At 59.4% G+C, this 229,003-nt stretch carries 220 protein-coding genes, 4 tRNA genes, 1 pseudogene and 1 riboswitch (1 of these 226 cut by a window edge); of the genes and pseudogenes, 94 read left to right on the top strand and 131 right to left on the bottom strand.

Translation table 11 applies throughout. The features are described 5' to 3' along the window. The first annotated feature begins 148 nt into the window (after positions 1–148). Positions 149–568: an organic hydroperoxide resistance protein gene (locus tag LOY69_RS20990; RefSeq protein WP_265073553.1), complete on the top strand. Its 420-nt coding sequence runs from the start codon at positions 149–151 to the stop codon at positions 566–568. Positions 569–639: 71 nt separating this feature from the next. Here the strand turns inward: LOY69_RS20990 and LOY69_RS20995 are convergent, their stop codons facing one another. Together LOY69_RS20995 and earP are read right to left on the bottom strand one after the other, a co-directional pair. After that, on the bottom strand, positions 640–1,212 hold the full coding sequence (locus LOY69_RS20995; RefSeq protein WP_007931398.1) for an elongation factor P: 573 nt from the start codon (positions 1,210–1,212) through the stop codon (positions 640–642). Positions 1,213–1,260: 48 nt separating this feature from the next. Next, positions 1,261–2,394 (bottom strand): elongation factor P maturation arginine rhamnosyltransferase EarP, encoded by a 1,134-nt coding sequence (gene earP / locus LOY69_RS21000; protein WP_265073554.1) that lies wholly within the window; start codon positions 2,392–2,394, stop codon positions 1,261–1,263. Between the two features lie 124 nt (positions 2,395–2,518). Here earP and LOY69_RS21005 point away from each other — a divergent pair, with 124 nt between their 5' ends. After that, positions 2,519–2,914 carry a hypothetical protein gene (locus tag LOY69_RS21005; RefSeq protein ID WP_265073555.1) on the top strand — a complete coding sequence of 132 codons (396 nt, stop codon included), beginning with the start codon at positions 2,519–2,521 and terminating at the stop codon, positions 2,912–2,914. 2 nt (positions 2,915–2,916) lie between these two features. Then, on the top strand, positions 2,917–3,399 hold the full coding sequence (locus LOY69_RS21010; protein ID WP_265073556.1) for a GreA/GreB family elongation factor: 483 nt from the start codon (positions 2,917–2,919) through the stop codon (positions 3,397–3,399). 6 nt (positions 3,400–3,405) lie between these two features. Here LOY69_RS21010 and cysB read toward each other — a convergent pair whose 3' ends face one another. The 5 genes from cysB to LOY69_RS21035 all read right to left on the bottom strand — a co-directional run bounded on the left by cysB (position 3,406) and on the right by LOY69_RS21035 (position 7,361). Continuing rightward, on the bottom strand, positions 3,406–4,380 hold the full coding sequence (gene cysB / locus LOY69_RS21015; RefSeq protein ID WP_102860894.1) for an HTH-type transcriptional regulator CysB: 975 nt from the start codon (positions 4,378–4,380) through the stop codon (positions 3,406–3,408). A 111-nt stretch (positions 4,381–4,491) separates the two neighbouring features. Further along, positions 4,492–4,992 carry a universal stress protein gene (locus LOY69_RS21020; protein WP_102860893.1) on the bottom strand — a complete coding sequence of 167 codons (501 nt, stop codon included), beginning with the start codon at positions 4,990–4,992 and terminating at the stop codon, positions 4,492–4,494. Positions 4,993–5,087: 95 nt separating this feature from the next. Continuing rightward, positions 5,088–5,993, bottom strand: coding sequence for a 5'-nucleotidase (locus LOY69_RS21025; protein WP_102860892.1), 906 nt, complete (start codon positions 5,991–5,993; stop codon positions 5,088–5,090). Between the two features lie 25 nt (positions 5,994–6,018). Beyond that, positions 6,019–6,975, bottom strand: coding sequence for a putative 2-dehydropantoate 2-reductase (locus LOY69_RS21030; RefSeq protein ID WP_102880445.1), 957 nt, complete (start codon positions 6,973–6,975; stop codon positions 6,019–6,021). Then, entirely contained in the window at positions 6,975–7,361 is a 387-nt protein-coding gene (locus LOY69_RS21035; protein ID WP_102880446.1) for a thioredoxin, read from the bottom strand. The genes LOY69_RS21030 and LOY69_RS21035 overlap by 1 nt, the downstream gene beginning before the upstream one ends. Between LOY69_RS21035 and LOY69_RS21040 the strand changes: the two genes are divergently transcribed. Next, complete coding sequence (locus tag LOY69_RS21040; protein ID WP_102860889.1) at positions 7,360–7,794, top strand: PilZ domain-containing protein; 435 nt, start codon at positions 7,360–7,362, stop codon at positions 7,792–7,794. The genes LOY69_RS21035 and LOY69_RS21040 overlap by 2 nt on opposite strands. A gap of 140 nt (positions 7,795–7,934) precedes the next feature. Next, positions 7,935–9,011 (top strand): 3-deoxy-7-phosphoheptulonate synthase, encoded by a 1,077-nt coding sequence (locus LOY69_RS21045; RefSeq protein WP_016967428.1) that lies wholly within the window; start codon positions 7,935–7,937, stop codon positions 9,009–9,011. 60 nt (positions 9,012–9,071) lie between these two features. On the opposite strand, the gene LOY69_RS21050 is transcribed toward LOY69_RS21045, so the two are convergent. After that, the gene (locus LOY69_RS21050) at positions 9,072–9,353 is read right to left on the bottom strand and encodes a GNAT family N-acetyltransferase (protein ID WP_011062548.1); all 282 of its coding nucleotides are present in this window, start codon (positions 9,351–9,353) and stop codon (positions 9,072–9,074) included. Positions 9,354–9,987: 634 nt separating this feature from the next. On the opposite strand from LOY69_RS21050, the gene oprI reads away from it, so the two are divergent. Continuing rightward, entirely contained in the window at positions 9,988–10,239 is a 252-nt protein-coding gene (gene oprI, locus LOY69_RS21055) for an outer membrane lipoprotei OprI (protein WP_003448337.1), read from the top strand. Positions 10,240–10,366: 127 nt separating this feature from the next. Here the strand turns inward: oprI and LOY69_RS21060 are convergent, their stop codons facing one another. The 3 genes from LOY69_RS21060 to LOY69_RS21070 all read right to left on the bottom strand — a co-directional run bounded on the left by LOY69_RS21060 (position 10,367) and on the right by LOY69_RS21070 (position 12,431). Continuing rightward, entirely contained in the window at positions 10,367–11,341 is a 975-nt protein-coding gene (locus LOY69_RS21060; protein WP_110594578.1) for a L,D-transpeptidase family protein, read from the bottom strand. Positions 11,342–11,475: 134 nt separating this feature from the next. After that, on the bottom strand, positions 11,476–11,769 hold the full coding sequence (locus LOY69_RS21065; RefSeq protein WP_007931378.1) for a hypothetical protein: 294 nt from the start codon (positions 11,767–11,769) through the stop codon (positions 11,476–11,478). Positions 11,770–11,825: 56 nt separating this feature from the next. Continuing rightward, a complete protein-coding gene (locus LOY69_RS21070) occupies positions 11,826–12,431 on the bottom strand; it encodes an arylesterase (protein ID WP_102860887.1) in 606 nt (201 codons plus the stop codon). A gap of 10 nt (positions 12,432–12,441) precedes the next feature. Between LOY69_RS21070 and LOY69_RS21075 the strand changes: the two genes are divergently transcribed. Both LOY69_RS21075 and LOY69_RS21080 read left to right on the top strand, forming a co-directional pair. Beyond that, positions 12,442–13,125 (top strand): ABC transporter ATP-binding protein, encoded by a 684-nt coding sequence (locus LOY69_RS21075; protein WP_102860886.1) that lies wholly within the window; start codon positions 12,442–12,444, stop codon positions 13,123–13,125. Next, positions 13,125–15,629 (top strand): ABC transporter permease, encoded by a 2,505-nt coding sequence (locus LOY69_RS21080; protein WP_265073557.1) that lies wholly within the window; start codon positions 13,125–13,127, stop codon positions 15,627–15,629. The genes LOY69_RS21075 and LOY69_RS21080 overlap by 1 nt, the downstream gene beginning before the upstream one ends. A 33-nt stretch (positions 15,630–15,662) precedes the next feature. On the opposite strand, the gene greB is transcribed toward LOY69_RS21080, so the two are convergent. After that, on the bottom strand, positions 15,663–16,136 hold the full coding sequence (greB, locus tag LOY69_RS21085) for a transcription elongation factor GreB (protein WP_102860884.1): 474 nt from the start codon (positions 16,134–16,136) through the stop codon (positions 15,663–15,665). A gap of 301 nt (positions 16,137–16,437) precedes the next feature. On the opposite strand from greB, the gene LOY69_RS21090 reads away from it, so the two are divergent. Continuing rightward, positions 16,438–17,067, top strand: coding sequence for a response regulator transcription factor (locus LOY69_RS21090; RefSeq protein WP_102860883.1), 630 nt, complete (start codon positions 16,438–16,440; stop codon positions 17,065–17,067). Positions 17,068–17,211: 144 nt separating this feature from the next. Here the strand turns inward: LOY69_RS21090 and LOY69_RS21095 are convergent, their stop codons facing one another. From LOY69_RS21095 to LOY69_RS21105, 3 genes are all read right to left on the bottom strand, one after another. Next, positions 17,212–17,520: a hypothetical protein gene (locus LOY69_RS21095; protein WP_102860882.1), complete on the bottom strand. Its 309-nt coding sequence runs from the start codon at positions 17,518–17,520 to the stop codon at positions 17,212–17,214. 298 nt (positions 17,521–17,818) lie between these two features. After that, positions 17,819–18,253, bottom strand: coding sequence for a DoxX family protein (locus LOY69_RS21100; protein WP_102860881.1), 435 nt, complete (start codon positions 18,251–18,253; stop codon positions 17,819–17,821). Positions 18,254–18,355: 102 nt separating this feature from the next. Next, on the bottom strand, positions 18,356–19,777 hold the full coding sequence (locus LOY69_RS21105) for a transglycosylase SLT domain-containing protein (protein WP_265073558.1): 1,422 nt from the start codon (positions 19,775–19,777) through the stop codon (positions 18,356–18,358). 235 nt (positions 19,778–20,012) lie between these two features. On the opposite strand from LOY69_RS21105, the gene LOY69_RS21110 reads away from it, so the two are divergent. The 3 genes from LOY69_RS21110 to LOY69_RS21120 all read left to right on the top strand — a co-directional run bounded on the left by LOY69_RS21110 (position 20,013) and on the right by LOY69_RS21120 (position 22,893). Beyond that, complete coding sequence (locus tag LOY69_RS21110; RefSeq protein WP_110653123.1) at positions 20,013–20,819, top strand: TatD family hydrolase; 807 nt, start codon at positions 20,013–20,015, stop codon at positions 20,817–20,819. A gap of 85 nt (positions 20,820–20,904) precedes the next feature. After that, entirely contained in the window at positions 20,905–22,386 is a 1,482-nt protein-coding gene (locus LOY69_RS21115; protein ID WP_102880451.1) for a methyl-accepting chemotaxis protein, read from the top strand. Between the two features lie 144 nt (positions 22,387–22,530). Further along, positions 22,531–22,893: a terminase gene (locus LOY69_RS21120; RefSeq protein WP_102880986.1), complete on the top strand. Its 363-nt coding sequence runs from the start codon at positions 22,531–22,533 to the stop codon at positions 22,891–22,893. Positions 22,894–22,897: 4 nt separating this feature from the next. Here the strand turns inward: LOY69_RS21120 and LOY69_RS21125 are convergent, their stop codons facing one another. The 3 genes from LOY69_RS21125 to LOY69_RS21135 all read right to left on the bottom strand — a co-directional run bounded on the left by LOY69_RS21125 (position 22,898) and on the right by LOY69_RS21135 (position 24,994). Continuing rightward, positions 22,898–23,695 carry an acyl-CoA thioesterase gene (locus LOY69_RS21125; RefSeq protein WP_110653122.1) on the bottom strand — a complete coding sequence of 266 codons (798 nt, stop codon included), beginning with the start codon at positions 23,693–23,695 and terminating at the stop codon, positions 22,898–22,900. Positions 23,696–23,804: 109 nt separating this feature from the next. Beyond that, a complete protein-coding gene (locus LOY69_RS21130; RefSeq protein WP_110653170.1) occupies positions 23,805–24,572 on the bottom strand; it encodes a CHAD domain-containing protein in 768 nt (255 codons plus the stop codon). Positions 24,573–24,715: 143 nt separating this feature from the next. Beyond that, on the bottom strand, positions 24,716–24,994 hold the full coding sequence (locus LOY69_RS21135; RefSeq protein ID WP_110653121.1) for a hypothetical protein: 279 nt from the start codon (positions 24,992–24,994) through the stop codon (positions 24,716–24,718). 221 nt (positions 24,995–25,215) lie between these two features. Between LOY69_RS21135 and LOY69_RS21140 the strand changes: the two genes are divergently transcribed. Next, entirely contained in the window at positions 25,216–26,250 is a 1,035-nt protein-coding gene (locus LOY69_RS21140; protein ID WP_102880454.1) for a patatin-like phospholipase family protein, read from the top strand. Positions 26,251–26,279: 29 nt separating this feature from the next. Here LOY69_RS21140 and LOY69_RS21145 read toward each other — a convergent pair whose 3' ends face one another. From LOY69_RS21145 to kdpF, 6 genes are all read right to left on the bottom strand, one after another. Further along, complete coding sequence (locus tag LOY69_RS21145) at positions 26,280–26,975, bottom strand: response regulator (RefSeq protein WP_102860873.1); 696 nt, start codon at positions 26,973–26,975, stop codon at positions 26,280–26,282. Positions 26,976–27,078: 103 nt separating this feature from the next. Then, on the bottom strand, positions 27,079–29,730 hold the full coding sequence (locus LOY69_RS21150; protein ID WP_102880455.1) for a sensor histidine kinase: 2,652 nt from the start codon (positions 29,728–29,730) through the stop codon (positions 27,079–27,081). A gap of 74 nt (positions 29,731–29,804) precedes the next feature. After that, positions 29,805–30,350: a potassium-transporting ATPase subunit KdpC gene (gene kdpC / locus LOY69_RS21155; protein ID WP_265073559.1), complete on the bottom strand. Its 546-nt coding sequence runs from the start codon at positions 30,348–30,350 to the stop codon at positions 29,805–29,807. Between the two features lie 36 nt (positions 30,351–30,386). After that, entirely contained in the window at positions 30,387–32,471 is a 2,085-nt protein-coding gene (gene kdpB / locus LOY69_RS21160; RefSeq protein ID WP_102880457.1) for a potassium-transporting ATPase subunit KdpB, read from the bottom strand. 10 nt (positions 32,472–32,481) lie between these two features. Continuing rightward, positions 32,482–34,176 carry a potassium-transporting ATPase subunit KdpA gene (gene kdpA / locus LOY69_RS21165; RefSeq protein ID WP_102880458.1) on the bottom strand — a complete coding sequence of 565 codons (1,695 nt, stop codon included), beginning with the start codon at positions 34,174–34,176 and terminating at the stop codon, positions 32,482–32,484. A gap of 11 nt (positions 34,177–34,187) precedes the next feature. Beyond that, the gene (gene kdpF, locus LOY69_RS21170) at positions 34,188–34,277 is read right to left on the bottom strand and encodes a K(+)-transporting ATPase subunit F (RefSeq protein ID WP_016964080.1); all 90 of its coding nucleotides are present in this window, start codon (positions 34,275–34,277) and stop codon (positions 34,188–34,190) included. A 343-nt stretch (positions 34,278–34,620) separates the two neighbouring features. Here kdpF and eat point away from each other — a divergent pair, with 343 nt between their 5' ends. Then, complete coding sequence (eat, locus tag LOY69_RS21175; protein ID WP_102880459.1) at positions 34,621–35,985, top strand: ethanolamine permease; 1,365 nt, start codon at positions 34,621–34,623, stop codon at positions 35,983–35,985. Between the two features lie 132 nt (positions 35,986–36,117). Beyond that, positions 36,118–36,285 carry a DUF2897 family protein gene (locus tag LOY69_RS21180; RefSeq protein WP_110594593.1) on the top strand — a complete coding sequence of 56 codons (168 nt, stop codon included), beginning with the start codon at positions 36,118–36,120 and terminating at the stop codon, positions 36,283–36,285. Between the two features lie 45 nt (positions 36,286–36,330). Here LOY69_RS21180 and LOY69_RS21185 read toward each other — a convergent pair whose 3' ends face one another. Together LOY69_RS21185 and LOY69_RS21190 are read right to left on the bottom strand one after the other, a co-directional pair. Beyond that, the gene (locus tag LOY69_RS21185; RefSeq protein ID WP_253085224.1) at positions 36,331–37,182 is read right to left on the bottom strand and encodes an urea carboxylase-associated family protein; all 852 of its coding nucleotides are present in this window, start codon (positions 37,180–37,182) and stop codon (positions 36,331–36,333) included. Between the two features lie 15 nt (positions 37,183–37,197). Further along, entirely contained in the window at positions 37,198–37,851 is a 654-nt protein-coding gene (locus tag LOY69_RS21190; RefSeq protein ID WP_265073560.1) for a GntR family transcriptional regulator, read from the bottom strand. A gap of 192 nt (positions 37,852–38,043) precedes the next feature. Between LOY69_RS21190 and LOY69_RS21195 the strand changes: the two genes are divergently transcribed. After that, positions 38,044–38,604, top strand: coding sequence for a TetR/AcrR family transcriptional regulator (locus LOY69_RS21195; RefSeq protein ID WP_110594596.1), 561 nt, complete (start codon positions 38,044–38,046; stop codon positions 38,602–38,604). A 23-nt stretch (positions 38,605–38,627) separates the two neighbouring features. On the opposite strand, the pseudogene LOY69_RS21200 reads toward LOY69_RS21195, so the two are convergent. From LOY69_RS21200 to mtnA, 23 genes and pseudogenes are all read right to left on the bottom strand, one after another. After that, positions 38,628–39,068, bottom strand: a pseudogene (locus LOY69_RS21200) (SDR family NAD(P)-dependent oxidoreductase); the annotation flags it as partial. Positions 39,069–39,240: 172 nt separating this feature from the next. Then, complete coding sequence (locus LOY69_RS21205; RefSeq protein ID WP_110653117.1) at positions 39,241–39,570, bottom strand: ComEA family DNA-binding protein; 330 nt, start codon at positions 39,568–39,570, stop codon at positions 39,241–39,243. A gap of 111 nt (positions 39,571–39,681) precedes the next feature. After that, positions 39,682–41,676 carry a polysaccharide biosynthesis protein gene (locus tag LOY69_RS21210; RefSeq protein WP_265073561.1) on the bottom strand — a complete coding sequence of 665 codons (1,995 nt, stop codon included), beginning with the start codon at positions 41,674–41,676 and terminating at the stop codon, positions 39,682–39,684. A gap of 84 nt (positions 41,677–41,760) precedes the next feature. Continuing rightward, on the bottom strand, positions 41,761–42,777 hold the full coding sequence (locus LOY69_RS21215) for an MraY family glycosyltransferase (RefSeq protein ID WP_102880465.1): 1,017 nt from the start codon (positions 42,775–42,777) through the stop codon (positions 41,761–41,763). A 415-nt stretch (positions 42,778–43,192) separates the two neighbouring features. After that, complete coding sequence (locus LOY69_RS21220) at positions 43,193–44,137, bottom strand: UDP-glucose 4-epimerase family protein (RefSeq protein ID WP_102880466.1); 945 nt, start codon at positions 44,135–44,137, stop codon at positions 43,193–43,195. Then, complete coding sequence (locus tag LOY69_RS21225) at positions 44,137–44,904, bottom strand: glycosyltransferase family 2 protein (protein ID WP_102880467.1); 768 nt, start codon at positions 44,902–44,904, stop codon at positions 44,137–44,139. Before LOY69_RS21225 ends, LOY69_RS21220 begins: the two co-directional genes overlap by 1 nt. Before the next feature lie 9 nt (positions 44,905–44,913). Then, positions 44,914–46,323 (bottom strand): mannose-1-phosphate guanylyltransferase/mannose-6-phosphate isomerase, encoded by a 1,410-nt coding sequence (locus tag LOY69_RS21230; RefSeq protein ID WP_102880468.1) that lies wholly within the window; start codon positions 46,321–46,323, stop codon positions 44,914–44,916. A 39-nt stretch (positions 46,324–46,362) separates the two neighbouring features. Continuing rightward, entirely contained in the window at positions 46,363–47,448 is a 1,086-nt protein-coding gene (locus tag LOY69_RS21235; protein WP_265073562.1) for a glycosyltransferase, read from the bottom strand. A 6-nt stretch (positions 47,449–47,454) separates the two neighbouring features. Continuing rightward, entirely contained in the window at positions 47,455–48,609 is a 1,155-nt protein-coding gene (locus LOY69_RS21240; RefSeq protein WP_102880470.1) for a glycosyltransferase family 4 protein, read from the bottom strand. After that, positions 48,606–49,796: a glycosyltransferase gene (locus LOY69_RS21245; RefSeq protein WP_265073563.1), complete on the bottom strand. Its 1,191-nt coding sequence runs from the start codon at positions 49,794–49,796 to the stop codon at positions 48,606–48,608. The genes LOY69_RS21240 and LOY69_RS21245 overlap by 4 nt, the downstream gene beginning before the upstream one ends. After that, positions 49,793–50,284 carry a DapH/DapD/GlmU-related protein gene (locus tag LOY69_RS21250; protein WP_265073564.1) on the bottom strand — a complete coding sequence of 164 codons (492 nt, stop codon included), beginning with the start codon at positions 50,282–50,284 and terminating at the stop codon, positions 49,793–49,795. The genes LOY69_RS21245 and LOY69_RS21250 overlap by 4 nt, the downstream gene beginning before the upstream one ends. Before the next feature lie 130 nt (positions 50,285–50,414). Continuing rightward, on the bottom strand, positions 50,415–51,392 hold the full coding sequence (gene fcl / locus LOY69_RS21255) for a GDP-L-fucose synthase (RefSeq protein WP_102880473.1): 978 nt from the start codon (positions 51,390–51,392) through the stop codon (positions 50,415–50,417). A 1-nt stretch (position 51,393) separates the two neighbouring features. Next, positions 51,394–52,518: a GDP-mannose 4,6-dehydratase gene (gene gmd / locus LOY69_RS21260; protein ID WP_102860854.1), complete on the bottom strand. Its 1,125-nt coding sequence runs from the start codon at positions 52,516–52,518 to the stop codon at positions 51,394–51,396. A 599-nt stretch (positions 52,519–53,117) separates the two neighbouring features. Then, positions 53,118–53,408 carry an integration host factor subunit beta gene (gene ihfB, locus LOY69_RS21265; protein WP_102860853.1) on the bottom strand — a complete coding sequence of 97 codons (291 nt, stop codon included), beginning with the start codon at positions 53,406–53,408 and terminating at the stop codon, positions 53,118–53,120. Positions 53,409–53,554: 146 nt separating this feature from the next. Beyond that, positions 53,555–53,836 carry a hypothetical protein gene (locus LOY69_RS21270; RefSeq protein ID WP_102880474.1) on the bottom strand — a complete coding sequence of 94 codons (282 nt, stop codon included), beginning with the start codon at positions 53,834–53,836 and terminating at the stop codon, positions 53,555–53,557. Positions 53,837–54,034: 198 nt separating this feature from the next. Next, positions 54,035–55,729: a 30S ribosomal protein S1 gene (rpsA, locus tag LOY69_RS21275; RefSeq protein WP_007931318.1), complete on the bottom strand. Its 1,695-nt coding sequence runs from the start codon at positions 55,727–55,729 to the stop codon at positions 54,035–54,037. Between the two features lie 121 nt (positions 55,730–55,850). Next, positions 55,851–56,540, bottom strand: a complete 690-nt coding sequence (gene cmk / locus LOY69_RS21280; RefSeq protein WP_011062580.1) for a (d)CMP kinase — start codon at positions 56,538–56,540, stop codon at positions 55,851–55,853. Continuing rightward, entirely contained in the window at positions 56,537–58,744 is a 2,208-nt protein-coding gene (locus tag LOY69_RS21285) for a bifunctional prephenate dehydrogenase/3-phosphoshikimate 1-carboxyvinyltransferase (protein ID WP_110594606.1), read from the bottom strand. Before LOY69_RS21285 ends, cmk begins: the two co-directional genes overlap by 4 nt. A 28-nt stretch (positions 58,745–58,772) precedes the next feature. Beyond that, the gene (gene hisC / locus LOY69_RS21290) at positions 58,773–59,885 is read right to left on the bottom strand and encodes a histidinol-phosphate transaminase (protein ID WP_110653110.1); all 1,113 of its coding nucleotides are present in this window, start codon (positions 59,883–59,885) and stop codon (positions 58,773–58,775) included. 10 nt (positions 59,886–59,895) lie between these two features. Next, positions 59,896–60,990 carry a prephenate dehydratase gene (pheA, locus tag LOY69_RS21295; RefSeq protein ID WP_016964092.1) on the bottom strand — a complete coding sequence of 365 codons (1,095 nt, stop codon included), beginning with the start codon at positions 60,988–60,990 and terminating at the stop codon, positions 59,896–59,898. Continuing rightward, positions 60,990–62,075 carry a 3-phosphoserine/phosphohydroxythreonine transaminase gene (gene serC, locus LOY69_RS21300; RefSeq protein ID WP_102880987.1) on the bottom strand — a complete coding sequence of 362 codons (1,086 nt, stop codon included), beginning with the start codon at positions 62,073–62,075 and terminating at the stop codon, positions 60,990–60,992. The genes pheA and serC overlap by 1 nt, the downstream gene beginning before the upstream one ends. Before the next feature lie 64 nt (positions 62,076–62,139). After that, on the bottom strand, positions 62,140–64,809 hold the full coding sequence (gene gyrA / locus LOY69_RS21305) for a DNA gyrase subunit A (RefSeq protein ID WP_102860848.1): 2,670 nt from the start codon (positions 64,807–64,809) through the stop codon (positions 62,140–62,142). 353 nt (positions 64,810–65,162) lie between these two features. Next, complete coding sequence (gene mtnA / locus LOY69_RS21310) at positions 65,163–66,239, bottom strand: S-methyl-5-thioribose-1-phosphate isomerase (protein ID WP_265073565.1); 1,077 nt, start codon at positions 66,237–66,239, stop codon at positions 65,163–65,165. A gap of 108 nt (positions 66,240–66,347) precedes the next feature. Here mtnA and LOY69_RS21315 point away from each other — a divergent pair, with 108 nt between their 5' ends. The 5 genes from LOY69_RS21315 (at position 66,348) to LOY69_RS21335 (ending at position 71,208) form a co-directional block, all read left to right on the top strand. Beyond that, positions 66,348–67,679 (top strand): TRZ/ATZ family hydrolase, encoded by a 1,332-nt coding sequence (locus tag LOY69_RS21315; RefSeq protein ID WP_110594609.1) that lies wholly within the window; start codon positions 66,348–66,350, stop codon positions 67,677–67,679. 62 nt (positions 67,680–67,741) lie between these two features. Beyond that, entirely contained in the window at positions 67,742–68,440 is a 699-nt protein-coding gene (ubiG, locus tag LOY69_RS21320) for a bifunctional 2-polyprenyl-6-hydroxyphenol methylase/3-demethylubiquinol 3-O-methyltransferase UbiG (protein WP_016964097.1), read from the top strand. Positions 68,441–68,443: 3 nt separating this feature from the next. Beyond that, on the top strand, positions 68,444–69,115 hold the full coding sequence (mupP, locus tag LOY69_RS21325) for an N-acetylmuramic acid 6-phosphate phosphatase MupP (protein WP_102880479.1): 672 nt from the start codon (positions 68,444–68,446) through the stop codon (positions 69,113–69,115). 57 nt (positions 69,116–69,172) lie between these two features. After that, a complete protein-coding gene (locus LOY69_RS21330; protein WP_102880480.1) occupies positions 69,173–69,913 on the top strand; it encodes a YciK family oxidoreductase in 741 nt (246 codons plus the stop codon). A gap of 368 nt (positions 69,914–70,281) precedes the next feature. Further along, on the top strand, positions 70,282–71,208 hold the full coding sequence (locus LOY69_RS21335) for a GGDEF domain-containing protein (RefSeq protein ID WP_265073566.1): 927 nt from the start codon (positions 70,282–70,284) through the stop codon (positions 71,206–71,208). Between the two features lie 100 nt (positions 71,209–71,308). On the opposite strand, the gene LOY69_RS21340 is transcribed toward LOY69_RS21335, so the two are convergent. From LOY69_RS21340 to LOY69_RS21370, 7 genes are all read right to left on the bottom strand, one after another. Beyond that, positions 71,309–72,061, bottom strand: coding sequence for a TenA family transcriptional regulator (locus LOY69_RS21340; RefSeq protein ID WP_222933806.1), 753 nt, complete (start codon positions 72,059–72,061; stop codon positions 71,309–71,311). A 77-nt stretch (positions 72,062–72,138) separates the two neighbouring features. Beyond that, complete coding sequence (locus LOY69_RS21345) at positions 72,139–74,598, bottom strand: EAL domain-containing protein (protein ID WP_102860841.1); 2,460 nt, start codon at positions 74,596–74,598, stop codon at positions 72,139–72,141. A 207-nt stretch (positions 74,599–74,805) separates the two neighbouring features. Beyond that, complete coding sequence (locus LOY69_RS21350; RefSeq protein WP_110594611.1) at positions 74,806–76,626, bottom strand: ABC transporter ATP-binding protein; 1,821 nt, start codon at positions 76,624–76,626, stop codon at positions 74,806–74,808. Further along, positions 76,619–77,221, bottom strand: a complete 603-nt coding sequence (locus tag LOY69_RS21355; protein ID WP_265074917.1) for a DsbA family protein — start codon at positions 77,219–77,221, stop codon at positions 76,619–76,621. The genes LOY69_RS21350 and LOY69_RS21355 overlap by 8 nt, the downstream gene beginning before the upstream one ends. A 36-nt stretch (positions 77,222–77,257) precedes the next feature. Then, complete coding sequence (locus LOY69_RS21360) at positions 77,258–78,199, bottom strand: rhodanese-related sulfurtransferase (protein WP_102880484.1); 942 nt, start codon at positions 78,197–78,199, stop codon at positions 77,258–77,260. A 104-nt stretch (positions 78,200–78,303) separates the two neighbouring features. Then, entirely contained in the window at positions 78,304–78,603 is a 300-nt protein-coding gene (locus LOY69_RS21365) for a BolA family protein (RefSeq protein WP_102860837.1), read from the bottom strand. 12 nt (positions 78,604–78,615) lie between these two features. After that, positions 78,616–79,131 carry a DUF2059 domain-containing protein gene (locus tag LOY69_RS21370; protein ID WP_102860836.1) on the bottom strand — a complete coding sequence of 172 codons (516 nt, stop codon included), beginning with the start codon at positions 79,129–79,131 and terminating at the stop codon, positions 78,616–78,618. A gap of 193 nt (positions 79,132–79,324) precedes the next feature. Here LOY69_RS21370 and LOY69_RS21375 point away from each other — a divergent pair, with 193 nt between their 5' ends. Beyond that, on the top strand, positions 79,325–80,719 hold the full coding sequence (locus LOY69_RS21375; RefSeq protein ID WP_265073567.1) for a class II fumarate hydratase: 1,395 nt from the start codon (positions 79,325–79,327) through the stop codon (positions 80,717–80,719). Between the two features lie 72 nt (positions 80,720–80,791). Here the strand turns inward: LOY69_RS21375 and LOY69_RS21380 are convergent, their stop codons facing one another. From LOY69_RS21380 to pap, 3 genes are all read right to left on the bottom strand, one after another. After that, positions 80,792–81,751 (bottom strand): DMT family transporter, encoded by a 960-nt coding sequence (locus LOY69_RS21380; protein WP_102860834.1) that lies wholly within the window; start codon positions 81,749–81,751, stop codon positions 80,792–80,794. 162 nt (positions 81,752–81,913) lie between these two features. Further along, positions 81,914–83,098: a thiolase family protein gene (locus LOY69_RS21385; RefSeq protein WP_102880485.1), complete on the bottom strand. Its 1,185-nt coding sequence runs from the start codon at positions 83,096–83,098 to the stop codon at positions 81,914–81,916. 103 nt (positions 83,099–83,201) lie between these two features. Next, positions 83,202–84,725: a polyphosphate:AMP phosphotransferase gene (gene pap, locus LOY69_RS21390; protein ID WP_102880486.1), complete on the bottom strand. Its 1,524-nt coding sequence runs from the start codon at positions 84,723–84,725 to the stop codon at positions 83,202–83,204. 148 nt (positions 84,726–84,873) lie between these two features. Here pap and mnmC point away from each other — a divergent pair, with 148 nt between their 5' ends. From mnmC to LOY69_RS21415, 5 genes are all read left to right on the top strand, one after another. Beyond that, positions 84,874–86,850, top strand: coding sequence for a bifunctional tRNA (5-methylaminomethyl-2-thiouridine)(34)-methyltransferase MnmD/FAD-dependent 5-carboxymethylaminomethyl-2-thiouridine(34) oxidoreductase MnmC (gene mnmC / locus LOY69_RS21395; protein ID WP_265073568.1), 1,977 nt, complete (start codon positions 84,874–84,876; stop codon positions 86,848–86,850). A gap of 203 nt (positions 86,851–87,053) precedes the next feature. Next, positions 87,054–88,826, top strand: coding sequence for an N-acetylglutaminylglutamine amidotransferase (locus tag LOY69_RS21400; RefSeq protein ID WP_265073569.1), 1,773 nt, complete (start codon positions 87,054–87,056; stop codon positions 88,824–88,826). 3 nt (positions 88,827–88,829) lie between these two features. Continuing rightward, on the top strand, positions 88,830–90,575 hold the full coding sequence (ngg, locus tag LOY69_RS21405; protein WP_265073570.1) for an N-acetylglutaminylglutamine synthetase: 1,746 nt from the start codon (positions 88,830–88,832) through the stop codon (positions 90,573–90,575). Between the two features lie 126 nt (positions 90,576–90,701). Further along, positions 90,702–91,886, top strand: coding sequence for an osmoprotectant NAGGN system M42 family peptidase (locus tag LOY69_RS21410; RefSeq protein WP_102880490.1), 1,185 nt, complete (start codon positions 90,702–90,704; stop codon positions 91,884–91,886). A gap of 85 nt (positions 91,887–91,971) precedes the next feature. Continuing rightward, on the top strand, positions 91,972–92,199 hold the full coding sequence (locus LOY69_RS21415) for a YheU family protein (RefSeq protein ID WP_025127101.1): 228 nt from the start codon (positions 91,972–91,974) through the stop codon (positions 92,197–92,199). A gap of 35 nt (positions 92,200–92,234) precedes the next feature. On the opposite strand, the gene LOY69_RS21420 is transcribed toward LOY69_RS21415, so the two are convergent. Together LOY69_RS21420 and LOY69_RS21425 are read right to left on the bottom strand one after the other, a co-directional pair. Continuing rightward, a complete protein-coding gene (locus LOY69_RS21420; protein WP_016964115.1) occupies positions 92,235–92,567 on the bottom strand; it encodes a YnfA family protein in 333 nt (110 codons plus the stop codon). Positions 92,568–92,631: 64 nt separating this feature from the next. Then, positions 92,632–93,447, bottom strand: a complete 816-nt coding sequence (locus LOY69_RS21425; protein WP_016964116.1) for an SDR family oxidoreductase — start codon at positions 93,445–93,447, stop codon at positions 92,632–92,634. Positions 93,448–93,754: 307 nt separating this feature from the next. Between LOY69_RS21425 and LOY69_RS21430 the strand changes: the two genes are divergently transcribed. Continuing rightward, positions 93,755–93,907 carry a DUF3309 family protein gene (locus LOY69_RS21430; RefSeq protein WP_007945780.1) on the top strand — a complete coding sequence of 51 codons (153 nt, stop codon included), beginning with the start codon at positions 93,755–93,757 and terminating at the stop codon, positions 93,905–93,907. Between the two features lie 86 nt (positions 93,908–93,993). Here the strand turns inward: LOY69_RS21430 and LOY69_RS21435 are convergent, their stop codons facing one another. The 9 genes from LOY69_RS21435 to LOY69_RS21475 form a co-directional block, all read right to left on the bottom strand. After that, positions 93,994–94,953, bottom strand: coding sequence for a fimbrial protein (locus LOY69_RS21435; RefSeq protein WP_170001871.1), 960 nt, complete (start codon positions 94,951–94,953; stop codon positions 93,994–93,996). Between the two features lie 7 nt (positions 94,954–94,960). After that, the gene (locus LOY69_RS21440) at positions 94,961–97,453 is read right to left on the bottom strand and encodes a fimbria/pilus outer membrane usher protein (RefSeq protein WP_262379375.1); all 2,493 of its coding nucleotides are present in this window, start codon (positions 97,451–97,453) and stop codon (positions 94,961–94,963) included. A 233-nt stretch (positions 97,454–97,686) separates the two neighbouring features. Continuing rightward, on the bottom strand, positions 97,687–98,424 hold the full coding sequence (locus tag LOY69_RS21445) for a fimbria/pilus periplasmic chaperone (protein ID WP_170001875.1): 738 nt from the start codon (positions 98,422–98,424) through the stop codon (positions 97,687–97,689). Positions 98,425–98,479: 55 nt separating this feature from the next. Continuing rightward, complete coding sequence (locus LOY69_RS21450; RefSeq protein WP_170001877.1) at positions 98,480–99,004, bottom strand: fimbrial protein; 525 nt, start codon at positions 99,002–99,004, stop codon at positions 98,480–98,482. 355 nt (positions 99,005–99,359) lie between these two features. Further along, complete coding sequence (locus LOY69_RS21455) at positions 99,360–101,447, bottom strand: LTA synthase family protein (RefSeq protein WP_102880495.1); 2,088 nt, start codon at positions 101,445–101,447, stop codon at positions 99,360–99,362. Between the two features lie 339 nt (positions 101,448–101,786). Then, entirely contained in the window at positions 101,787–101,978 is a 192-nt protein-coding gene (locus LOY69_RS21460) for a PLDc N-terminal domain-containing protein (protein WP_102860821.1), read from the bottom strand. 84 nt (positions 101,979–102,062) lie between these two features. Next, entirely contained in the window at positions 102,063–102,593 is a 531-nt protein-coding gene (locus tag LOY69_RS21465) for a hypothetical protein (RefSeq protein ID WP_102860820.1), read from the bottom strand. A 115-nt stretch (positions 102,594–102,708) separates the two neighbouring features. Next, positions 102,709–103,227: an ankyrin repeat domain-containing protein gene (locus LOY69_RS21470; protein WP_102880496.1), complete on the bottom strand. Its 519-nt coding sequence runs from the start codon at positions 103,225–103,227 to the stop codon at positions 102,709–102,711. A 97-nt stretch (positions 103,228–103,324) separates the two neighbouring features. Beyond that, positions 103,325–105,163 (bottom strand): long-chain-acyl-CoA synthetase, encoded by a 1,839-nt coding sequence (locus LOY69_RS21475; protein WP_170001879.1) that lies wholly within the window; start codon positions 105,161–105,163, stop codon positions 103,325–103,327. Between the two features lie 678 nt (positions 105,164–105,841). Between LOY69_RS21475 and LOY69_RS30395 the strand changes: the two genes are divergently transcribed. Continuing rightward, positions 105,842–106,120, top strand: a complete 279-nt coding sequence (locus LOY69_RS30395; RefSeq protein ID WP_019093389.1) for a DUF3509 domain-containing protein — start codon at positions 105,842–105,844, stop codon at positions 106,118–106,120. Positions 106,121–106,191: 71 nt separating this feature from the next. On the opposite strand, the gene LOY69_RS21485 is transcribed toward LOY69_RS30395, so the two are convergent. The 3 genes from LOY69_RS21485 to aroC are packed head-to-tail and all read right to left on the bottom strand — an operon-like array spanning position 106,192 to position 109,011. Continuing rightward, positions 106,192–106,737, bottom strand: a complete 546-nt coding sequence (locus tag LOY69_RS21485; RefSeq protein WP_170001881.1) for a 1,2-dihydroxy-3-keto-5-methylthiopentene dioxygenase — start codon at positions 106,735–106,737, stop codon at positions 106,192–106,194. After that, on the bottom strand, positions 106,734–107,891 hold the full coding sequence (locus tag LOY69_RS21490) for an MFS transporter (protein WP_162884078.1): 1,158 nt from the start codon (positions 107,889–107,891) through the stop codon (positions 106,734–106,736). The genes LOY69_RS21485 and LOY69_RS21490 overlap by 4 nt, the downstream gene beginning before the upstream one ends. Before the next feature lie 28 nt (positions 107,892–107,919). Continuing rightward, positions 107,920–109,011: a chorismate synthase gene (aroC, locus tag LOY69_RS21495; protein ID WP_102880499.1), complete on the bottom strand. Its 1,092-nt coding sequence runs from the start codon at positions 109,009–109,011 to the stop codon at positions 107,920–107,922. Positions 109,012–109,153: 142 nt separating this feature from the next. On the opposite strand from aroC, the gene LOY69_RS21500 reads away from it, so the two are divergent. Beyond that, positions 109,154–110,107, top strand: a complete 954-nt coding sequence (locus LOY69_RS21500) for an alpha/beta hydrolase (protein WP_110594638.1) — start codon at positions 109,154–109,156, stop codon at positions 110,105–110,107. Between the two features lie 98 nt (positions 110,108–110,205). After that, a complete protein-coding gene (locus tag LOY69_RS21505) occupies positions 110,206–110,997 on the top strand; it encodes a hypothetical protein (protein ID WP_110594640.1) in 792 nt (263 codons plus the stop codon). Positions 110,998–111,049: 52 nt separating this feature from the next. On the opposite strand, the gene prmB is transcribed toward LOY69_RS21505, so the two are convergent. Then, positions 111,050–111,958: a 50S ribosomal protein L3 N(5)-glutamine methyltransferase gene (gene prmB / locus LOY69_RS21510; protein WP_265073571.1), complete on the bottom strand. Its 909-nt coding sequence runs from the start codon at positions 111,956–111,958 to the stop codon at positions 111,050–111,052. A gap of 240 nt (positions 111,959–112,198) precedes the next feature. On the opposite strand from prmB, the gene LOY69_RS21515 reads away from it, so the two are divergent. The 5 genes from LOY69_RS21515 to LOY69_RS21535 all read left to right on the top strand — a co-directional run bounded on the left by LOY69_RS21515 (position 112,199) and on the right by LOY69_RS21535 (position 114,967). Continuing rightward, positions 112,199–112,789: a cysteine hydrolase family protein gene (locus tag LOY69_RS21515; protein ID WP_265073572.1), complete on the top strand. Its 591-nt coding sequence runs from the start codon at positions 112,199–112,201 to the stop codon at positions 112,787–112,789. 129 nt (positions 112,790–112,918) lie between these two features. Beyond that, entirely contained in the window at positions 112,919–113,239 is a 321-nt protein-coding gene (locus LOY69_RS21520) for a hypothetical protein (protein ID WP_102880502.1), read from the top strand. Positions 113,240–113,313: 74 nt separating this feature from the next. Next, positions 113,314–113,871, top strand: coding sequence for a Smr/MutS family protein (locus LOY69_RS21525; protein ID WP_060840489.1), 558 nt, complete (start codon positions 113,314–113,316; stop codon positions 113,869–113,871). A 77-nt stretch (positions 113,872–113,948) separates the two neighbouring features. Continuing rightward, the gene (gene folE / locus LOY69_RS21530) at positions 113,949–114,494 is read left to right on the top strand and encodes a GTP cyclohydrolase I FolE (RefSeq protein WP_011062625.1); all 546 of its coding nucleotides are present in this window, start codon (positions 113,949–113,951) and stop codon (positions 114,492–114,494) included. A gap of 101 nt (positions 114,495–114,595) precedes the next feature. Further along, positions 114,596–114,967 carry a glutathione S-transferase N-terminal domain-containing protein gene (locus LOY69_RS21535; RefSeq protein WP_102860811.1) on the top strand — a complete coding sequence of 124 codons (372 nt, stop codon included), beginning with the start codon at positions 114,596–114,598 and terminating at the stop codon, positions 114,965–114,967. Between the two features lie 55 nt (positions 114,968–115,022). Here the strand turns inward: LOY69_RS21535 and LOY69_RS21540 are convergent, their stop codons facing one another. After that, a complete protein-coding gene (locus tag LOY69_RS21540) occupies positions 115,023–115,625 on the bottom strand; it encodes a glutathione S-transferase family protein (protein ID WP_102860810.1) in 603 nt (200 codons plus the stop codon). A 10-nt stretch (positions 115,626–115,635) separates the two neighbouring features. Next, complete coding sequence (locus tag LOY69_RS21545; RefSeq protein ID WP_253084726.1) at positions 115,636–116,802, bottom strand: PLP-dependent aminotransferase family protein; 1,167 nt, start codon at positions 116,800–116,802, stop codon at positions 115,636–115,638. Positions 116,803–116,884: 82 nt separating this feature from the next. Here LOY69_RS21545 and LOY69_RS21550 point away from each other — a divergent pair, with 82 nt between their 5' ends. From LOY69_RS21550 to LOY69_RS21560, 3 genes are all read left to right on the top strand, one after another. Next, positions 116,885–117,328: a MarR family transcriptional regulator gene (locus tag LOY69_RS21550; protein WP_102880505.1), complete on the top strand. Its 444-nt coding sequence runs from the start codon at positions 116,885–116,887 to the stop codon at positions 117,326–117,328. Between the two features lie 292 nt (positions 117,329–117,620). Further along, complete coding sequence (locus tag LOY69_RS21555) at positions 117,621–118,970, top strand: NCS2 family permease (RefSeq protein ID WP_102880506.1); 1,350 nt, start codon at positions 117,621–117,623, stop codon at positions 118,968–118,970. Positions 118,971–119,033: 63 nt separating this feature from the next. Further along, the gene (locus LOY69_RS21560; protein WP_265073573.1) at positions 119,034–119,660 is read left to right on the top strand and encodes a LysE family translocator; all 627 of its coding nucleotides are present in this window, start codon (positions 119,034–119,036) and stop codon (positions 119,658–119,660) included. 146 nt (positions 119,661–119,806) lie between these two features. Here LOY69_RS21560 and uraH read toward each other — a convergent pair whose 3' ends face one another. Next, positions 119,807–120,160, bottom strand: a complete 354-nt coding sequence (gene uraH, locus LOY69_RS21565) for a hydroxyisourate hydrolase (RefSeq protein ID WP_110594648.1) — start codon at positions 120,158–120,160, stop codon at positions 119,807–119,809. 425 nt (positions 120,161–120,585) lie between these two features. Between uraH and puuE the strand changes: the two genes are divergently transcribed. From puuE to LOY69_RS21600, 7 genes are all read left to right on the top strand, one after another. Continuing rightward, entirely contained in the window at positions 120,586–121,512 is a 927-nt protein-coding gene (puuE, locus tag LOY69_RS21570) for an allantoinase PuuE (RefSeq protein ID WP_110594650.1), read from the top strand. Continuing rightward, entirely contained in the window at positions 121,509–122,024 is a 516-nt protein-coding gene (uraD, locus tag LOY69_RS21575; protein WP_110651498.1) for a 2-oxo-4-hydroxy-4-carboxy-5-ureidoimidazoline decarboxylase, read from the top strand. Before puuE ends, uraD begins: the two co-directional genes overlap by 4 nt. Positions 122,025–122,124: 100 nt before the next feature. Next, positions 122,125–123,120, top strand: coding sequence for an allantoicase (gene alc / locus LOY69_RS21580; RefSeq protein WP_102880510.1), 996 nt, complete (start codon positions 122,125–122,127; stop codon positions 123,118–123,120). 97 nt (positions 123,121–123,217) lie between these two features. Beyond that, on the top strand, positions 123,218–123,721 hold the full coding sequence (locus tag LOY69_RS21585; RefSeq protein WP_102880511.1) for an ureidoglycolate lyase: 504 nt from the start codon (positions 123,218–123,220) through the stop codon (positions 123,719–123,721). A 51-nt stretch (positions 123,722–123,772) separates the two neighbouring features. Continuing rightward, entirely contained in the window at positions 123,773–125,086 is a 1,314-nt protein-coding gene (locus tag LOY69_RS21590) for a urate hydroxylase PuuD (protein WP_170001889.1), read from the top strand. Positions 125,087–125,258: 172 nt separating this feature from the next. After that, positions 125,259–126,617 (top strand): nucleobase:cation symporter-2 family protein, encoded by a 1,359-nt coding sequence (locus LOY69_RS21595; RefSeq protein WP_102860799.1) that lies wholly within the window; start codon positions 125,259–125,261, stop codon positions 126,615–126,617. A 635-nt stretch (positions 126,618–127,252) separates the two neighbouring features. Continuing rightward, complete coding sequence (locus tag LOY69_RS21600) at positions 127,253–128,038, top strand: outer membrane protein OmpK (protein ID WP_102880513.1); 786 nt, start codon at positions 127,253–127,255, stop codon at positions 128,036–128,038. Positions 128,039–128,116: 78 nt separating this feature from the next. Here LOY69_RS21600 and LOY69_RS21605 read toward each other — a convergent pair whose 3' ends face one another. Then, complete coding sequence (locus tag LOY69_RS21605) at positions 128,117–128,896, bottom strand: FadR/GntR family transcriptional regulator (protein ID WP_253084724.1); 780 nt, start codon at positions 128,894–128,896, stop codon at positions 128,117–128,119. Positions 128,897–129,063: 167 nt separating this feature from the next. Between LOY69_RS21605 and LOY69_RS21610 the strand changes: the two genes are divergently transcribed. Both LOY69_RS21610 and denD read left to right on the top strand, forming a co-directional pair. Further along, positions 129,064–130,374 (top strand): MFS transporter, encoded by a 1,311-nt coding sequence (locus LOY69_RS21610; RefSeq protein WP_102860797.1) that lies wholly within the window; start codon positions 129,064–129,066, stop codon positions 130,372–130,374. 16 nt (positions 130,375–130,390) lie between these two features. After that, the gene (gene denD, locus LOY69_RS21615) at positions 130,391–131,365 is read left to right on the top strand and encodes a D-erythronate dehydrogenase (RefSeq protein ID WP_265073574.1); all 975 of its coding nucleotides are present in this window, start codon (positions 130,391–130,393) and stop codon (positions 131,363–131,365) included. Between the two features lie 44 nt (positions 131,366–131,409). Here denD and LOY69_RS21620 read toward each other — a convergent pair whose 3' ends face one another. Then, a complete protein-coding gene (locus LOY69_RS21620; protein ID WP_102880515.1) occupies positions 131,410–132,567 on the bottom strand; it encodes a patatin-like phospholipase family protein in 1,158 nt (385 codons plus the stop codon). A 50-nt stretch (positions 132,568–132,617) separates the two neighbouring features. Continuing rightward, positions 132,618–133,550 carry a lipid A biosynthesis lauroyl acyltransferase gene (locus LOY69_RS21625; RefSeq protein WP_102880516.1) on the bottom strand — a complete coding sequence of 311 codons (933 nt, stop codon included), beginning with the start codon at positions 133,548–133,550 and terminating at the stop codon, positions 132,618–132,620. 122 nt (positions 133,551–133,672) lie between these two features. On the opposite strand from LOY69_RS21625, the gene minC reads away from it, so the two are divergent. The 7 genes from minC to LOY69_RS21660 all read left to right on the top strand — a co-directional run bounded on the left by minC (position 133,673) and on the right by LOY69_RS21660 (position 140,361). Then, positions 133,673–134,410, top strand: a complete 738-nt coding sequence (minC, locus tag LOY69_RS21630) for a septum site-determining protein MinC (protein WP_102860793.1) — start codon at positions 133,673–133,675, stop codon at positions 134,408–134,410. A 200-nt stretch (positions 134,411–134,610) separates the two neighbouring features. Next, positions 134,611–135,423, top strand: coding sequence for a septum site-determining protein MinD (minD, locus tag LOY69_RS21635; RefSeq protein WP_011062650.1), 813 nt, complete (start codon positions 134,611–134,613; stop codon positions 135,421–135,423). Further along, on the top strand, positions 135,423–135,677 hold the full coding sequence (minE, locus tag LOY69_RS21640; RefSeq protein WP_007898843.1) for a cell division topological specificity factor MinE: 255 nt from the start codon (positions 135,423–135,425) through the stop codon (positions 135,675–135,677). Before minD ends, minE begins: the two co-directional genes overlap by 1 nt. A gap of 92 nt (positions 135,678–135,769) precedes the next feature. Continuing rightward, entirely contained in the window at positions 135,770–136,405 is a 636-nt protein-coding gene (locus LOY69_RS21645) for an RluA family pseudouridine synthase (RefSeq protein ID WP_102860792.1), read from the top strand. Positions 136,406–136,545: 140 nt separating this feature from the next. Then, complete coding sequence (locus tag LOY69_RS21650; RefSeq protein WP_077934615.1) at positions 136,546–137,835, top strand: M18 family aminopeptidase; 1,290 nt, start codon at positions 136,546–136,548, stop codon at positions 137,833–137,835. 83 nt (positions 137,836–137,918) lie between these two features. Beyond that, on the top strand, positions 137,919–138,125 hold the full coding sequence (locus tag LOY69_RS21655; RefSeq protein ID WP_102860790.1) for a hypothetical protein: 207 nt from the start codon (positions 137,919–137,921) through the stop codon (positions 138,123–138,125). Positions 138,126–138,204: 79 nt separating this feature from the next. Then, positions 138,205–140,361, top strand: a complete 2,157-nt coding sequence (locus LOY69_RS21660) for a mechanosensitive ion channel family protein (RefSeq protein ID WP_110594660.1) — start codon at positions 138,205–138,207, stop codon at positions 140,359–140,361. Positions 140,362–140,400: 39 nt separating this feature from the next. Here LOY69_RS21660 and LOY69_RS21665 read toward each other — a convergent pair whose 3' ends face one another. Beyond that, the gene (locus LOY69_RS21665) at positions 140,401–141,114 is read right to left on the bottom strand and encodes a UTRA domain-containing protein (RefSeq protein WP_102860788.1); all 714 of its coding nucleotides are present in this window, start codon (positions 141,112–141,114) and stop codon (positions 140,401–140,403) included. A 363-nt stretch (positions 141,115–141,477) separates the two neighbouring features. Between LOY69_RS21665 and LOY69_RS21670 the strand changes: the two genes are divergently transcribed. The 6 genes from LOY69_RS21670 (at position 141,478) to LOY69_RS21695 (ending at position 146,797) form a co-directional block, all read left to right on the top strand. Next, positions 141,478–142,545 carry an ABC transporter substrate-binding protein gene (locus LOY69_RS21670; RefSeq protein WP_265073575.1) on the top strand — a complete coding sequence of 356 codons (1,068 nt, stop codon included), beginning with the start codon at positions 141,478–141,480 and terminating at the stop codon, positions 142,543–142,545. A 136-nt stretch (positions 142,546–142,681) separates the two neighbouring features. Further along, the gene (locus LOY69_RS21675; protein WP_213665800.1) at positions 142,682–143,488 is read left to right on the top strand and encodes an alkaline phosphatase family protein; all 807 of its coding nucleotides are present in this window, start codon (positions 142,682–142,684) and stop codon (positions 143,486–143,488) included. Then, positions 143,485–144,330, top strand: coding sequence for an ABC transporter permease (locus tag LOY69_RS21680; RefSeq protein ID WP_102880521.1), 846 nt, complete (start codon positions 143,485–143,487; stop codon positions 144,328–144,330). The genes LOY69_RS21675 and LOY69_RS21680 overlap by 4 nt, the downstream gene beginning before the upstream one ends. Next, on the top strand, positions 144,317–145,117 hold the full coding sequence (locus LOY69_RS21685) for an ABC transporter permease (protein ID WP_102860784.1): 801 nt from the start codon (positions 144,317–144,319) through the stop codon (positions 145,115–145,117). The genes LOY69_RS21680 and LOY69_RS21685 overlap by 14 nt, the downstream gene beginning before the upstream one ends. Further along, on the top strand, positions 145,114–146,103 hold the full coding sequence (locus LOY69_RS21690; RefSeq protein ID WP_170001895.1) for an ABC transporter ATP-binding protein: 990 nt from the start codon (positions 145,114–145,116) through the stop codon (positions 146,101–146,103). The genes LOY69_RS21685 and LOY69_RS21690 overlap by 4 nt, the downstream gene beginning before the upstream one ends. A gap of 40 nt (positions 146,104–146,143) precedes the next feature. Further along, the gene (locus tag LOY69_RS21695) at positions 146,144–146,797 is read left to right on the top strand and encodes an HAD family hydrolase (protein ID WP_102880523.1); all 654 of its coding nucleotides are present in this window, start codon (positions 146,144–146,146) and stop codon (positions 146,795–146,797) included. Positions 146,798–146,919: 122 nt separating this feature from the next. Here LOY69_RS21695 and LOY69_RS21700 read toward each other — a convergent pair whose 3' ends face one another. Further along, the gene (locus tag LOY69_RS21700) at positions 146,920–147,882 is read right to left on the bottom strand and encodes a zinc-binding dehydrogenase (RefSeq protein ID WP_102880524.1); all 963 of its coding nucleotides are present in this window, start codon (positions 147,880–147,882) and stop codon (positions 146,920–146,922) included. A gap of 138 nt (positions 147,883–148,020) precedes the next feature. Between LOY69_RS21700 and LOY69_RS21705 the strand changes: the two genes are divergently transcribed. Both LOY69_RS21705 and LOY69_RS21710 read left to right on the top strand, forming a co-directional pair. Beyond that, positions 148,021–150,105, top strand: coding sequence for a carboxy terminal-processing peptidase (locus LOY69_RS21705; protein WP_265073576.1), 2,085 nt, complete (start codon positions 148,021–148,023; stop codon positions 150,103–150,105). Positions 150,106–150,240: 135 nt separating this feature from the next. Then, positions 150,241–152,073 (top strand): bifunctional diguanylate cyclase/phosphodiesterase, encoded by a 1,833-nt coding sequence (locus LOY69_RS21710; protein WP_265073577.1) that lies wholly within the window; start codon positions 150,241–150,243, stop codon positions 152,071–152,073. Here LOY69_RS21710 and LOY69_RS21715 read toward each other — a convergent pair. The 5 genes from LOY69_RS21715 to LOY69_RS21735 form a co-directional block, all read right to left on the bottom strand. After that, the gene (locus tag LOY69_RS21715; protein WP_213665803.1) at positions 152,018–152,440 is read right to left on the bottom strand and encodes a sel1 repeat family protein; all 423 of its coding nucleotides are present in this window, start codon (positions 152,438–152,440) and stop codon (positions 152,018–152,020) included. The two genes, LOY69_RS21710 and LOY69_RS21715, sit on opposite strands and share 56 nt — an antisense overlap. Further along, the gene (locus LOY69_RS21720) at positions 152,441–152,812 is read right to left on the bottom strand and encodes a hypothetical protein (RefSeq protein ID WP_003179080.1); all 372 of its coding nucleotides are present in this window, start codon (positions 152,810–152,812) and stop codon (positions 152,441–152,443) included. After that, positions 152,809–153,150: a helix-turn-helix domain-containing protein gene (locus LOY69_RS21725; RefSeq protein WP_265073578.1), complete on the bottom strand. Its 342-nt coding sequence runs from the start codon at positions 153,148–153,150 to the stop codon at positions 152,809–152,811. Before LOY69_RS21725 ends, LOY69_RS21720 begins: the two co-directional genes overlap by 4 nt. A gap of 114 nt (positions 153,151–153,264) precedes the next feature. Further along, positions 153,265–153,720, bottom strand: coding sequence for a YkvA family protein (locus LOY69_RS21730; RefSeq protein ID WP_102880528.1), 456 nt, complete (start codon positions 153,718–153,720; stop codon positions 153,265–153,267). A gap of 291 nt (positions 153,721–154,011) precedes the next feature. Next, complete coding sequence (locus LOY69_RS21735; protein ID WP_102860775.1) at positions 154,012–154,725, bottom strand: FKBP-type peptidyl-prolyl cis-trans isomerase; 714 nt, start codon at positions 154,723–154,725, stop codon at positions 154,012–154,014. A gap of 267 nt (positions 154,726–154,992) precedes the next feature. Here LOY69_RS21735 and LOY69_RS21740 point away from each other — a divergent pair, with 267 nt between their 5' ends. Beyond that, entirely contained in the window at positions 154,993–156,801 is a 1,809-nt protein-coding gene (locus LOY69_RS21740; RefSeq protein ID WP_265073579.1) for a di-heme-cytochrome C peroxidase, read from the top strand. Next, positions 156,798–157,967 carry a catalase family protein gene (locus LOY69_RS21745; protein ID WP_265073580.1) on the top strand — a complete coding sequence of 390 codons (1,170 nt, stop codon included), beginning with the start codon at positions 156,798–156,800 and terminating at the stop codon, positions 157,965–157,967. The genes LOY69_RS21740 and LOY69_RS21745 overlap by 4 nt, the downstream gene beginning before the upstream one ends. 140 nt (positions 157,968–158,107) lie before the next feature. Here LOY69_RS21745 and LOY69_RS21750 read toward each other — a convergent pair. The 4 genes from LOY69_RS21750 to LOY69_RS21765 form a co-directional block, all read right to left on the bottom strand. Continuing rightward, positions 158,108–158,184, bottom strand: a tRNA-Asp gene (locus LOY69_RS21750). A 19-nt stretch (positions 158,185–158,203) separates the two neighbouring features. Next, positions 158,204–158,279: transfer RNA gene (locus LOY69_RS21755), tRNA-Val, on the bottom strand. Positions 158,280–158,466: 187 nt separating this feature from the next. Continuing rightward, a tRNA-Asp gene (locus LOY69_RS21760) sits at positions 158,467–158,543 on the bottom strand. A 19-nt stretch (positions 158,544–158,562) separates the two neighbouring features. Continuing rightward, positions 158,563–158,638 (bottom strand) — tRNA-Val (locus LOY69_RS21765). Positions 158,639–158,798: 160 nt separating this feature from the next. On the opposite strand from LOY69_RS21765, the gene rdgC reads away from it, so the two are divergent. The 3 genes from rdgC to sugE all read left to right on the top strand — a co-directional run bounded on the left by rdgC (position 158,799) and on the right by sugE (position 161,196). Next, positions 158,799–159,719: a recombination-associated protein RdgC gene (rdgC, locus tag LOY69_RS21770; RefSeq protein ID WP_016967448.1), complete on the top strand. Its 921-nt coding sequence runs from the start codon at positions 158,799–158,801 to the stop codon at positions 159,717–159,719. A gap of 75 nt (positions 159,720–159,794) precedes the next feature. Further along, on the top strand, positions 159,795–160,772 hold the full coding sequence (locus tag LOY69_RS21775) for a bile acid:sodium symporter family protein (RefSeq protein WP_265073581.1): 978 nt from the start codon (positions 159,795–159,797) through the stop codon (positions 160,770–160,772). A gap of 106 nt (positions 160,773–160,878) precedes the next feature. Then, positions 160,879–161,196, top strand: coding sequence for a quaternary ammonium compound efflux SMR transporter SugE (sugE, locus tag LOY69_RS21780; RefSeq protein ID WP_016967450.1), 318 nt, complete (start codon positions 160,879–160,881; stop codon positions 161,194–161,196). 63 nt (positions 161,197–161,259) lie between these two features. Here the strand turns inward: sugE and LOY69_RS21785 are convergent, their stop codons facing one another. The 3 genes from LOY69_RS21785 to LOY69_RS21795 form a co-directional block, all read right to left on the bottom strand. Beyond that, a complete protein-coding gene (locus LOY69_RS21785) occupies positions 161,260–163,134 on the bottom strand; it encodes an MFS transporter (RefSeq protein WP_110594679.1) in 1,875 nt (624 codons plus the stop codon). Positions 163,135–163,217: 83 nt separating this feature from the next. Then, on the bottom strand, positions 163,218–164,369 hold the full coding sequence (locus LOY69_RS21790; RefSeq protein ID WP_265073582.1) for a TDT family transporter: 1,152 nt from the start codon (positions 164,367–164,369) through the stop codon (positions 163,218–163,220). Between the two features lie 174 nt (positions 164,370–164,543). After that, positions 164,544–165,749, bottom strand: a complete 1,206-nt coding sequence (locus LOY69_RS21795; RefSeq protein ID WP_265073583.1) for an MFS transporter — start codon at positions 165,747–165,749, stop codon at positions 164,544–164,546. 91 nt (positions 165,750–165,840) lie between these two features. Here LOY69_RS21795 and LOY69_RS21800 point away from each other — a divergent pair, with 91 nt between their 5' ends. Further along, positions 165,841–166,386, top strand: coding sequence for a TetR/AcrR family transcriptional regulator (locus tag LOY69_RS21800; RefSeq protein ID WP_102880535.1), 546 nt, complete (start codon positions 165,841–165,843; stop codon positions 166,384–166,386). Positions 166,387–166,519: 133 nt separating this feature from the next. Beyond that, a complete protein-coding gene (locus tag LOY69_RS21805; RefSeq protein WP_102860768.1) occupies positions 166,520–169,993 on the top strand; it encodes a PAS domain-containing hybrid sensor histidine kinase/response regulator in 3,474 nt (1,157 codons plus the stop codon). A gap of 12 nt (positions 169,994–170,005) precedes the next feature. On the opposite strand, the gene rmuC is transcribed toward LOY69_RS21805, so the two are convergent. Together rmuC and LOY69_RS21815 are read right to left on the bottom strand one after the other, a co-directional pair. Next, positions 170,006–171,373 (bottom strand): DNA recombination protein RmuC, encoded by a 1,368-nt coding sequence (gene rmuC, locus LOY69_RS21810; protein WP_170001972.1) that lies wholly within the window; start codon positions 171,371–171,373, stop codon positions 170,006–170,008. A 176-nt stretch (positions 171,374–171,549) separates the two neighbouring features. After that, positions 171,550–171,873, bottom strand: a complete 324-nt coding sequence (locus LOY69_RS21815; protein ID WP_102880537.1) for a sel1 repeat family protein — start codon at positions 171,871–171,873, stop codon at positions 171,550–171,552. Positions 171,874–172,753: 880 nt separating this feature from the next. Between LOY69_RS21815 and LOY69_RS21820 the strand changes: the two genes are divergently transcribed. The 3 genes from LOY69_RS21820 (at position 172,754) to LOY69_RS21830 (ending at position 175,164) form a co-directional block, all read left to right on the top strand. Then, on the top strand, positions 172,754–172,978 hold the full coding sequence (locus LOY69_RS21820; RefSeq protein ID WP_025127035.1) for a hypothetical protein: 225 nt from the start codon (positions 172,754–172,756) through the stop codon (positions 172,976–172,978). A 272-nt stretch (positions 172,979–173,250) separates the two neighbouring features. Beyond that, positions 173,251–173,733, top strand: coding sequence for a hypothetical protein (locus LOY69_RS21825; protein ID WP_102860764.1), 483 nt, complete (start codon positions 173,251–173,253; stop codon positions 173,731–173,733). A gap of 144 nt (positions 173,734–173,877) precedes the next feature. After that, a complete protein-coding gene (locus tag LOY69_RS21830) occupies positions 173,878–175,164 on the top strand; it encodes an OmpP1/FadL family transporter (protein WP_265073584.1) in 1,287 nt (428 codons plus the stop codon). 88 nt (positions 175,165–175,252) lie between these two features. On the opposite strand, the gene LOY69_RS21835 is transcribed toward LOY69_RS21830, so the two are convergent. From LOY69_RS21835 to cobO, 14 genes are all read right to left on the bottom strand, one after another. Then, positions 175,253–175,804 (bottom strand): glutathione peroxidase, encoded by a 552-nt coding sequence (locus LOY69_RS21835; RefSeq protein ID WP_102860762.1) that lies wholly within the window; start codon positions 175,802–175,804, stop codon positions 175,253–175,255. 55 nt (positions 175,805–175,859) lie between these two features. Continuing rightward, positions 175,860–175,982: a hypothetical protein gene (locus LOY69_RS21840; RefSeq protein WP_262925023.1), complete on the bottom strand. Its 123-nt coding sequence runs from the start codon at positions 175,980–175,982 to the stop codon at positions 175,860–175,862. Then, entirely contained in the window at positions 175,979–177,181 is a 1,203-nt protein-coding gene (locus LOY69_RS21845) for an MFS transporter (RefSeq protein ID WP_123394150.1), read from the bottom strand. The genes LOY69_RS21840 and LOY69_RS21845 overlap by 4 nt, the downstream gene beginning before the upstream one ends. 52 nt (positions 177,182–177,233) lie before the next feature. Beyond that, a complete protein-coding gene (locus LOY69_RS21850) occupies positions 177,234–177,638 on the bottom strand; it encodes a MarR family winged helix-turn-helix transcriptional regulator (RefSeq protein ID WP_102880542.1) in 405 nt (134 codons plus the stop codon). Between the two features lie 70 nt (positions 177,639–177,708). Continuing rightward, complete coding sequence (locus LOY69_RS21855; RefSeq protein ID WP_265073585.1) at positions 177,709–178,440, bottom strand: adenosylcobinamide-GDP ribazoletransferase; 732 nt, start codon at positions 178,438–178,440, stop codon at positions 177,709–177,711. Position 178,441: 1 nt separating this feature from the next. Then, on the bottom strand, positions 178,442–179,017 hold the full coding sequence (locus LOY69_RS21860; RefSeq protein ID WP_102880544.1) for a histidine phosphatase family protein: 576 nt from the start codon (positions 179,015–179,017) through the stop codon (positions 178,442–178,444). Then, on the bottom strand, positions 179,014–180,069 hold the full coding sequence (cobT, locus tag LOY69_RS21865) for a nicotinate-nucleotide--dimethylbenzimidazole phosphoribosyltransferase (RefSeq protein ID WP_110594688.1): 1,056 nt from the start codon (positions 180,067–180,069) through the stop codon (positions 179,014–179,016). Before cobT ends, LOY69_RS21860 begins: the two co-directional genes overlap by 4 nt. Then, positions 180,066–180,587 carry a bifunctional adenosylcobinamide kinase/adenosylcobinamide-phosphate guanylyltransferase gene (cobU, locus tag LOY69_RS21870; protein ID WP_102880546.1) on the bottom strand — a complete coding sequence of 174 codons (522 nt, stop codon included), beginning with the start codon at positions 180,585–180,587 and terminating at the stop codon, positions 180,066–180,068. Before cobU ends, cobT begins: the two co-directional genes overlap by 4 nt. A 35-nt stretch (positions 180,588–180,622) precedes the next feature. Next, positions 180,623–182,074 (bottom strand): cobyric acid synthase, encoded by a 1,452-nt coding sequence (locus LOY69_RS21875; protein WP_265073586.1) that lies wholly within the window; start codon positions 182,072–182,074, stop codon positions 180,623–180,625. After that, positions 182,071–183,063 (bottom strand): threonine-phosphate decarboxylase CobD, encoded by a 993-nt coding sequence (gene cobD, locus LOY69_RS21880; RefSeq protein WP_265073587.1) that lies wholly within the window; start codon positions 183,061–183,063, stop codon positions 182,071–182,073. Before cobD ends, LOY69_RS21875 begins: the two co-directional genes overlap by 4 nt. After that, positions 183,056–183,964: an adenosylcobinamide-phosphate synthase CbiB gene (gene cbiB, locus LOY69_RS21885; RefSeq protein WP_123394146.1), complete on the bottom strand. Its 909-nt coding sequence runs from the start codon at positions 183,962–183,964 to the stop codon at positions 183,056–183,058. The genes cobD and cbiB overlap by 8 nt, the downstream gene beginning before the upstream one ends. Beyond that, positions 183,961–184,611, bottom strand: coding sequence for a 5,6-dimethylbenzimidazole synthase (gene bluB / locus LOY69_RS21890; protein WP_265073588.1), 651 nt, complete (start codon positions 184,609–184,611; stop codon positions 183,961–183,963). The genes cbiB and bluB overlap by 4 nt, the downstream gene beginning before the upstream one ends. Then, positions 184,604–185,944, bottom strand: a complete 1,341-nt coding sequence (locus tag LOY69_RS21895) for a cobyrinate a,c-diamide synthase (protein WP_102880551.1) — start codon at positions 185,942–185,944, stop codon at positions 184,604–184,606. Before LOY69_RS21895 ends, bluB begins: the two co-directional genes overlap by 8 nt. A 10-nt stretch (positions 185,945–185,954) precedes the next feature. Next, positions 185,955–186,566 (bottom strand): cob(I)yrinic acid a,c-diamide adenosyltransferase, encoded by a 612-nt coding sequence (gene cobO / locus LOY69_RS21900; protein WP_102860750.1) that lies wholly within the window; start codon positions 186,564–186,566, stop codon positions 185,955–185,957. A gap of 79 nt (positions 186,567–186,645) precedes the next feature. Then, positions 186,646–186,879, bottom strand: a riboswitch (cobalamin riboswitch). A 170-nt stretch (positions 186,880–187,049) separates the two neighbouring features. On the opposite strand from cobO, the gene LOY69_RS21905 reads away from it, so the two are divergent. Beyond that, on the top strand, positions 187,050–187,631 hold the full coding sequence (locus LOY69_RS21905) for a hypothetical protein (RefSeq protein WP_102880553.1): 582 nt from the start codon (positions 187,050–187,052) through the stop codon (positions 187,629–187,631). Between the two features lie 70 nt (positions 187,632–187,701). Further along, positions 187,702–189,021 (top strand): PQQ-dependent sugar dehydrogenase, encoded by a 1,320-nt coding sequence (locus LOY69_RS21910; protein ID WP_265073589.1) that lies wholly within the window; start codon positions 187,702–187,704, stop codon positions 189,019–189,021. Positions 189,022–189,023: 2 nt separating this feature from the next. Here the strand turns inward: LOY69_RS21910 and LOY69_RS21915 are convergent, their stop codons facing one another. The 6 genes from LOY69_RS21915 to LOY69_RS21940 form a co-directional block, all read right to left on the bottom strand. Continuing rightward, a complete protein-coding gene (locus LOY69_RS21915) occupies positions 189,024–189,686 on the bottom strand; it encodes a class I SAM-dependent methyltransferase (RefSeq protein ID WP_265073590.1) in 663 nt (220 codons plus the stop codon). Between the two features lie 22 nt (positions 189,687–189,708). Further along, positions 189,709–190,242 (bottom strand): C40 family peptidase, encoded by a 534-nt coding sequence (locus tag LOY69_RS21920; protein ID WP_092311761.1) that lies wholly within the window; start codon positions 190,240–190,242, stop codon positions 189,709–189,711. A gap of 164 nt (positions 190,243–190,406) precedes the next feature. Then, positions 190,407–191,027: a C40 family peptidase gene (locus LOY69_RS21925; protein WP_102860746.1), complete on the bottom strand. Its 621-nt coding sequence runs from the start codon at positions 191,025–191,027 to the stop codon at positions 190,407–190,409. Between the two features lie 223 nt (positions 191,028–191,250). After that, the gene (hda, locus tag LOY69_RS21930; protein WP_007898944.1) at positions 191,251–191,955 is read right to left on the bottom strand and encodes a DnaA regulatory inactivator Hda; all 705 of its coding nucleotides are present in this window, start codon (positions 191,953–191,955) and stop codon (positions 191,251–191,253) included. A gap of 228 nt (positions 191,956–192,183) precedes the next feature. Further along, on the bottom strand, positions 192,184–193,257 hold the full coding sequence (locus LOY69_RS21935) for an AI-2E family transporter (protein ID WP_102860745.1): 1,074 nt from the start codon (positions 193,255–193,257) through the stop codon (positions 192,184–192,186). Positions 193,258–193,295: 38 nt separating this feature from the next. Further along, complete coding sequence (locus LOY69_RS21940; RefSeq protein WP_110594703.1) at positions 193,296–194,345, bottom strand: DUF2066 domain-containing protein; 1,050 nt, start codon at positions 194,343–194,345, stop codon at positions 193,296–193,298. Between the two features lie 369 nt (positions 194,346–194,714). Between LOY69_RS21940 and purM the strand changes: the two genes are divergently transcribed. The 4 genes from purM (at position 194,715) to LOY69_RS21960 (ending at position 197,630) form a co-directional block, all read left to right on the top strand. Then, complete coding sequence (purM, locus tag LOY69_RS21945; protein WP_102860743.1) at positions 194,715–195,773, top strand: phosphoribosylformylglycinamidine cyclo-ligase; 1,059 nt, start codon at positions 194,715–194,717, stop codon at positions 195,771–195,773. An 11-nt stretch (positions 195,774–195,784) separates the two neighbouring features. After that, positions 195,785–196,435: a phosphoribosylglycinamide formyltransferase gene (gene purN, locus LOY69_RS21950; protein ID WP_102861000.1), complete on the top strand. Its 651-nt coding sequence runs from the start codon at positions 195,785–195,787 to the stop codon at positions 196,433–196,435. An 8-nt stretch (positions 196,436–196,443) separates the two neighbouring features. After that, positions 196,444–197,157: a DUF3108 domain-containing protein gene (locus LOY69_RS21955; RefSeq protein WP_102860742.1), complete on the top strand. Its 714-nt coding sequence runs from the start codon at positions 196,444–196,446 to the stop codon at positions 197,155–197,157. Between the two features lie 284 nt (positions 197,158–197,441). Then, positions 197,442–197,630 (top strand): hypothetical protein, encoded by a 189-nt coding sequence (locus LOY69_RS21960; RefSeq protein WP_025805664.1) that lies wholly within the window; start codon positions 197,442–197,444, stop codon positions 197,628–197,630. A gap of 102 nt (positions 197,631–197,732) precedes the next feature. On the opposite strand, the gene LOY69_RS21965 is transcribed toward LOY69_RS21960, so the two are convergent. From LOY69_RS21965 to LOY69_RS21995, 7 genes are all read right to left on the bottom strand, one after another. Further along, complete coding sequence (locus LOY69_RS21965) at positions 197,733–198,272, bottom strand: DUF2058 domain-containing protein (protein WP_060840548.1); 540 nt, start codon at positions 198,270–198,272, stop codon at positions 197,733–197,735. A gap of 26 nt (positions 198,273–198,298) precedes the next feature. Further along, positions 198,299–199,132: a nucleoside triphosphate pyrophosphohydrolase gene (gene mazG, locus LOY69_RS21970; RefSeq protein WP_102880990.1), complete on the bottom strand. Its 834-nt coding sequence runs from the start codon at positions 199,130–199,132 to the stop codon at positions 198,299–198,301. 24 nt (positions 199,133–199,156) lie between these two features. Further along, a complete protein-coding gene (gene relA, locus LOY69_RS21975) occupies positions 199,157–201,400 on the bottom strand; it encodes a GTP diphosphokinase (RefSeq protein ID WP_102880557.1) in 2,244 nt (747 codons plus the stop codon). 122 nt (positions 201,401–201,522) lie between these two features. Then, positions 201,523–202,875, bottom strand: a complete 1,353-nt coding sequence (gene rlmD / locus LOY69_RS21980; protein ID WP_265073591.1) for a 23S rRNA (uracil(1939)-C(5))-methyltransferase RlmD — start codon at positions 202,873–202,875, stop codon at positions 201,523–201,525. Next, positions 202,875–203,777 (bottom strand): cysteine synthase CysM, encoded by a 903-nt coding sequence (gene cysM, locus LOY69_RS21985; protein WP_102880559.1) that lies wholly within the window; start codon positions 203,775–203,777, stop codon positions 202,875–202,877. Before cysM ends, rlmD begins: the two co-directional genes overlap by 1 nt. 116 nt (positions 203,778–203,893) lie before the next feature. Further along, the gene (locus LOY69_RS21990; protein ID WP_110651472.1) at positions 203,894–205,249 is read right to left on the bottom strand and encodes a sensor histidine kinase; all 1,356 of its coding nucleotides are present in this window, start codon (positions 205,247–205,249) and stop codon (positions 203,894–203,896) included. Beyond that, a complete protein-coding gene (locus tag LOY69_RS21995) occupies positions 205,236–205,958 on the bottom strand; it encodes a response regulator transcription factor (RefSeq protein WP_110594711.1) in 723 nt (240 codons plus the stop codon). Before LOY69_RS21995 ends, LOY69_RS21990 begins: the two co-directional genes overlap by 14 nt. Before the next feature lie 218 nt (positions 205,959–206,176). Between LOY69_RS21995 and LOY69_RS22000 the strand changes: the two genes are divergently transcribed. The 4 genes from LOY69_RS22000 to LOY69_RS22015 all read left to right on the top strand — a co-directional run bounded on the left by LOY69_RS22000 (position 206,177) and on the right by LOY69_RS22015 (position 210,912). Further along, positions 206,177–208,930, top strand: coding sequence for a response regulator (locus LOY69_RS22000; RefSeq protein ID WP_110594713.1), 2,754 nt, complete (start codon positions 206,177–206,179; stop codon positions 208,928–208,930). A 63-nt stretch (positions 208,931–208,993) separates the two neighbouring features. Then, complete coding sequence (locus LOY69_RS22005) at positions 208,994–209,983, top strand: 2-hydroxyacid dehydrogenase (protein ID WP_102880563.1); 990 nt, start codon at positions 208,994–208,996, stop codon at positions 209,981–209,983. A gap of 90 nt (positions 209,984–210,073) precedes the next feature. Further along, a complete protein-coding gene (locus tag LOY69_RS22010) occupies positions 210,074–210,511 on the top strand; it encodes a hypothetical protein (protein WP_102860734.1) in 438 nt (145 codons plus the stop codon). Beyond that, the gene (locus LOY69_RS22015) at positions 210,508–210,912 is read left to right on the top strand and encodes an META domain-containing protein (protein WP_102860733.1); all 405 of its coding nucleotides are present in this window, start codon (positions 210,508–210,510) and stop codon (positions 210,910–210,912) included. Before LOY69_RS22010 ends, LOY69_RS22015 begins: the two co-directional genes overlap by 4 nt. A 71-nt stretch (positions 210,913–210,983) precedes the next feature. Here LOY69_RS22015 and LOY69_RS22020 read toward each other — a convergent pair whose 3' ends face one another. Further along, the gene (locus LOY69_RS22020; protein WP_102880564.1) at positions 210,984–211,448 is read right to left on the bottom strand and encodes a TlpA disulfide reductase family protein; all 465 of its coding nucleotides are present in this window, start codon (positions 211,446–211,448) and stop codon (positions 210,984–210,986) included. 139 nt (positions 211,449–211,587) lie between these two features. On the opposite strand from LOY69_RS22020, the gene arsC reads away from it, so the two are divergent. The 7 genes from arsC (at position 211,588) to LOY69_RS22055 (ending at position 218,487) form a co-directional block, all read left to right on the top strand. Continuing rightward, positions 211,588–211,941 (top strand): arsenate reductase (glutaredoxin), encoded by a 354-nt coding sequence (gene arsC, locus LOY69_RS22025; protein ID WP_265073592.1) that lies wholly within the window; start codon positions 211,588–211,590, stop codon positions 211,939–211,941. Continuing rightward, complete coding sequence (gene wrbA / locus LOY69_RS22030; protein WP_265073593.1) at positions 211,938–212,543, top strand: NAD(P)H:quinone oxidoreductase; 606 nt, start codon at positions 211,938–211,940, stop codon at positions 212,541–212,543. The genes arsC and wrbA overlap by 4 nt, the downstream gene beginning before the upstream one ends. Next, positions 212,536–212,958 carry a DUF2069 domain-containing protein gene (locus tag LOY69_RS22035; protein WP_110594719.1) on the top strand — a complete coding sequence of 141 codons (423 nt, stop codon included), beginning with the start codon at positions 212,536–212,538 and terminating at the stop codon, positions 212,956–212,958. The genes wrbA and LOY69_RS22035 overlap by 8 nt, the downstream gene beginning before the upstream one ends. Before the next feature lie 125 nt (positions 212,959–213,083). Continuing rightward, the gene (locus LOY69_RS22040; protein WP_102880567.1) at positions 213,084–213,755 is read left to right on the top strand and encodes a DNA-3-methyladenine glycosylase I; all 672 of its coding nucleotides are present in this window, start codon (positions 213,084–213,086) and stop codon (positions 213,753–213,755) included. A 433-nt stretch (positions 213,756–214,188) separates the two neighbouring features. Continuing rightward, positions 214,189–214,854: a histidine phosphatase family protein gene (locus LOY69_RS22045; RefSeq protein WP_265073594.1), complete on the top strand. Its 666-nt coding sequence runs from the start codon at positions 214,189–214,191 to the stop codon at positions 214,852–214,854. A 242-nt stretch (positions 214,855–215,096) separates the two neighbouring features. Then, positions 215,097–216,848: a lipid IV(A) 4-amino-4-deoxy-L-arabinosyltransferase gene (arnT, locus tag LOY69_RS22050; RefSeq protein WP_265073595.1), complete on the top strand. Its 1,752-nt coding sequence runs from the start codon at positions 215,097–215,099 to the stop codon at positions 216,846–216,848. Positions 216,849–216,951: 103 nt separating this feature from the next. Further along, the gene (locus LOY69_RS22055) at positions 216,952–218,487 is read left to right on the top strand and encodes an ArnT family glycosyltransferase (RefSeq protein WP_265073596.1); all 1,536 of its coding nucleotides are present in this window, start codon (positions 216,952–216,954) and stop codon (positions 218,485–218,487) included. A 59-nt stretch (positions 218,488–218,546) separates the two neighbouring features. On the opposite strand, the gene ttcA is transcribed toward LOY69_RS22055, so the two are convergent. Further along, a complete protein-coding gene (gene ttcA, locus LOY69_RS22060; protein ID WP_102880571.1) occupies positions 218,547–219,371 on the bottom strand; it encodes a tRNA 2-thiocytidine(32) synthetase TtcA in 825 nt (274 codons plus the stop codon). Positions 219,372–219,664: 293 nt separating this feature from the next. Between ttcA and LOY69_RS22065 the strand changes: the two genes are divergently transcribed. Further along, positions 219,665–220,267 (top strand): Yip1 family protein, encoded by a 603-nt coding sequence (locus tag LOY69_RS22065; protein WP_102860723.1) that lies wholly within the window; start codon positions 219,665–219,667, stop codon positions 220,265–220,267. A gap of 149 nt (positions 220,268–220,416) precedes the next feature. Beyond that, a complete protein-coding gene (locus LOY69_RS22070; protein ID WP_102880572.1) occupies positions 220,417–220,911 on the top strand; it encodes a SprT family zinc-dependent metalloprotease in 495 nt (164 codons plus the stop codon). Between the two features lie 33 nt (positions 220,912–220,944). Here LOY69_RS22070 and LOY69_RS22075 read toward each other — a convergent pair whose 3' ends face one another. Next, on the bottom strand, positions 220,945–222,126 hold the full coding sequence (locus LOY69_RS22075; RefSeq protein WP_265073597.1) for a CaiB/BaiF CoA transferase family protein: 1,182 nt from the start codon (positions 222,124–222,126) through the stop codon (positions 220,945–220,947). Positions 222,127–222,273: 147 nt separating this feature from the next. Continuing rightward, on the bottom strand, positions 222,274–223,605 hold the full coding sequence (locus tag LOY69_RS22080; RefSeq protein WP_102880574.1) for a dicarboxylate/amino acid:cation symporter: 1,332 nt from the start codon (positions 223,603–223,605) through the stop codon (positions 222,274–222,276). A 333-nt stretch (positions 223,606–223,938) separates the two neighbouring features. On the opposite strand from LOY69_RS22080, the gene LOY69_RS22085 reads away from it, so the two are divergent. Continuing rightward, a complete protein-coding gene (locus LOY69_RS22085) occupies positions 223,939–224,937 on the top strand; it encodes an AraC family transcriptional regulator (RefSeq protein ID WP_110651464.1) in 999 nt (332 codons plus the stop codon). Positions 224,938–224,949: 12 nt separating this feature from the next. Here LOY69_RS22085 and LOY69_RS22090 read toward each other — a convergent pair whose 3' ends face one another. The 3 genes from LOY69_RS22090 to LOY69_RS22100 all read right to left on the bottom strand — a co-directional run bounded on the left by LOY69_RS22090 (position 224,950) and on the right by LOY69_RS22100 (position 227,692). Next, positions 224,950–226,296: an ATP-binding protein gene (locus LOY69_RS22090; protein WP_102880576.1), complete on the bottom strand. Its 1,347-nt coding sequence runs from the start codon at positions 226,294–226,296 to the stop codon at positions 224,950–224,952. Further along, positions 226,293–226,970 carry a response regulator gene (locus tag LOY69_RS22095; RefSeq protein WP_102880577.1) on the bottom strand — a complete coding sequence of 226 codons (678 nt, stop codon included), beginning with the start codon at positions 226,968–226,970 and terminating at the stop codon, positions 226,293–226,295. The genes LOY69_RS22090 and LOY69_RS22095 overlap by 4 nt, the downstream gene beginning before the upstream one ends. A 119-nt stretch (positions 226,971–227,089) precedes the next feature. Further along, complete coding sequence (locus tag LOY69_RS22100) at positions 227,090–227,692, bottom strand: hypothetical protein (RefSeq protein WP_102860716.1); 603 nt, start codon at positions 227,690–227,692, stop codon at positions 227,090–227,092. 221 nt (positions 227,693–227,913) lie between these two features. On the opposite strand from LOY69_RS22100, the gene LOY69_RS22105 reads away from it, so the two are divergent. Continuing rightward, a complete protein-coding gene (locus LOY69_RS22105; protein WP_265073598.1) occupies positions 227,914–228,684 on the top strand; it encodes a 4'-phosphopantetheinyl transferase family protein in 771 nt (256 codons plus the stop codon). On the opposite strand, the gene LOY69_RS22110 is transcribed toward LOY69_RS22105, so the two are convergent. Continuing rightward, positions 228,653–229,003, bottom strand: partial view of an ATP-binding protein gene (locus LOY69_RS22110; protein ID WP_110594736.1) — the final stretch only. 1,260 nt of this gene lie beyond the right edge of the window; the window shows 351 of its 1,611 coding nt (coding positions 1,261–1,611); the start codon falls outside the window, past its right edge; the stop codon is at positions 228,653–228,655. The two genes, LOY69_RS22105 and LOY69_RS22110, sit on opposite strands and share 32 nt — an antisense overlap.

A 229,003-nucleotide genomic window follows, 5' to 3' on the forward strand; every position in this document is an offset into this window, starting at 1 on the left:
ACAATGAGTTGAGCCAGAAACAGGGCTTCGGGCAATAGTTTGCATAAAATTTATCTTGCGCACTAAATATTTGAGCGATACATTTATTTCGCACTTACTTAGCGCGCAAATAATTAGCGCAAAAACAACCCAGCACGAGGCTTTCACCATGCAAACTCTCTACACCGCAGTTGCAACCGCCACCGGTGGCCGTGATGGCCGCGCTGTTTCCAGTGACAACATCCTCGACATCAAACTGGCCACCCCCAAGGAACTCGGCGGGGCCGGTGGGCAGGCGACCAACCCGGAACAGCTGTTCGCCGCCGGCTATTCGGCCTGCTTTATCGGTGCCCTGAAGTTCGTTGCCAGCCAGAGCAAGCGCAAGATCCCGGACAACGCCTCGATCACCGCCCATGTCGGTATCGGTCAGATCCCTGGCGGCTTTGGCTTGGATATCGATCTGCATGTGAGCCTGCCCGGCCTGGCTCAGGAAGAGGCGCAAAGCCTGGTGGATGCCGCACATCAGGTCTGCCCCTACTCCAACGCCACCCGTGGCAATGTTGATGTACGCCTGCACGTGAACGTCTGAAACAGTAAACGCCAGGCATAAAAAAGCCCGACTCAAGGTCGGGCTTTTTCATCGACAAGATCGAACCAGGATTAAACCTTGGCGCGGCCCTTGTAGGAACCGCCTTCGCGGGTATCGATCTCGATCATGTCGCCGATTTCGATGAAGTCCGCAACGCTCAGCTCGGTACCGTTTTTCAGTTTGGCAGGCTTCATCACCTTGCCCGAAGTGTCGCCGCGAGCGGAACCTTCGGTGTAGTCAACCTGACGCACGATGGTGGTCGGCAGGTCAACGGAAACCAGACGGTCTTCGAAGAACACGGCTTCGCAAACGTCGGTCATGCCTTCTTCGATGAACGGCAGAACGGCCTCGATGTCTTCGGCGTTCAGCTCGTACATGGTGTAGTCAGTGGTGTCCATGAAGGTGTAGGTGTCACCGCTGATGAACGACAGAGTCGCTTCTTTGCGATCCAGGATCACGTCGTCCAGTTTGTCGTCCGCACCGTAAACGGTTTCGGTCTTGTAACCGGTCAGCAGGTTCTTCAGCTTGGTCTTCATGATCGCGCTGTTACGACCGGACTTGGTGAATTCAGCTTTCTGAACCAGCCAAGGATCGTTGTCGATACGGATCACGGTACCGGGTTTGAGTTCTTTACCAGTTTTCATTGCGAATATCCGAATTTGGATGGGATTTACAAAAATCTAGGCCGCGTATCATATCCAATTTAGGTAAAACTGCACCAGCGCCGCAGCAAGATCGGCTTGCAAGCCTTGTTCCAGACACCATTGTTCGGCGTGCGCGGCGACTTCGGGCCAGTGTTGCAGCAGGTTTTTCCAGGCGTCGGTCATCGCCGCCTCGGTATTCCAGGCCTGCCACAGGGCCCGCACCGCCGCTTGGGCGTCAGGTGAAAGAGTCCGGGTGTACAAGGCGAGAAAGGCCTCGAGCTTGTCCAGGTGAATGTCTTCGTCCTGACGGTAGATATGCCAGAGCATCGGCCGCCCGGCCCATTGTGCCCGAACAAAGGAGTCCTCTCCCCGCACCGCGTTGAAATCGCAGCACCACAACAGACGGTCGTAATCTTCCTGGCGAACAAAAGGCAGGACCTGGACCGTGAGGGACTGCCGGATCTGCAGGCTGCCCACACTCAACGACGCGTCTCCCAGCCAGCGCTGCACATCTCCCAGGATGCGCCCTTCGGGCACCAGCAAATGGGTCTGTTGCGTATCGAGGGCCAAGGCATCCAGCCAACCACCAAGACTGGCGTTCTCATAGGCAAACAGTGACATCAAGCGGCTACCGGCGGCGGGAGTGACTCCCAGGCCCTGAAGAAACTCCAGCTGGACCTGGCGATCGGCCTGAAATTGCCGGCGGCGCTCGAGCAATCCGGCTTCGCGCAGCAAGCCGCCCGTGCCAGCCTGGAATCCGGGGAAGAAAAAGTACTTCTGTACGCCGCGAAACTTCACTGATGGCAGGCCGTGGCAGCCACTGACCCAGTCCTCGGCGCTCAGGTAATCCAGATTCAGCCACAAGGGTGCACGCTGGCGCTCGGCCATGGCCTCCATATAGGCATGGGGCAATTGACAGGCAAACGCAGCGATCACCACATCGGCCGCAGCTTCAGGTTGCCACTGGGCCGGCCAGTGGTGCACCTCGACCCCATCCTGATACTGGCTGAGTCGCTGGAAGTCGATCTCTGGACAGATCTTCTCAAAGGCCCGCAGATCATCGACCCACAAACGCACCGTGCATTGATGCTCGCCCACCAACTGTCGGGCCAGGCGCCAGGTCACGCCGATGTCGCCGTAGTTGTCGACCACGCTGCAAAAAATATCCCAGGAGGCTTTCATTCCAGTCCCCGATTGGCAAAGGCGCCGATTGTCCGCATAAATGCTCCTGCGCAGAAGAGCCAACCTCGATTAATCTTCATGCGACAATCAGCCCTCGCCCACTATCGCCCGCCAGGAGGCAACCATGTCTTATCGCCCGCCCGCTCGTCGCTCCTTGCGCATCAGCTTCAATGCCCTGGCGCTCAGCGGCAGCATTGCCCTGGGCCTGTGGCTGGGTTTTCTGGCGATTGCCCTGACCTGCTGGCTAGCCTCGCACTTTCTCTTCAGCCAGCAACTGGCTCCTGTAGCGCAAGCCGTGCAGCAATTGGCGAAGCCGCCGGTGGTTGCGCCTGAGCCGCCCAATCGGCTGTTCGAGCAGTATCAGGAAAACCTGCGCAAGAACGAAGAGTTGCAATCCCTGGATAACGCTCGCAGCGACTCGCGCAACCTGTCCAATCCCAAATGCCAGTTCTGGTTGCAACAGGACCAGACAGCGCCCAGCGAAAAGAGTCGCGCCAACGTCCTGCAGTTCTGTAATTGATCATGAATAAACAGTCTGTCTGCCAACTGATTCTGCAACAGCTCCAAGAGGATCTGGAGATCGCGGTGCGCGCAGCGCAAACCGCCTACGAAACCGCCACTCACGAAGAGAATATCGCCGAGAACAAGTACGACACCCTGGGGCTGGAAGCCTCCTACCTGGCGGCCGGCCAGGCTCGGCGGGTCGAGGAAATCCGTCAGGCATTGAGTCTCTGGCAGAACCTGAGTTTGCGATCCTACGACCCACAGGCCGGAATCCAGGTCGGTGCGTTGCTGGGGCTGGAGGATGAAAACGGCCACGAACAATGGCTGTTTCTTGGCCCAGACGGGGCAGGCTTGAAGGTTTATGTGGTGGGACAACTGGTGACCGTCATCACCCCGCGGTCACCGCTGGGCAAGAGCCTGATGGGCAAGTTCGAGGACGACGAGGTGGAGATCGTGGTGGCGGGGACCCGGCAACAGTTCACTGTCACCGAGGTCCGCTAGCTGAAATCAGTGAACCGGCAGTTCGACGCCGTCGAACAGTTCTTCCAGTTCCTGCTTGTTATGGCATTGAATCGCCTTGGCCATGACTTCGCGCGTCAGGTGCGGGGCGAACTTCTCGATGAAGTCGCACATGAAGCCGCGCAGGAATGTACCGCGACGGAAACCGATCTTGGTGATGCTCGACTCGAACAGCTCGCTGGCGTCCAGTACCACCAGGTCATTGTCGAGCTTGGTGTCGACCGCCATCTTGGCGACGATACCCACTCCCAACCCCAGGCGCACATAGGTCTTGATCACGTCGGCGTCAGCCGCAGTGAACACCACCTTTGGCGTCAGGCCACGATGGCTGAAGGCTTCATCAAGCTTGGAACGGCCAGTGAAACCAAACACGTAGGTAACGATGGGGTATTCGGCCAAGGTTTCCAGGGTCAGCTTCGGCAGCTTGGTCAGCGGGTGGCCCTGAGGCACAACCACGCAACGGTTCCAGCGATAGCACGGCATCATCACCAGATCACCGAACAGCTCCAGCGCCTCGGTGGCGATGGCGAAATCCACAGTGCCGTCAGCGGCCATCTCAGCGATCTGCATCGGCGAGCCCTGGTGCATGTGCAGGGCCACATCGGGGTACTGCTTGATGAAGCTACTGATCACCGGTGGCAGGGCGTAGCGTGCCTGGGTATGGGTGGTGGCGATGGACAGGGTGCCCTTCTTCTCGTTGGAGAACTCCTGGGCGATCTGCTTGATGCTTTCGACCTTGCGCAGGATCTCGCCGGCGGTGGTGATGATCCGCTCACCGGCCGGGGTCACACGGGTCAGATGCTTGCCGCTGCGAGCGAAGACCTCGACCCCAAGCTCGTCTTCGAGCAGACGGATCTGCTTGCTGATACCCGGTTGTGAGGTGTAAAGGCTTTGGGCGGTAGCGGAGACGTTGAGGTCGTGGTGCGCCACTTCCCAGATGTAGCGCAATTGTTGAAGCTTCATATCAATCCCTCAAAGCAGGTAGACGCCACGGGTATCAGCGACGGTATATAACTATATTAATGGTCAGGAGAATAAATCTAGAACTTTTATTCAGAATTTTCCATTCCGCCCTCAGACATCCCCCTGACGCCGACGCTGCACCAGAGGCACCAGATAAACCGGCACTTTGGCCAGCTGTAAAACCCGTGCGGCCGTACGCCCCAAAGGGGTTTGCGCACCGCCCCCGTGGCTGTGACTTCCTACGATCAGCAAATCCACCGAGAGTTTCGCCGCCTGATCCAGAATCACCTGGGATGGGTCCCCTTGAAGCACCCGCACCGACTGGATCAAGGTCAGGTCCTGCATGCCCTCCCCCAACTCCTCGCGAAAACTGTCCAGCACCCGCTGCTCGATATTGGCCATTACCGTGCTCAAGCCCTGGCGGTGAAACTCGTTCAAGGATTGCTCATCCAGATAACTCTGCAATACCGATTCGGCAAATAGCCCCATGGGTTCCACTGCGTGCACTACATGTAAGTCGGCATTGAACGTTCGAGCCAGCTCCAAGGCATGCTGCATGACAAAGGGCGCATACAGACCGAGGTCGGTGGCATACAGCATCGAACGAATCATATGACCTCCTCAACTGCCAAGATGGCGGAGATTGATTCAGCTTAGCAGTGCCTGGAACTGTGGGAGGTTCGACGCCAAGCCAGGGATTTTAGGGCTCAATCCCTGGCTTCGTTGCTGATGCCGTGGGGCACGTGGCCGGTGGCGACCACCTCGCGGGCCAACTCGCAGTGACCGGCCTGATCATCAAAAAAAACATCGGCGGCGAAGGCTTCAAGAAAGGCGGCTTTCTCCAGGCCGCCCAGAAACAAGGACTCGTCCAGACGAATGTCCCACTCGCGCAAGGTGCGTATCACCCGTTCATGGGCCGGCGCCGAACGGGCCGTGACCAAGGCCGTGCGAATCGGGCAGGCATCGTTGGGAAACTCGCCCTGAAGCAGATTGAGTGCCGCCAGAAAGCCCTTGAACGGTCCGCCCGGCAATGGCTCCCGGGCCGACTGCTGCTCACTGGCCTGAAAGGCCTCCAGGCCACCGGTTTGATAGACCCGTTCCGAGTCATCGGAAAACAGCACGGCGTCCCCGTCGAAGGCGATGCGCAACTCGCCATTGGCGGCGCGCCGGGCGCCGCCGGAAAGGATGGTCGCGGCGGCAAACCCGGCCTCCAGAGCACTGCGCACATCGTCGGCATGGGTAGAGAGAAACAGATCGCTGCCAAAGGCCGCCAAATAGGGATAGGGACTGCGACCGCCGACGAAGGCCGCACGGGAAATACCCAGGCCGTAATGCTGAATCGAGTTGAACACCCGTAGGCCGGTGTCGGCACTGTTGCGTGAAACCAGCACCACCTCGACCCGCGCACGTCCCAGGCTGGCATTGAGACTGAGCAGTTTCTTCACCAATGGGAAGGCATCGCCCGGTTCGAGGATCTCCTCTTCGTGTTCGATCTGATACTGCCTATAAGCCTCGACACCCTGGGCCAGATAGACCTTATGGCTGTCGCTCAGATCGAACAAAGCCCGCGACGAAATCGCCACCACCAGCTTGCCATCCAGGCCATTTGCCATATTCCGTCCCCTTCAGGTAATCAGCTCAAGCGTGATGCCGGTCGATGAAACTCAAGGCTTGGTAAAGCGCCTGGATTTTCGGCAGCTCACAGCCAGCGGCCCTGGCTGCCGCCAAAGGTGCGGCATAGATGGCTGCCAACTCCAGAGGACGCTGATGCAGGAAATCATGGTACATGCTCGGCCAATAGTCGGGCATGTGCTCGGTGGACTTGAACAGTTGCTGTGCGTAGGCATCTGGAATGACATGACCACAAGCCGCAGCCCCCAGAAGCACCTCCTGCATGAGGTTCTGAATCAACTCGCGGCTGTCCGGATCGGCCATCAACGGCGTGGTGCTGGCCTTGAGCAGCACCGACAGACCGTTGTAAGGCACATTCCACACCAGCTTCTGCCAACGCGCCTGCTGCAGGTTGCCCATGACCTTGGAATCAAGCCCGGCCTCACGAAACAACGCCGCCCCTTCTTCGACAATAGCCTGGCTCAACACCGGATCAGCGCTTGCCGGACCGCTGTGGTAACCCAGATTGACTGCACCAAGAGCCTGGTGCTCGATCTGGCCGGGACCCGCACGATGGACACAGATAAAGCACAAGCCACCCAATAGGTGCAGCGACTCAGGAAGCACGGCGCGCAGGCCATCTTCAACGTCCAGGCCGTTCTGCAGCAACAGAACCTTGGCATCAGGCGCCGCCGCCTGAATGATCGCCGGCGCCAACTGGAGGTTGCTGGTGGTCTTGGCTCCCACCAGCAGCCAGTCACAAAGCGGCATCTCCTCAGCGCTGGCGTATGCCTGCACCGGTTTCAGGCTCAACGCCCCGTACTGAGCGCTGTTGACCTGCAGCCCCTGCTCCACCACCGTCGAGAACTCGCTACGCAATAGAAAGTGCACGTCGAAACCGGCGCGCGCCAGCATCACCCCGTAAAAACCTCCGATCGCTCCGGTCCCGATAATGCCCACACGCGGTTTACGACCTGCATCCATCAAGGCAACTCCTCTGGAATTCGATTGAGCGCCTGACGCAAGCCCTCAGTGAGCTCCTTGTACGTCAGCCGCGACTGCAACGCCCCATAAAACTCACCGTCGCTCACCACAAACAGGGCCGGCAGGTGAAACACCTGATAGCGCTCCACGGCGCCTCCGTTGTCAGCGGCATCGACCCAGCACAACCGCTCGACCGGCAAGCCCAGCCCCGGCAGTTGCGCCCGCGCCCAACGGCAACTGGAACAGCCAACGCTGGTGAAAACCACCAGGGAAACACCATCCAGGCCCAGCAATTGCTGGTCGATATCGAAGTCTGTCAGTTCCAATTCGACCACTATACTGGGGGAAACAATGTCAAATGGACGACACTCGGAGTCTGCGGTCATGGGACGTTTTTTGCCTCATCCTGATGATGTTCCGGTTGAACTGACCCTGCGTAAATACGCCTGCATTTCGCGTCAGCGGTTGCACACTATCAGCCTCGGTGGCATGGCGTGCAATTACCACCGCGCCTGGCGCCACGGCACCGCACTAGAGGTGTATATGCCGACGCTGGGGGAAAATGCGCGCTACAACGGCTATGTCGCCTGGTGCCTGAAGCGCAAGCGCGGCTACCTGGTGGGGATCGCTTTCGTCGATGAGCAAACGCTGTTCGGCGCCCGCATGGGCGAACAGGTGTGCCAGATCGCCCGATACTGCCGCCTGCATGAACCTCAGAGCGAACAACAATGCATCGAGGCCCTGGCCCTGAATTGGGTCGAGCAGCACGCAGAGGACTATTCCGAGGACCGCGTACACCAGGCTTTTGTGCAGCCTTAGCCCAATAAAACCGCCGCCTGCCCATTGTAGAGTCACCGGGTAACGCGCTAAGGTTCCGCTCCCCGACGCGCTCAAATCCGCTGTGCTCCGCCGCGCGGGGATCGCTGGCGGCCGGCACCCGTGACCTGACGAGTAACACGATGGCTGATTTACCGATCAACGACCTTAACGTCGCCTCCAACGAGACCCTGATCACCCCTGATCAACTCAAGCGAGACATCCCCCTTAGCGACACCGCCTTGCGCACCGTGACCAAGGGTCGCGAAGTGATCCGCAACATCCTCGACGGCACTGATCACCGTCTGTTTATCGTCATTGGGCCCTGCTCGATCCACGACATCAAGGCAGCGCACGAGTACGCTGAACGTCTCAAGGCACTGGCGGCGGAAGTCTCTGACACTCTCTATCTGGTAATGCGGGTGTACTTCGAGAAACCCCGTACTACCGTTGGCTGGAAAGGCCTGATCAACGACCCTTACCTGGATGACTCGTTCAAGATTCAGGACGGTTTGCATATCGGGCGGCAGTTGTTGCTGGACCTGGCTGAAATGGGCCTGCCTACCGCCACTGAAGCCCTTGACCCGATCTCCCCGCAATATCTGCAGGACCTGATCAGTTGGTCGGCCATCGGTGCACGCACCACTGAATCCCAGACCCATCGGGAAATGGCTTCCGGCCTGTCGTCGGCCGTGGGCTTCAAGAATGGCACCGACGGTGGCCTCACCGTGGCGATCAATGCGCTGCAATCGGTATCCAGCCCGCATCGCTTCCTGGGGATCAACCCACAAGGTGGCGTATCGATCGTAACCACCAAAGGCAACGCCTACGGCCACGTGGTGCTGCGTGGCGGCAACGGTAAGCCGAACTACGACTCGGTGAGCGTCGCTGTCTGCGAACAAGCCCTGAGCAAGGCCAAGATCAAGCCGAACATCATGATCGACTGCAGCCATGCCAACTCCAACAAGGATCCGGCGCTGCAACCTCTAGTCATGGAAAACGTTGCCAACCAAATCCTGGAAGGCAACCAGTCGATCATCGGTCTGATGGTGGAAAGTCACCTGAACTGGGGTTGCCAGGCGATTCCGAAGGACCTGTCAGACCTGCAGTACGGCGTATCGATTACCGACGCCTGCATCGACTGGGAAAGCACCGAGAAAACCCTGCGCAGCATGCACGCCAAGCTCAAGGACGTATTGCCGAAACGTGATCGCAGCTGATCCTTTTCGCCAGACACAAAAACGCCGGGCCAAGCCCGGCGTTTTTTATGGTCGCCCCGATCAGAGCTTTGCTGCGTGACGCTGATGGCGTTCCATATAGCGTTCTACATAAGAACAGGATGGAATCACTGTGTAACCCATACGCTCGGCGTACTCCAGCGCCTGCTCGGTCAACGCCGCGGCAATGCCGCGCCCACGTAATGCGTTGGGCACGAAGGTGCGGTAGATATCCAGAGTCTGCTTACCCAGGTCCATATAGGTCAGGTAGGCACGATGACCGTCCACATTGGTCTCGAACTGATGACCAGCCTGGTCATGGTGGATGGACAACGCCTCGCTCATCACTACTCCTTGCGGGTCTGGAATGCTGACCCATACCTTACCGATGTTTTTCCGGCGAAGGAACAACTTACGCCACCTCGTGCCTGTCGGACACCACCGTAGAAGGCATCCCCCTTACATCGCGAGCACGTTACAAAATAGTAGGCGCCCTGGGCATAAATGCTCAAGCCACACTCGTCACAGATCAACGTAAAACGCCCTCAGCAAGCCTTGCAGAAAGCACCGTCAGGCCCAGTGTAAAAATGCGTTGAGGCTATACATCGCCGGATGCTGAAACTTAAGACGAGCACCGTTTCTTAAAGTCACCGGCAAGATGGATAAAGATAGGCCAAGGCTGGGCAGATTCTGAAGAAAAGTGCCATCGACAGAATATAGGCCCACTTTAGCCTAGACTCTGAAACAGCGCCTGGAGAATGCTGGCAAACAACCAGCACCCTCTGACAGAGCCTTGCCGCTGAATGTTTTTTATACAATCGCTTAAAAAGTTGCTCGAAAAAGAATCACCGCCTAGAATTTTTTTTGCTTCTTGCGCTACGTCAGTTTACTTACTACAAGTAATGGGTAGTATGTACGCCGGCTATTTCCTCACTCTGAGGTGATAGCTACTAATAGAAAGTCCTTGAAGGGGAACACGATGAACAACGTTCTGAAATTCTCTGCTCTGGCTCTGGCCGCAGTTCTGGCTACCGGTTGCAGCAGCGTATCCAAAGAAACCGAAGCTCGTCTGACTGCTACTGAAGATGCAGCAGCTCGTGCTCAGGCTCGTGCAGACGAAGCCTATCGTAAAGCTGATGAAGCTCTGGCTGCTGCTCAAAAAGCACAACAGACTGCTGACGAAGCTAACGAGCGCGCTCTGCGTATGCTGGAAAAAGCTAGCCGCAAGTAATAGTCCCTCGGGATTGTTATCAAGCCGATCCATTTTTTGGATCGGCTTTTTTATTGCCTGGGATTTTCCACTGACAATAAAAAACCCGTCGACACCGGCAGGTCTCGACGGGTTGTTGTTCTAACCCTTACTGCTGCAGATCGAACGGAGCACTGGACAACGATGTTGCAGGCGCCGTGGTCGGTATTGCGATCTCCACTGGCAAGCCATCTTCGGCCGCCACTACATCCCTGACCACATCCCAGTTCATGCGCAGGTTGTTGGCCAGATCTTCGCGCTTGAGCAAAGCATTGATCACCGCAGTGTGCTTGTCGACCACTGAAGGATTACCCTTGTCATCCAAAGGTGTATGCGCCTCCAGATAGACTTTGCCACCGCTGATACCGAACTTGTACGGCTCGTTGATGATACGCACGGAAGTTCCTACCGGAACCATCCCGGCCATTTCCAGCACGTTGTTGTTGAGCATACGGAAACAGCCATGACTGGTACGCATGCCGATGCCGAACTTTTTGTTCGAACCGTGGATCAGGTAACCAGGCGTGCCCAAGGTGAACTTGAACGGCCCCAGCGGGTTATTCGGTCCTGCCGGCACCACGCTCGGCAGCGGATCACCATCGGCAGCATGTTCGGCCCGGATCGACGCCGGTGGAGTCCAGGTTGGATTCGGGGTTTTCGCAGTAATGCTGGTATGAGCGATCGGCGACCCCCACCCCTCGCGTCCAATGCCCAACGGGAAGGTGTAAACCACATTCCGCCCCTTGGGGAAGTAGTAAAGACGATACTCCGCCAGGTTAATCACGATGCCCTCACGGGGCCCGGGAGGCAGGATGAAACGGGTGGGCAAGATGACCTCGGTCCCCGCCCCCGGCAACCAGGGGTCGATTCCCGGATTGGCCGCCACCATCTCCAGGTACCCCAGGTCATGAGCAGTGCCCAGGTCGGCGAAGGTGTCTTCGTACTTGGCCTTGATCACCTGCACCTGACCGACAATATCTTCACCGGGCGGCGGCAGAGGCAATTCCAATGCTGCAACGGGACCGGCCACACACAATGCGGCAAGTGTCAGGCAGCGGGTGACGACGGGGAGACGCGGCAACATCCGGATAATCCTTCGCATGAAAAACGAGTGATAGAAACGCGATTGTACACCCCGCCCCTTGGCTGCGGGAGCCAAGCGGGAGACACAAGCGCAGGCACATGAAATCCCTGTCGAAACGGTCCGCTATCGACCGCCTACAGCTCGAAGCGCAACTCCGGCCAGATCGGCGGAGTGCCGCGCTTTTGCGACTCCAGGATTGCCCGGCACAAGGGGCAGAGTCGTTGATCCTGGAAAATCGTCCGATCCACACTCGACCAGCGCGGCTGCGCGGGCAACAAAGTGCCACACAAGGTCCGATCGGCAGAACCACCCAACTCCAGCTGACGCGTCACCAGATGCACTCGAACTTCCTGGCAGGCGAACAGGTCAAGCTGTTCATCAGGCTCGATCAGTTGATAGGCAAACAGGGACCAGGCGGGACGCGGCATCGGGGGCTCCAAATCGGGGGCGCCACATTAGCCGAAACACTGCCACTAGAAAAGCGTCAAAGCAGCGGTTTTAGCGTCGGCCAGACATTTTCCAGCAACTTGTCCTGAGCCGCGGCTGCAGGGTGCAGACCGTCTGCCTGCATCAGTTCGGGATGACCACCGACCCCATCAAGAAAAAACGGTACCAGCGCCACCTTTTTGTCACTGGCCAACTGGCCATAAACCTGAGCGAACGCCTGGGTGTAGCGCACACCATAGTTGGGCGGCAATTGCATGCCCAACAGCAGCACCTTGGCACCACTGGCCTGGGCACTGTCGATCATCGACGCAAGATTTTGTTGCAATTGCTGAGGCGGCTGGCCGCGCAGGCCATCGTTGCCGCCCAACTCGAGGATCACCACCTCAGGCTTATGCTCTGCAAGCAGCGGCGGCAGCCGCGCCAGGCCACCGGCACTGGTGTCGCCACTGACCGAGGCGTTGATCACTTTGTCGGTGAAACCCTGGTCCTTGAGCCGCTTCTCCAACAGAGCCACCCACCCCTCGCGGGTATCCAGGCCGAAAGCCGCACTGATACTATCGCCCACGATCAGGACCGTACCCGCCGCTGCGTTCTGGGCCATGCACATCAAGGCCAGGCCGGCACTCAAAAACCATACACGCATCGGATTCTCCATGGGCGCAAGCATTCTCACTGCGCGGAACCTTAGCAAAGTGGTTCCCAGCGCGGAAGGTGAACTGACCATCCTTCATGAACTCAGCCTGGAGCTGAACCAGGGCGACAGTCTGGCCATAGTCGGCGCCTCGGGTTCCGGAAAATCCACACTGCTCGGTTTGCTGGCAGGACTCGACCTGCCCAGCAGTGGTGAGGTCACCCTCGCCGGCCAGGCCTTGAGTCGCCTGGATGAAGATCAGCGAGCACGGGTCAGGGCCGAGCACGTTGGGTTCGTGTTTCAATCCTTCCAATTGCTCGACAGCCTCAACGCCCTGGAAAACGTCATGCTGCCCCTGGAACTGGATGGCCGCCGCGACGCCCGTGAGCGCGCCACCGAGCTGCTGCGACGGGTCGGCCTCGGCCAGCGCCTGAGCCACTCGCCTCGCCAGCTTTCCGGCGGTGAGCAACAACGAGTCGCCATCGCCCGGGCCTTTGCCGCCGAACCCGACGTGCTGTTTGCCGATGAACCTACCGGCAACCTCGACAGCCACACCGGTGAACGCATCAGCGACCTGCTGTTCGAACTCAACAAGGAGAGCGGCACGACTCTGGTGCTGGTGACCCATGATGAACGCCTGGCCCATCGTTGCCGGCGCCTGATCCGTCTTGAAGCGGGCTTGCTGGTCGCCCCTCTGGAGCCTTGATGGCACGTCTGCCGCTGTTGCGTCTGTTCAGCCTCGCCCTGCGCCAGCTGTTGCGCGATGCCCGCGCCGGGGAGTTACGGGTGCTGTTCTTTGCCTTGCTGGTGGCTGTGGCGGCGAGCACCGCCATTGGTTATTTCGGCGCCCGACTCAACGGAGCCATGCTGCTGCGGGCCACCGAGTTTCTCGGGGCTGATCTGCTTCTGGAGGGCAGCTCACCGGCACGCTCGGAACAGATCGACAGCGGGCAGGCATTGGGACTCGATCATGCGCGCATAGTCGAGTTCTCCAGTGTTATCGCCACCGACACTGGCATCCAGCTGTCGAGTATCAAGGCAGTGGACAATGCCTACCCACTACGCGGCCAACTCAAGAGCGCGGCAGCGCCCTACGGCGTTGAAGAGCCCGGTGGAGGTCCAAAGGCCGGTGAAGCCTGGGTCGAATCACGCCTGCTGACCGCGCTGAATCTGAAGATCGGCGACAGCATCGATGTCGGCACGCAACCCCTGCGGCTGGCTCGGGTCCTGACCTATGAGCCCGACCGAGCCGGCAACTTCTATAGCCTGACGCCTCGAGTGCTGATCAGCCTGGACGATCTGCAAGCCACCGGCGTCGTCCAGCCGGGCAGCCGGGTCAGCTACAAGGAGCTCTGGCGCGGCCCGGCACCGGCCCTAGAGAGCTATCGCCAACTGATCAAGCCGGGCCTGGCGCCCAACCAGCGACTGCAGGATGCCCGCGATGGCAACCAGCAGATTGGCGGCGCCCTGGGCAAGGCCGAGCGTTACCTGAACATGGCCAGTCTGGTAGCCGTGTTGCTATCCGGGGTCGCCGTCGCCTTATCGGCCAATCGCTTCGCAACCCGGCGCTTCGATGCCAGCGCCTTGCTACGCTGCCTCGGTCTGTCGCGACGGGAAACCATGTTGCTGTTCAGCGTGCAATTGGGACTTCTGGGGCTCCTGGCCAGCGTCAGCGGCGCACTGCTGGGGTGGTTGGCCCAACTTGGCCTGTTCTATCTGCTGCATGACCTGCTGCCCAGCGATGTGCCTCCAGGTGGCCTGCTCCCGGCCATTGCCGGTATTGGCACCGGGTTGGTGGCCCTGGCAGGGTTTGCCCTACCGCCCCTGGCTGCCTTGGGGCGGGTCCCGCCACTTCGCGTGTTACGTCGTGACCTGCTGCCAATTCCTTCCAGTACCTGGATGATCTACGGCGCTGCCCTGTTTGCCCTGGGCCTGATCATGTGGCGCCTGAGTCTGGATCTGATCCTGACCTTTGCATTGCTCGGCGGTGGGCTGATAGCGGCACTGGTACTGGGTGGGTTACTGCTTCTGGTGCTGCAAAGCCTGCGTCGTCTGCTGGCCCGCTCCTCCCTGCCCTGGCGCCTGGGACTGGGCCAGTTGCTGCGGCATCCCCTGGCGGCAGCCGGACAGTCCCTGGCCTTTGGTCTGATTCTGCTGTCCATGGCACTGATCGCCCTGCTGCGGGGCGAACTGCTCGATACCTGGCAGAACCAGTTGCCGAAAAATGCCCCCAATTACTTTGCACTGAATATCCTACCCGCCGAAAAACAGGCTTTTAGCGAACGCCTGGTACAACTTTCGGCCCCTTCGGCGCCGCTATATCCGGTGGTTCCCGGACGCCTGGTGAGCATCAACGGCGAGCCTGTAAGGGAGATAGTCAGCAAGGACTCCAGTGGCGACCGCGCGGTACAGCGCGACCTGAGCCTGACCTGGGCCGCCGACCTGCCGGCCGGCAACCGCATCACCGAAGGCAACTGGTGGTCAGCGCAGCCCACCGACGCTGTGCCCGGCGTATCGGTGGAGGCCAAGGTTGCACAAAGCTTGAAACTGAAACTGGGCGACCAACTGACCTTCACGGTCGCGGGCGTTAATCGGGAAGCCCGGGTTACCAGCCTGCGCAGCATCAACTGGGACAACTTCCAACCGAACTTCTTCATGATCTTCCAGCCAGGCACCCTGAAAGATCTGCCTGCCACCTACCTGACCAGCTTTTATCTGAGCCCGGGACACGACCAGCAGGTCATCGAGCTATCCAGGGCCTTTCCAGCGGTGACTATTCTTCAAGTGGAGGCCTTGCTGGAGCAACTGCGCAGCATCCTGGCCCAGGTCACTCTGGCAGTGGAGTATGTATTGCTGTTTGTCCTGGCGGCCGGAATGGCAGTGCTGTTTTCCGGCCTGCAGGCCACGTTGGACGAGCGCATTCGCCAAGGCGCTCTATTACGCGCGCTCGGTGCCGAGAGGCGGTTGCTGGTCAAGGCTCGGCGGATCGAGTTCGGTCTTCTCGGCGCCGTCAGCGGCCTGCTGGCGGCCCTGGGTAGCGAACTGGTCAGCCTGGTGCTTTACCGGTTCGCCTTCGACCTGCCCTGGCACCCACATCCCTGGCTGTTGCTGCTGCCGCTGATAGGCGCGCTGTTGGTGGGTGGGGCCGGGGTTTTCGGCACCCGCCGGGCATTGAACGCCAGCCCGTTGAGCGTCCTGCGCGAAGGGTGAAGAGCAACAGCTCGCCAGCACAGGCTGGCGAGCCTACTTCTCATAGTCGATCTGATTGATCCACCAGCAGGTTTCGCCAGCCGGCGTATGAACAATGGCCTCGTCGCCCACTTCCTTCTTCAGCAGCGCCCTGGCCATGGGCGAGTCGATGGAAATGTAGTCCTTGCGCAGATAGATCTCGTCGTATCCAACGATACGAAAGCGCTTGATCTCGGCAGCCTCGTTTTCCACTTCTACCCAGGCGCCAAAGAACACTCGCCCTTCCTGCTCTGGTGCGTAGGAAACCACCTTCATGTCTTCCAGACGCTTGCGTATGTAACGCACCCGGCGATCAATTTCCCGCAAGAGTTTTTTGTTGTACTGATAGTCCGCGTTCTCACTGCGGTCACCCAATGACGCGGCCCAAGTGACCTTCTGGGTAATATCCGGGCGCTTCTCCCGCCACAGATAATCCAACTCCTGCTTCAGAGCGTCGTAACCATCCTGTGTGATGAGCTTAGTACTCAATTGGCTTGTCACCTTCCAGCCTTGTACATGCTGTTCTGTTGTTTGAATGAGCTGATGCACTCGGCCCGTCATGGGAAGGTTGTTGCCCCCCCTCACCCAGCCAGGCAGCACTATCAGATTTGTCCGATTTAGATTTCAGAGAGGTCAGCCAATCATAGAGCCAAACAGCTGAGGCTTACGGCACAAGACACACCTTAAGTAACAGTGTTTGCACCCAGCCTGAGGCACAACTTGAAACCTACTTATCCAAAGCACCCGCCAATACTGACCAACACCTCTAAAAACAAAGGGAACGCACTAAATGGGCAACATCATTATCGTCGATGACCATCCTCTGATTCGACTGGCCATCAGGTCGGTGCTGGAACCCCACCATCACACCATCGTTGCCGAAGCCGACAACGGTGCGGACGCGGTGCAACTGGTGCGAAAGCACATGCCGGACCTGTTGATCCTCGACCTGGGTATTCCCAACCTGGACGGTTTTTCGGTCATCGCCCATATCAAGTCTGCGGACCTGCTTGTAAAAACCCTAGTCCTGACTTCCAGTGACTCGAAGAACTTCGCTCTACGATGCCTGCAAGCGGGAGCCGCGGGATTTCTGTGCAAGACTGAAAACCTTCACGAACTGGCCAATGCGGTTAAAGCCATTCTGTCCGGGTACAGCTACTTCCCGGAAGACACCATCAATATCCTGCAGCAAAACACCAATGCCGCCAGTCAGGAGAGCGTGTTGATCTCGCGCCTGACTGATCGCGAGATCACGGTGCTGAAGCTCCTGGCAAGCGGCCTCAACAACCAGCAGATTGCCGACGCTCTGTTGATCAGCCACAAGACCGTCAGTACCTACAAGGTTCGCTTACTCAAGCGCTTCAACATTTCCAACCTCGTGGCGCTGGCCGATCTGGCAAAACGTAACGCCGTAGTTTGAACATTAACCCGTTGTCGCTTGACTCATGACCAGCAGTAACTGCAACCGGGACTATCCCAATCAGTGCTTGTTAGGTGGGGTCACAATCTGAATACGGCGCAGTTCAGCAACAAACTGTACAGCGCCGCCGAAACCTCTATGCAACTAGCGGCGAATGATCAGGCCTTGGCGAGCGACGCGGGTCAGTTGCTTGATGACTTCAGCAGCATCCGCTGCACTGGGGGCTGGAATGACCGCCAGATCAAAGCTATCGCTGGCAAAACGTGCCAGAGACTCGCCCTCTTCAACAAACTGAATCAAAAAGGCCGCCGGGCCTGGGGAACGCCGTGGCCAGCCGTCGAGGTAACGCAACAAGGTGGGTTGATGTTTGCCGCCAAGAAGGATTTTCGGGTTGCGCTGGGAAAGACTCGCCGTGATCGGCGCAAGACGTACAAGGGGGCGTGGTGCATTCATCGTATTGTGTCTCTGCCTCAAGTTTCTGCCGGGCAGGTGAGAGGCAACACCGAACCAGCGCTTTAGCGGTATTTCGAAGCCAGAATATAGCTTCTAACAGTGATCTTTCGACTCACTTGGCGCCCCGCAAGTAGCTGTTTAAATCGGCGCATGAGCAGCATCCTAGAGAAGCCAGCAGGTCAGTGTCAAGATTTCCCAACAACGAAAAAGGCCTGCATTGGCAGGCCTTGGAAATTTTCCTGGCAGTTGATCCAGAGCCGCCGAAGACCAACTTGACGGATGAATCGAGCTCGTCAAATCACTTGGTTATTGCTGCATCCACAGACAACTTGCCAGCACCTTCGAACAGGACCGCGACAGTACCGCCCAGCAGAGCCAGGGCGAACTCATAGCCGTTATTGGCCATGAACAAACCATTGCCGATATGCACCGAGAAGATCGCCACCAACAAGGTAAAGGACAAGCCCAGAGCTGCCGGACGCGCCAGCAAGCCAATGACCAGCGCCAAACCAGCGAAGAACTCGGTACCACCTGCCAACAACGCCATCAGATACCCAGGAGCCAGACCAATGCTCTCCATCCACTGAGCCGTTCCCGCCAGACCGCCTCCCCCGAACCAGCCGAAGAGTTTCTGCGAACCGTGGGCCGCAAAGATGATGCCGACGAAGATCCGCAAAACGCTCAAGCCGTAACCGGCGCGAGTACTCAGTAGGTTTTTGATCAATGTGCTCATGCTCTGTAGTCCTGTGTATGGTGGGGAAGTTGGTCGCCATATTAATCAATTTTTATCATGCTAAAAGCGCAAAAAACCCAAGATAAAAATCAGTTTTTTCGATTATTTGCGAGACACAACTTTTCGCTCCTGAGGCTCAAGAGAGCCTCGCTCGCGGTCAAAGGCCAGATAGTATTTATTGACGCTATTAACATAGCTGACCGCGCCCATGCCCACCTGCTCCATGGCAATACGCTCAACCTGGAAAAACCATTGATTGGGATTCAGTCCACGGCGCCGGGCCTCGCTGCGCATTCCTTGTACCCGTTCCGGGCCCATGTTGTAGGCCGCCAGGACGAACGCCATGCGCTCGCGTTCGTTAAGCTTGGGGCTGGAGAAGAACTTGCGGCGGATCATCGCCAGGTACTTGGCACCGGCCTGAACATTGCTGTCCAGAGACTGGATATTGTTGACCCCGACCCTTTGCGCCGCCGAAGGCGTGATCTGCATCAGCCCGGTTGGACCGCTGCCGCTCCTGGCGCTGGGCTGCAAGGCCGACTCCTTGAAAGCCAGGGCCGCCAGATTCAGCCAGTCCATACCCTGCTCCCCCGCATGCTTCTGCAACACCGGCCGCAGTTTTTCCAGGCGCTGACGATCGGCCCTAGCCAGGGGGTAATGCACCTGGTACTGGCGACGATAGATGCGCAAGAAGGCTACATCCTGGTCCGCCGGAGTCTTATAGGTCTTGAGGAAACGATCGATACTTGCCCGCAACATCGAGGCATCGCGCCGGACAAACCAGTGCTCCTCTCCCGGCTCACTGATCTTCAATTGCCTGTCAAAACGCAACTTGGGCAGGATCTTGCTCCAACGCTCGGCAATCGGCTGCTCGACAATGGTCAGGTGGAAGATCCCGCCCTGGACCATTTCCAGCACATCTTCCACCGCCAGACTGGGGTCCACCCACTCGACCTTGATCGGCGCCAGCTTGTGCAACGCAAGTTTCTGATTGATCTGACTCACCGCATCCCCTGCGGCGCTACCGGTGGTCAGGGTCAGGGTCTTGCCGGACAGCTGTTCGATACGCGTATAACGACGCTCGCCCTTGATCCCCACCAGCAGTAAGGGAACATTGCTGACGATCGGATCGCTGGAGCTGACCGCATGCCCTGGCTGAGCCTCCAACAACTCACCGGGAGCCACCAGATCCCCTTCTCCTCGCTGCAAGGCGCCAAGCAGTTGATCCTTGGCTTTGGGAATGATCTTGAGGCTGATTTCCTGACCGTCACGGGCATGGCCGTTGAGATACTGCTCGAACGAGCGCAAACGATGGTACTCGACGCCAATGGCCTGGCCCTGGACTTCACCGGAACTATTGCGGCTCTGGTTGACCAGTACCCGCAGAACCCGACTGCTGCGGATCTCCGCCAGGTCGCGGACCTTTCCCGCAGCCTGGGTTTCCGACGGCCCCGCCAAGCGCGCCATGGCCGGCAATGGCAGTAGCAACATCAGGCACAGCGCGAGCAATATCGAGGGTCGGGTCATCCGTTCTCCGCAAAGAATACTGTTCAACCCTTCGTCGTTTTTTGAAGAATTGATCGACAGAAACAGAGCGCCATGAGCACTGGCAAGGTGCGAAAGACAAGCGCAATGACAGTAACAAGCCTGAGCACTACGTTCTTCCGGCAACAAAAGACAGCGTTAACTCGTTGTAGTTCTTGGTTTTTCTTATAAATCTACAGCTCTGATATGCTTTCCGGCCGCAGGCGGAGATAGCACCATGCAACTCATCGATATCGGCGTCAACCTGACCAATCCCTGTTTTGCCGAAAAACACCAAGCCGTTCTCGATCGTGCTTATGACGCTGGGATCTGCCAATTGGTCCTGACCGGAACCAGCGTCGAAGGTAGCGAACAGGCCCTGGAACTGTGCCAGCAACTGGACAGCAACGGGCAGCGACTGTTCGCCACCGCGGGCCTGCACCCTCACGCTGCCAGCGACTGGAATGCCGACAGCTCGCGGCGTTTGCGCGCATTGCTCAGCGAACCACGGGTACGTGCAGTGGGCGAATGCGGACTGGACTTCAATCGCGACTTCTCCCCCCGCCCACAACAGGAAAAAGTCCTGGAAGAACACTTGGCGCTGGCGGTCGAGCTGCAACTGCCGGTGTTCCTCCACGAGCGCGACGCCAATCAGCGTCTGCTGGATATCCTGCGGGACTTTCGTGACCGTTTGCCAGCAGCCGTGGTGCATTGCTTCACCGGTGAACAACGGGCGCTGTTCAGTTACCTTGATCTTGACCTGCACATCGGCATTACCGGCTGGATCTGCGACGAACGCCGGGGCACCCACCTGCACCCACTGGTACGCAACATTCCCCGCGGGCGTCTGATGCTGGAAAGCGATGCCCCCTATCTGCTGCCGCGCAGTCTGCGACCAAAACCGAAGAACGGCCGTAACGAACCGGCCTATCTGACCGAGGTCTTGAGGGAAGTGGCACTGCACCGGGAAGAGACCCCGAAAGACCTGGCCAACCACAGCACCGCCTGCTCCAGAGCTTTCTTCCGCTTGCCAGAGATTGCTTGACTCATATCAAGATTTTTCCGAGATCATGACGGCACAATAATGGCACCTTGCCAATACTGTTCCGCTCAATCAGAGAAAACCTTCTATGGGTGCCTGGCTTAGCAATATCTCGTTGAAATACAAATTCTGGGCGGTCAATGCGGTCGCCTTTGTCACCACCTTGCTATTGGTGCTGTACGCCGTGCAACTGGAGCAGCAGGCACGTAGCCAGACCGCCCAGGCCGCCGCCCATAGCCAGGCCCTGCTGCTCAATGCCTGGCCTGCAGGACAGCCCCTGCCCACCGATGAACACCTACTGACTTTCTCCCAGGGACAGACGCCCAGTTTCAACGACCAGGCGTTGCCCGAGCTGAACGGCGCCAACGGCTGGATCGAGATCAACCACATGCCGCTGTTCGGTACCAACCCGTTGCTGGGCGCCGAAGTCGTCCATCGCGCCGACGGCCAGCAGGTCGCAGTCCTGGCCCACGCTCCAAGCCTGGCCCAAGTCTTCAGTGACCGCTTCACCAACTATGCGGCGGCCGTATTCATCCTGATGTTCGCCATGCTCTGCGCCTCGCAGTTGCTGATTCGCTTTCTCCTCAGCCAACTCAATACCCTCAAGGACGTCATGCTGCATGTTGAGAAGACCGGCGATCTGTCTGCCCGCGTACCGCTCTCCTGTAAGGACGAGGTGGGCCAGATGGCCAGCGCGTTCAACGCCATGCAGGCCGGCTACCAACGGGTGGTGAATACCGTGGCCAATACCGCTCGCCAATTGGATCAGGGCGCCGCGCGCCTAGCTTCAAGCATGAATGATGTACGCCACGGCATGCTCGGCCAGCAGAGCGAAACCGATCAGGCCGCCACCGCCATCAACGAAATGTCCGCCACCGTCTACCACATTGCCCAGCATGCAGGTGCCACTCGTGACCTGTCGCAAACTGCCGACACCCTGGCCGGCACTGGCCATGAAGTGGTCGGCCGAGTGCAGAAATCCATCGCTGGGCTGTCCAGTGGCGTGCAACAAACTGCCGAGATGATTCAGAAACTCGCCGAGGACAGCCAGAAAATCAACGGCGTGGTCAACGTCATCCACAGCATCGCCGAGCAAACCAATCTGCTGGCGCTCAACGCCGCCATTGAGGCCGCACGGGCCGGCGAAATGGGTCGCGGCTTTGCCGTGGTGGCAGATGAAGTACGCAACCTGGCCAAACGCGTACAGGCCTCGACCGACGAAATCACCGGCATGGTGTCCGCCCTGCAAGCCGGTACCCGCGATGCGGTGGACTTCATGCAGGAAAGCTCGTTCAAAGCCGACGACTGCGTGCAGCAGGCACAGGAAGCCGGGGCGGCACTGGCGGAAATCACCGGCGCAGTGGCACAGATGCGCGAAAGCAACACTCAGATCGCCGTCGCCGCGGAACAGCAGAGCCAGGTGGCCGAAGAAATGAATAGAGCGGTGGTCAGCATTCGCGATGTTACCGAAAACACCGTGCAGCAGACCGTTGCTTCCGCCACGACCAGCAGTGAACTGGCGACCCTGGCCGGCGAATTGAGCAAGGCCATCGGCCAGTTGAAGCTCTGATCCGCCAGCATGAGCCGCTACCCAGTAGCAGCCAACTGCCCTCACCCCACTGGCTATCGAACCGATAGCCAGCCTTGATTCGCCACCAAACCGACTGCGCCCTATTCTTGGTCCATGAGTTTTCAAGTACTAAGGATGATCATCATGGGCAAACGTCACCCCAACCTCCCCGCCTGGCAATGGCGCGTCTACCCGCACAGCCACCAGCATCCGACCAACCTGGTTTTGCACCTGATCGCAGTCCCGCTGTTCATTGTCGGTTTTCTGCTGATTGCTTCGGGAGTGTTCTCCCTGAGTTTCCTGAACCTGGCCATTGGCGTGCTCGGAGTGCTGGCTGCCCTAGGTTTGCAGCGTCACGGCCACAGCCTGGAGGCACAAGCCGGCGAACCATTCAGCGATCGCAAAGATGCAGTGCAACGCCTGCTAATGGAGCAGTTCGTGACCTTTCCACGCTTTGTCCTCAGCGGTGCCTGGTGGCGTGCCTGGCGGCAACGCCACCGTCACTGATGGATCAGGCGAAGATGGTTACCGTCTGCCGACTCAGGGCAATCAGTTGCCCCTCAGGACTCCACAACGCGGCGGCAGCGTGCCCGTAGCCATCGCGGGCATGCTCGATTTCCACCCGGTACTTGCACCAGTCCAGGGTGCTGATTGACAACAACGGCTGGACGAATTCGATGGTCCAGGTCAGGGTGCTGCCCGCCGCAGGCTTGTTCAAATGCGGCAACAGGGCCGGCGGCCAGGCATCCACCAGCGCCAGGATATGCGCCTCGGTCACAGGCTCCTCTTTGACATCCCCGCGCAGGCGCACCCAGCCCCCCATGTCCCGGGAACGGTTGCCAGTGAAGGGCATGCCGCCGATGCTCCAACGCATTGCCAAATGACGCATGAATTCCGGAGTCACGCCCTTGATGTAGGGCAGTTCCTGGCACTCCTCCCAATGCTTCATCTCAGGGGCCGGAAGGGCGCCGACACTGACCACAGACTCGCGGGAAGCGCCAAAGCTGCCCTGCACCAGGGTCACCACTTGGCCGTCCTGCATGACGCGTCCCAGCACCTGGCTGACAGCCTTGCCTTCGCGCAGCACATCCACTTCAAAGCTGACCGGCACATCCGGTGACACTGGGCCGACAAAGGTGACCGCCAAGGAACGTACCGGTCGGTCCAGCGGGACCTTGGCCCGCATCGCTTCGTACTGCAAGGCAACCACCAGGCCACCAAAACTGGCACGCCCCTGAGCCCACTCGGCCGGAATGGTCAACGCCTGGGGCTGGCCGCGTACGGCCTCAAGCAAATCGTAAAAACGCATGAAAACCTCAAGGGGCAAAAAATAGACTCAAGGATCTTAACCAGCGTCGCAGAGCCGCACAGCCACTATTCCGGCCAAAGCAGCGGACAGATAAGCCGCACAACGGTAGTCAGTTCCTGAAGCAATCGCCATGAAGCTTGTCCAGTACCTGGTCGGCGCGGGCCTGGGACTTGTGCATGGTTTTACGCCAGGTGGCGACACAGGGCAGCAAGTCCATCTGCTGTTCGGCCTGGGCCAGCCATTGCCAGCAATCATGCCAATCCCCCAATGCCCCTTGGGCTGCCTTGAGGCGTTTCATGGCTTGGGGTGGCAAACGATCCAGTTCGGGGTATGCATCGGCGGCGTAGCGCACACGCTTGATCAACAGTCGCAGGCGATGCCGGTCGTGGGCGGGATCACGCAACGCCTCACCCAGGGCTTTCCACTGCTTGGACAAGCGTTTTTCAATCTTTCCTCGTAAACCACGCAGCAGCCCCTGACGCTCGGAGGCCCGGAGAAACCGCGGAAACGCATCCAGTACCAGAAACAACTGCGCCAACGGCGGCCCGGCGGCGATCGCCGAATACTCCCCTTGCAACTGAGCGGTACGACGCTCGGCGGCAGCATGCAGGCCATGCTGATACAGATAAGCGGCCAACACTTCGCGGTCACGAATCGGCGTCGTCAGTTGTCCAACCTCACTGGCTGCAGCCTCCAACTGCTCGACACCAGGCAAACCGCGCAATGGACGCAACAAGCTGCGCAAGCGGCGCACAGTGATACGCAAATCATGCAGTGCCTCGGCATCAGTGGCGGCAGCCAGTCGCGCCTGACAAGCCAGCAAGCTCACTTCCAGGCTCAGGATCTGAACCACCAATCGATCAACCAAGGCAGACATCAGGCTTTCCCCAATACGGCTCACAAGCCCTACATGGGCTTATCCGACTCAAGAATGACACCCCAGGCCCAAGAACGGCGTTGCGCCATATCATTGGGGTCCAGGGTGGAGATTCACCGCTTCAGCGTAGCGGCTGGCGCGGCTCAGCGCCCGGCGCGGGACTCACGAATATAGAAGCGCGCCTTCTCGGCTTTCTTGGTGCACCCTTCAAAGGCCTCGAATTGCTGCTGAGTCTTGGCCCCGGTCAGCAACGACAAGGCCTTGGAATAACTCACAGTGCCGGCGAAACCTTCAGCCTTGGCCAGGTCCAGCTCGCGCCAGGCGGCGTCCAGCTGAGTGCCACAGCTGTCGCGGTAGGCGGTCTTGCCTGCGCAACCGGTCAGTACCAATGCCATCAGGGGCACGCAGATCCAGGCTTTCATCAATGACACCTCAAGAAAAGAAAACAGTCGTACAGGTTAAGACGATGGCAGCGTAAAAAAGTGCCTGACGCAACCCTTGGAAAATATAGCCGCAGGAGCATAGCCGCGCGGCCCGAGCACCCCAAGGAAAAAACACCGGACAGGTCCGGCCTTACATCAGCAATTGAACCCCAGGCCGCTATGGGTGCATTGTTGCAACCTGTTTGGCGAAGGGACGAATCATGAACAAACGTGTCGCATTGGTACTCGGCTCGGGAGGCGCTCGCGGGTACGCCCATATCGGGGTCATCGAGGAGATCGAAAGACGCGGGTATGACATCGCCTGCATCGCCGGTTGCTCCATGGGCGCCGTGGTGGGCGGCATCTATGCCGCAGGCAAGCTCGCCGAGTATCGGGAGTGGATCGAAAGCCTGGATTACCTTGATGTACTGCGCCTGGTGGACGTGAGTTTCCGCCTGGGGGCGATTCGCGGCGAGAAAGTCTTCGGCCAGATCCGCAAGATCGTCGGTGAAGTGAATATCGAAGAGCTGCGCATTCCCTACACCGCGGTAGCCACTGACCTGACCAATCAACAGGAAATCTGGTTCCAGGAAGGCTGCCTGCATCAAGCCATGCGCGCGTCCGCAGCCATCCCCAGCCTGTTCACCCCGGTGATGCAGGGTAACCGCATGCTGGTGGACGGCGGTCTGCTCAACCCACTGCCGATCGTGCCAGTAGTCTCCAGCCATTGCGACCTGATCATCGCGGTCAACCTCAACTCCACCAACCAGCGCCATTATCAGTTACCGGTGATCCAGCGCCCCCCGGCGTTCAAAAGCCGCTTTGACAGCCTGATCAACTCCCTGGGCTCGCACCTGCCGTTCCGGCGTAAACAGGCCGAACAACTATTGCTGCTGGAACAGGAGGCCTTCAAGAGCCAAGCCGCCGAGATCAATCCCTGGGTCGAAGGTGCCGAACCGGAATCCCAGCAACCGGCTGCTGCGCCAGAAACCGACGGCGCGCCCAAGTCCGCCAGCGGTTCGTTCATCATCGACAACGTCGGTCCGGCCTCGCTACTGGACCTGGTGAACCAGAGCTTCGAGGTCATGCAGACGTCCCTGGCCCAATACAAGATCGCCGGCTATCCACCGGACATATTGATCAACGTGCCCAAGCGCGTGTGCCGGTTCTTCGAGTTCTACAAGGCCCCGGAACTGATCGCCCTGGGTCGTGAGATCGCCAGCGATACCCTGGACCGCTACGAACAGGAACAATAGCAAGCCCCGACATTCCAGCCCTCTAAGGCTCAGGGCTCGCTCCCCAAGAGACGGTAGCCAACCCCCGCCTCGGTGACGATGAACCGTGGTTGGGTCGGATCATCCGCCAGTTTCTGGCGTAAATGCCCGACCACGATCCGCAGGTAATGACTGTCCTCGGTGTGGGTCGGCCCCCAGATGTCCTTGAGCAGCTGCTGCTGGGTGATCACCCGACCGGGGTGTCGTGCCAGTTGCGCCAGCACAGCGTACTCCTTGCGCGTCAGGGCCACTTCCTGGCCATCGAGCAGCACCCGACGGTAGGCCAGGTCCACCGTCAGCGGCCCAACTTGCAACGCCGCTTCCTGCACCTCCCCCACTGGCGCCTGGCGCAACAGGGCGCGGATGCGTGCCAGGAACTCCTGGATGCCGAAAGGCTTGGTCACGTAATCGTTGGCGCCACCGTCCAGGGCTTCGACCTTCTGCACCTCGCTGGCACGCACCGAAAGCACCAGCACGGGCACCGTCGACCACTCGCGAAACTCGCGCAGTACCTGCTGGCCATCCATGTCCGGCAGCCCCAGGTCGAGCACCAGCAGATCCGGCTTGTTCAGTGCCGCCTGGGCCAGGCCCTCGGTACCGGTACCGGCTTCAATCACTTTGTATCCTTGGGACGCCAAGCTGATGCGCAGGAACTTGCGGATCTGCGGCTCGTCGTCGATGACCAGGATGGTCGCGGTCTGGCTCATGGGTTCAATTCAAGACAAATAAGAGGCAAAAGAGTAGCGCAAGGCTGCTCCGGTAATCCCGGTAGCGCTTGCGTTGCGAGGTATGAGTGCGTTCTACAGGTATTCACAGATCCTGCTCAAGCTCCGGCTGGGTTTGCAATGGCAAGTGCAAGGTGATGCAGGTGCCATGGCCGTCAATGCCATCGGCGACACTGATATGCCCGCCGTGGGCACCAACCATGCCCTGGCAAATCGCCAGGCCCAGCCCCGTTCCCTGCCCTCCCCGATCGCCACGGGCAGCGGTATAGAACATGTCGAAGATCTTCGCCCGCTCCTCTTCGGGAATCCCCGGGCCCTCATCGCTGACGGCAAAGCTCAATTCATGCTCATCGGCACTGACCTTGAGTTGCAGGCGACCCTGGTTTGGCGAAAAGCGTGCGGCGTTCTCCAGGACATTGACCAGTGCCTGCTCGATCAGGGCGGCATGCACATGGAGCAACGGCAGGTCCGCTGGCAATTCGGTGCTCACCTGCAGCGGCGCCAGCACCGCACGCAGGCGGTTCAGGGCGCTGCCGACTATGTCCCCCGGCGCGACCCAGTCGCGAGCCAGTTTCAACGCACCATGGCCGAGCCGGGTCATGTCCAAGAGGTTCTGGATGTAGCGATCCAGGCGCTCGGCCTCATCCCGCGTGCCTTCCAGGAGTTCACGCCGGTCTTCCAGGGGAATCGCCTCCCCCAGCGCCAACAGACTGTCGATGCTGCCGCGCATCGAAGTCAGCGGTGTGCGCAGATCGTGGGACACCGAGGCCAGCAAAGCACTGCGTAACTGTTCGGTTTCACCGCGCAGTCGCGCCGCCTCCAAATCCTCCGCCAAACGCGCCCGAGCCAGCGCCTGGGCCAGGGGCTGGCTGAGGGCGGTGAGCAGGCGGCGACGCTGGCCACTGAACTCTTCGCCTTCCCTGGGACAGACACCCAACAAACCCAAGGGGCCGTCATCCACCGACAATGGCCACCACCACCAGCGCCCGAAGGGCAAGGTCCCGGTCCCCAGCCCCGCAGGCTGATCGTGCTGCCAGGCCCAATCGGCCGCCGCACGCTCAGCCTCGGAGAACTGCGGCGAGCCACCGGTTTCGACTTTCCAGCCCCCCTGCCCGTCGCGATTGAGCAGGCAGATACGCAACTCATCACGCCCATGCAGGTGCTGGGCTGCAGCACTGATCACCGCTTGCCGGTCAGTGGCAGCGGTGAGCTTGCGCGACAGGTCCAACAGTTCACCGGTTTCCTCCTGGGTCTCGCGCAGGGCCTGCAACTGCCGCCGCTGGCGCGCCGCCAGGTTGCCGGTGAGCGCAGCCATGAGCAGGAAAAACAGCAGAGTCAGCACATCCTCTTCACGCTGGATGGCAAAAGAGAAACTCGGCGGGATAAACAGAAAGTCATAGCTCAAGAACGACAGTGCCGCGCAGGCCAGGGCCGGCCCCAGGCTGCTGCGCACGGCTACCAGCAACACTGCAGCTAGAAACACCAGGGAAATGTTCGGCAACGGCAGCACACTGGCCACCCCCCAGGCCAGGGCACTGGCCAACACGGTCGCCAACAGCGCCAGGGCATAGTCGAACCACAACAGCGAATGCTTGGCTCGCAAACCCGGCTGATGGGGTTGTGGCTCGCTGTCCAGGACGTTGATTTCCAGGCCGTCGGCATTACGCAAGAGGCGCGCCGCCAGGCCACCACCAAACCAGCGCCGACGCCAGCGGCGGCTGGATTGCCCCACCAGCAACAGACTGGCGCGGCGCTCGCTGGCGTGCTGGATCAGGGTCTTGGCCACCTCGCCAGCCCGCAGCAGGACCACCTCCCCGCCCAGGCGCTCAGCCAATTGCTGCGCCGCCTGCAAGCGCAGGCGCGACTGCTCGTCCCGCAGCCGGCCGTTGTCCACATGCACCAGGCTCCAGGGCAAATGCCGACGCTGGGCCACACGACTGGCATGGCGTACCAGGCGCTCGGCCTGGGCATCGCCATCAATGCCCACCAGCAAACGCCCACGCACCGCCGGAGCCGCCTGCCCCAACTGGCGATAGCCCAGGGCCAGGTCGTTATCCACCTGGGCCGCAGCAGTCTGCATCGCCAACTCCCGCAGCGCGGTGAGGTTGGTCTGGGTGAAAAAGGCATCAATGGCCGCCCGCGCCTGCTCCGGTACATAGACCTTGCCGTCCCGCAGTCGCTCCAGGAGCTCCCGCGGCGGCAGGTCGACCAGCAGCAATTCATAGGCCTCCTGCAGTACCCAGTCGGGCAGCGTCTCGCGGACCTGGACCCCAGTGATGCCGCGCACCTGATCGTTGAGGCTCTCCAGGTGCTGGACGTTAACCGTGGTGAACACGTCGATACCCGCCGCCAGCAGCTCCTGAATATCCTGCCAACGCTTGGCATGCCGGCTGCCCGGCGCATTGCTGTGGGCCAGTTCGTCCACCAGCACCAGCTTGGGCCGGGCCTTCAACAGGCCATCCAGGTCCATCTCTTCGAGCACCACCCCACGGTATTCCGAGCGCACCAGGGGCTGCTGCGGCAAGCCGCTCAGCAGCGCTTCGGTCTCGGCACGACCGTGGGTTTCCACTACCCCGGCGAGCACCTTGACCCCTTGGCGCATTTGCGTGTGGGCGGCCTGAAGCATGGCGTAGGTCTTGCCGACGCCGGGAGCGGCGCCAAGAAAGACCTTGAGCCGGCCGCGGCCATCCCGGGGCAGATCAGCAAGCAGCGCGTCGGCGCGGCCGGAATCACTCATGGGTTATCTCTCTGCAACAAAACAATCGGTTCAATCCGCACTCTAGACGCTGTCACCCGCACGAACGGCAGCGGTTACAGATTCTCCAGGGCCTGGTTCAGGGCCAGTACATTGACCACCGGCGGCCCCACCAGCGGCCGCTCGATATGTGCCTGCACCAGCGCCTGTAGCTTAGCCGCCGGCATATTGCGCGCCGCCGCGACCCGCGCTAGTTGATAGTCAATCGCCTCGGGTGGCAAGTGCGGATCAAGGCCGCTGCCGGAGGTGGTGAGCAAGGCCAGCGGCACCGGCCCTTGACCTGGCACCTGGAGCTTTTGGGCATCGTCGATCACCCGCGTGGCCAGGGCCGGGTTGCTCGGCGCCAAGTTGCTGGCACCACTGGACACCGTGGCAAAGGCTCCTGCCGATGGGCGTGTATGAAACCAGGCATCACCGACAAAATCCTGGGCAATCAGGGCCGAACCACGCACCTTGCCCTGGGCATCACGCACCAGGCTGCCATTGGCCTGATCCGGGAACGCCACCTGAGCCACACCGGTCACCACCAATGGATAGGCCACGCCAGTAATCAGACTCATCAACACAATCAGGCTCAAGGCCGGACGCAATACGCTAGTCATTTCTCAATCCTCGATTCATTCAATGCCGCAGGCGAGTTACACCAGGTGCAAGGCGGTCAGCAGCATGTCGATCAGCTTGATCCCGACAAAGGGCACCACGATCCCACCCACACCGTAGATCAGCAGGTTGCGCCGCAGCAGGTGGGCGGCACTGGCGGCCTGGACCCTGACCCCGCGCAACGCCAGAGGGATCAGCACCACGATGATCAGGGCGTTGAATACGATCGCCGAGAGAATCGCGCTCTGCGGGCTGGTCAGGTGCATGATGTTGAGCACGCCCAGCTGTGGATAAATCGCTGCGAACAGCGCCGGCAGAATGGCGAAGTACTTGGCGACATCGTTGGCGATGGAAAAGGTGGTCAGGGCGCCCCGGGTCACCAGCAGCTCCTTGCCGATCTGCACCACGTCCAGCAGCTTGGTCGGATCGCTGTCCAGGTCGACCATGTTGGCCGCCTCGCGGGCCGCCTGAGTGCCGTCGTTCATCGCCATGCCGACATCGGCTTGGGCCAGTGCCGGGGCGTCGTTGGCACCGTCGCCGCACATCGCCACCAGGCGTCCGTCGTTCTGCTCGTGACGGATGCGCGCCAGTTTCTTCTCCGGCGTGGCTTCGGCCAGTACGTCGTCGACCCCGGCTTCAGCGGCGATGGCGGCAGCGGTCAGCGGGTTGTCGCCGGTCACCATGACAGTGCGAATCCCCAGCTTGCGCAACTCGGCGAAACGCTCGCGGATACCCGGCTTGACCACATCCTTGAGGTGAATGGCCCCAAGCATCCGGCCTTCGCCGCACACCAGCAGTGGAGTACCACCGCTCTGGGCGATCTTGTCGATTTCCCGGGACAGAGCCGGCGCCAGGTCGCTGCGCTTGAGGCCGACAAAGTTCAGCACCGAATCCACCGCCCCCTTGCGATAGATCCGGCCCTGGTAATCGACGCCGGACAGGCGGGTTTCCGCACTGAATGGCACGGCGGTCAAGACTTCAGGAGCCGGTTCAGGTTGTGGATAAAGCTCCCGCAAGTACTCGACGATGGATTTGCCTTCGGCGGTGTCATCCGCCAGTGAAGCCAGCAATGCTGCTTCGGCCAGCTCACGAGCGTTCACGCCGGGAGCCGGATGAATGGCGCTGCAACGACGGTTACCGAAGGTGATGGTGCCGGTCTTGTCCAGCAACAACACATGCACATCCCCCGCGGCCTCCACCGCACGCCCGGATTTGGCGATCACATTGAGGCGTACCAGACGATCCATCCCGGCAATGCCGATGGCCGACAGCAGGCCACCGATGGTGGTGGGAATCAGGGTCACCAATAACGCCACCAGGAACACCAGCGGCAGGCTGCCATTGGCAAAGTGGGCGAAGGGCTGCAGGGTCACCACCACCAGCAGGAAGATCAGGGTCAGGCCGATCAGCAGGATATCCAGGGCCACTTCGTTGGGCGTCTTCTGCCGCTTGGCACCTTCCACCAGGGCGATCATGCGATCCAGGGTCGACTCGCCGGGATTGCTGGTGATGCGCACCAGCAGCCAGTCGGAAACCAGCCGGGTGTTGCCGGTCACCGCTGAGCGATCGCCACCGGACTCGCGGATCACTGGCGCCGACTCACCGGTAATCGCCGCCTCGTTGACCGCGGCAATGCCCTCGATCACCTCGCCGTCCCCCGGGATCATTTCCCCGGCTTCAACCCGCACCACATCGCCTTTGCGCAGGTTGATCGCCGGCACCACCTGATAGGTGCCCTCGCTGGTGCGACGGCGAGCACTCAAGCCTTCGCTGCCGGCCTTGAGGCTGTCGGCCCGGGCCTTGCCACGGCCCTCTGCCAGGGCTTCGGCAAAGTTGGCGAAAAGCACGGTGAACCACAGCCAGAGGGCTATCTGTGCCGCGACGAACGTCGATACCGAGGTATCCGGCACGAAACACAGCACAGTGGTCAGGATTGCCGTCAACTCCACCACCAACATCACCGGCGAACGTTGCAACTGGCGAGGGTCGAGCTTGACGAAGGCCTGAATCAGCGCCGGGCGCCACAGAGCAGAGATCGCGGTACTCGAAGATTCGGCCTGGGTACGCTTGGCCTTGGCGGCCGAGTCAACAGCCTTGTTCGAGGCAGGAACATGCATATTCATCATCAGGTCCTCAGAAGCCCATGCTCAAGTGTTCAGCGATTGGGCCCAAAGCCAGGGTCGGCAGGAAGGTCAGGCCGCCCACCAGCAAAATGGTCACGGTCAACAAGGCCACGAACAACGGGCCGTGAGTGGGAAAGCTGTTCTGGCCGATGGGGGCGGGCTTCTTCAGCCCCAGGCTGCCAGCCAGGGCCAGCACCGGCAGGATGTAGCCGAAACGTCCAATCAGCATGCCCAGGCCCAGCATCAGGTTATGGAAGGGGGTGTTGGCACTGAAGCCACCAAAGGCCGAGCCGTTGTTGGCGCTGGCTGAGGTGTAGGCATACAGCAACTGGCTGAAACCGTGAGGCCCTGGATTGCTGATGGCTCCGGCCGGGCCTGGCAGGCTGGCGGCCAGGGCACCGAGGACGAGGACGCCAATGGGCATGACCATCAGGGTCACTACCAGCAATTGCACTTCCTTGGCCTGAAGCTTCTTGCCCAGGTATTCCGGGGTGCGACCGATCATCAACCCGGCGAGAAATACCGCGATCAGTACGTTCAACAGCATGCCGTAGAGACCCGCGCCGACACCGCCGAAGATCACTTCCCCCACCATCATGTTGATCAGCGCCACCATGCCGCTCAGAGGATTCAGGCTGTCATGCATGCCGTTCACCGAGCCATTGGACGCAGCCGTGGTGGTCACCGACCAGAGTACCGTGGCAGTGGTGCCGAAGCGCGCTTCCTTGCCTTCCAGAGGTGCCGCCTGCTCCACCGCAGCATTTTGCAACGCCGGATTGGGCTGGTACTCCGCCCACAACGAGGTGGCGCCGCCAATCAGGAACAGGGCAAACATGCAGGCAATGATCGCGCGGCTCTGGCGCAGATCCTTGACGTAGTGGCCGAAAGTGAACACCAGGGCCACGGGAATCAGGATGATCGACACCAGCTCGAACAGGTTGCTCCAGGCACTGGGGTTCTCGAACGGGTGAGCCGAGTTGACACCGAAGAAGCCACCACCATTGGTGCCCAACTGTTTGATGGCGATCTGGCTCGCCGCCGGGCCCAGGGGAATCACCTGATCGTTACCCTGCAGGGTCAGGGCATCCACGTAGTGGGCAAAGGTCTGGGGCACGCCCTGCCAGACCAGGAACAACGCCAGCAACAGACTCAGCGGCAGCAAGCCATAGAGAGTCGCGCGGGTCATGTCGACCCAGAAGTTGCCCAGGGTGCGCACCGAACGCCGGCCAATGCCGCGGCACAAGGCAACCAACACCGTCAGCCCGGTAGCAGCGCTGACAAAGTTCTGCACGGTCAGGCCGACCATCTGGCTGAGGTAGCTCAGGGAGGCCTCACCACTGTAGGACTGCCAGTTGGTATTGGTCATGAAACTGACGGCAGTGTTGAACGCCTGGGTCCATTCCTGTCCCGGAAGATTCTGCGGGTTGAGTGGCAGATACCCCTGAAACAGCAGGATGGCAAACAGCAGGACAAAACCCGCCAGGTTGAAGGCCAGCAAGGCCAGGGTGTATTTCTGCCAACTCTGCTCGTCTTGTGGATCGACCCCGGAAATCCGGTAGCACGCACGCTCCACCGGCCCCAGCACCGGGGTCAGCCAGGTGCGCTGGCCTTCCATGACCTTGTAGTAGAAACGTCCCAGCCAGGGCGCGGGCAACAGCACCAGGGCAAAGAAGGCGAGGAGCAGCCAATAGTCATAACTGTGCATAGCCGCAGCTCCTAGTTCCGATCCGCGCGCAGCAGCGCAACCAGTAGATAAACGAACAGGCCCACTGCCAGTAGCAGTGACACCGCGTCCAGAATGTTCATGGAATGTCTCCGAGGTACGGCGATTGCCGCGAATGCAGCCATTGTCCGCAGGGTGCCTGTAAAGGAACGAGATCGACGGGGTGGGAGGCCCATAAAGAAAGCGTAAAGACTGGCTTTATGCGGCGTTTACCTGGGCAGTTGGAAGACGACAGCGGCTGCCCCCATGCTCCCCTGCCCCAATCGAAGGCACCGGGATGCACCAGACTGATATCGATCGACGATAAAAACCTGGAAAACATCCTCGATACGACCGCTTTCCTGGCTTTACGACGGTCGCCACGAGACTGGCATGGGCGCTGCACAGGCCAGTCCCGAGCACTTCCAACCGTTCAGGGAGCAACCGATGAACACACAACTCAAGCCCACTCTGGGCACGCTGCATTTATGGGGTATCGCGGTCGGTCTGGTGATTTCCGGGGAATACTTCGGCTGGAGCTATGGCTGGGGCGTGGCCGGAACCCTTGGTTTCCTCGTGACCTCTTTACTGGTCGCCACCATGTATACCTGCTTTATATTCAGTTTCACCGAGCTGACCACGGCCATTCCTCATGCAGGAGGCCCCTTTGCCTACAGCCGGCGCGCCTTTGGTGAGAAAGGCGGCTTGATTGCCGGGTTGGCCACTTTGATCGAATTCGTCTTTGCACCACCGGCGATTGCCCTGGCCATTGGCGCCTACCTGAATGTGCAGTTTCCGGCGCTGGACCCCAAGCATGCCGCCGTGGGGGCCTACCTCGTCTTCATGGGCCTGAACATCCTCGGGGTAAAACTGGCGGCTACCTTCGAACTGGTGGTGTGCGTACTGGCGGTGGCAGAGCTACTGGTATTCATGGGCGTGGTAGCACCGGCCTTCAGCTTCAGCAATTTCGCCCTCAATGGCTGGGCCGGAGCCGACACCTTCGGTGCCCCGGCAATTGCCGGAATGTTCGCCGCCATCCCCTTCGCCATCTGGTTCTTCCTAGCCATCGAGGGTGCGGCCATGGCCGCCGAAGAAGCCAAGGACCCCAAACGCACCATTCCCAAGGCCTACATCAGCGGCATTCTGACCCTGGTACTGCTGGCCATGGGGGTGATGTTCTTCGCTGGCGGAGTGGGTGACTGGCGCACCCTGGCCAATATCAACGACCCGTTGCCCCAGGCGATGAAAGCCGTGGTGGGCGACAGTTCCGGCTGGCTGCACATGCTGGTGTGGATCGGCCTGTTTGGCCTCGTGGCCAGCTTCCACGGGATCATCCTCGGCTATTCGCGGCAGTTCTTTGCCCTCGCCCGTGCCGGCTATCTGCCAGCATCCCTGGCCAGGCTGTCACGTTTCCAGACGCCACACCGGGCGATCATCGCCGGCGGCCTGATCGGTATCGCCGCGATCTACAGCGATGGCCTGATCAACCTGGGCGGCATGACCCTGACCGCCGCAATGATCACCATGGCGGTATTCGGCGCCATCGTGATGTACATCATGAGCATGCTCAGCCTGTTCAAACTGCGCCGGACCGAACCGGACCTGCCACGCAGCTTCCGCGCCCCGGGCTACCCGCTGGTACCCGCCATCGCACTGGTACTGGCGCTGGTGTGCCTGGTGGCCATGGCCTGGTTCAACGCGCTGATTGGCCTGATCTTCCTCGGCTTCATGGTGCTGGGTTTCATTTACTTTCAGCTCACCGCACAACTGCGGGCCGATGCCCCGGCGGATGCCATGCTCACCGGTTTGTAAGCATCGGGCACTACTGGCCAGAACAATCAGGCATACAATGGAACCAGTGCGAAACGCTTTAACTCAAAGCATTACAGGCAGTCCAGAGGGCGAACCTTCGTCCTCGGGAAACTGCCGTTCAAGGAGAGCCCTATGCCCTGGTATGCCTGGTTGATTCTGGTGGTTGCTATCGGTTCGATCGTCGGCGGCTTAATGATGCTGCGCGACACCGCCCACAAGGTGGAACTGACTGATGAGCAACGTAAACGCATAGCCGAACGCAACGCGGAAATGGATGCCAAAGAAGCGCAGGATCGTTAATCCCGTCAGCCCCTTCGTCATGCATTGAAGGGACTGCCCAAGGCCCTACTTTTCCCATTCGGCCTTGGCGATGTGCAAACCGTGCAGACCTTTGTAGGCCGCCCGCTCCGGCTGGCTCCAGCCTTCAAGCAGTGACTCTTCGAGACGATAGATCTCCACTCCCAGTGGCCGGCAAACACTCAAGGGGTCCTGAGCCTCGGGGCCCCACATCGGCAAGGACAGATCGCCCCCCGGGCAGGTCGACAGTGCACACAGCAGGTCGATTTCGGCAAAAAACTCCAGATAGTCGCCCTTTCGCGCCGGACAGGCCTTCATGAAATACATGTCGTCATGATTAAGGCCGGTGCACTGAAAGATATTCAATACGTCATGCACGTCGAATTCGGTGAGGCCATGGGGCAGAACCGCCCGTGTCAGATTGGAGTGACAGTGATGATGAAAATCCTCGCCTGTGAGCATTCGGTTCACATAGGGATCGCAACGGGTACCCAATAAATCGTGCAGGCGCCCGCCATGCTCGTCGATACCATAATTCGCCAGGCTGTCATCGGTGATCGTGACCAGCGGCCGCAAGAAAGGCAGGTTCGACCAGAGCCGGTCATGGGTGCTGACATGGGCTCCCTGCAACTGCCGGGTACGTGCGGCCCATAGGCGTTCTCGCGGGTCATTGGCATTCCAGACGTTGAAGTCCCCCACTTGCGGGCCTACCGGCGTGGTCACTCGAAACACATGACCGGCGGGCACCTTCCAGGCCCGGCCCGTACGAATCGGCACCTCGAACTGCTCGATCAGCGTACGTTGTGCCCGGTTATCACGGATACGTTCATAAAAGGTTGTATCCACCTGCAGCGCCGAGCCTTTGCTGACCTGATAAGCCGCTGGATAGTCTTTGTACATGGGTATCGCCCTCACTCAGTGACGCAAGGATTGGCTGAACATGTTCAGCAGCAGGCGCTCGGAGTCGTCCAGGTATGCCTCCATTGCCTCGCCGGCGCGGGCTTTGTCACCCTCCACCAGCCATTGGTGAATCTGCCGGTCACGAACCAGCCAGGGCGCCTGGAACAACGCTTCATCCGGCGCGGCGCAAAACACCAGACGCAATTGCGCCACTACATTGGTGAAAAATTCATCGAACAAGGGGGAATCCAGTAGCCTTACCACCTGCTGATGAAAGCGCAAACCATGGGTCCCGACAGCACGCCAGTCCTCGCGATCTCGGGCCAATTGGGCCGCCTCGATGGCGTCGAGCATACGATCAGCCTGGCACTCGCTCAGCGGCCTTGCACTGGCGATCGCCTGCAACTCCAGAGTCCGACGTACTCGGAACAGATCCTTTACCTCATCGCTGCTCAGGCGTCTGACCACCACGCCTTTATAACGGACATAGTGGGTCAACCCCTCCTGGCCCAAGCCGTGCAACGCTTCACGTATGGTGTTGCGCGAAGCGTTGTAGGTGTTGACCAGATCGCTCTCTACCAACGGCATGCCAGGCAAAAGGCGACCACCGATAATGTCGGCACGCAGTTCCACCCTAATCTGGTCCGCAAGGGATAAACCGTTGCTCATGGCAACACCTCGAGATTGTTCAACAATTCATGATCAAACTTTAATCACTTATCGTGCCAATTCCTGAGCGCCCAGCAAACACTCGCCCTACCTGTCGGAACGCTGTAAATACGCAAAACACCCACTGATAAGTAGGGGCGTGATCTGATGATCCTTGGTTAAAATAACGCTCTAGTTGTGGAGGTTTCTCAAATGCGTTACTCAGCAGACCATAAAGCCCAGACACATCAACGCATTATCAAAGAAGCTTCGGAACGTTTTCGTCGTGATGGAATAGGGGGAACGGGATTACAACCACTGATGAAGGCACTGGGCCTGACCCATGGCGGTTTCTACTCCCACTTCAAGTCCAAGGATGAGCTGGTAGAAGAAGCCCTTTGCGCAGCTGCGCAAGACCTGGATGCCCACTGCGCAACCCTGTTCACACAAGAACAGCCCTTGCAGGCATTTATCGACAACTACCTTTCCGAGTGGCATCGCAGCTCACCCCATCAAGGTTGCCCACTACCAACAATGAGTTCGGAACTCGGCCAGCGCGGCCAACCCAGCCCCACCACCGATGCAGTGCTCAATGCCAGACTTGCCCAAGTGGAAGCGACTCTGGAAGGTGAAAATAAGGCGCAACGCAGCCTGATGATCATGTCGACCCTGGTGGGAGCGTTGATGCTCTCGCGCAGCGTGGAAAGTCCTGAACTGGCGGTACAGATACTGGAAGTCGTCAGTGAGGCCCTGAAGAAACAGGAGCAGGAATAATACAACCCGCTCCATGGGCCGCCTTACTTGGAACGCGCGGCGGCACTGTTCCTGGAAAGATTGGCCCCCAAGGCCAGGCGTGCGGCGACCAGTGCCTGCAAGTCCGCCGGAGCGGGAAACGAAGGCAGCGTGATCAACTCTCTCTGGTCGAAACCACTCAATGCCGCGTCCACCATCTCAGTCGCCTCCATCACCATCTCTAGGGGGATGGCCTTAGCCTCCAAGCCTGAACGCCCCCAGATCTCGGTACAAGTAACGTCAGGCAAGCTCCCCTGAGCCTGAACGTCATTGCCTTTCAACTCAGCCTGCAGTGACTGAGTCAGGCTTAGCACGTAAGCCTTGGCGGCACTGTAAGTCGCATTGAAACGCTCCGGGATTAACGCAACCACCGAGACAATATTGATGATCGCCCTGCGCCCGGCCGCGAAAAAACTCGTCGCGGCTGCTCCTGACAATCTTGAAAGTAATGGACGCCTCCGATTGGAACATCCGGAGAGCGAAAAATATTACATACACAATACTCTTGCAGCACCATGAAAAAATTGCCCGTTGATAGAGATTCATGGCTAGGCACCAAATCCGCCCGAAATACAGAAGGCCGGTCACTGACCGACCTTCGATTGCTACTTGATCAAATCAGTTGACGACGAGCTTGTCTCGATTGCGCTCCAGGATAGTCTTGCCGATACCCTTGACCTCAAGCAGTTCATCCACCGAAGCAAAGGGACCATTCTCTTCACGATAAGCGACAATCGCCTTGGCCTTGGCCTCGCCAATTCCAAATAGCTCGCGCTGCAGGACAGCCATATCGGCGGTATTGAGGTTGATTTTGCTGACTTGAGGCATTGCCTGCTCCACTGCCTCAGGAGCAACAGTCTGCGCCTTGACAGCAGGCGCTGCTTGAGCTGCAAGCGAAAGGCTGGCTAGAACGGCAAAGATCAGCGAGGAGAGATAAGAGTTACGCATAGTGACGCTCCATGACATCGAGTAAGGAAAGCAGCTTTTCCGAAGCTGCCTTCCAAACCTAGGTGATGCCGCAGGCAAGTCAAAAGCAGGAGGGTTACCGGTTGTGTAGATTCAAGGTTTGAGACGCCGCTGTTGATAAACCCAGTCGACGATTTCACCGTCCGGGGTATAACCACTCACCGTCTCACGAAGCAGTTGTCGAACTCTTGCATAATCATCTGACTCAAGGGCTGCAAGGAGTTCGCTGAGTTTGACCTTGAGCACATCCCAAGACAGATGATCCTCATTGGCGCTCATGATCATTGGGTGTTGAGTCGCCACCACGTTGTCGCCAATCAGCAACTCTTCGTAAAGCTTTTCACCAGGACGAAGGCCGGTAAACTCGATAGCGATATCACCATGAGGATTTTTTTCCGAGCGGATGCTCAGCCCGGAGAGATGAATCATCTTTTCCGCCAACTCGACGATTTTCACCGGCTCACCCATATCCAGCACAAAAACATCACCGCCCTGCCCCATCGATCCAGCCTGGATAACCAGCTGAGCAGCTTCCGGAATAGTCATGAAATAGCGCGTAATCTTCGGATGAGTGACCGTCAGCGGACCACCTGATTTGATCTGTTTGCGAAACAGTGGAATGACTGAGCCTGAAGAGCCCAATACATTACCGAAACGCACCATGGTGAAACGGGTTTTATTTACCCTTGAAATATTTGAAGAGTCATTGAATAACACTGGCGCGACTTCTTTGCTCAACGCCTGCAGAGTAAGTTCCGCTAAACGCTTGGTACTGCCCATTACGTTAGTTGGGCGAACAGCCTTATCAGTAGAAATCAGTACAAAATTAGCCACACCGGATTGCAAAGCGGCCTGCGCCGTGTTGAGCGTACCCATCACATTATTAAGTACACCTTCAGCAATATTATGCTCTACCATCGGTACATGCTTATAAGCAGCAGCATGATAAACCGTCTCGACACTCCAGGTTTTCATGACAGACAACAGCTTTTCGTAATTACGCACGGAGCCTAGAATAGGGAGCAATTTTACAATACGAGCCTCCCGCGACACACGCTGTTCAAGTTCAGACAAAATACTGTAGAGATTGAACTCGCTATGATCGAGCAGAATCAGAGCGGTGGGGCCCAAGGACAAAATCTGTCGACAAAGCTCAGATCCAATAGATCCGCCGGCACCTGTCACCAGAATAGTTTTCCCTTTTATACAGTGCGCCAATAAATCGCCTTGAGCAGGTACAGAGTCACGCCCAAGCAAGTCCGCAATGTCTACTTCTTGAATATCATCAACCTTCACTCGCCCACTGGCCAAATCCATAAAGCCAGGAACACTCCGAACATGAAGGGGAAAGTCCTCAAGAAAACCAAGAATCTCTCTACGACGACTACGAGTAGATGAGGGAATCGCTAGAAGTATTTCTTCTGCTCCCGTTTCGTCTATCATCTGTTGCAAGTGCTTGGGCTTGTATACCTGCAAACCAGCAATCATCCGATCAGCAATACTGTCGTCATCATCGATAAATGCAACTGGACGCATGAAACGTCCCAATCGTAGCGCTGCAACTAGCTGATTACCTGCCGAACCAGCGCCATAGATAGCTACCTTGGGTAAACCATCATCCCGGTTGGTGAATGGTACGTGCTGTGCGGTCGTGAACCAATCACCGAGAAAATATTGGCGCATAGCCAATCTTAAACCACCAATCATCACTAGACTCAACCACCAGTAGTTGAACACGATTGAACGTGGAACCACGACCTGGTGATTGCTATAAAGATAAACAACCAATGAAAGAATCAAAGCAGATAAAGTTACCGCCTTTACAATCGTAATAAGAGCATCATTACCAAAGTAACGCATTACGGCCCGATACATTCCAAACCGAACAAATAGAGGAATAGCAATTATCGGTGCACTTACGAATAGCCAAAGATGAAGAAAAAAAAGGTTATCTAACTCTTCAAACCCCAGCCTAACAACGAAAGCCATCCACAACGCAGCCCACACCAGAAAAACGTCAACAACCACCTGGAGCACACGTTTTTTTCTACGAGAACGACTCAATAAAAATGACCGTATCTTTTCCATATCTTAACTTCACCTCACTCCCTCAAAAACCAGCCCAAGAATAATGCACAACAAAAATCAACCATCTAGAAGGCACACATCAAGTCAACTGGATTTCTCTGTAGCTCCCGCATTAAATTTTACGGCAAGAAAAACCAAAGGAAAATAAGCAATCACAAGACCCAATATTCCATCCAGCCCGAATACACCTACGCATATGGCAATAGGTAGTAACCAAAGAGTATTTATAGTAGCAATAGCAAGAGTAACGGGTAAATGACCTTTAAAATGACGAGATGCATATTGATAAGCGTGACTACGGTGCGCTTCGTAGATCTTATCTCCACGAATAAAACGGCGGAGCAGCGTGAACGTCGCATCTACAATAAAAACGCCGAGCAGAATTAGCCAAACCCATATTAGATGAGGGGATACCAATGCTGCCTGAAGAGACAGAATCCCAAGAATCAATCCCAAGAAACCACTGCCTGCATCCCCCATGAAAATACGTGCAGGAGGGAAGTTCCAGTACAGAAACCCTGATACAGCAGCAATTAACAATAAAGGAGTCGAAACGAGCTCGTTTTCTCCACTCAACCAATAAACCAAGCAAGCGCCAATACAAACACTCACTGCCTCAACACTGGCAATCCCGTCAATTCCGTCCATGAAGTTATAGAGATTAAGCAACCAGACAAGATAGACGGCAGCCAATAAATATCCTACCCACCCCAGATCAAGAACAACGCCAAATACATCAACGGAGGGGACCACCTGCAGCCAACACAAGGCCCAACCCGCCCCAGAAAAATGGGCAAGTAATCTCCATCTGGCAGCGATATGCCCATGATCATCAAGGAATCCAACCATGGCAATCAGCGTTCCGGCGCCTACCAAACTTATAACGCTAGGCCAAGCCGCAAAGCCTTCCAAAGCTAGTAGAGGCAGAGCTGCCAGATAACTCACGACAATAGCCACCCCACCACCGCGAGGTGTTGGCAACAAATGAGAACTTCGCTCATTAGGTATGTCGATCAAACTGCGAGCAATAGCATATCTACGTAGAGATCCGGTCAAAAGCAGCGAACAGACGAGAACCGCCACAAAAAAAACAACAATCATGAGTTTCCCCGAAACATTACCAATACCTGATAAAGCTACATCGATGGCCAGGAGTGGTCTTTGATTTTACACGACTAGACAAAAATGGCGAAACCTATACCAGCGACCAATGAGCTAAAAAACGTTTTGAGCACTATAGCCTCAAAAAACAACTCACAAAAAATCGATATTCAGCGACTAATACTCCTAAGACAGCCAACTTCAAGATCAAGTAAACCGTCTGTAACGCGTTATCTTACTCGCATAAAACCAAAAAAAGCAGATATTGACTATCTTCAACCATCCTCAAAAAAAAACAAAAATATGACTAAAAAATAAAAAAACAAACCCCACCATTAAAACTCATAAATCCATTAGTAGCGATAGAAGCAACTCCACGTAAAAGCACTTAATTCAAGTTCTACGACTGATTTAATTATTTTCTACGCTTGAACCCATCAACCGTTTTTCTCAATGCCTCGTCAACCCCAATCACCGGTTGCCATCCAAGAACCTTCCTAGTTTTTTCGACATCAACTTGCAAAGAACCAAGAAGACGCTGAGCCTGAGACTTTTTACCAAGAACCTGAAAAATCGCACGTAGTAAAAACGTAGGAACTGGCAGCAACCAAGTATTACGCCCCAAAGCCCTTCCAACACGTTGAAAAAGCTGAGTCGCAGTTAAATCTTCATCATCACTGACAAGAAATACTTGATTAGATGCATCAGGGTGATTCATACAAGTAAAAATCAAATCAACCAAATTATCCAATGCAACAAAACTACGTTTATTCACCAGCCTGCCAAAAGGTAATGGAACTCCGCGATCTAACCAGGAGATCATATTATAAAAGTTAGCTTTTACTCCATCACCATAAACTAAAACAGGCCTGATAATCACAACATCCATTTCTGAATCAGCGGCTATCTCCAGTAAACCCTGTTCCGCCTCAAGCTTCGAGATTCCATAATAATCAGAAGGCGCAGGCTCGTCATCGGCACGAAATGGTCGATCGGAGCTTGTAACTTCACCATTGACCTTGATTGAACTTAAAAAAATAAATCTTTTAACTCCACTCGCCAATGCCTCCCGCGCCAAATTTAATGTCCACTCGGTATTCACCTTACGGTATTCGGACAAAGCATTGGGCGAATACTCATCAATTACATGAACCCTTGCAGCAGCATGGATGACAACGTCAACACCAAGCAGCGAGACGTTTTCAGTTTCTAAATTAACGACATCATGTACAGCACATTGCAAAGGAGAACTAGATTTACGAACAGCGGCGGTAACTTTAATATCATTAAGTGAAACTAAGCGCTGTAAAACTGCCCCTCCGACAAAACCACTTGCCCCAGTTAGAAACACATGCATCATTACTTCATACTCCTAGGCTTACGGAACAACTCATAAAGTTTGAAGGGGAGCTTTAAAAGCACCATAAATATATTCGTATACAAACCATTATTCCTACAAGCAGTCACTATCTCTAAATTAAGCCTCAAACTACTCTTAAACCCAGAAGTACTAACACCGCCCGAGCGCATACGCACAAGGACTTTATTAATATATAAATACTTCAACCCATGTACATAAAGCTGACGAACGAACATTTCGTAGTCAGCAGCAATTTTGTATTTAAGCGAATAAGCACCAACCTTTTCATATGCAGACTTACGAATAAAAGTAGCAGGATGAGGAGGCATCCAGCCAAAACGCAGTCGCCATACAGAAAATCTATTAGCACGATAAAACCGCGTAACTTTCTTTAGATCGGACGGTTCAACAAAAACAACATCGCCAAAAACAATATCAACTTCTGGTTTTTTATCAAATGCACCAACCACATAAGACAATATGCTTTCACTTTCGTAAAAATCGTCTGAATTCAATATCCCTACGATATCGCCAGTAGCTAAAGCAACACCTTTGTTCATCGCATCGTAGATCCCGTTATCTTTTTCTGTTACAAAAGTACTTATTTTATCTCCGTAAGATTTGACTATATCGATAGTTCCATCATTAGAACCACCATCCACAACTATATATTCAACATCGACATAATCTTGAGACAAAACCGACTCAATAGTATCCTTAATAGTAGAAGAACTATTATAACAAACGGTAACAATAGAGACTTTCAAGCACACCTCTTAGACACGGCCATACAAATCTTCAAACCTTACAATATCATCCTCCCCAAGATAGGAACCAGACTGTACCTCAATCAGCTCTAATGGAATTACACCTGGATTTTCAAGAGTATGCATTTGCCCTATAGGGATATAAGTAGATTGATTTTCTGCAACTAGATAAACTTTATCACCATTAGTAACTTTTGCTGTACCACTAACAACAACCCAATGCTCCGCTCGATGATGATGCATTTGCAATGACAATTTAGCACCGGGATTAACCGTAATACGCTTGACCTGATAGCGAGCACCATTGTCTATAGAATCATAGACACCCCAAGGTCGATATACTTCCCGATGATTCTTATATTCGGAACGACCAGAGGACTTTAGTTTTTCAACAATTTTCTTTACTTCTTGAACATGCTCTTTATGAGCAATCAGAACCGCGTCCTTGGTCTCTACAACGATTAGATTATCGACTCCAACAGTACTAACCAAACGACTTCCAGAATAGATATAGTTATTAGTAGAGCCTTCTACTATTACATCACCACGGCAAATATTTCCCTGAGAATCCTTATCTCCTACATCCCATAATGCGGCCCAAGAACCAATATCACTCCAGCCAGCATCCATTGGCACAACGACTGCATCTTTCGTTTTTTCCATCACCGCATAGTCAATCGACTCATCTGGACATTTTTCAAACTCCTCACGTCCCACCCGAGTGAAATTCATGTCCTGCTCCCCCTTGCACAAAGCTTCACGACAAGCGCTCAGGATGTCAGGGCGGAAATGCTCTAGCTCACACAAATAACGGCTGGCACGAAACATGAACATGCCGCTATTCCAGAGATAACAGCCACTCTCCAAATACGAGTTAGCCAATTCCTGAGGTGGTTTCTCGACAAATCGGGCCACTTCAAAACCACCACTTTCTAAGCCTGCACCCTTCTGGATGTAACCATAGCCTGTTTCAGGATGAGTAGGGTTAATGCCAAAGGTAACCAACTTTCCATCAATAGCTAATGGCAGTGCTTTATGAATACAGGATTGAAAGGCTACAACATCATTAATTAAATGATCAGCCGCCAAAACAAGCAATATAGGATCTTGACCATTCAAACATTCTTGAATTGCAACTAACGCAACTGCAGGTGCGGTATTTCGACCAGCGGGTTCCAATAGAATATTAAACTTTTCTAGACCTTGTTGCCTTAACTGTTCGGCTGCTAGAAAACGGTGATCTTCATTACAAATCACGCGTGGCGAAGCCGTTTCCAAACCGCTCAAGCGAGCGATAGTCGCTTGCAACATGGACATTTCAGCATCTGCCAAACACAGGAACTGCTTAGGATTTAGCTGGCGGGAGAGCGGCCATAGACGAGAGCCCGAACCACCTGCCATAATTATCGGAACTAACATAGATTTTCTCTTCAACTAAATTAAAATCATAGCAGTGATTTATTTTTCAACAGCAATTTCTAGAATTCTTCGCCCAACAGACTCCCAATCTTTTGGAATCATCTTCAATTGCTCGCTCCAATCGGGCCAATACCCAGTAGATAGCTTTCTATGTAACTCATCAACTGCACATCTCAAAGACTCGACATCATCAACCACAAAATATATAGCCTGATCTCCACACAGGGCTCTGGCGTATTCAAGATCGGGACAAACTATAGGAATGCCAATAAACATCGCTTCAACAAGCGGAAAACCATAGCTTTCATCTTTAGACAAAAACAAAAGAGCATCAGCAAGATTATAAGAGTCTAACATTCTCTGCGACGATAGCCGCCCACAGCAATGAATCCAGGAAATATCCTTAGCAGGGTGAGCCTCTTGCTCAATGGTTAACTCAAGGCTCTCGACTGGCCACTGTGATGCACTATTAGCTTGTATACTATCCAGTAGTTTATGATTTTTATGTGGATAGTCGGCAGCTGGATAAAACAAACGTAACGGAGCATCAGTTGCCACGACTCGTCCCCCACGCACTATTCCTGCGTTAAGAAGCCAGTTAGGTACAGGTTGAGATACAACATGTACTCGTGCTCGTAACGAAGGATAAGATTTAATAAGAGCATCACGCATTTGCGCTGTCTGGACTATAAATGCTTGTGCATATCTTGTGTTAAGAGAAAATATCCACCGAAAAACCAAAAACTTTAGACTTGATTTATTCCAACTAATCTTATCAGGAACTAACAAGTGCGAATTTTGCACAAAAACTGTTTGTTTTGCACTACAACGAATAGGCAGATCCCCCATAACCAAAAGAGGAGTGTCTCCACCAAAGCGTCTACCGAAGAATACACATTCCAAAAAACGAGAAATCGAATTCGGGAGATACCTTCTATAGTAGAATTTATTTATTGAGTTATCATCGACCACATACTCAGAAAGCTCTCCAACACTTGGAAGATAGAGTTCCTTAAGTCTGATACTCTCACATTGCTCAAGTGCTGGTAGCAACGACTTGAGCAATTGCACTGCCCCCAATCCCGCAATATTTGTTAGATGTAAACGAACGCTCTTTACGCTCATAAAAAACTACTCCAAATACCAGGGCGAAGAAACTTCTTTTCGCTTTAAACCCTTTACCTGCATTATAGACAGCATGTAACCTGCAGCAACATCAGGTTGAATTGCGATAGCCGCGACATTTGTAGCAGAGGTTAGCTCTTGAGAGAGCTGTGAGTCCTGTAAAAAAACCTCAAGCGTTTTTTTTAATGAATGAGGTTCTTGAATATTAAAAATCATACCAGCAGTAAAACGCTCTAAAATAACACTTGCTCCAACCTGATCACTACAAATTACAGGAACGCCAGCGCATATAGCCTCATTCACGACAACTCCCCAGCCATCGTGCCTACTCGGCAGTACCAAAACATCATATCGTGCAATCACTTCTTGAGCGGAGCCAAAAGGAATTACTCCACAGTACCTAACCGTCACACCATCAATATTGTAAAGTCGTGGCTCCCCTGAACCATAGACATCAAGCACAACACGATCACCTAAGCTGCTAACAGCATCTATTAGCAAGTCCAACCCTTTCCTTGCAATCAAGGCTCCCACAAAAACAATTCGAAGTTTTTCATTCTTTGAATATACCCCTGACGGCCCTGGAGAATCAGACTTCAATGAAGGTATAAAATAGCCAAATGGAAATACTTTATCACTAGAGATACCGGCTTTAGTGTATTGAATAATTGCTTTTTTTGATATTGCAAACACCCCTGAAACCCAACGATTAAGCACTAAAGCATAAAGCCTGTAGATATAAGGTCGTGCTCTAGCTTTAATATTTGCAATAGCAAACTTATCTTCAGAAAAATAGCCAAGAGAAATAGGTGAGTATGGTTCGGACACGAGATAAAATTCGACCTTGAACCAAATTGCCAGTAACAAACAGTAAATCATCTTAATACTTTGGAAGGCACTTCCAAATATATGAACATCCCTTTGATGCTCACGCATATGCCTGTAACAATATTGCATCCATTTTTTTTGTGGGATTAATCTTCTATCTATAGACCCGACTTGAGTATCAAGCCAACCTTGAGAACGACGAGTACTATCCTCAAGTGTCAAGACATAAGCTAACAAAGGAGACTTTGCTTGTTGGGAAAGCTCCTCATAAGTATAAGCCTGATGATCAGTCAAAACTGGTTGCCAAGTGATGAAAGAACGGGGTTGAGTCATGATATCTCCCCAGTAATGAAATCAAGGACCGCCTGACCAGCCGACAAAGGTGAACAACGCTCAAGGACAATCAAGCTACCTTTCTCAGCACAACTTCGGCCTAAATCCGTGTCATCGACAACCAGCTTCAATATATCTGCTAGCTCTTTCGGATCATTTGATCCTAAGTATAAGGCACCCTCCCCCAAAACTTTACGGACATCACTGATATCCGTACTAATCACCAATAGCCCAGCTTCCGCAAACTCAATGACCTTTGATGGAAAAGTTGTGTCGGCCATCTCGCCGCCGATAGGTTTCAATGCCAGACCAGCACAGCATCGCTCAAGGATTTCTATATATTCAAGATTAGTTGTACGGCCATGAACCGTAACTTTAGGAAAACCGTCTTCTAACGCTAGCTGCTTAAGAGCATCTAACCCTTCACCTTTACCGGTAACTTGAAAGGACAGCTTTTTAACCCAGAGCTCCTCACTTCTACGAAGCATACGAACAGTATCAATTAGTAAATTTACGCCCGTATCCGCGCTAAGAGTTCCCCCCATCAAAATATGACGTTCAGGCTCCAACCATGAATTATAATACTTAACTTTAGGAGTTGAGACAGAACCATAGTAGCAATGAATAGGTCGAATAGCCGTTCTACTGGCCAAAGCGCTACAAGCAAGAAGAGCCCCATTCGAACAGTACCGATCATAAACCCACACCAAGAAGCGATTCCATCGAACTTTTATTACAGCTTGCTTTGCATTGAAATTTTCACCATCTTCTAAGTCCAAGAAACGTCTATAACCCGTAAAAACAGAAGTAAAAAGAAGAGGCAGATAGGCACTCATCCTATTATAAAAAACAATTGACCTTGAGGGGCTTTTTGAAAGACGAAACAACATTCCAATCAATGAGAATAGAGAAAGCACTTGAGAAAAAAAACGGACATGAGAGAAAGAAGAATAAATAACGGATATACCATTAACTCTCTTAGCCTTACGGCCGTAATATTTAAGTGTCCCATTAGTACTACCTCGACCCAAGCTCAAAACATAGGGCCTCGCTCCGGCGGTACGCAGTGCCTGACACAGCATAAATACTTTACGAGATGCTGCAGGACTGTCGCTACCAATGCCCCTTTCGGTACGAGTTGCATCATCCAATGCATTACAAACTATGAGCACAACTGGTTTTTTCACTGCAATTGCCTCTTTACAATGGAGGGGACACCCGCAACTAATGTATTTTTAGGAACATCGCGAACCACAACTGAACCAGCAGCGATAATGGCCCCATCGCCAATTGTCACACCACCAAGAATCAAACTTTTTGCCCCAATCCAACAACCATTGCCTACTAATATTGGACGAGCAACACCCTGACCAGCTCGTCGAGCTTCACCACCAATGGAATGGCTTCCTAAAACAAACTCTACGCCTGGCCCAATATCACAATCAGAACCTAATCTTATTTCAGCTTCTATGTTAGTATGAAAAACAACACCTGGACTCAACCAGGTTCTCTCTGCAATACTTAAAGAACCTCGACCATATATCCAGCCGCGGCCACAAAATTTCACTCCTCTCGCAAGATTCACACCGGCAATACGCCACAGTAAGTATCGTAGGCCAAAAAAACGAGAAGGAGGTAATATAGAAAGAACTAAATTTATTAAATGCCTCAGCATAATACTCAACTCATCTAAAATGAGCACCTTGGATAATAATACAAAGAAACAAAAAACTGACCACCCCTACTCTCGCTCTGCAAGAATATGCGGTGGTCGAATTACACATAACTAACAGACTGATTGTTAATCAGCTTGAGCGAGCTTTAAGCCCATTTTCTGAAAACCATTCATACGCTTCACGCAACCCTGATCTCAAGTTGATACTTGACTTCCAGCCTAAAAGTTCAATACGTGAAACATCCATTAGCTTTCGAGGAGCCCCATCAGGTTTAGTGGCATCAAATATCACCCTACCTTTAAATCCAGTAACCTGAGAAATTGTCTCTGCCAACTCTCGAATAGTACAGTCTTCGCCAGTTCCAACATTAATGTGTGAGAGCATGGGCTGAGTGTGCCGCTCATAAACATCTCGCGACAGCTCCATAACATAGACTGACGCGCTGGCCATATCGTCGACATGTAGAAATTCACGCTTCGGCGAGCCACTCCCCCAAATAACCACTTCATCCTTATTATACAAAACAGCCTCGTGAAAGCGACGAAGTAACGCAGGTATCACATGAGAATTATCTGGATGATAATTATCATTAGGACCATACAAATTAGTCGGCATTACACTTCTATAGTCTCGACCATATTGACGGTTATAACTTTCACACAACTTGATTCCAGCAATCTTCGCAATCGCATAGGGCTCATTTGTTGGCTCCAACTTCCCCTGCAACAAATCACTTTCAGCCATTGGCTGAGGAGCTGCTACAGGATAAATGCAAGAGGACCCCAAAAAGAGCAATTTCTGCACACCATTCATATGCGCAGAGTTAATCACATTAGTCTGCATTACCAAGTTTTCATAAATGAATTCTGCGGGATAGGTATTATTCGCATGAATACCCCCTACTTTCGCCGCAGCCATGTAAACTTGTTTAATTTTATTTTTAGAAAAAAAAGCTTCAACAGCCCGCTGATCAAGAAGATTTAATTCGTTTCTATCTCGAGTGATTAGATTTTTATAACCCAGACTTTGCAACCGGCGCATTATGGCGGAGCCAACCATCCCATTATGACCAGCAATAAATATGCCGTCTTCCTGATAATTAGTCATATCAGTTCTCCAAAGAAACAGGCAGATCGTAACCATGTTTCTTCAGCAGCGCATGTCGTTTGGCTACCTTAAGATCTTCACAGATCATCTCAGCACACATTTCTTGAGCTGTAATTTCTGGAGTCCAGCCTAACTTCACTTTAGCTTTAGTAGGATCACCTAACAATGTTTCCACTTCGGCAGGACGGAAGTAGCGCGGATCGATACGCACAATCACGTCGCCCGGCTTCAACGACGGAGCGCTATCCCCCACGATAGACTCAATGAAGCCTTTTTCTTCTAGGCCACTTCCCTCAAAACGAATTTTTATTCCTAGCTCGGCGGCAGACCATAAAATAAAATCACGAACAGAATATTGCACACCAGTAGCTATTACAAAATCTTCAGGCTTATCTTGCTGAAGCATCATCCATTGCATGCGTACGTAATCTTTGGCATGCCCCCAGTCACGAAGTGCATCCATATTCCCCATATACAAACACTGCTCGAGACCTTGAGCAATATTGGCTAATCCCCGAGTAATTTTTCGAGTAACAAAGGTTTCACCGCGACGTGGCGATTCATGATTAAAAAGAATTCCGTTACAGGCATACATTCCATATGCCTCTCTGTAGTTTACAACAATCCAGTAAGCATATAGTTTTGCAACAGCATATGGGGACCGTGGATAAAATGGAGTTGTTTCACGCTGCGGAACCTCCTGAACTAGCCCATAAAGCTCCGAGGTTGAAGCTTGATAAAAACGGGTTTTTTTCTCCAGCCCCAATAAACGGATTGCCTCTAAGATACGCAGCGTCCCCATTGCATCAACATCCGCAGTATATTCAGGAGACTCAAAACTTACAGCAACATGGGACTGAGCCCCTAAGTTGTAGACCTCATCAGGTTTAACTTCTTGAATGATCCGGGTCAGATTTGAAGAATCAGTTAAATCACCATAATGCAAAATAAAACGCTGATCATCAACATGTGGATCTTGATAAATATGATCTACTCTTTGGGTATTAAAGGAAGAAGCACGACGCTTGATACCGTGGACCTCATAACCCTTTTCCAGCAGAAACTCTGCCAGGTATGATCCGTCCTGCCCCGTAATACCAGTAATCAATGCTTTTTTAGCTGTCATTTCCACTTCCTAAATCTATAGTTCTGATATTGCAAAAAAAATCACAAACAAAAAAAAATGTCAACAGAAGATAATTATCCGAAAAAACAAAGAAAGGCATAATGGCGCAACTGAAAGCCCTTGACAGATACGAAGATGAGCCTGCACATTTTCATCACCAACAGAATCTCTTCGACTAACAATGCTTGGGTATATACCATGTAACATCATTGTATTTTGATGCCAGTTTTACACTCTTGCAATATCGAAACGTCTAAGAGCGCATACTCATCTAAAAAACAAGCAGAACCCTAGCAATAGGAGCCGTACAATTCCAGCGTTATTTTGCACCTAGGATAGGCAACCTTCATACAAGGATGCTATTAGAGGCTACTGCTGACCAAATCAACTAGCGATGATCTGAAAACTCAAAATATAAAGCATGTGGGTGGGCAATCTAGCAAAAACCACTGAATACTTCGGCAAAAAAATTACCCCCCCCCCCCCAAAAAAAATAAAATTTCTCACGAAGAAGAAATTCACTCTGGCATACTTATCTACTCCAATTTCAAATCAGCACCATCATGCATTTACGGCACCCGAATAAAAAATGAAGACCATTAGATAATATCATCCTCATTGACTCTATCCCTTAATTCCTTACCCGGCTTAAAGTGAGGCACAAACTTCCCATCCAAACTAACAGATTGACCTGTTTTAGGATTACGCCCAACACGCGGAGCACGGTAATGAAGGGAAAAACTACCAAACCCTCGAATCTCTATTCGATCCCCAGTAGCCAGACACTGAGACATTTGCTCAAGCATAGTCTTGATAGCCAACTCGACATCCTTGGATGACAGCAGCCCTTGATGGGTGACAATTCGTTCGATCAACTCCGACTTCGTCATATTTTTCCCTTCTTTTTCAAGCAGCTAGGTCAGTGCTCAAAAGGTTTTAGCATGCTCTGAAGGTTTTGAACAGCCCAAGAACTGCGTAGATAACACAAACTCCTTTTGCCAGCGATAGAGACGCAGAGATGTAAACTCAGGCCTTTCTATCGACACATCACGAGCATCGTACGCGTGAGGTACCCCGCCGGGTTCCAGCCGAAGGGATAATCCCCCTCCTCGTCCTTGGCGTCGCTCGACTTAGTGATGATTTTGTAACCACCAGCCTTACATTCGCTCGCAGCACGCCTGTAGCACTGCCCCCAATCCGCTCCCAAACCTGAACAATCGATCTCAATACCACTGACCCCACGAACAGCATGAGTCTTTACATTGGTCGTACAACCAACCAACAAAAGAACCAAAACAATCATAACCAGCCTGCTCATGCTCTTCCTTATAGCAGCCCCTGCTGCTCGAATGATGCGCATCCAAGGCAAAGCCTAGCTCCGAATATGCAGCCGACCACCTAAGAAAGAGACAGCTCACGGTACGTGTTGGTTTCCCTTGCGGAGAACTCTCAAACTAACGATTTTGGAGCAAAAAAAAGAGCGACCGAAGTCGCCCTTTTTATGGTCTGACAGAACTTAGTTCTGCTTTTCCATCTGTGCACGCAGCAAGTCACCCAGAGTGGTAGGACCAGCAGCGATATCCGAAGCAGCTGGCTTGTCGCGCAGGCTCTGGATAGCTTCTTTCTCGTCTTCAACGTCTTTCGACTTGATCGAGAGCTGGATTACACGGCTCTTACGGTCAACACTGATGATCTTGGCTTCAACTTCTTCGCCTTCTTTCAGAACGTTACGCGCATCTTCGATGCGGTCGCGGCTGATTTCGGAGGCTTTCAGAGTAGCTTCGATATCATTAGCCAGGGTGATGATGGCGCCTTTGGCGTCAACTTCTTTTACAACACCCTTAACGATTGCGCCTTTGTCGTTCTCTTGAACGTACTCGGAGAACGGATCGCTTTCCAGTTGCTTAATACCCAGGGAGATACGCTCGCGCTCTGGGTCAACCGACAGGATAACGGTGTCCAGCTCGTCGCCCTTCTTGAAGCGACGTACGGCTTCTTCGCCCACTTCGTTCCAGGAGATGTCGGACAGGTGAACCAGACCGTCGATGCCGCCGTCCAGACCAATGAAGATACCGAAATCGGTGATCGACTTGATGGTGCCGGAGATCTTATCGCCCTTGTTGAACTGGCCAGAGAAGTCTTCCCATGGGTTGGACTTGCACTGCTTGATGCCGAGGGAGATACGACGACGCTCTTCGTCGATGTCCAGAACCATAACTTCCACTTCGTCGCCGACTTGTACGACTTTCGAAGGATGGATGTTCTTGTTGGTCCAGTCCATTTCCGAAACGTGCACCAGGCCTTCCACGCCTTCTTCCAGCTCAGCGAAGCAGCCGTAGTCGGTCAGGTTGGTTACACGAGCGGTAACGCGGGTGCTTTCTGGGTAACGAGCCTTGATAGCAACCCATGGATCTTCGCCCAGTTGCTTCAGGCCCAGGGAAACACGATTGCGTTCGCGATCGTACTTCAGAACCTTGACATCGATCTCGTCGCCAACGTTGACGATTTCGGAAGGATGCTTGATACGCTTCCAAGCCATGTCAGTGATGTGCAGCAGGCCATCGACGCCGCCCAGATCAACGAATGCGCCGTAGTCAGTGAGGTTCTTGACGATACCTTTGACTTGCTGACCTTCCTGCAGGGATTCCAACAGAGCTTCACGCTCAGCGGAGTTCTCGGCTTCGAGGACGCTACGACGGGAAACGACAACGTTGTTGCGTTTCTGGTCGAGTTTGATGACTTTAAACTCGAGCTCTTTGCCTTCCAGGTGCGTGGTGTCGCGCACTGGACGGACGTCAACCAGAGAACCTGGCAGGAACGCACGGATGCCGTTAACGTCGACTGTGAAGCCGCCTTTAACCTTACCGTTGATAACGCCCTTGACCACTTCTTCGGCTGCGAAGGCTGCTTCCAGAACGATCCAGCATTCAGCGCGCTTGGCTTTTTCACGGGAGAGCTTGGTTTCACCGAAACCGTCTTCAACCGAATCCAGAGCAACGTGAACTTCATCACCAACATTGATGGACAGTTCGCCAGCATCGTTGTAGAACTGCTCAAGCGGGATCAGTGCCTCAGACTTCAGACCAGCGTGAACGGTTACCCAACGCGCTTGGTAGTCGATGTCGACGATAACACCGGTGATGATGGAGCCTGCCTGAAGGTTCAGGGTTTTTAGGCTTTCTTCAAAGAGTTCCGCAAAGCTTTCGCTCATTTTAATTCCTGTTGATAAGGGCGAAGAATACGCCCATCTGCCACATCCCAGACAATGTGGGTTACGTTCATATAAAAGAAAGATCGCAGGACTATGACTGGTCCCCCGCGACCCTCCTTGTTCACCCGGCGATATCGCGGATGGCGATCTCACTCAAGATGCGTTGCAACACCTGATCGATGGACAACTCCGTGGAATCCAGCTGTATGGCGTCGGCCGCCGGCTTGAGCGGGGCTACCGCTCGCTGGGTGTCGCGCTCGTCGCGCGCACGTATCTCATCTAGCAGACTCGACAGACTAACACCATCGACTTTTCCCTTCAACTGCAAGTAGCGCCGACGGGCACGCTCCTCGGCACTGGCAGTCAGGAAAATCTTCAATGGCGCATCAGGAAACACCACAGTGCCCATGTCGCGACCATCCGCAACCAGGCCCGGCGGCTCTTGGAATGCACGCTGACGCTGTAACAAGGCATCACGCACAGCCGGCAGCGCTGCCACTTGAGACGCCCAGGCTCCAACCTGCTCATTGCGCAGGTCGTCGGTCACATCATCGCCCTCGAGGATGATCCGCTGTGGATGATTTTCAGTGGCACCGAGAAACTGCACATCCAGATGAGCCGCCAACAACTTCAGCGACTCTTCGTTAGTCAGGTCAACGCCATGATTGCGTGCGGCGAAAGCCAGCAGCCGGTAAAGAGCCCCGGAGTCCAGCAGGCACCAACCCAGATGCTTGGCCAGCTTGCCAGCAATGGTGCCTTTACCTGAACCACTTGGCCCATCAATGGTGATCACGGGCGCCTTGATATTCACGACTGAGCCTCTTGCGCGACACGAATCCCCACCTGCGCGCACAACGCAAGAAAGTTCGGGAACGAGGTAGCAACGTTCGCACAGTCGTGGATACGAATCGGCGCATTGGCACGCAACGAAGCAACGCTGAATGCCATGGCGATACGGTGATCACCATGACCATGCACTTCACCGCCCCCAATCTGGCCACCCTCAATAATGATGCCGTCAGGAGTCGGCTCACACTTGACTCCCAAGGTCAGCAAGCCATCAGCCATTACCTGGATACGATCGGACTCCTTGACCCGCAGCTCTTCCGCGCCACGCAGCACAGTACGCCCTTCGGCGCAGGCGGCAGCCACGAATAGCACAGGGAATTCGTCGATCGCCAATGGCACCAACTCTTCAGGAATCTCGATCCCCTTGAGCTTGGCAGCACGCACATGCAAATCGGCAACCGGCTCACCGCCGACTTCGCGCTGGTTTTCCAGACGAATATCAGCGCCCATGAGGCGCAGGATATCTATCACGCCAGTACGGGTCGGGTTGATTCCCACATGCTCCAGCACCAACTCAGAGCCTTCGGCGATGGAAGCAGCTACCAGAAAGAACGCCGCAGAAGAAATGTCTGCAGGGACTTCGATATGAGTTGCCTTGAGCTTACCGCCCGACTCAACCGATGCAGTTGCACCGTCAACACTCACCGGGTAGCCAAAACCACGCAGCATACGTTCAGTATGGTCGCGGGTCGGTGCTGGCTCTGTGACTGTGGTCTTCCCCTCAGCATACAAGCCAGCCAACAGCAGACAGGACTTAACCTGGGCACTGGCCATTGGCAAGGTGTAGGTCAGCCCTTTGAGCTTGTGACCACCACGAATCACCATTGGCGGGCGACCTTCGGCCGCTGTCTCGATCACCGCACCCATTTCCCGCAGCGGGTTGGCCACGCGATTCATCGGACGCTTGGACAGCGAGGGGTCCCCCGTGAGGGTGCTGTCGAAGCTCTGCGCAGCCAGCAGACCGGAGAGCAGGCGCATCGAAGTGCCGGAGTTACCCAGATAGATCGGGCCCGGCGCTGGCTTCAAGCCATGCAGACCAACACCATGAATAGTCACACGCCCATGGTGCGGACCTTCGATGACCACCCCCATATCGCGGAAGGCCTGCAGCGTCGCCAGAGCATCCTCACCCTCGAGAAACCCCTCGACTTCGGTGGTGCCCTCAGCCAGGGAGCCAAGCATGATCGAACGGTGGGAAATCGATTTGTCGCCCGGTACACGAATCCGCCCAGACAGGCGGCCACCAGGATTTGCCAGGAAAATCAGATCGTTGGAGTTCATAGCGTCCACATAGGCCCGGCGGGCCAGGATTTTACCGAAATGCTCGCGGGCAACCCGGGCGCGAGTGAATACGCCCAACAACTGATGCCCGTCCCCTGCATTGACCGCGTCGCGCAAGGCGTCGAGATCGTTGCGAAATGTATCGAGTGTGCGCAGAACTGCTTCGCGGTTGGCGAGGAAGATGTCGTGCCACATGACCGGGTCGCTGCCGGCGATTCTCGTGAAATCGCGGAACCCGCCCGCAGCGTAACGGAAGATGTCGAGATTTTCACTGCGCTTGGCCAGGGAGTCGACCAGACCAAATGCCAGTAAGTGCGGCAGGTGACTGGTCGCTGCCAGAACTTCGTCGTGGCGCTCGACCTGCATGTGCTCGACATCAGCCCCCAACTCACGCCAAAGCTTGTCGACCAGATCCAGCGCGGCAGGATCGGTTTGCTCCAGAGGCGTCAGGATCACTTTGTGACGACGAAACAACTGCGCATTGGAGGCTTCGACGCCACTCTGCTCGGAGCCAGCAATAGGATGCCCCGGGACGAACCGAGCTGGCATACCCGCAAAGGCCGCCTGCGCCGCACGCACCACATTACCCTTGGCACTGCCAACATCGGTCAGCACCGCCGACCCCAAATCCATGCGGGCCAACAGTGCGAGCAGTTTTTCCATGGCCAGGATCGGTACCGCGAGTTGAATCACATCGGCCCCCTGGCAAGCCAGAGCCAAGTCCTCCTCACAGCGATCCACCACCCCCAGCTCAACCGCCAACTGACGGGACTGCGGGTCCAGATCGACACCGACCACTTCGCGACATACACCACTTTCGCGCAACCCCTTGGCAAAGGAGCCACCAATCAACCCCAGGCCGATCACCACCAGGCGACCGATCATAGGCACAGCAGATTGCATTGGAATGACATCAACCACGGGCCAGAACCTTGGCCAAAGCCTCAAGGAAGCGAGTGTTTTCCGCAGGCAAGCCAATGGTGACGCGCAAATGGTTCGGCATGCCGTAGTTAGCCACCGGACGCACAATCACACCTTCACGCAACAACCCCTGGAACACTGGCGCAGCTTCACGCCCCAGATCCACGGCGATGAAATTGCCCTTGGAAGGGATCCAGCTCAACCCCAGATCGCGGAAACCCGCCTCCAGCTGCTGCATGCCCGACTCATTCAATCGACGGCTCTCAGCCAGGTAATCCTCGTCCTGCAAGGCGGCACAGGACGCCGCCAAAGCCAGGCTGTTGACATTGAATGGCTGACGCACCCGATTCAGCACATCCGCCACCACCGGGGTCGAGAGACCATAACCAACCCGCAAGGCCGCCAGACCATAGGCCTTGGAAAAGGTCCGTGACACCAGCAGGTTCGGGTAAGCCGCCAGAAAGTCCAGACCGTCCGGCAGGTCGCTGCCTTCGGCGTACTCGATATAGGCCTCATCCAGCACTACCAGCACATGGGCAGGCACGTCCTGAAGAAACTCATCCAGCGCCTCGGCACTGAACCAGGTCCCTGTCGGGTTGTTCGGATTAGCGATGAACACCACACGGGTCTGCTCATCGATCGCCTGGAGCATGGCCGGCAAATCGTGCCCCCAGTTGTTGGCGGGAATTACTTTTGCCTGGGCACCGACCGCCTGGGTCACGATGGGGTAGACGGCAAACGCGTGTTCACTGAACACGGCATTCAGGCCTGGCGCCAGATAGGCGCGAGCCACCAACTCCAGAATGTCGTTGGAGCCGTTACCCAGGGTTACCTGCTGGATCTCCACACCACAGCGCTCGGCCAACAGGGACTTGAGAGCAAAGCCGTTGCCATCAGGGTAACGGGTCAGCTCCGCCAGCTCGTCGCGAATAGCTGCCAGCGCCTTGGGGCTGGCGCCCAACGGATTTTCATTGCTTGCCAGCTTGACGATAGTGGCCGGATCGATGTCCAGCTCACGAGCCAATTCGTCCACGGGCTTGCCCGGAACGTAAGGCGAAAGTTGTTGCACGCCTGGTTGTGCCAGTGCGAGGAAGTCGCCACTCATTGTTAAAGCCTCAGAGAACCGCTTTCGGGTAGGAACCCAGCACCTTGAGTGCCACTGCTTCCTGACTGATCTTCTCCAGCACATCCTTGATCAACGGATCACGGTGGTGGCCAACGAAGTCGATGAAGAACACATAGGTCCATTTGCCGCTGCGCGAGGGTCGGGTCTCGATGCGCGTCAGGTCGATGCCGTTGTCGTGGAACGGCACCAGCAGCTCGTGCAACGCACCGGGCTTGTTGCTCATGGAGACAATGATCGAGGTCTTGTCGTCGCCAGTCGGCGGCACTTCCTGATTACCGATCATCAAGAAGCGCGTGGAGTTGTCCGGACGATCCTCGATTTTCTCTGCCAGTCGCGTCAGGCCATACAGACCCGCTGCCATATCCCCAGCGATGGCCGCCGAATTCCATTCACCCTTGACCCGTTTGGCCGCCTCAGCGTTGCTGGACACCGCCACGCGCTCGACATTCGGATAATGGGCGTCCAGCCACTTGCGGCACTGGGCCAGGGACTGGGCATGGGAATAGATACGGCTGATGCTGTCGGTCTTGGTGTTCTCGCCCACCAGCAGATGGTGGTGGATACGCAGCTCGACTTCGCCGCAGATAACCATATCGTGTTCGAGGAAGCTGTCGAGGGTATGGTTGACCGCGCCCTCGGTGGAGTTTTCCACCGGCACCACGCCGAAATTAACCGCACCGGCCGCTACTTCGCGGAACACTTCGTCGATCGCCGCCATCGGCTTGCTGATCACCGCATGACCGAAATGCTTCATGGCCGCAGCCTGGGTGAAAGTGCCTTCGGGACCGAGATAAGCCACCTTCAGCGGCTGCTCCAGCGCCAGGCACGAAGACATGATTTCGCGGAACAAACGCGCCATCTCTTCATTGCCCAGCGGCCCCTGATTGCGCTCCATCACCCGCTTGAGCACCTGAGCCTCGCGCTCGGGACGATAGAACACCGGCACTTCGCCTTCTGCCAGGGAAGCCATCTTGACCCGGGCAACTTCCTGAGCACAGCGCGCACGCTCACTGATCAACTCCAGGACCTTCTCGTCCAGAGCATCAATGCGCAGGCGCAGGGCCTTGAGTTCTTGCTCAGACATCAGCCGTGTTCCTTCTCGAACTCTGCCATGTAAGCCACCAGCGCATTGACGGCGTTGATGTCCACGGCGTTATAGATGGAGGCGCGCATGCCGCCCACCGAGCGGTGTCCCTTGAGGTTGAGCAGGCCACGAGCCTCGGCGCCAGCCAGGAACGGCTTGTCCAGGCGATCGTCGGCCAGACGGAACGGCACGTTCATCCAAGAGCGGTCGGACTTGTTGATCGGGTTGCTATACAGGCCGCTGGCATCGATGAAGCCATACAGGGTGCGCTGCTTGACTTCGTTGAGCTTGGCGATGGCTTCCACCCCGCCCTGTTCCTTGAGCCATTCGAACACCAAGCCGGACAGGTACCAGGCCAGGGTCGGCGGGGTGTTGTACATCGAGCCGTTATCCGCCGCGACCTTGTAGTCGAGCATGGTCGGGCACAGGGAACGGGCACGACCCAGCAGATCCTCGCGAATGATGTTCACCAGGATGCCGCTGGGGCCAATGTTCTTCTGCGCACCGGCGTAGATCATGCCGAAACGGGAAATATCCACGGGGCGCGAGAGGATGTCGGAAGACATGTCGGCCACCAGGGGAACGTCGCCGGTTTCTGGAATCCAGCTGAACTCCAGGCCACCAATGGTTTCGTTCGGCGCGTAATGTACGTAGGCCGCGTCCTTCGACAGCTGCCATTCGTTCTGGCCGGGAATTGCAAAGTAGTCATAAGGCTTGGCAGTGGCCGCGACATTGACCTGACCATAACGAGAGGCCTCTTCAATGGCTTTCTGCGACCAGATACCAGTGTCGATATAGTCGGCCTTACCGCCTTCAGGCAGCAGATTCAGTGGAATCTGGGCAAATTGCTGGCTGGCGCCGCCTTGCAGGAACAGCACTTTATAGTTCGAGGGGATATTCAGCAGATCACGCAGATCCTGCTCGGCCTTGGTGGCGATGGAGACGAACTCATCGCTGCGATGACTCATCTCCATGACCGACAGGCCCTTGCCATGCCAATCCAACAATTCGGCCTGGGCACGCAACAGGACAGCTTCAGGTAGCGCAGCGGGACCTGCGCAGAAGTTATAGGCTCGTTTGCTCACATCCACTCTCGCTATGCATTCACGGTAGCGGACAGAGCAAACACTCTGCCCTGCTACGATTTATTTAGTCTTTCGACTCTTCTTCGCCTGCGGCGTCTGCCTGTTGGCCATCGGTTGCATCATCCGGCTCGGCTACCGTATCCAGCACGGTACCCTCGAATTCAGCGCCCTCTTCACCTTCGTACTCTTCGCCTTCGATCTCCGATGGCTCCTGCACCCGCTCCAGGCCTACCAGGGTTTCATCGCTGGCCAGCTTGATCAGGGTCACGCCCTGAGTGTTACGGCCCAGGCTCGACACTTCGTCGACACGGGTACGAACCAGGGTGCCCTGATCGGAAATCAGCATGATCTCCTCTCCGTCCAGCACCTGGACCGCGCCTACCAGGCGACCGTTACGCTCGTTGCTGACCATGGCGATAACGCCCTGACCGCCACGCTTGTACTCTGGGAACTCGCTGATGGCCGTGCGCTTGCCGAAACCACGCTCGGAGGCGGTGAGAATCTGGCTGCCCTCTTCCGGAATCAGCATGGAGATCAGCTTCTGGCCTTCGGCCAGACGCATACCGCGTACACCACGGGCGGTACGGCCCATGGCACGCACGTCGGACTCCTTGAAGCGAGTCACTTTGCCACCATCGGAGAACAGCATGACTTCACGCTCGCCATCGGTAATCGCAGCGCTGATCAGCACATCGCCTTCGTCCAGCTCCAGGGCGATCAAACCGACGCTACGCTGACGACTGAAGGATTCCAGCGGGGTCTTCTTCACGGTGCCGTTGGCGGTGGCCATGAAGATGTAGTGACCTTCGGTGTATTCCTCTACCGGCAGCATGGTGGTGATGTACTCGCCATCGTCCAGCGGCAGCAGGTTCACCAGCGGACGGCCACGAGCAGCGCGGGATGCTTCAGGAATTTCGTAAGTCTTGAGCCAGTACACCTTGCCCTTGCTGGAGAACAGCAGCAGCGTGGTGTGACTGTTGGCTACCAGCAGGTGAGCAATGTAGTCCTCATCCTTGACGCCAGTAGCGGATTTACCTTTACCGCCACGACGCTGAGCCTGGTACGCAGCCAGTGGCTGGGTCTTGGCATAGCCGCCGTGGGAAATGGTCACCACGCGCTCTTCTTCCGGAATCATGTCGCCCAGGGTCAGATCGAGACGTGCATCGAGGATCTCGGTGCGACGCACATCGCCGTATTCGGCACGGATCACTTCCAGCTCTTCGCGGATCACTTCCATCAGGCGCGTGGCGCTGTTGAGGATGCGGATCAGCTCGCCGATCTGGTTGAGGATCTCCTGGTACTCGGCCAGCAGTTTTTCGTGCTCAAGACCGGTCAGGCGGTGCAGACGCAGCTCCAGAATGGCTTGCGCCTGCTCCGGGGACAGGAAGTACTTGCCATCGCGCAGACCGTATTGCGGATCGAGGTTTTCCGGACGGCAGGAGTCCGCGCCGGCACGCTCGACCATGGTCATCACCGCGCTGGATTCCCATGGAGTGCTGATCAGCGCTTCCTTGGCTTCCGACGGTGTTGGCGAGGCCTTGATCAGGGCAATGACCGGGTCGATGTTGGACAGGGCAACAGCCTGGCCCTCAAGGATGTGGCCACGCTCACGCGCCTTGCGCAGTTCGAACACCGTACGACGGGTCACCACTTCGCGACGGTGACGAACGAAGGCTTCCAGCAGATCCTTGAGGTTGAGGATCCGCGGACGGCCGTCGATCAGCGCCACGATGTTGATGCCGAACACGGCTTGCAACTGGGTCTGGGCGTAGAGGTTGTTGAGGATCACCTCGGGCACTTCGCCGCGACGCAGCTCGATGACCACGCGCATACCGTCCTTGTCGGACTCATCGCGCAGTTCGGTGATGCCTTCGAGTTTCTTCTCTTTCACCAGCTCGGCGATCTTCTCGATCAGGCGGGCCTTGTTCAGCTGGTAAGGCAGCTCGGTGATGACGATCTGCTGGCGGCCACCCACCTTGTCGATGTCTTCGATGATCGAGCGGGCACGCATGTAGATGCGGCCACGGCCGGTGCGATAGGCCTCGATGATGCCTTCGCGACCGTTGATGATCGCTGCGGTCGGAAAATCCGGGCCGGGGATGTACTGCATCAGCTCGTCGACAGTCAGCTCGGGATTGTCGATCAGCGCCAGGCAACCGTCGATGACTTCACCGAGGTTGTGCGGCGGAATGTTGGTCGCCATGCCCACGGCAATACCGCTGGAACCGTTGACCAGCAGGTTGGGGATCTTGGTCGGCATGACCGCCGGGATCATCTCGGTGCCGTCGTAGTTCGGCACCCAGTCCACGGTTTCCTTGTGCAGGTCGGCCAGCAGCTCGTGCGCCAGCTTGGTCATGCGCACTTCGGTGTATCGCATGGCCGCCGCGTTGTCGCCGTCGACCGAACCGAAGTTACCCTGGCCGTCTACCAGCAGGTAGCGCAGGGAGAATGGCTGGGCCATACGAACGATGGTGTCGTACACCGCGGTATCACCGTGCGGGTGATACTTACCGATCACGTCACCGACAACACGGGCAGATTTCTTGTACGGCTTGTTCCAGTCGTTACCGAGCTCGCTCATCGCGTACAGCACACGCCGGTGCACGGGCTTCAAGCCATCGCGCGCATCAGGCAGTGCCCGCCCGACGATTACGCTCATCGCGTAGTCGAGGTAGGACTGTTTCAGCTCGTCTTCGATATTGACCGGGAGGATTTCTTTGGCCAGTTCGCCCATGAGAAGCCTGATTCCTTTTTCTGGTGAAACTTCGTCACATCCATATGGGACGAACGAAGCTCGCCGCTGCAGGCCTAGTGCCATGCACCGACTTACGACAAATCAACAAGTTATGCCATGGATTTGCGCAGTGAAGGCAGTCGCATCGGACCGCCTTGGAAACCGCCGGATGTTATCACAATCGCCGCCACGCACCTATCCCCCTGACGCGCATGGAGCATAGTTAGTTGACCGGTGACAGCCTGATAAGAGACGAGAGAGGCTCAGAGGCCAAATTCGCACACATTTATGTGCTTTTTCCGACTCGGCGGCCCACCTCGGAAGTCATAGACAGCAGCCTTCGAGGCCGAACATCAATGCAAGCGCTTACGGCACATCAATTGCGCCATCTTTGCTGCATCCGGACGTTCGACGACACCCTTTTCGGTGACGATGGCATCGATCAGGTCCGCGGGCGTCACATCGAACACCGGATTGAAGACCTCCACATCCGCCCCCACACGCTTGCCAGCGAGCTCCAGCAACTCTGCGGCGTCGCGCTCCTCGATGGGAATGTCGTCCCCACTGGCCAGATTCATGTCGATGGTCGAACTGGAGGCCACCACCATGAAGCGCACTCCGTGATGCATGGCATTGACCGCCAGCTGATAGGTGCCGATCTTGTTCGCCACATCGCCATTGGCGGCGATTCGGTCAGCACCGACAACGACCCAGGTCACACCTTTGGTCTTCATGATGTGGGCAGCGGCAGCGTCGGCGTTCAAGGTCACAGGAATGCCATCACTGGCCAACTCCCAGGCTGTCAGGCGCGACCCTTGGAGCCAGGGCCGGGTTTCATCGACATGAACTCGCTCCACCATGCCTTCCAGCCAAGCCGCACGAATCACCCCCAGAGCCGTGCCGAAGCCGCCGGTCGCAAGAGCGCCTGTATTGCAATGAGTCAACAGGGCCTGGGGATTGCCTTGGTGCCGACGAATCAAATCCACGCCCAACTGAGCCATGGTCAGGTTGGCCTCACGATCACTCTCATGGATCGACATGGCTTCGGCTTCCAGTGCCGCCAACGGCTCAGCCAGGTCCTTGACCCGATCCAGGCGCTCGCGCATGCGATTCAAGGCCCAGAACAGATTGCCACCGGTCGGGCGGGACTCCGCCAGCAGGGCAAAATCCGCCTCCAGAGCGGCCAACCAATCGCCGCCTGCGGCAAAGCGCGCACGAGCCGCCAGGACCAGACCATAAGCTGCGCTGATGCCAATGGCTGGAGCGCCGCGCACCACCACTGAACGAATCGCTTCGGCGACCCTGGCCGCGCTGTCGCAGGCAATCCAGGTCTCCTCGAAGGGCAGGTTCCGCTGATCGAGCAGGTACAGAGTGTTATCCCGCCAATCAATGGCCTTGACCTTCTCCGCAGCCAACAGACGATCGCGCATCCCTCACCCCGTACTCATGAACAAAAGCCGCGGATTATAGCGATCCCCCCGCCAAGACGCTCGGGTATACTTCGCCATCCTTTATATGAAGCCCTGGACCGATATTCGATGCCGAACCGTGAGACTGCGCTCGACCTGCTGCTGTTACCGACCTGGTTGGTGCCAGTGGAGCCAGCCGGCGTCGTCCTCAAGGAACACGGCCTGGGCATCCGCGACGGACGCATTCTGTTCATCGGCCCGCGAGCCGAGGCGTTGAAGTTTCGCGCCACCGAAGTTCGCGAACTGCCCGGGATGCTGCTCAGCCCGGGACTGGTCAATGCCCACGGGCACGCAGCCATGACGCTGTTTCGCGGCCTGGCCGACGACTTGCCACTGATGACCTGGCTGGAAAAGCATATCTGGCCCGCCGAAGCCAAGTGGGTGGATGAAGCCTTCGTCCGTGACGGTACCGACCTGGCCATCGCCGAGCAGATCAAAGGCGGTATCACCTGTTTCTCTGACATGTACTTCTTTCCGAAGGTTGCCAGCGAGCGCGTTCACAACAGCGGCATACGCGCCCAACTCGCCATACCGATCCTCGACTTCCCCATTCCTGGAGCCCACGACGCCGACGAAGCCATTCGTCAGGGCGTCGAACTGTTTGGTGATCTCAAGCACCACCCAAGGATCAAGATCACCTTCGGCCCCCATGCGCCCTACACCGTAGGCGATGAGAATCTGGAAAAGATCCGGGTGATCGCCGAAGAACTCGACGCCTCGATCCACATGCATGTGCATGAAACCGCGTTCGAAGTGCAGCAGTCCCTGGAGCAGCGTGGCGAGCGCCCACTGGCGCGCCTGGCTCGCCTGGGCCTCCTGGGGCCGCGCTTCCAGGCGGTTCATATGACCCAAATCAGCGATGACGACCTGGCTTTACTGGTAGAAACCAACACCAGTGTCATTCATTGCCCGGAATCCAACTTGAAACTGGCCAGCGGCTTCTGCCCGGTAGAGCGCCTGTGGCAGGCCGGGGTCAACGTCGCGGTAGGCACCGACGGTGCGGCCAGCAACAACGATCTGGACCTGCTGGGGGAAACTCGTACCGCCGCACTACTGGCCAAGGCCGTGGCTGGTTCGGCAACCGCCCTGGATGCCCATCGCGCCCTGCGCATGGCCACCCTTAATGGCGCCAGAGCCATGGGACTGGAAAGCGAAGTGGGCTCTCTGGAAATCGGCAAGGCCGCAGACATGGTGGCCTTCGACCTGTCCGGCCTGGCCCAGCAACCGATTTACGACCCTGTGTCGCAACTGATCTACGCCACTGGCCGGGACTGCGTGAAACACCTGTGGGTCGCCGGCAAGCAACTGCTGGATGACCGGCGCCTGACTCGCCAGGACGAACAACAGCTGAGCGCCACCGCCCGCAGTTGGGGCCAGCGCATCAGCGGCCACGCCCAATAACCCGGACCTTGAGCGGACGCTCGAGGCCCAACAGAGAATTTCTTAGCTTTGGAGTATCACCCATGAGCAACGTCGACCACGCTGAAATCGCCAAATTCGAAGCCCTGGCCCATCGCTGGTGGGACCGCGAAAGCGAATTCAAGCCCCTGCACGACATCAACCCGCTTCGGGTCAACTGGATCGACGAACGGGTCGGACTGGCCGGCAAGAAGGTACTCGACGTCGGCTGTGGCGGCGGCATCCTCAGCGAGGCCATGGCTCAGCGCGGCGCCACCGTAACCGGGATCGACATGGGTGAGGCACCTCTGGCGGTCGCCCAGTTGCACCAGCTGGAATCCGGCGTAAATGTCGAATACCGGCAGATCACCGCTGAAGCCCTGGCCGAGGAGATGCCTGAGCAGTTCGACGTGGTTACCTGCCTGGAAATGCTTGAGCACGTCCCTGACCCTTCATCGGTGATTCGCGCCTGCTTCCGCATGGTCAAGCCCGGCGGCCAAGTGTTCTTCTCCACCATCAACCGCAACCCCAAGGCTTATCTGTTCGCCATCATCGGTGCGGAATACATCATGAAACTGCTGCCTCGCGGCACCCACGATTTCAAGAAGTTCATCCGTCCTTCGGAACTCGGCGCCTGGAGCCGCTCTGCCGGCCTGACCGTCAAGGACATCATTGGCCTGACCTACAACCCCCTGACCAAGCACTACAAACTGGCAGCGGACGTTGACGTCAACTACATGATCCAGACCCTGCGAGAGGAGTGAGACATGGCCATCAGAGCCGTTCTATTCGATATGGATGGCACCTTGCTCGACACCGCGCCCGACTTCATCGCAGTCTGCCAGGGCATGCGCCGTGATCGCGGCCTGCCGCCGATTGCCGACCAACATATCCGCGACGAAGTTTCGGGCGGCGCCAAGGCCATGGTAGCCGTGACCTTTTCCATGGACCCGGAATCCCCGGGATTCGAGGCGTTACGCCTGGAATTCCTCGAGCGCTACCTCAAGCATTGCGCCGTGCACAGCAAGCTCTTCGACGGCATGGCGGAGCTACTGGCCGATATCGAAAAAGCCAATCTGATCTGGGGGGTGGTAACCAACAAGCCACTGCGCTTCGCCGAGCCGATCATGCAGCAACTGGGGCTGGCCGAACGCTCGGCACTGCTGATCTGTCCCGACCATGTGAAGAACAGCAAGCCCGACCCCGAGCCGCTGATTCTGGCATGCAAGATGCTCGAGCTGGACCCGTCCACCGTGCTGTTCGTCGGCGACGATCTGCGGGATATCGAATCCGGCCGCGACGCCGGCACCAAGACCGCCGCCGTGACCTATGGCTACATCCATCCGGACGATAATCCCCGGCACTGGGGCGCCGACGTGGTGGTCAACCATCCGCTGGAGCTGCGCCAGGTTCTGGATAACGCATTGTGCAGCTGCTAAGCGGCAGCAATTCCCGGCTAAGCGCCGGAGACGATCGAATTTCTGTTGAGGCCTTTTATGTTTGATTATTCCGCTCGCCCTGAACTGCTCAAGGACCGGGTCATTCTGGTCACCGGCGCCGGGCGTGGCATCGGCGCCGCCGCCGCCAAGACCTTTGCCGCCCACGGCGCCACTGTACTCTTGCTGGGCAAGACCGAAGCCAACCTGACCGAGGTCTACGACGCCATCGAAGCGGCTGGCCATCCCCAGCCAGTAGTGATTCCGTTCAACCTGGAAACCGCCCTGCCGCACCAGTACGACGAACTGGCAGCGATGATCGAGACCGAGTTCGGCCACCTCGACGGCCTGCTGCACAATGCCTCGATCATTGGCCCTCGCACGCCGCTGGAGCAGCTGTCGGGGGAAAACTTCATGCGAGTGATGCAAGTCAACGTCAACGCCATGTTCATGCTGACCAGCACCCTGCTGCCCCTGCTCAAACTGTCCCAGGATGCTTCGGTGGTATTCACCTCCAGCAGCGTCGGCCGCAAGGGTCGGGCCTATTGGGGCGCCTACGGCGTGTCCAAGTTCGCCACTGAGGGTCTGATGCAAACCCTGGCCGATGAGCTGGACACTGTGGCGCCGGTCCGTGCCAACAGCATCAACCCGGGCGCCACCCGTACCAGCATGCGTGCCCAGGCTTATCCGGGCGAGAACCCCAGCAACAACCCGACACCGGAAGAGATCATGCCGGTCTACCTGTATCTGATGGGCCCGGACAGCACCGGAATCAACGGCCAGGCTTTCAACGCACAGTAACCCTCTCCGTTCGTCGCGACAGAATACTGTCGCGACGCCTTGGCAAGCCCAATCCCCCACGGGTTTCAAGCCAAACAAATGTCGGCCAAGGTAAGTCGTGCTCCCGCACACTCACCAACCATTTGAATTCAAACAAGTTTTATTCGTATGAACCGAATGGCACGAGTTTCGCTCTAACAACACTCAACCCACGGTGCATTGACGCTGCGGGAAACGGCTTGTGCCGAGGGCTTTATAGCCAAAGGCGAAGCGGCCTAAAATATGCGCGATTGTCCTACGGGACTGAAGGAACAGTATGACGCGCAGCTCAGAGCCGCTCTCACCTAGGCAGAAACACCGTAAATAGTGCTCAGGGGGCTCAAGCTCAAATGAAAACACCGACCCAGACCAACGCAATTGACTTCGATAGCGCCAAATTGCAACGCCTGGGCTTTGGCCAACAGACACCGCTGATCAAACAGCCCGTCAGCCTCGGACAATTGCGCCAACAACTGGGACTGCAACTGCAAACCAGCCTTGAGCCGCAACGCATCCTCGGCCTGTTCTTTCGCGAAGTGCAACGCCTGGTCCCCCTCGACGCCCTCCATTACCAGCACCCCCTCAGCGATCTGCGCCTGGAGTTCGGCCAGCGCGGTCACCACTCCATCAGCTACAACCTGAGCCACGAAGGCGAGTCCATGGGCGAGCTGGTGTTCCGCCGCAGCCAACGCTTCAGCGAGACCGAACAGGGTCACCTGGAGTCGTTGCTCTCAACCCTGCTGTACCCGATGCGCAATGCTTTGCTGTATCGCGCCGCAACCCGCAGCGCCCTGCGCGATCCGTTGACCGATACCGGCAACCGGATTGCCATGGACCAAACCCTGCAACGGGAAATCGAGATGGCTCGCCGCCACTCACTCCCACTGTCACTGCTAATGCTGGACATCGACCACTTCAAGCGCATCAACGACAGCTACGGCCACAGCACTGGCGACGAAGTGCTCAAGGCCGTTGCCGCCTCGATCAAGGGGCAACTGCGCAATGTGGACATGGTCTTTCGCTTTGGCGGGGAAGAATTCCTGATCCTGCTCTCCAACACCGGGCGCGACGCAGCGGCGATGGTGGGCGAACGGCTGAGAAATGCCGCCCAAGCCCAGGAATACCAGGCTGACGGCAAACTGATCGAACTCACCGTCAGCCTGGGCTGTTCGACCCTGTTGCCGGGTGAGTCCGCAGAGAGCCTGTTGCGCCGCGCCGATAGCGCGCTGTACGTGGCCAAGCGGGAAGGACGCAATCGGCTGGCAATGGCGGGCTAGGTAGCAGGCCTCGCACTTGTATATCAATCACGGGCAACTCCACTGCCTCAGGCAACCCTTGCCCATGACAATCGACCTGCCCGTAAAGCCCCCGCCCGACTTACCCTTCAGCCAGCGCTAGGCGCTCGCGAGTCACTGTGGTTTTTTCCTGCTGCATGCAGCGCTCCAGGAACAGGTACATATAGTCATAGCTCTTGCAGATGGCCTGGCGCAGCTCAACTTGCAGGGCCTTGCTCGGATTCAAACCCGCCAGCGTGACGATAATTTCCAGGGCTTCCCAGGGATGAGCATCATCGTACTGGGCATGCATCTTCAGCCACTTCATGGCGCGCTTGCGGTCTTCTTCCGGGAACGCAGCGGCATAGACGCCGCTGGAACAGACCAGGGCCGACCATTCGCCCGTCGCCCCTTCAATGGCGTAATTGGTTGCAGCGATCGCCACGATCAGCGAATCCGCCGAACTGGTGTGCCAGCACCAGTGACTCAAGGCATGCAGCTCCGGTGGCACTTGCTGGGCTTGCAAATCCTCCAGGGTCACACCATGGGCCCGACTCCAATGCACCCAGTAATCGGCATGATTGAGTTCGACCCGAATGTTGCGCATCAGCCAGCGACGCGCCATGTCTTCGCCAGGGTGACGGGCAAAACGGGTCTTGGTCAGGTTCTGCGCCATATACAGGGCGAACTGTTCAACCACAGGCCAGCCGCCGATCAGGTACTGACGCATGACTTTGGCACTGAGTTTGTTGTCACGCATGCGCTGATACAGCTCATGCTCCACCACACGGCGCTTGCTCTCGCTGCAGTCCCGGATCAATTGCTGAGTCCAGGCGGGGTAGCTGGCAGCTTCCATGAGCGGGCCGGTTCGGTTGAATGTGTCGATCACTGTCGGGCTCCTTTTGATTGTGATATGCGGATCCAAAAGAGGTTTCAACGGAACGTGCCGGGCGCCTTGAACAACAGCGGCTGTGGCCGCACGGGTCGACACTGCAAGCTGTCACAGGTGAACAATTGCGGACGTTCAACAATGTAGCCTTGAGCATAATCCACGCCGATCTCAAGCAGGGCCTGCTCGATCTGCGGTGTTTCAACAAACTCGGCAATCGTGCGCTTACCCATGACATGCCCGATGTGGTTGATCACCTCGACCATGGCGCGGTTAATCGGGTCGTCCAGCATATCCTTTACGAAACTTCCATCGATCTTGAGGAAGTCTACAGGCAAATGTTTGAGATAAGCGAACGACGACATTCCCGCACAAAAGTCATCCAGGGAAAAATGGCAGCCCAAACCCTTGAGTTCATTTATAAAACGGATCGCACTGCCCAAATTGGCAATTGCACTGGTTTCAGTAATTTCAAAACAGATCATCTTCGGCGGTACGCCATAGACAACGAACTGCTCTCGCAGGAAGTCGAGAAACTCGTCGTCGCCAATGGTGGTACCCGACAGATTGATCGCACACATCGCCATTGGCCCTTCCCGGCCCTCGGCAATGCACTGGGCGATGATCTTGAATACGTTCTGTACCACCCAGCGGTCCAGGGAGGTCATCAGGCCGTAACGCTCCGCCGCCGGAATGAAGCTGTCCGGCAGGATCATCCGGCCAGCCTCGTCGTGCAGGCGCAGAAGAATCTCGATGTGCCCACCATCATGCTCGGTACGACCTAGGGCGGTGATTTCCTGGGAATAGAGGCAGAAGCGGTTTTCCTCGAGGGCCATGTGCAGCCGCTGAACCCAGGCCATCTCGCCAAATCGCAGGGACAGTTCTGAATCGTCGGCATGATAGACCTGCACCCGATTGCGACCTTTCTCCTTTGCCATGTAACAGGCCATATCCGCTGCCCGCAACGACGCCTCAAGCGTGGTGGGAGTCTGGGCGATATGCACCAGCCCAATGCTCACGGTGGTCACGAATGGCCGGCCCTTCCAGACAAAATGCAAGTTCTGCACAGTCTGACGCAGCCCTTCGGCAATCTTCTCCGCCGCCTCCGGCGAGCAGTTCTCCAGAAGAATCCCGAACTCGTCCCCGCCCAATCGCGCCAGGGTGTCACCTTCGCGCAGCCCCGACTGCAGCAACGCGCAGATGTGCCGCAGCAACTCATCCCCAGCCGCATGGCCACAGGTGTCGTTGACCAGCTTGAACTGGTCCAGGTCCAGAAACATCAGCGCATGCCTGGCGGGCTGGCGGATCAAGCCGTGCAACGCCTGCTCCAGGCGGAATTCGAACTCCCGGCGATTGGCCAGGCCGGTCAAGGCATCGTGGGTCGCCTGCCAGGACAGATTGGCGATGTACTGCCGCTCCTGGGTCATATCGTGCAACACCAGTACCGTGCCACTGACCTTCCCGGCATTGCGGATCGGCGCGCCCACCAGGGTCACCGACACCGTACTGCCATCCAGGCGCTGGATCAGCTTGGAATGCTCGCTGCCGCCACTGAGCTGGCCACTGAGGATGTGTTCGATCAGAGTGAAGCCGTCGGCCTGGGCGTTTTCGTCCAAGAGATTGAACAAGGCCGCCAGGGGCAACCCCACCGCTTGCTCGGCCTTCCAGCGAGTCAGTTCTTCCGCCGCCGGGTTCATATAGGCAATAGCGCCCTCGACATCCGTGGTGATCACCCCGTCACCAATGGACTGCAAGGTGATCTGCGCACGCTCCTTCTCCAGTTGCAACGCGTCGGCAAAGGCATGCCGCTGGGCCAGCAGCTTGTGGGTACGCAGCAAGGCCAGGGCAATCAGGATCAGCGCTGTGGCCAGGTTGGTCACCAGCAAGAGGCGCAGGATCACCCGCGAGCCTTCCCCCAAGGCATCGCTGAAGGCCTTGGCCGCCGGCGTGACTCCATCGTTGATGGCAAAGATCTGACTCTTCCAACGTTGCACGTCGGCTTCGCTGGCACTGTTGCTGCCGATCCCCTTGTGCATCTCTCGGGCTACCGTATCGAGCTGCAGCAGGTAGCCGTCGCCCACGGTCCACAAATCGATGGCCTTTTCCAGATAGCTGAAATGGCGGAAGTTGAGGTACAGCCAGATCAGGCTAGGAACGTCATCCGGGTGATTGCCGCCCTTGAGAATCCCCAGGCGCGCCGCCTCAAGATCCGGCGGCTGGCTATCCAGGGCCACCCGCAGCTCATGCCCGCCCTGGGGTACGGCTATGGCGTTCTGGTACTTGAGGAAAGTGCCTTCGTCGCGGCTGTCGGCGTACAGATTGAGGTAGTAGATGGCGTCTTTCTGGCCTTTGGACCACAAGCTCTCACCGGCAACATAGCCACGCACTGCCGACAGGACATACAGGCTGAGGCCGCCCAACAGCGCTTGAAATAACACCACGGCGATAAAGGGCCAGACGATGCCCAACAACCGCGGCGTTGCGAAAGTCCGCTTTTGCTTCATGAGGGTCCTTGCTTGCGCACTGCCAAATGAACACCCAGTAGTCCCGACTCAGCCAGCACAGATTAGGCGAATTTCCATAGCTCCGACGCAGGCTGGGCAGCGTCCGGGGCGAACCTTCACGGGGAAACGGCCGCTCTCTCAAGCCGAAGCGGTTATTCCACCAGGAAATTCAAGCACTAAACACAGAAACCCGGACAAAACTCAAGACTATCGAACCTGCTGCAAATGCCCGTATAGCTTGGCATAAAGGCCGCCATCAGCAATCAGCTGCTGATGGTCGCCATCTTCGGCGATCTGCCCGCCATCGAACACCAAAACCCGGTCAGCCTGTTTAACCGCCGACAGGCGATGAGCAATGATCAGCGTAGTCCGCCCACGCAGAAAACGCGTCAAGGCTTGATGCAGGTTGTACTCGGTGGCTGCGTCCAGAGCGGACGTGGCTTCATCAAGAATCACCACCTTGGGTTCGGCCAGTACCATCCGCGCAATAGCCAGGCGCTGGCGTTGCCCACCGGAAAGACGCACACCTGAGCGCCCGACCACACTGTCCAGGCCCTGGGGCAGCGCCCTGACGGTGGGTTCGAGCTGTGCAATTTCCAGGGCCTGCCAGCAAGCGCTATCACTGCGCTCACGGCCCATGGTCAGGTTGGCGCGAATCGTATCGTTGAACAAGGCAGGATGCTGCAGCACCACGGCGACGTGATCCCGTACCGTTTCCAGGCCGATTTCCTGCTGAGTGGCACCGCCAAAGCGGATCACCCCGGTCTGCGGCGTATACAGCCCCAGCAACAGCTGCACCAGGGTGCTCTTGCCCCCACCACTGGCACCGACAATGGCCACCTTCTCACCAGGCGCGATCGACAGATTCATGTTGTCCAGCACCCGCTCATCGCCGTAGCCGAAGCTCAGGCCGCGGACCTCGATACCGACGGTTTCGCGCCCCTGGAACGGATCCACGCCACCGCTGTACTGCGGCTCATCGGCCCGCGCCAGCAACTCGTTGATCCGGGTCAGGGCCCCGCCGGCGGCGTAATAGGCGTATTGCAGGTTCAGCAACTGCTCCACCGGGCCGATCATGAACCACAGGTAGCTGAACACCGCCAGCATCTGGCCGATGGACAGGTCGGAGAACAGCACTGTGAGCATCGCCGCCGCACGAAAAATGTCGATACCGAACTGGAACAGCAAACCACTGGCCCGGCCCGAGGCGTCGCTTTTCCACTGCGAGGCCACGGCGTAGTCCCGAACCTCCTCGGCACGCTGGCCCAAGCGTCCAAGAAAGTAGCCCTGGCGGTTGCTGGCGCGGATCTCCTGGATCGCCTCCAGGGTCTCGGTCAGGGCCTGGGTGAAACGCGAAGTGCTGTCATTTTCCAGCTTCTTCAGGTGCTTGACCCGCTTGCCCAGTTGCACCGTGGCAAAAATCACCAACGGGTTGAACAGCAGAATCAGCAGCGCCAGCTTCCAGTGCATCCACATCAGAATGCCGGCCGTGCCCACCAGGGTCAGCATGGCCACCAGGAATCGGCTCAGGGTTTCACCGACAAACTTGTCCACCGTGTCCAGGTCGGTGACCAGATGCGTAGTGACCGTGCCTCCCCCCAGGCTTTCGTACTCCCCCAGGGAAATGCGCTTGAGCCGTTCGATCAGGCGCACACGGATCCGATAGACGATGTCCTTGGCCAAACCAGCAAACAGCCGCGCCTGGACCACGTTGAACACCAGGGCGGAGCAACGCAGGATCAGGGTGATCAACAGCATCAACCCGATATAGCCCGCCGCAGTTTGCCAGCCATCGGGCAATAGGCGGTTCATCACTTGCAATGCGCCATCGCCATGGCCCAGCAGCACCTCGTCCACCAGCAACGGCAGCAACAGCGGAATCGGCACACTGCACAGGGTCGCCAGCACGGCCACCCCATTGGCGATCCACAGCGACTTTCTATGTTGCAGGGCCAGGCGACGGATTTCCCCCCAGCTCAAACGATCTACGGTTTTACCGGTGGTGCTTGAATCGACTGAATCAGGCACAGGCGGCGCGCTCCAACCAGCGTCCCAGCAACGGCGACAACTCGCTCAGCGGCTGATAGCCGTTGGTCAGCAAGGCCAACTGGCCGTTGCGTTCCGCCAGCAAGGTGGGAAATCCGGCGATCCCCAGGTCCTGGACCCAAGTGAAATCCGCCGCCGTGGCGGCATGCTGCTCGGCGCGATCGAAGGCTTCGGCGAACTCGATCCGCGGAACCCCGGCCTGTTCCGCCAACTCCACCAGCACACTGGCCAGGGTGACATCGCGGCCTTCGACATAGAACGCCCGCTGGATCAACCCCAACAGATTCCAGGCACAGTCCGGAGCCAGGCTGCGAGCAGTGACGATGGCGCGGCAAGCCGGCTCGGTGTCATAGACAAAGCCATCGGGCAAGGCACCCTCGAAGGTGAACGGTTGGCCGGTGGCCTGATGCACCGCCTGCCAGTGTTCAAGGATGTAGCGCCGGGTATTGGGCTCCAGTGCCGCCCCGCTGCCGGTGCGCAAGCCGCCCACCACCAGATGCAACTCGACTCCGGCGGCCTGGGCCTGCTCCGCCAGGGCCTGGGCCACGGGCGCAAAGCCCCAGCACCATGAACACATCGGGTCCATCACATAGAGCAGGCGGGCAGACATGGCTCAAGCCTCGGAAGGTGATTGCTTGTAGTTGTAACCAATCGGGTGCGGCAGGTTGCGGGCCTTGGCCAACTCAATCTGTTTCTGCCGATCGATGGCGCTGCGGCGAGTCTTCTCGCTCAGCTTGTCCCAGCAATGAGGGCAACTGATGCCCGGCACATAGTGCTCGGAAGCCCGATCCTCGACGCTCACCGGAGTACGGCAGGCATGACATTGATCGTAGTCGCCTTCGCTCAGGTCGTGGCGCACAGTGACCCGGTTATCGAATACAAAACAGTCGCCCTGCCATTTGCTCTCTTGCTGCGGTACCTCTTCGAGGTACTTGAGGATCCCGCCCTTGAGGTGGAACACCTCGTCGAAGCCTTCACTGAGCATGTAGCTCGACGCCTTCTCGCAACGGATGCCACCGGTGCAGAACATCGCCACTTTCTTGTGCTTGCTCGGGTCGAAGTGGGCTTTGATGTAGTCCGGAAACTCGCGGAAGCTGGTGGTCTTGGGGTCGATGGCGCCTTCGAAGGTGCCGATGGACACTTCGTAGTCGTTACGGGTGTCGATCAGCAGCACTTCGGGATCGCTGATCAGGGCGTTCCAGTCCTGAGGCTCGACGTAAGTCCCGACCTTCTTGTTGGGGTCCACGCCGGGCACACCCAGGGTGACGATCTCTTTCTTGAGCTTGACCTTGGTGCGATAGAACGGCTGCTCGTCGCAATACGACTCTTTGTGATCGATATCCACCATGCGTGGATCGTTCTTCAGCCAGGCCAGCAGCCCGTCGATGCCTTCACGACTGCCAGATACCGTGCCATTGATGCCTTCTTCGGCGATCAGCAGGGTGCCCTTGATGCCGTTGTCGAGCATGGCCTGCAGCAGGGGCTCGCGCAGGCTGACGTAATCTTCGAGGGTGACGAACTTGTACAGTGCCGCCACGACAATGGGTTGTGTCATGGGAAATCTCTCCAGGTGGCTACCCTCGTAAAGGGTGAACCGGATGCAAAAAAAAACGCGCCGGCATAAGCGGCGCGTTGCGGATTCTATCAAAAAAACCGCGATTAATGCTTACTGCCTCCGGCGCAGGTCGGCGAAGCCGGAGCCACACCGATCTTCGACCATTCCTCGGGTGTGTAAGTGTGCAGCGCCAACGCATGGAACTGGCCCATCAGCTCACCCAGGGTGGCGTAGACCTTCTGATGACGCTTGACGCTGTTGAGGCCGGCGAACTGCTCGCTGACCAGTACCGCCTTGAAGTGAGTTTCCAGGCCACGGCTGTGCATGTGGCTTTCATCCAGCACTTGCAGGTGCTCGGGCTGCAAGGCCCCGAGCGCCGTTTCGATACGTTGTTGCATGGTCATTGCAGGCTCCGCTTACTTCTTCTTCGCCGGAGCAGCCTTAGGCTCGAGCTCGGCGGTCATGTCGGCCAGCAGCTTGTTCACCACCGGTACCGCGCTTTCCAGCTTGGCCTGGGTCATCTGCGCCGATTGCTGAGTCAGCTGAGGCATTTTTTCCAGGACTTTCTTGCCCAGTGGCGACCGGTAGAACGCTACCAGCTCCTTGAGCTCGGACTCGCTGAAATTGCTGGTGTAGAGCTTGACCATGTCCGGCTTCAGCTTGTTCCAGCCAATGGCCTGGTCCAGGGCCGCGTTGGCCTTGGCCTGGTAGGTTTCCAGCAGGGCGCGTTTGGATTCCGGGGCTTTGGTCTGCTCAAAACGCTGGGCAAACATTTGCTGGACTTGCATGTACACCGGCGTACCGAGCTTGTCCGCATGGGCCAGGGTCAGGAAGGCCTCGGCACTGGCGTTGTGGCTGGCGGTATCGGCAAGAACCTGGCCGCTGGCACACACCAGAACAACCGCGGTACAGATGGCACGAAAACGGGTCATCGAGTTTCCTTTATCTAGCAAGCGAGGTAGAACCCCAAGGGCGCCCATTCTGCGCCTATTAATCCGCGTCCCTCAACCCCACCCCCTGGCGCCCCCTGGTTTTGCCCGGGCGGCGGACGGAAAACCCCTTCCACGGAACCCGAGCCGCAGATCAGGGCCTAAACTGGCCAGTCAGACTTGGAGGAATGCCACGATGAATCGAATCGAAACCGACAGCCTGGGCCAGGTTGAAGTCCCGGAACAAGCCTATTGGGGCGCACAGACCCAACGTTCGCTGGTCAATTTCGCCATCGGCAACGAGCGCATGCCTCTATCCGTGCTGCATGCCCTGGCCCTGATCAAGAAAGCCGCCGCCCGAGTCAACAATCGCAATGGCGACCTGCCCGCCGACATTGCCCGACTGATCGAACAGGCCGCCGACGAAGTACTGGCCGGCGAGCATGACGACCAGTTTCCCCTGGTGGTGTGGCAGACCGGCAGCGGCACCCAGAGCAACATGAACGTCAATGAGGTGCTGGCCGGCCGGGCCAACGAACTGGCGGGCAACCCACGCGGCGGCAAGTCCCCGGTACACCCCAACGATCACGTCAACCGCTCGCAAAGCTCCAACGACTGCTTCCCGACCGCCATGCACATCGCAGCAGCCCAGGCCGTGCAGTTCCAGTTGCTGCCAGCGATCAGCGAACTGTCCGGTGGCCTGGCCGAGCTGTCGGCCCGGCACATGAAGCTGGTGAAAACCGGCCGCACCCACATGATGGATGCCACCCCGATCACCTTTGGCCAGGAAATCTCTGCCTTTATCGCCCAACTCGGATACGCCGAACGAGCCATCCGCAGCGCCTTGCCTGCGGTGTGCGAGCTGGCCCAGGGCGGTACTGCCGTGGGCACCGGACTGAACTCGCCCCACGGTTTTGGTGAAGCCATCGCCGCCGAACTGGCCGCCCTTTCCGGCCTGCCCTTCGTCACCGCCCCCAACAAATTCGCCGCCCTGGCCGGCCACGAGCCGCTGACCACGCTGTCCGGCGCGCTGAAAACCCTCGCCGTGTGCCTGATGAAAATCGCCAACGACCTGCGCCTGCTGGGCTCTGGCCCGCGGGCGGGACTGGCGGAGGTCAAGCTGCCGGCCAACGAACCGGGCAGCTCGATCATGCCCGGCAAGGTCAACCCAACCCAATGCGAAGCCCTATCGATGCTGGCTTGCCAGGTGATGGGCAACGACGTGGCAATCGGCTTTGCCGCCAGCCAGGGCCATCTGCAACTGAACGTATTCAAGCCGGTGATCATTCACAACCTGCTGCAATCGATCCGCCTGCTGGCCGATGGCTGCAGCAACTTCCAGCAGCACTGCATCGCCGGTCTGGAGCCCGATCCCCAGCAGATGGCCGCACACCTGGAACGAGGCCTGATGCTGGTGACCGCGCTCAATACCCACATCGGCTACGACAAATCCGCCGAGATCGCCAAGAAGGCCTATGCCGAGAACCTGACCCTCAGGGAAGCGGCGTTGGCCTTGGGGTACCTGACGGATGAGCAGTTCGATGCCTGGGTGCGACCGGAAAACATGCTGGAGGCTGGTAAACAGGGTTAGCGCAGCGTCTTTTTCGCTGGCAAGCCAGCTCCTACCGCCACACTTCTGTAGGAGCTGGCTTGCCAGCGAAACTCACCCCGCAGCGATCCGCTGCCGTCGGGCGCGCAACCCCGCCATCAGCGACGGCCCCAACGCCGTCAAGGCCGACCCCAGTACCACCAGCAGCGCCCCGCCATAACCCAGGCCATTGATCTGTTCGGCGTGTACATACTCTGGCCAGAGCCAGGCCGCCCAGGCCACCGCGGCAAAGGTCACCAAGGGCGTGATCGCCAAGGTCGCACTGACCCGCGACGCCTCCCAATGGGCCAGGGCTTCGGCAAAGGCGCCATAGGCGATCAGGGTATTCAGGCAACAGGCCAACAACAGCCAGCCCTGCAACGGGCTCAGTTCCAAGGCTTCGAGCGGATGCGCCCAAGGCGTCAGAAGCAAGGCACAGAACAGGTAGATCACCATCATCACCTGCAAGGAATTCCACACGCTCAACAATTGCTTCTGGCCCAGGGCATAAAAAGTCCAGACCGCCGAAGCCGCGAGAATGGTCAGAACTCCGGCGGTGTAGTCACTCAGGGAGGTCAGCAGTTCGGTCAGGCGCTGATTGAAGAACAGCCCGAAACCGAGCAACAGCACCAGCAGTCCCAGGCCCTGCCCCAGACTGAAGCGCTCCTTGAACACAAAGACACTGGCGATCAGCAACAGGATCGGGCCCATCTGCACCACCAGTTGCGCCGTGCCCGGGCTCAGCAGGTTCAGGCCCATCAGGTACAACACATAGTTGCCCACCAGCCCCAAGACCGAAATCGGCACCAGCCACACACCCTTGGGACCGAGCGCGCGCCAGCGCGGCAAACGCCCCACCGCCGCCAGATAGAAAAACAGACAGCCGCCGGACACCAGCAGGCGAAACCAGGTCACGGTCACCGGGTCCATCACCAGCAGCACTTGCTTGAGCTTGATGGGCAGGATGCCCCACAACAACGCGGTCAATAAGGCGAGGAACAAGCCATAAACCCAACGACCGGACGAGACATGCATGCGAACCCCACAAAGCCTGACGAGCAAGGTCCACATTCTAGGCCCGGGCCAGGGGCCGACACAGAGACAGTTGGCAGCAAAGCGCAAACACGATTGTGCCGGTCGTAAACAGCACAAGCCGTCCCCCATAGGGGCCGGCTTGGTCGGTGATGCACTACAAAGCTAACGGACTGCCTCAAACAACCCGGTGGCGCCCATGCCGCCCCCCACGCACATGGTGACGATGCCATACCGCAGCTTGCGCCGCTGCAACTCACGCACCAGATGCCCCACCTGACGGGAACCGGTCATGCCAAACGGATGGCCAATGGCAATCGAGCCACCATTGACGTTGTACTTGGCGTTATCGATCTCCAGCCGGTCGCGGGCATACAGGCACTGGGACGCAAAGGCCTCATTGAGTTCCCACAGGTCGATGTCATCCACCCTCAGGCCCTTGGCCTTGAGCAGCTTGGGCACCGAGAACACCGGGCCGATACCCATTTCATCAGGCTCGCAGCCGGCCACGGTAAAGCCGCGGAAGAACGCCTTGGGCTTGAGTCCCAGGGCCAGGGCCCGCTCCAGGCTCATCACCAGGGTCATCGAGGCACCATCGGACAGCTGCGAAGAGTTGCCCGCGGTGACCGAACCATCCTCGGCAAACACCGGCTTGAGCGCCGCGAGATTCTCCAGAGTGGTGTCGGGGCGGTTGCAGTCGTCACGATCCACCACGCCGTCAACCATCTGCACCTGTCCGGTGTTCTTGTCCTCGACCTTGTACTTGACCGTCATCGGCACGATCTCGTCGCTGAACAGGCCATCAGCCTGGGCCTGGGCGGTACGTTGCTGGCTTTGCAGGGAGTAGAGGTCCTGGGCCTCGCGGCTGACGTTGTAGCGCCGGGCGACCACTTCGGCGGTCTGGCCCATGGGGAAGTAGATGCCCGGCACCTGCTCCTTGAGCAGCGGGTTGATCAGGTTGTCGGTATTGACGCTCTTCATGGTCAGGCTGATGGACTCGACGCCACCGGCAACGATGATGTCGCTGCAGCCGGAGGCGATCTGGTTGGCGGCGATGGCGATCGCCTGTAGGCCTGAAGAGCAGAACCGGTTGAGGGTCATGCCCGCGGTGCCAGTGCCCAGCGCCGAGAGCACGGCAACGTTGCGACCGATATTGAAACCCTGGGCGCCTTCATTGGAGCCGGCGCCGACGATGCAGTCCTCGACACTGGCCGGGTCGATGCCGTTGCGAGCGAGCAGCGCATTGACGCAGTGAGCGGCCATGTCATCCGGACGGGTCTGGTTGAACTTGCCGCGAAAGGACTTGGCCAGGCCAGTCCGTACGCTGTCGACGATCACCACTTCACGCATGACGCACCTCACTGTTGTTGGCGGCAGGAAAGAGCATCGAGCATAGATCCCCCTCCTCGCCCACCGCGACAATCATTCACTGGGCGTATGCGCGACCATCGGTCTACTTCTTGTCCTTCTTCTGTTTCTTGTCGTGCTTGTCGGAACGCTCGAACGCGGTCTCCAGGGCCCGGTTGATGGTGCGCAGGACCTTGACCCGTGCCCAGCGCTTGTCGTTGGCCTCCACCAGCGTCCAGGGCGCCACTTCGGTGCTGGTCCGGTCCACCATGTCGCCGACAGCGGCGCGATAGTCACCCCACTTGTCGCGGTTGCGCCAATCGTCCTCGGTGATCTTGAAGCGCTTGAAGGGAATCGCCTCCCGTGCCTGGAAGCGCTCCAGTTGGGTGTCCTTGTCGATGGCCAGCCAGAACTTCACCACGATCACCCGGGCATCGGCCAACTGCTCTTCGAAGTCGTTGATCTCGCTGTAGGCCCGCAGCCAGTCAGTGGGCTGACAGAAGCCCTCGACCCGCTCCACCAGCACCCGGCCGTACCAGGAACGGTCGAAGATGGTGAACTTGCCGCGCGCCGGAATATGCCGCCAGAAACGCCAGAGGTAAGGCTGCGCCCGCTCATCTTCAGTGGGCGCGGCAATCGGCACGATGCTGTACTGGCGCGGGTCGAGCGCCGCCGCGACGCGGCGAATGGCGCCGCCCTTGCCGGCCGCGTCGTTGCCTTCGAACACTGCCACCAGGGCATGCTTGCGCATGCGCTTGTCCCGCAGCAAACCGGCCAGACGCGCCTGCTCGGTAATCAACTGTTCCTCGTAGTCGTCCTTGTCCAGGTGCTGGGTCATGTCCAGGCTGTCCAGCAGACTCAGTTGATCCACCGCTGTCGGCAACGGCGCGGCATTGACCTGGGTCGACTTCAATGGCTGACGGCTCAAGGCATTCTGCAATCCTTCCAACAGAATCCGGCCCACAGTGAGGCTGCGGTAATGCGGATCGACGCCCTCGATCACATGCCAGGGCGCGTAGTCACGACTGGTGCGGCGCAACACCCGCTCGCCGTACTTGACGAACTTGTCGTAGGTTTGCGACTGCTGCCAGTCCAGCGGGCTGATGCGCCAGCTGTGCAACGGGTCATCCTGCAAGGACTTGAGGCGGTCCTTCATCTGTTTCTTGGACAGGTGAAACCAGAACTTGAAGATCAGCGCGCCTTCATCGCAGAGCATCTTTTCCAGGCGTTCGGCGCCATTGATTGCCTGGTCCAGGCGCGGGTCCTTGATCTCGCCATGCACCCGGCCCTGGAGCATCTGGCTGTACCAGTTGCCGAAAAACACCCCCATGCGCCCCTTGGCCGGAAGCATCCGCCAGTAACGCCAGGCCGGTGGCCGGGACAGTTCCTCGTCGGTCTGCTGGTCGAAGGTGCGCACCTCGATCAGCCGCGGGTCCATCCATTCGTTGAGCAGCTTGACCGTCTCGCCCTTGCCCGCGCCCTCGACACCATTGATCAGCACTATCACTGGAAACTTGGCCTTCTGGCGTAGCTCGAACTGGGCTTCGAGCAAGGCCTCGCGCAGGGCCGGCACCTCGGCATCGTAGGTTTCTTTGTCGATGGCGTGACCGATTTCAGCGGATTCGAACATGGGTGGCTCCCTTCCAAGAATTGTCCAAGACTAGCGGATGGACCTCGGCCAAGGAAAACAAATCCCTGAACCCGCCGCGGCTTGCCGTGGATCAGGCACAGGGTCGGTGATCGGCTAGAATGGCCGCCTTGCGCCAAACGAGCCGAACATGACACCTGAACTGCCCCACGCCCAGCTCGACTGGGACGACCAAGGACGCCCGCGCTCGCGGGTCTTCGATGATGTGTACTTCTCCAGCGACTCGGGCCTGGATGAAACCCGCCATGTGTTCATCGAACAGAATCGCCTGCGGGAGCGCTTCGCCGCGCTCGAGGCAGGCGAACAATTTGTCATCGGTGAAACCGGCTTCGGCACCGGGCTGAATTTTCTCTGCGCCTGGCAGTTGTTCCAGGAGCAGGCGCCGGCCACTGCCCGGCTGCATTTCGTCAGCGTGGAAAAGTACCCCCTGAGTCCGGCCGACCTGCAACGGGCCCTGGCCCTGTGGCCGGAACTGGCGGACCTGAGCCAGCAGCTGCTCAAGCACTACGTCGCCGTGCACGCTGGCTTCCAGCGCATCGTGCTGGACGATGGCCGGGTCACCCTGACCCTGCTAATCGGCGACGCCCTGGAGCAGTTGCCGCAACTGGACGCGCAGATCGACGCCTGGTTTCTCGACGGCTTCGCCCCGGCAAAGAACCCCGACATGTGGACCCCGGAACTGTTCGCCGAACTGGCGCGCCTGGCGGCGCCGGGCTCCACCCTCAGCACCTTCACCAGCACCGGCTGGGTACGTCGCCTATTGAGCGCGGCGGGCTTCAAGATGAAGCGCACTCCGGGCATCGGTCGCAAATGGGAAGTGCTGCGCGGCGACTTCCTCGGCTGGCCGGAAGACACGCCGCCGCCAGCCCGAGCCAAGCCTTGGTTCGCCCGCCCGCCGGTCCAGGCCAAAACCGCGCTGGTGATCGGCGGCGGGCTGGCCGGTTGCGCCAGCGCCGCCAGCCTCGCTGCCCGCGGCTGGCAGGTGCAATTACTGGAACGCCATGAACAGCTGGCCCAGGAAGCCTCGGGCAATCCGCAAGGGGTGCTTTACCTCAAGCTTTCAGCCCACGGCACGGCACTGTCGCAGATGATCCTCAGTGGCTTCGGCTACACCCGACGCCAACTGGAACACCTGCAACGCGGCCAGGACTGGGACGCGTGCGGGGTGCTGCAACTGGCGTTCAATCCCAAGGAGGCCGAACGCCAGGCGCAGTTGGCCGCGGCCTTCCCCACCGACCTGCTGCGGCTGCTGGATCAGCCAGAGGCCCAGGCCCTGGCCGGCATCGGCCTGGACCACGGCGGCCTGTTCTATCCCGAAGGTGGCTGGGTGCACCCGCCGGCCCTGTGCCAGTGGCAGGCCAAGCATCCGCAGATCCGGGTCCTGACTCATCAGGACGTGCTGGAGTTACGCCGGGTCGACCAGCAATGGCAAGCCTGGGACGGCGAACGGATGCTGGCCAGTGCGGCGGTGGTGATCCTTGCCGGTGCCGCCGAAATCAAACGCTTCCCGGCCAGCGCCGAATTGCCCCTCAAACGTATTCGCGGGCAGATCACCCGCCTGCCACAGACCGCGCACAGCCAGAGCCTGGCCACCGTGGTCTGCGCCGAGGGTTACGTCGCTCCGCCGCGACTGGGCGAGCACACCCTGGGCGCCAGCTTCGACTTCAAGAGCCAGGACCTGACGCCGACCACTGCCGAACATGCCGGTAACCTTGCGATGCTGCGGGAAATTTCCAGCGACCTGCTGCAACGCCTGAACGCCGAACAGTTGCCCCTGGACCGCCTGCAAGGCCGCGCAGCCTTCCGCTGTACCAGCCCGGACTACCTGCCCATCGTCGGTCCTCTGGCGGACCCGGAAGCGTTCGCCGACACCTACGCCGCCCTGGGCAAGGATGCGCGCCAGGTGCCGGACCTGCCCTGCCCCTGGCTCGACGGCCTGTACATCAACAGCGGTCATGGTTCTCGCGGGCTGATCACCGCGCCGCTGTCCGGCGAACTGCTGGCCGCCTGGCTGGAAAACGAGCCGCTGCCACTGCCCAGGAGCGTGGCCGAGGCCTGCCATCCCAATCGCTTCGCCCTGCGTCGCCTGATTCGCGGCCAGGCCTGAAGCAGAGCGGCGGCGCTGATTTTTCAGCGCCGCCCATGACCGCTAGCCAGCACGACCGACTCCATCCAACAGCCCGCCCCCGCTCAACTGCTTATAACCGATCGATCTAAAACTCCCGAGTTATGCACAGGTCAGTTTCCAGGTAGCCGCCCTTTTGGCGACTGCGGATTGACTCTCCCCAACGGAAAAACCGGTAAGGACTTATGTGCGGATTAGCTGGCGAATTACGCTTTGATCATCAACCTGCCGACCTGGCAGCGGTTGAACGAATCACTCACCACCTGGCCCCCCGTGGCCCCGACGCCTGGGGCTTTTACAGCCAGGGCCCGATCGCCCTCGGCCATCGGCGGCTGAAAATCATGGACCTGTCGGACGGCTCGGCGCAGCCCATGATCGACAACCAGCTGGGGCTGTCCCTGGCCTTCAACGGCGCGATCTACAACTTCCCCGAATTGCGCGCCGAACTGGAAGCCCAGGGCTACGCCTTCCATTCCGGCGGTGACACCGAAGTGCTGCTCAAGGGCTACCACGCCTGGGGCGCCGACCTGCTGCCCAAGCTCAACGGCATGTTCGCCTTCGCTATCTGGGAGCGTGATGCCCAGCGCCTGTTCATCGCCCGCGACCGCCTCGGGGTCAAGCCTTTGTACCTGTCGCGCAGCGGCCAGCGGCTGCGCTTCGCCTCGGCCCTGCCGGCCTTGCTCAAGGGCGGCGATATCAAGCCGATCCTCGACCCGGTGGCGCTCAACCACTACCTGAACTTCCACGCTGTGGTCCCGGCGCCGCGCACCTTGCTGGCGGGCATCGAAAAACTGCCACCGGCCACCTGGATGCGCATCGAGGCCGACGGCCGCAGCGAACAGCAGACCTGGTGGTCCCTGCCCTACGGCCCCCGTGCCGACGAGTGCAACCTGACCCTGGAAGACTGGCGCGACCGGGTACTGGACAGCACCCGTGATGCCGTGGCCATTCGGCAACGGGCGGCGGTGGACGTCGGTGTGCTGCTCTCTGGCGGTGTCGATTCCAGCCTGCTGGTAGGCCTGCTGCGGGAGGTAGGGGTGGACGATCTCTCGACCTTCTCCATCGGTTTCCAGGATGCCGGCGGCGAACGGGGCGACGAGTTCCAGTACTCGGACCTGATTGCCAAACACTACGGCACCCGACATCACCAATTGCGCATCGACGAGCACGAAATCATCGAGCAACTGCCCGCGGCTTTCCGTGCCATGAGCGAGCCGATGGTCAGCCACGATTGCATCGCCTTCTATTTGTTGTCCCGAGAAGTGGCCAAGCACTGCAAGGTGGTGCAAAGCGGCCAAGGCGCCGACGAACTGTTCGCCGGCTACCACTGGTACCCACAAGTGGACGGCGCCAGCGACCCGTATGCCGCCTACCGCGCGGCCTTCTTCGACCGCAGCTACGACGACTACGCGGCCACCGTGCAGCCGCAATGGCTGACCGCACACGACGCCGCCGGTGAATTCGTCCGCGAGCATTTCGCCCAGCCTGGCGCCGATGCGCCTGTGGATAAGGCCCTGCGCCTGGACAGCACAGTGATGCTGGTGGATGACCCGGTAAAACGGGTGGACAACATGACCATGGCCTGGGGCCTGGAGGCACGGACGCCGTTCCTCGACTACCGCCTGGTGGAGCTGTCGGCCCGGGTGCCGGCGCGTTTCAAGCTGCCGGACGGCGGCAAGCAGGTGCTCAAGGAAGCGGCGCGGCGGGTGATCCCCAGCGAGGTGATCGACCGCAAGAAAGGCTACTTCCCGGTGCCGGGCCTCAAGCACCTGCAGGGCGACACCCTGAACTGGGTGCGTGAACTGCTGCTGGACCCGAGCCAGGATCGCGGCCTGTTCAACCCGGCCATGCTTGATCGCCTGCTGACCGATCCCCAGGGCCAACTGACGCCCCTGCGCGGCTCCAAGCTGTGGCAACTGGCGGCCTTGAACCTGTGGCTCAGCGAACAAGGAATCTGATCGATGAAAGCTCACGCCACGGCATACAGCCAACGCCTGCTGCGCGGCCAGGCGCCGTCCTATGAACGTCTGCAAGCGCGCTTTGCCGAAGACGGCAGCGAACCCGGCAATGAACCCATCGCCGTGCATTGCGGCTGGGGCCGACTGCTGATCGGCCATACCTTTCCCAACCCCACCCGCCTCGCCGAGGAGTTGCTCAACGAGCGTCCCGGCGAGCGCGACATCGCTCTGTATGTGGCGGCGCCGCAACAGGTGCTCGGGCTGGAACCGGCGCAACTGTTCCTTGACCCTTCCGACACCCTGCGTCTGTGGTTCAGCGACTATCGCCAGGCCACCCGGGTGTTTCGCGGCTTCCGTATCCGTCGGGCCCAGAGCGAATCGGACTGGCAGGCCATCAATCAGTTGTATCAGGCCCGGGCGATGCTGCCCATTGATCCGAAGCTGCTGACTCCGCGCCATCAGGGCGGTCCGGTGTACTGGCTGGCCGAGGACGAAGACAGCGGCGCGGTGATCGGTAGCGTCATGGGCCTGAACCACCACAAGGCCTACCAGGACCCGGAACACGGCAGCAGCCTCTGGTGCCTGGCGGTGGACCCCGATTGCAGCCGTCCGGGTGTGGGCGAAGTGCTGGTGCGGCACCTGATCGAACACTTCATGAGCCGCGGCCTGAGCTACCTCGACCTGTCGGTGCTGCACGACAACCGCCAGGCCAAGAACCTCTACGCCAAGCTGGGCTTTCGCACCCTGTCGACCTTCGCCATCAAGCGCAAGAACGGCATCAACCAGCCGCTGTTCCTCGGCCCCGGCCCCCAGGCGGACTTCAATCCTTATGCGCGGATCATCGTCGAGGAGGCCCATCGCCGCGGCATCGATGTGCAAGTGGACGACGCCGACGCCGGGCTGTTCACCCTCAGCCACGGCGGCCGCCGGGTACGTTGCCGGGAATCCCTGAGCGACCTGACCAGCGCCATCAGCATGAGCCTGTGCCAGGACAAGAGCCTGACCCACAAGGTGCTCAAGGGTGCCGGTCTGAACCTGCCCGCTCAGCAATTGGCGGGCAACGCCGACGACAACCTGGAGTTTCTCGACGAGCACCAGCGGGTGGTGGTCAAGCCGTTGGACGGAGAACAGGGCCAAGGCGTAGCCGTGGACCTGAGCACGATTGAAGAGGTGCAGTGCGCCATCGACCAGGCCCGCCGCTTTGACAGCCGAGTGTTGCTGGAAAGCTTCCACGAAGGGCTGGACCTGCGCATCCTGGTGATCGGCTTTGAAGTGGTGGCCGCAGCCATCCGCCGTCCCGCCGAGATCATCGGCGACGGTCGGCATTCCATTGGCGCCTTGATCGAGGCCCGCAGCCGCCGACGCCAGGCGGCCACCGGCGGCGAAAGCAAGATCCCCCTGGACGCGGAAACCCAACGCACCCTGCATGCCGCCGGTTACGACTACAACAGCGTGCTGCCGGCCGGCGAGCGGCTGTTCGTCCGGCGTACCGCCAACCTGCACACCGGCGGCACCCTGGAAGACGTCACCGGCCTTCTCCATCCGACCCTGGCCGACGCCGCCATCCGCGCGGCCCGGGCCCTGGACATTCCGGTGGTCGGCCTTGACCTGATCGTGCCGGCAGCAGACCAGCCGGACTACGTGTTCATCGAAGCCAACGAGCGCGCCGGGTTGGCCAACCACGAACCGCAGCCCACCGCCGAGCGTTTTATCGATCTGCTGTTTCCCCACAGCCAACCGGCGCTTTGATTCTTCGCCGGCCAGCCGGCTCCTGCCCTCATTCGTAGGAGCTGGCTCGCCAGCGAAGGCGCCACCAGGCTCTCCATCCATGCCCTCATCGAAACCATCGATGGCCTTTTTTCATCAGGAGTTTCCATGACCCGCCCGATTCCCCAACCGGACCTCGCCTACCTGCAGAAAGTCCTCCTGGAAATGCTCGCCATTCCCAGCCCCACCGGCTTTACCGACACCATCGTGCGCTACGTCGCTGAACGCCTGGAAGAACTGGGCATCCCCTTCGAGCTGACCCGACGCGGCACCATCCGCGCCACCCTCAAGGGCCAGAAGAACAGCCCTGACCGGGCCGTCTCGGCGCACCTGGACACCATCGGCGCCAGCGTCCGTGCAGTGAAGGACAACGGCCGCCTGACCCTGGCCCCGGTGGGCTGCTGGTCCAGCCGCTTTGCCGAGGGCAGCCGGGTCAGCCTGTTCACCGACAACGGCGTACTGCGCGGCAGCGTGCTGCCGCTGATGGCCTCCGGCCACGCCTTTAACACCGCGGTGGACGAGTTGCCCATCAGTTGGGACCACATCGAACTGCGCCTGGACGCCTACTGCACCACCCGCGCCGACTGCGAATCCTTAGGCATAGGCGTGGGCGACTTTGTCGCCTTCGACCCGTTGCCGGAGTTCACCGAAAGCGGCCACATCAGCGCCCGGCACCTGGATGACAAGGCCGGCGTCGCCGCCTTGCTGGCGGCGCTCAAGGCCATTGTCGACAGCGGTGAAAGCTTGATGATCGACTGCCACCCGCTGTTCACCATCACCGAGGAAACCGGCAGCGGTGCGGCGGCGGCCCTGCCCTGGGATGTCAGTGAATTCGTCGGCATCGACATTGCTCCGGTCGCACCGGGCCAGCACTCCAGCGAGCATGCGGTGAGCGTGGCCATGCAGGACTCCGGCGGCCCTTACGACTATCACCTGTCCCGGCACCTACTGCGTCTGGCCGCCGAGCACGAACTGCCGGTGCGCCGCGACCTGTTCCGCTACTACTTCAGCGACGCCCACTCGGCAGTCACCGCCGGCCATGACATCCGCACCGCCTTGCTGGCCTTTGGTTGCGACGCCACCCACGGCTACGAGCGCACCCATATCGACAGTCTGGCGGCACTCAGCCGCTTGCTCAGCGCCTATATCCTCAGCCCGCCGGTGTTCGCCAGCGATGCACAGCCGGCCCAGGGCTCCCTGGACCGCTTCAGTCATCAGCTGGAACACGACACACAGATGGAGAGCGACACTCGGGTGCCCTCGGTGGACAGCTTGGTGGGCAACAAGTCCTGAACCGCGACCCGGGGTTTGTGCGCGCTACAACTGGCGGCACGCCCCCGGGCGCAGTAGCATCCGGGATTGTTTTTCGGAGGCCCCCATGCTGATTCCCCACGACCAACTTGAAGTCGACACCCTGACCCGTCTGATCGAAGACTTCGTCACCCGCGAGGGCACCGACAACGGCGATGAGACGCCTCTGGAAACCCGCGTGCTGCGGGTTCGTCAGGCCCTGAGCAAGGGCCAGGCGGTGATCGTTTTCGATCCGGACAGCGAACAGTGCCAGTTGATGCTCAAGCACGACGTGCCCAAAGAGCTGTTCGACTGATGCCTGGACCGGCCCAAACCTTTGGGCCGGGATGCTCAACCGTTGGAAAAGCGCGGGCCGAACAGAATCACACTGGCCCCGATCACACACAGTGCCAGCCCCAGCCAGTCCGAGCCCAGGGGCCGCACCCGCTCCACCACCGCCAGCCAGCCAATGGACGCAACAATATAGATGCCACCGTAGGCGGCGTAGGCGCGCCCGGCATAAGTGGCTTCGACTTTGGTCAGCAACAGGGCGAACAGGGTCAGGCTGATCAGGGCGGGAATCACCCACAAGGCGCTCTTGCCCTGGCGCAGCCACATCCAGAAGGCATAGCAGCCGGCGATTTCAAACAGCGCGGCGAGGAAGAACCACAGGTAATTGAGCATGCAAGGTCTCGTCAGGATTGCCAGGTGCCGGCAACCCTAACGAGGCCATGGCGGTGGAGCAAGCTCAGTGGGCCCCTTGTTTGGCCTTGGCGCGCATCTTGTCCGCCATCAGGGTCATTTCGTCGTACAGCGCCTGAGGGTTTTTCTGCTTCAGGGCCCAGGCCATGCGCCCCTGCTCGTGGGGCAGGATCATGAACTGGCCGGCGTTGACCTGGGTGTGGATGTAATCAGCAATCTGGGCGGCGGTAATCGGCGAGCTTTCCAGCAATTTGCCCACCTGGGCCTTCATCGCCGGGGTCGGACCACGGAAGGAGTCCAGCAGGTTGGTCTGAAAGAATGACGGGCAGACCACGTGCACGCCGATTTCCTGCTGCGCCAGCTCGACCAGCAGGCTCTCGGACAGCGCCACCACTCCGGCCTTGGCCACGTTGTAGTTGCTCATGGCCGGGCCCTGCATCAAGGCGGCCATGGAGGCGATGTTGATGATCTTGCCCTTGCTCTGTTCCAGCAGCGGCAGAAAGGCCTTGCAGCCCTTGACCACGCCCATCAGGTTGATCGCGATCTGCCAGTCCCAATCCTCCAGGGACAGCTCGCTGAAGAACCCGCCGGACGCCACGCCAGCGTTGTTGACGATGATGTCGATGCCGCCGAACTTCACTTCGCAAGCCTGGGCGAAGGCGGTCAACTGGCTGTAATCACGCACATCGCAACGCTGCACGAAACCGTCGCCACCGGCGGCGCGTACCAGCTTCAGGGTTTCCTGCAGGCCCGCCTCGCTGACATCGGACAAGGCCAGCCGCCAGCCATCGCGGGCCCAGCGCAAAGCGATTTCGCGACCCAGGCCGGAGCCGGCGCCAGTGATCATCATGCGATTTTGCATAAGAGTTGCCTTGTTGTTCCGGGGAAGATGGGCCGCAGTGTAGCGAAGGCCCCTGCGCCACCCACGCACCATCAGGGTGCTGAATGCCCCGGGCAAACCGCTGGCCGGGTGAACGCTGGCGCGCCAGCGCAGCGCAACCCGTGACAGACGTAAAGGAAATAACCCAAGTAGCGCATTGCATTAAAAAGTTTGGAATTTTCTCGATAGGCGCAGAGTCGGATTTATTAAGCGCCTGGCTTTATTCATGAAGCCAAGTTGTCTTTGAACAACCGCGTTGTTCAACACTCTTCAATTTAAGGAAACCACCATGGGCACCATTCTGATCGTTATTCTGATTTTGCTGCTGATTGGCGGCCTGCCGGTATTCCCCCACTCCAGAAGTTGGGGTTATGGCCCTTCGGGAATCATCGGTGTCGTGCTGGTGGTGCTCTTGGTGTTACTGCTGCTGGGCAGGATTTGAATCAGCCAAGAGTTAAATCGTGTGCCAAACAGCGCCCTGCCTGAGAGGGCGCTTGCACAGTTCACATGCAAATAGAAAGCGCCTATCTATTCATACATGAAGGTGACCGTGGCGTTGATTGCTACATAACCAGCAGTCGGCGTAACGTAATTTACATAAAAGGCGGTGAACGGGATGCTCAGGGCTTCATCATCAACACTGGTTGGCGTGGTCTTGAACTCTGTCCGGGTCGCGAGCTTTTGTATGAGCTTGCTGCTCGCATCGCCTTGGGCAAGGACCACCCCCACGCCCCTGGCCATGCCTGGCCCCTCGCTATTCCTCAGAATGCTCCCGATGCTGATGGCGTCCATGCGATAGGCCACCTTCACGCCTTTGTCACACTTGAGATCGATCGAGAACGTCGTCTGGCCTACCGGGCCTTGAATGGACAAGAGTTTACTCAGCGGGACGGTAGGCAAAGTGACCGTTTGCACCGGGCGGGCGACCGCACAGCCACTGCGTTGAGCGTTGTACGTCACGCCATTGAATAAAATCTCATTGCTCAATTGGTTGTGGTAATAATTCCTGATCTTGTGATCGAGGAACTTCCCCGAGCTGATGGGGCCAGTCTTTACCAGTTCCAACTTGAACTTGTGCGGTGGTGAATAGGTACCGGGGTTTAGTCGACGCTCAAACCTGGGCCACTCCATGTACACATCACCCTCGTGGTACCAGAGAATCCGCATGCCAATACCCGGTACTCCGGTCTCATAGACATGCTCGTAGGCGGTCTTGGTCGCCCCCCCGACAAAGCCATAGTCAAACCAAAGCCCATTGCCACTACAGGTCATGGTTGTTATGCCCTGGTTTATTTCCTTCACCAGAATAGTGCTGCCCACCGGAATGTCACGAGGAGGCTTGAGCATGGCGAAGTCGGCACTGGTGAAGTGTGTCGACAGTGGATTTCCGGTGCATGTGTTGGCCCACACCTGATTGCCGTGCAGAGCCGTCAACAGAAACCACGCGACCAAGGACCATCGGTTGTTTAGCAGGACGTTGATGTTCATCCATTACCTACCTGTTTGAGATTCGGCTGCCCGTATGGCAGGGCAACTCCAATTGCTGGTAGTACTCGTCGTTCTGGGAGGGATCGCTGGGCATGCGATACGACGCGAGGCAGCTCTGCCCTGCTCCCCACTGAATCAACAACTGGCCCTGACCTTCCAGCCCGCGGACAAAGGCTCGGCCGCCCTGCCCGACCTGAGTCAACACTTCACCCGCAGGCCCCAGGACTTGCGCCCCCAGGGGGATCATCTCGCCATCGTCGCGCACCAGTTTGAGCAGCATCGCCCGCCCCACCACGGTCGGATAACGCAACATGACCACAGCGCCCGCGCGCGGAGCGACCTGCTGCGAGGTCATCTCCAGCTCGACATCCCGGGACGTGCCTTTGGGGTCCAGGGCCATGTCGTTGCGTCGATAAGGCGTCAACCCCGTCACCACCGCATAGCCGTTATCAGCGATTCGAGTAGTCGCGTTACTGAGCACCTGAGCCCCCTTGGCCCCGGCGGCTTCGAGCACGGCCATGGTTTCGCCCTGACCCGAAGTTGCGTTAATACCTCCCGGGTGCGCGACCAGAGTGCCTTGCATGGCAAAGTTGGCTTGCTGATAGTTCTCTCCGCGGCTGGCGCCCAGGCTGTAATTGGCATGGGCCGCGTCATAACGCAGGTTTGCGCCATAGTTGCTGGTGCCCTGCCCCTCATAACGGTCACGTGAACCGTAGAGGCTGTAACCGACCTGGCCGCTGTCGCCGAGATTGCCACTCAAGGAGGTATTGACGCCGTGGTTGCCCCTGCCGTCGTAACTGATGGACGAGTTCAGATAGGGTGAATACCGGCTGCGCCCCAGGGGCAAGCTGATACTCAGCAGATACTGATTGTCCATGTTGCCGCCACCGCTGCGGGTGCGACTGGCGCTGAAACTGAAGCTCCCCCAGTTGAAGCTGTTGGAGTAACCCACCTGATAGCTCAGATCCCGTCCCTGATCGCGATTCCAGTAGTTTTGCGCCAAACCGGAAAAGTTCAGTTGCCCCAGGCGTTCGCCTATCGGCTGGCTCAGGCTCAACTGCAGCCGACTGCGTTGCTTGAACGACAGGTTTTGCGACGGGCTGTCCTGCAAGCGAGCGTAATCGTCGAAGTTCAGATAGCCCTCACTGGAAAAACGGTAGGCCGCCACGCTGAAGTTAGTGGAGGTGGTTTCAATCAATTTGTTGTAGGACAAGCGCAGGCTGCGGCCGCTCAGTTGCGCGCGGCCACCTGCAGGCGCATCGCTCAAGCCTGAAGCCTGGGAATGGGTCAGGTCCATCGCCACCGCTCCCAAAGCAGTGCTCAAGGCCGCCCCTCCCTGCCAGGCTTGATAGTCCTGAGCCAGGAGACTGCCGCCATAAGCGGTCCACAGGTTGGACAAGCCGTGCTGATAGGTTCCCTGGACAAAACCGGGCAGCCTATCAAGGCTGTCATCGCGGTAGCGTCCGGCGCTCAAGCTGAAGCGCGAGCTGCCGGGACGCAGCAGCTGGGCCATCGAGGCATAAGGCACCACAAAACTTCTGGTCCGCCCATCTGCCTCGGTGATGGTGACATTGAGGTCACCGGCGTAACCGGCGCTGTTCAGATCGTCAATGGCAAATGGCCCGGGAGACACCGTGGTTTCATACAACAGATTCTGCCCCTGGCGCACGCTGACCTTGGCGGTGGTATCGGCGACGCCACGCACCACAGGCGCAAACCCGCGCATCGAATCAGGCAACATGCGCTCATCGCTGCTCAGTTGTATGCCGGTAAAGGAAAAACTGTCGAACAGATTGCCGGGGGTATAGAACTCCCCCAGGGTCAACTGGGCCTGGGCCGCAGTGATATCGCGCTGCACATAGCTACTCAAGGCGTTGTACTGACTGCTCCGACCGGAACTTGCCTGGCCATCGTAGCGATAGGAGCCATTGTGTCGCAGGCGCCACTGGCCGAGGTTCAGCCCCGTGTTCAGGCCGCTATAGAACTGACGACTGCGTTGTCCGTTGCTACGGTTCTCGGACAGGTTGTTGCTATAGCCGAGAAAGCCTGCATTGACCCCCGCATCCCACTCTTTGGGAGACACATAACCGCGCTTGGTCCGGCTCAGGTACAGCTGAGGAATGGAAAGATCGGCACGCAAGTCGGCCATGTCCACTTCCAGACGCCCCTGAGGCACGATTTCATCGGGCCCCAGGCACTCGGCCGCCCGAGCCAGGGCGGCCTGATCCTCGGGCAGTCGGGTGAAATCAACGCCAAGCTGCTCCAGCAAAGCCGGTGGCAGACAAGGCTCGACCTTAGAGCCATCGGCCGAGGTCCTGAGGAGGATTTCTTCAGTCCCAACGCGGTTCTGGTTGAGATACAGGTCAAGGCGATAGGTACCAGGCGTCAGCGGATTGCCTTGTTCATAGATGGACAGGTCAAGCGTTTCTCCACGGCTGTTGCCAAAAAATGCCGGATTGAAACGAATAGGCTCGTCAGCCGCGCTGATGTCAATGACCATCCATGATCCGATCAGCATCATGCTTCCCAGAATAAAACCATCACGCACAACCAAACACTTTCTAGAGCAAGCAAGTACGCAAATCACAACTAACAAAAAAACTTTTGACAAAGCACTCATCTAACCTGCCCGAACAGCCAGTACGATAGGTCAATGACGAAAATACCGAGGCAAATGCCTCAGCACGAAAATTAAGCAAGGGATAAAACCAAGAACTTTTCTGGAGTACTTTATTATTGCAGCTTGGCCTCAACGCGCATATTTGCTCCAAAATCGTTGATCCATTCGTACATCACACCCACGTCGAAATCCGAGGTGTTTGGTGATTGTTCAAAAACAAAATCAGCAGAAGATTTTGGCGCAACCATATGACTTTTCACTGTTAGAACACGACCATTTTTAAGCTTTAACTCAACCGAGTTAAAAGACACATGAAAGGCTCCATCATTGTGCACCTGCAAGACAGTGTTCTTACCAGATCTGGATAAATTCCAGCGCAGTTTCTCCGCGCTTTCAGTGGCGCTTCCCGGAAGATTCGCAGGACGGAAAAACAGCTTCAGACGCGTACGAAACGCCAGTTGCATGTGATTGCCGACCTGCGCACTCGCCAGTGGTGGCACATCCAACACATTGAGCCAGAACACCGACTCACGATCCTTGGGCAAATTAGTTGACGGTACGAAGGCAATCCGCAGCGACTGCCCCTTATCGGGATCAATCCGCACCATCGGCGGCATTACTATGAAAGGTGTATCGACCTCATCCGGTTTGGCATCGACGCGGCCATCGTCGATCCAGGTCTGCACCAAAGCTGCTTGTTGCCCCTTATTGCTCAGCCTGAGAGAAACCTCACGCTCCTTGGCTGGATAAACAATTCGCGTGGCATCAACCACCACGCTGGCCTGGACGAATAGAGAGCACAACAAAATGGCGATACCGGTAATCAGACGTGAAACGAAACAACAAAACATGGGCTCTATCGCTCACAGGATTAAGCCTTGAAGCTCGGGCTTCAAGGCTTTGATTTCACTCGTAAACAAGGTCAAAGGTTAGTTCGGCTTTAACATCACCTGCTGTCACCGGGACATCACCTGCCAAGTACCGAGCAGCTAATACGAATTGCGCAGCAGTTTCATTTACAGACACAGGCTCAAAAGAGGGGTTAGTAGCAGGCCAGGTCAATAGATCAATAGGATTACTTTGATGATCAAGCAGTTGAATCATAGCCGTGGAACCACCGGGAACACTATTTTTAAGGGCGCCTGTTATATGGTGCACTTGGGAAAAATCAGGACTAAGCATTCCTTTCAACTTAGTGCCATCACACCCCGACACGTTAATAAGAATAACTTTTTCACCTGCGTAACTACCAGGTTCTTTAAGAGCCTCGGTACTAACGGGATTCATTGCAACTTCATTAAGCCCGTCCACTTGACATGTTGTGGGTACGACCTTCCCCTCAAACTTCAACAGCACATCATATGCAAAAGCACTGTTTGCCGCGAAGAATAGAGCTGATACAACACCCGCCGCCAAACGAAACTTTTTCATTTAACTCTCCCTTTAACCATCATCATGGCGTACTACCCATAACATCATTTAATAATCAATGCTGCGTGCCAGATCTGGAGTGCTGTACGTATCCGTCCGGGCCGAAGCGGATGCGATCATCACCGTTTGTTGTATTGGCTAACATCAGATGAATCCTAAAACCCGAGAAAGCTCCCATTACCAGGCAAGAAACAGACTATTCGCCAAGCAACTTTTCCTAAGAAAACCAGGAAATACCTCAAGAAGGCGCAATGGATTGACCTATCGACAGGCAAAAAAAAACACCCCATCAGGGGTGTTTTCCTTATGACTCAGATCCTGCCAGCCCTCTGCAAGGGGCCGGCAAGTGCAGCTGTCAATCCGGCTTGCCGTTGACCACGCCGGCCGTGTTGTCGATCAGACTCTTGGTCGCAGTCTGCAGGAACGACTCCAGCTTCTGTTTGAGTTGCGCCTCATCGGCGGCTCCGGAAATCAGCTCGCCGCCAGGGGTTGCACCCAGTTCGTACTTGTACAGTCTGGGCGGCATTTCCTTGGGCAACACCAGCACCCGATCCGCCGTCAGCAGCGCCACGGTCTGATCGCTGCCCGACGGTTTGACCACGCCAAAACCCTTGTCGCCTTCGGGCAGGTTGAGCAGGTCACGCCCCCAGCACTGGTGCAACACATCACCACCGAGGCGGCCCATGATGGTGGGCACGATATCGATCTGCGTGCCCACGGTGTGGTCGCGCTGGCCGAACTTCTCCTGGATACCGGGTGCAATCATCAGCATCGGCACGTTGAAACGACCCAGGTCCATTTCGGTGATCTGTTGCTCGTTGCCGAAACCGTGATCGCCGACCACGACGAACAGCGTCTCCTTGAAGTACGGCTCCTTGCTCGCCTTCTCGAAGAACTGGCCCAACGCCCAGTCGGAGTAGCGCATGGCGGTCAGGTGCTCATTGAGGCTACCGCGGTCGGTGACCTTCTCCACTGGCAATGGCGTCGGCAATGCGTACGGGGTGTGGTTGGACAGGGTCTGCAGCAGGGCGTAGAACGGCCCCTTGCCTTCACGGGCCTTCAACTCTTCCAGGCCACGGTTGAACATGTCCTGGTCGGACACACCCCAGGTCGGGTCGGAGAACACCGGATTGACGAAGTCATTGCGACCAATGAAGTTGGTCATGCCCTGGTTGCTGAAGAACCCCGACTGGTTGTCCCAGGCAAAATCACCGTTGTAGACATACACATCGTCATACTGGCGGGCGCTCAGCAACTGCGGCAGGCCAGACAGTTTGTGGCTGCCTTCCGGGGTCTGCATCAGGTATTCAAAGCCTGGCAGGTTGGGGAAGCAGGCCATGGTGGCGAACATGCCCTGGTGGGTATGGGTGCCATTGGAGAAGAAGCGGTCGAACAGCAGGCCTTGTTTCGACAGTTTGTCGAAGTAGGGAGTGATCTCCCCAGGACGTCCCAGCGCGCCCACCGAATGCCCGGCGAAGCTTTCCATCAGGATCACCACGACGTTCTTGATCGGCAGGGTCTTGTCCGCATCCGGCGTGTAATTACGGCGCACGGCGGCGATGTCCGCATCCACCAGTTTGTCGTTCGGCACCAGCAGCATGTCGCGTACGGTCTGTTGAGCCAACGGCTGAGGCAAGCTCGCCTTCCAGATATTGGTGCGGTCTTCGGAGAAGCGATCCTTGGCTGCCGCCATCAACTGCAGGGTGCCGTTGAGGCCCAGCTGGTTGGCGAAGTTCGATTCGGTGGTGTAGACATCCCCCCAACGCATCGGCGGACCCTGGCGCAGGGTGCCACGAGCCGCCACCACACAGATCAGCAGGCAGACCACGAATACCGCAATACGTGCATACCAGGGCGCAACCTGGCGTGCGCCGACATTGCCACCGCTGAACGGACCGCGAGGCCGAGTGGCACGGTCGGCCCACTTGAACGCCAGGCTGAGGATCCAGGCTCCCACGACCCAGGCCAGCAGGTAGCGAACCACAGGGAAACCGTACCAGAGCATGCTCATCACGGTTTTCGGGTCCTCCTTCACATACTGGAAGACCAGACCGTTGAGACGCTGGTGGAACTCACGGTAGAAATCCATCTCCATCAGGCCAAGGAACAAGGCAATGCTGGAGGTCACCGTCAGCCACAAGCGCAGCAGCCCGCGAGCCGCCATGGCCCGGGCACTGAGCATGGCCAGCACCAACGGTACGCTGAGGTAGACCACCAGCCGCAGGTCAAAACGCAGCCCATTGGCAAACGCTTCGAGGAAGGTCGAAGCCGGGGTGTCGAGAATCATCTCGCGGTTGTAGATCAACAGCGCGACGCGCAACAAAGAAAACATCACCATCATGACCAGCGCGCACAGCAGCGTGTAGGCCAGATGGGATTTGACGGTCGGTTGCAGCAGGCGATTCGAGGATCGCTGCTGACTCAGGGCATCCGAGTTTGCCATGTGGTTTTAGGACCCATTGGAAGTTTAAGTTGCAGAGAAAAAGTGGCGTTCTGCCCTCTTTTTGTCGCCAGGGCGACGGGGATTACGCGGTGCGCAGATGTTGCACGATCACTGAAGGCATTGCCATTGATTAGTGGGCGCTCCCCACAAGCCCAGCTCCTACGGCTCTGGAACAACAGATTGCCGGGCTTCGCACCAGGGGAAAAACGCCGGCGAATTGTCTTTGAGGCCTTGTGAAAATTTCGTTCAACGCATGTTTAGTCACACAAAAAAGGGCCTGGCGGCCCTTTTTTTCCATCGCCGGCCATGATGCCGGGGCTGTTCGTCACGTGTACTGGTTCAGAGCCTGACATTACCTCGGGGACCGGCAATGGCCCAGATGATCAACCCAAGTACGGGAAGGAAGATGATCAACAACACCCAGACAATCTTCATCCCGGTTTCAGCGCTGCTTTTCAGCACGTTGATGATGGCCCAGATATCCAGGGCCAGAATGATCAGGCCAACCAGGCCATTGAAGGTGGAACCCATGGTGTCGCTCCCAAATGAAGGTGTGCCTCTTTAGGATAGTCGCGCTGAATCAGGGTTCCGTTTTATTCCACCGCTATGGCGGATTCAGACGTGCACGGCAATCTTCAGCGCTTCCAGGGCCGGCGCTGCGGCGATACCGACTTCGGCACACAGCTCCAGCACTCGCGGCAGGTCATTGCCGTAGACCAGCACCATCTGCAGTTCGTCATCCAGCAACTGGCTGAAATTCATCAGCACATAGCCGCCGTTTTCCGGGTTCATGCTGCCCATCTGGATCTGGATGCGGTTCAAGGCCGTCAAGGCTTCGATCTTCGCCAACTGCTTGGGCTTGATGTTGAAAGGCACGTCCTTGCCGAAAGACGCGACGATCTGTGCGAACAGATCGACATAAGTGTCGGCCTGAAACAGCACAGTCTCCGGCAGGCTGCCGACCACCACCCACTCGCCCAGGGGAATGGGGAAGCTGTCGTCGTAGTTGATGTCCGGATTGGCCGCCAGGAACGCCTGGGGATCGGCGTAGGCCTGGGCCGCTTCGTCGGCGATCTGCTGGATCTCGGCATCGCCCATGCACCCGGAGCTGATTTTGCTGATGAGTTCGATAAGGGCGGTTTTCATGGGGACATCCTGAAGACAAGGAAATTCGAGGGCGCGAAGGATAGCCTAAAGTGCGCCCCCAGACCTACGCCTGTGACGCGGGCCTGGGGCCCTCGCCCCCTCGGACCTTGACGGCTCAGGCCAGGAGTTTTTCCAGCTGTGCGGCAGTGTCCTGCGCGCCCATGGTCTTGGCGGCTTCCAGGGCACTGACACCATTGCTGTCGCGAGCCTTGGGATCGGCGCCCTGGCTGATCAGGTAGGTGACGATTTCCGTGCGGTTGAACATCGCTGCCATCATCAGCGCGGTACGCCCGTCAAAGGACGAACCTTCCACTTGAGCTCCGCCTTCCACCAGGGCCTTGACCACCGCCAGGTCGCCCTTGAAGGCGGCGCCGGCGATCGGGCTCTGGCCATTGTCGTTGCGGATCTCGGGATCGGCCTGGTGCTTGAGCAGCACTTGCACGGCGTCCACATGCCCGTGATAGGCGGCCAGCATCAGCAAGGTGTCACCCTTGTGGTTGCGCAGGTTGACCGGCAGGCCACTGGCCGCCAGCTTGTCGAGCATCTGTGCGTCACCCTGACGGGCCACGTTGAATACCTGTTCGACAAACTGGGCGGCCTCTTCTTCAGTCATCTGGCGGCTTTTGTCGGTCATCGGAAACTCCAGGTTCGGCAAATCGGAAAGGCGCTAGTTTCCCCAAGCCGGCCGCAGCCTGTCATCCCTTTTTTCCCAAGAGCCGCCATAGGCAGAATCAATAACGCAGACGCCCGCCCTGGATATCGGCAAAAATCTGCGGGGTCAGTTGCACATAGGTATCCGACCCGGGAAGCCAGGCATAGACCGGATCGTCGCCGACCCGTTCGAGGTCGAACGCCTGCTCCTTGAGTCGGCTCTTCTGATATTTGAAGGTGCCAGTGGTGTCCATTTTCACCTTGATCCGCAGAAACAGCGGCACCGCGTAAGCCGGAAGCTGCTGTCTGGCATATTGCAGCAACTCACTGAAATCCAGGGTCGCCAGCGACTCCGCCGGGGTAATGGCCACCATCCCGGCACGGCCGTTGGTGTTGTGGATTTCGACGCCATAGGCCACCACCTCGGCCACTTGCGGGTGCCCCAGGAGAATGTTCTCCACCTCGGTGGTGGAGACGTTCTCGCCCTTCCAACGATAGGTGTCCCCCAGCCGATCAACGAACTGCACATGGCCAAAACCGATGTCGCGCAGCAAGTCACCGGTGTTGAAGTAACAATCGCCCTTCTCGAACACATCCTTGAGGATCACCTTGAGGTTCTTTTCCGGATCGGTGTAGCCATCCAGCGGCGCCTTGTCGTCGATCTTCGCCAACAGCAGGCCCTGACCGCCCTTGGCGACCTTCTGCATGAAGCCCTGGCTGTTGCGCAATGGCGCCCCGGTGTCGTGGGCGTACTCCACCAATGCCCAGGGGATCAGGGAAAAACCCACGGTGTTGTCGAAGTTGAGGATATTGCTGAAGCCGATATTGCCGTCGCTGGCCGCGTACAGCTCACAGACATGACCGACGCCGAAACGCTGCTTGAACTCGCTCCAGACTCCCGGACGCAGGCCATTGCCGATCATCTTCAACACGCCATGCTCGGTATCCCGGGCAGTGCTGGGCTGATCGATCAGGTAGCGACACAATTCACCGACATAGCCCACGGTCGTCGCCTTGAACCGACGCGCATCGTCCCAGAACTGACTGGCGCTGAACTTGCGGCGAATGGCGAACCCCGAGGCGCCGGTGATGGCCGAGCCCCAGCAGACGCACAGCCCGGTGGCGTGGTACAGCGGCAAGGTGCAATACACCACGTCGCCGGGCTGCATATCCAGGGCGATGGTGCCGAAGCCGGCAGAGGTGCGCATCCAGCGCCCATGCTTGAAAATCCCCGCCTTGGGCAGGCCCGTGGTGCCGGACGTATAGATGTAGAAGCAAGGGTCGTTGAAGAAGATGCGCTGGGTCTGCAGCAGATTGTCCGCTGGATAAGCGGCGCTCTCGGCCATCAGGTTGACCAGGCCGTCCGGAGTCGGTCCAGGGTCGACGAAGGTGTCCTGATCGGCCACGAACCAGGTGCGAGCCGGATCGATACCCACTTGATCGCGCACTGCGGAAAAAGCCGCCAGCAACTCACCACCAACCATGATGCCCACCGGCTTCACCAGTTCCAGACTGTGTGCCAGCACGCTTTGGGTCTGCGCGGTATTGAGCATCGCGCAGATCCCGCCAAGCTTGGCCACCGCCAGCACCGTGACCAGCAGCTCGGGGCGATTCTCGATGAAAATCGCCAGTACATCGCCCTTGCCGATGCCCTGCTCCCGCAGGTAAGCAGCGATGCGGTTGGCCCATTGGTTGACCTGGGAGTAACTGAGTACCCGATCGCCATACAACAGGGCCGGCCCCTGGGGATTGCGCAGGGTGGCCTGCTCGAAACTCCAGCCCAGCCCACAGGGTTGGTCAGGGTTGTCGATGTTCCCTGCCCTCATGCCTCGCACCACCCGAGGTAGCGCCTTGGCAATGGACGGCACCTTTCGCAGCATCATGCCCCAGGTGATCATGTCGCTCTTGTACTTGTTCATGGTTGCTCCGGTTCGACAGCAAAGGTCTGTGCCCGGGCCAGGCCGGGCGTTGGCAACAGCCAGCGCAAGGCTCAACCGGGGTTGGCGACCCAGGGTTCGGCAACCGGCAAGCGAAGACTGCGGGGATCACCCGCAAAGGGATAAAGGCAGGGCAAGTGCAGCGCTGCTGACAGCACCGGCAATAATGCAGTGGGACCGTTCATGGAGGGCGTCCTGTTTCTTATTATTCGTCGGGCAGGATCGCTGGATCGCGCCGCAACACATTCCATGTCGCAGAAACACCTTTCAAACCTGTTCGGCCGGGTCGCCGAGGCAGCATTGAAACGGCGTGACAGGCTGGAAAATACGTCAGCCGTCGCGGGCCTGTACACGGAGTTTTTGCAAACTTTTGTATCTCCCCGCCGGTTATCTCCAGGGCCCTCCAGCCCCGTCCATAAACGATTGAATTTTCTCTCCGGGCCAGCGGTCATAACGCTGAAGCCACGCCCACGGCTAATCGCCGCCAACCTGCAAAATGCAGGATGCACGATGGCCATTCATGCAATTTGCACGAGATTGAAATTTCCTAGAAATTATAAGTTATTGATTTATAAGGATTTTATAAAAAAACAATACTGGCACAATCGCTGCACCTATCACTCCACGCTTGCCCTTCAAGAGCTAACGGAGCTGATAGACATGAGCCTGATCCAAGAAAAGTTTTCTTCCCTGTTCTCCAACTTCGAAGTGACCACTCAACCCCGTCCTGACGGTGGCATCCTGCTCACCCTGCGTAACAGCGAAGGCAAACAGTTCAAGCGTTCGATTTCCTACGCGCAGCTGCATGCCGCCGACCAGCTGTCCTGGGTCATCAGTGCAATTCGTCGTGACTTGGCCGAACAGGCCAGTGAGCTGCCGCAGATTTCCATGCTGCAAAGCCAGAACCGCTTTGCCTTGCCGACTTACCACTCCGCGTAAGCCACCTTCGGTTTCCTGCTCGGGCCGGCCCACCTTGCGTGGGACCGGCCCGTTGACGTTGATCTTGCCGCTCAATCGTCCAGGCGTGGGAACTGGCTGGCGATAGCGTCGCCGGTCAGGCTGGCCGACCAGCCTTGGGGATTGCTGAACAGGCGGATGGCTACCAGGTGCGGCTCCTCCCCCATATCGAACCAATGGGCAGTGCCCGCTGGCAGCGAAATCAGGTCGTTTCTTTCGCAAAGAACGGCATAGACGTAGTCGTCGATGTGCAGATTTAGCAGTCCACGTCCGGCGACGAATAACCGCACTTCATCCTCGTCATGGCGATGCTCGTCGAGAAAGCTGGCACGCAGCTCGGCTCTTTGTGGATGGTCACGGTTGAGGCTGATCACATCCACGCTGACATCACCCTGCTCGGTCGTCAGCCGATCGATCTGCTCCTGATAGGCCGCAATCACCTCTTCCTGGCTGGCCCCCGGCTCGATCCGCGTCGAGGCTGGCCAACGCTCAAAGCCAATCCCCTGTTCGGCCAAGGTCGCAGCGATATCGTCAAAGTGGGTCAGAACCTTGTTCGGCAGGTCCGGGCTGGATACGTGGTAGACGGACAGGCTGCTCATGACGGCAACTCCTCTTGCATGCGGGTGGCAATGATAACGGCTGCGGCCAGGGCGGCGACGCTAGCAATACTAAAGGTCAATGTGGCGCCCAGGGCGTTCCAGCTGTAGCCGGAATACAGGGCGCCCAAGGCACCTCCGGTTCCCGCCAGGGCGGCGTACAACGCCTGGCCCTGGCCCTGCTGGCGAGCACCAAAACTGCGTTGGACAAAATGGATGGCCGCGGCGTGAAAGCTGCCGAAGGTTGCCGCATGCAGCACCTGCGCCAACAACAGTGCCCCGAGATGCTCCGCCAGGCTGCCCAGCAGCACCCAGCGCAAAGCCGCCAAGAGAAAACTCGCCAGCAACACCCGGCGCACGGAAAATCGCGCCAGAATCCGGCTCATGGCCAGGAACATCAGCACCTCAGCCACCACACCCAGAGCCCAGAGCATGCCGATCAGGCCACGGGTATAGCCCAGGTGCTCCAGGTGCAGAGTCAGGAAGGTGTAGTAAGGACCGTGGCTCATCTGCATCAGGGCCACACACAGGTAGAAGGCCAGCACCCCGGGGCCGCGCAGTTGCTTGATAAAGCCCTCCCCGGCCAACCGCGGCCCCTGCACCACAGGCTGGGCGTTGGGCACCCACAGGCTGCTGAGCACAATGCCGCCCATGATCGCCACCAGTGCCGCCGGATAGATATCCAGGCTCAGCCACTCGAACAGGCGCCCCAAAGCCACCACGGTAAGAATAAAACCGATGGAACCCCAAAGACGGATCTGACTGTAGCGTGAGGTCTGTCCCTGCAAGTGCGCCAGGGTGATCACCTCAAACTGCGGCAGGACTGCGTGCCAGAAAAATGCGTGCAGGGCCATGACCATCGCCAGCCAGGCGTAGCTCTTGCTGACGAAGATCAGCGAGAAACAGATCAGGGTGCAGATGGCGCCACAACGCACGATCGCCAGGCGCCGGCCAGTGTAGTCCCCCAGCCAGCCCCAAAGGTTGGGCGCCACGCAGCGCATGAGCATGGGAATGGCCACCAGCTCGCCGATCCGCGCGCTGGAAAACCCCAGGTGATCGAAATACAGCGCCAGAAACGGTGCAGTCGACCCCAGCAGGGCGAAATAGAACAGGTAGAAACTGGAAAGCCGCCAGTACGGCAGCGCCGCCACGGTCATCAGACCGTAGCGACTGGCAGAACCGCCATTACAGCTGGCCCAGTACCGGCGTGCTGACGCGCACGTCGGCATTCTGGCCGCGGTGACGCAGCAGGTGATCCAGCAGCACGATGGCCATCATGGCTTCGGCAATGGGAGTAGCACGAATGCCCACGCAAGGGTCGTGACGGCCCTTGGTGATCACGTCCATAGGATTGCCATCAACGTCGATGGAGCGACCTGGCGTGGTGATGCTGGACGTCGGCTTGAGGGCCAGGTGGGCAACGATCGGCTGCCCCGAGGAGATCCCGCCAAGAATGCCGCCGGCGTTATTGCTGAGGAAACCTTGCGGGGTCAGTTCGTCACGGTGTTCGGTGCCGCGCTGGGCGACGCTGGCAAAACCGGCGCCGATTTCCACGCCCTTGACCGCATTGATGCTCATCAACGCATGAGCCAGTTCGGCATCCAGCCGGTCGAAGATCGGCTCGCCCAGGCCCGGCATCACGCCTTCGGCGACCACGGTGATCTTCGCTCCCACGGAATCCTGATCCCGGCGCAATTGGTCCATGTAGGCTTCAAGCTCCGGAACCTTATCCGGATCGGGGCTGAAGAATGCGTTGTCCTCCACCGAGTCCCAGGTCTTGAAAGGAATCTCGATCGGGCCCAGCTGACTCATGTAACCGCGCACCACGATGCCCTGGCTGGCCAGGTATTTCTTGGCGATGGCCCCGGCCGCCACGCGCATGGCAGTTTCCCGCGCCGAGCTGCGACCGCCGCCACGGTAATCACGAATGCCGTACTTGTGGTGGTAGGTGTAATCGGCGTGAGCCGGACGGAACAGATCCTTGATCGCCGAGTAGTCCTTGGACTTCTGGTCGGTATTGCGGATCAACAGGCCAATGGAACAGCCCGTGGTCTTGCCCTCGAACACCCCGGAAAGGATCTCGACTTCATCGGGTTCCTGGCGCTGGGTGGTGTGACGGCTGGTGCCGGGCTTGCGCCGGTCCAGGTCACGCTGCAGGTCTTCCAGGGACAGCTCGAGGCCCGGCGGGCAGCCGTCGACAATGGCGACCAACGCCGGACCATGGCTTTCGCCCGCGGTGGTGACAGTGAACAGCTTGCCGTAGGTATTGCCGGACATGCGGGGAGCTCCGTGAAATCAGCCGAAATAACTCAATCAGGATTACTGAAGGGCGCAAGTATACGCAGGCTACCCAACTAGTTCATCCTCGAACCTTCTGCCCCTGCCCGAGTCCAACCGGCACCTTATCCATGATGGCGTGATGATGCTGCGAGTCCTTCTCTTGAGCCTTTCCCTGTTCACCGGCCTGGTCAACGCGGCCGTCCTGCAACGCCCCGTAAGCCTGGACACCGGCCACGGCGAGCTGTACGGCTCGATGCTGCTGCCCAAATCTGCGCAGCCGGTGCCGGTGGTGCTGATCATCTCAGGCTCCGGCCCCACCGACCGCGACGGCAACAACCCCGACGGCGGGCGCAACGATAGCCTCAAGCGCCTGGCCTGGGTGCTGGCCAAGCACAACATCGCCAGCGTGCGCTACGACAAGCGCGGTGTGGCGGCCAGCCTCGCGGCGACCCCGGATGAACGCAACCTGACCCTCGACGCCTATGTGGCCGACGCCGTGGCCTGGGGCAAGCAGCTCAAGGCCGACCCGCGCCTGGGCCAACTGATCGTGCTGGGCCATAGCGAGGGCGCGCTGATCGCCAGCCTCGCCGCCCCCCAACTGGACGCCGCCGGCGTGATTTCCATCTCCGGCACCGCCCGCCCCGTGGATCAGGTGCTGCGCCAGCAACTGAGTTATCGCCTGCCACCGGCGCTGATGGTGCGCAGCAATGAACTGCTGGACAGCCTCAAGGCCGGTCAGGTTGACAACGATGTGCCACCGGCCTTGCAAGTGATCTTCCGCCCCAGCGTGCAACCCTATCTGATCACCCTGTTCCGCGAGGACCCGGCCGCCGCTTTCGCCCGCCTGAAAATGCCGGCGCTGATCATTCAGGGCAGCAACGATATCCAGGTCAGCGTCGACGACGCCCGGGTGCTCAAGGCGGCAAAACCGGATGCTCAACTGACCTTGATCGACGGCATGAACCATGTTCTGCGTATCGTACCCAACGATCTCAAGCGCCAATTGGCGTCCTACAAGGACCCGCAATTGCCCCTGGCGGCGGAACTGGGCCGATCCATCATCAGTTTTATTGACGGACTTCACACCCGTTAGGCTGTTTTTACCCTCCAGTCCTGAAAAAAACGGCCGATAAGCCTTTGCCGGCCGTTCGATTGCTGTCGGCGCGCAGCGATTGGACAGGACTTGCCGTTATGACTGATACCTCGAATTCACCCGCCACCGAGCAGGAAGCCGCCGTACCGGAAGCGGCGCCGTTGCCGTGGGCGGACGTCCAGGCTGAACATCACAAGATGCTGCGCCTGGCGCCCCTGCAGACCGATCGCGCCACCGGCGGGCGCCCTTTGCGTTTTGTCGAGTTCGGTTATGCCGAACGCAACAACAAAGAGCACAGCCTGCTGCGCATGACCATCAGCCTGCCCGGCCAGCGGGTGCGCAAGGAACAGAATCACCTGGATGTCTGGGTCGAGCACGACACCCACCGGGTGCACTTCGAGCCCGAAGGCGGGCTGCAGATCGAACCACTGAACCGTGGCATCGGACGCTTCCTGCTGGCCCAGGCCGCGCAGTGGGCGCAGAAGAAGTGGCCGCACTACCGGGTCGACGGCTTCGAGCTCGCTAACAAGGACGCCCTCAATGAGGACACTCGCCTGCGCCGCGATCATGTGCTGCGTACCCAGGGCTTCGACGTGGTGTATGCCGATGCCCAGCATCTCAAGGGCAGCGTCAAGGATGTTCAAGTGGGCGAGCTGCTGAGCCAGTGGAACACCGAGAAACTGCAGTTCGTGGAGATACTGGAAGCCGCACAGATGCTCCAGCAGGCCGATCAGAACCTGGAGGAGCTGGAAGTCAAACTGCGCAAGCAGGAAGAGAAAGTCACCAAGTACAAACGTGAAGACACCGGTCTGCGCTTCACCATCACCTGCCTGGTGGCCTTCGCGGTCTTCCAGGCGGGGCTGCTGATCTGGATTGCGACTCACCGCTGAGTCGCGACCTCTTCAGGGATCAAGGCCCGCCTTGCGCGGGCCGGCACATGGCTCAGGCGCGGGCGGCGAACAGCGCCTGATGCTCGCGGCACTGCTCCGCAGTGAGCATGAATACACCGTGACCGCCGCGTTCGAAGTCCAGCCAGGCGAAGTCGACTTCGGGGTACAGCGCCTCGACGTGCACCTGGCTATTGCCCACTTCGACAATCAGCAAGCCTTTCTCGGCCAGGTGATCAGCGGCCTGGGCCAGCATGCGCCGCACCAGATTCAGACCATCATCGCCACAGGCCAGGCCCAGCTCGGGCTCATGCTGGTACTCGTCCGGCATGTCGGCAAAATCTTCGGCATCGACATAAGGCGGATTGGAAACGATCAGGTCGAAGCGCTGCCCCGGCAAGCCATCGAAACCATCGCCCTGAACGGTGAACACCCGCTCATCGACACCGTGGCGCTCAATGTTCTGGTTGGCCACTTCCAGGGCTTCGAAGGACAGGTCGGCCAGCACCACTTCGGCCTCGCGGAACTCATAGGCACAGGCGATGCCGATGCAACCGGAGCCGGTGCACAGATCGAGAATCCGCGCAGGCTCAGTGCCCAGCCAGGGTTCGAAGCGTTTCTCGATCAACTCGCCGATGGGCGAGCGGGGAATCAGCACACGCTCGTCAACGATGAACGACATGCCGCAGAACCAGGCCTCGCCCAACAGATAGGCTGTGGGCACGCGTTCTTCGATTCGGCGCTTGAGCAGGTGCTGAAGGTGGACCAACTCGTCGTCTTCCAACGCGCAGTCCAGGTAGCTGTCGGCGATTTCCCAGGGCAGATGCAAGGCTCCGAGCACCAATTGGCGGGCCTCGTCCCAGGCGTTGTCGGTACCATGGCCGAAGAACAGATCCTCCCCATGAAAGCGGCTGACAGCCCAGCGGATATGGTCACGCAAGGTGCGAAGGCGGGAAGTGATCACGGGACAGACTCCTGAAAAAACGACCGGCAATTCTAACAGCCAAAGCGCCTGCCGACGACGAATGAAAAACCACCGCCGTACAATCGCCCGACCGACCGCTTTTTGCCCGGCAAGCCAAATACCTTGCCCCTCTTGACAAGGCTGCAGGCCAACAACGGCGCACCTTACGTTAGTAGCGATTCACAGAAGCGCTCCGCCAGAGGACAATGTCGCAAAAGCCCCACTCACAGGAGCCCCAGAATGTCCGTTCCAAAGACGATGTTTCAACTCAGCGGTCGTGGTTATGCAGCGGCCAATTTGAGCCACGCGACCCTTGTGATCATCGACGCCCAGAAAGAGTACCTCAGCGGCCCCCTGGCCCTGTCCGGCATGGACAAGGCAGTGGCCAACATCGGCCAACTGCTGGCCGCAGCCCGGGCTGCCAGCCGGCCCATCGTGCATGTGCGCCATCTTGGCACCGTCGGCGGCCTGTTCGACCCTCAGGGCGAGCGCGGCGAATTCATCCCCGGCCTTGAGCCCCAAGGCGACGAGACCATCATCGGCAAGCTGTTGCCCAGTGCCTTCCACGGCACCGAACTGGAAAAGCGCCTGCAGGATCTGGGCTCCCTGGACCTGATCGTCGCCGGTTTCATGAGCCACTCCAGCGTCAGCACCACCGTGCGAGCAGCGAAGAACTTGGGATTCCGTTGCACCCTGGTGGAGGACGCCTGTGCCACCCGTGACCTGCCCTACAAGGGCGGCATTCTCAGCGCCGAGCATGTTCAGCAGACTGAAATGGCGATCATGGCCGACAACTTTGCCACTCTCGCCCAGACCGCAAGCCTGATCTGACCAGCCTTGGTGAGCGGCTGGCGGGCCGCTCATCCATAAACGCCTCGCATTTGCAGCAATTGCCTTAGCCTCAGGAACCACCCGGTCAACTCCCGGTCGAAGGGCCGATACCCATTGAGGAAGGTCGGAATGAAGATATCCGATGGTTTTGACGCACGCCGATTGCGGCCCAAAAGCCCGCGAAACTGGCGCCTGCGCCTGGGGGCTGGATTCTCTGCATTGCTGGCGACCTTCGGCGTGCTGCTGGCCCTGGCCGGGACCGCAAGCCTGCTGGGACGCGCTCCGGCGCTAGGAGAACTCAACGCCAGCCCACTGGGCTCGGCGCTGATCCTGCTGATCGGCGTGCTACTGCTGTACATCGGTGTGCGCCTGTGGCGGCGTTGCCGGCGCCGAATGCGCCAGCCCCTGGCACTGAACATGGCGCCACACTTGATGAAAAAACACGACTGACGACCCTGGGCGCGATTTGCGCGCCTTAAGGTGTTCCGAGTTGGGTAAACTAGCCGCCCTTCGCGGAGGCTGACATGCAAGACGACGATTTTTCCCTGTTCAAAAACGAGATCCGCGGCGTCAAGCCGATCAAGCACGATCGGGCCGACACAGGCAAACCCAAGGCCGACCGCGCACAGATCGCCAAGCTGCGCCAGGCTGCCACTGTGCGTAGCGAAACCACGACGGTGGACGGGCTGTCCGATCAGTTCGTCATCGATGTGGGACCTGAAGATGAGCTGATGTGGGCCCGCGACGGGGTTCAGGAAAGCCAGATGCGCAAGCTGAAAATCGGCCAGATTCCCTTTGAAGGCAGCCTCGACCTGCATGGCATGACCGTGGAAAAGGCCCGCGAAACCCTCTGGGCGTTTCTCGCCGAAGCCACCCGATTCGAGATCCGCTGTGTACGCGTCACCCACGGCAAGGCCGTGCGCCTGGACGGCAAGCGCCCCATGATCAAAAGCCACGTCAACACCTGGCTGCGCCAGCATCCACAAGTGCTGGGCTTCACCTCCTGCCAGGCTAAACATGGCGGCACTGGCGCGCTGTACGTCATGCTCAAACGCACCATGATGGAAGGCCGCGACGAATAAAGCCGCTGCACTAAGCTTGCAGCGCCGTGTCTGCCACCGTACCCTTGCCCTTTGCGTAAAATCCCACAGGTAGTTTCATGTCCCTGGAACAGAATTACACCGCGATCCTCGGCCAACTGGGCGAGGACGTCTCCCGCGAGGGCCTGCTCGATACGCCCAAGCGTGCCGCCAAAGCCATGCAGTACCTTTGCCGCGGTTATGCCCAAACCCTGGAAGAAGTCACCAACGGTGCCTTGTTCAGCTCTGACAACAGCGAAATGGTGCTGGTCAAGGACATCGAGCTCTACTCGCTGTGCGAACACCATCTGCTGCCATTCATCGGCAAGGCTCACGTTGCCTACATTCCCAGCGGCAAGGTCCTGGGGCTGTCGAAAGTCGCGCGCATCGTCGACATGTATGCCCGTCGCCTGCAGATCCAGGAAAACCTCAGCCGGCAAATCGCCGACGCCGTCCAGCAAGTGACCGGCGCTCTGGGAGTTGCAGTGGTGATCGAGGCCAAGCACATGTGCATGATGATGCGCGGTGTGGAGAAGCAGAATTCGTCGATGATCACTTCGGTGATGCTGGGCGAGTTCCGCGAAAATGCCGCGACTCGCAGCGAGTTCCTCAGCCTGATCAAGTAACAGGCCCTGAGTGAAAAAACCGGCGTTGATCGCCGGTTTTTTTCGTCCGGCAAAAATCAGGTAAGCTGCCGCCCCTTCATTCATGGGCAAGAGGCAATACCGTGATCGTCAAAGCGCTGCGAGTCGGCCTGGGCCAACTCATCATTTTCATCGACTTCATCACCCGCCCGCGCAAGCAGAAGCGCGCTGCCGCCGCTCAAGCGCAAGTCGAGCAGGCCGCCAAGGGCCTGACCCTGTATCAGTTCCACGCCTGCCCGTTCTGCGTGAAGACCCGCCGTACCCTGCACCGCCTGAACGTACCGGTGGCCCTGCGCGACGCCAAGAACAACGAGCAGGATCGCCAGACCCTGCTGGAGCAGGGCGGCAAGATCAAGGTGCCATGCCTGCGTATCGAAGAGAACGGCCAGACTACCTGGATGTATGAATCCAAGGTGATCATCGATTACCTGAACCAGCGCTTCTCGGCGGCCTGAAGCCTCTCCCCGGGACGATGCTGTCCCGGGTCAGTTGCCCCCTCGGAAAATCCGCTCAATCGAACATCCCGACATGCCGCGGATGGCTCTGTACGCGCTGGACCCAGGCCTGGATACCCGGATAGCGGGTCAGATCGAAACCGCCTTCATGGGCCACATGGGTGTAGGCATACAGCGCGATATCGGCAATGGAATAGTGCTCGCCCACCAGATACGGCGTGCGGCTCAATTGTTTTTCCATCACATCCAGCGCCTTGTAGCCACGCTTGTGCAGCTTCAGGTATTCGTCCCGGCGCTCTTCGGGCAAGCCCTCGTACTGTTCAATGAAGCGCGCCACCGCGATGTAAGGCTCGTGGCTGTACTGTTCGAAGAACTGCCATTGCAGGACCTGGGTGCGCAGGCGCGGTTCGCTGGGCAGGAATTCGCTGCCGTCGGCCAGAAAGTTGAGAATCGCGTTGGACTCCCACAGGCAGGTGCCGTCTTCCAGCTCCAGCACCGGTATCTTGCCGTTGGGATTCTTCGCCAGGAAGGCTTCGGTCTGGGTATCGCCTCCGAGAATGTCCACCGCCTGCCACTCATAAGGCAGCCCCAGAAGACTGAGCATCAGCTTGATCTTGTAGCAGTTGCCCGAACGGTAATCGCCATAAACCTTGTACATGGCCCTCCCCTTAGGCTGCCTGTGCAGCCTGTGCTTGACGTATCACGGTGGCCAGCCGCTTGAGGCCTTCGTCCAGCCGTGCCGGATCGATATGGCTGAAATTCAACCGCAGATGCCCATGATTGCGCTCCGGTTCAGAGAAGAACGGTTCGCCGGGCATGAAAGTCACGTCTTGTTCCAACGCGGACTTGAGCAAAGTGCGGGTATCCAGGGGTTGTTTCAAGCTCAACCAGAAAAACAGCCCTCCCTGGGGCACCTGCCAGTCCGCCAGATCGGCGAAATGAGTCTGCAGCGCGACCTGAAAGGCATCACGGCGCAGGCGGTAGAAACTGCGCAGTTCACCCAGGTGCTGCTGGAACTGATCGCTGCCGATCCACTGCATGGCCTGCCACTGGCCGACGCGATTGGTGTGCAGGTCCGCGGACTGTTTCAGGCGCAGCAGATGAGGGAACAGGTCCGGGCTGGCGATCAGGTAGCCAACCCGCAATCCCGGGAGCAGGGTCTTCGACACGGTGCCGGTGTAGATCCAACTGGCCTTTTTCAGGCGGCTGACAATGGGGGTCGCGCTGCCACCGTCGAAGGTCAGCTCGCGATAGGGCTCGTCCTCGATCAGGGTCACGCCGAACTCGTCCAGCAGGGCAGCCACCGCCTCGCGCTTGGCTTCGCTGTAGCGCACCGCCGAAGGATTCTGGAAGGTCGGAATCAGGTAGACGAAGGCTGGACGATGCTGTTCCAGGCGAGCGCGCATCTGCGCTAGATCCGGACCGTCCGACTCCAATGGCACCGTCAGGCAGTCGGCACCGAACAACTGGAAGATCTGCAGGGCAGCCAGATAGGTCGGAGCCTCCAACAGGATCTGGGTGCCCTTGTCGATGTACAGCTTGGCCGCCAGATCAAGGGTCTGCTGGGAGCCGCTGACCACCAGGACCTGGCTCGCCTCGCAAGGCACGCCGAGCTTGCGCGCCTCGGCAGCCAGGGCTTCACGCAACGACGGCTCGCCTTCACTCATGCCGTATTGCCCCATGGACAAGGGCATGTCTTGCCACTGCACCTTGGGCAGCATCACCTCGGCCGGCAGCCCTCCAGCGAACGACATCACTTCCGGGCGCTGGGCCGCGGCAAGGATTTCACGGATCAAGGAGCTTTTGAGGCGCGATACACGTTCGGAGAAGGCCATGGAGGTCACCGCTAGCAAAGGTCGGAGGAAATACGTCAAACTGCTTGACCGAAATTACGCCGACTCTCGCAGATACGTCAATATGCTTGACCTTAAAAACCAGACCTCGCAACAAGCCGCCATGGAAGCCTTCTTCTTTGGCTATCAGGCCTTTACCGCCAAGGCCGACGAAATGCTCGAACGCCGAGGCTTGAGTCGCGTGCACCAGCGCATCGTGTTTTTCATTGCCCGCTACCCCGGCCTGAGTGTGAAAGAACTGCTCACGCTGCTGGGGGTGAGTAAGCAGGCACTGAATACGCCTTTGCGCCAACTCATGGAAATGCACCTGGTAGACAGCATCGCCCCAGCCAGCGACAAACGAAAACGCCTGTTGCAACTAACCGACGATGGCGCGCGCTTTGAACAATCCCTGCGTCGCGAACAGGTAAAACTGCTGCAACGGGCCTTCGCCGAAGCCGGAGAAAGTGCGGTCAATGGCTGGCTGGCAGTAAACCAGGCCCTGGCGGGAAAACCTGCAGACGACTGATAGCCCCTTCCTCTCGGCGCGCCCTCCCAGGCCGCCGAACAGACTCTGACCAACCCTCCGCACTGCCAGGCATAAAGGGCGAAGGTGATATAGCCAAGTCCTCAGATTTTTCGCACACAAAACCAAAAACATTATTTGCTTTCTTTGTATACAAAAGCATAATTCGCCACGTGTGAGTTCTTGACCCAAAGGTCAACAAACACCACAAGCCCTGCCTGCCTCAAAGAGCCGCTGCCCACCCTCCCGTGCCCGGTTCTGGAAAAAACAATAAAACTCTTGAGGAGTACTCGCTGTGGAAAGCCGCAAATCCGAAGCCTCTCCGCTGGACCTCTCGCCCTCGCTGAACAGCGGCTGGCTGGAGCGCATCTTCAAACTCAGGTTGCATGGCACCACGGTGAAGACCGAGCTGATTGCCGGTGTGACAACCTTCATCACCATGGCTTACATCATCTTCGTCAATCCCAACATCATGGCCGACGCCGGCATCGACCACGGCGCCGCCTTCGTTGCCACCTGCATCGCTGCCGCCCTGGGCTGCCTGCTAATGGGCCTGTACGCCAACTGGCCAGTGGGCCTGGCCCCGGGCATGGGTCTCAACGCCTTCTTCACTTACACCGTGGTCGGCACCATGGGCTACAACTGGGAAACCGCCCTCGGCGCGGTATTCATCTCCGGTGTGCTGTTCATGATCCTGACCTTGTCGCGGATTCGTGAATGGCTGCTCAACAGCATTCCGGTGAGCTTGCGCTTCGCCATGGGAGCGGGTGTCGGGCTGTTTCTCGGACTGATCGGGTTGAAAACAGCGGGCATCATCGTCGACAGCCCGGCCACCCTGCTCAAGCTCGGCTCCCTGCGTGAACCGGGTCCGCTGCTGGCGGCCATCTGCTTTCTGATGATCGCGGTGCTCAGCTACCACCGAGTGTTCGGCGCAATCCTCATCAGCATCATCGCCGTGACCCTGGCCGGCTGGGGCCTGGGGCTGGTGCACTACAACGGCATCCTGTCCACCCCGCCGAGCCTGGCGCCCACCTGGATGGCCATGGATGTTGCCGGGGTGTTCAACGTCAGCATGATCAGCGTGGTACTGGCCTTCCTCTTCGTGCACATGTTCGACACTGCCGGCACCCTGATGGGCGTGGCCCAGCGTGCCGGCCTGGTGAAGGCCGACGGCAAGATCGAGAATCTCTCGCGCGCCCTCAAGGCCGACAGTGCTTCAAGCGTCTTCGGCGCAGTAGTCGGGGTGCCGCCGGTGACCAGCTACGTGGAAAGTGCCGCCGGTGTGGCCGCGGGCGGGCGGACTGGCCTTACCGCCGTCACCGTAGGTGTGCTATTTGTTGCCGCCATGTTCTTTGCGCCGCTGGCAGGCATGATCCCTGCTTACGCCACAGCAGGTGCCTTGATCTACGTTGCGATGCTGATGATGGGCGGCATGGCCCATATCAACTGGGACGAAGCCACCGACAGCATTCCGGCGATTGTCACGGCAATCATGATGCCCCTGACCTTTTCCGTCGCCGATGGCATTGCCCTGGGTTTCATCACCTATGTGGTACTAAAGGCAGGAACGGGCAAGCACAAGGAAATTTCCATCAGCCTGTATGTGCTGTGTGCGATCTTCATCGCCAAGTTCATTTTCTTGTAAGCCGCACCTGCTCTCACCCGCCCCATCCCTTCGGATGGGGTTTTTGTGTATTTGGAGAATGTAATGAGTCTGGAAACCTGGCTGCTGTTCAGTGGCGCTACCTTGGTAGTGATCCTGATTCCGGGTCCCTTGTCGTTGCTGATGATCAGCAACAGCCTGAACTATGGCCTGCGCCGCTCATACCCGGCCTTTCTCGGCGGGGTCCTGGCCTCGATCTGCCTGTTGAGCGCATCCGCGCTGGGCCTGGGCGCACTGCTGCTGGCTTCGGAGCAACTGTTCAGCGCCCTGAAGATCGTCGGCGCCCTCTATCTGTTCTACCTCGCCTGGCAGAGCTGGCAGCAATCGCGGCAGCTTTCCCACGGCGCGGTGGTACCGGAAGTCGCACTGAAACCGCGCTTTCGTGCACTGTTCGGACGCGCTTTTGTCCTGGGGGCCAGCAACCCGAAGGACATTCTGTTCTTCGCCGCGTTCCTGTCGCAGTTTCTCAATGCCCAGCAGCCCTTCCTATCGCAACTGCTGATCATGGTCGCCACCTGGACCCTGCTGGACCTGACCTGCAAGCTGGCCTACGGCCTCGGTGCCCATGGCGCCGCGCATTACTTGCGCAGCGGCAAGGGCCAAAGCTGGTTCAATCGCATCAGTGCCGGGCTGTTCACGGGAGCTGGAGCCGCATCCCTGTTGAGCCGTTGAGCGCTTCGCCGGCAAGCCGTTTCCTGCACCGCTCAGCCAGGAGCTGGCTTGCCGGCGACGACTTTACAACCGGCGAAAAAAAGCCCGCAGTGTGAGCGGGCAAGGACCAAAGAAGCTATTTGCGCAGGATTCTTGGGGGGAAAGTCCTAGCTTCCTCTGTAGGTCGAATAGCTGTACGGCGAGATCAACAGCGGCACGTGGTAATGCTCCTGCTCGGCACTGATACCGAACCGCAGCACGACTACATCAAGGAACGCCGGCTGTGGCAGTTGTACACCCCGGGCGCGGTAGTAATCGCCAGCGTGGAAATGCAGTTGGTAAACCCCGGAACGGTAGTCATCGCCCTGCAGCAGCGGCGCATCGCAACGGCCATCGCTGTTGGTCAGGGTGCTGGCGACCAACTCCATCTGCGCCCCTTCAACCCGATACAGCTCGACCTTGATAGCGCTGCCAGGGCAGCCATGTGCGGCGTCCAAAACGTGTGTAGTCAAACGTCCCATTGATTCTGCGTGCCTGTCACAACTGGTGCGCCCAGGCCTCGCGCCTCCCGGAGTCAGTGATTGAAAGAGGGCCACAGCGTTTCGGCGGGTGAAAAGCTGCGGCGAGGCCATGATTAAGACACTTTTAAAAAAAATTGTACACAATAATAATCACAAATATTCACTCCGGTAGCGCTATACCCGGAAGCCTGTGGATTGACCTCAACACCACAGCAGCAGGCGACTTACGATCCATTAGCTGACCATATAGGCAAGTTTCTTGCAGGTGCAGGCCATAGCGACAAAAGCAGAAAAATGCAAAAAATCAGGCTTACAAAGTGAATATAAACTTGTATACAATCAGCCCATCGCAGTGACGCTCACCTGGGTTTCCGGCTTCAGGTTCCGCCACGCCACCGTTATCACGAACAAGAAGGAAGACTGCAGTGAGCGCTGACTACCCTCGCGACCTGATCGGTTATGGCTCTACCCCCCCTCATCCTCACTGGCCAGGCAATGCTCGTGTCGCCCTGTCCTTCGTGCTCAATTACGAAGAAGGCGGCGAACGCAACATCCTTCATGGCGATAAGGAATCGGAAGCTTTCCTGTCGGAAATGGTTTCGGCGCAGCCGCTGCAGGGCGAGCGCAACATGAGCATGGAATCGCTGTACGAGTATGGCAGCCGCGCCGGCGTCTGGCGGATCCTCAAGCTGTTCAAGGAATTCGACATTCCGCTGACCATCTTTGCCGTAGCCATGGCTGCTCAGCGCCATCCGGACGTGATCCGCGCCATGGTCGAGGCCGGCCATGAGATCTGCAGCCACGGCTACCGCTGGATCGACTACCAGTACATGGACGAAGCCCAGGAACGCGAGCACATGCTCGAGGCGATCCGCATCCTTACCGAAATCACCGGTGAACGCCCACTGGGCTGGTACACCGGCCGTACCGGCCCGAACACCCGACGTCTGGTAATGGAGGAAGGCGGCTTCCTCTATGACTGCGATACCTACGACGACGACCTGCCCTACTGGGAACCCAACAACCCCACCGGCAAGGCGCATCTGGTCATCCCCTACACCCTGGATACCAACGACATGCGTTTCACTCAGGTCCAGGGCTTCAACAAGGGCGACGACTTCTTCCATTACCTCAAAGATGCCTTCGATGTGCTCTACGCCGAAGGTGCCGAAGCCCCGAAGATGCTTTCCATCGGCCTGCACTGTCGACTGATCGGTCGCCCGGCCCGCCTGGCATCCCTCAAGCGCTTCATCGAATACGTCAAAGGCCATGAACAGGTGTGGTTCACCCGTCGTGTCGATATCGCCCGCCACTGGCAACAGACCCATCCTTACCAGGGAGCGGCGAAATGACTGCTTTCCAGAGCCTCAAGCCATCGACCCTGAGCCGTGAAGCCTTCGTCGAGGCTTTCGCCGACATCTATGAACATTCGCCATGGGTGGCTGAAAGAGCCTACGACCTGGGTGTTGACGCCTCCATCGACCAGATTGAAGGCCTGCACCAGCGCATGAGCGATATCCTGCTGAGCGCCGATCACGCCAGCCAGTTGGCACTGATCAACGCTCACCCGGATCTGGCTGGCAAAGCCGCGGTCCAGGGCCAGTTGACCGAAGCCAGCACCAACGAACAGGCTGGCGCCGGTATTCACCAATGCACAGCCGAAGAGTTCCAACGGTTCACCGAGCTGAACGATGCCTACAAGGCCAAGTTCAAGTTTCCCTTCATCATGGCGGTGAAAGGCAGCAACCGGCACCAGATTCTCGCCGCGTTCGAAACCCGCATCCACAACTCGGTGGACACTGAGTTCAAGTGCGCGCTGGCAGAGATCAACAAGATTGCATTGTTCAGATTGCTGACCCTGTAGCGACCCGCTCCTGAGGATAGCCCCGAGAACCTGGATTCCCTCGCGCCACTCCCGGTTCTACGTGCATCCCAAGCCACCTATTTCAAGGCAGACAAGAAGAATGAAAGCTTACGCCGCCCCTTTCGAGAAGTTCGTCAACCTGGCCGATGCGCGCCTGGGCACCAAGATCATCTCGGTCACCGATGACTGGTTCGCTGACGCAAACCGGCTGTTCCAGCCAACCCCGGCTGTCTGGAAGGAAGGCGTGTTCGATGACAACGGCAAGTGGATGGATGGCTGGGAATCCCGTCGCAAGCGCTTCGAAGGCTACGACAGCGCAGTGATCCGCCTGGGCGTGCCGGGCTCGATCAAGGGCGTGGACATCGACACCTCGTTCTTCACCGGCAACTTCCCGCCATCGGCGTCCCTGGAAGCCTGCTTCCTCAGCGAAGGTGAACCTGGCGAAGACACCCAGTGGGTCGAAGTGCTGTCTGCTGTCGAGCTGCAAGGCAACAGCCATCACTACCACGAGATCAACAACGACCAGCCCTTCAGTCACCTGCGCTTCAATATCTATCCGGATGGCGGTGTAGCGCGCCTGCGGGTCTACGGTACGCCGTACCGCGACTGGTCGGCCATCGGTGACAACGAACAAGTCGACCTGGCTGCGGCCCTTAACGGCGGTCGTGCCCTGGCCTGTTCCGACGAACACTTCGGACGCATGGGCAACCTCCTCAACCCGGGCCGCGGCATCAACATGGGCGACGGCTGGGAAACGGCCCGCCGTCGCACTCCCGGCAATGACTGGGTGATCGTCGCCCTGGGCCACGCCGGCGAAATCGAGAAGATCATCGTCGACACCCTGCACTTCAAGGGCAACTACCCGGACAGCTGCTCGATCCAGGGCGCATTCGTCAAGGGCGGCACCGACAGCCAGATCGAAACCCAGAGCCTGTTCTGGCGTGAACTGCTACCCAGCCAGAAGTTGGAAATGCATGCCGAGCACAGCTTTGTCGAGCAGATCAAAGCCCTGGGGCCGATCACCCATATCCGCCTGAACGTGTTTCCGGACGGTGGCGTCAGCCGCTTGCGCCTCCTGGGCAAGGTCGCGAAATAGGACGTCCCCCATCGCAGGCCAGCCCACACCTGTTGGAGCAAGCTGGCTCGCGATGACCGCAAAACAGACAAAACACACTCAAGATAAGAAGAACAGCATGCGCACATTGATGATTGAACCCCTGAGCAAAGAAGCCTTCGCCCCTTTCGGTGACGTGATCGAAACCGACGGCAGTGATCACTTCATGATCAACAATGGTTCGACCATGCGCTTCCACCGCCTGGCAACGGTTGAAACCGCCCAGCCGGAGGACCAGGCGATCATCAGCATCTTCCGCGCCGACGCGCTGGAAATGCCGTTGACCATCCGCATGCTGGAACGCCATCCGCTGGGCAGCCAGGCCTTCATTCCGCTGCTCGGCAACCCCTTTCTGATCGTGGTCGCGCCACTTGGCGATGAACCTGTATCAGGCTTGGTCCGCGCCTTCGTCAGTAATGGCAGGCAGGGCATCAATTACCATCGCGGCGTCTGGCACCACCCGGTGCTGACGATCGAAAAGCGGGATGACTTCCTGGTGGTTGATCGCAGTGGCAAAGGCAATAACTGCGATGAGCATTTCTTCAAAGAGGATGAGTGTTTGATCCTCGCCCCCCACCAATAAGAGAAGGTCTGATCACCCGACAACAAGGGTGACAGGCAAGAGGTAAAGACTGTGGAAGCACATCTGTTGGAATGGCTCAACCTGAGCGTGCGTTGGGTACATATGATCACTGGTGTGGCCTGGATCGGCGCATCGTTCTATTTCGTCTGGCTGGAGAACAACCTCAATCGCGTCAACCCCAAGGACGGCCTGTCCGGCGACCTCTGGGCGATTCACGGTGGCGGTATCTATCACCTGGAAAAATACAAACTGGCCCCGCCCTCGATGCCGGAGAACCTGCACTGGTTCAAGTGGGAAGCCTACTTCACCTGGCTGTCGGGGATTGCCCTGCTGTGCCTGGTGTTCTACTACAACCCGATGCTCTACCTGGTTGCCCCCGGCAGCGGCCTGAGCGGTCCTGAAGGCGTAGCCATCGGTATCGGCGCGTTGATTGCCGGCTGGTTCGTCTATGACTTCCTCTGCGATTCGCCATTGGGCAAGAAACCTGCCCTGCTCGGCTTCATCCTGTTCGTTCTGCTGATTGCCGCCGCTTACGGCTTCAGCAAAGTGTTCAGCGGCCGTGGCGCATACCTGCATGTGGGCGCCATCATCGGCACCATCATGGTGGGCAACGTGTTCCGCATCATCATGCCGGCCCAGCGCGCACTGGTGGCGGCGATCGCGGAAAACCGCACACCGGACCCGACCCTGCCGGCCAAGGGCCTGCTGCGTTCGCGTCACAACAACTACTTCACCCTGCCTGTGCTGTTCATCATGATCAGCAACCACTTCCCGAGCACCTACGGTAGCCAGTACAACTGGTTGATCCTGGCCGGGATCGCGGTCCTGGCGGTGCTGGTACGTCACTACTTCAACACCCGGCATGACAGCCACAAGTTCGCCTGGACCCTGCCCGTTGCTGCACTGGGCATGATCTGCCTGGCTTACGTGACGGGTCCGACGCCAGCTCCCAGCGCCCCCGAAGTAGCCAAGGCCGCCGGCCAGATCGAGTACCAGCCCCTGCCGGAAACCGCGCTGGGCGGTGGCGCCAAACCCGCGGCGCCAGCCAGCGCAGAAGCCCCGGCGGCTCCAGCGGCAAGTCCGGCACAGGCATCCAGTGCCGGGCCATCCTTCGACAAGGTGCATAACGTGATCCAGGAGCGCTGCACGGTTTGCCATTCGGCCAAGCCCACCAGCCCCCTGTTCAGCACGGCACCGGCCGGGGTGATGTTCGATACCCCGGAACAGATCCGCCTGCAAGCCGCACGTATCCAGGCCCAGTCCGTCGCCAGTCAGATCATGCCATTGGGCAACATCACGCAGATGACCCAACAGGAACGTGAACTGATCGGTGCCTGGATTGCCCAGGGCGCCCAGACCAACTGATCAGCGCCTGTCGCCGGGCCGATTCGCGAGCAAGCTCGCCCCTACAGAACCGGACTCATCTGTAGGGGCGGGCTTGATTGCCATCAGCCGCTCAAGCTTCGCCCGTTGCAGACACGCTGCGCGTAAAGACGCAGCGGTTAAATCACAAGAATAAAAAGATCCGAGGTGTTGCATGTCCGATTCATCCGAACAGTGCGTCCCCGATGCGCCCGCCATTCAGCGTCTGCCCTTCTTGCAACTGATCCTGGTCGGTCTGCAACACGTTCTGCTGATGTACGGCGGTGCAATTGCGGTGCCGCTGATCATCGGACAGGCCGCGGGCCTGAGTCGTGAAGAAATCGCCTTCCTGATCAATGCCGACCTGCTGGTAGCGGGGATCGCCACCATCGTCCAGTCGCTGGGCATCGGCCCCATGGGCATTCGCATGCCGGTGATGATGGGGGCCAGCTTCGCCGCCGTCGGCAGCATGGTGGCCATGGCCGGCATGCCCGGGATCGGCATGCAGGGCATTTTCGGTGCGACCATCGCCGCAGGGTTCTTCGGCATGCTGATTGCGCCGTTCATGTCCAAGGTGGTGCGTTTCTTCCCGCCCCTGGTCACTGGGACGGTCATCACCTCGATCGGTTTGTCACTGTTTCCAGTGGCGGTGAACTGGGCCGGCGGCGGCAGCGCTGCCGCGCAATTCGGGTCCCCCATCTACCTGGCTATCGCCGCGCTGGTGCTGGGCACTATCCTGCTGATCCATCGCTTCATGCGTGGCTTCTGGGTCAATATTTCCGTGCTGATCGGCATGGGCCTGGGCTACATCCTCTGCGGCCTGATCGGCATGGTTGACCTCAGTGGCATGGCCCAGGCGCCCTGGCTGCAGGTGGTCACGCCGCTGCACTTCGGCATGCCGCAGTTCCATCTTGCCCCCATCCTGTCCATGTGCCTGGTGGTGGTGATCATCTTCGTCGAGTCCACCGGGATGTTCCTGGCCCTGGGCAAGATCACCGGCCAGGAGGTCACCCCGCGCATGCTGCGCCGCGGCCTGCTGTGTGATGCCGGGGCGTCGTTCTTCGCCGGTTTCCTCAACACCTTCACCCACTCTTCCTTCGCCCAGAACATCGGCCTGGTGCAGATGACCGGGGTGCGCTGCCGTTCCGTGACCATCGTCGCCGGTGGCCTGCTGATCATCCTCAGCCTGCTGCCCAAGGCGGCGTTCCTGGTGGCCTCGATTCCTCCAGCGGTACTGGGCGGCGCAGCCATCGCCATGTTCGGCATGGTGGCCGCCACCGGGATCAAGATCCTCCAGGAAGCCGACATCGCTGACCGCCGCAATCAGTTGCTGGTGGCTGTGAGCATCGGAATGGGCCTAATTCCCGTGGTCCGCCCGGAGTTCTTTGCCCACCTGCCGCTGTGGATGAGCCCCATCACCCACAGCGGCATTGCCATGGCGACCTTGAGCGCCCTGGTGCTGAACCTGCTGTTCAACATCCTCGGCGGCAGCGAGCGCGCGGCCAACAGCGCCCACCACGCTCATCAGCATTGAGTCGCCCCCCGGGCGCCGGTTCGGCGCCCGGGGGCTGCTGCACCGTTCACGCTTGAATGCGGCGCCAGGCCCCCAGGACCGAGCGCCGCCCACAGACGCCGCGCCTTGACAATAAAAACAAACAGGGAGCACTCCTATGCAGCCTGCCCAGGCCCCTCTGGCGGTGGCCGCTCCACGGCCATTGGCGCCGGCCCAGCGCCCCGATGGCCAGCGATCATTGCCCGGCTATTGCCCTTCATTGCGGATACCTGCCTGATATGGTCGGCCAGCCTGCCCCAAAGTGGTTGCAAGTGCGCCGTTGCGGCGCACTTGAGCCCTGCCGTGAGAGCCAGTATTCTCCGCGGCCGCGCAAATCTGGTCTAAAAAAAAGCCCGGATGAAAAACCTGACCCAAGAGCCAACTTATCCCGGCCTGGACAGGTAACAAGGCGCCCGAAAATAGCGCGAAAACACTCTCGCCCGGCTGTATCGCTACAGCTGGACGGGAGTTTTTTGCTTTTTTTCGGCCTTGGCTCAGCTCTTGCTAAAAGCAACAAAGCTGACCGATCGGATGGTTTTTTACAGCAAAGAAAAAAGGCGCCACACCAGAGCGTCAAGCCAAAAAAAACGTGGAACTACCTACTTGGGAGCAACCGAATGAAATCGATGTGCAAGAGCCTGATGTTGGCCACCAGCCTGCTGGCCGGGGGGCAGGCCGTGGCTGGCGACCTGTTGCAATGGCAGAACAACAGCCTGACTTACTTGTATGGCAAGAACTTCGAAGTCAACCCGCAGATTCAACAGACGGTCACCTTCGAACACGCCGACGCCTGGAAGTACGGGGACAACTTCTTCTTCCTCGACCGCATCTTCTACAACGGCAAGGAAGACGGCAATGTCGGCCCGGACACCTACTACGGCGAGTTCTCTCCACGCTTGTCGTTCGGCAAGATCTTCGACCAGAAACTGGAATTCGGCCCGATCAAGGACGTGCTCCTGGCGTTCACTTACGAATTCGGCGAAGGCGACAATGAGTCCTACCTGATCGGCCCGGGCTTCGACCTGGCAGTACCGGGCTTCGACTACTTCCAGCTGAACTTCTACCAGCGCCACACCGAAGGCAGCCGCGCGGGTGACAACGTCTGGCAGATCACTCCGGTGTGGTCCTACACCATTCCCGTGGGCCGCTCGGACATCCTGATCGACGGTTTCATGGACTGGGTGGTGGACAACGACCAGAACGCCAAGGGCACCTACCACGCCAACCTGCACTTCAACCCACAGATCAAATATGACTTGGGCAAGGCACTGAACTGGGGCGCCAAGCAGTTGTACGTCGGTTTCGAGTACGACTACTGGAAGAACAAATACGGCATCAAGGATTCGCGTAACTTCGAGACCAACCAGGACACCGCCAGCCTGTTGGTCAAATACCACTTCTGATACCCCCTGAGACGGCCGGCCCTCATGTTCTGATGAGAGCCGGCCACTCAGACTGATGGGCCAGCGCGACGCTGCCTATCAGGCAAGACGTGATCCGGAGTCCCGCCAGAATGCCGGATCGGCACTCTTGAGCCGTTCCACCGCATTGTGGATGTGGCTCAGCGCTGCTTGCCGCGCCCCTTCGACATCACGCGCGGCGATGGCCCCATAGACCGCGAAATGCTCATCGCGCACCGAGTGCGCCAGATCCCGGCGCCGCTCCTCATTGGAACGGGTAATGCGGATGGCCTCCTTGATGAACTGGGCAATGAACTCATGCAATGAGGGATACAGCGGATTGCCGGTGGCCTGGGAAATCGACAAGTGAAACGCCAGGTCCTGCTCCACGCCGTCCTGGCCGGCCTGCTCGGCCACATCGATGGCCAGCAATGCCTGATGGATCGCCTGCAGTTGCTCGGGGGTGTGCCGCTGCGCCGCCAGCGCCGCCGCCTCGCCCTCGATACCACGTCGCAGTTCAGTCACCCGCAGAACCGCCTCGATCGACCCGCGAACATCCAGATCGATAGTAAAGGCCTTGATATGCGCGCCCTCGCTGACCACGGTGCCGCTACCTTGGCGCACCTCCACCAGCCCGGCCGATTTCAAGCGCGAAATCGCCTCGCGGATGACCGTACGGCTGACCCCGAAACGCTCGCACATAACCGGCTCGGTGGGCAGCCGCGAACCCGGCAGGGCCTCGCCACTGGCGATATGCGCCTTGAGTGCCGCAGTCACTTGATCCGCCAGGGTGCCCTTGGCCGCATCCTTGAGCGTCGCCAGGGAATCGGCGGCGAGGGAAGAGTTGTCAGGCTTGGACATGAGTATCTCTGTATTCAAAGTGGCTAACGGTACTGCATTTCGTGCACGCCGTCCCGCTCGGTATCCGGCCGTTGAATTCGTATGATGTATTATGATATCTAAGACACCTCAGCAAGTCCGATAAAAACAAAATCACCCAAATACAAGAAAAAAGGATGGGTAAAGAGATGACTGAATCACTGTCGCAAACTGCCGCCCGCTCCCCCACCGCCTCCTTTGAAGACCTGGCTTATCGCAAAGTCGCCTGGCGCATCCTGCCGTTGCTGCTGTTGTGCTACCTGGTGGCCTACCTGGATCGAGTCAACGTCGGCTTCGCCAAGTTGCAGATGTCCGAAGACCTGCAATTTTCCGAAGCGGTCTACGGCTTGGGTGCGGGGATCTTCTTCATCGCCTACTTTCTGGTGGAAATTCCCAGCAACCTGATCCTGCATCGGGTCGGTGCGCGCCTGTGGATCGCTCGCATCATGATCAGTTGGGGCATCATTTCCTCGTGCATGGCTTTCGTCAGCACCCCTACCTCCTTCTATGTGATGCGCTTTCTGTTGGGCATCGCCGAGGCCGGGTTCTATCCGGGGGTCATCCTCTATCTGTCGTACTGGTTCCCTTCCAACCGCCGCGGCAAGATGTACGCCCTGTTCGCTACCGCGGTACCGCTTTCGGGGTTGATTGGCGCGCCGCTGTCCGGTTGGATCATGAGTGCCCTCAATGGCCACCAGGGCTTTGCAGGCTGGCAATGGATGTTCTTCCTCGAAGGCTTGCCGTCGATCCTGGTGGGCGGCCTGGTGATCTACTGCCTCAGCGACCGTATCGCCGACGCGGGCTGGTTGACCCGCCAAGAAAAAAACCTGCTGCAGGCCCGAATCGAGGCCGAGGCCGACGGCCATCAGGTTCACAGCGTCAGGCAAGTGTTCGGGCAACCCCGGATCTGGCTGCTGACCGCCATCTATTTCTGCATGATCGCCGGCTTCTACACCGTTGGCTTCTGGCTGCCCTCGCTGATTCGCCAGGCCGGCGTCAGCGACGTGTTCGAGGTCGGCATGCTCACGGCGATTCCCTATGCCGCGGCAGCGCTGACCATGGTGCTGATCTCCCGCAGCGCCGACCGGTTGCGCGAACGCCGCTGGCATTTGGCGCTGACCGCCGTGCTTGGCGGTATCGGCCTGATGATTTCCGCCACCTGGAGCGACAACTTCACGGTATCGATGATCGGCCTGACCCTGGGGGCCATGGGCGCCTTCAGCACCCTGCCGCTGTTCTGGAGCCTGCCCACGGCCTTTCTCGGCGGCACCGCGGCCGCCGCCGGCATTGCCTTGATCAACTCCTGGGGCAACCTCGCCGGCTTTGTCTCGCCCTACCTGATGGGCTTTCTCAAAGACCTGACCCAAAGCACCACCATCGGCATGTACGTCATGGCCAGCGCGTTGTTCATCGGCGCCCTGCTGGTCTTCAAGATTCCCGGAAAACTCGTCAATCGCTGAACACTTGGAGCCACTCATGAATATTCTTGTCACCGGCGCGGCCGGCTTTCTCGGACGGCGGCTGATCGAAGCCTTGCTGCAACGGGGCACACTCACCGACCGTCACGGCCAATTGCAGCCCATCAAGCGCATTACCGCATTTGACCGGGAGCCCGTGCAGGGCCTTGATGACCCACGGGTGCAGGTCAAGGAAGGAGACATTAGCGATGAACAGGTGCTGGCCAAACTGATCGACGCCGACACCGATAGCATCTTTCACCTGGCCGCCGTGGTCTCCAGCCAGGCGGAAGGCGATTTCGAACTGGGCATGCGGGTCAACTTCAGTGCGACCCAAGGTCTGCTGGAACGGGCGCGCCAGCTGGGCTCCTGCCCAAAGTGGGTGATGACCAGTTCTGTGGCCGTTTTCGGTGGGCAACTGCCGGAGAACGTCGACGATGATCAGGTCTGGGCTCCGCAAAGCTCCTACGGGACCCAGAAAGCCATGAATGACCTGCTGCTCGCCGATTACAGCCGACGCGGCTTCGTCGATGGTCGCAGCCTGCGCATGCCCACCATCGTGGTGCGGCCAGGCAAACCGAACCTGGCGGCGTCCAGCTTCGCCAGCGGTATCATCCGCGAACCCCTCAGCGGCCAGGCCAGTGTCTGCCCGGTGGCCCTGGATACCCGACTCTGGTTGATGTCTCCAGCCCGGGCCATTGCCAACCTGATCCATGGTCATGAGCTGGCCGCAGAGCGCTTGAATCAGGGCCGAGTGATCAACATGCCCGGTCTGTCGCTGACCGTGGCGCAGATGATCGACGCGCTGCGGGAAGTGGCCGGAGACGAAGTTGCCCAGCGTATTCAGCTACGCCCGGACGCCAGGATCGAACGCATCGTCGGCTCCTGGCCGGGAGCCTTCAGTGCCAGATATGCCAGCGAGCTGGGTTTTACCGCGGACGAGGATTTTATCGGTGTGATCCGCCAGTTCATCCAGGACTACCTGCCTTACTGACCTCAGGCTGCGAAAATCCCGGGCTCATCGGCTGAGCCCGGGCATCAACCCTTAAGGCCCAGAAACCGCGCCAACTCCTCGCCCTTGGCCAGGGCGTCACTGCGCCCCAGTTCGATCAACTCGCTGCAATACGACGCCTCGAACAGCAAATAGCTCAGGACCCCGGCGCCACTGGTCCGGGTTGCCCCCGGTCCGCGCAGGAACAAGCGCAGAGCCGCTGGCAACTCCTGCCGGTGCCGCGCCGCTATTTCGTCGATCGGCTGACTCGGGGCAATCACCAGCACTTCCACCGGCGCGATACCCAAGCCGCGATCCGCCGCACTGCCAGGTAACAGCCGACTGAAATGATTGAGCCGCTCCAGCAGTTCGATATCGCTTTCCAGGCTGTCAATAAAGGTGCTGTTGAGCATATGGCCACCGATCTGCGCCAGAGTCGGCTGCTGCCCGGTGTAAGAACGCTGCCGGGTGGCGTCTGGATCATTGCCCCGCGGGTTGCCACTGACACCCACCACCAGCACGCGGCTGGCCCCCAGGTGCAACGCCGGGCTGATGGGCGCCGACTGGCGCACGGCACCGTCACCGAAATACTCTTGGTCGAGCTTCACTGGCGCGAACAGCAAGGGAATCGCCGCGCTGGCCAGCAGGTGGTCCACCGTCAGCTGAATGGGAACGCCGATGCGCCGATGACGCAACCAGGGATCGATGACCCCGCCACCTTGATAAAAAGTCACCGCCTGTCCGGATTCGTAGCCAAAGGCCGTCACCGCTACCGCATGCAGCTGGCCTTGGGAAATGGCCTGGTTGATGCCCGAAAGATGCATGTGCTGATTGAGCAGGTCGCGTAGCGGCGAGTTGTTAATCAGCGCCACCGGCACCTGAGCACCGAGCCCCAACAGGCTGTGGCCGACAAAACGACTGGCCTGGCGAATCACTCCCGGCCAATCGCTGCGCATCACCTGATCGCTGCGAAAGCTGCGCCAGAATGCCGTGAGGCGTTCGATTGCCGCGGGAAAATCCGTGGCCCCACTGGCCAGGCTGACCGCGTTGATGGCCCCGGCAGAGGTACCAACGATCACCGGAAACGGATTTCGCGCCCCCGGCCCCAACAGCTCGGCGATCGCCGCCAGCACGCCCACCTGATAGGCGGCACGCGCACCACCGCCGGAAAGAATCAAACCTGTGATCGGTTGCGCAACACTCATCAACTCACTCCATCCGTGGCGCACAAGATCCGGCAATCAATGCCAGGCGGTCAACCGCGCTTCTTGTAAAGCTTGGGCTCGCCCGGCGGCCGGCTCTTGAAGCGTCGATGGGCCCAGAGGTACTGCTCGGGACAGGCGCGCAACGCACTTTCCACCCACTGATTGATCCGCAGGCAATCCTCTTCTTCAGTGGCACCGGGAAAATCCGTCAGGGGTGCATGAATCACCAGGCGATAGCCACTGCCATCGGCCAGGCGCTCCTGGGTGAAAGGCACGACCAGCGCCTTGCCCAGGCGGGCGAACTTGCTGGTGGCGGTCACGGTAGCCGCCTGGATACCGAACAACGGCACGAACAGGCTCTGCTTGGCGCCATAGTCCTGGTCCGGTGCATACCAGATGGCCCGTCCGGAACGCAGCAGCTTGAGCATGCCACGCACGTCCTCTCGCTCCACGGCCAGGGAATCCAGGTTGTGTCGCTCGCGGCCACGACGCTGAATGAAATCGAACAGCGGGTTCTTGTGCTCGCGGTACATGCCATCGATGGTGTGCTGCTGCCCCAGCAGCGCCGCGCCAATTTCCAGGGTAGTGAAGTGCAGGGCCATGAGAATCACCCCATGACCTTCGCGCTGGGCCTGCTTGAGGTGTTCCAGGCCTTCGACATGGGCTAGGCGCGCCAGACGCTGCTTGGACCACCACCAGCTCATGGCCATTTCGAAGAAGGCGATCCCGGTGGAGGCGAAGTTTTCCTTGAGCAGGCGTTTGCGCTCTGCGGCGGATTTTTCCGGGAAACACAGCTCCAGATTGCGTCGGGCGATAGACCGTCGATCGCCGGCTACTCGGTACATCAACGCCCCCAGGGCGCGACCGATTTGCAGGAGCACGGGATAAGGCAGCTGGACGATCAGCCATAACACGCCAAGTCCCAGCCACAGCGGCCAGAAACGTGGAGACAAGAATGCAGCTCGAAAACGCGGGCGATCCATTACAGATTCCGGGACAGACAACAAGGTCGCGCATTCTACATCGGTTCGACCTGGCTTGCGGGGCGCGGGCGATCTCGTTATAAGTCTCGGCACTTTTAGTGACAAGCCGCCTTCTGCAGACCATGAGCCAAACCGAATCGCTAGACCAAGATCCTGTGTTCCAGTTAAAGGGCAGCATGCTTGCCATCACGGTGCTGGAACTGGCCCGCAACGACCTTGAAGGCCTCGATCGCCAACTGGCCGCGAAGGTCGCCCAGGCGCCAAACTTCTTCAGCAACGCGCCACTGGTACTGGCGCTGGACAAGCTGCCTGCTGCCGAAGGCTCGGTGGATCTGCCCGGGCTGATGCGTGTCTGCCGCCAGCACGGTCTGCGCACCCTGGCGATCCGCGCCAGCCGGATTGAAGACATTGCAGCGGCCATTGCCGTCGATCTGCCAGTGCTGCCACCTTCCGGTGCCCGGGAGCGCCCCCTCGATCCGCCGGAAAGCGAGGTCAAGAAAGTACCGGAAAAGCCGCCTGAACCAACCGTGAAACCGACCCGCATCATCACTTCGCCAGTACGCGGCGGACAGCAGATCTACGCCCAAGGTGGCGATCTGGTCGTGGTGTCCTCGGTCAGCCCCGGCGCGGAACTTCTCGCCGATGGCAATATCCATGTATACGGCCCAATGCGTGGTCGGGCGCTGGCTGGCGTCAAAGGTGACACCAAGGCACGGATTTTCTGTCAGCAATTGAGCGCTGAACTGATCTCCATCGCCGGTCAGTACAAGGTTTCCGAAGACCTGCGGCGCGACCCTTTGTGGGGCTCTGGAGTCCAGGTCAGCCTGTCGGGTGACGTGTTGAACATCACACGTCTTTAACGGATACTGCCGCATTTTCCAAGCATCTCTAAAACGTAGCGATTACGGCTCAAACGAAGTAGGAAATTGGCAATCAGCAGAGTTTATCGACGATAAACCCTGCCGCTGACCGAGCTCCAGCCAAGGCTGTCCGACTGCAGTAGTTTTCAAGAGATGTTTTTCAGGGGCTAAAAGTCCTTTTTCCTTAGGGGTGAAACACCTTGGCCAAGATTCTCGTGGTTACATCCGGCAAGGGTGGTGTGGGTAAAACCACCACCAGCGCCGCTATCGGTACCGGCCTCGCTCTGCGCGGTCACAAAACAGTCATCGTCGACTTCGACGTCGGCTTGCGTAACCTCGACCTGATTATGGGTTGCGAGCGTCGCGTGGTGTATGACTTCGTCAACGTGGTCAATGGCGAAGCCAACCTGCAGCAAGCCCTGATCAAAGACAAGCGCCTGGAAAACCTCTACGTACTGGCCGCCAGCCAGACACGCGACAAAGACGCGCTGACCCTGGAAGGCGTGGAAAAAGTCCTGATGGAACTCAAGGAAACCTTCGAGTTCGTGGTCTGCGACTCCCCAGCCGGTATCGAGAAAGGCGCCCACTTGGCCATGTACTTCGCCGACGAAGCGATTGTCGTGACCAACCCTGAAGTCTCTTCGGTCCGCGACTCCGACCGTATGCTCGGCCTGCTGGCCAGCAAATCCCGCCGCGCCGAAAAAGGCGAAGACGCGATCAAGGAGCACCTGCTGTTGACCCGTTACAACCCGGAGCGCGTCAGCAATGGCGAAATGCTTGGCGTTGAAGACGTCAAAGAAATTCTCGCAGTGACCCTGCTGGGCGTGATTCCGGAATCCCAGGCCGTGCTCAAGGCTTCCAACCAGGGCGTGCCGGTGATTCTCGACGACCAGAGCGATGCGGGCCAGGCCTACAGCGACGCAGTCGATCGTTTGCTGGGCAAAACCGTGGAACACCGGTTCCTTGATGTCGAGAAGAAGGGATTCTTCGAGCGCCTGTTTGGAGGTAGATAATGAATCTTTTTGACTTCTTTCGTGCCAGCAAAAAGGTCAGCACCGCGTCGGTAGCGAAAGAGCGTCTACAGATCATCGTGGCGCATGAACGCGGCCAGCGCAGCACCCCTGATTACTTGCCCGCCTTGCAGAAGGAACTGGTGGAAGTGATCCGCAAGTACGTCAATATCGGGTCCGACGACGTGCACGTCGCTCTGGAAAACCAGGGCAGTTGCTCGATCCTGGAACTCAATATCACCCTGCCTGATCGCTGATTGATCCGACGGGAGCCACGGCGGCTCGCTGACTTCATGCATAGCATTGAGGTCGGCGAGCCGCCGTTGGCGTTTGTTACGAGGCTGTTTTAATGCCGTTGTCGAATATCCACATCCTGCATCAGGACCCCGCCGTCCTGGTGGTGAACAAACCCACCCTGCTGCTTTCAGTCCCCGGTCGCGCCGACGACAACAAGGACTGCCTGATCACTCGCCTGCAGGAAAATGGCTACCCCGAAGCCCGTATCGTCCACCGACTGGATTGGGAAACCTCAGGGATCATTCTCCTGGCCCGGGACGCGGACACCCATCGCGAACTGTCGCGACAGTTTCATGACCGCGAAACCGAAAAAGCCTACACCGCCCTGTGCTGGGGCCAGCCGGAACTGGACAGCGGCAGCATCGATCTGCCCTTGCGCTATGACCCGCCAACCAAACCCCGGCATGTGGTGGACCACGAATTCGGCAAGCACGCCCTGACCTTCTGGCGAGTGCTGGAGCGCTGCGGCGACTGGTGCCGGGTCGAGCTGACCCCCATCACCGGCCGCTCTCATCAGTTGCGGGTACACATGCTGTCCATCGGGCACCCACTACTGGGCGATGGCCTCTACGCCCACCCGCAGGCCTTGGCCGCCTGGCCAAGGCTGTGCCTGCATGCCAGCATGCTCAGCTTCACTCATCCCCAGACCGGTGAGCGCCTGCGCTTCGATTGCCCCGCGCCCTTCTGACAGCGTTCTGCAGGAGCGGGTTTTCCGGCGAAGCCCCCCTGACGACCATCCCCCAGGTCGACAACCGCTTCGCCGGCAAGCCGGCTCCTACAGTGCCCTGCTATACGTTAAACTCGCGCCACTGCTGTCTGGAGCTACTTATGCGCGAAGAGTTGAACCAAGGCCTGATTGACTTCCTCAAGGCCTCCCCTACCCCTTTCCATGCCACTGCCAGCCTTGTTCAACGTCTGGAAGCGGCAGGTTACCAGCGCCTCGACGAGCGCGAGCCGTGGACCACCGAAGCCAACGGCCGCTACTACGTCACCCGCAACGACTCCTCCATCGTCGCCTTCAAGCTGGGCCGGCATTCGCCCCTGCAAGGCGGCATCCGCCTGGTGGGCGCCCACACCGACAGCCCCTGCCTGCGGGTCAAGCCTCAGCCTGAACTGCAGCGCCAGGGTTTCTGGCAACTGGGTGTGGAAGTCTATGGCGGCGCACTGCTGGCTCCCTGGTTCGACCGTGACTTGTCACTGGCCGGCCGCGTAACCTTCCGCCGCGATGGCAAGGTGGAAAGCCAACTGATCGACTTCAAGGCCCCCATCGCGATCATTCCCAACCTGGCCATCCACCTCAACCGTGAAGCCAATCAGGGCTGGGCGATCAACGCGCAGAACGAATTGCCGCCGATCCTTGCCCAGTTTGCCGGTGACGAACGGGTGGATTTCCGTGCCGTGCTGACCGACCAACTGGCCCGCGAACACGGTCTGAACGCCGATGTGGTGCTGGACTACGAGCTGAGCTTCTACGACACCCAGAGCGCTGCCGTGATCGGTCTGCACGGTGACTTCATTGCCGGCGCACGCCTGGACAACCTGCTGTCCTGCTACGCCGGGTTGCAGGCCCTGTTGACGGCCGACAGCGAGGAAACCTGCGTACTGGTGTGCAACGACCATGAAGAAGTCGGCTCCTGCTCGGCTTGCGGCGCCGATGGCCCGATGCTCGAACAGACCCTGCGCCGCCTGCTGCCCGAAGGCGACGAGTTCGTCCGCACCATCCAGAAATCGCTGCTGATTTCCGCAGACAACGCCCACGGCGTGCACCCCAACTACGCTGACAAGCACGACGCCAATCACGGCCCGAAACTCAATGCCGGCCCGGTGATCAAGGTCAACAGCAACCAGCGCTACGCCACCAACAGCGAAACCGCCGGTTTCTTCCGCCATCTGTGCATGGCCGAGGAAGTCCCGGTGCAGAGCTTCGTGGTGCGCAGCGACATGGGTTGCGGCTCGACCATCGGCCCGATCACCGCCAGCCACCTGGGCGTGCGCACTGTCGACATCGGCTTGCCGACCTTCGCCATGCACTCGATCCGTGAACTCTGTGGCAGCCATGACCTGGCCCACCTGGTAAAGGTGCTGAGCGCGTTCTACGCCAGCCACGAACTGCCCTGAGTTGTCACCGCGGGCGCCCCTCAGGGGGCCCCGCCGGTTTCTGATACACATCAACCCGGGGCGCGGCAAAGCGACCTAGACTTATGAGTACTCTTCCTGACAAGGCCGTCGCCATGATCTCGATGTCTGCGTTCCACTCCATGCTCATCCCGATTCTCACGGGCATGATTCTCCTGGCCATCGGCTTCAACTTCCGGGACAAGAACCTCGGTGTGTTCAGCATGTGGATTGGCATGCTGCTGATTCTCGGCACTGTGGTTTACAAAATCCTCGCCAAACTGGCGGAATAAATGCCGCGCTCGCCCTCGCATTGAATTTGGTGGCCTCGTACACTCGGTCGATCCGATTTTCTCCGAGGTTGACCGCCCAGTGTTCGCTCGTCTTTTCGCCCTGCCCTGCTTTGCGCTTGTCTGCCTGCTGACCTTCCTGCCCCTGAGCAGTGCGCAGGCGGTTGGCCTGCCGGGCCTGCTGGGCAACCAGAGCAAACCGCAACCACAGGCCGAAGAGCCCCTGGGACAGTCTTTGGACGAGGTGATCAAATCCCTGGAAAACGACCAGCAACGCGCCAAGCTGCTGGCTGATCTGAAAAAACTCCGGGACGCCACGAAAAAAGCCCAGCCCGCCACTGAAGAAGGCGTGCTCGGCCTGATCGGCGGCACTCTGTCGAGCCTGGAGAAACAGTTCTCCGGCGCTGATAGCCCCTTGAACCGCTGGACCGACGAGTTCGATCAAGCCCAGGAAGAACTGTCGGCGTTGATGCTGCCAGCCAGCCAATGGCTACCGATCATTTTTGCCTTTGCCCTGATTCTCATGGTCTGGAGTCTGCTGGCGGCGGCGCTGATCTGGCTCAGCCACCGGGTGCGCCTGCGTTTCGGTCTCACCGAAGAACTGCCCCAGCACCCCAAGACCTGGGACTTGCTGCGCTTCGCCCTGCGCAAGCTCGGCCCCTGGCTGATCGCTCTGCTGATCACCGTCTACATGACCTACTCCCTGCCCTCGTCATTGGGCAAGGACCTGGCCATGGTCCTGGCTTACGCCCTGGTGGTGGGCACCTGTTTTTCGGCGATCTGTGTGGTGGCGTTTTCCGTCCTCGATGGTCCGCATCGTCATCGTGCCCTGTATATCCTGCGCCGCCAGGCGTTCCGACCGCTGTGGTGGATCGGCAGCTTCGCCGCGTTCGGCGAGGCCCTGAGCGACCCTCGGATGGTGGCCAGCCTCGGCCAGCACCTGGCCCATACCGCCGCGACTTTCGCCAATGTCATGGCGGCGCTGTCCACCGGGGTATTCATCCTGCGCTTTCGCCGGCCGATCGCGCACCTGATCCGCAACCAGCCGCTGGCGCGACGCCTGACCCGCCGCGCCTTGAGCGACACCATCGAAATCATCGGCACCTTCTGGTACCTCCCCGCCCTGGTGCTGGTGGGCATTTCGCTGTTCGCCACCTTCGTTTCCGCCGGCGACACCAGCACGGCCCTGCGCCAGTCACTGTTGTGCACGGTGCTGCTGGTGCTGTGCATGGTGATCAACGGCCTGGTGCGGCGCCACGCCCTCAAGCCCCAGCGTGGGCACAAGCGCCATGCGCTGTATTCCGAACGACTGAAAAGCTTCTTCTATACCCTGGCCCATCTGGCGGTGTGGCTGGCGTTCATCGAACTGGGCCTGCGGGTCTGGGGCATGTCGCTGATCCGCTTCACCGAAGGCGACGGCCATGAAGTCAGCGTCAAGCTGTTCAGCCTCGCAGGCACCCTGATCTTCGCCTGGCTGATCTGGATCTTGAGCGACACCGCGGTGCATCACGCGCTGACCCGCTCGCGCAAGGGCCTGGCCAACGCCCGCGCACAGACCATGATGCCGTTGATCCGTAACGTGCTGTTCGTGGCGATTTTCATCATCGCCACCATCGTCGCCCTGGCCAACATGGGCATGAACGTCACGCCGCTGCTGGCCGGTGCCGGTGTCATCGGTCTGGCCATCGGTTTCGGCGCCCAGTCGCTGGTAGCAGACTTGATCACCGGTCTGTTCATCATCATCGAAGACTCCCTGGCCATCGACGATTACGTGGATGTCGGCGGTCACCTGGGCACCGTCGAGGGCCTGACCATCCGCACCGTGCGCCTGCGGGACATCGACGGCATCGTGCACACCATCCCGTTCAGCGAAATCAAGAGCATCAAGAACTACTCCCGGGAGTTCGGCTACGCGATCTTTCGCGTGGCGATTCCCTACAACATGGAGATCGACGACGCGATCAAGCTGATGCGCGACGTGGGCCAGAAGATGCGTACCGACCCCTTGCAGCGACGCAACATCTGGTCGCCCCTGGAGATCCAGGGAGTGGAGAGTTTCGAGTCCGGCAGCGCCATCCTACGGGCCCGTTTCAAGACCGCGCCGATCAAGCAATGGGAAGTGTCCCGGGCGTTCAACCTGTCCCTCAAGCGTCACCTGGACGAAGCCGGACTGGACCTGGCCACCCCGCGCATGAGCATCCAGGTGATCACCCCCGGCAGCGCCCCGGAAAAGCAATGACCCCTTAGGCGCCGTCTTGCCGGCCAACGGTACGGGCGTCTAAAGAACGTCAACGCCAACGTGAATTGCGTCATGCCGCCAGAACTCCAGATCACAGTCGATCAGCCGCTCATGCTGGTCATAGTTGACCCGGGCGATGCGCAGCCCGGGGCTGCCCACCGACACCTTCAAGGCCGCCGCCGCTTCCGGCTGCAATGAGGTGGGCACGATCTCGAAGCGCACCCGCCCGTAATGCAGGTCGTAATGCCGGGCATAGAGCTCGGTGATCGACTGGTTCAAATCCAGGTCGAGAATGTGTGGAAAGTACTTGGGGTTCAGGTAGTGCTCCACATACAGCACCAGCCGGTCATCGATGCGCCGCGCTCGACAGATCTGGATCACGCTGGACAGTGCCGGTAATTGCAGCCAGGCGCAGACCGCCGCCGACGCCGGTTGCAGGCGCGCCGAGATCACCTCAGTGGAAGGCACTCGCCCCTGGGCGCTGACCATGGCGTGAAAGTGACTGCGCTGCATCAGGTTGTAGGCCAGCCGCGGCGGCGAAACGAACCAGCCCCGACGCTCCTCGCGGTAGATCTGCCCCTGGGCCTCCAATTGCAGCAGGGCCTCGCGCACGGTGATGCGGGTGGTGGCGAACAACTCGCTGAGCTTGCGCTCGGCCGGCAGTTTGCTGCCGGGCGCCAACAGACCATGGGCGATCTGCTCCTGCAGGACCTGGCCGATGGCTGTCACCGCTTTGGTTGCATCAATACGCATCAACGTTACCTATCTGGACTAGACCAGCACTGTTTCAGGGCAGCGCAAGGGCCGGGGCAGTGCTCTGCATCTGTGTCGAAAGCCTAGGCAATGCATATGACTGATAGATGACAACGCCGCTGAGCGAGCCTTTGGTGAACCTGCAAATTGCCCGCCAGAACCTTGCAGAACGGGTGTTTGGGCATGGTCTACGCTTATTTCGCAGCGCCGAACCTGCGCCCGAATCCATGCGCCGACCATTGGCACCGACATCAAAGTGTCATCCAACACGCCTAAATTGGCTCAGGTATTGCTGACCTAGACCAACCCACCGCAAGACCGTCGATAACAACGCAGCGTTGAACACGCCCAAAGGAGCTTCGGATGAAACAGCTTTTCCTGGCATCACTGTTAGGTTCGACCATTGCCCTGTGCACCGCCGCCATGGCTGCTGACAACGATTTGAAAACCCTGGAAGCCGCTGCGAAAGCAGAAGGCGCGGTGAACAGTGTCGGCATGCCCGACGACTGGGCCAACTGGAAAGGCACCTGGGAGGACCTGGCGAAAATCTACGGCCTCAAGCACATCGACACCGACATGAGTTCGGCCCAGGAGATCGCCAAGTTCGCCGCGGAAAAAGACAACGCCAGCGCCGACATCGGCGACGTCGGCGCCGCCTTCGGCCCCATCGCAGTCAAGCAGGGTGTGACCCAACCCTACAAACCCAGCACCTGGGCCCAGGTCCCGGACTGGGCCAAGGACAAAGACGGCAACTGGGCGCTGGCCTATACCGGCACCATCGCCTTCATCATCAATAAAAAGCTGCTGCACGGGTCTGAGGCGCCGAAGAGCTGGGCAGATCTGGAGAAAGGCAAGTACAAAGTCTCCATCGGTGACGTGAGCACCGCAGCCCAAGCCGCCAACGGCGTGCTGGCCGCGGCCATTGCCAAAGGCGGCGACGAAAAGAACATCCAGCCGGCGCTGCTGATGTTCGCCGAGATCGCCAAGCAGGGTCGCCTGTCCCTGGCCAACCCGACCATCGCCACCATGGAGAAAGGTGAAGTGGAAGTGGGCGTGGTCTGGGATTTCAACGGCCTGAGCTACCGCAACAAGATGGTCAACAAGGATGACTACGAAGTGCTGATCCCATCCGACGGCTCGGTCATCTCCGGCTACACCACCATCATCAACAAATACGCCAAGCATCCCAACGCCGCCAAGCTGACCCGCGAGTACATCTTCAGCGATGCCGGCCAGACCAACCTGGCTCGCGGCAATGCGCGCCCGATCCGTGCCGAGCATCTGACTCTGCCGGCGGACGTCCAGGCCAACCTGCTGCCCAACGAGCAATACAAGCACGTAACCCCGATCAAGGACGCCGACGCCTGGGAGAAAACCTCCAAGTCCCTGCCGCAGAAGTGGCAGGAAGAAGTGATCATCAACATGCCGTAATACTGCATCAGTCGTAGCAGCCGGCTTGCCGGCGAAGGCCTGTACGAGCGTGCAGGCACCTTCGCCGGCAAGGGCATTGCCGTCCGGCCGCTACTACAGGTTCCATGCGTTGCCTGATCCCGGAGTTCCCCCGTTCATGAAGCACAACGTCATCCTTGTGGTGCTCGACGGCCTCAACCACGAAGTTGCCCGACACGCCATGGGCCACCTGCAAGCCTACGTCGGCGCAGGCCGCGCCGCCCTGTACAAGCTGCAATGCGAATTGCCGGCCCTGTCCCGACCGCTGTACGAGTGCCTCCTCACCGGTGTCGCGCCGATCGACAGCGGTATCGTCCACAACCAGGTCTCGCGCCTGTCCAACCAGCGCAGTATTTTCCACTATGCCCGCGAGGCCGGCCGCTCCACTGCCGCCGCGGCCTATCATTGGGTCAGCGAGCTGTACAACCGCAGTCCCTTCAATGCACCACGGGACCGGCACACCGCCAATCCCGAGCTGCCGATCCAGTACGGCCATTTCTATTGGAACGATCACTATCCCGACTCCCATCTCTTCGCCGATGCGGAGAGCCTGCGCCTGCGGCACCAACCGGATTTTCTCCTGGTGCACCCGATGAACATCGATGACGCCGGTCACAAGCACGGCCTCGACAGCACCCAGTACCGCAACAGCGCGCGTTCGGCAGACATCATCCTCGCCGACTATCTGCAAGGCTGGCTCGATGCTGGCTACCAGGTGTTGGTGACCGCCGACCACGGCATGAACAACGACCGCTCCCACAACGGTCTCTTGGCCGAGGAGCGGGAAGTTCCGTTGTTCGTTCTCGGCAATGCCTTCAGTCTCGACCCAGGTGCCACGCCAAAGCAGACCGAACTGTGCGGCACCATCTGCCAACTACTGGGCGTGCCCCATGACAAACCCTTCTGCCGGGAGCTGTTGCAGTGAATTCAGTCACCCGCGGCAAATGGCTGGCGGCACTCTGTCTGGTGCCTTTTGCCCTGTTCTTCATCGTGTTCCAGATCGCCCCGCTGGTGTGGGTGCTGATCAACAGCCTGCAGTCGGAAGAGTTCGGCTGGGGCCTGGCCAACTTCAGCAAGATCTTCAGCTCGAAGTTCTACCTGCAGGCGATCCGGCACAGCCTGGAGATCAGTTTCTGGTCCAGCGTGTTCGGCATCATCATTGCGGTGCTGGGCAGTTACTCCCTGCGCAGGGTGGACTCCAAACTGCGCAACTTCGTCAACGCCTTCGCCAACATGACCAGCAATTTCTCCGGCGTGCCCCTGGCCTTTGCCTTCATCATTCTCCTGGGCTTCAACGGCACCATCACCATCATGCTCAAGCAGTCGGGGATCATTCAGGACTTCAACCTGTATTCCAAGACCGGGCTGATCATTCTCTACACCTACTTCCAGATTCCCCTGGGGGTGCTGTTGCTGTACCCGGCCTTCGACGCCCTGCGCGAAGACTGGCGTGAATCCGCCGCGCTGCTGGGGGCCAACGGCTGGCAGTTCTGGCGCCACATCGGGCTGCCCGTGCTGACCCCGGCATTGCTGGGCACCTTCGTCATCCTGCTGGCCAATGCCCTGGGCGCCTATGCCACGGTCTACGCCCTGACCACCGGCAACTTCAACGTGCTGCCGATCCGCATTGCCGCCATGGTTTCCGGGGACATCTCCCTGGACCCGAACATGGCCAGCGCCCTGGCGGTGGTGCTGGTGGCCCTGATGACCCTGGTCACCATCGTCCATCAGTTGCTGTTGAAGAGGAGCTACCATGTCTCGCGCTGAACCCGGCTCCGCCGCCCTGTACCACCGGGTGGTGGTCTATCTGCTGTTCGCCATCCTGTTGCTGCCGTTGCTGGGGACCCTTGTCTACTCCATCGCCAGCAGTTGGTCGGCCACCATCCTGCCCAGCGGTTTCACCTTCAAGTGGTACCTGCAGCTGTGGAGCGACCCGCGCTTCCTCAATGCCTTCGGCCAGTCGCTGCTGGTCTGCGTCGGCGCGCTGGTGCTGTCGGTGGTGCTGATCCTGCCGCTGCTGTTTGTGGTGCACTACCACTTTCCCAAGCTCGACGCTTTGATGAACATCCTGATCCTGCTGCCCTTCGCGGTGCCGCCAGTGGTGTCATCGGTGGGCCTGCTGCAACTCTATGGCTCAGGGCCCTTCGCCATGGTTGGCACGCCCTGGATCCTCATCGGCTGCTACTTCACCGTGGCGCTGCCGTTCATGTACCGGGCCATCACCAACAACCTGCAAGCGATCAACCTGCGCGACCTGATGGACGCCGCCCAACTGCTCGGCGCCAGCACCTGGCAGGCAGCCTTCCTGGTGGTCCTGCCCAACCTGCGCAAAGGCCTGATGGTGGCGCTGCTGCTGTCCTTCTCCTTCCTGTTCGGCGAGTTCGTGTTCGCCAACATCCTGGTGGGCACCCGCTATGAAACCCTGCAGGTCTACCTGAACAACATGCGCAACAGCAGCGGCCACTTCACCAGCGCCCTGGTGATCTCCTACTTCTTCTTTGTGCTGGTTCTGACCTGGGCCGCCAACATCTTGAACAAGGACAAAAGCCAATGAGCTTCGTCAGCGTCCAACACCTGCAAAAGAACTACGCAGGCACCACGGTGTTCAGCGATATCAATTGCGAAATCCAGAAAGGCGAGTTCGTCACCCTGCTGGGCCCGTCCGGCTGTGGCAAGTCCACCCTGCTGCGCTGCATCGCCGGGCTGACCCCGGTGGACGGTGGCAAGATCCTTCTCGATGGCCAGGACATCGTGCCCTTGAGCCCGCAGAAACGCGGGATCGGCATGGTGTTCCAGAGCTATGCGTTGTTCCCCAACATGACTGTGGAGCAGAACGTCGCCTTCGGCCTGCGTATGCAGAAGGTCAACGCCAACGACAGCCGCAAGCGGGTCCTTGAAGCCTTGCAACTGGTGGAGCTCAACGACTTTGCCAGTCGTTATCCACACCAACTGTCCGGCGGCCAGTGCCAGCGGGTGGCTCTGGCCCGCTCCCTGGTGACCCGGCCGCGCTTGCTGTTGCTGGACGAGCCGTTGTCGGCCCTGGATGCACGTATCCGCAAGCACCTGCGTGAACAGATCCGCAACATCCAGCGGGAACTGGGCCTGACCACCATCTTCGTCACCCACGACCAGGAAGAAGCGCTGACCATGTCCGACCGGATCTTCCTGATGAACCAGGGCAGGATCGTCCAGAGCGGCGATGCCGAAACGCTCTACACCGCACCGGTGGATGTATTCGCGGCGGGTTTTATCGGCAACTACAACCTGCTGGACGCCGAAAGCGCCAGCAAGCTGCTGCAACGCCCGGTCAGCGGGCGTATCGCCATTCGCCCGGAAGCCATCGAACTCGGCAAGGAGGGCCAGCTTGATGCGCTGGTCCGCAGCCACAGCCTGCTGGGCAACGTGATTCGCTACCGGGTCGAGGCTCGCGGCGTGGAGCTGGTGGTGGATGTTCTCAACCGTTCGGCCGATGACCTGCACGCTGACGGTCAACGTCTGGCGCTGACCATCGATCCTGCCGCCCTGTGTGAGGTAGCCTGATGGCTTTCATGCAATTGATCCTGAAGAGAGAGCTGTACTGATGGCCTTGGCAATTTTTGATCTGGACGAAACCCTGATCCACGGCGACTGCGCCACCCTCTGGAGCGCACAGATGGGCCGCCTTGGCTGGGTCGACAGCGAGTCGTTCATGCGTCGCAACAACGAACTGATGGACGCTTACAGTCACGGCAAGCTGGCCATGGAAGAGTTCATGAACTTCAGTCTGGAACCCATGGCGGGGCGTACCCCGGAGGAGGTGGCGCACCTGGTGGAGCCTTGGGTGGAAGAGGTGATCGAGCCGATCATTTTCAGCGACGCCTGCAAGACTATCGCCGCTCACCGCCAGGCCGGCGACCGGATCCTGGTGATTTCAGCCTCGGGCACCCATCTGGTGAAGCCGATTGCCGCCCGCCTGGGCATCGACGAAGTGCTGGGCATTGAGCTGGAAGTACTGCACGGCGTATATAGCGGCAATACCCTTGGCACCCTGACCTACCGCGAAGGCAAGATCACCCGCCTGCTGGAATGGCTGGACGCCGAGGAAGAAAACCTGGAAGGCGCGACGTTCTACTCCGACTCGCGCAATGACCTGCCGCTGCTACTGCGGGTAGACCATCCCCAGGTGGTGAACCCAGACCCGGTACTGCGCGAACATGCAGAGAAGTCCGGTTGGCCGATCCACCACTGGAAGTAACCCTTGGCCCTGAAATGCCCGGACAGCCAGCTTCTATAGAAGCTGGCTGGTGTAGGAGCCGACTTGCCAGCCAAGCGGATTGCAACACCCTTTCGCCGGCCAGCCGGCTCTTACGCCAGCAATCACGTCAGGCTGGAGTCGATCACCAGCACCAGCTTGCCCGAGACCTGATTGGTCGCCAGCTCGGCAAATGCCGCTTCGGCGTCCCTGATCGCAAAGGTTTTGGCCAACTGTGGGCTCAGGCGTCCTTCAGCGAACAGCGGCCAGACGTTCTGCCCGAGGTCACGGAAAAGGTCAGCCTTGAACTGTTCGTCGCGGCTACGCAGGGTCGAGCCCAACAGCTGGATACGCTTGGCCAGCACCTGAGCCAGGTCCAGTTGCGCTTCACGCCCGCCCATCAGACCAATCAGCACCCAGCGCCCATCAACGGCCAGCAGCTTGAGGTTGCTGACCGCGTAATTGGCCCCTACAGGATCGAGGATCACGTCAAATGGACCGAAGTCCCGCAGCGCTTCCAGCCCCTCAGTCCGCACCACACCGCCTTGGGCGCCGAGACTTTCGCAATAGGCCAGGCGATCGGCGGAGCCGACACTCACCCAGCATGGATTGCCAAACGCCTTGCACAGCTGGATCGCGGCCGAACCGACACCACTGGCCCCCGCGTGCAACAGCACCTTCTCGCCAGGCTTGAGCGCCGCCAGTTGGAACAGATTGAGCCAGGCCGTGCTGTAGACCTCGGGCAACGCCGCGGCTTCGGCCAGGGACAACCCCTCGGGCACCGGCAGCACATGACGAGCATCAACCACCACTTCCTCGGCCATTCCGCCACCGGCCAGCAGCGCGCACACCCGGTCACCTATCTGCCAGGAAGAACCCGGCCCCACTTCGCTGATAATCCCGGAACACTCCAGGCCCAGGATCGGGCTGGCTCCCGGAGGGGGCGGATAGAGCCCTGCACGCTGCAACAGGTCGGCCCGATTGAGACCCGCAGCCGCCACCCGAATGCGAACCTGCCCTACATCACAGGCAGGACTTGGCTCTTCAACCCACTCCACATGACCTTCAACGCCTTGCAATGCTTTCACAGTGCCTCCATAGTGAGTCCGGACTGAGCCCGGAGCGGTAGCACCGGGCTTTTTGCATTATGCGACCGGTCCTTATGGAACCGGCGACTTCAAAGACGGCCTAATATGCGTTATCAATTGCCCCCGCGTCGAATCAGCATGAAGCATTTGTTCCCCAGCACCGCCCTCGCCCTTTTCATTGGTTTCGGCCTTCTGCCGATGTCGACCAATACGTTCGCAGCCAATAGCTGGGATCAACTTCAGCCCGATCGCGATGAGGTAATTGCCAGCCTCAATGTTGTAGAACTGCTCAAACGCCACCACTACAGCAAACCGCCGCTGGATGATGCGCGCTCGGTGATCATCTATGACAGCTACCTGAAGCTGTTGGACCCATCGCGCAGCTACTTCATGGCCAGCGATATCGCGGAATTCGACAAATGGAAAACCCAGTTTGACGACTTCCTCAAGAGCGGCGACCTGAATGCCGGCTTCACCATCTACAAGCGTTATCTGGACCGGGTCAAAGCGCGTCTGGACTTCGCCTTGGCGGAGCTCAACAAAGGCGTCGACAAGATCGACTTCAACGCCAAGGAGACCTTGCTGATCGACCGCAAGGACGCCCCTTGGCTCAGGACCACCGCAGAGCTTGACGACCTGTGGCGCAAACGCGTCAAGGACGAAGTGCTGCGCATGAAGATCGCTGGCAAGGAGCCCAAGCAGATTCAGGAGACGCTGACCAAGCGCTACAAGAATCAGCTGGCTCGCCTGGACCAGACCCGGGCCGAAGACATCTTCCAGGCCTACATCAACACCTTCGCCATGTCCTACGATCCGCACACCAATTATCTGTCGCCGGATAACGCGGAAAACTTCGACATCAACATGAGCCTGTCGCTGGAAGGCATCGGCGCCGTGTTGCAGAGCGACAACGACCAGGTCAAGGTCGTGCGCCTGGTGCCGGCAGGCCCGGCAGACAAGACCAAGCAGATAGCTCCCGCAGACAAGATCATCGGTGTCGCCCAAGGCAACAAGGAAATGGTTGACGTAGTGGGCTGGCGCCTGGACGAAGTGGTCAAGCTGATCCGTGGTCCGAAAGGCACCCTGGTACGCCTGGAAGTGATCCCGGCCAGCAATGCGCCAAACGACCAGACCAGCAAGATCGTGCCTATCACCCGCGAAGCGGTGAAGCTCGAAGACCAGGCAGTGAAGAAGTCGATCCTCAACCTCAAGCAGGATGGTAAGGACTACAAGCTCGGAGTGATCGAGATCCCGGCCTTCTACCTCGACTTCAAGGCGTTCCGCGCTGGTGATCCGGACTACAAGAGCACCACCCGCGATGTGAAAAAACTGCTGACCGAGTTGCAGAAAGACAAGGTCGATGGCGTGGTCATCGACCTGCGCAACAACGGCGGTGGCTCCCTCCAGGAAGCCACCGAACTGACCAGCCTGTTCATCGACAAAGGGCCGACAGTACTGGTACGCAACGCCGACGGTCGTGTGGATGTGCTGGAGGATGAAAACCCCGGCGCCTTCTATAAAGGCCCGATGGCACTGCTGGTAAACCGTCTCTCCGCCTCGGCTTCAGAAATTTTCGCTGGTGCCATGCAGGACTACCACCGAGCGCTAATCATCGGTGGACAGACCTTCGGCAAAGGTACGGTGCAAACCATTCAGCCACTGAACCATGGCGAGCTGAAACTGACCCTGGCCAAGTTCTATCGGGTTTCCGGCCAGAGCACCCAGCATCAGGGCGTTCTTCCGGACATCGGTTACCCGTCGATCATCGACACCAAGGAAATCGGTGAAAGCGCTCTGCCTGAAGCCATGCCATGGGACACCATTCGCCCGGCCATCAAACCGGCGGTGGATCCGTTCAAGCCATTCCTGGCCCAGCTCAAGGCCGAACATGAAAGCCGTTCAGCGAAAGATGCGGAGTTCGTGTTCATCCGCGACAAGTTGGCCCTGGCACAGAAACTGATGGCGGAAAAGACCGTCAGCCTCAACGAAGCGGATCGTCGGGCACAGCATGCCGACATCGAAGCCAAGCAACTGGCTCTGGAAAATGCTCGTCGCAAGGCCAAGGGTGAAGAGCCGCTCAAAGAGCTGAAGAAAGAAGACGAAGATGCACTGGCAGCTGCCGAACCAGACAAGACCAAGCCGGAAGACGACGCCTACCTGAGCGAAACAGGGCGCATTCTGCTGGACTATCTGAAGCTCAACACCTCGGTAGCCAAGCACTGAAGATGATGGCAATTTAATTCGATCGCTCCTCGGATCGTCATTAAACAGTCATCATTCTGTCGTGAAATAAAGGACCGGGCGCCGCTCTTGAATCAGGAGCGGCGCCCGGTCCTTTTTTTATCGATAGAGATCGCCATGACCACGACCGAACAGCTGAGTGCATTGAGTTCAATCCTGGCTCAAAGCGGTTTGCACAGCCTGTTCCAGCCGATCATTTCTCTCTCGCAGCGACGTATCCTCGGATACGAAGCCTTGAGCCGCGGCCCTTCCAACAGCCCCCTGCACTCCCCGGTCGCCCTGTTCGCGGTGGCCCGCCAGGCCGGGCGCCTGAGCGAACTGGAGTTCGCTTGCCGCCACAGCGCCTGCAAACGCTTCAGCGAGCAGCAATTACCCGGCAAACTGTTCCTCAACGTATCGCCGGAATCCCTGCTGGAAGCGACCCATCAACCAGGCCGGACCCTGCAACTGCTACAGGACGTTGGCATTCCTCCAAGCCAGGTGGTGATCGAACTCACCGAACAGACCCCCATCGACGACTTTCAGCTGTTGCACAACGCCCTGCATCACTACCGGGACATGGGATTTTCCATCGCCCTGGATGACCTCGGCGCCGGTTACTCCAGCCTGCGCCTGTGGTCCGAGCTGCGGCCGGACTATGTAAAGATCGACCGGCACTTTATCGATGGCATCCATCAGGATGCCCTAAAGCGCGAATTCGTCGGTTCGATTCTGCAGATCGCCAAGGCATCCCGCGCCCAAGTGATAGCCGAAGGAATCGAGATGCTCGAGGAACTGGTGGTGCTCAGCGAAATGGGGGTGGATCTGGTCCAGGGCTACTTGCTGTGCCGGCCGCAGGAACAACCGCCTCGGGATGCCCGGGCAATGATGCCCAAGCATGACCAAACCAGCGTGGCACTCAACGATGAAGGCAGTGACCTCAGCGCGCTGCTCAACGAACAGCCCGCCGTGGCCCACAATACCCCGACAGCCAACGTGCTGGAAGCCTTTCGCCGGCAAGCCAACCTCAATTCTCTGGCGGTCCTCGACGAACAGGGCCACCCCTGCGGGATCGTCCACCGGCATTCGCTTTCAGATGCCCTGCTCAAGCCCTTTGCTACCGATCTTTTTGCCCGCAAACCCATCAGCCGCCTGATGAATGACGACTTCCTTGCCGTCGAACTCAGCCAGTCCCTGCAACAGGTGAGCCGCCTGATCACCAGTCGCGCCCGACAACGCATCGAGGAAGACTTCATCATCACCCTCAACGGTCACTACCTGGGACTGGGACGGGTAATAGATGTGCTCAAGCTGATCACCGAACTGAAAATCCAGCAGGCGCGCTATGCCAATCCCCTGACCCTGTTACCGGGCAACGTGCCCATCCAGCAATGCCTGACCCGCCTGCTGCAACAAGGGCGAGAGTCAGTGATCTGTTACGTGGACATCGACAGCTTCAAGCCCTTCAACGATATCTACGGCTATGGCCGTGGCGATGAAGTGCTGCTGTGCCTGGCCCAATGCCTGAATGATCGGGTCGACCCGAGTCGTGACTTCGTCGGGCATATTGGCGGGGATGATTTCTTGCTGGTGCTCGGACCTGAAGACTGGCAAAGGCGCCTGAACCAGTTGCTGGACGACTTTCACAGTCAGTGCCGACGCTTCTACCGCAGCGAACACCTGGAAGCCGGTTGCTTTGTCGCCCCCAACCGTCAAGGAGTGCGTCAGGAGTTCCCCTTGCTGTCACTGTCCATCGGCGTCGTGCACTTGTATCCACAGGCTTGTGGACTACTGGATTCCAGCCAATTGGCAGAGCTGGCATCCCAGGCCAAGCATCATGCCAAGAATGTTCAGGGCTACAGCATCCACGTAATCGACAGTTTGGACGCTGCAGCCCGCATGGGAAGCGAGGCGCTCAACGAACCGATGCGGGATCGGAATCCGCCGCCTGATTCAGCTGCATCAGCTTGAGCTCCGCCAGGGGATGCCCGGCCTTGGCCGAGAGCGTCCACCAACGGCTTGCCTCGTCAGCATCAGGAGCCTTGCTGGCGGAGCCGGCGAGGCTGATCACCCCCAATTGATAGGCGGCTTTACCGTCACCGGCCAGAGCCGCCAGGCGCAGCAGGCGAATGCCCTCCTCCCGCGCCCCAAGCCCATGCCCACGAAAAGTCAGGATGTGCCCGTAGAAACTTTGCGCGTCGACATCCCCCAGATTGGCCATGCGTGCGAATTGCCCCTCCATCCACCGCCAACTGCGAGGTTCGCGGATAAACCACGGCCAATGAAACAACCGGCGCGCCAGCCAATAGCTGAGTCGTGCCTTGAGTCGCCAGAACATTCAAGCCTCCGCTGATTCGGGGTATTCATACTCGAACACGCGCACCACTTCCGATGCGTGCCATGACGCAGCGGCCACGCCATCGGATGGCCCGGAAAAACGTCCCAAACGCTCCACACACTCAAAGAACCCGGTACGAGGCAAACGACTAGCGCCTTGGCTGATCACCAATGAACTGCGCAATGGCTGTTCGGCCCGAGCATCCAGGGCCGCCAGATGCTCCAGCGCGGCCGTCAGGGTTTGCATGGCTGGGCTAGGCAGCTGCAATCGCTCCAGCAATGCCCGGTAGGTTAAAAGATGGCGTTGGCGACGGGCTTGATCCAATTCGCCCAACAGCCCATCCCAGTGCTGACGACTGATCCTTACACTCACGATTGCTCCCTCCACCCCGGCACCGTCAACTCCCAGGCCAGGCTGCGGCGAATCGCAGCGTCGGGTTGACGCTCGCCACTTTCAATCAGGGCCAGGTAAGACGGACTGATACCTACTTTGCGGGCCAGCGCCTCGATGGCGATGCCCTTCCCTTCGCGCAAATTGCGTAGTTGATCCAGGCCCGGAAGACTCTGGGCTGGTGTTGCCGCCTGAGAGGTTGCAGCGGCGTGTGGTTGTTGTTTGGTGAGGCCTGCGGCTGTCAATAAAGCTTGATACTGAGCCCACGGCAGAACCGCATATTCGGGCTCGCCATCGCGTTCAATAATCTGAATATCCATTACTACCCCGTAGGACAACGACTCTTACCGAGTCGGACTTTTCCCTTGAAGTGTAATCCTAACAGCGGCGGCGGTCGCGGGGAGCATGATTGTTGAGAGAGCGAGTCAATCGCTTCAGTTTTTCCGCGGCCCCTCCAGCTGCAGTTGTTCCGGTGTATCCGGCAGGCGTTCAACCACCGCCAGTTTTTCCGGCATCTGGCGGTTGCGCCAGGCGCGGAAGGCACCAAGTTCGTCATCCAGGGTCTTCATCAACCACGCCAGCACGGCGATGTCGTCGAGCATGCCGAATACCGGGAGAAAATCGGGGATCGCGTCAACCGGGCTGAGGAAATACATCAACCCTGCCACTACCGATAGCAAAGCCTTGGGGCTGACGGCGCGATACTCACCTCGCCAGTAAGCCAGACACAAGGCCTGGAGCAGGCGCAGATCCTCCTTGACCTTGCCCAGACGGCCACCCTGGCTGGCCCCCTTGCTGGCCACGGCAAACAGCAGCGTCGGTAAACGACCGCGGCTCAGCAACCGACCAGCCAGGGGCAGGAAGCGAGCAAAACTCCAAGGTGCTTTCATCATCACTCCACTGAAATGTTATCCACACAAATTGTGGATAACCTTGTGAACAGAGCTATTTTTCACAGCTGAAAGCCCCGTTTCATAAGGGCTTAGCTCAGATCGGGCGTTTTTTACTCACATAAAAAAACCCATAATTTCATTGACTTGGCGGCCTTCACAGACTACCCACCGCCGATACCCAGTTCTGACCACCTACGATGGCGCCGGTTCGGAATATTTACCAGCAGTGGCCCGCAGAAACGACAACGCCCCGTAAAAACGGGGCGTTGCTTCAGGCGCAGAGACAGGTTACTTGGCGGCGTCCTGCTTGGCTGGATCCTTGATACCCAGCAGCTCCAGTTCGAACACCAGAACCGAGTTGGCCGGGATCGACGGGCTTGGGCTTTGTGCGCCGTAGGCCAGATCGCTAGGGATGTACAACTTGTACTTCTCACCCACGTGCATCAGTTGCAGACCTTCAACCCAACCCGGGATGACGCCGCTGACAGGCAGATCGATCGGGCTGCCACGCTCTACCGAGCTGTCGAATACAGTGCCGTTGGTCAAAGTACCGGTGTAGTGAACCGTGACCACGTCAGTCGACTTGGGCTGAGGACCATCAGCCTTCTTCAGCACTTCGTACTGCAGGCCGGAAGCAGTGGTAGTCACGCCGGTTTTCTTACCGTTTTCCTCGAGGAATTTCTTGCCGGCAGCAGCCGACTCTTCACTCATCTTGGCCATGCGCTCTTCGGCACGCTTTTGCAGCGCGGCAAAGGCTTCAACCAGTTCCTCATCCTTCAGCTTCTGTTCTTTCTTGCCAACGGCATCTTCGATGCCCTGGGCTACCGCTTTGGAATCCAGGTCATCCATGCCTTCTTGGGCGAGGCTCTTGCCCATGTTCAGGCCGATACCGTAGGAAGCTTTTTGCGCCGGGGTTTTCAGCTCTACGCTGGTCTGCGAGTCACACCCCGCAAGTACCAGGCTAACCAGGGCCACCGCCGCCGCCAACCGATGCTGTTTCATGCTATTTCCTTGTTCATGCGCCTAAAGGGCAATCGAATAAAGCCGCGAGCTTATCAGGCGACCACGACCAATGGCTACCGGCGTAAGAGTAGTAAATGTCCGATAAGTTCACGTCTTTAAACACGTTTTATGCTTTGGGGAACGCCCGCTCAGGCGGCTCGGTGAGGCGCTGGAACGAGCGCGAATAACCATAGCGCAAGTAATGGCTACTTGCCGCGTCAGAGACGCTCAGGCATAAGGAAAGCAAATTCGACAAGGACGTACATCTTGCGCCTCATCTACCGTGTATTGCTGTTGATTGCCGTGTTGATCGGCATAGCCCTGGCCGTGGTTGTGTACTACATCGCCAACCCCAAGCTTCCCGACTATGTGCCCGTCGAGCAGGTGCACTATCTGGACCAGTGGGACGCCGCCGACCGCCAGACGTACTATTTCACCCCCCAAGGCACTCAGGTCAAAGGCCTGCGCTATGAATGGTTCACCGCCCTGGAGCTGCCCTTCTCCAAGCAGTCCTTTGCAGCGCCGGAGTACCTGGCACGCTTCGGATTCCTGGTTCAGCCCGGACAGAAAGCCACCGCGCAGAATCCCGGCAACCTGCCAGTAGGGTTCGCCCGACACCAGAACCCAGGCAGCCCGGAACAGTACCTGGACATCACCTGCGCCGCCTGCCACACCGGGGAACTGCGCTTCAACCATCAGGCATTGCGAATCGATGGCGGATCGGCGCAACACGTGTTGCCCTCCAGCGTGCCAACCCTGCGCGGCGGCAGCTTCGGCCAGGCGCTGGTAGCCAGTCTGGCCACCACCTACTACAACCCATGGAAATTCGAGCGTTTCGCCCGCAAAGTGCTGGGCGCAGACTATGACGCGCAACATGAACAACTGCGCAAGGACTTCAAGGCCTCGCTGGACACCTTCCTCCGAGTCGCCTGGAACGACACCCATCGTGGCCTCTATCCCACCGAGGAAGGCCCGGGCCGTACCGATGCCTTCGGCCGCATAGCCAACGCCAGTTTCGGCGACGCGATTTCCCCAGAGAACTACCGCATCGCCAACGCCCCGGTGGATTACCCACAACTGTGGGACATCTGGACCTTCGATTGGGTGCAGTGGAATGGTTCAGCACAGCAACCCATGGCCCGCAACATAGGCGAGGCCCTGGGGGTCGGTGCCACCCTCAATCTGTTCGACAGCAACGGCCAGCCCCTCACCGGCGATGCCCGCTACCCGTCCAGTGTGCGGGTTCGCGACCTCAACCATATAGAAGAAACCTTGCAGCGCCTGAAGCCTCCCACATGGCCTGAGGCACTGCTGGGCACTGTCGATAAACCTCTTGCTGCCAAGGGCCGCGACCTGTTCGCCAGCCACTGCGCCGGCTGTCACCTACCGACAGTGAGCGAGAGCAACGGCCGCCCAGTGCAGCAACTGAAGATGCTCCCGGTTTCGGTGATTGGTACCGACCCGAACTCCGCCAGCAACATCGCCGACTTGCGCTATGACCTGAGTGCCCTGCAATGGGACACCACCGAACTGGCCAAGTCCAACGTCGAACTGCACCCGACGCCCACTGAACCACTTGACCTGAGCCAACTCTCGGCCGCGAAGGGCCTGGCCTATATCACCGCCTTCGTCGAGGAACGTGCCTACCGCGATGCCAAGGTCACTCCCGAGGAACGGCCACGGCTGGATGGCTATGGCCTGCCGATCGGCGTACGGGAGCTGCGTGCCTACAAGGCCCGGCCACTGGCTGGGGTCTGGGCGACACCGCCTTACCTGCACAACGGCTCGGTGCCCAACCTGTATCAACTGCTTTCGCCGCAATCCGAACGCTCCACCACCTTCTATCGAGGCACCTTCGAATACGATCCCAAGCACCTGGGCTATCGCCCGGAAGCCTTCAAGAATGGCTTTGAATTCGATACCCGCATCAGCGGCAACCACAACAGCGGCCACGAATTCCGTGCCGGCCAGCGTGGCAACGGCGTCATCGGCCCTCTGCTGCAACCCGAAGAGCGCTGGGCGCTGCTGGAATACTTGAAAGTGCTAGGCGGACCGCTGGAGTCACAACTGCCATGAAACTCGATCTCGCAAGAAAACGACCGTCACTGCTGGCCAGGCTCTGGCTACGCCTCGGTGCATTGCTGGGCAAGACTCTGTTATTGCTGGCCGGCATAGGCCTGCTGGGTTGGGCCCTGGGCAGCGTCTGGTTCGCCTGGCAGCACCGTGGTCCGGTGGCAGTGCAGGAGCAGATTCCCGCCGATGAAGCCGCACGCACCCAGGGCATCATCCAGACCGCCGTACGCATCGTCGATCAACACCGCGAAGGCACGCGCTACCTGCGCGATGCCCACGCCAAGGCTCATGGCTGCGTGAAAGCCGAGGTCCAGGTGCTCAAGGACCTGAATTCGGAACTGCGCCAGGGTGTATTCGCCAACCCCGGCCAGATCTGGCAAGCGACCGTGCGTTTGTCCAACGGCAATGCCTATCCGCAGTTCGACAGCATTCGCGATGCCCGCGGCATGGCGATCAAACTGCTGGATGTTCCTGGGCAACAGCTGATCCCCGCGGAATCGGCGCGACGCGAGCAGGACTTCGTGATGTTCAATCATCCGAACTTCTTCGTCAGCGATGTGGCGGAGTATCAACAAAACATTGCCGCCCAGGCGGATGGCAAGAAAGTCGGCGCCTTCTTCCCTGGCTGGGACCCTCGCAGCTGGCAGATCCGCCATCTGTTCATCGCCTTGGCCACGTTGTCACCAGCACCAGCCAGCCCGACCCAGACGACCTACTTTTCGGTCTCGCCCTACAAGTTCGGTAACGCCAACGCCAAGTTCCGGGTCATGCCGGACCCGGACAGCTGCCCGGCCTACAACTTGCCAGCGCAGAACCAGGACCTGCCCAACTTCTTGCGCAGCGCACTGACCCAGCAGCTCTCCACCGATCGGATGCCAGCCTGCTTCGTGCTGCAGATCCAGCGCCAGGATCCGAGCCGGTTCATGCCGATCGAAGACACCAGCATCGAGTGGAAAGAAAGCGACGCACTGTTTGAAACCGTGGCCCGATTGACGATCCCCGCCCAGGACTTCGACACTCCTGCGCAAAACCTCGCCTGCGACAATCAATCCTTCAATCCCTGGTTCGGCATTGAGGCCCATCGCCCTATCGGTGGTATCAACCGCTTGCGCAAAGCGGTCTACGAAGCTGTCAGTGACTACCGGCACAGCCGTAACGCCGAGCAGTAAGCCCTGAAACAAGAAAAGCGGCCTGCGGGCCGCTTTTGGGGGTGCCGGATTTGCCTAAAGCCAAACCCCAGACAGCAAAAAGCCCGCGTTAGCGGGCTTTCCGTGATGACCTGGCGTTCAGTGTTCCAGGTTATCGAATATGGCGCAGCGGACGGGACTCGAACCCGCGACCCCCGGCGTGACAGGCCGGTATTCTAACCGACTGAACTACCGCTGCGCGTAGCGTTGAAAGTAAGTGGTGGGTGATGACGGGATCGAACCGCCGACATTCTGCTTGTAAGGCAGACGCTCTCCCAGCTGAGCTAATCACCCTTTACCTTCGTTGCGGGGCGCATTATGCCACAAAAATTCTTAAAGTGTTGATTTAATTGATAATTTTATCAAAAAAATCTGAATTCCCATGAAATGCCGCACTACCCACAAACTCTTTACAGCAAAAAGCCCGCGCTAGCGGGCTTTCTGTGGTGACCTGGCGTTCAGTGTTCCAGATTACCGAATATGGCGCAGCGGACGGGACTCGAACCCGCGACCCCCGGCGTGACAGGCCGGTATTCTAACCGACTGAACTACCGCTGCGCGTAACACTGAATGCGAATGGTGGGTGATGACGGGATCGAACCGCCGACATTCTGCTTGTAAGGCAGACGCTCTCCCAGCTGAGCTAATCACCCTTCACGTTCGGTGTGGCGCGCATTCTACGGAGCAGCCCCCACTCTGGCAAGCACTTTTTATAATAATTTTTTCAGGCCTTCCAAAGGCTTAGCGAAGGGTTGGCCTGAGCAGCAGCGAAGAGAATAATGCCCTCCTTTGTATAAAGGAGAGATTCACCCCATGTGGTTCAAAAACCTGCTGATCTATCGCCTGACCCAAGATCTGCCTTTTGATGCTGAGGCGCTGGAAACTGCACTGGCGACCAAACTGGCGCGCCCCTGTGCAAGCCAGGAGTTGACCACTTACGGTTTCGTCGCCCCTTTCGGCAAAGGTGAAGACGCCCCGCTGGTGCACGTCAGCCAGGACTTCATGCTGGTGGCAGCGCGCAAAGAAGAACGCATCCTGCCTGGCAGCGTGGTGCGCGATGCGGTGAAGGAAAAGGTCGAAGAGATCGAAGCCGAGCAGATGCGCAAGGTCTATAAGAAGGAGCGCGACCAGATCAAGGATGAAATCATCCAGGCGTTCCTGCCCCGGGCCTTTATCCGCCGCTCCTCGACCTTCGCCGCCATCGCCCCAAAACAAGGGCTGATTCTGGTCAACTCGGCCAGCCCCAAGCGCGCCGAAGACCTGCTCTCCACTCTGCGTGAAGTCCTCGGCACCCTGCCAGTACGTCCACTGACCGTGAAGATTGCTCCGAGCGCGATCATGACCGACTGGGTCAAGACCCAGAAAGCCGCCGACGATTTCTTCGTCCTTGATGAGTGCGAACTGCGCGATACCCATGAAGACGGCGGCATCGTGCGCTGCAAGCGCCAGGACCTGACCGGCGAGGAAATCCAGCTGCACCTGAGCACCGGCAAGGTGGTCACCCAACTGTCCCTGGCCTGGCAGGACAAACTGTCCTTCATGCTCGACGACAAGATGGTGGTCAAGCGCCTGAAGTTCGAAGACCTGCTGCAGGATCAGGCGGAACAGGACGGCGGCGATGAAGCCCTCGGCCAGCAGGACGCCAGCTTCACCCTGATGATGCTGACTTTCGGCGACTTCCTGCCGGCGCTGTTCGAGGCCCTGGGTGGCGAGGAGATTCCGCAAGGCATCTGACGCCTTGCTCCAATAGCCGCCCCGCTATAGACGCCACCGCCTTCGGTGGCGTTTTCACATAATAAGGAACAGGTCATGCGAGCACTGGCTGCACTGAGCCGCTTTGTCGGCAACACCTTCGCCTACTGGGTACTGATCTTCGCCGTCCTGGCATTTTTCCAACCCGGTTGGTTCATCGGCCTCAAGGGCGCCATCGTGCCGCTGCTGGGCCTGGTGATGTTCGGCATGGGCCTGACCCTGAAACTCGAAGACTTCGCCGAAGTGGCCCGTCATCCTTGGCGCGTCGCACTGGGAGTGGTCGCGCACTTCGTGATCATGCCCGGGGTGGCCTGGCTACTCTGCCAGGCCTTCCATCTGCCGCCGGAAATTGCCGTCGGCGTGATTCTCGTGGGTTGCTGCCCCAGCGGCACCTCGTCCAACGTCATGACCTGGCTGGCCCGGGGCGACCTCGCCCTGTCGGTGGCCATTGCTGCAGTCACCACCCTGCTCGCGCCACTCTTGACCCCTGCGTTGATCTGGCTGCTGGCTTCGGCCTGGCTGCCGGTGTCTTTCATGGAACTGTTCTGGTCGATCCTGCAAGTAGTGCTGCTGCCGATCGTGCTGGGCGTGCTGGCCCAGCGCGTGCTGGGCCATCGAGTACAACATGCAGTGGAGGTACTGCCGCTGGTTTCGGTGGTGAGCATCGTCATCATCGTCACCGCCGTGGTGGCGGCCAGCCAGGCAAAAATCGCCGAGTCCGGACTGCTGATCATGGCGGTGGTGATGCTGCACAACAGCTTCGGCTACCTGTTGGGCTATTTCACCGGCCGACTCTTCAAGCTGCCACTGGCACAACGCAAATCCCTGGCCCTGGAAGTCGGCATGCAGAACTCCGGCCTGGGGGCCGCCCTGGCCAGCGCCCACTTCTCTCCACTGGCGGCAGTACCCAGCGCCCTGTTCAGCGTCTGGCATAACATCTCCGGGGCCTTGCTCTCGGCTTACTTCCGCGGCATGAGGGACAAAAGCGAGCAAAAACTGGAAACACAACGAGTCGGCAACCGAGCTGAAAACTGATCGACCGAGCCGCACTGAGCAGTATACTGCGCAGCGCGAGGACGACCTCGCGACTCAATCGAGTGACTTATTTGTGGGGACGACCCCATCAACCGATGAGGTCAGCATGTCCTGGATCATTTTGTTGTTTGCCGGTTTGTTTGAAGTGGGCTGGGCTGTCGGCCTGAAGTACACCGACGGTTTCAGCCGTCCGCTGCCCACCGCCCTGACCATCCTCGCCATGGCCATCAGCCTGGGCCTACTCGGTCTGGCCATGAAGGAGCTGCCCCTGGGCACGGCCTACGCCATCTGGACCGGGGTCGGTGCCATTGGCACGGTGATCGCAGGGATCATCCTGTTCGGCGAATCCATGGCCTTGGTGCGCCTGGCCAGCGTGGCGCTGATCATCGCCGGCCTGGTGGGCTTGAAAGTCAGCGCCAGCTGACCGCCGCCGCACAGTAATGAAAACGCCCGCAATGCTGCGGGCGTTTTTGTGTTCACTGCAATCCTAGCGACGACTGCCGCGCAACTGCCCCACCAGCGCCTGCAACTGCGCGGGTTCGGTGGCCTCCACGCTTACGACTGGCCCGGCCACCAAAGTCACTCGTGACCAGAAGCGATGGAAGAACCCTTTGTTCGGGTCGCGACTGAAGAAGCTGCCCCACAAGCCCTGCAGTGCCAGGGGAATCACCGGCACCGGGGTCTCTTCGAGAATCCGTGTCAGGCCGCCCTTGAACTCGTTAATCTCACCATCGGCAGTCAGCTTGCCCTCGGGAAAAATGCACACCAACTCACCGTCACGCAGATACTGGGCAATACGTTTAAAGGCCTTTTCGTAGATTTCCAGATCTTCATGCCGTGCAGCGATAGGAATGGTACCGGCGGTGCGGAAGATAAAGTTCAGCACTGGCAGGTTGTAGATCTTGTAGTACATCACGAAGCGAATCGGCCGGCGCACCGCGCCGCCAATCAACAAGGCATCGACGAACGACACGTGGTTGCACACCAGCAACGCCGCCCCTTCATCGGGGATCTGCTCCAGATTGCGATGCTCGACGCGGTACATGGAATGGCTGAGCAGCCAGATCATGAACCGCATGCTGAACTCGGGCACCACTTTGAAGATATAGACGTTGACCGCGATGTTGAGCAGCGACACCACTAGGAACAGATGGGGAATGGTCAGCTTGACCATGCTCAGCATGACGATAGAAACAATCGCCGACACCACCATGAACAGCGCATTGAGAATATTGTTGGCAGCAATTACCCGGGCCCGTTCATTCTCCGGAGTACGCGACTGGATCAGCGCATACAGCGGCACTATATAGAAGCCACCGAATACCCCCAGCCCCAGCACGTCGAACAACACCCACCAGGCATGCCCGAAGCCCAGCACTTCAAGCCAGCCATGACCATTGACACTCTCCGGGATACCACCGGAATGCCACCACAGCAGCAGGCCGAATACCGTCAGGCCAAAGGAGCCAAACGGCACCAGGCCGATCTCAACCTTGCGCCCCGAAAGCTTCTCGCACAGCATCGAGCCCACCGCGATACCCACCGAGAACACAGTGAGGATCAGGGTCACCACCGTCTCGTCGCCGTGCATCCACTCCTTGGCATAGGCGGGAATCTGAGTCAGGTAGATTGCCCCGACAAACCAGAACCAGGAGTTGCCGACAATCGACCGCGACACCGCCGGTGTCTGCCCCAAGCCCAGACGCAAGGTGGCCCAGGACTGACTGAAGATGTTCCAGTTCAGGCGCATGTCCGGGGTTGCAGCAGCCGCCCGTGGAATGGCCCGACTTGCCAGGTACCCCGACACCGCGACGCCCAGGATGGCAACCGAGACAATAGAGGCGTAATGAGCCGAGGACATCATGATCCCCGCGCCGATGGTCCCGGCCAGAATCGCCAGGAAAGTCCCCATTTCCACCAGGCCATTGCCGCCCACCAGTTCCTCTTCACGCAGGGCCTGGGGCAGGATCGAATATTTCACCGGGCCGAACAGCGCCGAATGGGTACCCATGGCAAATAGCGCCACCAGCATCAGCCAGAGATGGTCGAAGACGAAGCCCACCGCTCCCACGGCCATGATCGCGATCTCCCCCAGCTTGATCAGGCGAATCAGCGCATCCTTGGCGAACTTCTCACCGAACTGCCCGGCCAGGGCCGAGAACAGAAAGAACGGCAGGATGAACAGCAAGGCACAGAGGTTGACCCAGATCGAGCGGTCACCCTCGATGCTCAGCTTGTAGAGAATGGCCAGGATCAACGACTGCTTGAAGATGTTGTCGTTGAAGGCGCCGAGGGATTGCGTGATGAAGAACGGCAGGAACCGCCGCTTGCGGAGCAAAGTGAACTGCGAAGGGTGACTCATCTTCCATGTCCCTGAGTGGCGTGGATACTGTTATTGGAATGTCGAATATCGATCCAGGCCACAACCTTACCTATCTTTGGCGATTATTTCCGTAAGCCCGCAATGCACGGCGAAACAAACAGCTCTCCTTTATAGGCCCCCTGGACCGTACGCCTGGCCACGATCAGCCACATCAACGCCAGGGCCGCTACCAACACCGCACCAAATACGCTGAAGAATCCCAGGTGCAAAGTGCTACCCAGCTTCAAGGTGGCCAGCGAATACACACCCAGCGGGAAGGTAAAGCCCCACCAGCCGAGGTTGAAGGGAATGCCCTCGCGCAAGTAACGCCGGGTGATCAGCACCGCCATCAACATCCACCACAGGCCGAAGCCCCATAGGGTCAGGCCCGCCACCAGCCCCAGGCCGGCGGCAATCTCGCCGACGCCGGACAGGCCATTGGCGGCAAAGATCGCCGGTGCATCGCCCCCCAGCACCAGCATGCCCAGGGCGCCGGTACCGATCGGGCCCAGGGCCAGCCAGCTCGAGGCCGCCATGCTTTCGTGGGGCAATTTGTGCAAGGCCATGCGCAGCAGCAGGATAGTCAGGATGCTGAAAGCCACCGGCAGCGAAAAAGCCCACAACACATAGCTGGTACTGAGCATCACCAGTTGGGCGTGAGCATCCGCCAGATGCGGCGCCAGCAAGCCGCCGCTGGCCGCCGCCACTTCAGCCGCCACCACCGGCAGCAACCAGACGGCGGTCATCTGATCGATGCTGTGCTCCTGCCGGGTGAACATCATGTAGGGGATCAACACCCCGCAAGCCAGGGACATGGCAACGTCCAGCCACCACAACACTTGCGCCAGATGCACCACCGCCTCACCCCAGCGGGGAATGCCGAACAGCAGCAAGCCGTTGATGATGGTTGCCAGCCCCATGGGAATGGTGCCGAAGAACATCGAGACAGTTGAATGACCGAAGATTCGCTGCGCCTCATCGAAGAACAGCACCCAACGGGCGGCATACATCACCGTGAAGAGCACGAACAGGGCAATGGTCAGCCACCAGAATCCTTCGGCTACCTGATGCAGGCCTGGAACCTGGGCCGGCCACTGGGCCAGCGCCAGGGCCAGAACCCCAGTGCCCATGGTGGCGGCAAACCAGTTGGGGGTGAATTGGCGAATGGCTTCACGGGGGTGTTGCAGATGACTCAAGGGCCGGCGGCCGGCTTTGACGCTGTGGGTGCATGGCATGACGTGTCTCCTGTCCTCTGATGAGGTGGAGCCCATGGTAGAACCTAATCGAATATCTATATAACGGGTAATTTCTCTATCTGTTATCTACTGGATAGATATTAAGTCCGAGGCGCTGCCTTCAAACTCGATCATCAGTACCCAGGATGTTCTTTCAGTGGATGAGCCACACGCTCAATTCCCAGGTGCTGTGCAACATGTCGGCACCGGGCGACGCAGCAGTACCAGAAGAGCGCCGAGGGATAGCAGGATCAGCACGGCCCCATAGCCATCGGTAGTCGCAATCAGGCCGAAGCTGCGGGTCAGGTTGCCCGCCAGCAATGCCGGCAGGCAGAACGCCAGATAACTCAGGACATAAAACGCCGACATCAGGCCCGCGCGCTCATGGGGCAAGGCCAGGGGCATTACGCTGCGCAGCGCGCCAAGAAATCCGCCGCCGAAACCGCTGCCCAGCACCAGGGTGCCAAGGAAGAACAGCATCAGGCTGGCACTGTGCACTGCGCCGAGGATCAGCATCACCCCCACCGCCAACAACCCGGCCCCCAGGCGCAGGACCTTGTCCGCCGGTCGCTGGCGCAGAGAAAAGATCATCACTGCACCACTGAGGGTCAGCACCGCCACCAGAGCGCCGCCGGTCAAGTTCGAGGTTGACCCGGTAGCGGCGCGCACCAGTGACGGGGCCAAGGACAGATAAAAGCCGCCCACAGCCCATACCGCCACATCCACCGGTAACGCCAGCCATAACGCTCGCCGCGCTTGCAGCGGTACATGCAATGTGGGCCGCAACGAGGCCCAGGCGCCAGGTTGCGGACTGACACTTTCCGGCAAGCGCCAGACATACAGGGCCTGGACCACGAACACCCCCAACAGCAACCAGTAACTGAGCTGTAGCGGCAACGGCGCGAACTCCACCAGCAAGCTGGCGCCCATGGCGCCGCACGCCATGCCCAGAAGGGGCGCAACACTATTGACCAATGGGCCTTGCTGGCGATCGGTATCCAGCAACGCGGCGCCGAGTACGCTGGTAGCCATGCCAGTGGCAAAGCCCTGCATCACCCGTGCAGCAATCAGCCACTGCACCCCGCTTTCATTGATAAACAGCAGCATCGCCAGGACATTGAGGAGCAAGGCGGCAAAGATCACCGGCCGCCGCCCCAGGTAGTCCGACAGAGACCCCACCGTCAGCAGGGCGGCCAGCAGGCTCAGGGCATAGACCCCGAATACCAAGGTCAGCATCGCCGGAGAAAAATGCAGGGTTTCCTGGTAAAGGTGATAAAGCGGTGTCGGCACGCTGGAGGCCGCCAGAAAACTGAGCAAGGTAATGGCCAGAAACACCAAACTGCGACGGTTGGACACACAGGTGTCGATAGCACCGGACATAGCACGCCCCACTAAAGCTAATATTTTGCTTTTGCGCAGCGTGCTACCGCCCCGGGCTTAAAGCAAATTCTTTGTGTTAAGGTTCGTTCCCATGGCTATTAAAGAAGCTTTACGCCCAGGCGGCCGTAGCGCCCGGGTTCAGGAATCCATCCATACGGCAGTCCGCCAGCTCCTTGAGGAGCAGGACCGCTCGTCCTTGACCGTGCCGCAGATCGCCACTCGCGCCGGCGTCACCCCCTCGACCATCTACCGACGCTGGGGCGACCTGTCAGCCCTGCTGGCCGATGTTGCACTGGCACGCATGCGTCCGGACAGCGAACCGGCCAACACCGGCAGCCTGCGGGGCGACCTGCGAGCCTGGGCCGAGCAGTACCTGGATGAAATGAGTTCGGAGCCAGGACGCAACATGATGCGCGACGTGCAATGCAGCGCGACTCCAGGCTATTGCGTGACTATCCTCAGCGCTCAATTGCAGACCCTCCTCGAACGCTATCAGGACAGTGAAGAACGCCTGCCGGACGTCGATCGCCTGCTGAACCTGATCGTGGCGCCGACCGTGTTTCGCATCCTGTTCTCCGCCACGCCGCTACCGGTGTCGGAACTCCATGAAATGATCGAGCTTGCCCTGCAACCCTAGCCCGCCCGAACGACCGTCAGGCCCTGCGACATCAGGCCACGCTGATACCTTGGTCGACACTGACGTCAACTCAACATCGTGCCAGACTGTCTGGCCGGGCTGACGTGCCCGGCGTCTTTGCTTCGGAGTTTCCATGTCGTTGTCCAGCGGGCTGATTGCCGCCGTTGCCCTGGCCTATATGGCCATCATGTTTGCCATCGCCTTCTATGGCGACCGTCGCAGCGCGCCCCTTCCGCCGCGGGTACGAGCCTGGGTGTACAGCCTGTCGCTGGCCGTCTATTGCACCAGCTGGACCTTCTTTGGCGCCGTGGGCCAGGCGGCCGAACAACTCTGGGCTTTCCTGCCGATCTATCTGGGCCCCATCCTGCTGCTGGTGTTCGCCCCCTGGGTGCTGCAGAAGATGGTGATGATCAGCAAGCAGGAGAACATCACCTCCATTGCCGACTTCATTGCCGCCCGCTACGGCAAGTCCCAATCCCTGGCGGTGGTCGTAGCCCTGATCTGTCTGGTGGGAGTGCTGCCCTACATCGCCCTGCAACTCAAGGGCATCGTGCTCGGTGTGAACCTGCTGATCGGCGCCGGAGCCGACGCCATGGGTACCCGCGCCCAGGACACGGCACTGATCGTGTCGCTGATCCTGGCGCTATTCACCATTGTCTTCGGCACCCGCAACCTCGACGCCACCGAGCACCACCGGGGCATGGTGCTGGCGATTGCCTTCGAATCCCTGGTCAAGCTGTTTGCCTTCCTGGCCGTCGGCGCCTTCGTCACGTTCGGCCTCTATGACGGTTTCGACGATCTGTTCAACCAGGCCATGCTCGCGCCCCGTCTGGAGCAGTACTGGAAGGAAACCATCAACTGGCCGTCGATGGTGGTGCAGACCGGGGTGGCGATGATGGCGATCATCTGCCTGCCGCGGCAATTCCACGTCACCGTGGTCGAGAACATCGAGCCCCAGGACCTGCGCCTGGCCAAATGGGTGTTCCCCGCCTACCTGGCCCTGGCTGCGCTATTCGTGGTGCCCATCGCACTGGCCGGGCAGATGCTCCTGCCCAGCAGCGTGCTGCCGGACTCCTTCGTCATCAGCCTGCCCCTGGCCCAGGCCCATCCCGCCCTGGCCCTGCTGGCATTCATCGGCGGCGCTTCGGCCGCCACCGGCATGGTGATCGTGGCCAGCGTGGCACTGTCGACCATGGTCTCCAACGACATGTTGCTGCCCTGGTTGCTGCGACATAAAAACGCCGAACGCCCCTTCGAAGTGTTCCGTCACTGGATGCTTTCGGTGCGCCGCGTCAGCATCGTGGTCATCCTGTTGCTGGCCTATGTCAGCTATCGCCTGCTGGGCTCCACCGCCAGCCTGGCCACCATCGGCCAGATTGCATTCGCCGCCGTGACTCAACTGGCGCCGGCCATGCTTGGCGCGCTGTACTGGAAACAGGCCAACCGTCGAGGGGTGTTTGCCGGACTCGCCGCCGGCACCTTCATCTGGTTTTACACCCTGGTCCTGCCCATCGCTGCCCACAGCCTGGGCTGGTCCCTGAGCAGCTTCCCCGGCCTGGCCTGGCTGCACGGCAATCCGCTGGACCTGCCCATCACACCACTGACCCAGGGCGTGGTGCTGTCACTGGCCGGCAACTTCACCCTGTTCGCCTGGGTCTCGGTGCTGTCGCGCACCCGGGTTTCCGAACACTGGCAGGCCGGACGCTTCATCGGCCAGGAAATCAGCGGTCGCCTCAGCTCACGTTCGATGCTGGCAGTGCAGATCGACGACCTGCTGAAACTGGCCGCGCGCTTTGTCGGTGAAGAGCGTGCCCGCCAGAGTTTCATCCGCTTCGCCTATCGTCAGGGCAAAGGCTTCAACCCGAATCAGAACGCCGACGGCGAATGGATCGCCCATACCGAACGCCTGCTCGCCGGTGTCCTTGGCGCCTCCTCGACCCGCGCCGTGGTCAAGGCCGCTATCGAAGGCCGGGAGATGCAACTCGAAGACGTGGTGCGCATCGCTGACGAAGCCTCTGAAGTGCTGCAGTTCAACCGCGCACTGCTGCAAGGCGCAATCGAAAACATCACCCAGGGCATCAGTGTGGTGGACCAGTCGTTGAAACTGGTGGCCTGGAACCGTCGTTATCTGGAGCTGTTCAATTACCCCGAAGGCCTGATCAGCGTTGGCCGGCCGATTGCCGACATCATTCGCCACAACGCCGAGCGCGGCCTGTGCGGCCCCGGCGAAGCGGAGGTCCACGTCGCCCGACGCCTGCACTGGATGCGCCAGGGACGAGCCCATACTTCCGAGCGGCTGTTCCCCAACGGCCGGGTCATCGAACTGATCGGCAACCCGATGCCCGGTGGCGGCTTCGTCATGAGCTTCACCGACATCACCCCGTTCCGCGAAGCCGAGCAGGCCCTGACCGAGGCCAACGAGGGCCTGGAACAACGGGTGGCGGAACGCACCCATGAACTGTCGCAACTCAATGCTGCGCTGACCGAAGCCAAGGGCACGGCGGAAGCGGCCAACCAATCCAAGACGCGCTTTCTAGCGGCCGTCAGTCACGACCTGATGCAACCCCTGAACGCTGCACGGCTGTTCTCCGCCGCCCTTTCACACCAGAATGACGGACTCTCTGTCGAAGCCCAGCAGCTGGTGCAGCACTTGGACAGCTCACTGCGCTCTGCCGAAGACCTGATCAGCGACCTGCTGGATATCTCGCGCCTGGAAAACGGCAAGATCACCCCTGATCGCAAACCCTTTGCCCTCAACGAGCTATTCGACACCCTGGGGGCGGAATTCAAGGCCCTGGCCCATGAGCAGGGCCTGCAATTCCGGGTGCGCGGCAGCCGTCTGCGGGTCGACAGTGACAGCAAGTTACTGCGGCGGGTACTGCAGAATTTCCTGACTAACGCCTTCCGCTATGCCAAGGGCCCGGTCTTGCTGGGAGTGCGTCGTCGGGGCGACTCATTGAGCCTTGAAGTCTGGGATCGGGGCCCGGGCATCCCCCGGGACAAGCAGCAGGTGATCTTCGAAGAGTTCAAGCGCCTGGACAGCCACCAGACCCGCGCCGAAAAAGGCCTGGGACTGGGCCTGGCCATCGCCGACGGCCTGTGCCGGGTCCTTGGCCATCCGTTGCAGGTACGCTCCTGGCCCGGCAAGGGCAGCGTTTTCAGTGTCAACGTTCCCTTGGCCCGCAGTAGCGTGGTCGCGCCGGGCAAAGCGGTGGAACTCAACGGGCAGTCCCTCAACGGCGGGCAGGTGCTCTGTGTAGACAATGAAGACAGCATCCTGATCGGCATGAACAGCCTGCTGACACGCTGGGGTTGCCAAGTCTGGACTGCCCGGAACCGCGAAGAGTGCGCGGCGCTGCTCAAGGAAGGCATCCGCCCGCAATTGGCGCTGGTGGACTACCACCTGGACGATGGCGAAACCGGCACCGACGTCATGGCCTGGCTACGCACTCAGTTGGGGGAGCCGGTGCCTGGCGTGGTGATCAGTGCTGATGGGCGTCCGGAGATGATCGCCCAGGTGCACGCGGCAGGGTTGGACTATCTGGCCAAGCCCGTAAAACCGGCAGCCTTGCGCGCCCTATTGAGTCGTCATCTGCCTCTGGGCTGAGCCAGTGCCGGGCTACTCCGGCAACTCCAACTCTCGCCCGTCGGCATCGGTCATGGCCCGCTCCAGCAAATCTGCCGGCAAACTCTTGCTGGCCCGGGCCCCCAGCAACTTGAGCTGCTCACTGCGGCTGACCAGATTGCCCCGACCTTCGGTGAGCTTGTTGCGCGCGGCGGCATATGCCTTGTCCAGTTGCTGCAGGCGGTTGCCGACTTCATCCAGATCCTGGATAAACAGCACGAACTTGTCATAGAGCCAGCCCGCCCGTTCGGCGATTTCACGGGCATTCTGACTCTGGCGCTCCTGCTTCCACAGGCTGTCGATTACCCGCAAAGTAGCGAGCAAGGTGGTTGGGCTGACAATGACGATATGCCGGTCGAACGCTTCCTGAAACAGGTTGGGCTCGGCTTGCAGGGCTGCCGAGAATGCGGCTTCGATGGGCACGAACAGCAGTACGAAGTCGAGGCTGTGCAAACCTTCCAGACGTTTGTAATCCTTGCCGGCCAAGCCTTTGACGTGATTGCGCAGGGACAGCACATGTTGCTTCAGGGCCGCCTGGGCAATCTGTGGATCGTCGCTTCCGACATACTGCTGGTAGGCCGTGAGGCTGACCTTGGAGTCCACCACCACCTGCTTGTCACCCGGCAGCATGATCAGAACATCGGGCTGGAAGCGCTCACCGTCCGGCCCTTTGAGGCTGACCTGGGTCTGGTATTCGCGTCCCTTCTCCAGGCCTGCGTGCTCCAGCACCCGCTCAAGAATCAGCTCCCCCCAATTGCCCTGGGTCTTCTGCCCCTTGAGGGCGCGGGTCAGGTTAGTGGCTTCATCACTCAAGCGCAGATTCAGTTGCTGCAAACGCTCCAGCTCCTTGGCCAGGGAAAAACGCTCGCGGGCCTCGGCCTGATAACTCTCTTCGACCCTTTTTTCGAACGACTGGATGCGTTCCTTGAGCGGGTCCAGCAACTGCCCAAGTCGCTGCTGGCTGGTCTCGGCGAAACGCTGTTCGCGCTCATCGAAGATCTTGCCCGCCAGCTCGGCGAACTGGGCCCGAAGCTCGTCCCTGGACCCTTGCAGATCGGTAAGGCGCTGCTGGTGGCTTTCCTGCTGCTCTCGTAGCTCAGCCTGCAACGAGGCAGCCTGGGCATCCAGACGTCGCAACTCGTTCTCTTTGGCAGCACGCTCCAGGTTCCAGGCGTGAGCAGCGTCACGGGCGTTGTCCCGTTCAATCTGCAGCAACTCGACCTCTCGACGCACAGCCGCCAGGTCCGCCTGCTTCAAAGCATTGGCCTGACTCAGGTCACTGACTTCATCACGACTGGCATCCAGCTGTGCCATGAGTCCTTCCTGGGCCAATAGGGCCGTAGCCAGACGCTCTTCCAGCAGTGATAGCTCGGACTGGCTGGAACTGGCGCGACGCTGCAGTTGCCAGGCCAGCACCAGTAACGGCAGCGCCGCTCCCGCCAGGCCGAGCAGCAGGCTGGTCAAGTCCATAGCCATAGCAATTCCTGTCAGCGAAATAAGGAACGAAGGTTAACCAAGCCACCGGGCGTTGGACAGCCTCAGTCTTCGATACGGCCCAGCTCCAGTTGAGCACGACGGTCACCGGCGCGGGCTGCCTGGCGCAACAGGTCGTGACCGATACGGCGGTCCCGGGCGTTGCCACACTCGCGGCACATCAACTGACCCAGGCGACTTTGCGCCGCGACCACGCCTTCCCGGGCCGGCTGCTTGAGTAAACGTCCGGCAAAGTGCTTGACGTTAGGGTTGTGTCCCAGGCGCGGGCTGTCCAGCAACCACAAAGCCACACGCAAGGAGAAACGCTTGGGTTCGGTAACACTGTCAGGGAGGGCGGTAACAGAAGGTGATACTGAGCGAAACTTCATAAAGCACTGTGGGGCAGATCGGAAGGCGCGCCACTCTACTCCTTTTTTCGCTCGGGTAAAGTCAAAAAAGAGCCAGCACGCCCGTCCTAGAGCAAGCGCTTGGGACAATCCACAGAAGCTGTGGATAAGTCAGTGGACAACCCCTCTACAACCCTCTCAAAGCCCCATGAGACGGGCTCTGCAGTCAAACTGACGATTTTTTCACCAGTAAAAAAAGACGATGTTTATCATTGACTTAAATTCTCGAGACAGGCTATGGAGCAAGCCTTGGGGAAGGTGACAACCCGGTGACATGTGGCACAACAAGTGTGCACAACTGGGCGGAAATTGACGTCGGCAATGCACCACTTTCGTACACCCCGCCGTGTCGGAGGTGACACAATCGTCACCCCGTGACGTCGTTGCCCAAGGAACATTTTTCCTAGCACACTTGCATTCCCACCTTCAACCCGATAGACTCCGCCCCGTTAGTACCAAGCTGAAAGTCAATTCTGGTCGAACAAGTCCCGCCGACACCTCTCCTAACGAGAACAACGTCGAACATCAAGGACCGACCACCTCGCTGGTTTCCAGGTAATTCTCAAACTGACACAGCCCTTGAAACGAAATCAAAGGCCGTGCCCAAGTTACTTACTCTGACCGAACCAACCTGCAAATTGATCAGGATCTCCACCCTGGGCCCAGAACCTTTGCCCTTGCTGTGTTGCCTGCCCTCCTAAGTACCTACCTGCCAGCCCCTAGCGCAACCTTATTAAAGCGCTGCAACTGGCTGCTTTGTTCCAGTCGGGTTCTTCGTCTGACCAATAGTGGTCGACGTTACTGGAACGTTTTAACGTTGCACGGTTCTTAACCGTGTCATTTGTAGGAACACCTAATAATTATGTCTACTCAAATCCAGACTCAGGATGCCATTCGCACCCTAACCCACGCTTTTGCGCCGTTGAACTGCCTGATCATGGCCACTCGCAAAGGCTGCTTCAGCTTCACCCTGGTCAATGAACACGGCATCGCCCGTCACAGCGAACGCCTGTATCCCGATCAATACTCCAGCGCCGAACCGCTGCAGGCAGTGATCGAGCGTACACGCCAGGCCTTGGTGGCCTGATACGCCAGAGTGCTGAAAACCCAAGAGCCTCGCCTGATCGCGGGGCTTTTTATTGCCTGTGATTTACCAATCCACTCCTCCAACCAAAGTACCAATAGGTATAAGGCTTATAACAAGAGCTCGGAAATGTTTTAAAAACAGGCCTTTACAACATAGATATGACACTACACTTCAAGTCAGGCGGCCCGCGCCGCTTCCGGCAAACCTGATCCTTTCATTGCTGCCAAGCACCTTCGGGTTTCGCCGGCCACCTCCCCCCCCTCGAGGGCATTATGGGTATCGCCGCCAGCGAGTTGTGCCGCTATGTCATTCGCCCGACGCTGATGTACCTGGGCAGTCATAGCAAAACCGCTGAAGCCTTGTTGCTGGGCATTGCCGCCAGTCAGTCGGCGCTGGGCTCGGCACTGCACGATCGCCGCGGCCACGGCCTGTACCGCATCACTGAAGTGCGCCACCAAGACCTCTGGGATCACTACCTGGCGCTGGACCCGGAACGGGCCAGCCTGGTGAGAGGACTGGCCAGCCAACATGCGTTCCTCGCCGGACCGCACCTGGAACTGACCGTCAATCTGCGTTATGCCACCGCCATCGCCTGGTTGCTGGTGGAACAACAGCACACTCCACTCCCCGCAGCCGACGATCTGCTCGGCATGGCCCGTATCTGGAGGAAGACCTTTCAACCACAAGGACGTTTGAGAGATTTCGCCTGCGCCTGGCAAACCTGCGTTTCACCGTTGAGCCAGCTCGCCTGCTGACACTGACCTTTACAAAATCGGAGAAAAACCCCGATTCTGGTCGGATTGTCCTACAAAACCGCTCTAAATCAACTGTTACAGCCTATAGCGCCGTAGCCGAAATGTTGGTAGTTTTCGCCTCGGTGATCATCAGGAGTTCTAATAATGAAAAAATTCATGCTCAAATCCACCATCAGTCTCGCGGCTGCACTTGCCTCTACCCAACTCTTCGCCAGCGGTTTTGCTCTTAACGAACAAAGCATCAGCGGCATGGGTACTGGCTTTGCTGGCCGCTCTTCCGCTGCCGATGATGCAAGTACTGTATTTGGTAACCCTGCCGGTATGTCGCGCCTGAAACGCCAGCAAGTCACTGGCGGTATGGCGGCTATCGATGCGTCCACCGACCTCAGGAACACCAGTGGCAGCCGCCAGGGCACCAACAAGGGCGATATGGTGCCCTTAACTGCCGTGCCTATGGGCTTCTACGTCAAACCAATCGATGACCAATGGGCGTTCGGCCTGGGGGTCTATGCTCCATTTGGTTTGGTCACCGACTATGAAAGCAGCTTCCAGGGACGTAACTTCGGCAGCAAAAGCGAAGTCAAGGTCGTAACGTTCCAGCCAACCGTAAGCTACGCCTTCAACGATAAGGTTTCGATCGGTTTTGGCCCGACCATCAACCGTATTTCCGGTGTATTGGAATCAGCCTTGACTACCCCTTTTTCGCCCAATGATGGCAAAGTCAAAATCAAGGGTGACGACGTTGGTTATGGCTACAACATCGGCGTGCTGGTCCAGGCTACCGACACCACCCGCGTGGGCCTGACCTACCACTCGAAAGTGAAATACAAACTGGAAGGCCACACTGATGTCACCGCCGGTGCCGGCACCAACCCAGGCATCCTGAAAAGCAACCGCTACGACGCCTCCCTGAAAATCGACACTCCAGAGTCCTACGACCTCTCGGTCACCCAGGAACTGAACGATGCCTGGAAACTCTATGCCGGTGCCACCTGGACCCGCTGGAGCCGCCTGAAAGACATCACCGTCAACAACGAGGGTGTCACTGCTGCAACAGGTGGCGCACTGGCCCCGACGCTGAAACTGGGCAGCATCCAGGAAGAGCAGAACTGGCATGACACCTGGGCTTACGCCATCGGTACGTCCTACCAGTTGAACAAACAGTGGGTCTTGCGTACTGGCCTGACCTTTGACCAGGCGCCAACCAACAACACTGACCGTTCACCACGCATTCCTACCGGCGACCGGACCATCTTCAGCCTGGGTGCCGGCTGGAGCCCAACCGAAGACCTGACCATCGACGTTGCCTACTCCTACCTCAAAGAAGAGAAAGTCAACGTCAACCGCAGCAATGCCCTTGGCCAAACTTACAACGCCCAATATGACAACAGCGCGAACGGTTTCGGCGTAGGTGCAACCTACCGCTTCTAAATCGTTAAGAGGCCTGTGCCTCTAGAGCCGAAAGAAAAAGCCCCGCTTCTCAAGAGGCGGGGCTTTTTCATGTGCTGATCCGCAAAACTCAGGATTTGGACGCCAACGCCTTCTCCACCGCCTCAATGAATTCCGGGTTATCCGGCTTGGTCAGGCTGGAAAAGCTGGCAATCACATTGCCCTGGCGATCCACCACGTACTTGTAGAAATTCCACTTCGGCGCATTGCTCTGCTGCGCCAGGACCTTGAACAGATGCACCGCATCTGCCCCTCGAACCTTTTGCGGCTCGGTCATGGTGAACGTCACGCCGTAGTTGACGTAACAAACCTTGGCAGTCTCAGCGCCATCCTTGGACTCCTGCTTGAAGTCATTGGACGGAACACCCACCACTTCCAACCCCTGTTCCTTGTAACGCTGATACAGCGCCTCAAGGCCTTTGAATTGCGGAGCAAACCCACAGAAGCTCGCGGTATTGACCACCACCAGCGGCTTGCCGGCAAAGCGCTGGCACAGATCGATGGATTCCTTGGCGTGCAACTTGGGTACAGACCCCTGCAGTAACGCCGGACAATCCGCCGCCCAGACCGAACCTGCAAACAATGTGAGTAATGCCGGAACCACAAACCAGCGCTTAGCCATGTTCAGCGTCCTTCAATAGTCATCGGATATCGACGTTACTCGCCCCTCTGCCCACCTAGCAAGCACCCATGCCCAACTGCATCAGCGCCAGCCCGCCGCGATGCCATCCCCACCAGGCCAGCCACAACAGCACAATGCCGAAGCCCAGGCCGGCACTCCAACCCAGCCATGACTTCACGCTGCACTCGCCTGCAAGCGCGCCACCGGCCGCTCGCGCACCGGCCAATTGAGAGCCGCGGCCAACAGACTGAGAAGAATCGCCACCTGCCAGATCAAGTCATAACTCCCGGTACGGTCATACACCACGCCCCCCAGCCAACCGCCAAGGAACGAGCCCAACTGGTGGAACAGGAACACAATGCCGCCAAGCATGGACAGGTTCCTGACCCCGAACAAGGTCGCGACCGTGCCGTTGGTCAAGGGCACGGTGGACAGCCAGAGAAAGCCCATGGCCATGCCGAACAGGTAGGCACTGGTCTGGGTCACCGGCAGCCACAGGAACAGGCCGATCACCACCGCACGCAACAGGTACAGACCGGTCAACAGCCGTGGCTTGGACATCCGCCCGCCCAACCAGCCCGCTGTGTAAGTGCCAAAGATGTTGAATAAGCCGATCAGCGCCAGCACCGTGGTTCCAACTGTCGCCGGTAGATGCTGATCCACCAGATAGGCCGGCAGATGCACGCCGATGAACACCACCTGGAAACCACAGACAAAAAAGCCGAACGCCAGCAACCAGAACCCCGAGTGAGAACAGGCTTCACGCAGGGCCTCGCCCAGGCTCTGTTCATGCCCCAGCACCGGCAGCGGCTTGTCCTTGAGCATGCTGACCAGCGGCACGATCAGCGCCACCAGCAGGCCCAGCACCAGCAATGCCGTCGACCAGCCCAGCCAGCCGATCAGCCCCAAGGTTCCCGGGAGCATGGCGAATTGGCCGAAGGAGCCTGCGGCACTGGCGATCCCCATGCCCATGCTGCGCTTTTCCGGCGGCAAGGCACGACCGACCACCCCGAGAATCACCGAGAAGGAAGTTCCGGACAAACCGATGCCAATCAGCAACCCGGCACTCAGGGACAGGCTCAGCGCCGAATCCGACAGCCCCATGAACACCAGTCCCACGGCATACAACACGCCACCGACCAGCACCACCTTGGCCGCACCAAAACGGTCGGCCAGGGCCCCGGTAAACGGCTGTGCCAGGCCCCAGATCAGGTTCTGCAAGGCAATGGCAAAGGCGAAGACTTCACGGCCCCAGCCGAACTGCGCGCTCATGGGTGGCAGAAACAGGCCGAAACCATGCCTAACCCCCAGCGACAGCGCCAGGATCAATGCGCTGCCGAGAAGTACCCAGCCGCAGGTGCGCCACATCGATGACATTTTTATTCTCCAGTTGCGGGTATATACCCGCTTGTAGTCGAACGAAGCGCCTTCAGGCGAGTTCGTTCAGCAAGGCCAACAAGGTTTCACGCTTCTCCACCCCAAGCCGATCGATCAGCCGCTGCTGGGCTGCTTCCCAGGCCGGCAAGGCTGCCACCAAGCGCTCATGCCCCGCCTCGGTCAGTTGCACCAGGCGGTTGCGCTGGTCGTCACCTTCCATCAACCGGACCAGGCCCGCAGCCTCCAGGACCCGCACATTACGCCCCAGCGTACTGCGGTCCAGGCCCATGGCGTCCGCCAGGCTGGAAATGCTCGGCTGATCGAGACGCAGCAGATTGTTCAGCAAAGAATACTGGGCAACGTTAATCCCGAAGCCGTCGAGGGCGCCGTCGTAATACCTGCTGACGCCACGAGCGGCACGACGCAGGTTGGTGCACAAACATTGAGAGGGAAGCATGATGCGTGTATATACCCGCTATTAATCCAAGGCAAGAAATTTCAGAAAAAGCAGCTACTGCAGACCTTGCTCAAATAAGCACCATCACCAGCAATACCGCCGTCTCCAGCAACTCCAGCAGAGCCCCCGCCGTATCGCCGGTAGTGCCACCCAGGCGCCGGATCATCAACTGGCGCAACCAGAAGAACAGCAACACCGCCAGCAGCACCACCCAAAGTCCGCTGTAGCCCCCCATCAGCAAACAGACCAGGACACTCAAGCCCAGCACCTGTCGCCCTGCCAGTGGTGGCAGATGATCGGCCAGCGCCTGACCCAGGCCACCCGCACGCACATATGGCGTGCAAAGGAACAACCCCAGCAATGAGGCACGCCCAATCAGAGGTGCCAGCAACAAGGCAACGCCCTGCTGCTGTTCGATCAGCGCTACCAGTGCAGCGAACTTGAGCAACAGCACCAGCACCAACGTCACCACAGCGATGGGCCCGCTCCGGGGGTCTTTCATGATGCTCAAGGTGCGCTCTCGATCACCGAAGCCCCCCAGCCAGGCATCGGCACTGTCTGCCAAACCATCCAGGTGCAATCCCCCGCTGAGCAAGACCCAGGCGCTCAGCAGCAACGCCGCGTGTAGCAGCAAGGAGGTGCCCGCGAGCACGGCGTCCAGCAACCACAACAGCACACCGAACAACAGCCCCACCAGCGGATAGAACAGCAATGAGCGCCCCAGCTCTTCAGGCTGAGGCATGCCCGGCAGGCGAATGGGCAGGCTGCTGAGAAACTGCAGGGCAATCCAGAATGGCAGCATCTCAGCCCTCCTCGCTCAATTGCCCCGTAGAGGCGACTTTCAAGCTGAACAACGCACCGTGGCTGACTTCCACATTCAGCAACTGCTCCCGAGGCAGCCCCCGCGCCCGGGCCAGCAACAGGCGCATCACCCCACCATGACTGATCAACAACACCCGCTGCCCGGCACAGTCCCGGTACAAGCCCTCGATCGCCCCCAGCACCCGCTGGGAAAAGTCCGCCACGGGCTCTCCCTGGGGCGGAGTAAAGCTATAGGGATCGGCCCAGAATCGGCCCAGATCATCGGCATTGGTTTCCATCAGCGCCGCTGCGCTCTGCCCCTCCCAGGCCCCAAAATGCAACTCCTGCACATCAGGCTGCAGCAGCAGGGGCAACTGCAACTGCGCAGCCAGTTGCTCGGCAAAACGCGAACACCGCTGCAAGGGTGAACTGACGATCAGATCCCAACGCCCGCGCCCCTGAACCCCGTCACGCATCTGTTGCCAGCCCCGCTCTGTCAGGGCGTCGTCCAGACTGCCACGCAAACCACCGCCCAGTTCGGTTTCACCGTGGCGCAACAGGTCCAGATACAGGGTCATGCCGGGCGGTCCGCCACGGCCGCCTCGGCGAAGGTCGCCATCTGCCCGTGCAGATCACAGGCCAGGCGCAGCAATGGCACCGCCAGCGCGGCACCGCTACCCTCCCCCAGACGCAAGCCCAGATCCAGCAACGGGTCGGCTTGCAGAGCGCCCAGCACATGCCGGTGCCCGGGCTCGGCCCCTTGATGCGCAAACAGCAGCCATGGACGGCACGCCGGATTCAGGCGCACCGCCACCAGGGCCGCGACACTGCAGATAAACCCGTCAACCAGTACTGCGATTCCTTCCTGAGCGCAGGCCAGATAGGCCCCCACCAACGCAGCCACTTCAAAACCACCGAGATTGAACAGTGTCTGCAAGGCATCGTCGCGGGACCGCGCATGCAGGGCCAAGGCCCGCTCGATGACCTGGGCCTTGTGATTGACCCCTTCGGCATTCAAGCCGGTGCCCGGTCCGGCCAACTGCGCCACCGGAATGTCCAGCAAGGCACAGGCAATGGCACTGGCGGCAGTGGTGTTGCCAATGCCCATCTCACCGCCGATAAACAGTTGGGCACCCTCGGCTCGGGCGCGCAACGCACTGTCGCGGCCTGCTTGCAGGGCCAGCTCACCCTGAGCCGGGGTCATGGCCGGCCCCTGGACAAAGTTCTGCGTACCGGCACCCAGGTTAAGGTGGCGCACACCCGGCAGGCTCAATCCTGGGGCCACTGTGCCCAGGTCCACCACCTCCAGTTGCGCACCCAGTTGCCGTGCCAGCACGCTGATAGCTGCGCCGCCGCTGACAAAGTTCAGCAGCATCTGCCCAGTCACTTCCTGCGGGTAGGCGGATACGCCCTCGGCGACCACCCCGTGATCCCCGGCGAAAATCGAAATCCATAACCGCTCAAGGCCTGGCTTGAGCTGTCCTTGCAGACCGGCCAGACGTACCGCCAAGGGCTCCAGTTGGCCAAGGGACCCAGCCGGCTTGGTCAATTGCTGTTGACGCGCCAGGGCTTGCTCGACCATCCGCGCATCGACCGCCTTGCACGGGTTCAGCCACCAGGAGTTACTCATAACGCAGTTCCTTTCAAAGTCAGGGGCAGGCCGGCCACCGTCAGCACCACACGCTGACAACGTTCGGCCAGGGCTTGATGCAGCCAACCGGCTTCATCCACGTAGCGGCGAGTCAATTCGCCCAGGGGCACGACACCCATTCCAGTTTCGTTGCTGACAAAGATGATCTCCCCCGGCAGCGTCGCCACACACTGCAACAAGGCCTCACGCTCGAGCACCAGGCGCTGCTCGTCCTCAAGCATGAGCAGATTGGTCAACCACAGGGTCAGGCAATCCACCAGCAGACAACGCCCGGTGCCAGCGGCCTGCTGCAGCACCCGGGCCAGCTCCAGCGGTTCTTCGATCAACCCCCAATGGGACGGGCGGCGCTGACGATGATGGGCAATACGTTGATTCATCTCGCCATCCAGAGGCTGGCTGGTGGCGATGTAGGTCACCTCAAGGGCGCTGTCGGTGGCCAGTTTTTCCGCCAGGCGACTCTTGCCGGAACGGGCACCGCCGAGAATCAGTTGCAGCATGCTTGAGCACCTTTGAAAAGTGAGTCCACCGCGGCTTACAGGCCACAGAGCTTGAGCAGCGTGGCGGTATCCAGATGACGCTCCACCAGATCCGCCAGACGCTCGATATCGCGTTCGCGCAAGGCGTGATAATCCACCTCCTGCACATCCTGCAGCCCCGCCCAGCGCAACAGCGCACCACAGGCTGCCGGAGTCTCGAACAGACCATGCAGATAGGTGCCGAGGATCTGCCCATCGACACTGCAAGCACCATCGCTGCGCCCGTTTTGCAACTGCACCGCAGGCTGCTCCAGGGCCGGGCCGCGAGTGACGCCAGCGTGAATTTCATAGCCACTGACCGGCGCATTCTCCAGGGTCAGGTTGCCGCTGACGTTACGCAGCTGTTTCTCTGCTTCGAGCACGGTCTCAAAATCCAGCAAGCCCAGGCCCGGGCTGGAGCCCGCCGCGCCCTCCAGACCCAGTGGGTCGTGCAACTGCTTGCCGAGCATCTGCAGACCACCACAGATCCCCAGCAGCTTGCCGCCATAACGCAGGTGCCGGGCGATGGCCCGATCCCAGCCGTTGGCTCGCAAATAGGCCAGATCGCCGCGTACGCTTTTCGAGCCGGGAAGAATGATCAGGTCGGCGGCGGGAATCACCTGCCCGGGGCCGATGAACTGCAAGTCCACCTGAGGATGCAGGCGCAACGGATCGAAATCCGTGTGATTGCTGATGCGCGGCAGCACCGGCACCACCACCTTCAGCACTTGCTCGACCTTGCCGGCCTGGCGCTGGTCGATGCCGTCCTCCGCCTCCAGATGCAGGTCCATGACATAGGGCAGCACACCAATCACCGGCTTGCCGGTACGGGCCTCCAGCCAGTCCAGGCCCGGCTGCAAAAGCGCCAGGTCACCACGAAAACGATTGATGATGAAGCCCTTGACCCGCGCCTGCTCGCTGGGCGAAAGCAGCTCCAGAGTCCCCACCAGATGGGCGAACACCCCGCCACGATTGATATCGGCAATCAGCAGCACCGGACAGTCCACCGCTTCGGCAAACCCCATGTTGGCGATGTCGCCAGCCCGCAGATTGATCTCTGCCGGAGAGCCGGCCCCTTCCACCATCACCACGTCATAAGCGCCTCGCAGACGCTCATGGGAAGCCAGAACCGCCTGCATGGCGATGGCCTTGTAGTCGTGATAGGCCACGGCATTCATGGTGGTGACGGCCCGGCCGTGAATGATCACCTGGGAGCCGGTGTCGCTGTTGGGCTTGAGCAGCACCGGGTTCATATCGGTGTGGGGTGCCAGGTTGGCCGCCTGGGCCTGGACCGCCTGGGCCCGTCCGATCTCACCACCGTCGGCGGTCACCGCACTGTTGAGCGCCATGTTCTGCGGCTTGAACGGCACCACGCTGACGCCCCGGCGCAGCAACCAGCGACACAGCGCGGTCACCAGCGTGCTCTTGCCGGCATCCGAGGTGGTGCCCTGTACCATCAGCGTGCTCATGGATAGTCCTTGCGATAAGCCTGCAGCGCCTGTTCCAGGCGCGCCCAATCGGCATCGTCGGCAGGCAGGCCGAAGCGCAGACTGCTGTTGTGGGCGAACAGCCGCAGGAGAATGCCGCGCCGCGCCATGAATTGATAAAGCCGCTCGGCCTCGGCGGTGATCAGCCATTGAAACAGCGCACAGCCGCCCTGAGGCTTGAAGCCGTAGCGCGCAAGAATTTCACTCAAGCGCTCGCTGGCCTCTTCACTGCGCAGACGTTGCCGGGCATGCCCCTCGACATCCCGCAGGCAAGCCTGCCCCAGCACCCGGGTCGGCCCGCTGACCGCCCAAGGGCCAACCTGCTCCGCCAACAGCCTGAGCAACCGGCGCTCGGCCAGGACAAAGCCCAGGCGTACGCCAGCCAGCCCGAAGAACTTGCCGAATGAACGCAGGACAATCAGCCCCACCTGATGGGCATGCCGGGCCAGACTCAGTTGCGGGGTGTTATCCATGAAGGCTTCATCCACCACCAACCAGCCACCGCGCTGGGCCAAGCGGGCATGCCAATCCAGCAGGCGCTCGGGCGTGAGGCTCAAACCGGTGGGGTTGTTGGGGTTGACCACCACCAGCACATCGAGGCTGTCGAGAAAGAAATCCACTTCCTGCTCCAGCACTTCACGCACCCGGTAGCCACTGCGCCGCCAGGCCTCGGCGTGTTCGGCATAACAGGGTGACAAGACCCCGACCTTGCCCGCCCGCCGCAGCCGCGGCAGTAATTGGATCGCCGCCTGGGAACCGGCCACCGGCAGCACCTCAGTCGCGCCGTAGTAGGCGCAGGCCGCCTGTTCCAGACCATCATCGGTTTCCGGCAGACGTGCCCAGGCACGCAGGGGAATGGTCGGCAAGGGAAATGGCCAGGGCGCCAATCCGCTGGACAGATCCAGCCAGGCCTCTTCGGCGATCCCGTGTTCCTGGGCCGCCTTGCGCAACCTTCCGCCGTGCTCAAGCATAGAATTCAGCCCCCAGGCACAAAATCAACAACCACAGCCAGACACCCCGCTGCACCAACTGCCAACCGCGATCGATGGAGTCGGCACTCGCCGGCTCGCCTTCGCCCAGTTGCGGACGCTGGTGCAACTCACCGTGATAAATCGCTGCGCCGCCCAACTCGACCCCCAGGGCGCCCGCTCCAGCCGCCATCACCGGACCGGCATTGGGGCTGTCCCAGGTCGGCCCCTGGCGCCACCAGCATTTGAGCGCCAGGCGGGTCTTGCCCAGCAAGGCATAGGTCAGGGCCACCAGGCGCGCAGGAATATAGTTGAGCAGGTCGTCGATTCGCGCCGCCGCCCAGCCGAAACGCTCAAAACGCTCGTTGCGATAGCCCCACATTGCATCCAGGGTGTTGCTCAGGCGATAGAGCACCACCCCCGGCGCACCGGCCACGGCAAACCAGAACAAGGCGGCAAATACGGCATCGCTGCCGTTTTCCAGCACCGATTCAGTGGCTGCCCGCGCCACTTCGGTGGCGTCCAGTTCACTGGTCTGACGGCTCACCAGAAAACCGACCCGACGCCGGGCTTCATCCAGGTCTTCACTGCGCAAAGCCTGAGCCACCGGCTCAACGTGCTCGCCGAGGCTGCGCAGGCCCAGGGCGCAATACAGTGCAATGATCTCCACCACCCAACCAATGTAGGGCAGCCAGGACAGGGCCGTGGCCAACAGGGTCAAGGGCAGCACCGCCAGTACCCAGGCGGTGACCCCATGACTGCGCCAGCCTCGGCCGGCGGCGTTGAAACGTTGCTCGATACGATCCGCCATACGGCCAAAGGCCACCAGCGGATGCCTGCGCTTGGGTTCGCCCAGCAGCGCATCCAGCGCCACCCCGGCGACACTCAGCAACGCCACACTCATTGACTCACTCCCCAGTAATTCTCATACAGCAACTCACTCAATGGCCGGGGTTGCGCCCACCCCTGCAGCGCCAGCATCGGCGCCGGATAGAACTCGGTAACCGGGCCCAGGCACAACACGGCCAAGGGTTTGGCACCGACGGGCAATCCCAGCAGGTCGGCCAGGGCCTGGGGCTCGAACAGCGAAACCCAGCCCATGCCCAGGCCTTCGCTGCGCGCCGCCAGCCAGAGGTTCTGAATGGCACAGGACAGCGAAGCCAGGTCCATTTCCGGCAGAGTGCGCCGACCAAAGACATGCCGCTCACGCCCATCCATCAACGCCGCCACCAGCACCTCGGCACAGTCATTGATGCCTTCAACCTTGAGTTTCATGAACTCGTCGGAACGCTCTCCCAAGGCCTCGGCAGTGCGCACCCGCTCCTCCTCCACCAACTGCTGGATTCGTCCACGTAACGGGCGATCGCTGATACGGATAAAACGCCAGGGTTGCATCAACCCCACGCTGGGTGCCTGATGCGCCGCCTCCAGCAAACGCCGCAGCAGCTCGGGCGCGACACTGCCACCGGCGAAGTGACGCATATCCCGGCGCTCGGCAATGGCGCGATAAACCGCCTCACGCTCCGCCGTAGAAAAATCCTGCTCACTCACCTACCGCATCCTCTACAGGCGTTGGCTTGCCAGCGCGAGCTGGCACGAACAAAGCCGCCACCGCCGCCGGGTTGGACGGAAAATAAAAGTGCACATAGGAGGCAGTCATCCGCCCATCGCGATACACCGCTTCCGCACCACGGCCACCATTGGGGCTGATGCCGCGGGCAATCGGCTCGAGTTGCGTGCTGGTCAGGGAATGATGATAGGTGTGACCACGCAAGCTGCCTTCCGGTAACTCCACCGCTTGCAAGGCCAGGGCCGCGAGGCGCTTTTGCATCACGGCATCACCGGGTAGCAGCCCCAAGAGATTGGCACGCTGCCCTTCGACGTCGGTCAGGGAGTCCAGCAAGTACAACATGCCGCCACACTCTGCGAGCAACGGCTTACCCGCACCATGATGGGCACGAATGGCACCCAGCATCGCGGTGTTTTGCGCCAGTGCCTGGTGGTGCAATTCAGGGTATCCACCGGGCAGATACAGACTGTCCGCCTCCGGCAGCTCAGTGTCATGAATCGGCGAGAAGAAGCTCAACTGCGCGCCCATCGCCCGCAACAGATCCAGGCTGGCACCGTAGGTAAAGGCAAACGCCTCATCCCGCGCCACAGCGATTCGCACACCGGCAAGCAAAGGCTCGCAGGGTACCGGCGTTGGTGCGGCAAAGCTCACTGCCGGCGGCAGTGCCACTTGGCAACTGCCGGCCAGGGCTTCAGCGGCAGCATCAAGACGCAGGTCCAGATCATTCAGCTCGCTGGCCTGTACCAGCCCCAAGTGGCGGCTAGGCAACTCGATGTCAGTCTCCCGGGACAAGGCACCGTACCAGCGCAATCCCTCAGTGAGGCTTCCTTCGAGCAACTGCGCGTGACGCAAGGTACCTACCCGATTGGCCAGCACCCCGGCGAACGGCAGGTCCGGCTGATAGCGGGCCAGTCCCAGAGCCAATGCACCAAAGGTCTGGGCCATGGCGGTGCCATCGATCACCCCCAGCACCGGGACGCCGAAATGCCGCGCCAGATCGGCACTGGAGGGCGTGCCATCGAACAGCCCCATGACCCCTTCGATCAGGATCAGGTCTGCTTCGCCCGCAGCCTCCCACAGCAAGCGACGGCTTTCCTGTTCCCCGACCATCCACATATCCAGCTGGTACACCGGAGCACCGCTGGCACGCTCAAGAATCATTGGGTCGAGAAAATCCGGACCGCACTTGAATACCCGCACCTTGCGCCCCTGGTTGCGGTGCAGGCGGGCCAGTGCCGCGGTCACGGTGGTCTTGCCCTGGCCGGAAGCCGGTGCGGCGATCAATACCGCCGGGCAATGACGAACATCGGTCATGAATTCACACTCACAGCTCAACACCTTTCTGCGCCTTGATACCGGCCTGGAACGCATGCTTGACCATGCCCATTTCAGTGACGGTATCTGCCAGCTCGATCATCTCCGGCTTGGCGCCGCGGCCGGTCACCACCACATGCTGCATGGGTGGCCGAGCCTGCAGATCACTGAGCACCTGGTCCAGATCCAGGTAGCCGTGCTTGAGCGCGATGTTCAACTCGTCGAGTACTACAAGACCAATCTCCGGGTCGCTCAACAGCTCCCTGGATACGGCCCAGGCCGCTTCGGCCGCAGCAATGTCGCGCTGGCGATCCTGGGTCTCCCAGGTGAAGCCCTCACCCATCACGTGAAACCGCACCTGCTCTGGAAAACGCCGGAAGAACAACTCTTCCCCGGTGCTGTTACGGCCCTTGATGAACTGCACCACACCACACTGCATACCGTGGCCCATGGACCGCGCCAGCATGCCGAAGGCCGAACTGCTCTTGCCCTTGCCATTGCCAGTCAGCACCAGCAACAGGCCACATTCGTTGGGCGAGTTGGCGATGCGCTCGTCGATCACGGCTTTCTTGCGCAACATGCGCGCCAGATGGCGCTCGTCACGATCGGGGGATTCACTCATGGGGCAGCTCTCCGTTGGGGCTGGGGAACGGCGGGCAGGAAAAGAAAGAGACGGCGCTAGCCTGGCATCGCCCACCGTGATGCCGTTGGATGGATCAGGCCGGTCTCCGGGCTCATGAGGGGCATCGCTGCCGGGCTGCGCGCCTTCCCATGTCATCGACACAGTGGCATGTGGCACAGCCTTGACTCATCTACCGTTGCGGGGGCAGCGCCGGAATCGTTGCCGTGTCCATCGCTGGAACAGGCCCTGACCGGCTTCCCTGTTTCACTCTGTCGACCGTGGGCCACAGAGCACCTGAAACAAGTCGCGAAGGTTAGAGGGTTGGGGGTGGAGCGTCAATTAAAGCCAGCCGTCGCACACCACACAAAACTGCACTGCATCAACAAACTGACGCCAATCTTGTGCCACACTCAGAGCAGTGATATCAAAAAGCCATAATTCAGGACCCAAGGTCCTGCCGCACAACAATAAGGAGTGAGCTCGATGCAAGGCATGATCATCAGCAATCCAAAGCTGGAATTCCTGCGCCCGATGCTGGAACGCTGGTTCGATTGCATTGACCGCTACAACGCAGTCCGCGGCGATAGCGAAACCCCGTACTGGTTCGATGAAAAGGCCAACCTGGGATTACTTTCCGCGGCTGCCTGGATGGCGGAGATGATCAGCCTGGAACACAGCCCCAGCAAGAAGCAACAGGAAGACGGCGCCCGCAACGCTCGTACCGACCTGTACCTGGCCACCAAGGACGAACGCGCCTATATCCAGACCACTCAGCGCTGGCCGCGGGTCAACAGCCTGCACCTGACCCAGCCATTGCTGGACATTGCCAGTGATGCCAGAAAGATCAGCTACCCCAGCGACCTGAGGCTTGGCTGCCTGTTTGTCGCCCCGCAAAAAGCCCAGCACAGCGCCTCTCCCGAAGAACTTCAGGACATGCTGGACGAACTGCAAAAGGAGCACTGCTGCGCCGTAGCCTGGTACTTCCCCTACGCCTACCGCAAGCTGCACAACGAAAGCGGCCACTACCATCCGGGGATTGCCGTACTGTTCAAGGAGGCCCGCTGATCAGGCGGAACCATCGAATGGCTATGCTCCTCTATGACTACGACGTTCGTGCACTCATAGGGAAATCAGCATGCTCAAGCTTCAACACACCTTGCTTATCGCTATCGCCGCCGGCCTCACCGCCTGCGGCGAAACCTCAAGCCTGCAAGTCTCGGACGGCACCGGACCGAACCCCAAACTGCCGCAGCCCAATCCCACGCTGATCCCCACGGTCAATATTGCCCCCGCCATCGGCTGGCCCGAGGGCGCAAAACCCACGGCAGCAGCCGGCACACAGGTTGCCGCCTTCGCCGAAAACCTCGACCACCCACGCTGGCTGTATGTATTACCCAATGGCGATGTATTGGTAGCTGAAACCAATGCACCGCCCAAGCCGGATGACAGCCAGGGCATTCGCGGCTGGATCGCCGGAAAAGTGATGGGCCGCGCCGGCGCAACCGTCCCCAGCGCCAATCGCATTACCCTGTTGCGGGACCAGGATCACGACGGCGTAGCAGAAACCCGCAGCCTGTTCCTGGAGAACCTCAACTCACCCTTCGGCATGACCCTGGTGGGCAACGATCTGTATGTAGCGGACACCGACAAGCTGCTGCGCTTCCCCTATCAGAACGGTGACACCCACATCAGCGCAGCTCCCACCAAGGTGCTCGACCTCCCCGGCGGCACCCTCAACCACCACTGGACCAAGAACGTCATCGCCAGCAAGGACGCAAGCAAGCTGTATGTCACCGTCGGCTCGAACAGTAACGTTGGGGAAAATGGCCTGGATAAAGAAGAAGGCCGTGCAGCCATCTGGGAAGTGGATCGAGCCAGCGGCAAGCATCGCCTGTTCGCCACCGGCCTGCGCAACCCCAACGGCCTGGCCTGGGAGCCGGTCAGTGGAGCGCTATGGACCGCTGTCAATGAGCGCGACGAGATTGGCAGCGATCTGGTTCCGGACTACATCACCTCGGTCAAGGACGGGGCTTTTTATGGCTGGCCCTTCAGTTACTACGGGCAACACGTGGACGTGCGGGTCAAGCCACAAAACCTCGAACAGGTGAGCAAGGCAATCGCCCCGGATTATGCCGTGGGCCCACATACGGCTTCACTGGGCCTGACCTTCGCCGAAGGCAGCAAACTTCCCGCGCCCTTTACCGAAGGTGCCTTCATCGGCCAGCACGGCTCCTGGAACCGCAAGCCCCACAGCGGCTACAAGGTGATATTCGTGCCTTTCCGTGCAGGCAAACCCCAAGGACAACCGATCGACGTACTCAGCGGCTTTCTCAATGCCGATGAAAAAGCCCTGGGACGCCCGGTCGGGGTAGTCATCGATCAGCAAGGGGGGCTATTGGTCGCCGATGACGTCGGCAACAAGATCTGGCGGGTATCCGCCGCCAAAGCGCCCTGAGTTCAGCGCTTGCGGCACAGGGTCAGGCCATCCCCCAGGGGCAGCAGTGACAAATCGATGCGCGAGTCATCCTTCAAGGCGCGATTGAGCGCCTGGATGGCTCGGGTATCCTCACTGGCGGCATTCGCCTCCAGCACTCGCCCGCTCCATAGCGTGTTGTCGAACACCGCCAGGCCCCCAACTCGCAGCAAACGCAGGGCAAACTCCAGATAGGCCGGATAATTGGCCTTGTCCGCATCGATAAAGATCAGATCGAAAGACTCAAGCTGGCCCGCCTGCTCCAGGCCAGCCAGGGTCTGCAGCGCGGGCGCCAGGCGCAGGTCAATACGCTGGTCGACTCCCGCATCCTTCCAGTAACGACAGGCGGTGGCATTGTAATCGCCGGGAATATCACAACAGATCAACAAACCATCGTCGGGCAGCGCCTGGGCCATGCACAAGGCGCTATAGCCGGTGAAGGTCCCGATCTCAAGGATGCGGCGAGCACCGATCAGCTTGACCAGCAGCGCGAGGAACTGCCCCTGCTCCGGCGCCACCTGCCAGCGCGCATTGGGCAGCGCCTGGGTTTCGTCACGCAAACGACGCAATAAGGGCGTCTCACGCAGTGAAACGTCCAGCAGGTACTGATAAAGGGCATCGTCGAGGTTGAGGGTACGAGCAGTCACGAGCACCTCGACCGGAGAAGGGTTATGGATTGTGCGCCAGATGTTCCGGCTGCAGTACACGCTTGGCGCTCAGGTAGGCCTTCTGCCAATAGGCTTTGGACAGACTGTCGAGCTTCACGGTGCCACCTGTGGCCGGGGCGTGCACGAAACGCCCTTCGCCAACATAGATCCCGGCATGGCTGACCTGAGAACCGCCATTGGTGGCGAAGAAGATCAGGTCACCGGTCTGCAAGGCATTCTTGCCCACATCCGGCGCCTGCATGCCGATCATTTCCCGAGTCGAGCGCGGCAAGGAAATACCCGCCGCATCACGGTAGACATAACCAATCAAACCGCTGCAATCGAATCCGGAGTCCGGTGTATTGCCACCCCAGCGATAGGGCGTGCCTACCAGACCCAAGGCGCGAAACAGCACGTCTTCGGCAACCGGAGAAAAGGCCTGGGAGGAATTGAATACCGGAGCACGTACCACAGGCGCCGGAGGCGGTGTACGACTGGCGCAAGCACTGAGCAGTGCAGCGAGGGCAATAAGCGCGAAACGGGCCGAGGTCGACATAAGCTGAACAATCCTGATCGGGATGCGGCTTTCTCTGCCGTGGTACTGAAAACAAAACCGCGTAAGCAGGGCTTACGCGGTTAGTTTCAACAATAGATCAGGATTCTAGCGCCTACACGCCAAACTTCAAGTAAGACTTTAACTTCGCCCTACAAACAGTCTGCTTATTTACGTGCAGTGACCACGGTCGGCGCCATGGCGAGGGCTCGCTTGGCTTCGATGAAGGTCTTGCTCCAATAGCTGTCACCCAGGCTATCTACTCGCACGCCGCCACTGCGACGGCTGCTGGAGTGGATGAACTGATCATCCCCCAGATAGATACCGGCGTGGCTGACGCGCCCGCGACCGTTGGTGCTGAAGAACAGCAGATCGCCCGGCTTGAGGTTATTACGCGCTACCAGAGGAGCCTTGACGTTGATCATTTCGCGAGTGGAGCGCGGCAGGTTCATGCCCGCCTCTTCGCGAAACAGATAACCAATGAAACCGCTGCAATCGAAGCCGGCTTCCGAGGTACCGCCGAAACGGTAACGGGTACCGATCAGGGACATGCCGCGCTCAAGGATGCTGTCAGCCAGAACTGGCAACTGGTAAGGCTTGCTGTCAGAGAACTCTGCCAGTTCCTTTTCAGTTGCCAGCTCTTCCTGGTAAACAGCAGAAGACTGGTTTTTTGCGGAGACTTGAGCCTGTTGCACGGGTTGCTGCTGAGACACAGGGGTGTGAGAAGCGCAACCAAACAACAGGGTAACGAGTGCGAGAGGCACGAGGGGTGCGAAGCGATTTAGCATGGGCACGACCGTGGCTTGAAATAAAAGAAGACGCGACTATGCCTTCTATCGCCCTCATTTGCAAATTCAATCGATCAGAATGTGACTTATGAGTTTCTTCCGTACATCTAAGGCTTTAAGCCCATTTTAAGTCCGCCCGCCTCTGGAAACCCTTCCAAAGGTGCGTTTTCTGACGCCTGAAATATGCCGAACGCCTTCCAGAGAAGCGCTGCAGGCCTTGGTTTTACCAGCCCAGAGTCTCTTTCAGGAAAGGAATGGTCAGCTTGCGCTGAGCTTGCAATGAGGCCTGATCAAGACGCTCGAGCAACTCGAAAAGCGCACTCATGCTGCGAGTCCCGCGAGTCAGAATAAAATGCCCGACTTCATCGGTCAGATGCAGCCCACGACGGGACGCACGCAGTTGCAGGGCACGCAATTTATCTTCATCAGAGAGCGGACGCATCTGGAATATCAGCGCCAGGGTCAGACGGGACTTCAAGTCCGCCAGTTTCACCGGCAACTCCCGGGGCGAGGTCGAGGCCGCGATCAGCAAGCGTCGGCCACTGTCGCGCAAGCGATTGAACAGATGGAACAGTGCCTCTTCCCAATCGGCCTTGCCGGCCACCGCCTGCAGATCATCCAGGCAAACCAATTCGTACTGCTCAAGATTGTCGAGAATCTCGATACCACGATCCAGCAACTCTGCCAGCGGCAGGTAAACCGCAGGCTCCCCCAACTGCTCGAAACGCAAACACGCCGCCTGCAGCAAGTGCGTACGGCCTACGCCGTCCTTGCCCCAGAGGTAGATCAGGCTTTCGGTCCAACCGGCGTCGGCTTCGCATAGGCGCTCGACGTAGCCGAGTGCAGCGGCATTGGCGCCTGGGTAGTAGTTGATGAAGGTGGCGTCATCACGCAGACGCACACCTAGGGGCAGCTGAATCGGTTTCATGCTGACTGAACAGTTCCAAAGGAACCGTTAGTGGCCTCTGTGTAAAGTTTGCAAAGTTTATACCCGTGACGCCGAGCGCACAATGCAGCAGACCACAAGCAAAATCAAAGGTTTGCGTCAGCCGAAACGGGGCAAAGGGGATTCTTTGACAACCCGGACAGCTGCAGATGGACAGTCATGGATGGGCGCCCGCCCGGGGCGCCCCTGCTCGTCGAGCCTTTTGCCCGCCTACAGTTCGGGGTCTTCAGCACCACTGTAGATGTCCGAGTCCTTGTACAGGTCATGCACATGGCGTACGAGCACCATGATCACCGCCGCCACCGGCAGAGCCAGCAGCACCCCGGTAAACCCGAACAGCTCACCACCCGCGAGAATGGCAAAGATTACCGCCACCGGATGCAGACCAATGCGATCACCTACCAGCAACGGCGTCAGCACCATCCCCTCCAGCGCCTGCCCGACCATGAATACCGCAACGATGCCGAGCATCGGGTACAGATCGCCACCAAACTGGAACAGACCGGCTATCAGCGCAGCTCCAATGCCTATGACAAAGCCCATGTACGGCACGATCGCTGCCAAACCGGCAATCAGGCCGATCAACAAGCCCAGCTCGAGCCCTACCAACATCAGCCCTGCCGCATAGATCACCCCCAGAGCCAGCATCACCAGCAATTGCCCGCGGACAAACGCCCCCAGCACCTCATGACACTCACCCGCCAGGGACATCACCCGCTCCTCGCGATTGCGCGGCAACAGGCTACGGATCTTGGCCATCATCAGATCCCAGTCCCGCAGCAGGTAGAAGCTGACCACCGGGATCAGCACCAGGTTGGCCAACCAGCCGATCAGCGCCAACCCCGAAGCAGTCGCCTGGCTCAGCACCACACCCACGATGTCCGTGGTCTGCCCCATATGCTCGCTGATGGCAGCCTTGACCTTGTCGAACTTCCAGAAGCCATCCGCCAGCCCCAGCCGGGACTGCACCCAGGGCATTGCCGAGTGCTGCATCCAGTCGAGCATTTGCGGCGCCAATTCATACAATCGCAGCAACTGCTTGGCCAGCATCGGCACCAGTACCAGCAGCAGCGTCATCACGATCAGGGTGAACAGCGCAAATACAGCCACCACACCCCAGGTACGGGACAGCCCCCATTTTTCCAGGCGATCCACCAAGGGGTCGAACAGATAGGCCAGCAACAGCGCCACCAGGAACGGACTCAGGATCGGGTGCAGCAGGTAAACCAACCCACAAACCAGGAGCACTCCACCCAACCAGACCCAACGACGCGTATCAGCCATAAACCACTCCTGCTTCTATATAGAAGGAAATCAACCTGCTACCAACGAAAACGCAACTGTGCCGGTGTCGCAGGCGCTGCGACCGGCGCGGTGCCTTGCCCGCCTTGCACAGACACCTGGGGAGCCGGCACCTCATCAGCCGGGATCTCTTGCAGCTTGGCCAGGGACAACTGCGCCCGCAGTTGCTCCGCGCTGCCATTGACCCGATAGACGACCCGGTCACCGTCGATACTCTGCAACTGCGCACCGAAAGGCTCCAAAAGGTGCCCCAAGGCGGCATAGTGCTCCAGGGTCATGCCCTGCACTTCCAGCAACTGCTCGCTGGAAACACCGGGACGGGTAACGAAACGCGGCGCCAGACGCTGACTCACCGCAAGCAATACGCCATCTGCCAGGGCGGCGGTATCAGCCCCCTGAACAGTGCCTTGCTCTTTCTGATCGCCAAGCCACAACCGCCACTTGGCCTGCCATTGACCACCCTCTTCACGAGCATGTACCGCCAACAGCGCATCTGCGCCATAGCGCTCAGAAGCTTCACGCAGCGGAGCTGGATCGGCGCCTTCGAGATTCGGTGCCGTCGCGACGATCTGCTCATCCAGGTCGCCAAGAGGCAAACGCAGAGGCAAGCCACGATGCTGAGCGGCTCGCCGCAGGGGCGCGGCACTGGCCTGGCCATCCCCAACCAGGCTCGAGCCTTCGGTTGAGTCACTCAGCCACCAACCGAGGATCGACGGCCGGTTGCTTCCCCACAACGGCAGCCCCGCCTGACGCAGGGCGCGATCGGTACTGACCGGATCGAAGTCCACCTGCAAACTTTCCGGAGGCCCGGCGTCATAACCGTACTGGCTGATGATCTGCTGCGGATCCTTGCGGATCGCTGCCAGACCGGGACCCTGCGCAGCCTTGGCGTCACCAGTGAGACGCAGCACCAGGGTTTCCAGTGCTCGCTGGGTGGCCTGGTTGCGCTCTTCGGGCGACTGGCTGCTCACCGGCTCACGCACCTGATACAAGCCATTGAGGGTTTCGGCATGACTCGCCAGGCTGACCAATGACAAACAGCCCACAAATAGAAATTTACCCAGACGCATGGAAGATTCCCGACGACAAAAAACGATTGAAACAGTACCCATGAACCGCTGCGAGCAAGGCTGTGACCACAAGCCCCGGCAAAACATTCACCCGTCGCCCGATTGTTTTCGCACTGTCATAACGATAGCCACTTGAGCGCTATACCTTATACAGGCATGGGCAGGGGCACCAACACGGCCAATCGCAGTTTTTTTAACCGGATATGCCTCTACCCGTCGGCCCGAGGATGGCCGCTGCCCCTCAAGCCTGATAAAATCGCGCGCCTTCGCAGACCGGCATCAGCTGGGCACCCTGAAACCCTTTTGCAGTGTTTCAGCAGGCTCTCTGGTTCGGTCGATACCCCTGAATCCCCCCTAAAGGCCTGGATCATGAGCAAGCAACCCTCCCTGAGCTACAAAGACGCCGGTGTAGACATCGACGCCGGTGAAGCATTGGTCGAACGCATCAAGAGCGTCGCCAAGCGCACTGCGCGCCCGGAAGTCATGGGCGGCCTGGGCGGTTTCGGCGCCCTCTGCGAAATCCCGGCCGGCTACAAACAACCAGTACTGGTTTCCGGTACTGACGGCGTCGGCACCAAGCTGCGCCTGGCCCTGAACCTGAACAAGCACGACAGCATCGGCATCGACCTGGTGGCCATGTGTGTCAACGATCTGGTGGTCTGCGGCGCCGAACCGCTGTTCTTCCTCGACTACTACGCCACCGGCAAGCTCAACGTCGACACCGCAGCCCAGGTAGTGACCGGCATCGGCGCCGGCTGCGAACTGTCCGGCTGCTCCCTGGTAGGCGGCGAAACCGCTGAAATGCCAGGCATGTACGAGGGCGAAGACTACGACCTGGCCGGTTTCTGCGTCGGCGTGGTGGAAAAAGCCGAAATCATCGACGGCTCGAAAGTCGCCGCCGGTGACGCCCTGCTGGCCCTGCCTTCTTCCGGCCCGCACTCCAACGGCTATTCGCTGATCCGCAAGATCATCGAAGTATCCGGTGCCGACATCGAAAGCATCCAGCTGGACGGCAAGCCACTGACCGACCTGCTGATGGCCCCGACCCGCATCTACGTCAAGCCGCTGCTCAAGCTGATCAAGGACACCGGCGCGGTCAAGGCCATGGCCCACATTACCGGCGGCGGCCTGCTGGACAACATACCGCGCGTGCTGCCAAAAGGCGCCCAGGCGGTGGTCGATGTGGCGAGCTGGAAACGTCCGGCGGTCTTCGACTGGCTGCAAGAGCAAGGCAACGTCGACGAACACGAAATGCACCGCGTACTGAACTGTGGCGTGGGCATGGTCATCTGCGTCGCCCAGGACCAGGTCGAAAACGCCCTGAACGTTCTGCGTGAAGCTGGCGAGCAGCCTTGGGTCATTGGCCAAATCGCCACCGCAGCCGAAGGCGCGGCCCAGGTTGAGCTGAAGAACCTCAAGGCCCACTGATGCAAGAGCGGATGTCGCCGACCTGTGATGTTGTGGTGCTGCTGTCCGGCACCGGCAGTAACCTGCAAGCCCTGATCGACAACGCGCGGACCGACGACAGTCCGTTTCGCATCGCTGCCGTGATCTCCAACCGCGCTGACGCCTATGGCCTGCAGCGCGCCAAGGAAGCGGGTATCGCTACCCGCTTCCTTGATCACACCACCTTCGAAGGCCGCGAGGCCTTCGACCAGGGGTTGATCGAGCTGATCGATACCTTCCAACCAAAACTGGTGGTACTGGCCGGGTTCATGCGCATTCTCAGCGCTGGATTCGTCCGCCACTACCAGGGCCGCCTGTTGAATATCCATCCCTCGCTGCTACCCAAATATAAAGGGTTACACACTCATCAGCGGGCGCTGGAGGCCGGAGATACCGAGCACGGTTGCAGTGTGCACTTCGTCACCGAGGAACTCGATGGCGGGCCTCTGGTCGTACAGGCTGTGATCCCGGTAGAGTTGCACGACTCGCCGCAAAGCCTGGCGCAGCGAGTGCACGTCCAGGAACACCGGATTTACCCCATGGCCGTACGCTGGTTTGCCGAAGGTCGGCTGACGCTCGGCGATCAGGGTGCTTTACTGGATGGTCAATTACTGGCCGCCAGCGGCTATTTGATTCGAACCTAGGAGATTTTATGCGTCGCGCCCTGCTCTTCGCTTGTGCTCTGTTCGCCCTGCCGGTTGTGCAGGCGGCAGACCTTCAACCGTTCTCCGCCAGCTATACCGCCGACTGGAAGCAGTTGCCCATGAGCGGCACAGCTGAACGCAGCCTGGAAAAAACCGCCAACGGCACGTGGAAACTCAGCTTCAAGGCATCGATGATGATCGCCAGCCTGAGTGAAGAAAGCACCCTGACCCTGGACAAGGACACCCTGGTGCCCCAGTCCTATCACTTCGAACGCGGTGGTCTGGGCAAGGCCAAGAAAGCCGACCTGGACTTCGACTGGAGCGCGAAGATGGTCACCGGCACCGACCGCGGCGATGCGGTCAAGCTGCCTCTGAATACCGGCATGGTGGACAAATCCACCTACCAGCTGGCCCTGCAGCATGACGTAGCCGCCGGCAAGAAGACCATGAGCTATCAAGTGGTCGATGGCGGTGAAGTCGACACCTATGACTTCCGCGTCCTGGGCTCGGAGAAGGTCGACACCAAGGCCGGCCAGATCGATGCGATCAAGGTCGAGCGCGTGCGCGACCCGACACAGAGCAAACGCATCACCGTGATGTGGTTCGCCAAGGACTGGGATTACCTACTGGTACGCCTGCAACAGGTGGAAACCGACGGCAAGGAGTACAACATCATGCTCCTCAACGGCACCGTCAACGGCAAGACAGTCAAAGGCAGTTAAGCCGCAGCACGATCAAAGCCTCGCGAAAGCGGGGCTTTTTTTTGCTTGAAATGTCACTCCATGTCCGCCTACCAGACGCCGGGGCAAGCCCTCCAAGATGAAACTTTTGTCATGAAACTTCGCCGACTGCGGCAAAATGTCACGGTTTTCGCGGGCTGCGGGATTGTCGCCGATCCTGCAAAGGTCTGTTGCAGATTCAGACAATTTACTTAGCAAGCTAACAAAATATATAAAAGAGCCCTGCACACGCCTTGCTGCAGATCAACCGAGATTGGAGCTAGCAGATGACTGTAAAAGTAACTGAACGCGACGATTCACATATGTCCCATGAAGGCGTAGCCGCGGGTGTACGGATCTGGGATGTACATCAACAAGACATGCTGGTGGGCATGTTCCATTCCGAGAGCGACGCCCACAACTACAAGGCTGAACTGGAAAAACTCGAGCAGAACCGCGCGCCTCAGAGTTCCTGACTCAACGTCAGCGCAGGAGCGCCGGAATCTCCACGCGGATTCCCACCCGCCCCCCATAAACGACCAACCCCGCCATGAGCGGGGTTGGTCGTTACAAGATGCTTACCACATCAGATCATCAGGGATCTGATAGGCTGCGTATGGATCATCCTCATCCGGCGCCTCGGTGGGAGTATTGAGCTGTACGATACGCCGCGGATCGCGCTCCTGAATCTTCAGCGCCGCCTCCCGCGGAATCACCTCGTAACCACCACCGTGATGAACGATGGCCAGGGAGCCACTGCTGAGCTTGTTGCGCATCAGGGTGTTCACCGACAGACGCTTGACCTTCTTGTCGTCGACGAAGTTGTAGTAATCCTCGGTGTTCAGCTTGGGCAGACGCGAGACTTCGATCAGTTGCTTGATCTGCGCTGCACGGGCCTTCTGCTCGGCCTTCTCCTGCTGCTGACGATTGAGCTCCTGGTCACGCTTGACCTTCTCGGCCATGGCTTCCTGGGCTGCGCGCTGCTGGGAGTCATCGAGTTCGATCTGGCCTTTATGGGCCAGGCGCTGCTGCTTCTGCTTGTCTTTGCTGACCTGCTTGGCCTGCTTTTGGTTGACCAGCCCTGCTTTGAGCAACTGGTCGCGAAGGGAAAGGCTCATGGTGCTTACTCACTTAGGCAACGGCCTCAGCCACAGCTGGGCAAATTCTTTTCCTGACGCTTGGCTTCACCCCACAGGGCATCCAAGTCTTCGAGGGTGCAATCTTCCACGGGACGACCGGTGTCGCGCAATGCCTGCTCGATAAATCGGAAGCGCCGATCGAACTTGGCATTGGCACCGCGCAAGGCGGTTTCCGGGTCGACCTTCAGGTGCCTGGCCAGGTTGACCACGACAAACAGCAAGTCACCGATTTCATCAGTGATGGCCGCCGGGTCGTTGTCGGCCATGGCCTCCAGCACCTCGTCCAGTTCTTCACGAACCTTGTCCACAACCGGCAGGGCGTCCGGCCAGTCGAAGCCGACCTGCGCCGCGCGCTTTTGCAACTTGGCCGCGCGGGACAGGGCCGGCAGGGCCACCGGCACATCATCGAGCAGGGACAACTGCTGCGGAGCGTCGGACTTCTCTGCCCGCTCCTCGGCCTTGATCTGCTCCCAGCGCTCCTTGACCTGCTCCTCATCGAGCCGCGGGATATCCAGCGGCGCGTACAAGTCGCCAGTAGGGAATACATGGGGATGCCGGCGAATCAGCTTGCGGGTGATGCTGTCCACCACCCCATCGAATTCGAAGCGCCCCTCCTCCCGGGCCAGCTGGCTGTAATACACCACCTGGAACAGCAGATCGCCCAGCTCACCCTGCAAGTGGTCGAAGTCGCCGCGCTCGATGGCGTCGGCGACCTCATAGGCCTCCTCCAAGGTATGGGGAACGATGCTGGCGTAGTTCTGCTTGATGTCCCACGGGCAACCGTATTGCGGGTCCCGCAGGCGCGCCATCAGGTGGAGCAGGTCTTCAAGGCTGTACATCAGTTCATCCATTTCATGCAGGCATCACGGGGTTCGATTGCGCCGGGTCTCGATGATGTTCGGCAACTGGGAGATGCGCCCCAGCAAACGTCCCAATGCATCCAGGCCCGGAATTTCGATGGTCAAGGACATCAACGCCGTGTTGTCCTCCTTGTTCGAGCGCGTATTGACTGCCAGTACGTTGATCCGCTCGTTGAGCAGCACCTGGGACACGTCACGCAGCAGGCCGGAACGGTCGTAGGCGCGAATGATGATGTCCACCGGATAGGTGAGCACCGGCACCGGCCCCCAGCTGACCTGGATGATCCGCTCCGGCTCGCGACCGGCCAGTTGCAGCACCGAGGCACAGTCCTGGCGGTGAATGCTCACGCCACGACCCTGGGTGATGTAACCGACGATCGCATCCCCCGGCAGCGGCTGGCAGCAACCCGCCATCTGGGTCATCAGGTTGCCCACGCCCTGGATCTGGATGTCGCCACGCTTGCCCGGCTTGTAGCCGGCGGCCTTGCGCGGGATCAGTTCCAGCTGTTCATTGCCGCGCTCGGGCTCCACCAGTTGCTGGGCCAGGTTGACCAGTTGCGCCAGGCGCAAATCGCCCGCACCCAGAGCCGCGAACATGTCCTCGGCAGTCTTCATGTTGGCCTTGTCGGCCAACTTGTCGAAGTCCACCTGAGGCAGGTCGAGACGATTCAGCTCGCGTTCCAGCAGGGTCTTGCCGGCGGCGACGTTCTGATCGCGAGCCTGCAGCTTGAACCAGTGGACGATCTTCGCCCGCGCCCGGGAAGTGGTGACGTAACCCAGGTTCGGGTTCAGCCAATCGCGACTCGGGGTGCCGTGCTTGCTGGTGATGATCTCCACCTGCTCGCCAGTCTGCAGGCTGTAGTTGAGCGGCACGATGCGCCCGTTGATCTTGGCGCCACGGCAGTTGTGGCCGATCTCGGTGTGCACCCGATAAGCGAAGTCCAGCGGCGTGGCGCCCTTGGGCAGGTCGATGGCGTGGCCGTCGGGGGTGAAGATGTACACCCGATCCGGCTCGATATCCACCCGCAGCTGTTCGGCCAGGCCACCGATGTCCCCCAGCTCCTCGTGCCATTCCAGCACCTGACGCAGCCAGGAGATCTTCTCTTCGTAATGGTTGGAGCCGGATTTGACGTCGGTACCCTTGTACTTCCAGTGGGCGCACACCCCCAGCTCCGCTTCCTCGTGCATCGCGTGGGTGCGGATCTGCACTTCCAGCACCTTGCCCTCAGGGCCGATCACCGCGGTGTGCAGCGAGCGATAGCCGTTTTCCTTGGGGTTGGCGATGTAGTCGTCGAATTCCTTGGGGATATGCCGCCACAAGGTATGCACGATGCCCAGTGCGGTGTAGCAGTCACGCATTTCCGGCACCAGCACCCGCACGGCGCGCACATCGTAGATCTGGCTGAACTCCAGACCCTTGCGCTGCATTTTGCGCCAGATGGAGTAGATGTGTTTGGCCCGCCCACTGATGTCGGCGTTGACCCCAGTGGCCTTCAGTTCGTTCTGCAGCTGGTTCATCACGTCGCTGATGAAGCGCTCGCGATCCAGGCGCCGCTCATGCAGGAGCTTGGCGATCTGCTTGTATTGCTCGGGCTCCAGGTACCGGAAGGACAGGTCCTCCAGCTCCCACTTGATATGGCCGATGCCCAGGCGATGAGCCAGGGGTGCGTAGATGTCGAAGACTTCCCGGGCCACTCGATTGCGCTTCTCTTCGTCGGCGCTTTTCACCGCACGAATGGCACAGGTCCGCTCCGCCAGTTTGATCAGCGCCACCCGCACGTCATCGACCATGGCCACCAGCATCTTGCGCAGGTTCTCAACCTGGGCCTGAGTGCCGAGTACCAGGGACTGGCGAGGACTGAGACTGGCGGTGATGGCAGCCATGCGCAGCACACCATCGATCAGCTTGGCCACCACCGGACCAAAACGCTGGCTGACCGCCGGCAACTGGATCTGGCCCTCGCGGACGCCGCGGTACAGTACCGCGGCGACCAGGGAATCCTGGTCCAGTTTGAGATCGGCAAGGATCTCGGCGATCTCCAGGCCCGTGCTGAAACTCGACACGTCCTCGGAGCTCAGGCCTTTGGCGGCAATGTGTTGTAGCTCGGCCTCACGAGCGAACTCGCAGGCCTCTTTCAAGGCTTCACGGTCCAGTACCATGTCGACGCTGACCGTATGATCAAGCCATGCCTCGAGATTGATACTGCCGTCGGTGTTGATCGGCTGGTGCGCTCTCACCTGTACCATCTTGCTTTACCTTCCCTACGACGCACATTCAATGCGTCAAATCGCTGATCTTCAACGCTCGGGCACAGCTCGCAGGGCCAGCGAACCACACCAGAAAGATCAGTCGGATTAGACAAGCCATCCTAGCTCGCTTCGAATAACGCCATGGCCTCGACATGCGCCGTCTGAGGAAACATATCGAGGATCCCGGCACGTTTTAACCTATAGCCCTGCTTGATCAGTTCGACCGTGTCACGAGCCAAAGTTGCCGGATTGCATGACACGTACACCAACCGCTTGGCACCCAGGCTCGCCAAGTGGCGGACCACCTCGAAAGCACCGTCGCGGGGTGGGTCCAAGAGTACCGCAGAAAAGCCTTCATCAGCCCACTCGGCAGCACTCAGAGGTTGGGATAAATCGGCTTGAAAAAAGCGCGTGTTATGCAAATTGTTGCTGGCAGCATTTTCAGCGGCCCGCGCCACCATGGTCGCCACGCCTTCCACTGCCACCACTTCCCGCACCTGCAGAGCCAGCGGCAAGGCGAAGTTGCCTAGGCCACAGAACAGATCCAGCACCCGCTCCTGAGCTTGCGGCGCGAGCCACTCCAGAGCCTGGGCCACCATCGCTTCATTGACCCCCGCATTGACCTGGACGAAGTCACCCGGCCGATACGCCAGGTGCAGATCCCAGGTCTCCAGGCGATAACCCAGTGACTGCGATGGATCAAAGGGTTGCGGCTCGCCTTCACCGTGCAGCCACAATTGCGCCTGATGGAAATCGCAGAAGTCCTTGAGGATCGTCAGGTCGCTCTCGGACAACGGCGCCATATGGCGCAACAGCACCGCTAGCGCCGAACCACTGAACAACTCCACATGCCCCAGTGCCTGAGGCTTGCTCAAGCGTCGCAGCATAGCGGGCAAACGGTTCATGACAGGTTGCAAAGCCTGTACCAGCACCGGGCAATCGTCGATGGCGACAATGTCCTGGCTACCGGCAGCACGGAAACCCACCTCAAGTTGCTTGCCCTTGGCGTCCCAGCGCACCGCCACCCGGGCGCGACGCCGATAGCCGAACTCGGGACCGCTCAAGGGAGCGGCCCAGGCCTCGGGCTCGACACCCGCGACCTTGGACAACTGCTCGGCGAGCATGCGCTGTTTCAGGGCAAGCTGTTCGGCATGGGGCAGGTGCTGGACACTGCAACCGCCGCAACGCCCGGCGTGGGCGCAGGCCGCCGGGCGACGCAGATCACTGGCGTTGAAGATGCGCTCGGCACGGGCCTCCACCACTTTGCCATGGCTGCCCAACACCCGAGCTTCGACTTCTTCACCGGCCAGGGCACCGCTGACGAACCAGGTACGCCCTTCGACAAAGGCAATGCCACGGCCGTCATTGGCCAGACGCTGGATAGTCAACCGCTGCTTCTTGCCCACCGGAATCTGTGGGGCCCGGCTACCGCCCGCAGGCTGGAAGCGCAGGCCTCTCTCGTGCTTAGCCATCAGTTGGGCGCATCGAAAATGCCGGTCGACAGGTAACGATCGCCACGGTCACAGATGATCGCGACCATGACCGCGTTTTCCACTTCCCGGGACAGGCGCAGCATCGCCGCCACCGCACCACCGGAAGACACGCCGCAGAAGATGCCCTCTTCCCGAGCCAGGCGCCGGGTCACGTCTTCAGCTTCGCTCTGGGCCATATCGACGATGCGATCGACCCGGCTGGCCTGATAGATCTTCGGCAGGTACTCCTCGGGCCAGCGGCGAATGCCGGGAATCGCCGAGCCTTCCATCGGCTGCAGACCCACGATCTGCACCTGGGGATTCTGTTCTTTGAGATAGCGCGAAGTGCCCATGATGGTGCCGGTGGTGCCCATCGAGCTGATGAAGTGGGTGATGCTGCCCTGGGTCTGGCGCCAGATTTCGGGACCGGTGCCAGTGTAGTGGGCCTCCGGGTTGTCGCCGTTGGCGAACTGATCGAGCACCTTGCCACGGCCTTCGGCCTGCATCCGCTCGGCCAGGTCACGGGCGCCTTCCATGCCCTCTTCCTGGCTCACCAGGATCAGCTCGGCACCATAGGCGGTCATTGCCGCCTTGCGCTCGGCGCTGGAGTTGTCGGGCATGATCAGGATCATCTTGTAACCCTTGATCGCGGCAGCCATGGCCAGGGCGATCCCGGTGTTGCCCGACGTCGCTTCGATCAGGGTATCCCCGGCCTGGATCTGCCCACGCAACTCGGCGCGGGTGATCATCGACAGTGCCGGGCGGTCCTTGACCGAACCCGCCGGGTTATTGCCCTCGAGCTTGAGCAGCAGGGTATTGCTGGTGGCGCCAGGCAGGCGCTGCAAACGAACCAGCGGGGTGTTGCCGACGCAATCGGCGATGGTTGGGTACTGCAAGGTCATGGCGTATTCGCAATCCAGACTGCGGGGGCGCCTATCATACCGGCAAACGCCCAAGCGCCATATCACGCAAAGTGCGGGGCTTATGGCTTATTGATATAAGGCGGCACAGGGCCGTCTCAAGCCGCCAGCAAGCGCATGTGAACACGCAAGCCATGGGCCGTGTTCTGCGCCCACAAACGACCTCCCTGGCGCTCCACCGCATTGCGCGCAATGCTCAGGCCGAGGCCGAAACCTCCATCTCCCGGCCGTGAACCGTCCAGACGGATGAACGGATCGAACATCCGTTCCAACGCCTCTTCCGCTACCCCCGGCCCTTGGTCGTCCAGCCACAGATGCCAATATTCAGCGTCACGTCGACCATCGAGGATGACCAGAGCCCCGGGTGGCGAATGCCGGATGGCATTACGCAGGATGTTTTCCAGAGCCTGGGCCAGGGTATTGAGATGCCCGCGCACCCAACAATCCGCCGGCAGATCACAGCGCAACTGCGCTGGGGACCAGCCGCTCTCGAAGCAGGCGTTCTCGCTGAGCATTTCCCACAAGGCCTGGACCTGAATCTGCTCCTCTGGCAGCGGTGCCCGCTCGGTGTCCAGCCAGGCCAGTTGCAGGCTGTCCTCCACCAGGCGCTGCATAGCGTCGACTTCCCGGGACAAGCGCTCACGCAATGCCCCCAGGCTCTGCTCGCTGTCGCAAGCCACCCGCAGACGACTCAAGGGAGTGCGCAACTCGTGGGACAGGTCCCGCAGCAACTGCTGCTGCACAGCCACGGTGCTTTGCAGCCGCTCGGACATCTGATCGAACGCTCGCCCCAACTCCCCCAACTCGTCCTTGCGCTGAGTGGTCTCGGTGCACAGCCGCACATTCAACTGCTCCGCACGCCAGGCATTGGCCTGCTCCCGCAACTGATTGAGAGGCACCACCAACAAGCGGTACAAGCCCACGCACAGCAGCAGCGTGAAGAGTCCGGGGATCACGCCGTTGGTGATCACGCGCCAGAACACCCGGTATCGCCCGGGCATGAAACGCTGCGGCAGCTCGATGACCAGACTGCCGAGAGACGGATCATCGGGGAACGGAATTTTCAGCCAGGGCAACCCACGGCTGTGCCGGCTCACCGGCCAATCCGCCCCCCGCAGGAACGTCAGGCGCTGAGCCTCGGCCGCTGTCAGCGGGTAGCTACTCAGGGCTTGCAGATCACTGCCGATGACGCCGACCCAGGTTTTCTCACGACCGGCCATTTCCTGGATCCAGGCATCGACGCCGGCATGCTGGCCGGTCTTCCAGGCTTGTTCCGCTTCCTGCGCGTAACTGCGCAAGGTAGCCCGGGCTTCATCGGCGAGGTACAGGTTCTTCTGCTCAACATAGCGCCCCCAGGACCAGCTCAACCAGATCATCAACAGACAGAACGCCACCAGCAGGCATGCCAGCTTCCAGAACAGCGAGTGCCGGCCCGGCAGATCAGACCAGTTCATCGAAGGCACTCAGCACATAGCCCTTGCCCCACACCGTACGCACTTCACGTTCGCTGTAGCCCAGCGCCTTGAGCTTGCGACGTATCTGACTGACATGCATGTCCAGACTGCGATCGTGGGCCGCATACCCTCGTTGCAGGACATGCTGATAAAGGAAGGCCTTGCTCAGCACCTCATCGACGTTGCGGTGCAGGGTTTCCAGCAGGCGGTATTCGCTACGGGTAAGGCCGGCCGGGCGCTCGGCAAAGAACACGTCACACAGCTCGTCATCAAAACGCAGACTCTGCACGTTGCTGCTGAGTTTCGGTGGTGTCGGCCGCCGGTCCAGGGCCACTCGCCGCAGGATGGCTTCGATGCGTACCCGCAGCTCGGCCATGCTGAAGGGCTTGGGCAAGTAATCGTCGGCGCCCAGGCGGAATCCACTGATGCGATCGGCCTCTGCTCCCAGGGCCGACATCAGCAGCACCGGCGTGGAGTGACTCTGGCGAAAGTGGGTCAGCACCTCCAGGCCGTCCATGCCCGGTAACAGGATGTCCATCAACACCACATCGAAGGCTTGCCGACGCGCAATACCCAGACCTTCCTGGCCATTCTGGCACCAGGTCACGGCAAAGCCGCAGCGCCCCAGTTGCTCATGCACATAGGCACCGAGCACCGGGTCGTCTTCAATTGCCAGGATACGGGGAGGCTCAACAGCTACGGGAGTCATTAGCTTCTGCAAGTCATTCTCAGTTGGGCGATTATTCAAGATTGCCCGGATTGCGGCAACCAGCGCCTTGGTCGTAGCCCCCTATCCGCCCTCCGGCTGTCGGCTAACGGTCTGCAATTTGCCAAGATCAGCCCCTGGCAAATCGTTACACTGCGCAGGTGGCGCATCACGGACGTGCCCGTCGACCTTTCAAAACAGCGTGGAAGCAGGAGAGTTGCGTGCTCAAGAAACTGGGAATCAAAGGCCGCGTACTGTTGCTGACCTTACTGCCCACCAGCCTGATGGCTTTGGTACTGGGCGGCTACTTCACCTGGATGCAGCTCTCCGACCTGCAGACCCAACTGCTGCAGCGCGGCGAAATGATCGCCGAACAACTGGCCTCCCTGGTGGCGCCGGCGATGGGCAACCGCAACTCGCCGATGCTCGAACGCATCGCCACCCAAGCCCTGGAACAGCAGGACGTACGCGCGGTGTCATTCCTTGCCCCCGATCGCACGCTCATGGCCCACGCCGGCCCCAGCATGCTCAATCCACCGCCCAGCGATAACAGCACCCACATCATGCAACGCAGTGGTAATGACGCGACCCGCTACCAACTGCCGGTCTTCGGCCGCCACCGCAATCTGGCCGGTGATCTGATCCCCGATGAATCAGACCGTTTGCTGGGCTGGGTGGAACTGGAGCTGTCCCACAGCGGCATGCTGTTGCGCGGTTACCGCAGCCTGTTCGCCAGTCTGCTGTTGATTGCCGCCGGCCTGGCCGGTGCAGCCCTGCTGGCAGTGCGCATGGGGCGGACCATCAACAACCCACTGACCCAGATCAAGCAGGCCGTGGCGCAACTCAAGGACGGCAACCTGGAAACCCGCTTGCCGCCCTTGGGTAGCCACGAACTGGATGAACTGGCCTCGGGCATCAATCGCATGGCCAGCACCCTGCAAAATGCCCAGGAAGAATTGCAACACAGCATCGATCAGGCCACCGAAGACGTGCGCCAGAACCTGGAAACCATCGAAATCCAGAACATCGAGCTGGACCTGGCGCGCAAGGAGGCCCTGGAGGCCAGCCGGATCAAGTCGGAATTCCTGGCCAACATGAGCCATGAAATCCGTACACCCCTCAATGGCATTCTCGGCTTCACCCACCTGCTGCAGAAAAGCGAGCTGACGCCGCGCCAGCTGGACTACCTGGGCACCATCGAAAAGTCCGCCGACAGCCTGTTGGGGATCATCAACGAGATCCTCGACTTCTCGAAAATCGAAGCCGGCAAGCTGGTGCTCGACAGCATTCCCTTCAACCTGCGGGACTTGCTGCAGGACACCTTGACCATCCTCGCCCCAGCAGCCCACGCCAAGCAGCTGGAACTGGTGAGCCTGGTCTATCGGGATACGCCTTTGTCCCTGGTGGGCGATCCACTGCGGCTCAAGCAGATCCTCACCAATCTGGTGAGCAACGCCATCAAGTTCACCCGCGAAGGCACTATCGTCGCCCGGGCGATGCTGGAAGAAGAACACGAAGACAGCGTGCAACTGCGCATCAGCATTCAAGACACCGGCATCGGCCTGTCCAACCAGGATGTTCGCGCTCTGTTCCAGGCCTTCAGCCAGGCCGACAACTCGCTGTCGCGGCAACCCGGCGGCACCGGGCTGGGGCTGGTGATCTCCAAGCGCCTGATCGAACAGATGGGCGGTGAAATCGGAGTCGACAGCACCCCGGGCGAAGGCTCGGAATTCTGGATCAGCCTGAACCTGCCGAAAACCCGCGATGACGCCGAGGACCTGCCGGGTCCGCCATTGCTGGGGCGACGCGTAGCGGTGCTGGAGAATCACGAACTGGCCCGTCAGGCCCTGCAGCATCAACTGGAAGACTGCGGCCTGGAAGTGACCCCGTTCAACACCCTGGACGCCCTGACCAATGGCATTACTGGCGTGCACCAAAGCGACCAGGCCATAGACCTGGCGGTGCTCGGCATCACCACCAACGACATGTCTCCCGAACGCCTGAGCCAGCACATCTGGGACCTGGAACACCTGGGCTGCAAAGTCCTGGTGCTGTGCCCGACCACCGAACAGACGCTGTTCCACCTGTCGGTCCCCAACCCCCACAGCCAGTTGCAGGCCAAGCCGGCCTGCACCCGCAAACTGCGTCGCGCCCTGTCTGACCTGGTCACCCCGCGCCGGGCCCGCAGCGAGCCGGAGGAAAGCCTCTCCAGCCGTGCGCCACGGGTCCTGTGTGTCGACGACAACCCGGCCAACCTGCTGCTGATCCAGACCTTGCTGGAGGACATGGGCGCCAAGGTGCTGGCGGTGGACAACGGTTACGCTGCCCTGAACGCGATCCAGAACGAACCTTTCGACCTGGTGATGATGGACGTGCAAATGCCGGGCATGGACGGCAGACAAAGTACCGAGGCGATCCGCCAATGGGAAAGCGAGCGTCATGGCACGCCACTGCCCATCGTGGCCCTGACCGCCCATGCCATGGCCAACGAAAAACGCGCCCTGCTGCAAAGCGGCATGGACGATTACCTGACCAAGCCCATCAGTGAACGGCAGCTGGCCCAGGTGGTACTGAAATGGACCGGGCTGGCCTTGCGCAATCAGGGCCCGGAGCGAGCCAATGAACGCTCGGAACTGAACCTGGAGCTGCAAGTGCTGGATCAGGACGAAGGCCTGCGCCTGGCGGCCGGCAAGGCTGATCTGGCGGCGGACATGCTGGCCATGTTGTTGGCCTCACTGGAGGCCGATCGCGAGGCGATCAACGCCGCTCGTGCAGCCAACGACCACAGCGCCCTGATCGAACGGGTCCACCGCCTGCACGGAGCCACCCGATATTGCGGAGTGCCGCAGTTGCGCGCCGCCTGCCAGCGCAGCGAAACCCTGCTCAAGCAGGAAGACGTCAAAGCCTTTGCCGCTCTGGATGAGCTGGACCACGCCATCAGCCGTCTCGCCGCCGAAGCGCGGATCAACGCCTGATCCAGGACAAGACCTGCCCGGCGCCCGGCCTGCATGCTGGGTGCACCGACCAAGGATGCAAGCATGCGTACGATTCTTTTCAGCAGCCAGACCTACGACCGTGAAAGTTTTCTCGGCGCCCGCCTGCCCACGGGTATCGAACTGCAATTCCAGGCCGCCCGCCTGAGCCTGGACACCGCGGCCCTGGCCGAGCGCCATGAAGTGGTCTGCGCCTTTATCAACGACGACCTGAGCGCTCCGGTGCTGGAGCAACTGGCCGCCGGCGGTACCCGGCTGATCGCCCTGCGTTCAGCCGGCTACAACCATGTCGACCTGCCCGCCGCCAAGCGCCTGGGCCTGGATGTGGTCCGGGTCCCGGCCTACTCGCCCCATGCCGTGGCGGAACATGCGGTAGCCCTGATCCTGGCGCTGAACCGACGCCTGCATCGAGCCTACAATCGCACCCGTGAAGGCGACTTCACCCTTCACGGCCTGACCGGCTTCGACCTGGTGGGCAAGACCGTGGGCATTGTCGGCACCGGGCAGATCGGCGCCACCTTCGCTCGTATCATGGCCGGCTTCGGCTGCCAATTGCTGGCTTACGACCCCTTCCCCAACCCTGCCGTCGAGGCCCTGGGGGCCCGCTACCTGAGCCTGCCGGAGCTACTGGCCCAGGCGCAGATCATCAGCCTGCACTGCCCACTCACCAACGACAGTCGCTACCTGATCAACCAGGACAGCCTGGCGCACATGCAGCCCGGGGCCATGCTGATCAATACCGGGCGGGGCGGTCTTGTGGATACACCGGCGCTGATCGACGCGCTCAAGAGCGGCCAACTGGGTTACCTGGGGCTGGACGTCTATGAAGAGGAAGCCCAGCTGTTCTTCGAGGACCGTTCCGACCTGCCCCTGCAGGATGACGTGCTGGCCCGGCTGCTGACCTTCCCCAATGTGATAGTCACCGCGCACCAGGCCTTCCTGACCCATGAGGCCCTGGCGGCCATCGCCGACACCACGTTGCACAACATTGCCAGCTGGGCTGCGGGCCAGCCGCAAAATCAGGTCCGTGGCTGAAATCCCGGTCACGGCCTGATCGAAGGTCGCCTGCCCGCAACCTGCGGCGCAGGGGCCCGTGCTAGCATACGCGGCAGATTTGGAGGACCCATGGTCGAACACGATTTCCGCTACAACCTGATGAACCCGCAACACACCCTGATCGAATGCCGCGCCCTGGTACCGGGTCGTTATCAAGTCACCGGCAACGGTGGTTCGATCCGTACCGACGACGTGCTGCTGGTCACCCTCAAGGGCAGCAAGGACCTGTCCATGCGCCTGACAGTCGACACCGTCCGCCACCTGATCAATCCGGTCGGCCAATGGGTCGCCGTGGCCCGTGGCCCGGTATTCGGCGAACTGGCGATTCATCAATGGCAAGTCAACTGCGACAGCTGCACAGCAGAGCTGAACTTCGAGTTCGCAGTGGACGCCAAGCTCGGCACCAAGGCCCAGAAACCTGCCGCCAGCGCACGAATTGCCGAGCTGGGCTGGGCCAGTGAGGGTGAACGCCACCTCTGCCCGAAATGCCAGCAGGCCGGCCAATGAAACGCCTGGCGCTGACTGCGGCACTGGGGGCCGGCCTGATGGGCTGCGCCGCCGAGCCGCTGAAGCTGCAGCAGGATCGCAGTTACGTCCTGGAATGGATCGGCGAACGGCCACTGATCGATTACAGCCACCTGACCATTACCTTGGGTGAAGACGGTCGCGCCTATGGCAATGGCGGCTGCAACCACTGGTTCGCGCCTTACACTCTGGACGGCGAAAAGCTTCGTTTCGGCAAGGTAGGCAGCACCCGCAAACTCTGTGCTCCAGCCTTGATGGAGCAGGAGCGGCGCTTCCTCCAGGCCCTGGAAAGCGTGGAGCGCTGGGATGTTTCGCCGATCGAGCAAGTGCGCTTCTGGCCTGCCGAAGGCAAGCCGCTGCGCTGGTGGCTGGAAGAAGGCTGATCCGAACCGGGGCAGGTTGACCCCAACGCCTGCGGCCGCCGACGCTATCAGCGGCTGCAGGCAGTCACCCATCAATGACCGCGCAGGGCCTGCAATTTTGCCAGTACACCCGCGGCGGTCTGCTCGCCCAGCAGTTGCTCACGCACCTTGCCCTTGTCGTCAATGATGTAGGTCACCGGCAGCGCCTCGCTGCGTGGCAAATCGAAGAGTTGCTCGGGATTCTGCGCCAGCACCGTGAACTTGATCCCCAGCTTCTCACTGGCGCTCTTGAGCTCCTCGCCCTGCACATTGTCAAAATTGACCCCCAGCACGGTGGCCGACTGCCCTTTGAGCTGCTCGTTCAGGGCATTCAATTCCGGCACTTCTGTGCGGCAAGGCCCGCACCACTCCGCCCAGTAGTTGAGCACCAGCCATTGCTTGTCGAGGCGCTCGGCGGCGACTTTCTGGCCGTATTGGTCGACCCCGTAGTCATTCCCGCAGCCGCCCAGCAATAGGGTGGTGAATATCGCCAATGCTGCTGCCAATTGCCTTGCCATGCCGTGCTTCCTGTATTGAAGGGTGCCTTGAAAAATGATCGATGACCGATAATCGCTGCGACCTATCGACTCCCAAGGTTCAGGAGAGTCCGTCGCGCGGGTAGAATAGCCGCCACCTTACGCAAGATGCGACCCGCACATGACCGATCTGACGCTTTATCACAACCCGCGCTGCTCGAAATCCCGCGGTGCGCTGGAACTCCTGGAACAACGCGGCCTGGCGCCGACCGTGGTCCGCTACCTGGAAACCCCACTGGACGCCCCCCAGTTGCACCGCCTGCTGGGCAAGCTCGGCCTCAGTGCGCGCCAACTGTTGCGCACCGGCGAGGATGAGTACAAAGAGCTCAACCTGGCGGACACCCACCTCAGCGAAGAACAACTGATCGCTGCTATCGCCCAACACCCGAAACTCATGGAACGGCCGATTCTCGAGACCGCCGACAAGGCCATCATCGGGCGCCCACCGGAAAATGTGCTGGAGATCCTGCCGTGAGCGCGCCGTACATCCTGATCCTCTACTACAGCCGCAACGGTTCGACCAACGAGATGGCCCGGCAGATCGCCCGAGGCGTCGAACAGACCGGCCTGGAAGCGCGCCTGCGCACCGTGCCGGGAGTTTCCACCGAGTGCGAAGCCGTGGCACCGAGCATTCCCGAAAGCGGCGCGCTGTACGCCAGCCTCGACGACCTGAAGCACTGCTCGGGCCTGGCCCTGGGCAGCCCGACTCGCTTCGGCAACATGGCAGCCCCGCTGAAGTACTTTCTCGACGGCACCAGCAACCTCTGGCTGACCGGCGCCCTGGTGGGCAAGCCCGCCGGCGTTTTCACCTCCACCGCCAGCCTGCATGGCGGCCAGGAAGCCACCCTGCTGTCGATGATGCTGCCGCTGCTGCATCACGGCATGCTGATCACCGGCCTGCCCTACAGCGAGTCGGCGTTGCTGGAAACCCGTGGCGGTGGTACGCCTTATGGCGCAAGCCATCATGCCGGGGCGGACGGCAAGAGCCCGCTGGACGAACATGAAATCGCCCTGTGCCGGGCCTTGGGCCTGCGCCTGGCGAAAACCGCTCAGCAATTGGAGAACGGCCGTGGCTAAAAAGCCGAAGATCCTGCCCGCGGTGGAATGGCTGGAACCTCGGGTCCGGATAGCCCGAATCCTCAGCCTGATCTGTTTTTTCGGCCTGATAGGCCTGCTCTGCGTTTACTACCTGCTGCTAGCCGACCTCCACGGCGCCCGGCCCTGGGTGATCCTGCTGATCGAACTGGTGCCCCTGCTGTTGATGGCACCGGGCATGCTCAGCGGCAGTGCTCGCGGACACGCGTGGATGTGCTTTGTGGTCAACCTGTACTTCATCAAGGGGGCTCTGGCGGCCTACGACCCGAATCGCCAGCTGTTCGGCCTGCTGGAAATGTTCGCCAGCCTGGCGGTATTCACCTCGGCACTGCTCTACGTACGCTGGCGCTTCCAGCTCAATCGCCGGCTCGCCGGCGAAGGTGCCAACCCGGCCTGACGCCCCGCAACCCTCTGGTTCCCCCGGGCATGACATCGCCCGGGAACCTTGCATCGCCGTTTCGGCGCCCCCACCTTGGTCAGCAGACTTCTTGACCCATACTCCCGAACCAACCCGGAGCAGGCATGCACGATTACAAATGGTTGAACGAATACTGTCTTAATCGCTTCGGTTCCGCCGCAGCCCTGGAAGCCCAGTTGCCGACGCCAGCGAACAACGACTACCTGCGTTCATTGAGCGCTGATCGCTACCTGTCGACCCTGGCGTTGCGGGTTTTTCGCGCCGGGTTGAAACACAGCCTGGTGGACGCCAAATGGCCGGCGTTCGAACAAGTGTTCTTTGGCTTCGATCCAGACAAAGTGGTGCTCATGGGCGCCGAGCATCTGGAGCGACTGATGCAGGACACACGGATCATTCGCCATCTGGGCAAGCTCAAGAGTGTGCCGCGCAATGCCCAGATGATCCTTGATGTCGAAAAGCAGCACGGCAGTTTCGGCGCCTTCATTGCCGACTGGCCGGTCCAGGACATCACTGGGCTCTGGCAATACCTGGCCAAGCACGGCAACCAGATGGGGGGGCTTTCCGCCCCACGTTTCCTGCGCATGGTGGGCAAGGACACGTTCATCCCCACGTGGGACGTCGTGGCGGCCCTCAATGCCCAGAACATCATCGACAAGGTGCCCAGCAGCAAGCGTGACCAGGCCCTGGTCCAGGAAGTGTTCAACCAGTGGCAGCAAGAAAGTGGTCGACCACTGTGCCAGCTGTCGGCGATGCTGGCCTACACCGTCAATCACTGATCCCCCGTCACCAACATGGCTCTCTGCCCGGCACAACGGGCAGGGAAACATCCGTTCTCAAACTCCTCCTCCAGCTCAAGCTGACAATAAGCTGAACTAAACGTGGGTTTTTTCTTCCGCTGTTTATTATCGGATAAAGTTCACTTCGCACTTGCCGCAACGATAAGAGCGATAGATAGACAGTTAACTGCAGCCACATTCTGCGGGCCAATAGATGAATAAGGCCTGACAACAAAGCACTGATCAGGCCAACAACCTGAACCCAGGCTGTCAGGTTTAAAAGAACTGTCGCCATTCATTCGTTTTTTTCACATTGCTTTCACTCTCCGCCCACCTGGCCCGACCTAAATTGGCCCCAGTTGCGGCGAGGGCAGCGGTGAGCGCATGCCGTTCTTTTCAGAACTCCTGGCAAAAATCTAATCAGGTAAACGACGTGGTCAATACTGCTGAATCCGGTACTGGCGGCAAGACAATCCGCAGCGTGCGCATCCTGGCTGGCGTCTGTGGGGCAGCCCTGGCGATCCTCGTCTGCGGCTTTGTCCTGTGGCCAGCCACACCACTGGACCTGGGTGTCGACAACCAGATGCAGCAAGCCGGCTTCTATCGCCACTGGCAAGACGGCGAGGTGATTGCCCTGGTGCGACATGCCGAGCGCTGCGACCGCTCCGCCAATCCCTGCCTGGGGCCTGCCGATGGCATCACCCTGCCTGGAAGCCGCATAGCAAGCGACGTGGGCCAGGCATTCCGCACTCTGGGCATGGCCTCCACCGACGTCATCAGCAGCCCGGCAACCCGTACCCGGCAAACCTCGGAATTCATGTTCAAGCGGCCGGTGCAGACCCAGGACTGGCTGAGCAACTGCGGCAAACACTTCGAAAACCAGATCAAGACGCACAAGTTGTTCAAGCGCAACCTGATCCTGGTTACCCACAGCGATTGCATCAGTGACCTGGAAAGCCAGCTGGGCTTTGAACATGCACTGGCCAGTCATTACGCCAGTTCGCTATTTGTCACCCTGAACGTAAACGGAACCATGGAAGTACTGGGCATTATCAATGCTGAAAGCTGGCGACAAACTCTTAAGGGCCCTCTCGAGTAACTTTCAACTATTTTTAACAACTTCCCAACAGACTTCACTCGAAAAGCAGACACACTCACTCGCCAACTAATTGAGCTTATAAACCCTTAAACCAAGAGAGCGCCCCTCTCACTTACAACAAAGTCTATCAAACAGGCGAAGCCAAGTATATTTTTTAAACCATGAGAACCCCGGGCACTCGACAACATTTTACAGTTCATCACTCATACCTGATGAATGTAGCGAAGCACCGTTTTCAACACATGACTCAGAGGACACAAATGCAGCGCACTTTACCGCCGCAGGCTAATGGAACAAGCATCACGCCTTCCGGCTATACCGTGGGCGGGAGTACAACCAGCGGCATCCAGCGCTGGGCACTAGCCTCCTTGCTGCTGGCCTTCGCCCTGTTCTACCTGCTGCCGCTGACCAGCCACGGCCTGTGGATTCCGGATGAAACCCGCTATGCACAGATCAGCCAGGAGATGCTGCTTCGCGGGGATTGGGTGTCCCCGCACTTCATGGGCATCCGTTACTTCGAAAAACCCATTGCCGGCTACTGGATGATCGCCATCGGCCAGGCACTGTTCGGTGACAACCTGTTCGGCGTGCGTGTTGCCTCGGCCCTGAGCACCGGCCTGAGCGTACTGCTGGCTTACCTGATCACTCGCCGGATCTGGAACGACCCGCGCAAGAGTTTTGCCGCCGCCCTGCTTTACATGAGCTTCGGTCTGATCGCCGGGCAAGCCGGGTACTCCAATCTCGATCCCCAATTCACCTTATGGGTCAACCTCAGTCTGGTGGCGCTCTGGTTCGCCCTGGACAGCCAGACACCACGCGGCCGCTTGCTGGCCTGGGGCACCTTGGGCGCCGCCTGCGGCATGGGTTTCATGACCAAGGGCTTCCTGGCCTGGCTGCTGCCGGTACTGATCGCCCTGCCCTACATGCTCTGGCAACGACGTTTCGGCGAGTTGCTGCGCTTTGGCCTGGTGGCCGTGCTGGTGGCGATTGCCATCAGCCTGCCCTGGGTCTTGAGCATTCATGCCCATGAACCCGATTTCTGGCGGTTTTTCTTCTGGCATGAGCATATCCGCCGCTTTGCCGCCGACAATGCGCAGCACACTCGCCCCTGGTGGTTCTACCTGCCGTTGCTGGTGGTTTCGAGCCTGCCCTGGGCGGCCTTGCTGCCAGGCACCCTGATTCAGGCCTGGAAGGACAAGCACCAGGCGGCCACCGGTTACCTGCTGTTGTGGTTGCTGCTGCCGCTGGCGTTCTTCAGCCTGAGCCGCGGCAAGCTGCCGACCTACATCATGCCCTGCCTGCTGCCCTTGGCCGTGCTCATGGGCCATGCACTGATCCAGTGGATCAGTGCAGGCAAGGCCCGAACTGTTCGCCTCAACAGTCTGCTCAACCTACTGATCGGCTTCGCTGCATTAGTGGCGCTGGTGGTGATCCAGATCACCCGCCCGGTGTACGACCACGACGAAATGCTCAGCCTGTCCCTGGTGTTCATCATGCTCATGGGCTGGATCATCGCCAACCTGCTGCCGGCCTCCAGGCCTCTCAACTACTGGGCAGCACCGGCCCTGGGCATCTGGCTGCTGGTAGCGCTGCTGCCTGCGGGAATGCCCGGCTTGATCGTGCACAACAAGATGCCGGACCAGTTCATCAAGGAGCACCTTGCGCAACTCCAGCAGACCCACAGCCTGCTGAGCAACGACCTGGGGGCGGCCTCAGCACTGGCCTGGCGCCTGCAACGCCCGGACGTGGCGCTGTATAACACCGAGGGCGAACTGAAATACGGCCTGGCCTACCCTGAATCGAACCAGCGCAAGGTCAGCATGGCCGACGTTGGCCAATGGATCAGCGACGCACGCAAACAGGGATCGGTGGGTGTGGTGATGCGGGTCAAGGACGTACTGGAGAACGAAGAAGTCGCCCTGCTGCCGCCGGGCGGCAAGCGCTACGAGCAAGGCAACATGCTGATCCTGATCCTGCCGGCCACTCAACCCTGACCAAGCTGCCCAAACGCCTGCCTGAGAGCGTCAGCATCGACCACCATCGGCGCTGGCATTCCTGGTCCTTTCCTTCCACCACCCGGCCTGCGCAAACCCACCCATGAAAATCTGCAATAGCGAACGCAAGGATCTGATCCTGCTTCTGGGCGTCAGCGCCCTGATCCTGCTGCTCGGCCTGGGCTCCCGTGAGCTGTGGGGGGCGGAAACCCGCTGGGCCAACATTGCCTTGCAGATGCTGCAGAGTGGCGACTACTTCGACCCCTACCTCAAGGGCGCTCCCTATTACGACAAACCCCTGCCGTCCTACTGGTTGATCACCGCCAGCGCCTGGCTGACCGGGGGCCTGGGGCACTGGTCGCTGCGGCTGTCCTCGGTGCTCGCCGGGTGGCTGAGCATCTGGCTGGTGTACCTGCTTGGCGAGCAGCTGTTTCACAAGGGCACCGGGCTGATCGCCGGCTGGATGCTGGCCACCACCTTCTACTTTGCATTCTGGGCCCGGGTGGCCACCGCGGACATTCTCACCGTGTGCGGGGTCTTGGCAGCAGTGTGGTGGTACTGGCGAGGGCCAGAAGACACTCGCTTGAGTCGCTATTGCCTGTTCTTCCTGCTGTTGGCGGCGACTTCGCTGCTCAAGGGACTGATCGGTTTCGTCCTGCCGGGGCTGATCCTGCTGCCACACCTGCTGAGCCAGGGACGCTGGAAGCGTCACCTCAATCCGCGCCTGTGCCTGGCGTTGCTGATGGCTGCCCTGCTGTACATGGTGCCGTTCGTGCTCTCACACCTGTATGGCGCCCCGACCTACGCTGAAAGCGGGCTGAGCCTGGTATTCCGGGAGAATGTGCAACGCTTCTTCGATCCTTTCGACCATATCGGACCGATCTATACCTACCTGATCTACCTGCCGGCCTACACCTTGCCCTGGGCGCCCTGCTGGGTACTCGGCCTCTGGGTAGCGGCGCGTCACTGGCGCCAGCTACAACCCAATGAGCGCTGGCTGGTCTGGGCCCTGGGTTTGTTGTTCCTGTTCTTCACTGCCAGCGGCAGTCGGCGCAGCTATTACGTCCTGCCTCTGGCGCCCTTCGCCCAGCTGTTAGGGGCCTGGTGGCTGAACCGCCACCTGCTCCAACGACGCGCCAGCGGCAAGCCCAGCGAACGCGGCTGGGCCATAGGCTTTGCCAGCGCAGCGGTGGTTCTGCTGCTGGTGCTGGGGGTGGCCTACCCCTGGAGCAACGGCGGAGGCGGTGTCATCCAGTTCGGCACGCAGGTCAGGGCCGAAGCAAGCCGGATTGCCCCCTGGCATCAATGGCGGATGGTGATGGTCGAGGTGGATAACAAAGTGCCGCTGTACCTGCAGAATCAGGGAGCGCCCTTCTACTACGTCGCCGAAACCCAGGACTTCCCGCGCTCTGGCACCAGCGCAGACTTCATGGCCTGGCTGGACAGGACCAGCGGCCAGCATTGGGACCCCCAGCGCACGCTGATCCTGGTGCAACAGCGTGAGAATGAACCGTTGATGCTCGGCTACCTGGGCAAGGATCATCAACTGGTGCGCACACTGCCGACCAACGGTGAACGGCTGGCGAAAAGAAAAGCCGAGGGCAGTGTTGCTTTCATTCCTCAGGCTCTCGGGGACTGAAGCCCCCTCGCCACGCCGGATAGCAACCGGCATGACGATAAAGACTCAGCGAGTGCGGATCAGAGATTGACCACGTTGACGAAACGCGGCGTGGCGCTGTCGTCAATGCGCAGGCTGGTGAAGTCGAACAGATTGCGATCCGCCAGTTGCGAAGGGATCACGTTCTGCAGGCCGCGGAAAATGCTCTCAGTACGCCCCGGGCTCTTGCGCTCCCAGTCCTGGAGCATCTCCTTGACCACTTGACGCTGCAGGTTCTCCTGGGAACCGCAGAGGTTGCAGGGAATGATCGGGAATTGCTTGAGATCGGAGTAGGCCTGAATGTCCTTCTCGCTGCAGTAGGCCAGCGGGCGGATCACCACATTGCGCCCGTCATCGGCCAGCAGCTTGGGCGGCATGGCCTTGAGCGAACCGTTGTAGAACATGTTGAGGAAGAAGGTCTCGACGATGTCGTCACGATGGTGACCGAGGGCCATCTTGGTGGCGCCGATCTCGTCGGCGAAGGTGTACAGGGTGCCACGACGCAGGCGCGAGCACAGCGAGCAGGTGGTCTTGCCTTCCGGGATCAGCTCCTTGACCACCGAGTAAGTGTCCTTCTCGACGATGTGGTACTCGATCCCCAATTCCTTGAGATAGGCCGGCAGTACATGCTCGGGAAAACCGGGTTGCTTCTGGTCCATGTTCACCGCGACGATCTCGAACTTGATCGGCGCCACCTTCTGCAGGTGCAACAGCACGTCGAGCATGGTGTAGCTGTCCTTGCCGCCGGACAGGCAGACCATGACCTTGTCGCCCTCTTCGATCATGTTGAAATCGGCGACCGCTTCGCCCGCCAGTCGGCGAAGGCGTTTCTGCAGTTTGTTCTGGTTGACCGTAAGAGTGCCCATGGCGCTTGGAATCCGCGAGGTATGTGACGAAAAGCCGAATATTTTACGCAAAAACCCCGTCCCCTTGAAAGCGTCGAAACGTAGCGCCCCCCGGGGCCGCGCTGACAGACAGGACAGCGATTACCCTGGGGTTTTACAGCGCGATTTGCTCTAAAGGTGCGCACATCTGACGAAAACTCCTCCCTATACTGCGACATAAGGTCGCATGCATATATAGACCTATACTGACTGTGCCACTTGGCTGTAAGCGCTCCGTTGGGGGGCGATGGCAACAATGAAAGGAGTGACTGACCATGATTCATCATGTCGTAGGACTCTTCACCCACCCCGATCAGGAATGGCGAGAAATCCGTGGCGATGCAGAAGAAAGCATCAGCCACATGTACCTGACCCACACGCTGATTCTGGCGGCGATCCCCGCTATCTCAGCCTTTATCGGCACCACCCAGGTCGGCTGGGTCATTGGCAACCGCGCGCCGGTGATGCTGACCATGGAAAGCGCCCTGTGGATGACCATCATGTCGTACCTGGCCATGCTTGGCGGCGTGGCGGTGATGGGTGCTTTCATCCACTGGATGGCCCGGACCTATGACGCCAACCCGAGCCTGGCGCGCTGCGTCGCCTTTGCCACCTACACCGCGACACCGCTGTTCGTCGGCGGCCTGGCGGCGCTGTATCCGCATATGTGGCTGGGGATGATCGTCGGCACGGCGGCGATCTGCTACACGGTGTACCTGCTCTACGTCGGGCTACCGACCTTCATGAACATCCCATCGGACGAAGGATTCCTGTTTTCCAGCTCGGTCCTGGCGGTAGGACTGGTGGTGCTGGTAGCGATCATGGCCTTCACCGTGATTGTCTGGGGCCTGGGCGTCGGCCCCGTGTACACCAACTGACGCCGCACCAATAATAATCCTCCATCTGCCAACACAGGCCGCCGCAAGGCGGCCTTCTTAATGGGCGCTCCTGCGACCATTCGGCGCCTGGGCGATTCGGATTAGCCGCTCTTTGCGGCATACTCAGCCGCTCTGGAGAGCCGTTAAGCATGCCCGAGCAACTCAATACCCGCGTCGAAGACTGTTTCCTACTCGCTGAATCCTTTTTCAAACGTCCTTTCAAACGCCCGGTGGTCAGCCTCAAATTACGAGGCCAGAAAGCCGGCGTTGCCCACTTGCACGAAAACCTGCTGCGCTTCAATCCCCAGCTGTACCGGGAAAACAGCGAAGACTTTCTCAAGCAGACCGTGGCCCACGAAGTCGCGCACCTGATCGCTCATCAGTTGTTTGGCGAACGCATTCAGCCCCACGGCGAGGAGTGGCAACTGATCATGCGCGGGGTGTATGAACTGCCGCCCAATCGTTGCCACACTTATGAAGTCAAACGCCGCAGCGTGACCCGCTACATCTACCGCTGCCCCTGCGCCGAGAGCGATTTTCCGTTTTCGGCGCAACGCCACAAGCTGGTGGCCCAGGGACGTCGCTACCTGTGCCGACGCTGTCGGCACACCCTGGTGTACAGCGGCGAAACCCGGGTCGAGTGATGGCGTCAACGCGCTTCGCCGGCAGGCCGACGCCTAAGCAATGACCTGGCTGCGTCGCAGTTCCTCGATACGTTCAGCGCTGTAGCCAAGCTCCGCCAGCACCTGATCGGAATGGGCGCCCAGCCTGGCGCCGATATGCCGCGGTTCGGGCAAACCGTCGGAGAATTTCAGCGGACATGCCATCTGGGTCTGGAGGCTACCGTCTTCCCGGGGGACCTGGCTCAGCAGTTGCCGAGCCTGCAATTGGGGGTGCTCCACCGCCTCGGCCAGGCTGAGCACTGGTTCGACACAAGCGTCGAGCCCGGCGAACAACTGGCACAGCTCGGCAAAGTCATGTTTCTCGAACTCGATCTGCAAGGCCTGCTTGAGGGCCCTTTGCTGCTCGGGCAAGGGGGACAAACCCTGGGCCGCCAGTTCCGGCCGCCCCAGGGCCTGACACAACTGCTGCATGAACACCGGCTCCAGGCTGCCCACCGATAGCCAACGACCATCCCGGCTGCGGTAGTAGTCGTAGAAGCTGCCACCATTGAGCACCTGCTGTTCCATCCCCGGCTCTACCCCGCAGGCCAGGTAACCGGCTCCGGCCATGGCGTTCAGGCTGAACACGCAATCGGTCATGCTGATATCCAGGTGCTGGCCCTGGCCGCTGTGCTGCCGGGCGATCACCGCCGCCAGCAGGCCGATTACGCCGTGCAGCGAGCCCCCGGCAATATCCGCCGCCTGAATGCCCAGAGGCAACGGGCCCTGGTCGCGGCGTCCGGTCTGGCTGGCGAGCCCGGTCAGGGCCAGGTAGTTGATATCGTGCCCGGCGCGGTCCTTGTAGGGTCCGGTCTGGCCATAACCGGTAATGGAGACGTAGATCAGCCGCGGGTTGATCGCCTTCAAGGCCTCGTACCCCAACCCCAGGCGCTCCATCACGCCCGGGCGAAACTGTTCGAGAACGATGTCGTGGTCCTGCAGCAGTTGCCGGATCACCTCCAGCGCCTCGGGCCGCTTGAGGTCCAGGGCCAGGCTGCGCTTGTTGCGGTTGAGATAGGCGTGACTGGCGGATACACCGTGGTCGTGGGGTGGCAGCACCCGCAGCAGGTCCATGCGGGTTGGCGACTCGATGCGCAGTACCTCGGCCCCCATGTCCGCCAGCAGCAGCGAGGCGAACGGCCCCGGCAACAGGGTGGAGAAATCCAGTACCTTGAGTGACGCCAACGGCCCTTGCATGTGCCCTCTCCTCTTGATCGATTGCTTCAGAGTAGGCAGCCGCGAGCAACGCAACAATTACCACAACGGTCAGCCGGACTGACCGTTGTGCTCAATCTCCAGGCAATAAAAAACCCGCCGTAGCGGGTTTCTTATATTCAGCAAGACTTACTTGATGCTCGGTGCCGGGCCTTCAGCCACACCCAGATCGTCGGTTTCACGGGTGTCGATGATCGCACGACCACCAGACGCCAGCTCGACCTGCAGTTTGTCTTCGTCCAGTTCCTTGACCCACTTGGCAACGACCAGGGTAGCCACGGCGTTGCCCACCAGGTTGGTCAGGGCACGGGCTTCGGACATGAAGCGGTCGATACCCAGAATCAGCGCCAGACCGGCCACCGGCAGGTGACCCACAGCCGACAGGGTGGCGGCCAGAACGATGAAGCCACTGCCAGTCACACCAGCAGCACCTTTGGAGGACAGCAGCAACACCAGCAGCAGGGTGATCTGGTGAGTGATGTCCATGTGGGTGTCAGTTGCCTGGGCAATGAACACCGCCGCCATGGTCAGGTAGATCGAGGTACCGTCCAGGTTGAAGGAGTAACCGGTAGGAATCACCAGGCCGACCACCGACTTCTTGGCACCCAGGCGCTCCATCTTGATCAGCATGCGTGGCAGGGCCGATTCCGAGGACGAGGTACCCAGCACGATCAGCAGCTCTTCGCGGATGTAGCGGATCAGCTTGATCACGCTGAAACCGTGGGCGCGGCAGATGCCCCCCAGGATCACCAGCACGAATACCACGCAAGTGATGTAGAAGCAGATCATCAACTGGCCCAGTTGCACCAGGGAGCCGACGCCGTAGGCACCGATGGTGAAGGCCATGGCACCCAGCGCACCCAGGGGCGCCAGCTTCATGATCATGTTGATGATGTTGAACATCACGTGGGCGAAGCGGTCGATGAAGTCCAGCACCGGCTTGCCGTAGGCACCCAGGCGATGCAGGGCGAAACCGAAGATCACCGAGAACATCAGCACTTGCAGGATGTCGCCGTTGGCGAAGGCACCCACGATGGTCGACGGGATCACGTTGAGGATAAAGCCGACAATGCTCTGGTCATTGCCCGCAGTCACATAGGCAGCGACTTTTGAAGCATCCAGGGTCGAGGCGTCGATGTGCATGCCAGCACCCGGCTGCACCACATTGACCACGATCAGGCCGATCAGCAGGGCAATGGTGGAGACGATTTCGAAGTACAGCAGCGCGTAGCCGCCAGTCTTGCCCACCGATTTCATGTTCTGCATGCCGGCGATACCACTCACCACGGTGCAGAAAATGATCGGCGCAATGACCATCTTGATCAGTTTGATGAACCCATCACCCAGGGGCTTGAGGGCCACGCCGGTCTGAGGATAGAAGTGACCGAGCAGGATGCCGATGGCGATGGCAACGATCACCTGGAAATACAGGGATTTGTACAGTGGCTGACGAGTCGTCATTGCAAAGTTCCTCAAGAGCCCCGGCATACAGCTTCCGTCGATGCATGCGGTGCCTAAAGTGCGAACCCTCCTGCGCTGGAGGGATTTGTTGTGTCGAACTGCGTGCTGGCAGATCTTCCGGCTCTATCGCAAAGCCCGTGCCACCTTGTAAAAAAGCCCTACAGGCCTTTAGACATCAGGGGGACAGGCCGATCTTGGCTTCCACTGCACCCGGCGCCGCTGGCGGATTTCCGCCCATTCGCCGAGTCTCGTCCTACAATTTGGCGGATATCCGCCTTGTTCCCTCATAGGGGGCTGGCTAACATCCGCCACTCAATGGACGGACCAGCCTTCATGCGCGAACGCACCATCGCCAGCCACTTTGCCCGTGCCGCCTTAGGCGGTGCACGTCGTCGCGGCTACGATTACGGGCCGCTTCTGCAGCAGCTGGGCATCAGTCCAGAGCTGCTGAGCCAGCCCAAGGCACGCATCGCCCCCGAACAATTCACCAGTCTGCTGCAGCAACTGTGGCTAGCGTTGGACGACGAGTACCTGGGTTTCGGCCATGGCCCCAGCAAACGCGGAACCTTCGCCATGATGTGCCACGCGCTGATCCACTGCCGCACCTTGGAAAAAGCGCTCAATCGCGGCTTGTTGTTTTACAGCCTGTTTGCGCAAGCACCGCGCCTTCGCCTGACGCACGAAGGAGAAATGGCCCGCCTGAGCCTGGATGATTCTGAGTTATGGGACCCGGAGCACTTTCTTAGCGAAAGCCTGCTGGTGATCTGGCATCGCCTGGGCAGTTGGCTGATCGGCCAGCGCATACGCCTTGAACAAGCCTGCTTCAGCTACCCGAAACCCGAACACGGCGCAGAATACGATTTGCTGTTCCCCTGCCCACTGCTGTTCAGCCAGGAGCACAGCAGCCTGTTGTTCCACAGTCGCTACCTGGGCATGCCGCTGCTACAGGATGAACGTACCCTCAAGCACTTTCTTGAGCGCTCCCCCGCCGATCTGCTGTCACGCCCGGACCAGGGCGACAGCCTCAGCAGCCAGTTGCGGCGTCTGCTCAGCCGAGACCGGGAGCGCTGGCCCGACCTGGAAAGCGTTGCCCAGCACCTGCACGTCAGCCCGCAGACATTGCGTCGCCATTTGCGCGAAGAAGGTTCGAGCTTTCAGGCACTCAAGGATGAACTGCGCCGTGACATCGCCATCTACCACCTGGGGCGGGCTGACCTGTCATTGCAACAGATCGCCGAGCAATTGGGCTTTTCCGAACCCTCGGCCTTTCATCGGGCATTCAAGAAATGGACTGGCCTGACCCCAGGCGCCTATCGCGCCCGGGAGCAGTAGCCAAAGCGCCCTTTACAGGGCCGGGAAGTGAATCCTGAAGGCCGCACCGCCCAAGGCTGAATCCCCCAGGGTCAACTGCGCGCCATAACTCTCGATGATGTCTTTGACCACCGCCAGGCCTATGCCCTGCCCTGGGTGCTGGCGATCAAGACGTTCGCCACGCTGGAGAATCCGTGCTCGCTGATCGGGTGGCACACCAGGGCCGTCGTCCTCTACACACAGCTCTGAACCATCCAGAGTCTCGCGCACACTGATGCGTACCGAGCTCAGGCACAGGCGGTAGGCGTTCTCCAGCAGGTTGCCAAGCAATTCCAGCAAGGCCCCGTGCTCGATTGGCACATAGCAGCGCTCGGGCAAATCGAAGGACACGCGCACCTGCTTGTCGCGATAGACCTTGTCCAGTGTGTCGCACAGGCTTTGCAGCACCGGCCGCAGACGTACCTGATGGCGCACCAGGCCACTCTTGCGCAGGCTGGCACGCTGCAACTGGTAGCTGATCTGCTGGCTCATGCGCTCGATCTGCGTCTGCAGGACCCAGGCCTGCTCCCGATCCTGAGGCCGTTGCGCCATGTCCTCGCTGACCCCTTGCAACACCGTCAACGGGGTTTTCAGGCTGTGGGCCAGGTCATCCAGGGAGTCCCGGTAGCGGCTACGCTGCTCGCGCTCGCTTTGCAGCAGGCGGTTCAAGGAGCCGGTCAGGCGCAACAGCTCCCGCGGATGCTCCTCACTGAGGCTTTGGCGGGTACCGCTCTCGATCTGGTCCAATTCCTGGCTCAAGCGTCGCAGGGCCTGCAAACCCCAGGTCAACCCCAGCCAGAGCAATGCCAGCAGCACCAGCAACGCCGCACCAAAGCCCAGATAGAGGTTTTCCCTGACCCCTTCCAGAGTCTGCTGGTACTCACGCACCGGTTGCAGTGCAACGATACTGAAAGCCGCATTCTTGCCCCCCAACAACTTGATCTCGACGTCGTAGACGAAGAACTCCTGGCCATTGGCTTCACGGATTCTGGCGAACTCGTTACCGCGCCCGTCGTACCGCGGCCGGTAATTGATGTTCTCTTCCTGGGTGGCCCGGGAGCGCCAGACCAGGTGCCCCTCTCGGTCATAGATGTAGCCCAGCAAGCGACTGTCGGCGAGATTGAAGCGCTCGTCCGGCAGTTGTGCGGGCATCTGCAGGCGGTTGTTTTCAATCCGCGCCGCCGAAATCAGGGTGGTGACGTCGGAAGCCAGGCGCTGCTCGATGGAGTCCTGCAGCGCCAGGCTGAAGGCCCCCTGCATGGCCGGCAGCAACGCCAGCATGAACAGCACCGCCAGGGTGGTCGCCGCCAGCATCAGCCGCAGCCGCAGCGATCGAATCATCGGCAGCGCTCGTTGAACAGATAGCCCAGGCCGCGCACCGTATCAATCGGCTTGAAGCCCGACGGCCCCTCCAGCTTGCGCCGCAGCCGCCCCACCAGCACCTCGATGACGTTCGGATCACGCTCGTCATCGTCCGGGTACAACTGCTCCATCAGCCGGTCCTTGGCCACCACCTGCTGGTGATGGCGCATCAGGTACTCGAGGATCCGGTATTCGTAGGCGGTCAGCGCCAGGGGTTGATCATCCATGGACGCCTGCTTGCGATTCAGGTCCAGCAGCAAAGGGCCGGCAATGATGGTGGACTGGGTAAAACCGCTGGAACGCCGCAGCAACGCATTGAGCCGTGCATCCAGCTCTTCGAACTGAAACGGCTTGACCACATAGTCGTCGGCACCGGCGGCCAGGCCTTCGACCTTGTCCTGCCAATTGCCGCGGGCGGTGAGGATGAGGATCGGAAACGTCTTGCCACGGGCACGTAACTGACGGATCAGATCCAGTCCGCCCATGCCAGGCAACCCCAGGTCGATCACCGCCAGGTCGTGATTGAACTGCTCGGTCTGATACAACGCCTCCTCGGCGTTCGCCACGGACTCGACCACATGGCCACTGTCGGTGAGGCGGGTTTGCAGGTGATGGCGCAACAGCGCCTCATCTTCGACGACCAGCAACTTCATAACGCTCTCCCAGGCAAAATTCGACATCTCCAAGGGCGCCCCTGCGCCCTGACGATCAATGCGCCAGCGCCGGACCGTACCCAAGGCACAGTCCGGCGCGGTTCAGGCCAGGCCGCTTATCAGAAAGCGTAGTTGGCCGACAGATAAGTCTGGGCACTGCTGGTAAGGCTCAAGGAACCTTGCTTGCTGCCGCCCCGCTCGCTCATCTCGGTCCCGGCATTGCTGCGCAGGTAACGGTAGCCGAGCTCCACCGAGGTGTTTTGTGAAACCTGCTGCAGGACACCCGCCTGCACTCCCACCGCGTAACCGATGTCGCTATCGCGGCTGAAGCCCGGGGATTCCTGGGTCAGCTTGGTCAAGCCGGCGGTAGCACCGCCAAACAGCTTGGTGCTGCTGGTCACCGGCAGGAACATATCGTAACTGCCCAGCAGATTTTGCTGACGCAGTTTAATGCCATTGTGAGAGCCGGAAACGTAATCGTAAGTGGCGTAGTAACGGCCCTGATCATTCTGTTGACCGAAACGCACACCCCAGGTGTTGTCCTTGCCGATCACACCATCGGCGTTCGGATGCCCGAGATTGCTGTTGAGCTGGCTGGATTTTTTAACCTTGTCGCTGGTCTGGCCGTAGGTCAGGCTGGCGAAGTTACTGTCAGCGGCTTGGACGGCGGCGCTGGCGCCGAGAACGGTAAAGGCCAGGATCAGTTTTTTCAATGAAGTCATAGGAAGTTTCCTTTGCGCTATTGGCTTTTTGGGTACGGGGCTAGAGTAAACAGCCCGCCCTGAACTCCCCCTGAACACACTCTTAACCTCGCCTGAACCAGATCCATCTAGCTGTCTTGAGGCATTTCAACCTGCACAACGCTCTCGCCCAGCTTTCTGAGTCCCCTCTCTGCACCACACACCGCTACCCTCGAACTCTTCAACCCGGCAAACTAGCGGCCATGAATGCACTCCCCCCTCTCCCCGCTTGCTGTACCTCTCTGGATGCCTCCTGGCCCCTGCCGGAGGCCTTGCCCCATACCCTTTGGCTGAGCACTCGGTTCGATCCCGGGCAATTGGCTGCGGATGATTTCCAGCGCAGCGGCATTGAAGCGCCGCCCAGCATCCAGCGCTCGGTGGCCAAGCGCCAGGCCGAGTTCCTGGCCGGACGCCTGTGTGCCCGGGCCGCCCTGTGGCAACTGCAGAATGTGGATTGGGTTCCTCCGATCGGTGCCGACCGGGCGCCGATCTGGCCCGAGCATATCTGCGGTTCCATTACCCACGGCACCGGCCGCGCCGCCGCCATCGTCGCCGACAAACAGCACTGGCGAGCCTTGGGAATAGACCTGGAAAAGCTGCTGAGCAATGAGCGTGCGGCCAATCTGGCTGAGCAGATCCTCACGCCGGCGGAACTGCAACGTCGGGACCTGTTGCCCCCCGCGTTGCACGCCCTGGCGGTGACCCTGACCTTCTCGATCAAGGAAAGCCTGTACAAGACCCTGTATCCATTGGTGCACAAAAACTTCTACTTCGAACACGCCGAAGTACTGGAGTGGTCTATAGAGGGCCAGGTCCGAGTGCGCCTACTGACGGACCTGAGCGATGAATGGCACCACGGCAGTGAGCTACAGGGGCAGTTCGTGGTCGAGGACAACCAGTTGCTCAGTCTGATCGCCATCAAGGCCGCCCCGCAGACAATCCTCAGCGGGGCTCCTGCTGTCGGGGCCAGCTGAGGCTGAAGCAGGCACCCCCGAGGCTCTTGCTCTGGCTGATCAGGGCCCGACCGTCGTGCCAGTGGATGATTCGCCGCACGATCGACAGCCCCAGCCCATGACCGCCGGAAGCCCGGGTACGACTGTCATCCAGGCGCAGAAAAGGCGTGAAGATCTTTTCCCAGGCACTTTCCGGCACGCCGGGACCGTCATCCTCCACATCCACCCGACAGCGCAACTGGCCCACCTGATAACTGACAGTGACCTGGGATTCCGCATGGCGCATGGCATTGCTCACCAGATTCTGCAGCGCCCGGTGCAGATAGCGCGGCTCGGCCTC

This window comes from Pseudomonas sp. B21-059 (assembly GCF_026016285.1).
GTDB lineage: Bacteria > Pseudomonadota > Gammaproteobacteria > Pseudomonadales > Pseudomonadaceae > Aquipseudomonas > Aquipseudomonas danubii.

Bases quoted from the DNA above. Each gene is read 5' to 3' on its own strand.
- LOY69_RS20990 (WP_265073553.1), top strand. From the start codon at position 149: ATGCAAACTCTCTACACCGCAGTTGCAACCGCCACCGGTGGCCGTGAT.
- LOY69_RS20995 (WP_007931398.1), bottom strand. From the start codon at position 1,212: ATGAAAACTGGTAAAGAACTCAAACCCGGTACCGTGATCCGTATCGAC.
- earP (WP_265073554.1), bottom strand. From the start codon at position 2,394: ATGAAAGCCTCCTGGGATATTTTTTGCAGCGTGGTCGACAACTACGGC.
- LOY69_RS21005 (WP_265073555.1), top strand. From the start codon at position 2,519: ATGTCTTATCGCCCGCCCGCTCGTCGCTCCTTGCGCATCAGCTTCAAT.
- LOY69_RS21010 (WP_265073556.1), top strand. From the start codon at position 2,917: ATGAATAAACAGTCTGTCTGCCAACTGATTCTGCAACAGCTCCAAGAG.
- cysB (WP_102860894.1), bottom strand. From the start codon at position 4,380: ATGAAGCTTCAACAATTGCGCTACATCTGGGAAGTGGCGCACCACGAC.
- LOY69_RS21020 (WP_102860893.1), bottom strand. From the start codon at position 4,992: ATGATTCGTTCGATGCTGTATGCCACCGACCTCGGTCTGTATGCGCCC.
- LOY69_RS21025 (WP_102860892.1), bottom strand. From the start codon at position 5,993: ATGGCAAATGGCCTGGATGGCAAGCTGGTGGTGGCGATTTCGTCGCGG.
- LOY69_RS21030 (WP_102880445.1), bottom strand. From the start codon at position 6,975: ATGGATGCAGGTCGTAAACCGCGTGTGGGCATTATCGGGACCGGAGCG.
- LOY69_RS21040 (WP_102860889.1), top strand. From the start codon at position 7,360: ATGGGACGTTTTTTGCCTCATCCTGATGATGTTCCGGTTGAACTGACC.
- LOY69_RS21035 (WP_102880446.1), bottom strand. From the start codon at position 7,361: ATGACCGCAGACTCCGAGTGTCGTCCATTTGACATTGTTTCCCCCAGT.
- LOY69_RS21045 (WP_016967428.1), top strand. From the start codon at position 7,935: ATGGCTGATTTACCGATCAACGACCTTAACGTCGCCTCCAACGAGACC.
- LOY69_RS21050 (WP_011062548.1), bottom strand. From the start codon at position 9,353: ATGAGCGAGGCGTTGTCCATCCACCATGACCAGGCTGGTCATCAGTTC.
- oprI (WP_003448337.1), top strand. From the start codon at position 9,988: ATGAACAACGTTCTGAAATTCTCTGCTCTGGCTCTGGCCGCAGTTCTG.
- LOY69_RS21060 (WP_110594578.1), bottom strand. From the start codon at position 11,341: ATGTTGCCGCGTCTCCCCGTCGTCACCCGCTGCCTGACACTTGCCGCA.
- LOY69_RS21065 (WP_007931378.1), bottom strand. From the start codon at position 11,769: ATGCCGCGTCCCGCCTGGTCCCTGTTTGCCTATCAACTGATCGAGCCT.
- LOY69_RS21070 (WP_102860887.1), bottom strand. From the start codon at position 12,431: ATGCGTGTATGGTTTTTGAGTGCCGGCCTGGCCTTGATGTGCATGGCC.
- LOY69_RS21075 (WP_102860886.1), top strand. From the start codon at position 12,442: ATGGGCGCAAGCATTCTCACTGCGCGGAACCTTAGCAAAGTGGTTCCC.
- LOY69_RS21080 (WP_265073557.1), top strand. From the start codon at position 13,125: ATGGCACGTCTGCCGCTGTTGCGTCTGTTCAGCCTCGCCCTGCGCCAG.
- LOY69_RS21090 (WP_102860883.1), top strand. From the start codon at position 16,438: ATGGGCAACATCATTATCGTCGATGACCATCCTCTGATTCGACTGGCC.
- LOY69_RS21095 (WP_102860882.1), bottom strand. From the start codon at position 17,520: ATGAATGCACCACGCCCCCTTGTACGTCTTGCGCCGATCACGGCGAGT.
- LOY69_RS21100 (WP_102860881.1), bottom strand. From the start codon at position 18,253: ATGAGCACATTGATCAAAAACCTACTGAGTACTCGCGCCGGTTACGGC.
- LOY69_RS21105 (WP_265073558.1), bottom strand. From the start codon at position 19,777: ATGACCCGACCCTCGATATTGCTCGCGCTGTGCCTGATGTTGCTACTG.
- LOY69_RS21110 (WP_110653123.1), top strand. From the start codon at position 20,013: ATGCAACTCATCGATATCGGCGTCAACCTGACCAATCCCTGTTTTGCC.
- LOY69_RS21115 (WP_102880451.1), top strand. From the start codon at position 20,905: ATGGGTGCCTGGCTTAGCAATATCTCGTTGAAATACAAATTCTGGGCG.
- LOY69_RS21120 (WP_102880986.1), top strand. From the start codon at position 22,531: ATGGGCAAACGTCACCCCAACCTCCCCGCCTGGCAATGGCGCGTCTAC.
- LOY69_RS21125 (WP_110653122.1), bottom strand. From the start codon at position 23,695: ATGCGTTTTTACGATTTGCTTGAGGCCGTACGCGGCCAGCCCCAGGCG.
- LOY69_RS21130 (WP_110653170.1), bottom strand. From the start codon at position 24,572: ATGTCTGCCTTGGTTGATCGATTGGTGGTTCAGATCCTGAGCCTGGAA.
- LOY69_RS21135 (WP_110653121.1), bottom strand. From the start codon at position 24,994: ATGAAAGCCTGGATCTGCGTGCCCCTGATGGCATTGGTACTGACCGGT.
- LOY69_RS21140 (WP_102880454.1), top strand. From the start codon at position 25,216: ATGAACAAACGTGTCGCATTGGTACTCGGCTCGGGAGGCGCTCGCGGG.
- LOY69_RS21145 (WP_102860873.1), bottom strand. From the start codon at position 26,975: ATGAGCCAGACCGCGACCATCCTGGTCATCGACGACGAGCCGCAGATC.
- LOY69_RS21150 (WP_102880455.1), bottom strand. From the start codon at position 29,730: ATGAGTGATTCCGGCCGCGCCGACGCGCTGCTTGCTGATCTGCCCCGG.
- kdpC (WP_265073559.1), bottom strand. From the start codon at position 30,350: ATGACTAGCGTATTGCGTCCGGCCTTGAGCCTGATTGTGTTGATGAGT.
- kdpB (WP_102880457.1), bottom strand. From the start codon at position 32,471: ATGAATATGCATGTTCCTGCCTCGAACAAGGCTGTTGACTCGGCCGCC.
- kdpA (WP_102880458.1), bottom strand. From the start codon at position 34,176: ATGCACAGTTATGACTATTGGCTGCTCCTCGCCTTCTTTGCCCTGGTG.
- kdpF (WP_016964080.1), bottom strand. From the start codon at position 34,277: ATGAACATTCTGGACGCGGTGTCACTGCTACTGGCAGTGGGCCTGTTC.
- eat (WP_102880459.1), top strand. From the start codon at position 34,621: ATGAACACACAACTCAAGCCCACTCTGGGCACGCTGCATTTATGGGGT.
- LOY69_RS21180 (WP_110594593.1), top strand. From the start codon at position 36,118: ATGCCCTGGTATGCCTGGTTGATTCTGGTGGTTGCTATCGGTTCGATC.
- LOY69_RS21185 (WP_253085224.1), bottom strand. From the start codon at position 37,182: ATGTACAAAGACTATCCAGCGGCTTATCAGGTCAGCAAAGGCTCGGCG.
- LOY69_RS21190 (WP_265073560.1), bottom strand. From the start codon at position 37,851: ATGAGCAACGGTTTATCCCTTGCGGACCAGATTAGGGTGGAACTGCGT.
- LOY69_RS21195 (WP_110594596.1), top strand. From the start codon at position 38,044: ATGCGTTACTCAGCAGACCATAAAGCCCAGACACATCAACGCATTATC.
- LOY69_RS21205 (WP_110653117.1), bottom strand. From the start codon at position 39,570: ATGCGTAACTCTTATCTCTCCTCGCTGATCTTTGCCGTTCTAGCCAGC.
- LOY69_RS21210 (WP_265073561.1), bottom strand. From the start codon at position 41,676: ATGGAAAAGATACGGTCATTTTTATTGAGTCGTTCTCGTAGAAAAAAA.
- LOY69_RS21215 (WP_102880465.1), bottom strand. From the start codon at position 42,777: ATGATTGTTGTTTTTTTTGTGGCGGTTCTCGTCTGTTCGCTGCTTTTG.
- LOY69_RS21220 (WP_102880466.1), bottom strand. From the start codon at position 44,137: ATGATGCATGTGTTTCTAACTGGGGCAAGTGGTTTTGTCGGAGGGGCA.
- LOY69_RS21230 (WP_102880468.1), bottom strand. From the start codon at position 46,323: ATGTTAGTTCCGATAATTATGGCAGGTGGTTCGGGCTCTCGTCTATGG.
- LOY69_RS21235 (WP_265073562.1), bottom strand. From the start codon at position 47,448: ATGAGCGTAAAGAGCGTTCGTTTACATCTAACAAATATTGCGGGATTG.
- LOY69_RS21240 (WP_102880470.1), bottom strand. From the start codon at position 48,609: ATGACTCAACCCCGTTCTTTCATCACTTGGCAACCAGTTTTGACTGAT.
- LOY69_RS21250 (WP_265073564.1), bottom strand. From the start codon at position 50,284: ATGCTGAGGCATTTAATAAATTTAGTTCTTTCTATATTACCTCCTTCT.
- fcl (WP_102880473.1), bottom strand. From the start codon at position 51,392: ATGACTAATTATCAGGAAGACGGCATATTTATTGCTGGTCATAATGGG.
- gmd (WP_102860854.1), bottom strand. From the start codon at position 52,518: ATGACAGCTAAAAAAGCATTGATTACTGGTATTACGGGGCAGGACGGA.
- ihfB (WP_102860853.1), bottom strand. From the start codon at position 53,408: ATGACGAAGTCGGAGTTGATCGAACGAATTGTCACCCATCAAGGGCTG.
- LOY69_RS21270 (WP_102880474.1), bottom strand. From the start codon at position 53,836: ATGAGCAGGCTGGTTATGATTGTTTTGGTTCTTTTGTTGGTTGGTTGT.
- rpsA (WP_007931318.1), bottom strand. From the start codon at position 55,729: ATGAGCGAAAGCTTTGCGGAACTCTTTGAAGAAAGCCTAAAAACCCTG.
- LOY69_RS21285 (WP_110594606.1), bottom strand. From the start codon at position 58,744: ATGATCGGTCGCCTGGTGGTGATCGGCCTGGGGTTGATTGGTGGCTCC.
- hisC (WP_110653110.1), bottom strand. From the start codon at position 59,885: ATGAGTGGCGACTTCCTCGCACTGGCACAACCAGGCGTGCAACAACTT.
- pheA (WP_016964092.1), bottom strand. From the start codon at position 60,990: ATGTCTGAGCAAGAACTCAAGGCCCTGCGCCTGCGCATTGATGCTCTG.
- gyrA (WP_102860848.1), bottom strand. From the start codon at position 64,809: ATGGGCGAACTGGCCAAAGAAATCCTCCCGGTCAATATCGAAGACGAG.
- mtnA (WP_265073565.1), bottom strand. From the start codon at position 66,239: ATGCGCGATCGTCTGTTGGCTGCGGAGAAGGTCAAGGCCATTGATTGG.
- LOY69_RS21315 (WP_110594609.1), top strand. From the start codon at position 66,348: ATGCCGAACCGTGAGACTGCGCTCGACCTGCTGCTGTTACCGACCTGG.
- ubiG (WP_016964097.1), top strand. From the start codon at position 67,742: ATGAGCAACGTCGACCACGCTGAAATCGCCAAATTCGAAGCCCTGGCC.
- mupP (WP_102880479.1), top strand. From the start codon at position 68,444: ATGGCCATCAGAGCCGTTCTATTCGATATGGATGGCACCTTGCTCGAC.
- LOY69_RS21330 (WP_102880480.1), top strand. From the start codon at position 69,173: ATGTTTGATTATTCCGCTCGCCCTGAACTGCTCAAGGACCGGGTCATT.
- LOY69_RS21335 (WP_265073566.1), top strand. From the start codon at position 70,282: ATGAAAACACCGACCCAGACCAACGCAATTGACTTCGATAGCGCCAAA.
- LOY69_RS21340 (WP_222933806.1), bottom strand. From the start codon at position 72,061: ATGGAAGCTGCCAGCTACCCCGCCTGGACTCAGCAATTGATCCGGGAC.
- LOY69_RS21345 (WP_102860841.1), bottom strand. From the start codon at position 74,598: ATGAAGCAAAAGCGGACTTTCGCAACGCCGCGGTTGTTGGGCATCGTC.
- LOY69_RS21355 (WP_265074917.1), bottom strand. From the start codon at position 77,221: ATGTGTTCATGGTGCTGGGGCTTTGCGCCCGTGGCCCAGGCCCTGGCG.
- LOY69_RS21360 (WP_102880484.1), bottom strand. From the start codon at position 78,199: ATGACACAACCCATTGTCGTGGCGGCACTGTACAAGTTCGTCACCCTC.
- LOY69_RS21365 (WP_102860837.1), bottom strand. From the start codon at position 78,603: ATGACCATGCAACAACGTATCGAAACGGCGCTCGGGGCCTTGCAGCCC.
- LOY69_RS21370 (WP_102860836.1), bottom strand. From the start codon at position 79,131: ATGACCCGTTTTCGTGCCATCTGTACCGCGGTTGTTCTGGTGTGTGCC.
- LOY69_RS21375 (WP_265073567.1), top strand. From the start codon at position 79,325: ATGAATCGAATCGAAACCGACAGCCTGGGCCAGGTTGAAGTCCCGGAA.
- LOY69_RS21380 (WP_102860834.1), bottom strand. From the start codon at position 81,751: ATGCATGTCTCGTCCGGTCGTTGGGTTTATGGCTTGTTCCTCGCCTTA.
- LOY69_RS21385 (WP_102880485.1), bottom strand. From the start codon at position 83,098: ATGCGTGAAGTGGTGATCGTCGACAGCGTACGGACTGGCCTGGCCAAG.
- pap (WP_102880486.1), bottom strand. From the start codon at position 84,725: ATGTTCGAATCCGCTGAAATCGGTCACGCCATCGACAAAGAAACCTAC.
- mnmC (WP_265073568.1), top strand. From the start codon at position 84,874: ATGACACCTGAACTGCCCCACGCCCAGCTCGACTGGGACGACCAAGGA.
- LOY69_RS21400 (WP_265073569.1), top strand. From the start codon at position 87,054: ATGTGCGGATTAGCTGGCGAATTACGCTTTGATCATCAACCTGCCGAC.
- ngg (WP_265073570.1), top strand. From the start codon at position 88,830: ATGAAAGCTCACGCCACGGCATACAGCCAACGCCTGCTGCGCGGCCAG.
- LOY69_RS21410 (WP_102880490.1), top strand. From the start codon at position 90,702: ATGACCCGCCCGATTCCCCAACCGGACCTCGCCTACCTGCAGAAAGTC.
- LOY69_RS21415 (WP_025127101.1), top strand. From the start codon at position 91,972: ATGCTGATTCCCCACGACCAACTTGAAGTCGACACCCTGACCCGTCTG.
- LOY69_RS21420 (WP_016964115.1), bottom strand. From the start codon at position 92,567: ATGCTCAATTACCTGTGGTTCTTCCTCGCCGCGCTGTTTGAAATCGCC.
- LOY69_RS21425 (WP_016964116.1), bottom strand. From the start codon at position 93,447: ATGCAAAATCGCATGATGATCACTGGCGCCGGCTCCGGCCTGGGTCGC.
- LOY69_RS21430 (WP_007945780.1), top strand. From the start codon at position 93,755: ATGGGCACCATTCTGATCGTTATTCTGATTTTGCTGCTGATTGGCGGC.
- LOY69_RS21435 (WP_170001871.1), bottom strand. From the start codon at position 94,953: ATGAACATCAACGTCCTGCTAAACAACCGATGGTCCTTGGTCGCGTGG.
- LOY69_RS21440 (WP_262379375.1), bottom strand. From the start codon at position 97,453: ATGGTCATTGACATCAGCGCGGCTGACGAGCCTATTCGTTTCAATCCG.
- LOY69_RS21445 (WP_170001875.1), bottom strand. From the start codon at position 98,424: ATGTTTTGTTGTTTCGTTTCACGTCTGATTACCGGTATCGCCATTTTG.
- LOY69_RS21450 (WP_170001877.1), bottom strand. From the start codon at position 99,004: ATGAAAAAGTTTCGTTTGGCGGCGGGTGTTGTATCAGCTCTATTCTTC.
- LOY69_RS21455 (WP_102880495.1), bottom strand. From the start codon at position 101,447: ATGGCAAACTCGGATGCCCTGAGTCAGCAGCGATCCTCGAATCGCCTG.
- LOY69_RS21460 (WP_102860821.1), bottom strand. From the start codon at position 101,978: ATGGGTTCCACCTTCAATGGCCTGGTTGGCCTGATCATTCTGGCCCTG.
- LOY69_RS21465 (WP_102860820.1), bottom strand. From the start codon at position 102,593: ATGAAAACCGCCCTTATCGAACTCATCAGCAAAATCAGCTCCGGGTGC.
- LOY69_RS21470 (WP_102880496.1), bottom strand. From the start codon at position 103,227: ATGACCGACAAAAGCCGCCAGATGACTGAAGAAGAGGCCGCCCAGTTT.
- LOY69_RS21475 (WP_170001879.1), bottom strand. From the start codon at position 105,163: ATGAACAAGTACAAGAGCGACATGATCACCTGGGGCATGATGCTGCGA.
- LOY69_RS30395 (WP_019093389.1), top strand. From the start codon at position 105,842: ATGAGCCTGATCCAAGAAAAGTTTTCTTCCCTGTTCTCCAACTTCGAA.
- LOY69_RS21485 (WP_170001881.1), bottom strand. From the start codon at position 106,737: ATGAGCAGCCTGTCCGTCTACCACGTATCCAGCCCGGACCTGCCGAAC.
- LOY69_RS21490 (WP_162884078.1), bottom strand. From the start codon at position 107,891: ATGACCGTGGCGGCGCTGCCGTACTGGCGGCTTTCCAGTTTCTACCTG.
- aroC (WP_102880499.1), bottom strand. From the start codon at position 109,011: ATGTCCGGCAATACCTACGGCAAGCTGTTCACTGTCACCACCGCGGGC.
- LOY69_RS21500 (WP_110594638.1), top strand. From the start codon at position 109,154: ATGATGCTGCGAGTCCTTCTCTTGAGCCTTTCCCTGTTCACCGGCCTG.
- LOY69_RS21505 (WP_110594640.1), top strand. From the start codon at position 110,206: ATGACTGATACCTCGAATTCACCCGCCACCGAGCAGGAAGCCGCCGTA.
- LOY69_RS21515 (WP_265073572.1), top strand. From the start codon at position 112,199: ATGTCCGTTCCAAAGACGATGTTTCAACTCAGCGGTCGTGGTTATGCA.
- LOY69_RS21520 (WP_102880502.1), top strand. From the start codon at position 112,919: ATGAAGATATCCGATGGTTTTGACGCACGCCGATTGCGGCCCAAAAGC.
- LOY69_RS21525 (WP_060840489.1), top strand. From the start codon at position 113,314: ATGCAAGACGACGATTTTTCCCTGTTCAAAAACGAGATCCGCGGCGTC.
- folE (WP_011062625.1), top strand. From the start codon at position 113,949: ATGTCCCTGGAACAGAATTACACCGCGATCCTCGGCCAACTGGGCGAG.
- LOY69_RS21540 (WP_102860810.1), bottom strand. From the start codon at position 115,625: ATGTACAAGGTTTATGGCGATTACCGTTCGGGCAACTGCTACAAGATC.
- LOY69_RS21545 (WP_253084726.1), bottom strand. From the start codon at position 116,802: ATGGCCTTCTCCGAACGTGTATCGCGCCTCAAAAGCTCCTTGATCCGT.
- LOY69_RS21550 (WP_102880505.1), top strand. From the start codon at position 116,885: ATGCTTGACCTTAAAAACCAGACCTCGCAACAAGCCGCCATGGAAGCC.
- LOY69_RS21560 (WP_265073573.1), top strand. From the start codon at position 119,034: ATGAGTCTGGAAACCTGGCTGCTGTTCAGTGGCGCTACCTTGGTAGTG.
- uraH (WP_110594648.1), bottom strand. From the start codon at position 120,160: ATGGGACGTTTGACTACACACGTTTTGGACGCCGCACATGGCTGCCCT.
- uraD (WP_110651498.1), top strand. From the start codon at position 121,509: ATGACTGCTTTCCAGAGCCTCAAGCCATCGACCCTGAGCCGTGAAGCC.
- alc (WP_102880510.1), top strand. From the start codon at position 122,125: ATGAAAGCTTACGCCGCCCCTTTCGAGAAGTTCGTCAACCTGGCCGAT.
- LOY69_RS21585 (WP_102880511.1), top strand. From the start codon at position 123,218: ATGCGCACATTGATGATTGAACCCCTGAGCAAAGAAGCCTTCGCCCCT.
- LOY69_RS21595 (WP_102860799.1), top strand. From the start codon at position 125,259: ATGTCCGATTCATCCGAACAGTGCGTCCCCGATGCGCCCGCCATTCAG.
- LOY69_RS21600 (WP_102880513.1), top strand. From the start codon at position 127,253: ATGAAATCGATGTGCAAGAGCCTGATGTTGGCCACCAGCCTGCTGGCC.
- LOY69_RS21605 (WP_253084724.1), bottom strand. From the start codon at position 128,896: ATGTCCAAGCCTGACAACTCTTCCCTCGCCGCCGATTCCCTGGCGACG.
- LOY69_RS21610 (WP_102860797.1), top strand. From the start codon at position 129,064: ATGACTGAATCACTGTCGCAAACTGCCGCCCGCTCCCCCACCGCCTCC.
- denD (WP_265073574.1), top strand. From the start codon at position 130,391: ATGAATATTCTTGTCACCGGCGCGGCCGGCTTTCTCGGACGGCGGCTG.
- LOY69_RS21620 (WP_102880515.1), bottom strand. From the start codon at position 132,567: ATGAGTGTTGCGCAACCGATCACAGGTTTGATTCTTTCCGGCGGTGGT.
- LOY69_RS21625 (WP_102880516.1), bottom strand. From the start codon at position 133,550: ATGGATCGCCCGCGTTTTCGAGCTGCATTCTTGTCTCCACGTTTCTGG.
- minC (WP_102860793.1), top strand. From the start codon at position 133,673: ATGAGCCAAACCGAATCGCTAGACCAAGATCCTGTGTTCCAGTTAAAG.
- minE (WP_007898843.1), top strand. From the start codon at position 135,423: ATGAATCTTTTTGACTTCTTTCGTGCCAGCAAAAAGGTCAGCACCGCG.
- LOY69_RS21645 (WP_102860792.1), top strand. From the start codon at position 135,770: ATGCCGTTGTCGAATATCCACATCCTGCATCAGGACCCCGCCGTCCTG.
- LOY69_RS21650 (WP_077934615.1), top strand. From the start codon at position 136,546: ATGCGCGAAGAGTTGAACCAAGGCCTGATTGACTTCCTCAAGGCCTCC.
- LOY69_RS21655 (WP_102860790.1), top strand. From the start codon at position 137,919: ATGAGTACTCTTCCTGACAAGGCCGTCGCCATGATCTCGATGTCTGCG.
- LOY69_RS21665 (WP_102860788.1), bottom strand. From the start codon at position 141,114: ATGCGTATTGATGCAACCAAAGCGGTGACAGCCATCGGCCAGGTCCTG.
- LOY69_RS21670 (WP_265073575.1), top strand. From the start codon at position 141,478: ATGAAACAGCTTTTCCTGGCATCACTGTTAGGTTCGACCATTGCCCTG.
- LOY69_RS21675 (WP_213665800.1), top strand. From the start codon at position 142,682: ATGAAGCACAACGTCATCCTTGTGGTGCTCGACGGCCTCAACCACGAA.
- LOY69_RS21685 (WP_102860784.1), top strand. From the start codon at position 144,317: ATGTCTCGCGCTGAACCCGGCTCCGCCGCCCTGTACCACCGGGTGGTG.
- LOY69_RS21690 (WP_170001895.1), top strand. From the start codon at position 145,114: ATGAGCTTCGTCAGCGTCCAACACCTGCAAAAGAACTACGCAGGCACC.
- LOY69_RS21695 (WP_102880523.1), top strand. From the start codon at position 146,144: ATGGCCTTGGCAATTTTTGATCTGGACGAAACCCTGATCCACGGCGAC.
- LOY69_RS21705 (WP_265073576.1), top strand. From the start codon at position 148,021: ATGAAGCATTTGTTCCCCAGCACCGCCCTCGCCCTTTTCATTGGTTTC.
- LOY69_RS21710 (WP_265073577.1), top strand. From the start codon at position 150,241: ATGACCACGACCGAACAGCTGAGTGCATTGAGTTCAATCCTGGCTCAA.
- LOY69_RS21715 (WP_213665803.1), bottom strand. From the start codon at position 152,440: ATGTTCTGGCGACTCAAGGCACGACTCAGCTATTGGCTGGCGCGCCGG.
- LOY69_RS21725 (WP_265073578.1), bottom strand. From the start codon at position 153,150: ATGGATATTCAGATTATTGAACGCGATGGCGAGCCCGAATATGCGGTT.
- LOY69_RS21730 (WP_102880528.1), bottom strand. From the start codon at position 153,720: ATGAAAGCACCTTGGAGTTTTGCTCGCTTCCTGCCCCTGGCTGGTCGG.
- LOY69_RS21735 (WP_102860775.1), bottom strand. From the start codon at position 154,725: ATGAAACAGCATCGGTTGGCGGCGGCGGTGGCCCTGGTTAGCCTGGTA.
- LOY69_RS21745 (WP_265073580.1), top strand. From the start codon at position 156,798: ATGAAACTCGATCTCGCAAGAAAACGACCGTCACTGCTGGCCAGGCTC.
- rdgC (WP_016967448.1), top strand. From the start codon at position 158,799: ATGTGGTTCAAAAACCTGCTGATCTATCGCCTGACCCAAGATCTGCCT.
- LOY69_RS21775 (WP_265073581.1), top strand. From the start codon at position 159,795: ATGCGAGCACTGGCTGCACTGAGCCGCTTTGTCGGCAACACCTTCGCC.
- sugE (WP_016967450.1), top strand. From the start codon at position 160,879: ATGTCCTGGATCATTTTGTTGTTTGCCGGTTTGTTTGAAGTGGGCTGG.
- LOY69_RS21785 (WP_110594679.1), bottom strand. From the start codon at position 163,134: ATGAGTCACCCTTCGCAGTTCACTTTGCTCCGCAAGCGGCGGTTCCTG.
- LOY69_RS21790 (WP_265073582.1), bottom strand. From the start codon at position 164,369: ATGCCATGCACCCACAGCGTCAAAGCCGGCCGCCGGCCCTTGAGTCAT.
- LOY69_RS21795 (WP_265073583.1), bottom strand. From the start codon at position 165,749: ATGTCCGGTGCTATCGACACCTGTGTGTCCAACCGTCGCAGTTTGGTG.
- LOY69_RS21800 (WP_102880535.1), top strand. From the start codon at position 165,841: ATGGCTATTAAAGAAGCTTTACGCCCAGGCGGCCGTAGCGCCCGGGTT.
- LOY69_RS21805 (WP_102860768.1), top strand. From the start codon at position 166,520: ATGTCGTTGTCCAGCGGGCTGATTGCCGCCGTTGCCCTGGCCTATATG.
- LOY69_RS21815 (WP_102880537.1), bottom strand. From the start codon at position 171,873: ATGAAGTTTCGCTCAGTATCACCTTCTGTTACCGCCCTCCCTGACAGT.
- LOY69_RS21820 (WP_025127035.1), top strand. From the start codon at position 172,754: ATGTCTACTCAAATCCAGACTCAGGATGCCATTCGCACCCTAACCCAC.
- LOY69_RS21825 (WP_102860764.1), top strand. From the start codon at position 173,251: ATGGGTATCGCCGCCAGCGAGTTGTGCCGCTATGTCATTCGCCCGACG.
- LOY69_RS21830 (WP_265073584.1), top strand. From the start codon at position 173,878: ATGAAAAAATTCATGCTCAAATCCACCATCAGTCTCGCGGCTGCACTT.
- LOY69_RS21835 (WP_102860762.1), bottom strand. From the start codon at position 175,804: ATGGCTAAGCGCTGGTTTGTGGTTCCGGCATTACTCACATTGTTTGCA.
- LOY69_RS21845 (WP_123394150.1), bottom strand. From the start codon at position 177,181: ATGTCATCGATGTGGCGCACCTGCGGCTGGGTACTTCTCGGCAGCGCA.
- LOY69_RS21850 (WP_102880542.1), bottom strand. From the start codon at position 177,638: ATGCTTCCCTCTCAATGTTTGTGCACCAACCTGCGTCGTGCCGCTCGT.
- LOY69_RS21855 (WP_265073585.1), bottom strand. From the start codon at position 178,440: ATGCTGCCATTCTGGATTGCCCTGCAGTTTCTCAGCAGCCTGCCCATT.
- LOY69_RS21860 (WP_102880544.1), bottom strand. From the start codon at position 179,017: ATGACCCTGTATCTGGACCTGTTGCGCCACGGTGAAACCGAACTGGGC.
- cobT (WP_110594688.1), bottom strand. From the start codon at position 180,069: ATGAGTAACTCCTGGTGGCTGAACCCGTGCAAGGCGGTCGATGCGCGG.
- cobU (WP_102880546.1), bottom strand. From the start codon at position 180,587: ATGCTGCAACTGATTCTCGGCGGTGCCCGTTCCGGCAAGAGTCGCCTG.
- LOY69_RS21875 (WP_265073586.1), bottom strand. From the start codon at position 182,074: ATGAGCACGCTGATGGTACAGGGCACCACCTCGGATGCCGGCAAGAGC.
- cobD (WP_265073587.1), bottom strand. From the start codon at position 183,063: ATGCTTGAGCACGGCGGAAGGTTGCGCAAGGCGGCCCAGGAACACGGG.
- cbiB (WP_123394146.1), bottom strand. From the start codon at position 183,964: ATGAGTGTGGCGTTGCTGAGTGTCGCCGGGGTGGCGCTGGATGCGCTG.
- LOY69_RS21895 (WP_102880551.1), bottom strand. From the start codon at position 185,944: ATGACCGATGTTCGTCATTGCCCGGCGGTATTGATCGCCGCACCGGCT.
- cobO (WP_102860750.1), bottom strand. From the start codon at position 186,566: ATGAGTGAATCCCCCGATCGTGACGAGCGCCATCTGGCGCGCATGTTG.
- LOY69_RS21905 (WP_102880553.1), top strand. From the start codon at position 187,050: ATGCAAGGCATGATCATCAGCAATCCAAAGCTGGAATTCCTGCGCCCG.
- LOY69_RS21910 (WP_265073589.1), top strand. From the start codon at position 187,702: ATGCTCAAGCTTCAACACACCTTGCTTATCGCTATCGCCGCCGGCCTC.
- LOY69_RS21920 (WP_092311761.1), bottom strand. From the start codon at position 190,242: ATGTCGACCTCGGCCCGTTTCGCGCTTATTGCCCTCGCTGCACTGCTC.
- LOY69_RS21925 (WP_102860746.1), bottom strand. From the start codon at position 191,027: ATGCTAAATCGCTTCGCACCCCTCGTGCCTCTCGCACTCGTTACCCTG.
- hda (WP_007898944.1), bottom strand. From the start codon at position 191,955: ATGAAACCGATTCAGCTGCCCCTAGGTGTGCGTCTGCGTGATGACGCC.
- LOY69_RS21935 (WP_102860745.1), bottom strand. From the start codon at position 193,257: ATGGCTGATACGCGTCGTTGGGTCTGGTTGGGTGGAGTGCTCCTGGTT.
- LOY69_RS21940 (WP_110594703.1), bottom strand. From the start codon at position 194,345: ATGCGTCTGGGTAAATTTCTATTTGTGGGCTGTTTGTCATTGGTCAGC.
- purM (WP_102860743.1), top strand. From the start codon at position 194,715: ATGAGCAAGCAACCCTCCCTGAGCTACAAAGACGCCGGTGTAGACATC.
- purN (WP_102861000.1), top strand. From the start codon at position 195,785: ATGTCGCCGACCTGTGATGTTGTGGTGCTGCTGTCCGGCACCGGCAGT.
- LOY69_RS21955 (WP_102860742.1), top strand. From the start codon at position 196,444: ATGCGTCGCGCCCTGCTCTTCGCTTGTGCTCTGTTCGCCCTGCCGGTT.
- LOY69_RS21960 (WP_025805664.1), top strand. From the start codon at position 197,442: ATGACTGTAAAAGTAACTGAACGCGACGATTCACATATGTCCCATGAA.
- LOY69_RS21965 (WP_060840548.1), bottom strand. From the start codon at position 198,272: ATGAGCCTTTCCCTTCGCGACCAGTTGCTCAAAGCAGGGCTGGTCAAC.
- mazG (WP_102880990.1), bottom strand. From the start codon at position 199,132: ATGTACAGCCTTGAAGACCTGCTCCACCTGATGGCGCGCCTGCGGGAC.
- relA (WP_102880557.1), bottom strand. From the start codon at position 201,400: ATGGTACAGGTGAGAGCGCACCAGCCGATCAACACCGACGGCAGTATC.
- rlmD (WP_265073591.1), bottom strand. From the start codon at position 202,875: ATGGCTAAGCACGAGAGAGGCCTGCGCTTCCAGCCTGCGGGCGGTAGC.
- cysM (WP_102880559.1), bottom strand. From the start codon at position 203,777: ATGACCTTGCAGTACCCAACCATCGCCGATTGCGTCGGCAACACCCCG.
- LOY69_RS21990 (WP_110651472.1), bottom strand. From the start codon at position 205,249: ATGAACTGGTCTGATCTGCCGGGCCGGCACTCGCTGTTCTGGAAGCTG.
- LOY69_RS21995 (WP_110594711.1), bottom strand. From the start codon at position 205,958: ATGACTCCCGTAGCTGTTGAGCCTCCCCGTATCCTGGCAATTGAAGAC.
- LOY69_RS22005 (WP_102880563.1), top strand. From the start codon at position 208,994: ATGCGTACGATTCTTTTCAGCAGCCAGACCTACGACCGTGAAAGTTTT.
- LOY69_RS22010 (WP_102860734.1), top strand. From the start codon at position 210,074: ATGGTCGAACACGATTTCCGCTACAACCTGATGAACCCGCAACACACC.
- LOY69_RS22015 (WP_102860733.1), top strand. From the start codon at position 210,508: ATGAAACGCCTGGCGCTGACTGCGGCACTGGGGGCCGGCCTGATGGGC.
- LOY69_RS22020 (WP_102880564.1), bottom strand. From the start codon at position 211,448: ATGGCAAGGCAATTGGCAGCAGCATTGGCGATATTCACCACCCTATTG.
- arsC (WP_265073592.1), top strand. From the start codon at position 211,588: ATGACCGATCTGACGCTTTATCACAACCCGCGCTGCTCGAAATCCCGC.
- LOY69_RS22040 (WP_102880567.1), top strand. From the start codon at position 213,084: ATGCACGATTACAAATGGTTGAACGAATACTGTCTTAATCGCTTCGGT.
- arnT (WP_265073595.1), top strand. From the start codon at position 215,097: ATGACTCAGAGGACACAAATGCAGCGCACTTTACCGCCGCAGGCTAAT.
- LOY69_RS22055 (WP_265073596.1), top strand. From the start codon at position 216,952: ATGAAAATCTGCAATAGCGAACGCAAGGATCTGATCCTGCTTCTGGGC.
- ttcA (WP_102880571.1), bottom strand. From the start codon at position 219,371: ATGGGCACTCTTACGGTCAACCAGAACAAACTGCAGAAACGCCTTCGC.
- LOY69_RS22065 (WP_102860723.1), top strand. From the start codon at position 219,665: ATGATTCATCATGTCGTAGGACTCTTCACCCACCCCGATCAGGAATGG.
- LOY69_RS22070 (WP_102880572.1), top strand. From the start codon at position 220,417: ATGCCCGAGCAACTCAATACCCGCGTCGAAGACTGTTTCCTACTCGCT.
- LOY69_RS22075 (WP_265073597.1), bottom strand. From the start codon at position 222,126: ATGCAAGGGCCGTTGGCGTCACTCAAGGTACTGGATTTCTCCACCCTG.
- LOY69_RS22080 (WP_102880574.1), bottom strand. From the start codon at position 223,605: ATGACGACTCGTCAGCCACTGTACAAATCCCTGTATTTCCAGGTGATC.
- LOY69_RS22085 (WP_110651464.1), top strand. From the start codon at position 223,939: ATGCGCGAACGCACCATCGCCAGCCACTTTGCCCGTGCCGCCTTAGGC.
- LOY69_RS22090 (WP_102880576.1), bottom strand. From the start codon at position 226,296: ATGATTCGATCGCTGCGGCTGCGGCTGATGCTGGCGGCGACCACCCTG.
- LOY69_RS22095 (WP_102880577.1), bottom strand. From the start codon at position 226,970: ATGAAGTTGCTGGTCGTCGAAGATGAGGCGCTGTTGCGCCATCACCTG.
- LOY69_RS22100 (WP_102860716.1), bottom strand. From the start codon at position 227,692: ATGACTTCATTGAAAAAACTGATCCTGGCCTTTACCGTTCTCGGCGCC.
- LOY69_RS22105 (WP_265073598.1), top strand. From the start codon at position 227,914: ATGAATGCACTCCCCCCTCTCCCCGCTTGCTGTACCTCTCTGGATGCC.